We start from the raw sequence: 212,916 nt of genomic DNA, 5'->3' as shown, positions 1-212,916 counted from the left end.
TTCCTAATCTGAGGGTCACAGGTTCGAGTCCTGTCGGGGTCACCATTTTCCTGCCGCGTCGCTGTGACATGCATGGTGGCATGACTCAATCCGTTGCCCTTGTCATCGCCTGCTTATGCTCATGAGCCTGAGGCGCGCGCGGGTGTTCAGCCGCCCATATGCCATGCGGCCCCGCGGGCGGCGGCGTGAAGCCGCGCGCGCCGGGGGCCGTTTTTCGGCGGAAAACCGCGCCGGGGCCTGGCGCCGCCCTGGCGGCTCGCCCTCAGGCGGCGTGGTCGGCGTGCATCACCTTGCTCCAGGCGGCGATGAAGTCATCGACAAACTTTTGCTTGTTGTCGTCCTGGGCGTACAGCTCCGCATAGGCACGCAGGATCGCGTTCGAGCCGAAGACCAGATCGACGCGGCTGGCCGTCCACTTCACCGCGCCGGTCCCGCGATCCCGGATTTCGTATAGGCCGTCGCCCGCCGGATGCCAGCCATGGGCCATGTCGCACAGATTGATGAAGAAGTCGGTCGTCAACGCGCCTTCCCGATCCGTGAAAACACCGTGACGGGTGCCACTGTGGTTGGTGCCCAGCACCCGCATCCCGCCGACCAGTACGGTCATTTCAGGGGCGGTCAAGCCCATGAGTTGGGTGCGGTCCAGCATCAGCTCCTCGGCGCTGACGGCATAATCTTTCTTCAGCCAGTTGCGATAGCCGTCATGGATCGGTTCCAGCGGCGCGAAAGAGTCCGCATCCGTCATGTCATCGGTGGCATCGCCCCGGCCCGGCGTGAACGGCACGGTGACATCGAAACCCGCTGCTTTGGCGGCTTTTTCGATCCCCACATTGCCCGCCAGCACGATGGTATCGGCGATGCTCGCGCCGCCATTGGTGGCGATGGGGGCAAGCACCCCAAGCACCCGTGCCAGCCGATCCGGCTCGTTGCCTTCCCAGTCCTTTTGCGGGGCCAAGCGAATACGGGCGCCATTGGCGCCGCCGCGTCCGTCCGACTGGCGCCAGGTGCGCGCACTGTCCCAGGCGGTGGCGACCATATCCGCCACCGACAGGCCGCTGTCGGCGATTTTCGCCTTCATGGCATTCACGTCATAATCGGTTCTGCCTTCCGGCACCGGGTCCTGCCAGATCAGGGTTTCTTGTGGCACTTCCGGGCCCACATAGCGGTCTTTCGGGCCCATGTCCCGGTGGGTAAGCTTGAACCATGCACGGGCGAAGGCATCGTCGAACGCGGCGGGGTTGTTGTGGAACCGCTCGGCGATTTCCCGGTACACCGGGTCCATCTTCATCGCCATGTCCGCATCAGTCATGATGGGCTTCAGCCTGATGGACGGGTCTTCCACATCCACCGGCATATCCTCTTCGCGGATGTCCACCGGCTCCCACTGCCAGGCGCCGGCGGGGCTTTTCTTCAACTCCCACTCATAGCCGAGCAACAGGCGGAAATAGCCATTGTCCCATTTGGTCGGATGGGTGGTCCAGGCGCCTTCGATGCCGGATGTCACCGTGTTGCGGCCCACCCCGCGGGATGCGTGATTGTTCCAGCCAAGGCCCTGTTCGCTGATATCCGCCGCCTCCGGCGCGGGGCCCAGATCGGCGGCGTCGCCATTGCCGTGGCACTTGCCGACCGTGTGCCCGCCTGCCGTCAGGGCGACGGTTTCCTCGTCATTCATGGCCATGCGGGCAAAGGTCTCCCGCACCTGCAAGGCGGTTTTCAGCGGGTCCGGCTGGCCATTCACCCCTTCCGGGTTGACGTAAATCAGCCCCATCTGCACCGCCGCCAGCGGGTTTTCCATGGTCGCCGGGTCGTCAAGATCGCCGTAACGCTCATCGCTGGGGGCCAGCCATTCCTTTTCCGCGCCCCAATAGGTGTCTTTCTCCGGGTGCCAGATGTCTTCCCGGCCAAAGGCGAAACCGAAGGTCTTGAAGCCCATGGATTCATAGGCCACGTTCCCGGCCAGAATGATCAGGTCCGCCCAGCTTATCTTGTTGCCGTATTTCTTCTTGATCGGCCACAGCAGGCGGCGCGCCTTGTCCAGATTGGCATTGTCCGGCCAGGAATTGATCGGCGCGAACCGCTGATTGCCGGTGCCGCCGCCACCGCGACCATCCGCAATGCGGTAAGAGCCCGCCGCGTGCCACGCCATGCGGATCATCAGCCCGCCATAATGGCCCCAATCGGCGGGCCACCAGTCCTGACTGTCCGTCATCAGGGCGCGCAGGTCCGTTTTCAGGGCCGCCACATCGAGCTTTTCCAGTTCCGCATGGTAATCGAAATCCGGCCCCATCGGGTTGGTCTTGGCGTCATGCTGGTGCAGTATGTCCAGATTGAGCGCATTGGGCCACCAATCCATGTTGGATGTGCCCGCGCGTGTCTGGCCACCATGCATAACCGGGCATTTCCCGCTTTGGCTGTTTTTGGCTTCAGGCATTGTCCTGATCTCCCTCTTTCCATTCAGTCGTTTGCGCCGGGTTGGCGCCGAGGTCGCAGGATACCCAAACTGTGAACACCACCCTGTTCCCTTGATCATGGTATAACAACCGACCGTTGCCGACGGAAACAGATAGTTTCAATCAGCGTGATCGCAATATGCCCATTGATCCGGGGTGGGGGTGCGTGGCAGGGCGCTAGCCCCGGATGGCGGGGCACCGCAGTAGCCGGTTCATGTTCCGACCATGCGGGTCAGATCATCGTGAAGATGTGCCAGCGCGCGGGAAAACAGGGCGGGATCATCCTGTGCCCGGGCCATGACCAGCCCGCCCTGAATACGAAACATGGCGTCTTCCGCGGCCCTGTCGGCACTGGCACGGTCAAGCCCGCCACGTTGGAGGGCCTGTGACAGGGCCTTGATCCAGCGTGTGAAATAGGCGCGAATGGCTTTGGCGAACCTGTCCCGTGTTTCATTGAGGGCAAAAGCCCCCACAAGACATATCCTGCGGCCAGAGCGGAAATAGCCGCTTACCGATGCGATCATGTGATCCAGCGCGGCGCGGGCATCGTTTTCCTGTTCCAGGGGGATAAAGATATGCGTTTCAAACCACTGGTCGATATGTGCCAGAACGGCTTCCGCCATTTCCGCTTTGCCGCCGGGAAAGAAGTGATACAGGCTCCCCTTGCTCAGGCCGGTATGCCGGGTCAACAGGGACAGGCTGGCCCCCTCGAAACCGTGTTCGCGGAAAGCCTCCGCCAGGGCCGGTAGCGCGTCGGCTCTTTCGGCGACCAGGCGGGCCATCAGGCTTCGTCCAGGGGGTAGCGTGTGCCTGTCAGGCGATGAAACACGGTCGCCGTTGCCACCAGCATCACGGAACCGATGAGAACCGGAAACAGCAGATAGGTCAGGTCCGGCGAACTGGCGAAAACCACCAGGGGGTCCGCCCCGGCGGGTGGATGGGTCAGGCGCAGCGCGGCCATGACACCAACGGCGATGCCCACCGCAAGCGCCGCCGCCCACCAGACATCCGGCATCAGGGCGTGCAGGGCAAAGCCGATCAGCGTTGCCACAACGTGCCCGCCCACCACATTGGCGGGCTGGGACAGCGGGCTGGCTGGCACGGAAAACAGCAGAACACAACTGGCGCCAAAGGGGGCCATGAGCAGAGGAGTGCCCGTAAAGACGGTGGCCGCGCCGGTCAATCCGATGGCGAGAACCCCGCCAATGCCAGCCAGAATCCAGTGTTTGGGGCGCATTCCGGGCTGATGGCGAAGAAGGAAGGATCTCATTTCTATACCTTTCTGTTTAGACTAAACCGTTCGGTACAAAAACGCATTTCTTCGATCAAGTGACGGGCGGTCACGATTTTGTGTCCGGGCAGGGGAGGCAGGCACCCGGCCCTTTATGGGCGCAGTACGATCTTGCCGATGAAGTTTTTGGCGAGAAAGGCTTCCTGCGCCTTTTGGATGTCTGTCAGGGCATATTCGGCGGCGATGCGGGGGCGGATGTCACCCGCATTGGCATAGGCGATAATGTTTTCGAACACGATGTCTTCCTGTGAAACACAACCGAACAGGCTGAGATCCTTCAGATACAGGCTGCGCAGATCAAGCGACACCAGCGGCCCGCCAATGGCCCCCGCGGTGACGTATCGCCCCCCGCGGGCCAGCAGATCGGGAAGCTCCGAAAAGGTGTTGCCGCCCACAAGGTCCACCACCACGGTGAAGGCACCCTTATCCGCCTGATCCAGCAGGGGCTTTTCACGCAGAAGGCAGGCATTGGCGCCCAGATCACGAACGGCCTGCGTTTTCCGCGCCGAGGTCACGGCGGTTACATGCGCGCCGCGCAGCCGCGCCAGTTCCACCGCCGCCGAGCCGACGCCGCCGGACGCGCCCGTCACAAGCACCCGGTCCCCGGCCCCCACACCGGCGCGGACCAACATGCCCTCCGCCGTGCTGTAGGCGCAGGGAATGGCCCCCAGTTCCGCGGCGCCAAGGGGGCTGTCCACTGTGAACGTGTCCCCGTGGGGGGCTGCGGTGTATTGTGCGAACCCGCCGTCGCACTCCGATCCGAAGGTCCAGCACTCGAACGGGCGAAACCGCACGGGCGCGCGCATCAAGGTGCGCACCAGAACGGTCTCACCAAGGCGGTTCCGGGGCACATCCGCGCCCTGGGCGACGATTTCACCATAGCAGTCGGCCCCCTGAATCCGGGGAAATTCAAGGGGTTTGCCCGACCAGGTGGCATCCGCCGCCCGGCCCTCAGTCTCCCGGTCGTCTTCATGGCCATCGGTGGCCCCGGTAACGCTTTTGGAATACCAGCCGGTGCGGGTGTTGATGTCCGTATTGTTGACGCCCGCGGCATATACCCGGATCAGCACATCGTCCGGGCCCGGTCTGGGAACGGGTGCATCATCGACAACGCGCAATTTGTCCAGCCCGCCATGGCCGGTCAGCAGACCGGCGCTCATGGTCTGCGGACTATGCGTCATGGAAACTCCTCCCGTGAAACGTCTTCTGAACCCCCTGTGAGAACCCCTGTGGCATCCCCCGTGGCAAGCTATGTGGGATATTGTCGTGTCGGCTTGTGGCGGCATGTATAACGATCGTTATACATCGGGTCAATATGTTCTGACAGCATTGCCGCACCGGGACAATGCCCGCCGGACCATCGATATGTCCAGCTCGCCATATCAGCCATTGATGAGAGATTTCGGGCCTTGCCCCCCATGCAAGCAGACCCGAAAGATACGCCCCACCCGTGATGATACAGATTTCAAGCGGCAGGCCGACCCCGGAACCCTGCATGTCATGCACATTCCAGCCGATCCAGCGGCATACCCGGCAGGCGTTCATCTTCGTGAAGGGAGTGGCGCGCCGGGGAGGATTCGAACCCCCGGCCCCCAGATTCGTAGTCTGGTGCTCTATCCAGCTGAGCTACCGGCGCGCAAACAACGATGTGTTGGCGCGGAACCTAGCCAGCTAAGTCGGGTGATGCAAGACCCCGTGTGAAAAAATTTGCGGATGGGGCCGTGCGGTGCCGGGCGGGCGGCAGAGTGGGGGTGTGGCGCATCCGCGCAAAGCGTATGCGGTTCGGGGTTTGCCTCAGCTTACGGGCTTGCCTGACCTTTGGGGCTCGGCTAGCGTGCGGGCCGCAACAGACGGGCATGGTGCCCGCACCGCCGGGACCGACCGGATCAAACAGAACGGGGCCGCCCATGCCACGCTGGCCAATGCGTTTGCCACATGCCGCCGCATCCTTTCCGGTTCTGCTGGCCCTGATCGTCGGCGCCCTTGGCCTGAGCGCCTGTGCCAGCGGCCCCTGGCCCAGCCTGAATGCCCCCCTGCCGGACCCGGCAAGCCGCGCCCTGCCCGCGGACGAGACGCGGGTGCACCAGCGCGTGCAGCCCAGCGCGCCGGACCCATCATCGCGGACACGACCCGCCACCGACCCCCGGCAAGCGCTTGAAGGCATCCGCGCCACCCTGGCAACAGAGCGCCGTGCCTATCTGGATGCCCGGAATGCCTGGCAAGACAGCCGGGACGCGGAAAGCCGGAACGACCGCTTCTTTGCCGCGCATCTGGCGCTGACCCGCCTGTCCCGCACCCTGAGCAGGCTGGACGGCCTGCGCGACCCCGCCACTGGCAAGGCAACCGATTCGGTCCCCACGCCCGTGGCGGAAAAGGCGCAACAGCTTCACCGCACCACCAAGCGCTTTATCATGGCGGAGCGTGCGCGTCTCGGCAGCGCCTTTCCGGGCTGACCGGCCCCGGCCCTGTGCCAGGCGCTTGCCCCTTATTCGGCCCCGGAATCGTCCGCCACGGCCCGGCGCACCGCCATGACCAGCGCGTCGGCGGCCAGTGTGCCCGCAACGGCCAGCGTGGTGGCCAGGGGCTCAGCCGGGGCCATGGACCCCAGCGACAGGGCGAACACACTGTCCCCGTCATAGGGCGTGTGCAGGGGCCGTATGGCGCGGGCCAGCCCGTCATGGGCCATGGTGGCCAGGCGCTGGCACTGTGCCTTGGTCAGGTCCAGATCGGTGGCCACCGCCGCCAGCGTGGTATTGCCGCCCAATATGCCCAGCTTGGGCAACGGCACCTGACCCAGCGTGACCGGGTCGCCCCCCGCCTGATCCGTTACATCCCCGAAACTGTTGACCGCCACCAGCGCCGCCATCTTGAAACCGCCCGGCCCTTTGAGGCAGGCGGTGCCCAGCCCGCCACGCCGACGCCCGGCGGTGGCCCCGAAACCGGCCCCCACACGGCCATGGGGACAGTCCCGCCCCAGCGCGTCATAGGCGGCTTCACCCAGCCGGGCATAGGGGCTGGTAACACCCCATTCCTTGTCGCCGCCATTCTTCAGATCGAACAGGATGGCGGCGGGGACAACGGGCACGATTTTCGGTCCCACATCCAGCCCATAGCCATCGGCGGACAGCCGGGCCGCCACCGCATCCGCCGCCGCCAGCCCGAAAACGGAACCGCCCGCCAGCACCAGGCCGTGAAAGCGGTCCACCAGACAATCGGGCCTGAGCGCGTCGGTTTCCCGCGTGCCGGGGCCGCCGCCGCGCACATCCACCGCCATGGCGGCGGGGCTGTCGGGCCGGATCACGGTGACGCCTGTGCGCACATGGCCATCCACGGCGTGGCCCAGCATCAGGCCCTCCAGGTCGGTGAAGCGATCCGTCATGATGCGATCCTTGTTTTACACGGAAGGGCCGGGCAGGCAGATCAGGAAAACCGTCCCCTCCGGCCCGGTCTCCTCCAGCACCAGCGTGCCACCGTGGGCCAGAACGATTTCCCGCGCGATGGCGAGCCCCAGCCCGGTGCCGTCCCGCCCCTTGGAGGAGACGAAGGGCTTGAACAGATTTTCCCTGGCATGGTCCGGCAGGCCGGGGCCGCTGTCCATCACGCGGATATGAGTGGTGTTCTCCTCGTCCGTTACCGCCGTGATCACCAGCGTGGCGTTGTCCTGCCCGGCCTGGGCATCCCGCGCATTGCGGCACAGGTTCAGCAGCACGCGGTGGAGCTGTTCGGGATCGGCATAGACCTGCAAGTCATCCTCGATCGGGCAATGGAATGTTACCGAATCCTGCTCCCGCAGTTCCAGTGAACCGCCCACATCCAGCGCCAGCGGCTTCAGGGCGATCATCTGCCGATCCGGCTCCGGCTCGCTGGCCTTGCCGTGACGGATGGTGCGTTCGCACAGGCTGATGGCGCGGCCCACCGCCCTGATCAGCCGATCGGCGGTTCTGGCCGTGCGCGGGTCCTTGCTGTTGGCCAGCGTGTCCGACGCCAACCGGGCGCTGGACAGAATGTTGCGCAGATCGTGATTGATCTTGGCCAGCGCTTCCCCCAGCTCGGCCAGCCGGGTTTTCTGGTGCAGGCTTTTGCGCAATTCGGCCTGCATGGCCTTCAGCTCCCGTTCCACGACGCCGATCTCGTCCCGCCTGCGACCCAGCCGGCTGGCCTTCATCGGGGTTTCGGGCCGCTCCCGGAAGCGGACGATATCGGATTTCAGAATGCGCATGGGCCGCACCACCAGCCAGTGCAGCGCCAGATAGACCAGAATCCCCGTAAACAGCGAGACCACCACGCTCAGGATCAGGGCATTGTTGGAAAAGCTGGTCATGGACTCGTAGAGGCCCTGTTCGTCCAGCGTGATTTCCAGATAGCGGGTGCCGGGCACGGTGGGCGAGCCGATCACCCGAATCACCCGGTTTCCTTCATGCTCCATGGTGATGAAGGCATCCCGGATCAGTGCGCCGAGCGATGGCGCGCGCAGATCGTAAATGGCATCGGCCTCTTCCGGCATCACGTCAATGCCCAGCAGAAAGGACTTGTCTTCCCGTCGCATGATAATGGCGATCACGCCCGCCGTGTTGAGCAGTTCCTGTTCCAGCGACAGGCTGACGGAATTGTTCGGCGCTTCTTCCAGCGACAGGGCGGCAATCTGTGCCGCGCTCAACCGCTCTTCCAGATAGCTCTGTCGGAAATTGGCCACGGACGGCAGATAGACCAGCACCTGCACCACCATGGCGAACAGGATGGTCAGCACAAGCAGGCGCGATCGCAGGCTGGATGTGAATGGGCGGTACTTGTCTGGCATGATCTGTGTGCTGTCCAGAGCCCTTTCAAAGCGCGGCGGATGAAGGAATGCGCCGTGCCCGCCATGGCTGCCCGGCGCTCCCCGTGAAAACCGATTTCTAAAGGATTCTGGCTTCGATGCAATGGCCCCCTGTGGCTTTGCTGATGGGTTCACTGACGGAATGCACCCCGGCGCGCTGCCGGGGCGGTATTCATGGGGCATATGGGCGGGGCTTTTGACCGCGTGCGGGCTTGACTTCATCGGGGCCGGGGCTTATACAGCCCGGCGAACAAACAAAGGCCGCGGCGCGCCGGTTTTGGCCGGGCGCCTTTCAGTGTTGGAGAAAACCAGTGAAACGACCCTATCAGCCGAGCCAACTCGTTCGGAAGCGTCGCCACGGTTTCCGTGCCCGCAAGGCCACGGCCGCCGGGCGCAAGATTCTCAATGCACGGCGCAACCGCGGGCGCAAGCGTCTCAGCGCCTAAGGCCCGTGCCCCGGCGTGTCGTGCGCCGGATATCAGGCGCGCCTGAAGCCGGCCCGGTCTGCCGTGGCCGGCTTTTGCGTGTGTGCCGTCCGTCCCAAGGGTGCCCCCGTGACCACGAGCCCCAGCCAGACCGTTGACCCGGCCCAGCAGCCGGTGGCCGGATCGGCGCCCGCCATTCTCAAGCGGCGCCCCGATTTTCTGCGGGTGGCCGCCACCGGGCGCAAATGGGTCACGCCGGGGTTTGTCCTTCAGATGGACCCGGCGGGCCGGGGGGGCGAAGCGCCGCCGCGCGTGGGGTTTACGGCTTCCCGCAAGGTGGGAAACGCGGTGCGCCGCAACCGTGCCAAGCGGCGCCTGCGCGAAGTGGCCCGCCGCGCCATTGCGGCAAAAGGCGCGCCCGGCACCGATTATGTGGTGATCGCCCGTGGCAGCGCGGGAACGATTCCGTTTGAAAAACTGTTGTCCGATATGCTGTGGGCGCTTAAAAAGCTCCGGGCCGGAACGGACCTTGCCAGCCAACGCCAGGGCAGGGCCGATGACCGCCCGCGCGGGCAGCGCCCCGGTGAGCGGCCATCGTCTGACGGGGCCGGGCACACAGCCCGGCGCAGGGCCGGAAAACCGGGCGGAGATCGCGCATGACAGACGCACGCCGCGCACATTCGGGCCGTATTGGCTGGCGGATGCGGGATTGGCCGGCACGGGGGCTGATGGGTCTGGTGCGGCTTTATCAACTGGTTCTTTCGCCCTGGATCGGCAATCAGTGTCGTTTCCAGCCCACATGCAGCGCCTATGGCCTTGAGGCGCTGGCCCGTTTCGGGGCGATAAAGGGCAGCCTGCTGACGCTCAGGCGGTTGGGGCGGTGCCACCCCTGGGGCGGGTCCGGCTATGACCCGGTGCCCGGCACCGGCCCGAAGGACGATGCCGGGGCACCCCCCGACCCCGCAGACAGAACAAAAACCGGAACTGAAGGACAGTCCGTTCATGGGTGAGCAAAAAAATCTCTTTATCGCGCTGGGCCTGTCGCTTGTGGTCCTGGTATTGTTCGACCAACTGGTCTATCGGCCTGACCTGGAGCGCCAGCGCGCCGCCGAACAGGCCGCGACCGGCGACAACCGGAATAATGCGGGCGCGGACGGTCGCGCGGCCACGGGCAACGGTGAAGCGGACGGCCTGTCACCGGGCGGCAGCGCCCCGGATGCGGATAATGCCCCTGTGGCCGGCAAGAAGGCCACCACCCGCGCCGCCGGGCGGGTGCGGCTGGAAAACCCGCGGCTTGAAGGCGGCATCGCGCTGGATGGCGCACTGTTCGACAAGCTGCAACTCAGCCGGCACAAGGTCTCCATGGAAAAGGGGGCAGACAAGGTGCAGCTTTTGCGCCCGCTGGAACAGCCCGGCAGCTATTATGCCCGCTTTGGCTGGACCGCCGACGGCAAGGGCAGCGGCTTCGTGCCGGGCCGCGACAGCGTGTGGACCGCCGACCGGGACCGGCTGATCCCCGGCGAACCGGTGACGCTGAGCTGGTCCAACGGGCAGGGGCTGACCTTCCAGCAGATCATCAGGCTTGACGACCGCTTCATGTTCACCGTGGAACAGCGCGTGGTGAATGACAGCGGCGCCCCCGTGAAGCTGGCACCCTTTGGTCTGGTGCGCCGGGAAGGCGTGCCGGAAACATCCGGCCTGTATATTCTGCACGAAGGGGCCGTGGGCGCGCTTGACGGCGAACTGGTAGAGCGCACCTATGGCGACCTTGAGGATGACGGCACCTTTGAAGTGACCGACACCAAGGGCGGCTGGCTGGGCATCACGGACAAATACTGGATGACGGTTCTGATCCCTGATCAGGAACAACGCCTGGCCCGCGCGCAGATGCGGCGCATCACCGAAGGCGGCGTGTCCCACCGGGTGAACTTCGTTCAGCCCTGGCAGGTTGTGGATACGGGCGGCACGCTGTCCACCACGAGCCGTTTCTATGCCGGCGCCAAGATCGTCAATGCCATTGATGATTATGAAAGCCGCTATGACATCCCGCTGTTCGACCGTGCGATCGACTGGGGCTGGTTCTATTTCCTGACCCGGCCCATCTTCAAGGGCCTGCATTTCTTCGCGGAACTGACCGGCAATTACGGCGTGGCGATCCTCACGCTCACCCTGCTGATCAAGCTGGCGCTGTTTCCGCTGGCCAACAAGTCCTATGTGTCCATGGCGCGCATGAAGAAGGTGCAGCCCAAGATGAAGGCGCTTCAGGAACGCCACAAGGAGGACAAGCAGCGCCTGCAACAGGAAATGATGGCCCTTTACAAGAAGGAAAAGGTCAACCCCATGGCCGGGTGCCTGCCCATTCTGCTTCAGATTCCGGTCTTTTTCGCGCTCTACAAGGTGCTGTATGTGACCATCGAGCTGCGGCATCAGCCCTTTTTCGGCTGGATTCAGGATCTGTCCGCGCCGGACCCGCTGACTCCGGTCAATCTGTTCGGGCTGCTGCCCTTTGATCCGCCGGGCTTTCTGCATATCGGCGTGTGGCCGATCCTGATGGGTCTGTCCATGTATCTGATGCAGCGCCTGCAACCGGCCAGCGCCAGCATGGACCCGGCCCAGCAGAAGATCATGCGCTTCCTGCCGGTGATCTTCACCTTCGTACTGGCCCGCTTCAGCGCCGGGCTGGTGATCTACTGGACCACCAACAACCTGCTGTCCGTGGCCCAGCAATGGATCATCATGCGGCGGGAAGAAGCCCGCATGGAGAATAAGTGACCATGCACAGCGATGCGGAGGCGGCCGATCTGGGCCGCCGCCTGATGCGGGGCCGTGTCACCTTCCTGAAAGGCGCGGTGAGCCAGGACACGCTGCCGCCGCCGGATCGCCCGGAGCTGGCTTTTGCCGGGCGCTCCAATGTGGGCAAAAGCTCGCTGGTGAACGCGCTGACCGGGCGCAAGACACTGGCGCGCACATCGGGCACGCCGGGCCGCACGCAGGAGCTGAACTATTTCTGCGCCGGAGAGGATCACGGCCTGCCCTTTTATCTGGTGGATCTGCCGGGCTATGGCTATGCCCAGGTCAGCCGTTCCCGCGTGCGGGGCTGGCAACGGGTGATGCGGGATTATCTGGTGGGCCGGGCCAGCCTGCGCCGGGTCTTCGTGCTGGTGGATGCCCGCCATGGTCTGAAGGACAAGGACCGGGAGGTGATGTCGGCGCTGGACAAGAGCGCTGTCAATTATCAGATCGTGCTGACCAAGGCGGACAAGCTGAAAAAGGCGGAGCGGGACCGCATATCCGATACGGTGCGCGAACAGGCCAAAGGCTTCATCGCCCTGCACCCGCTGATCCTTGTCACATCGGCGGAAAAGGGATGGGGGCTGGATGAACTGGCCGGCGAAATGGCCACCCTTGTGTCCCGCTGAGCACCGTCCCTGACCGGTTTTCCTTTATTTCGCCATAGTGGACGCGCTAGGGTCTCGGCCAATGAATCGGCCCGATGAAACCATCCGTGGCCGTCGATGATGGACACCCTTGAAGGAGCCCTTCCATGGCACAGACACTTTCCTCGCTCACGCGCGCGCTCGGCCTGACTCTGGGCCTTGGGGCCGCGCTGACCCTGGCCGCCTGCGGCGGTGACGACGCCGACAAGGCGGAAAAGGGTGAGGCCGGGAAAACCGCCGATCAGGCCGCGGGCGGCGGCGCACCGGCCCGGCAGGAACCCACGGCGGAAGAAAAGGCCTATGCCGAAAAGAACCGCACCTTCCTTGAGGAAAATGCGGAAAAGGATGGCTTCACCACCACCGAAAGCGGCCTGCAATACAAGGTCAAGACCGAAGGCACCGGCGACACACCGGACAAGACCGACTTCGTGGTGGTGCATTATGAAGGCCGCCTGATTGATGGCACGGTGTTCGACAGCTCCTACAAGCGGGGCGAACCGGCCACTTTTCCGGCGGGCCGCCTGATCGAAGGCTGGGTGGAGGCGCTTTCCATGATGAAGGAAGGCGCCGAATGGACCCTGGTGATTCCGCCGGAACTGGCCTATGGCGACATGGATCGCGGGCCCATCCCGGCCAATTCCACGCTGGTCTTCGATATGGAATTGCAGGACATCAAGACCCGCGCCCAGATTGAAGAGGAACTGAAGGCCCCCCAGCGGTCCTATCTTGAGGACAATGCCGAAAAGGACGGCGTGACCGTTACCGACAGCGGCTTGCAATACAGGGTGCTGGAGAAGGGCGACGGCGCCAGCCCGGATGCCAATGACGAGGTGACCGTGCATTATGAAGGTCGACTGGTGGACGGCACCGTGTTCGACAGCAGCTACAGCCGTGGCGAGCCTGCCACCTTCCCGGTGGACCGGGTGATTCCCGGCTGGACCGAAGCGCTTCAGAAAATGCAGGTGGGCGACAAGTGGGAACTGGCCATTCCCCATGACCTGGCCTATGGCGAACGGGGAATGGGGCGCCAGATTCCGCCCTATGCCACGCTGATTTTCGATGTGGAACTGAAGGACGTGGCCCCGGTTTCCGATGAAGCACAAAACACGGATGGCGGCGATGACGGTGCTGCTGACGGTGCTGCTGACGGTGCCGCTGATGGTGGAACCGGCGATGGCGGGGCGGGTGCCAGCCGCTGATTCGCAAGGGTGCCGATCGGCTCGCCACCCTGTGGGCTCATCAGCCCGTCAGCAGGCAACTGATCCCGTAGCAGCGGCCCAAACCATGGATGAAGACCAGCCCCAATATCAGATCCAGCGCCAGAAGCGCCAGCAGGACCGGCCCGGCCACCGGCCCCAGAATGAAGCCGATGGCCGCAAGGGTGGGGCGCGGCGGGCGAAACCGCCGCCCCATCACGGTTTCCGCCTTTTGAAACAGGCGGCGCCGGGCGGGGTGCCCACGGCCCCCGCCACCGGTTTTGGCGCCCGCGCTGATACTGGTGCCGGGCTCTTGCCTGTCTTTGGTCCTGTTCATGGGCCACAGCATAGCCGCGACCCCGGCGCCACCACAAGCCCGGCCACGGCGCCATGACCCGCTGGTCCAATGCGGACCTGCGGCTTTCCCGCAGCCCGGCAAGCGCCGCCACGGCGCCCCCCTGCCCGGAAAGCGTGCCCCTGCCCCTGCAACAGCACCCCGCCTATGGGCAAGCGGTGACCGGCCCCCGCACCGGGGCGGAAATGCGCTGGATCACCGGGCCGGATGGCCCCTTGGCGCGTATGCTGGTGCTGCACCGGGCGCTGCCCCGCCCGCTGCGGCTTGCCACGGTATTTCGCGGCCCGGTCTGGCTGACGCCCCCGGACTGGCTCACTCCCCTGACGGCGGCGGAGCGCGGCCAGGTGATCGACCGGCTGACCCCGGATCGCGCCCGCTGGCGCTGGCGCTTTTTTCTGCTGATGGCGGGGGAAGCGGACCCCGCCCCCTATGCGCGGGCGGGGTTCTGGCGGGTGATGACGGGCGCCAGCACCGCCTGGCTCGATCTGTCGCCGCCGCTGGATACATTGCGGGCCGGGCTGGCGGGTAACTGGCGGAATCAGTTGCGTCGGGCCGAGTCGGCGAACCTGTCCATCGATCCGGGCGGGCGGCGGCCCGCCTCATACGCCTGGCTGCTGGACAAGGAAGCGGCGCGCCAGCAATCCGGGCTTTATCGTGCCCTGCCGCCCGCCTTCGTGGCGCGCTATGCGGCGGCTTTCCCCGACCCCCGGCAGGCGGTGCTCAGCGTCACCGCGCGCCAGAGCCGCGATACGGTGGCGGGCGCGCTGTTCCTGCTGCACGGCACCAGCGCCACCTATCATATTGGCTGGAGCGGGCCCACGGGGCGCGCCTGCCACGCCCAGAACCGGGTTCTCTGGGCCGCCATCACCGCATTGAAGGCGCGTGGCGTGCGCTGGCTGGACATGGGGGGGCTGGATACGGTCAGCGGTGCGGGCATTGCCCGGTTCAAGCTGGGCACCGGCGCCCGGCCCGTCACCCTGGCGGGCACCTTCGCCTGACCCTGCCGCCATGGCCGCCCGCCCATGCACAGCCATGGACAGCGGGGCCGGTGCCTTCTAAAAGGCGTGAAAGACGCCGTGCGCCGTGATCCGGCCATGGCGGCAAGCGGAAAGGACCCCTTTGGTGATACTGGCCCTCGTGCTGTCCGTGCTGATCCTTCTGACGGCCCCGGCGCTGACGCGGGCGCTGGCCCGCACGCCTGTGATGCGGGCGGCGCTGGATGGCTTCGTGCTGATGGTGGTGGTGGCGCTGGTGGGGCTGACCCTGTTGCCCGAAGCCGTGCACCGCACCGGCAGCCTGGGGCTGGCGGTGGCGCTTATGGGCTTCATCCTGCCGGGTTTCGCCGAACGGGTGCTGGGCCGATCCGCCCGCCTGACCCACGCCGCCCTGCTGGCGGTGGCGGCGCTGGCGCTGGTGCTGCACGCCGCCAGTGACGGCGCGGTGCTGGCCCTGGCCGAAGGCGGGGGCGACGGGGCGACCGGGCCGGGCAGCCATGTGATGCTGGCCGTGGCGGTGGTGCTGCACCGGCTGGGCGTGGCCACCGCCGTGTGGTGGTTGCTGAAACCGCATCTGGGCCGGGGCGGGGCCTATGCCGCGCTGATCGGCATGGCGGCCATGACCGTGGCCGGCTTCTTTCTGACCCGTGTGGCGCTTCAGGTGCATGAAGTGGCGCTGATCGGCACCCTTCAGGCGTTCGCCGCCGGATCGCTGCTGCATGTGATCCTGCACCCGCTGGCCGTGGACCGGCACCCCGGCACCGATACAGACCCCACGGGCCGCAACGCCCGCCGCGGTGCGCGCCTGGGCACCGGGGCGGGGCTTGCCATTATCGCGCTGGTGCTGCTGGCGGATGGCCGCCACGGCCATGGCGGCGGGGAGCAACTGGCCCCGCTGCTGGCGGTGGGGCGCCTGCTGGGGCCGGTGCTTGGTCTGATGCTGTTGTTTGGCCTGTGGCGGGGGCGGCGATCACAGGCGGAAACGGAAACCGCGACAGAGGCGGGGGGCCTGATGCGCTGGAGCGCCATCAGCCTGGCGCTGCTGCTGCTGATCGTGATGCTGAGCGTGTGGTGGCCGGGTATGCTGCCCGCCGCGCCCTGGCCGGGGGCGATCTTCGGCATCTGGGCGGTGGTGGTGCTGGCCGTGCTGGTTCATCAGGGGGCGCGGCGCTTCTTTCAGGTCTTGACGCCGCTGGCCCACGCCCACGACCATACCAGCGCCGGACCCGATCAATATGGCCCGGATCACGGCCATGCCCATGACGACCATGGGGTGGATGCGGTGGCCGAACCCGGCGACCGGGGCGCCGTCGCCGATCAAGGAAAACAGCGATGAATCTGATCCGGCAATGGTTTCACCGCACCTTTTCGGACCCGCAGGTGGTGATCCTGCTGCTGGCCCTGCTGGGGTCGGTTCTGGCGGTGATCCTGTTCGCGGACATGCTCACCCCCGCCATTGCGGCGGTGGTGGTGGCCTTTCTGCTGGATGCCCCCGTCACATGGCTGTGCCGACAGGGTATGCCGCGCATGTTGGCGGTCAGCCTGGTGGTGCTGCTGTTCGTGCTGTTGGTGGGATTGCTTATGGTCACCGTGGCGCCGCCGCTGGTGCGCCAGATCGGCCAGTTCGTCAATGATGCGCCCAGCATGATCGGCGGCCTCAGGGACGCCCTGATGCAGCTTCAGCAGAAGGTGCCCGATCTGATCAGCCAGGAACAGGTGCGCGGCTGGCTTTCCGGTCTTGGCAATGATGTGGCCAATCTGGGGCCGCAATTGCTGCAATACAGCCTGTCCGGCATTCGCGGCGCGGTAACGCTGGTGGTCTATCTGGTGCTGGTCCCCGTGATGGTGTTCTTTTTCCTGAAGGACAAGAAACTGCTGCTCGGCTGGTTTGGCGGTATGTTGCCGCGGGAAAAGCCCATGCTGGAAACGGTCTGGGTGGAAAGCGTGCAGCGTGCCGGGGATTATGCGCGCGGTAAGGTCTATGAAATCATTATTGTGGGGGTGGCCGCTTTCGTCACCTTTGAAATCCTTGGCCTGCGCTATGCCACATTGCTGGCGGTGGCCACGGGGCTGTCGGTGATCATTCCCTATATCGGTGCCGCCACGGTGACCCTGCCGGTGGCATTGGTGGCCTATTTCCAGTGGGGCTTTTCCAGCGACATGATCGTGGTGGTGGTCGCCTATCTGATTCTTCAGGCGCTGGACGGCAATCTGCTGGCCCCGCTGCTGTTTTCCGAAGTGGTGCAGCTTCACCCCAATGCCATCATCATTGCCGTTCTGGTGTTTGGCGGCATCTGGGGTTTCTGGGGCGTGTTTTTCGCCATTCCGCTGGCCACCGTGGCCAATGCGGTGATCCGCGCCTGGCAGGCCCGCGAAACAGCCATGCCGCCGCCGTCTCAGGGTCGGGCGGAAACCGGCCAGGGCGATACGGCGTAATGAAGCATCGGGAACCCCGGCATCCTGTTTGCATTTTAGATAAATTATGTCTAACTGACCGGCACAAGACCGTTTGAAAAGGCCTCTCGCATGATTCTCGAAACCCGCAGCATCCTGTTTTCCGACGATGAACTGATCGTGGCCCTGAAGCCGATCCTTGAGGCCAAGGGGATGGATGCCGCCACAATCCCCCATGACGTGCGCGCCCATCTGAATGACGAAGGGGAAGTGGCGATCCGATATGACATGCCGAACGGCCAGAACCCGGTGGTGTTCAACAGCCGGGAAGTGGGGGCCGCCATTCTCAATCACTGTATCGAACAGGGCGTGCCCCTGCCACGGGGCAGCAAGAAGGAGCTGGACATTCGCGGCGAGCATCTGGCCCTGATCGTGCGGCTGGAAAGCGGCCTGCAAGGGTCCGACATCGACCCCGGCGAGGAATGATCCCCGCCGGGCGCGGTGCTCAGCTTTCCGGCAGATAGTCCGGCACGGAAAGATAGCGTTCACCGGTATCGTAATTGAAGCCCAGCACGGTGGCGCCTTTCGGCAGGCTGGCCACCTGATGGCGGATGGCCGCCAGCGTGGCGCCAGAAGACAGCCCCACCAGCATACCTTCCGAAAGCGCCGCCGCGCGGCCCATCTGGCGGGCCTCGTCGGCATCCACCGGAATCACGCCGTCCAGCAGGTCCATATTCAGCACATCCGGTTTGAACCCCGCACCAATGCCTTGAAGCGGATGGGGACCGGCGGTGCCTTCTGTCAGAAAGGGCGCGGCGGCGGGCTCCACGCCATATACCTTCAGGCCCGGCCAGCGGGGCTTGAGCACTTCGGCGCAGCCCTGAATATGGCCGCCCGTGCCGATGCCGGTGATGATCGCGTCCACCCCGTCCGGGAAGTCACGAAAGATTTCCTCAGCCGTATGGCGGCGGTGCACATCCGGGTTGGCGGGGTTGGAAAACTGTTGCGGCATCCAGGCGCCGGGGGTTTCGGCAACCAGTTCCTCGGCGCGGGCAATGGCGCCCTTCATGCCCTTTTTCTTCGGCGTCAGGTCGAAGCGGGCACCATAAGCCAGCATCAGGCGCCGCCGCTCCACGGACATGGATTCCGGCATCACCAGAACCAGTTCATAGCCCTTTACCGCGGCCACCATGGCCAGACCCACGCCGGTATTGCCGGACGTGGGTTCGATGATGGTGCCGCCCGGCTTCAACCGTCCGTCGGCTTCCGCCGCTTCCACCATGGACAGCGCGATGCGGTCCTTGATGGAGCCGCCAGGGTTGGCCCGCTCCTGCTTGATCCACACCTCATGGTCGGGAAACAGGCGGCTCAGGCGCACATGGGGCGTGTCGCCGATGGTCTCAAGAATGCTCTCGGCTTTCATATGGGTCTCCCTCGATACGGAAAAGCGATAAAACAGCAGCTTTGCCGGTGTGGCGCCGCGGCCTGGTCAGGCTTTTTTCTTGCGGGCGTGCAGCGGCACGATTTCTTCGGTGTCGCAGGCGCGGAACATCACCCGTGACCAGGGGGGCACCGAGCGGGTCAGCCACACATTGCCGCCAATGATGGAATTGGCGCCCACCGTGGTCTCGCCGCCCAGAATGCAGGCGCTGGCATAAATGACCACATTGTCTTCCACCGTGGGGTGGCGCTTTTCGTGCCGCTTGTCCTTGTCCACGCTGAGCGCGCCCAGTGTCACACCCTGATAGAGCTTCACATCGTCACCGATCACCGCCGTGCCGCCGATCACCACGCCCGTGCCGTGATCGATGAAGAAGCGGGCGCCGATACGGGCCTTGGGGTGAATGTCGATGCCGGTGGCCTGCTTGGCGCACTCGGTGATCAGCCGTGGCAGCAAGGGCACGTCCAGCAGCAGCAGCGCGTGGGCCAGCCGGTAGCTGGCCACGGCGAAAAAGCCCGGATAGGCCAGGATCACTTCTTCGATGCTTTCCGCCGCCGGATCGCCCGCCAGCAGGGCTTCGGCGTCCGCATGACACTGCTCGGCAATGTGGGGAAGCTGCGCCACCAAAGCGGCGACAATTTCGCGCGCGGGGCCGTGGTCCGATTCGTGGCGCACGCAGGCGACCATGGCGGTGAGGTCATCCTCCACCGCCGCCAGTTGCCTGCCCAGCGTTTCCCGGCAGCGCGGGCCGGGGTCGAAATGGGGAAACAGCAGGGACAGAAGGCCATGAAGCAGCCCGTCCACCCGGCGCATGGTCAGGCCGCACAGGCTGTTATACTGTGCGCGCCGATCCAGCAGCGCGCGCACGGTCTCGTCCCGTTTGGGTCCGGTTTCGTCATTGCTGCCGCGCCAATGGCCGGATTGCGCTGTGCTGGTCATGTTCGCCTCATTCCATGCTGTGAATCGCGCCGGACGGAACAGATGCCGCGCCGGGCCGAACCAATAGTCTAGCGGGCTGAACCGCCTTGTGCAAAAAAGACCGCCTCAGGGAGAGATTTGTCATGTACGCTGTTTTTCAAGCTCCCGCGTGAAACCGGCGGCCTCGGCCAGCGCTTCGCTGTCATGCACCACCGTATCCGTCAGCCGTTCCATGAAAGCCGCCTTGGACAGATTGTGGGGCAGCTTCTCCCCCACCCGGAAAACCGCGACGCCCGAACGGTGGAAAAATCCCTTGCGCCAGAACAGGCCGGTATTGGTGGCCACCGGATAGACCGGCAGCCCGGTATCCTGTTGCAGGTGATAGGCACCGGATTTCAGCTTGCGCCGGTCCCCCGGCTTTACGCGGGTGGCCTGGGGATAGACGATCAGCGCCTTGCCCTCGGCGCGCACGGCCTCCCCCACCTGGTCCATGCCCCGATGGGCACGGCCACTCTGCCGGTCCACCTTGACGATGCCGATCCTGGACAGAACGCGGCCAATCACCGGTACCCGGAACAACTCTTTCTTGGCCAGCGCCGTCACATCCGACCGCAGCAGATAGGTGATGATCGGGTCCATATTGCTCTGGTGGGCGGCGGCAATGATGATCGGCCCGGTGCGCGGCAGGGCTTCTTCCCCGTCATAGACCAGCCTGATCCCCATGACCCAGCGGGCCAGAAACACGGAAGACCGGCAATAGACCCAGATCAGGCGGCGGATCGCCCCTTCCCCCGCCACCAGCGTGGCCGGCAGCACCACCAGCGGCAGATAGATCAGATTGAAGCCGTAAAAAGCCAGATTGAACAGCACCGACCGGATCGCGTCCACCCCCTTGCGAACCGGCCCGCGACGCGGGACAATGGCGGCCTCTGCGGCACTGGCGGCGGATTTGGACATGGGCGTGGTCTCCCTGATGCGGTGGCGCGCGGCGCGGGGCGGCTCTCGAAACTTTGACCAAACTTGGCTTTGACGCGGCGATGCAACCTTTTAAGATGTCTGGGCAATAAAAAACAAGGCCTTGCGGGCCGAGGGGCGGGACAACACCATGACAGACACATCAGGCGAAGACAGCGAGCGCAGGCAGGACACGCGCCAGGAAGTGGATTGGATCGGCACGCTGGAAGACGAAGACGGGCGCCTCTATGATTGCCATGTGCGGGATGTGTCTCTGGCGGGTGTTCTGGTGGCGGCGGACCATGCCTTCGAGCCGGGCGCGGAATTGCTGCTGAGCATCGAGTCGCTGGGCCACTTCGCCGGGCGCGTGCGCTGGCAGAGCGCCACGGAAATGGGGTTGATGCTGCTGGCGGGGCCGGACCTGATGCTGAAGAAATTCACGGAGCGCGCGGGCGCCGCGCTGTCCCATGCGCCTGATCCCAACCCCGATATTTGAGCCCCGCCTGTCCCGATAGGGGCGGGCAGGACCGGGAAACCGGTTTCCGGTCGGGTTTTGGTAACCGCCCGGATTGAAAAGGGGGAAGGCGTGGTCAATTCACCCCTGATTGTATGGTGATGGCCCTCCGACCTTGAAATGTGGCGGGCTTAATGCTTCTATTCCGGCTGGAAGAGATACGGTTAAAAGGGGTAACCGTCTCTTCAAGCTCAGTTTCAAATCGGCATGGCCGGGCAGACGTATCAGTCCGGTGAGCGTGGAGGATCACAGTTTTATGTCCGTACTTGATGGTCTGCTTAACAAGCGCGTCCTTTCCGTTCGCAATTTGCTGATCACCGTTACCGGCCTTTTGTTGCTTGCCGTGATCGTACTGTCCGTGGTGCGCGTGTTCACGGCGCTGGACACCCAGTCCGTGGCCGACCGCTCCCAGACGGTGAACAAGGTGTCGGATGATCTGGCGCAACTGAAATTTGCCGCCGGGGGGGAACGGATCATTGTCAACACGGCCTACGGCCTGGAAGGCTCGGCGTCTTCCGACATCCGCAACGAGGCCGAAGCCCAGCGCCAGGCCGCCATGCGCGCCTTCAACACGCTGAAAGCCGATATGGAGGAACTGCCCGATTTCCCGGATCGGCAGGATAAGGTGAAAGCCCTGGATGATGCCTGGGCGGAATACAAGGGCATGGGTGACCAGATCGCCGATGATCTGGCCGCGGGGGCGGATCAGCGGGTACTGCGCTCCCGCTCGATCATGCGGACCATTGCCGACCTGGTGGAAGCCGCGGCGGACCTGCGCAGCACCATCGAGATCAATTTCACCGCCGGCAATGCCCGGCTGGCCGCCGTGCGGCAACTGAAATATCAGCTCTGGGTGATGATCGAATATGCGGGGCGCGACTCGGCCTCCATCGGCAACAATATCGCTTCCGGGGAAAAGCTGAACAGTTTCAAACTTCAGATCGTCAGCCAGTATAGCGGCCATGTGCGCAATGCCTGGAGCCAGGTACAGAACGTGGCGCAGAGCGATCTGGTGAATGACGAGATCCGGTCGCTGATCGAGCCCATCAAGACCAAGTTCTTCCAGGATTTCAGCCTGCTTCGGGACGATGTGTACATGGCCGCCGACCTGGGGGACGACTATCCCGTGGATGCCCAGACCTGGATGGACCGGTCTCGGGAAGCCACCGCCCCCATATCCAGCATGGCGGGGGAAGCCGACGCACTGGCCACGGAACTGAACGAGCAGTTGATGGGCGATGCCACCGGTGACCTGATCACCAGTGTGCTGCTGCTGGTGGTGGCCATTCTGATCGGCGCCGCGGCAGCATGGATCGTGTTGGGTCGCGTGGTCGCTCCGGTCAATGCGCTGACCCGCACCATGACCGTGCTGGCCGACGGCAATCTGGATGCCGAAGTGCCCCATTCCGACCGGGTGGACGAGATCGGCGAAATGGCCCGCGCGGTGCAGGTCTTCAAGGAAAACGCCGTGGAGCGCCAGCGCCTGGAGAAGGAGCAGCGCGAACAGGAAGAGCTGGAGCGCCAGCGCCGCGAGGAAGAGGAAAAAGCCAAGCGCGAGGACGAAGAGCGTCAGCGCAAGGAAAAGGAAGAGGCCGACCGTCAGGCCAGGGAAGAACGCCGCCGGGCCATGCTGGAAATGGCGGATCAGTTCGAGAAGTCGGTCATGGCCGTGGTGGAAAAGGTATCCCGCTCCGCCAGCGACATGGAAAGTTCCGCCCGCGAAATGTCCGAAACGGCGGAAGATACTTCGCAGCGTTCCGCCGTGGTGACCAAGGCGGCCGAGCAGGCATCCAGCAACGCCCAGATGGTGGCCAGCGCCGCGGAAGAGCTGTCCAGCTCCGTGCGGGAAATCACCGGCCAGACCACCCAGTCCTCCGAAGCGGCCCGCGATGCGGTGAAACGCACCGAAGAAGCCAGCAAGGACATTGCCGAACTGGTGAGCGCGGCGGACAAGATCGGCGAAGTGGTTCAGCTTATCAACGACATTGCCGAGCAGACCAACCTGCTGGCGCTCAACGCCACGATCGAGGCCGCCCGTGCCGGCGATGCGGGCAAGGGCTTTGCCGTGGTGGCCAGCGAGGTGAAGAATCTGGCCAGCCAGACCGGCAAGGCCACGGAAGAGATTTCCGGCCAGGTGAGCGGGATGCAGAACGCCACCAATACGGCGGTGAAGGCGATGGAAAAGATCAAGGAAATCATTTCCGACATCGATTCCACCGCTGTGTCCATCGCCTCCGCGGTGGAAGAGCAGGATGCCTCCACACAGGAAATCGCACGCAATGTTTCGGAAGTGTCCACCGGCACCAACGAGGTGACCAGCAACATGACCGATGTGAACGAGGGGGCCGCCTCCACCGGCAAGGCTTCCAATTCGGTGCTGTCCTCGGCGCAGGATCTGACCCGGCAATCGGACGATCTGCGCACCGAGGTGGAGAAATTCCTTACGGAAATCCGCCAGGGCTAAGGGCCCGGCGCGGGATCGAACGGAAAAAGGGCGGCGCCAGCATGGGCGCCGCCCTTTCCCGTTTCCACCACATCCGGGCGCGCCCGCCCTCGCCGGGTCGGCGCGAGACCGGGCAACGCCGCGATCAGATATCCAGATTCACCACATTCAGCGCATTGTCCTGAATGAAGGTACGGCGTTCTTCCACCACATCCCCCATCAGCTTGGTGAAGATTTCGTCCGCCGTGTCGGCCTGCGCCGCTTTCACCTGAAGAAGCGACCGGGCCGACGGGTCCAGCGTGGTTTCCCAAAGCTGTTCCGGGTTCATTTCGCCCAGGCCCTTGTAGCGCTGGGTGGACAGGCCCTTTTTGCCAAAGTCCAGCAACAGTGACAGCATGGCCATGGGCGTGGGTACCTTGGTTTCCTGCTCCTTGCGCTCCACGACCAGCGGCTTTTCGAACAGGTCGGCCAGCCCGTCCATGCGGGCGTGCAGGCTCTGGGCTTCCTGGCTGTCGATGAAGCGCCGGTCCAGGCGATAGATGTCGGTCACGCCGCGCACCTCATGCTGGAACAGATAGCCGCCGTCATCGTCCGCTTCGCCGCTCCAGCCTTCCTGGTCGGGCGTTTCGGCAAAGGCGTTGATCCGCGCGGCCACAGCCGCGGCCACCTTTTCGCGGGCGTTGGGTGCGTCCTCCATGGCCGGGTCCAGCCCACCCATCAGGGCCAGTGTTTCGATCAGGTGATTGGGCAGGCGGGCCGGCATGGCGGCCATCACCATGCGCACCGTGCGCGCCCGCGAGGCCAGGTCCTTGATCGCCGCCCCGGCGTGCTGGGCACCGGTGGCATCGGTGATCACCACGTCCTGAATGCCGGTGTCGATCAGATAGTCGTCCAGCGCGGCATCATCCTTCAGATAGACTTCCGATTTGCCACGGGCCACTTTGTAAAGCGGCGGTTGGGCGATATAGAGATGCCCCTTTTCCACCAGCTCCGGCATCTGCCGATAGAAAAAGGTCAGCAGCAGGGTGCGGATGTGGGCGCCGTCCACGTCGGCGTCGGTCATGATGATGATCTTGTGGTAGCGCAGCTTGTCCAGGTTGAAATCATCGCGACCAATGCCGGTGCCCAGCGCCGTGATCAGCGTGCCGATCTCGTTGGAGGACAGCATACGATCAAAGCGCGCCCGCTCCACATTCAGGATCTTGCCCCGAAGCGGCAGGATCGCCTGCGTGTTGCGTGCGCGGCCCTGCTTGGCCGAGCCGCCGGCGCTGTCCCCCTCCACGATGAAAAGCTCGCATTTGGCGGGGTCGCGCTCGCTGCAATCGGCCAGCTTGCCGGGCAGGGACGCCACGTCCAGCGCGCCCTTGCGGCGGGTCAGGTCCCGCGCCTTGCGGGCCGCATCCCGCGCGGTGGCCGCATCGATGATCTTCTGCACCACGGTACGGGCCTCGCCGGGATGCTCCCCGAACCATTCACCAAGCTGTTCGCCCACCAGCCCCTCCACCGCCGGGCGCACTTCGCTGGAGACCAGCTTGTCCTTGGTCTGGCTGGAAAATTTCGGGTCCGGAATTTTCACCGAAAGAACACAGGTAAGCCCTTCCCGCGCATCGTCCCCGCTCAGCGACACCTTGGATTTCTTGGCCAGCCCGGTTTCCTGCACATAGGCGTTCACCGATCGCGTCAGGGCCGCGCGCAGCGCCGCCAGGTGCGTGCCGCCGTCGCGCTGGGGAATATTGTTGGTGAAGCACAGCACGTTTTCATGGAAACTGTCATTCCACTGCATGGACAATTCCACCGTGATGTCGTCCCGTTCCCCGATGACGGTGATGGGCTCCCCGATAATGCTGGTTTTCGACCGGTCCAGATATTTCACGAACTCGGTGATGCCGCCCTCATAGAACAGCTCCAGCTCGTCCTTTTCCGTATGGCGATTGTCCACCAGGCGGATGCGGACCCCGCTGTTGAGAAAGGCCAGTTCCCGGAAGCGGTGCTTCAGCCGCTCGAAATCGAAATTGATGTCCTTGAAGGTTTCGGTGGACGGCTTGAAGGTCACCAGCGTGCCCTGCTGGCCCTGGGCATCGCCGATCTCTTCCAGATCGCCAATGGGCTCGCCCCGCTCGAAACGCATGAAATGCTCCCGGCCATTGCGCCATATGCGCAGTTCCAGCCAGTCGGACAGGGCGTTCACCACCGACACGCCCACGCCGTGCAGGCCGCCGGATACCTTGTAGCTGTTCTGGTCGAACTTGCCGCCCGCATGAAGCTGGGTCATGATCACCTGCGCGGCGGACACGCCCTCCCCCTCATGGATGTCGGTGGGAATGCCGCGGCCATTATCGCTGACCGAGCAACTGCCATCGGGGTTCAGCGTCATGGTCACCAGATCACAGTGGCCCGCCAGCGCCTCGTCAATGGCGTTGTCCGAGACCTCGAAGATCATGTGATGCAGGCCGGAGCCATCCTCCGTATCGCCAATATACATGCCGGGGCGTTTTCGAACCGCGTCCAGGCCCTTAAGAACCTTGATCGAACCGGCGCCATACTCATCATCGGCATTATGCGTTTCGTCACTCATGGAGGGACCTTCTTCCAGCGTTCGGATTGGTGCGGGCCACGGGCGCGGCGCCGCGGGAATGGGCATGTGTTCGTTTCCTTATAAAGGCTTGGGCCGCCCGCTTCCAGACCTGATTCGCACCTTTCCCAAACGGCGGTTTTTCAGGCGTTCCGCACGGTGGCATCCGCCACGGTCAGAAAGCGCGCCCGGCTTTCGAGCGACTCGAACAGCGCCCGATCCGTTCCGGTCAGCCAGCACTGGCTTCCCAGGGCTTCCAACTGGTCGAACAGACCGCGCCGCCGGTGGCTGTCCAGATGGGCGGCCACCTCGTCCAGCAGCAGAATCGGTGCCCGCCCGGTAAGCTGTGCCTGCATACGGCTGCCTGCCAGCACCAGCGCCACCAGCAGGGCTTTCTGCTCACCGGTGGAACAGAGCGGCGCGGGCATGGCCTTGTCGCCATGGGTGACCACCAGGTCGGTGCGGTGCACCCCCAGCCGCGCCCGCCCGGCGGCCTGATCCTCCCCCCGGCCCCGGCTCAGGCGTTCCCGGTAAGCGTCTTCCGCCTCCACCGGGGGGGTGCCGTCCTGAAGGCGCTCCTCCAGCCAGCCATCCAGCGCCAGATGGGCGCGGGGAAACGGGCCGTCGCCCGTCGTGTCCAGCACGCCCGCCAGTTGCCCCGCATAATCCAGCCGGGCATGGGCCACGGCCACCGCATGGGCGGCCATGCGGCCCTCCACCGCCCGCAACCAGGCCGGGTCGCCGCGCCCGTCGGCCAGCAGGCGGTTGCGTTCCCGCATGGCGCGCTCATAGGCGGCCACCTGGCGGCCATGATCTGGATAGAGGCCGAGCACCATACGGTCCAGAAAACGGCGCCGCCCGGCGGGGGCTTCCACGAACAGCCGGTCCATGGCGGGGGTGAGCCAGTTGACGGCCCAGCGATCGGCCAGCGCCCGGCCACCGCGGTCAGGCTCTCCGTCCAGCCGGACCACCCGGCGACCGGTGCCGTCTTCCGCCGGGCCGGTGCCCACGCGCACCTCTTCCGGCGCGCCGCCCGGATCGCGGGCGGTCACCATGGCGGCCACGGCCCAGGGGCGATCGGCCCCCAGCCGCGTCACATCGCTCATGGCGGCGCCGCGCAGGCCCCTGCCAGGGGACAGATAGCTCACAGCTTCAAGGATATTGGTCTTGCCCGCCCCGTTGGCACCCGTCAGCACCACCAGGCCCGGCCCGTCGGCCAGGTCCAGCCGGGCCTGCTCATAGCAGCGGAACCGGGTCAGGGTCAGCCGTGTCACGGCCACCCGGCCAATCATGGCCCCGCTGGCCGCCACGCCGCTATTGCGCTGCGGCATGTCCATGGGCACATGTCACTCCCGTTCCGGGCTTCATGAAACAGCGGGTGGATCAGACCCGCATGGGCATCAGTACATAAAGGGCCTGATCGTCCATCACGTCGCGCAATACGGTGGGCGCGCTCGCTTCGGCCAGGTCCACTTGCACTGTTTCCCCCTCCACCTGGGAGAGGATGTCCATCAGATAGCGGCTGTTGAAGCCGATCTCCATGGGGTCGGCATCATAGGAAGCGGCCATTTCCTCCCGCGCGGTGCCGCTGTCCGGGCTGGTGACGGAAAAGGTCACGCTGTCCCGGTCCAGCGACAGTTTCACCGACCGCGTCTTGTCCGAGGAAATGGTGGACACCCGGTCCACCGCATCGCGGCAGAGCTTGCAATCCAGTTCCATGCGCTTGTCATTGCCGTCCGGGATCACCCGGCTGTAATCGGGGAAGGTGCCGTCGATCAGCTTGGACGTGATCACCGCCCCGTCATAGGCGAAGCGGATCTTCGTGTCGCTCAGCGCCACATCCACGCCGCCCTCGAAATCGTCGATCAGCTTGCGCACTTCGCTCACGGTCTTGCGCGGTACGATCACGCCGGGCATACCGCTGGCGCCTTCGGGCACGTCCTGATCCACCTGGGCCAGCCGGTGGCCGTCCGTGGCCACGGCGCGCAGGCGGGCATCGTCCCCGTCGCCCGCCACATGCAGATAGATGCCGTTCAGGTAATAGCGCGTCTCCTCGGTGGAGATGGCAAAGCGGGCCTTGTCGATCAGGCGCTTCAATTCGGCGGATGGCAGGGTGAAGCGGTGGGGCATTTCGCCCTCGCTCATCACGGGGAAATCCTGCTTGTCCAGCGCGGCCAGGGAAAAGCGGGACCGACCCGCCATGACCACCAGCCGCTCCCCGTCTTCCAGGGACATGGTGACATCCGCGCCATCCGGCAGCTTGCGCACGATCTCGTGCAGGGTGTGCGCCGGAACTGTGGTGGCGCCCGCCTGCTCGATCATGGCGGGGGCGTGTTCCACCAGCGCGATATCCAGATCCGTGGCCGTCAGGGCCAGGCGATCGCCTTCCGCTTCCAGCATCACATTGGCGAGAATCGGGATGGTCGTTTTGCGCTCCACCACCGACTGGACGTGCGAAAGGGATTTCAGCAGGGCGCTGCGTTCAATACTGACCTTCATGGCATCCGTTTCTTTTGCATGAGCCCCCGCACAGGCGGGCCCGTGACCGTTTCCACCCGCGCGCCCGGCCAGATGCCGCCCTTTTCGGACGGGCCGGACGCCCCTTTTGTTCCCCAGACCATAGCGATTCTGCCCCAAAAGCCAACATCTTTCACATATGTGGGCATCGGGGCGCCCCGGTGTTCCGCCGTGTCGCGGCCTCAGCCTTCCAGTTGGCGGGTCAGCCGGGTGATATCCTCGTCAAGCTGGCTGTCGTCGCGTCTGAGATCATCCACCTTGCGCACGGCGTGCATCACCGTGGTGTGGTCCCGCCCGCCAAAACGCCGGCCTATATCCGGCAGGGATCGGGACGTGAGCTGCTTGGCCAGATACATGGCCACCTGACGGGGCCGGGCGATGTTGCGCGCGCGCCGGGTGGACAGCAGCTCCGACAGGCGCAGATTGTAGTATTCCGCCACGGTGCGCTGGATTTCGTCAATGGTGAGCTTGCGATCATTGGCGCGAATCAGGTCTTGCAGCACGTCGCGGGTCATGTCGATGGTGATGGGCCGACCCACCAGCGTGGCATAGGCCATCACCCGGTTCAGCGCGCCTTCCAGTTCCCGCACATTGGAGGTGATGCGCCGGGCGAGAAATTCCAGCACATCCCGTGGCACGGTCACGTCGGCGGCACGCTCCGCCTTGCTTTCCAGAATGCCGAATCGCAGCTCATAGTCGGTGGGGTGAATGTCCGCCACCAGGCCCCAGCCCAGGCGGGAAATGATCCGGTCCTCGATGCCTTCCAGATCGGTCGGGCTGCGGTCGGCGGAGATCACCACCTGTCGGCGGCTGTCCACCAGGGCATTGAAGGTGTGGAAAAACTCTTCCTGCGTGGAGCCCTTGTGCGAAATGAACTGCACGTCATCCACCATCAGCAGGTCCACATTGCGGTATTTCTGCTTGAAGGCGTGCGTATCCTTGTAGCGCAGGGCCGAGATGAACTCGTACATGAACTTTTCCGCCGAGCAGTACACCACCCGCTTGCCCGGATTGCGGCGGGTCACTTCCCAGGCCAGGGCGTGCATCAGGTGGGTTTTGCCCAGCCCCACGCCGCCATGCAGGAACAGCGGGTTGAAGGTCACCTCATCGCTTTCCGCGATTCGCTTGGCGGCGGCATAGGCCAGCTCGTTGGACTTGCCCACCACGAAACTGTCAAAGCTGTAGCGCGGGTCCAGCGCGTGGGCCCGGTCCCCCCGGTTCTGATCCGCATGATGCCGATCCGCGCTTTCGCCATCGTCCGACGGCGCCGCACCGGCCCCGCCAGGGGCCATGGCGACCATGGACGGTGCGTCCTGGCCATCGCCCTGACCGGCAGAGGCCAGACGAATGCTCAACGCCTTGACCCGCTGGTCCTCCCCCATGAAGAAATCGCGCAGGCGGCCCGCATAATGCCGGTCCACCCAGTCCCGAACGAAGCGCGATGGCGCGGTCAGTTCCGCGGTGCCACCGTCAATGCCCCGAAAGGCGAGCTGCCCCATCCAGGAACTATAGGCATCCTCACCGAATTCCCGGCGAAACCGGCTGCATACCTTTTCCCAGGCCGGATGCTGATGGTGCGCCGACCCGCCTGCCGCCGTGCCCGCCGTTTCCGGCCTGGCAGCGGCCCCGCTTTCGGCCAAACCCCGCATAGTCTCGTCCCCCTTGTTCGTCACGGCCACGCCCCCGCAACCGCTTTCCGGGCAGGTTTCATCTGGTCCTGCCTTACTCGAAACCGGGCTTTCATGCCCGCCTCACCCCTTACCGCCGTCATGCTCGTCATACAGCCTGTCTTCCACCGTCTTGCCCACCATGCCCCGTTCCGCCCCCGCAGCCATGGCCCGGACGGATGCCGCACAGACACGCTTGCCAAGGCATCGCCGTCCCGCACAGATCCCGGCGCACACATTCTGGCGCACACACTCCAACGCACTCAGGGAACCCGCGCCCTGTGACACTCGAACTCCCGGCACAGTCAGGCACATCGCGTCACGCGCCAAAACACCTCACGGCCCGGCACGGGGGCGCGGCCACACATAGCCGGCCCACCGGGCGCACTGCAAAGGCCAGATTGACGGGGCTGATGGTCCGCGCCCGTGCGACAAATCCCGCCGCGTCTGGCCGCATCCCGCCCCGTTGCATCTGGTCCTGTTGCGCTGGCCCCACCGAACCTGGCCCCCACCGACCCGGCCCTGTTGCAAGGGCCTGTCAGGAACCGGACACGATCCGTCCGGCAGGGGGAGAAAATACGGACAGGCCGGATGGCCGTCCAGCAACAAGCGGCGTCAAGTCTTTATTTTTGCCCTTTCTTGTGGCCCGCATCAGGCCAGCCCACCAGATATTGTGGCCCTTGAAAATTCGGCTGGCCCAACGTTTCAACTCTGTTCCAGTTTTGTGACGGTCGCCCCGAACCGGGGGGCCGTAGACTCGCACCTTCGGGCGGTTGTCATTCTTCTTGTGCGCGACTCGCCCGGAACCGGGGCATGTGGCAATCGGGCGCCGCGTCCCGCCCGGTCAGCTTGTGCCTCGATGTGCGGCAGGATGTGCGGCAGACGGCCCCACATACAAAAACCCCCGCGCCTTGCTGGGGGCGCGGGGGTCTTCGAGTCTCATGCCGGGCCGGTCATGGCCGGCCAGCGATCAGATCGGTCTCAGGACAGGGCCTTCACCCGCTGGGTCAGGCGGGAGACCTTGCGCGATGCGGTGCGCTTGTGCAGCACGCCCTTGGTGGCGCCGCGCATGATTTCCGGCTGGGCCTGCTTCAGGGCATCCTGTGCGGTGCCGCTGTCACCGGCCTTGATGGCATCTTCCACCTTGCGGATATAGGTGCGAATGCGGCTCATCCGGTTGCGGTTGATGGTGGCGCGCTTGCTGTTGCGCAGAATACGTTTCTTGGCCTGCTTGATATTCGCCATGGGTCTCTCAATCCTTCGCTGTAACCGTCGGCCCGGTTTCCGCTGGGCTGGAAGCCGGGACCCCGGCCGCGTGACGGCGGTACGATCTGTGAAACAAAAGGGCGCCGCACCGATACCCGGACTGAGGCGCCGCCTGATTGGCCGGGTCTATATCGCTTTCCGTCGTCCGCGTCAACACGGCAAACGCCTATTGCACCGCTGAAAAGCCGGGGCCGCCTCCGGCGGATACGCCCCCACCCCCACCAAAGGCCAGGGCCACAGCCGATCGGCACATCCGGCGATCACCGATTCTGGAAACGTGGGGAACGCTTTTCGATGAAGGCCTGCATACCTTCTTTCTGGTCATGGGTGGAAAACAGCGCGTGGAACATGCGCCGTTCCAGAAAAATACCCTCGGCCAGGGTGGTTTCCAGCGCCTTGTTGGTGGCCTCCTTGGCCAGCATGACCGACGGACGGCTGAGCCCGGCAATGGTGCCGGCGATTTCGGCCACCGCGTCGGCGAGATCCTCGGTGGGCACGATCCGGCTCACCATGCCGCTGCGCTCCGCCTCTTCCGCGTCCATCATGCGCCCGGTGAGCATCATGTCCATGGCCTTGGCCTTGCCCACCAGCCGGGTCAGGCGCTGCGTGCCGCCAATGCCGGGGATCACGCCCAGCTTGATTTCCGGTTGGCCGAACCGGGCATTTTCCGCCGCCACGATGAAATCGCAGGCCATGGCGATCTCGCAGCCACCGCCCAGCGCATAGCCGGACACCGCCGCGATCACCGGCTTTTTGAGCGTGGCGAAGGTCTGGTTGATATCCGCGAACATGTCTTCCGACAGGGCATCGGTGAACGACTTGTCAGCCATTTCCTTGATGTCCGCCCCGGCGGCAAAAGCCTTTTCGCTGCCGGTAATCACAATGCAGCCGATATCCGCGTCAGCATCCAGCGCGGTCAGCGCCTGGGCCAGTTCGCTCAACAGTTCCTGATTGAGCGCATTGAGCGCATCGGGCCGGTTCAGGGTGATCTGCCCCACACCGTCCTGTTTGTCGAGCAAGAGGGTTTCAAAATGCATGGGTTCGCTTCCCTTGCCAAGGGCCGCCAGACCGGCCCCAAAGGGGCGGCGCGGCCAATATGGACTCTGCTGCGGCAGCCGGATCGCAGGCCGCCGGGTGTCACCGGACTTCGAGTCCTAGAGCCTGTGACAGCGAATGCAAAGACTTTTCCCCGCCATGCCGATGGGGCCGCTTTCCGGTGTGCCTGTTTTGATGCCGCGATTCTTCCATGACGGGGCGGCATGGTTCAGCGGCGCGGCTCCAGCCGCAGGGCAAAGCGGTCTGCGCCCCCGGCGGCGGCGCTCAGCTTCAGCCGATTGTCCGCCCGCTGGCATATCAGGCTGCGCCCCTGCGTGCAGGACCAGCCAAGGCCGCGCAAAGTCGCCCCATAGCGCGCCAGCAGGCCATCGGGCTCGGAACTGGTGAGCTGCACTTCGGCCACCGTGCCGCCGGGCGTGTCGAAAATGACGGGCGATTCTCCGTCCGCCAGCCGCACGCTTTCCAGCAGGGGCACATCGGGAAAGCCATCGATGAAGCGCCCGTCCGCACCGCCAAAAGCGCAAAGCAGCCCAAGCGCCGGAACAAGCGCGACATGGCGCAGGCGGCGCCCAGAGGGGCGCGGCGGGCTGGCGGTGTGTGACATCACGGTTGATCTCCCCCTGAAAGACTGTATCCGGGCGGTCAGCGCTGGCAGCCCGGACAATAATAGCTGGACCGGCCCGCCTGCCGGATACGTCGGACCATAGCACCGCATTCGGGCCGCGAACAGGGGGCGCCCGCCCGGTTGTACACGTCAAAGCCATGCTGGAAATAGCCCAGTTCGCCATTGGCCTGGCGATAATCCCGCAACGACGAACCGCCGCTGGCGATCGCCTCGCTCAGAACGGCGCGAATGGCGGGCACCAGCCGCGCCGACCGCGCGCCCGGCACCGTGCGGGCCAGCCGCCGCGGGCTGATCCGGGCGCGCCACAGCGCCTCGCACACATAGATATTGCCCAGCCCCGCCACCACGGCCTGATCCAGCAGGGCCGCCTTGATGGGGGTGCGCCTGTCCGTCAGGGCCGCATCCAGCACCGGCGCGGAAAAGCCGTTGCCCAGCGGTTCCGGCCCCAACCCGGCCAGCAGCCTGTGGCCGGGCAGATCGCCCTGCCGGATCAAATGCACGCTGCCGAACCGCCGGGGATCATTGAACACCAGGCGGGCGCCGCCTTCCGTTTCGATCAGCAGGTGATCGTGCCGGGCCGGGGGTGGATGCGGCGGCGCGGGGGAGATCGTCACCCGGCCCGACATGCCCAGATGCAGCATCAGGGTCCAGCCGTCCGCCAGTGTCGCCAGGATATATTTCGACCGGCGATGAAGCCCCACGACCCGGTTGCCCGTCAGCCGCGCCCCGAAATCGGCGGGCACGGGAAAGCGCAGCCGGGGCACGAACGCCTCGGCCCGGCGGATGCGTGCGCCTTCCAGCGCTGGCTGAATGCCGCGCATCACGGTTTCCACTTCGGGCATTTCGGGCATGGATCATATCCTGTTGATTGCTCTTTGATCGATATGCGGCGGGACAAACCCTTTGGCAAGCGCTTGCTGCCTGATCTATGGTCCGCCCGCGGCCCTGTCCCGTATGGTCAGGGGTACCGTGCGGACAGCAACCCGATCATGGCAAAGCCGCCAGGCGCGCCGGGTTATGTGAGGAACAGGCATGACAGCTCAGGACCGGACCCCCCATGATGCCGACCGTGACCCCGCCCATGAGACTGGCGCGGAACAGACCCATTTCGGCTTCGAAACCGTGCCGAGGGGCGAAAAGAAAGCGCTGGTGCGTGGTGTGTTCGATTCCGTCGCCGACCGCTATGATGTGATGAACGACCTGATGTCCGCGGGGCTGCATCGCCTGTGGAAACGCGCGCTGGTCACGGCCCTGGCCCCCAGGTCGGGCATGGCCCTGCTGGATGTGGCGGGCGGCACCGGCGATATCAGCTTCCGCGCGCTGGAAAAGGCGCCGGGCCTGCAGGCGCTGGTCATGGACATCAATGCGGAAATGCTGCGCGTGGGGCGTCAGCGCGCTTTGGAGCGGGGGCTGGACGTGGCCTTTGCCTGCGGCGACGCGGAGAATTTGCCGGTGGCCAGCGCCAGCCAGGACGCGGTGACCGTCGCCTTCGGCATCCGCAATGTCACCGATATCCCCGCCGCCCTTGGCGAAATGACACGCACACTGCGGCCCGGCGGGCATTTTCTGTGCCTGGAATTTTCCCCCGCCGTGGAGCTCCTGATCAAGCGGTTCTACGACCGGTACAGCTTCGACATGATTCCGCGCCTTGGCCAATGGGTCACCGGTGACCGGGACAGCTATCAATATCTGGTGGAATCCATCCGGCGCTTTCCCGGCCCCGACCGTTTCGCCCGCATGATGACGGAAGCCGGGCTGAGCCGGGTGCACTGGCGGCCCATGACGGGTGGTGTGGTGGCGCTTCACAGCGGCTGGCGGATTTGACGGCCATGGGCATGTTGCGGGACATCATCCATATCGGCCAGCTTGTGGGGTTTGCGATCACCCTGCGGCGCCACGGCGCGATCCGCAGCCTGTCCCATGTGGAACTGGTGCCGCCCGGCGTGCCCGCCTTTCTGCGCGCCTTCACATTCTGGGTGCCGCGGCGCCGCGGCCTGCCAGAGGCGGACGGGGAAAGGCTGGCCGCCGCCCTGGCCGCCATGGGGCCGGCCTATATCAAGATGGGGCAGACGCTCGCCACCCGGCCCGATCTGGTGGGCCAGCCGCTGGCCCGTGGTCTGGCCACCCTTCAGGACCGCCTGCCGCCTTTTCCCTTTGCCGCCGCGAAGGCCACCATGGAACAGGAACTGGACGCGCCGCTGGACGCGCTGTTCCGCCATGTGTCTCAAACGCCGGTGGCCGCCGCATCCATCGCCCAGGTGCACAAGGCGGAAACCGTTGAGGGCAGGGCGGTGGCGGTCAAGGTGCTGCGCCCCGGCATCGAGGAGCGGTTTCAGCGCGATGTGGCCCTGTTCGAATGGCTGGCCGAGTTGGCCGACCGCCATGTGCCCGCCGCCGCGCGCCTGCGCCCGAAAGAGGTGGTGACCAAGATCCGCCAGACCGTGGAAGCGGAAATGGACCTGCGGCTGGAGGCCGCCGCCGCCGGTGAACTGGCCGATAATATGGCCGGTGAGGCGGGCTATCGCATCCCCGAAATCCAGTGGCACCATACCGCCCGGCGGGTGCTGGTGCTGGAATGGGTGGATGGCATCCGCCTGTCGGATCGGGATGCCCTGGAAGCCAGCGGCCACGACCTGACCCGGCTGGCCCGCACATTGGTGCAGGTGTTCCTGAAACAGAGCATGAGGGACGGCTATTTCCATGCGGATCTGCACCCCGGCAATCTGCTGGTGGAGCCGGACGGCACCATTGTGGCCATCGATTTCGGCATTATGGGCCGCCTGAATGACCGGGATCGGCGCTTCCTGGCGGAAATCCTGTATGGCTTCATTCGGCAGGATTACCGGCGGGTGGCGGAAATTCATTTCGATGCGGGCTATGTGCCGGACGATCAGGATGTGGAAGCATTCGCCCAGGCCATGCGCTCCATCGCCGATCCCATCATGGACCTGCCGGTGGAGCGGATTTCGGCGGGCAGGCTGCTGGCCCAGTTGTTCGCCACCACGGAACGCTTCGCCATGCAGACCCAGCCGCAATTGCTGTTGTTGCAACGCAGCATGGTGATGGCGGAAGGGCTGGCCCTGCATCTGGACCCGTCCACCAATATGTGGCAGACGTCCCGCCCCATTATTGAGGCATGGATGCTGGACAATCTGTCCCCCGAAGCGCGGCTGGCCGATTTCCTGAACCGCCTGCCCCGTTTGGTGGAGCGGCTGCCCGACCGGCTGGAACGCCTGCTGGAAGACCGGCCCAACCCGCCGCCACCTCAGCCGGTGGTGATCCGGCAGGGGCGGGGCCTGCCGCTTCTGGCGGGCATGGCGCTGGGGGCGTTGATCGCCCTGCTGGTCGGGCTGTGATTGCCACCGGCCCGGTGCTGGCGTATAGGGGGGCGAACGGAAGGGGCGCATATCGGCCCCGGTAAATCAGGTTGGCGGAAGGCCCATGTTGAACGGCAAGCGGATACTGTTGATCATTGGCGGCGGCGTGGCCGCCTACAAGGCGCTGGACTTGGCCCGCAGGCTGATGGAGCGGGGCGCCGGCGTGCGCGGCGTACTCACGGCGGGCGGGCAGCAGTTCATCACGCCCATGTCGGTGGCCGCCCTGACCGGGGACCAGTGCTTTACCGACCTTTTCTCCCTGAAGGACGAGGCCGAGATGGGCCATATCCGCCTGTCACGGGAAGCGGACATGGTGGTGGTGGCGCCCGCCACGGCTGACCTGATGGCCAAGATGGCCGGTGGCCATGCGGATGATCTTGCGTCCACCATATTGATGGCCACCGACAAGCCCGTGCTGATCGCACCGGCGATGAACGCGCAGATGTGGGACCATCCCGCCACCCGCCGTAACCGCGAAACCCTGGCGGCGGATGGCATCGGCCTTGTTCCACCGGAAGCGGGTATGCTGGCCTGCGGCGAGGTGGGGGCTGGCCGTCTGGCCGCCGTGGAAACGATCGTGGCGGCGGTGGAAGACCGGCTGTCGCCCGCCGCGCGCCGTCTGGCCGGGCGCCATGTGATCGTCACCGCCGGGCCGACCCATGAACCCATCGATCCGGTGCGCTATATTGCCAACCGGTCCAGCGGGCGGCAGGGCTTCGCCCTGGCCGGGGCGCTGGCGGCGCTGGGTGCGCGGGTCACACTGGTGGCCGGGCCGGTGACTCAGCCCACACCCGCCGGTGTCATGCGGGTGGATGTGGAAAGCGCCAATGACATGGCCGCCGCCGTGGATGAAGCCCTGCCCGCCGATGCCGCCGTCTGTGTGGCCGCGGTGGCGGACTGGCGGCCTGAAACAACGCCCGAACGCAAGATGAAGAAATCCCGCGACGGCCTGCCGCAACTGCAACTGACCGAAAACCCGGACATTCTGAAAGGTCTGGCCGGGCGCACCCATGATCGCCCCGCCCTGGTGGTGGGCTTTGCCGCGGAAACCGATCAGGTGATCGCCCATGCCGAGGCCAAGCGGGCGCGCAAGGGCTGCGACTGGATCGTGGCCAATGATGTGTCCGCCGCCACCGGCATTATGGGCGGCGCGGACAATCAGGTGCACCTGATCACGCAGGGCGGGGCGGAGGACTGGCCGCGCATGAGCAAGGATGCCACCGCCGCCCGGCTGGCCGCCCGTATCGCGGACGCGCTGGGCCATGGCGGCGAGACCGGCGGTAATGATGCCGACACACCCGGAACAACCGAAAGCCACCCCGTTATGGAGCCGCCCCGCCATGCCGATTGATCCCGTGCGCGTACCCGTGATCCGCCTGTCCCACGGCACGGGGCTGGACCTGCCCGCCTACAAGACCGCCGAAAGTGCGGGCATGGACCTGTTGGCCGCCGTGCCATCGGGGGAACCGCTGGTGCTGTCGCCGATGGGGCGGGTTCTGATTCCCACCGGGCTCGCCTTTGCCCTGCCCCCCGGCTATGAGGCGCAGGTGCGCCCGCGATCCGGCCTGGCGGTGGAGCGGGGGATCACCATATTGAACAGCCCCGGCACGGTGGACAGCGACTATCGCGGTGAAGTGAAAGTGGCCCTGATCAATCTGGGTCAGCGGGACGTGGCTGTGCATCGGGGAATGCGGATCGCCCAGCTTGTGGTGGCACCGGTCACGCGGGCCCGCTGGGAACCGGTGGAAAGCCTGGAGGAAACGGTGCGCGGCACGGGTGGCTTCGGCAGCACCGGCACGGACTGACGGCATGACCTTTTCCGATGCCCAACTGGATCGCTATGCCCGGCACATGGTGCTGCGGGAAATCGGCGGTGCGGGGCAGGCCCGGTTGCTGGACAGCCATGTGCTGGTGGTGGGTGCCGGTGGTCTCGGCGCCCCGCTTCTCATGTATCTGGCGGCGGCGGGCGTGGGTCATATCCGGCTGGTGGATGGTGACCGGGTGGCCCTGTCCAACCTGCAACGACAGGTGATTTATCACACATCGGATGTGGACCGACTGAAGGTGGACAGCGCCGCCGAGCGAATCGCCGCCATCAACCCGGATGTGCAGCTTGAAACCGTGCCCGAACGGCTGACCGGCGACAATGCCGCCGCGCTGATGGATGGCATGGACGTGGTGGCCGACGGCTCGGACAATTTCACCACCCGGCTGGCGGTGGCCGATGCCGCGCTGGCAGTGCGCCTGCCGCTGGTGACGGCGATGCTGTCGTCCCATCTGGCGCAACTGGCCACATTCAAGCCCCATGACGGGCCGGACCTGCCCTGTTATCGCTGCTTCATGCCCGACCATCCCGGCGAGGAAGGGGATGCAACCTGTGCCGAACAGGGCATAATGGGTGCACTGGCCGGTATGGCGGGATCGCTTCAGGCGCTTGAGGTGATCCGGGAGCTGGTGCCTTTCGGCAATGGGCTTGCCGGGCGGCTGATGCTGCTGGACGGGCTGGAACCCGCCCGTACCCGTACCCTGACTCTGAAACGGGACCCGGCCTGCCCAGCCTGCGCCGATCTGGTGCGGGATGACCGGAAAGGAACGGACTGATGGTGGCATCACGGGGACACAGGCGGCTGGCGATCATGGTGCTTGGCGACGACGCCGGGCGGCTGCACATGGCGCTCAGAACCGGCGCGGCGGCGGCGTCCATGGGGGCGAAGGTCACCTATTTCTTTTCCGGCTCCGCGCTGCATCTGCTGACCCTTGACCGTGCCGAAGCGACAGCGGGCGAGAAAGGCGGGGGCCAGGCCGCGCTGGCGGCCCGGCAGGCGGATGCGGGCGTGGCGGATACCAATGTGCTGCTGGATGCGCTCGCCGCCATGGATGTGGAAATGATCGCCTGCGAAACCAGCCTGAAAACCGAGGGTCTGACCCCTGATGACCTGATCACCCGCCCCCGTGTGGACATAGGCGGCCTGCCCGCGTTCATGGAACATGCCATGGGCGGTGACTGGCTGACCTTTTAGGTCTTCCCTCAATCCGTCAGGGTTCTGCGCCGTTCCTGGGCATAGGTACCCAGCACATTGATCCGCTTGGTGTGAAAGTTCAGCTCTTCCATGGCGCGGCGCACGGCGGAATCCCGTTCATCGCCTTCAATGTCGGCATAGAATTCGCTGGCCATGAAGCTGTCGCCTTCATAATAGCTTTCCAGCTTGGTCATGTTCACGCCATTGGTGGCGAAGCCGCCCAGCGCCTTGTAAAGCGCGGCGGGCACGTTGCGCACTTCGAAGGTGAAGCTGGTCATGGTGGGACCGGTGAGCGTTGCCGGGTCCAGCGGCGTGCGGGACAGCACCACGAAGCGCGTGGTGTTGTGCCCTTCATCCTGAATGTTTCGCCGCAGAATGGTCAGGCCGTATTCCTGCGCCGCCAGTTCACTGGCCACGGCGGCAAGCCCGGTATCGCCGCTTTCGGCCACCAGCCGGGCGGCACCGGCGGTATCGGCCACATTCTGCCGGTGCAGACCCAGCCCGCGCAGGGTCTTGCGGCACTGGTCCAGCGCCTGCACATGGCTGATGGCCGTGGTCAGCCCGGCTTCATCCGCACCGGGCAGCGCCATCAGATTGTGCCGGATGGGGGCGAAGTGCTCGCCCACGATGAACAGCCCGCTGCCGGGCAGCAGCAGGTGAATATCGGCCACCCGGCCCGCGGTGGAATTTTCGATGGGAATCATGGCAAGCCCGGCCTCGCCGTTCGCCACGGCTTCCAGCGCCGCCTCGAAACCGGGGCAGGGCAGCACGGGTCGATCCGGGTAGCAGCTTTCCGCCGCCATGTGGGAATAGGCGCCCCGTTCGCCCTGAAAGGCGATGATGCGGTCCTTGTCCGTGCCTGGCGCATTCATGCGGTCGATCCCCTTTTCCCGCTGCCTTTTCTGCCGCCGAGGATTTGCTAATGCCAAGGCGGGGGGTGGAAGTCAACGCGCGCGGCACCTCCTGTTCAGGCGAATTCGGCATAAAAGCGTGCCGCTGCGACAAATGCCCGCTTGAAGTAAGGGCGGAACTGCGGCTATTGTCGCGCGAATTTTCCAGAACCGATGGGCGGCCCGCGGCGGCCCGTCGGCACCCTGACAGGAGAACTCCCGTGGATTCTTTTGAGTGGAACAAGATTTTTGCCGCGATCATCTCCGGCGCCCTTCTGATCATGGTGATCTCCACCGTGTCGGAAACGCTGATGCATGATTCCGCCCCGGAAAAGCCCGCCTATACCATCGAGGTGGCCGAGGATGACGGCGACGGGGGCGAACAGGTGGAAGACAAGGGGCCGAGCCTGGCCGAATTGCTTCAGGACGCCAGCGCCGACGCCGGGGAGCGGCAGTTCGCCAAGTGCCAGAGCTGCCACACCATCGAAAAGGGCGGCCCCAACCGCACCGGCCCCAATCTGCACAACATTCTGGGCGCCGACGTGGCGGCGGCATCGGGCTTCGGGTATTCCGATGCGCTGTCGGGTATTGGCGGCCAGTGGACCTATCAGAAACTGAGCGACTGGCTCGCCAATCCGCGTGAATTCGCGCCGGGCAACAAGATGAGCTTCGCGGGTCTGCGCCGGGACGGCCAGCGCGCCGACCTGATCGCCTATCTGCGTGCCAACAGCGATAATCCGCCCCCGCTGCCCGAAGTGCAGCAGGCTGCCGAGGAAGCCCCCGCGGAAGCAGACGCGGAAGCCGGTGATGCCGCCGAAGACGGGGTGGAGGACGGCGCCAGCGGGCGCTAGGGCGATGTTCGATCAGTCCGCCTGATCGAAACCATCACCGGATAAGTGGATCTGAAAAAGGCGGCGTCATCGGGCGGCGCCTTTTTTCTTGGCAAGCCCGGCGGGGTCATCCAGCGGGCGGGCTTTATGGAAACGGGCGGCGAAAGCCGGAAAAGGCGGGCATGGCCAACCCCTTTTGGGCCACGTCCCGCTCGACGCGGGCGGTCACGTGCGCCAGCGGTTCGGTGCGCACGGTCATATAGGTGGCCGTGGCGTGCAGCATGGTGGTGTCGTCCAGCATGAAGCCCACATGGCCGGGGAAAAAGGCCAGATCACCCCGCCGGGGCGGCCCGTCCACCGGTTGACCGATGCTGTCCGCCTGAAGATCGCTGTCCCTGTGGACGGCCAGCCCCGCCGCCGCCAGCGTGATCTGCACCAGCCCGCTGCAATCGATCCCCGCCCCGCTGCGCCCGCCAAGCCGGTACGGGCAGCCCAGGAACATTTCCGCCAGGGCCACATGGTCCGGCGCGGTGTGGTGCGCGGGGCGCACGGCCTCGGCGAAAACCCATTGGCGGCCCGCGGTTTCCAGAAAGCCGTCCTGGCTGTTGCCGGTCAGGCTGAGCCGGGCGCCGAATGGCAGGGCCGACGCCACGGGCGCCCCATGATGGGGTCGGGCATAGAGATGCCCGGCGAGGGCGGTATGCTGATGCGTGACCGGGCCGGTGGGGGGCGCCACCGCCCTGTCGTTCAGATAGCCCGCATATCCATCGGCCAGATTGACCACGATCAGCCACAACCCGCCCGCATCGTCCGCCACGCGCCCGTCGATCTGCACCGCGTCGCCATAATGCAGGATGGTATCCACCGGGCTGGCCGCGTCCGGCGCGCGGTAAAGCGGGGCTTCGCCCCATATCACCCGGCCATCCAGCCTGATCGGCCTGGCGAGCCGGTCATCGCTATCCAGCCTGTTCAGCGGGTCGTGCAGGGGCGGCAGGCCGGTCAAAGGGTTGATGCCCGGCTGGCGCGCGGGATCAGGCGTCATTTTGGATGCCGGCATCCGGTTGGGACTGCTGGTTTTGGGCTTCCGCCTCACGGGCAAGGCGCTCTTCCTGGGCCGCCATGTCGCCATAGGCGCGCACTTCGTTCTTTTCCGCCCGGCTTACCCGATCCGACAGCTCCGACAGATAAACCGCGCCCTTCACCGTGCGCTGCACGATCACATTGCGGCGGTCAGACTCGTCCCGCTTGCGCTTGATCAGGCCGCGGCGGCTCAGCGTATCCAGCGCGCGGGTGATCACCGGCTTGGCCACGTTCAGTTCAAGGGCCAGCCCCCGCACGGTATGGGGCGGTTCCAGCAGGTAAACGGTGAGCAGCAGGGTCATTTGCCGCATGGTCAGGTCCGGGTCGTCCGAACGGACCCCTTCCAGCAGCGCGGCGCGCCACATATGCAATAATCGCTGGGAGAGCTTGTCGGACATGGATCTTCCCCATTTCGAGCCCCCCTTTCGGGGTGGCTCCCCTTCGGGCCGCCCGTGCATCCGGCTTCAGCGCACCTGACTTCAGCGCATCCGAATCGGGCACCACCGAATCGGGACAGGTGCGTAACAATGGCAGACTGACCCAAACATCCCTTCGGTTCAAGCCAAGGCTAGGGGGCAAAGGCTTAAAAAGGGTAAACAAAATTCACGAAATTGTGATCCGCCGCCCCCCGCCCACCCGCCAACGGGTACCCGGTGGGCGTTACTCGGCCCGCTCCCGCCAGGTGCGGATGGCCTCCCACACGGCCAGCAGGCCCTGCGCATGGCCGCCCACGGGCCGACCGGGCCGCTCCTTGGGGGACCAGGCGAAAATATCCAGATGCGCCCAGGGCACGGTTTCCGGCACGAAACGTTGCAGATACAGCGCCGCCGTGATGGACCCGGCGCCGCTGCCGCCTTCGCTGATATTGCACAGATCGGCGATCTGGCTATCCAGCCAACCGTCATAATCGGCCCAGAGCGGCATCCGCCAGAGCGGGTCGCCGTGGGCATCCGCCCCGTCGGCCAGCGCCTGCCACAGGGCATCCGACCGGCTGTAGGTGGCGGGAAGATCAGGCCCCAGCGCCGTCCGCGCCGCCCCGGTCAGGGTGGCGAAATCGATCAACAGGTCAGGTGTGCGATCATCCTCTCCGGCAAGGGTCAGGGCATCGCACAGAACAAGGCGCCCTTCCGCGTCCGTATTGCCCACTTCCACGCTCAGCCCCTTGCGGGTGGCGATCACGTCGCCGGGGCGATAGCTGTTGGCGGCCACGGCGTTTTCCACCGCCGGGATCAGCACGCGCAGATGCACCGGCGTTTCCAGCCCCATGATCAGCCGGGCCAGCCCCAGCACATGGGCCGCGCCGCCCATGTCCTTTTTCATGTTGCGCATACCGCTGGACGGTTTCAGGCTCAGCCCGCCCGTGTCATAGCACACACCCTTGCCCACCAGGGTCACGCGCGGCGCCCCGTCATCGGCCTTGGGGGCGGACCAGCGCATGTCGATCAGCCGGGGTTCCCGCCCCTCGGCGGCGGCGCGGCCCACCACATGGATGGCGGGCAGATTTTCTTCCAGCAGATCATCGCCGACCGTGGTGCCAAGCTCGGCGCCAAAGGTTTCCGCCAGTTCCTCGGCCACGTCCTGTAACTGGGCGGGGCCCATATGCTCGGTGGGGGTGTTCACCAGATCGCGCACCAGGGCAATGGCCGCCACCTGATGGGCGATCTGGTCCGGCTCGGCGCCGCGCGGCAGCATCAGCACGCGGGGGGCGTCGTCATCGGGCGCCGCCTTGTAGCGGGTGAAACGATACTGGCCCAGCGCCCAGCCAAGGGCGGCGGAAGCGGCGGCACGATGGCCGATGCTGTCATCAAGCCGGTACACCCCGCCCGGCAGGCTTTTCAGCGCCGCTGCCAGCCACCAGGGGTTGCCGGCTGCCGGGTCCGTATCCCCCACGCCCACAAGGATGCGGCCAACGCCGCCGTCTTCCCCCGGCAGGGTCAGCGCGCTGCCCGCCTTGCCGGTAAAGCCCGCCGCCCGTGCCCAGGCGGCCTTGCGCTCCGGCAGGTCCGCCAGCGCATCATCCAGCCGATCGGTGCGCACCGGGGTGATCGCGGTGGCCGCGCGGGTCTCGTCATGGGCGATCAGGGTTTCACTCAGGTCCGGCATGGGGGCCTCCTTGTGGTTGGCGGTGGCGGGCTGTGGCGGGTCGTTGGCGGATGGGGGTTTTCAGTCCTCCGGCGCGATGGTCACGGCCAGCCCGTCCAGATGGTCGTCCATTTCCACCTGGCAGGACAACCGGGAGCGGCCCTCCTCGAAGCAGGGGCTGTCTTCCAGCAGGAAGCGTTCATCGTCGGCCATGTCCTCAAGCTGATCGGCGGGGCCGCCGGTCACATAGACATGGCAGGTGCAGCAGGAACAGCAGCCGCCGCAAATGGCCTGAAGATCGTCGAAATCATTGTTGCGGATGTTTTCCATCAGGGACAGGCCGCTTTCCGCCTCGATGGTGCGGGTCTGCCCGGCCAGATTGGTCACGGAGATTTTCGCCATGCCGTCATACCTTTCCTTCAAACGCCTGGCCGCGAAACGGGGGCGCCGTTCGCGGCGGTGGATCGCCTTTTCACATAGACGCTTGCAGGGCCGAGGCCAACCCCGCCACGGCCCGGTGCCATAAAAAACGCCCGGCCCCGGTGTCGGGGTCGGGCGCGTGCAGGCCGGAAATGCCCGCTTTATTCGGCGGCGAACTGGGACGATTCGGTGGAGTCGCCCATGGCCGTGGTGCTGGAAGCGCCGCCGGAAATGGCCTGTGCCACCGCATCGAAATAGCCGGTGCCCACTTCGCGCTGGTGGCGGGTGGCGGTATAGCCGTTCACTTCCGCCGCGAATTCCGCCTGCTGCAATTCGCTATAGGCTTCCATGCCGCGATCGCGGTAGCCGCGGGCCAGTTCGAACATGCCATAGTTCAGGCTGTGGAAACCGGCCAGCGTGACGAACTGGAACTTATAGCCCATGGCCCCCAGCTCCCGCTGGAATTTGGCGATGGTGGTGGCATCCAGATTGCGCTGCCAGTTGAAGCTGGGCGAGCAGTTATAGGCCAGCATCTTGCCCGGATACTGTTCCTGGATCGCCTCGGCGAAGCGCTTTGCGTCGTCCAGGTCGGGGGTGGAGGTCTCCCACCACAGCAGGTCCGCATGGCGGGCGAAATTGAGCCCGCGGGCAATGCAATGGTCCACGCCCGCATCCAGATGGAAGAAGCCTTCCGCCGTGCGCTCAGACCGGTCCTTGATGAAGCGATGGTCGCGCTCGTCCACGTCCGAGGTGATGAGCTTGGCGGATTCGGCATCCGTGCGGGCCACCAGAAGCGTGGGCACGCCGCATACATCCGCCGCCAGCCGCGCCGCCGCCAGGTTTTTCTCATGCGCCTGGGTGGGGATCAGCACCTTGCCGCCCAGATGGCCGCACTTCTTTTCCGAAGCGAGCTGGTCTTCATAATGAACGCCCGCCGCGCCCGCCTCGATATAGGATTTCATCAGTTCATAGCTGTTCAGCGGGCCGCCGAAGCCCGCCTCCGCATCGGCCACGATGGGGGCGAACCAGTCCCGGCTGGCGCCACCCTCGGCGTGCTCGATCTGGTCGGCGCGGGCAAGGGTGCGGTTGATCTTGCGGCACAGTTCCGGCCCGGAATTGGCGGGATAGAGCGACTGATCCGGGTAGGTGGTGCCGGCGGTGTTGTTGTCCGCCGCCACCTGCCAGCCGGACAGATAGATCGCCTTCAGGCCCGCGCGCACCTGCTGCATGGCCTGATTGCCGGACAGCGCACCCAGCGCATTGATGTAATCCTCGGACTTCAGCAAGTCCCACAGGCGGTTGGCGCCGCGTTCCGCCAGCGTATGGCGAATCGGCAGTGATCCGCGCAGGCGCTTCACATCCGATACCGAATAGGTCCGCTCAATGCCGTCAAAGCGGCCTTCGGGGCAATCGGTGATCAGGTCTTCGAAACGCTCGGTCATGGTCTGTCTCCTTTATGGGGGCGCGATCAAATATCCGGCGATATGTTATAATCTGTCGCCTTGATGATCAGGAAACACAGAAAATGACCTATGTAAAAGTCAAAACCATACAAAAAGTGTTTGAATGAATGGTTTTGTAAATGTAAAAAAGATAAAATGTAAATTATGTAAAACACCGTGGCATCCGTGGCCCACTCCGCACGGGCGCCCTTTTTTCGGAGAGACCCATGGCCGACCCGGACACGCCGAAGAAACTGTTTGCCGGTCCCCGGCTGAAGCGTCTGCGCCGGGATCGGGGGCTGAGCCAGAGCCGCATGGCGGCGGAACTGGGCTTTTCCACCAGCTATCTCAATCTGGTGGAACGCAACCAGCGCCCGGTCAGCGCGCAATTCCTGCTGCGGCTGGCGGAAATCTATGATGTGGACCTGTCCGCCTTCGCTGGAACGGACGAGGCCCGCGCCTTTGCGGACCTGAGCGAAATTCTGGCGGACCCGCTGTTCGCCGGGCTGGGCCTTGGACGGGGCGATATGCAGGACCTGGCCGATGCCTCCCCCCGCGCGGTGGAGGCGATGGGGCTACTGTACGGCGCCTATCGCCAGGCGCGCCAGAATGCCAGCGATCTGACCAGCCGGGTGGCGCGCGACGCGGTTCACACCAGTGACGGCGGCCAGCCGGTGGATGCGGTGCGCGACTTCATCCATGACCAGCGCAATCATTTCCCCGATCTGGACGAGGCGGCGGAAGTGCGCCACAGCGAAATCGGCCTGGACCGGGAGGATGCCTTTCTGGCGCTGTCCGCCCGGCTGGATGAGGCGCATGGCGTGCGGGTGCGGATCATGCCCTATGAAGTGATGCCGGAAATGCTGCGCTATTTCGACCATCACCGCCGCCAGTTGCAGCTTTCCGAACTGCTGGACGGGCCCAGCCGCAATTTCCAGATCGCCGCCCTGCTGGCCCAGCTTGAACAGGGGGAGATGATCGATGGCCATGTGCGCCGCGCCCGATTGGCGGAGGACGAAGCCGGGCGGATGCTGCGTATTTCGCTGGCCAATTATTTCGCGGGCGCGCTGATCATGCCCTATGGCCGGTTTCTGGAAGATGCCCGTGCGCTTGGCTATGACGTGGCCCATCTGGGCCGCCGGTTCGGCGCCAGCTTCGAGCAGGTGTGCCACCGGCTCACCACATTGCAGCGCCCCGGCGCCAAGGGTATCCCGTTCTTCTTCATCCGGCTGGACAAGGCGGGCAATGTCTCCAAGCGGTTTTCCGCCGGGCGCTTTCATTTCTCCCGATTCGGCGGCACCTGCCCGCTGTGGCGGGTGCATGATGCCTTTGCCAATCCGGGCCGCATCATTCCGCAACTGGTGCAGATGCCGGACGAAACCACCTACTTCACCATCAGCCGCACGGTATCCCGCGCCTCCAACCGGTTCGACGCACCGGACCAGGAATTCGCCGTCTCGCTGGGCTGTGATCTGGCCCATGCGCGGGATCTCGTTTATGCCAGAGGCTTCAATCTGGAAGCGGCGGACGCCACCCCCATCGGTCCCACCTGCCGCCTGTGCGAGCGGCAGGCCTGCCCGCAACGGGCCGCGCCGCCCCTGTCCGCCCGGCTGATCGTGGACGAACGCTCTCGCGGGGTATCGCCCTATCGTTTCGTGCGCGAAAGCGGCTAGCGGTACACCGAAAAAGGCAGCGTGGGATAAAGGCTTGTCTGGCGGGTGCTTTCTGGCACTCTGAATCCGCTGTTGCATATGAAATCAACAAGGACTCCGTGCCACCATGACCACCAGCGTGCTCGATCTCTTTTCCGTCGGCATAGGGCCGAGCAGTTCCCACACCGTGGGGCCGATGCGGGCGGCGCTGGCTTTTGTGGAAGCGCTGGAGCGGCGCGCCGTTCTGGCGGAAACCCGCCGCGTGACCGTCACGCTATACGGTTCGCTGGGCGCCACCGCCTTCGGCCACGGGGCGGACAAGGCCATTCTGGCCGGGCTGATGGGGCAGCGGCCCGAAAGCGTCGATGCGGACGGCCTGCCCGCCCTGTCGGACAAGGTGCGGGCAGAGGGCACACTGGCCCTGCCGGGCGCGGAGCCGATTCCGTTCGACACCGCCAGCGACCTGATCCTGAAACCACGGGACCGCCTGCCCTTTCATCCCAATGGCATGGAATACCGCGCCTATGACGCGGCGGGCGAGACTCTGTATTATGATGTGAGCTATTCCGTGGGCGGCGGCTATGTGGTCCGCGACGGCGACAATGCCGCGCCGGAGCCGGAACCGGATGTGCCCTATCCGTTTCAGGATGCGGCGACCCTGCTGGATCACGCCCATACCGCCGATCTGCCCATCAGCGCCATCATGCACGCCAATGAAGCGGCGGTGCACGGGGCCGACCGGGTGGACCGGCACCTGACCCAGGTATGGCAGGCCATGCAGGACTGCGTGGCCAAGGGCGTCGCCAGTGATGGCACCATGCCGGGCCTGAACCTGAAGCGTCGGGCGGCCCGGCTGTATCAGGCGCTTTGTGCCCGCCCCGAAGCATCGCTGACCGATCCGCTGACCATCATGGATTGGGTCAATCTGTACGCGCTGGCGGTGAACGAGGAAAACGCCGCGGGCGGGCGTGTGGTGACCGCCCCCACCAATGGCGCGGCCGGTATCGTGCCCGCCGTGCTGCATTATTATACCCGTTTCTGTCCGGGCGCCGACGCGGCGGGGGTGAACCGCTTCCTGCTGACCGCCGGGGCGGTGGGCAAGCTGTTCAAGGACAATGCCTCCATCGCGGGGGCGGAAGTGGGGTGCCAGGGCGAGGTGGGCAGTGCCTGTTCCATGGCCGCCGCCGGATTGACCGAGGTGATGGGCGGCACCCCGCGACAGGTGGAAAACGCCGCCGAGATCGGCATGGAACATAATCTGGGGCTTACCTGCGATCCGGTGGGCGGGCTGGTGCAGGTGCCCTGTATCGAGCGCAACGCCATGGGCGCCATCAAGGCCATCAATGCGGCGCGGCTGGCCCTGAAAGGGGACGGGGACCATTTCGTGTCGCTGGACAAGGTGATCCGCACCATGCGGGACACCGGCAAGGACATGCGCGCCAAATACAAGGAAACCGCCCGTGGCGGGCTGGCCGCCACCATTCCCATTCCATCCACCGTGGTGGATTGCTGACAGGCCCCGCCTTGGCGAGGAAACACATGCCCTGCCCACCCCGTTGCTCCGCCATGCGGGCGGCGGGATGGTGTGGCGGCGCCCTGATCCAGCCGGATAACTTCTAGCCTGAGGCTTGGCGGATATCGCGGATCAGGCCGTCCACATGCTCGGATACGGTTTCCGCATTGCGGGTCAGGGTCCGGCTGTGGCTGTTCACCTGCTCCCCCGTGCTGGCAAGGGCGCCGGTGTCTTCCTTGACCCGCGCCACCGCATCGGAAATGGCCTGATTCGACTGGCTCGCTTCCGCCACGCTGCGGGCGATTTCCTGGCCCGCGGCGGCCTGCTGATCCATTGCGGCACTGGTGGAGACCGCCAGATCGTGCACCGTGCTGATCAGGCTGGTTACCCCTTCCATTTCCGAAACGGAGCCGCGAGTGGCTTCCTTCATGGCGTCCAGCTTGGCGGCGATTTCCTCCGCGGCCCTGGCGCTTTGCTGGGCGAGGCTTTTCACCTCCCGCGCTACCACGGCGAACCCCCGGCCCGCATCCCCGGCGCGGGCCGCTTCGATTGTGGCGTTCAGTGCCAGCAGATTGGTCTGGTCCGCGATCTGCTTCATCATTTCCAGCGTCTGGGCCACATCCTCTGCCGATCCGGCCATGCGGCTCACCCGTTCCCGCGCGGCCTTGGCGGCCCTGTCCGCTTCTTCCGTGCTGGTGCGGGTCTGATTGGCCTGATCCGCCACTTCCCGCACGGACGAGGACATTTCCTCCGTCGCAGAGGCGACGGTGCCCATATTGTCCAGGCTGCGGCGGGCCTGCTCGTCCGCCTCGTCGGCGCGCTGGCGCATGGAGTCCGCCATCCGGCGCAGATGCTCCGCCGACCCCGCCAGATCGCGGGCATCCGCAACGGTCTGATCGGTAACGCCTTTCAGGCTGGTCTGCACATGGTCCGCCGTTCTGGCCAGGCGGGCCTGTGCCTCCTTTTCGGCCTGAATGGAAATGATGGACCCGAACACCCGGTTGGGCACGCCATTGTCATCCCGCTCGGCCCGGCCTGTTTCCCGCAGCCAGATATAGTCCCCGGCCTTGTTCTTGATACGGTATTCCACGTCATAGGTGGAATGCCCGCTGGTATCTTCCAGATGTTCTTCGAAACTGTCGATCAGTTTCTGGATGTCATCCTCGTGCAGGCGATCCATCCAGCTTGACAGCTTATTGGGAAAATCCGCCTCCGACTCGAACCCCAGCAGGCGGCGATATTCGTTTGACCAGGTCCAGCGGCTGTCCGGGTGCTCGAAGTCCCCATCCACCAGCAGCCCCTCCCACAGGCCGATGCCGGCATAATTCTCATAGAGATGAAGCCGCTCCGCATCGGCGACGGCGCTGTCCCGCTGTGTGCGCAGGTCCGTTATCACATGGGCCAGCTCGTCCAGCGCCGAGGCCACGTCGGCGGGCAGGTCGCTGCTGTCCGGGCTTTCCCCGGCTGTCAGGCGGGCAAGGGCGGCCACCAAAGGGCCGGTGCCCATGGTTGGCCTGGTCGGGACATCGCCCGCCGGGGTTTGCATTGGGGCCGGTCTGGACCGGCTGAAAGACAGCACCGCCATAGGGTTTCTTCCTTGGGTTGCTCAGCTTGGCCACGGATGATCGGCGCCAGTTTAGACACAACTCCCCATCAATTTCCATAACTGATCTATATTTATGATTTACCATTTTAACGATGCCTCATGCGCGCGCCTTTCTGATGGACCGCCATGGCGCGATCCCGCCCGCTGCCTTTCCTGGTCTGGCCCGTAAAACCGCTATTGCGGGGTAGTCCGCCACATTTTCTGTAAGAATATGGTCAGATAAGGTGAGCCTGATCGCCATTATCCCGCATTCTGACAAAACCGACGATTTCTTTGAAAAAGCGTATCTTTTCTTTTTATAACTACTTTTTAGTGCATCACGGCGCTTTATACGGATAGGATACACTTGCTTGGGGGCGCCATGTCAGGCGTTGCATTGTATGTACGGGGTAAAGCATATGGGATTCCATCAGAAAGGTCGTGCAGGCAGCCGGGTCCGGTCTGGTCGTCAAGGGGGATATGGTCGCCAGACGGTCAGGATGGCCGTGGCCGTGGCCGGGGGCATCGGCGTGGCGACGGGCGCCAGCGCCCAGGTGCTGGATGAGATCATGGTCACCGCCCAGAAGGTGGAGCAGGGCGTGCAGGAAGTGGGGCTGTCCGTCACCGCCTTCAGCGGCGATGCCCTGCGCCAGTTCGGGTTTGACGACAGCACGGATATCGTGGCGCAGGTGCCGGGGTTGAACATCGGCACACCGGTGGGGGAGGGGAACAATCCATCCTTCACGCTGCGCGGGGTGGGGCTGAATGATTTCAACGACAATAACGAAGGCCCGATCGCGGTTTATCTGGATGACGTGTATCAGGCCGCCTTGCCGGGCCTGACCTTTCAGCTTTTCGACGTGGAGCGGGTGGAGGTTCTGCGCGGGCCGCAGGGGACCATTTTCGGGCGCAATGCCACCGGCGGGCTGGTGCATTTCATTTCCCGTAAGCCCAGTGAAGAGACCGAAGCCTATATGACCGTGGAAGCGGGCAAGTCAGGCACCCTCAATTTTGAAGGCGCCGTGGGCGGCGCCCTGGCGGACGGCGTGCGCAGCCGCCTTTCGGTGGCCTATGACCGGCGCGACGGCTATGTGGAAAACCGCATCGGCCCGGACGCCAATGAGGCGGACACGCTGGCCCTGCGCGGACAGGTGGAGTTCGACGTGGGCGCCACCGGGCTGCTGAATCTGAAGGGCTTTCTGTCCCGGTCGGATACCGTGGCACCGCAATATCAGCATCAGGCCACGCTGGGCGCCACCGGGGCGGACAATCTGCCCTTCTGCCCGAAGGACGTGCCGCGGGACATCTACTGCTTCGCCGATACGGACGGGGATAATTTCGCTGGCGAGTTCGACCGCACCGGCGTACTGGATATCGAGACCACAGGGGTCCACGCCACCTATGAAACGGGGCTGACCGACAGAATCGATCTGGTCAACATACTGGCCTGGCAGAAAACCGAAAAACTGCATGAGGAAGACACGGATGTGGGCCCGAATCCGGGCATCGAACCCACCTTCAATTCGGACATAGAGACCTTTTCGGAAGAACTGCGCCTGGTGGGCACCTATGACCGCGGCATGTGGCAGGCGGGGGTTTTCTTTCTGGATACGAAAGTGGTGGGCGCCAATGACCTGACCGTGCGCTGGCGCGGCGATTTTGCCGCCCTGCTGGATTCCGATCCGGCGGTGTTCGGCGGGGCGCTGGCCGCGTTCAACGATTTCGCCGCCACGCCGGATCTGCTGCCCGGCATCGTCTTTGATGTGGACTACCGGCAGGATACCCAGTCCATCGCCGGATTCGCCCAGGGTGAATATCTGCTGACCGACACCCTGAATTTGACGGCGGGCCTGCGCTATACAACGGAGGACCGGGACTTTGACTATGTGAATCGCGCCCCCGCGGGCGCCTTGTTGAACAATGTGGTCAATGGTGTGGGCGAGGCCAATTTCTTTTCGCTGCGCCCCGGCGCGGTGAACGGCTTTGCCGCCGCGCTGGGCGCCGGGCCGGTGGATGTGGTCAGCCCGGATGCCAGCCGGATCAATGACGAAAACCTGACCTGGAAACTGTCGCTGGACTGGCAGGCCACACCGGGCACGCTGCTGTATGCCACCTGGAGCCGGGGGTTCAAGGCGGGCGGTTTCAATGCCGGTTTCCTGGATCAGACCGATTTCATCACATCCGAACAGGTGGCGTTCGAATCGGAGCTGCTCACCTCGTATGAGGCAGGGGTCAAATGGTCTTCCGAAAGCGGCCTGGCCACTATCAATGCGTCCGCCTTTCTCTATGACTATGATGACTTTCAGGCGCTCACCTTTCAGGGCCTGTCCCAGTTCATCACCAATGCGGACGCCACCTTTTTTGGCGGTGAAGCGGAATTGGGCCTGCGCCCGATGGACGGGCTGGATGTTCAACTGGGGCTGAGCCTGCTGGATACGGATGTGGACGGGGTGACCGTGCAGGGAACCACGCTGGACAATCGGGAAGCGGTGCTGGCGCCCGAGGTGACGGCTAATGGCTTTGTCCGCTATACCCATGCCCCTGGTGATTCGGGCGAGTTGAGCCATATCCTGAGCTTCAATTATCAGGGCAGCCATTTCTTCGACATCACCAATTCCGATATTTCCCGACAGGGCGACTATGTGCTGTTCGACTTTCGCAGCACCTGGCGCAGCGACGATGGCCGCTATGAGCTATCCGCCTTTGTGGAGAACATCTTCGACAAGGAATATCTGGTCTACACGTTCGACTTCACCGGCATTGGTGGCTTCAACCAGCAATTCTTCGGGCCGCCCCGCTGGTGGGGTGTGACGCTGGGCGTGACCTATTGAGGGCTTCGCCCTTCTGACCCCATCCGGGCGCGGGTGGGGTCGTTTTTTAACCAGGGGCACAACCGGAAAGACATGTGCCTTTTTATCGCGCAACCAAAAAGGAGGATGATCATGCCCTTATCCGTTTTGCGCCGCCTGGGCGCCGCCGTCACCCTGAGCGCCGCCCTGATGCTTCCCGGCCCGAATGCCGGGGCCGCCCCCAGCCTGCCGGACGAAGATACGCTTCTGGCCAATCCGTGCGGGCCTTCGCTGGTTTATCTGATCGACCAGTATCAGACGGACCCGGCCACCCGTGCCGCGCTGGAAAAGGTGCTTTCCGGCCTGAAGGACATGCCCCAGGGTTATGCCTATCATGGCAGCCGGGCCAATCCGTGGCGGGTGCAGGATGCGGATGCGCTGCTGTCCATGATGGTGACCATGTTCAGCCAGTGGTGCGTGACATTGCCCGAAATCCACGGCACGAGCGACAATGCGCTGGACCCGATCCTCTATTTCGCCTGGTTCTTCTATCAGAATCAGTATGGGCAGGATTTCGTGCAGGGCCGGGACCCCAACGCACCGGACCAGCCACTGGAAACCGGCCAGCAGTTTCTGGCCAAATGGAACAGCGATTATCTTGCCTATATGAACAGCGCCGAATCCGATGCCAAGGTCCCCGAATGGGTGGCCGATCCACGCATCGAGATCGACGATTACAAAAAAACCAGCGCCGACCAGTATGATAGCTGGAACAGCTTTTTCACCCGCCAGCTCAAAACCAACCCCGACGGCACCATACCCAGCCGCCCGGTGACCATGCCGGATCGGGATTATGTGATCGTCTCGCCCACGGACTGCATCATGAACCCGCTGATTCAGATGCAGAAAATGGATGCCACCTATGACCGCACCTATGTGGAGGACCCCCTGCAATATGACACCATTCTGGATATCAAGGGCATTCCCCTGTCCATGTCCCAATTGCTGGCCAACACCCCGGAAGACCTTAAGGAGCAGTTCGTCGGCGGCACGGGGCTGTCCTGTGTGTTGATGCCCAACACCTATCACCATTTCCATTCGCCGGTGGATGGCAAGATCGTTCATGCGGAGATCGTCGAGACGGGCAGCCCCTTCGCCACCGGCACCTTCGGCTATATCGACTATCCCAACTGGGTGCCGCTGGATGGCAATGTGGGTCGGCTGGGCACCGATTACAGCCAGTTTCAGGTGTTTCAGCGCGGCGTTATCATCATCAAGGTGACCTATGAAAACCTGCCGGGCCGCACCCCCGAAACCCTGACCGGCTATGTGGCCAGCATCCCCGTGGGGCTGGACAGCGTGGGATCGGTGGAATTCGACCCGGATGTGGCACCGGGGCTCAGCGTGAAGAAAGGCGTGACCCGCTTTGGCAATTTCAATTTCGGCGGTTCGCTCAATATCCTGTTGTTTTCCAAGGGGCTGGTGGGTAACGAGGTGCAAACCCGCATGGGCAACCAGATCGCCATCATCAATGCGGGAACAGCGCCGAAATCTCCCTGGTCGCTGGACTGACCGACCCGATTTCCCCACACCACAAAGTCTGCCACCCTGCCGGGCCTTTCATGGCCCGGCTTTTTTTGCTCAAACTGTCGGGCCGGGCTGGCGGGCGAACCGGCGGTGCCATCGCGGCGTATCATGAAGGCGCGGGCAAGCGCTGCGCCAGAAGAGGAAGCAACATGACGGCAGAGGCGGTGATGATCACGGGCGCGGGGGCGCGCCTTGGCCGGGCGCTGGCGCTGGATCTGGCATCGGCGGGCCATGACATTGTGGCCCATTACAATCGCTCCCGCGGCCCGGCGGAAAGCCTGAAGGCGGACGTGACCGCCATGGGGCGGCGGTGCGATCTGGTTTCCGGCGATCTGGCGGACCCGGCAGCGGTGGATGCGCTCGTCGAGGCCGTTGAGCGGCTCGGCGAAGGCCGGTCGCTGCATCTGATCAACAATGCCGCCGCGTTTGGTTTTGACCTGTTCGGCGAAACCGACGGCGCCGCCCTCGCCCGCTTTCAGCAGGTGAACATGATTGCGCCCGTGCTGCTGGCCCAAAGGGTGCTGGCGGGCAGCACGCAGGGGGTGCCGCGCACGGTGATCAATATTCTGGATGCCAAGCTGAAAGCCCTGAACCCGGATTATTTCGCCTATAGCCTGGCCAAGGTATCACTGGCGGGCGCCACCACCATGATGGCCCGGCAGATGGGCGATCGGGGCCGGGTTTATGGCCTGTCGCCCAGCATGATTCTGGAAAGCGGGCCGGAAACGACGGGCCGGGTGGCGCGCCTGAAACGCATGAATGCCCTGAAGCGCCCGGTGGACCCGGACCATGTCTGCCAGGCGGCCCGGCTGTGCCTGTCCGGCGCGGTGGCGAGCGGCGAGATCATCACCCTGGACGCCGGCCAGTTCCTGCTCCGGCTTCCCCGCGAAGTGGGTTTTCTGGATGAACGGATTGAAGAGTCGGCCTCACCTATGCGGCAATAGGGTTGGTTCCTTCGTTCAAGGTCGCAAGATACGCTTCATATACAAAAACTTTATGCCGGTCTTTCCCGGTGATTTCTTTTACGATGCCCATTTCTTCCAGATTGTTCAGGGCTCGGAGAACGGTCGGCAGTGACAGATTGGATAATTCTGTCATCTTCGTCGTTTTGCTGATGGGGTGGCGCTGAAGCAGATTGAAGACCGTCAACGTACTCGCGGCGGTATTGCCGGACGTCTCAATTCGCATCTGATCAGATATAAATAAATTTCGTATGCTCTGGGCCGTTTGCGCCGCTTGTTCGGCGGTTTCGATAACACCCTTCAAGAAAAATATAACCCATGACTCCCAGTCACCGGTTTCCCGAATTTTTTGCAAGTGATCATAATATTCTTTTCTGTTGGATTTAAGATAAAGGCTAAGGTATAGTAAAGGTTCTCTCAAAACACCTTCACTGCATAATATGAAAGTAATTAAAAGCCTTCCGAGGCGACCATTTCCATCAAGAAACGGGTGGATCGTTTCGAACTGCGCGTGCGCCAATGCCGCCTTAATCAAAACAGGCATTTTTATTTTTTCGTCATGTAGAAATTTTTCGAAATTATCCAGGCAGTCCATCATCTTTTCAGGGGGCGGAGGCACGAAAAGGGCGTTTCCTGGTCGGGTGCCGCCAATCCAGTTCTGGGATGTTCTGAACTCTCCCGGCATCTTATTTCCGCCACGAGAATTGCTCATCAAGCGATCGTGAATTTCCCGGAGAAGGCGGAGCGAAAGCGGAAATTTCCGTAACCTTTCAAGGCCGTAATTCATGGCCGCCACATAACAGGATACTTCTGTCACATCATCGATCGGGGCGCCCGGCGCTTCATCCGATTCAAATAACAACAGGTCGGAAAGGGAGGATTGTGTTCCTTCGATCTGCGACGATAAAACGGCTTCTTTCCTGATATACATGTACAGAAATAATGACGGGTCGGGCAATATCATGCTTATGCCCTCAAGTTTACCAAGGGCGATATTGGCCTTGTCCAGAAAGGGGTAAAATGCCGCCATTTCCAATGGCGGGTCTGGTGGCAGGTTTTTTGGAATATAGGTCTTATAGGCTTCCCCGCCCACGCTGCTACCCTTCAAATATCGTCCGACACGGGTTTTGATTTCCCCCTCCTTAAGTAACATTTATGCTGATTTCTGTTAGCTAAAAAGCCTAACTAACATCCCTGTTAGCTGCAAGAAGATAACTAACATAAATGGGCATATATGTTAGTTGTTCAGGCCAAAGGGTGCCCAGGGCGGGGATGGCAAGGCATTGCGCTTATTGCGGAAACGCGCCCTTCTAATGCGCTTCCTGCCAGGTGCGGCCTGTGCCCACGTCCACATCCAGCGGGACGGCCATGGTCAGGGCGGGGCGGGCGGCGTTTTCCATCACCGACCGGATCACAGGCGTGGCATCATTCACCATGTGGTCGGGTGCCTCGAAGACCAGTTCGTCATGCACCTGCAACAGCATGGTCACGTCGCTGAGCCCGGCATTCGCCAGCGCGTCGGGCATATGGATCATGGCGCGGCGGATGATGTCCGCGGCGGTGCCCTGAATGGGGGCGTTGATGGCGGCGCGCTCCCCGAAATGGCGGCGATTGGGGTTCTTGTCCCTGATGGTGGCCACATGGGTCTTGCGCCCGAACAGGGTGGTCACATGGCCGTGTTCCCGCGCCTTGGCGATGGTTTTGTCCATATAGGCCCGAATGCCGGGGAAGCGCTCGAAATAGGCATCGATAATGGCCTGGGCTTCCTTGCGCCCCACGCCAAGCTGGCGCGCCAGCCCAAAGGCGGAAATGCCGTAGATAATGCCGAAATTCACCGCCTTGGCCTGGCGCCGGATGATCGGGTCCATGCCGTCAATGGGGGTGTTGAACACCTTCGATGCGGTCAGGGCGTGAATGTCCACCCCGTCATGGAAGGCCTGTTTCAGGGCATCGATATCCGCCATGTGGGCCAGCACGCGCAATTCGATCTGGCTATAGTCGGCGGCGATCAGGGTTTTGCCCTTTTCCGCCACGAAGGCTTCCCGAATTTTCCGCCCTTCCTCGGTGCGAATCGGGATATTCTGTAGATTCGGATCATTGCTGGACAGGCGCCCCGTGGTGGTGGCCGCCATGTGGAAACTGGTGTGCACCCGGCCCGTATCGGGGTTGATGTCCTCCACCAGCGCATCCGTATAGGTGCTCTTCAGCTTGGCGAACTGGCGATAGTCCAGCACGCGGGCGGGCAGGTCGTGTTCCGAAGCCAGGTCTTCCAGCACTTCGGCATTGGTGCTGTAGGCACCGGTCTTGCTGGACCGCCTGCCGCCCTTCAGCCCCAGATCGTCGAACAGGATTTCGCCAAGCTGCTTGGGGGAATTGATGTTGAACGCCCGCCCCGCCAACTCGAAAATCTGCTTCGACAGGCCGTCCATGGCTTCGGCGAACTCGCCCGACAGGGTGGTCAGCCGCGCCCGGTCCACTTTCACCCCGGCCCGCTCCATGGCCGACAGCACCGGCGCCAGGGGCCGGTCGAGGCGCTGATAGACCGTCATCACGCCCTCGTTCGCCAGCCGGGGCGCCAGCACATGATACAGCCTGAGCGTGATGTCCGCGTCTTCGGCGGCATAGGCGGTGGCCTTTTCAATCTCCACCCGATCGAAGGTCACCTGATTGCGCCCGCTGCCCGCCACGTCCTTGAAGGGGGTGGTTTTCACGCCCAGATGGGTTTCGGCCAGCTCGTCCATGCCGTGGCCGTGGCGGCCCGCATCCAGCGCATAGGACATCAGCATGGTATCGGCGATGGGCGACAGGGTGAGCCCTTCCGCCGCCAGAATGGACATGTCGTATTTCAGGTTCTGCCCCACCTTCAATATGGCGGGATCGGCCAGAACATCCCCTAGCGCCGCCAGCACCCGCGCCTTGTCGAGCTGCTTCGGGCGCTCGGCGAACAGGGCGCCGTCGCTGTCATCGGCCACATGGCCCACCGGCACATAACAGGCTTCCCCCGGCTCCACCGCCAGCGACAGGCCCACCAGCTCCGCGCGGGCGGCATTCAGGCTGGTGGTCTCGGTGTCGAACGCCACCAGCCCGGCTTCGCGGATGCGGGCGATCCACCGGTCCAGCTCCGCCATGTCCGTGATCGTGCTGTAGCGGGCCTCGCCCACTTCCAGCGCGCGATTGGCGGGGTCTTCCGCATTGGCGCCGTCATGGCCGTAATGCTGCACCACCCGCGCCCTGAGAGAGCGGAACTGCATGGCATCGATGAAGTCCAGCAGGCTGCCCCCGTCCGGTTCCCGCACCGGGAAGCCATCCAGGCCGTGGGTTACGTCCACGTCCTGGCGCAGGCGCACCAGATCGCGGGAAATGCGCGCCTGATTGGCATTTTCCAGCAGCTTCTTGCGCCGGGCGGGCTGCTTGATCTCGTCCGCCCGGTCCAGCAATGTGTCCAGATCGCCATAGGTTTCGATAAGCTGGGCGGCGGTCTTGATGCCGATGCCGGGCACGCCGGGCACATTGTCGCTGCTGTCCCCGGCCAGGGCCTGTATATCCACCACCTTGTCGGGGCCGAGCCCGAATTTCTCCCGCACCGCGTCTTCATCCATCCGCCGGTTCTTCATACTGTCGAACAGGGTGACGGTTCCGTCGTCCACCAGTTGCATCAGATCCTTGTCGGAGGACACGATGGTCACCTGCCAGCCCTTTTCCCGCGCCTGCCGGGTATAGGTGGCGATCAGGTCGTCCGCCTCAAAGCTCTCCTGCTCGATGGACGGTACGCCGAACGCCTTCACCGCGTCTCGAATCAGCGGAAACTGGGGCACCAGATCCTCCGGCGGCGGCGGGCGGTTGGCCTTGTAGTCCGGGTAGATATCGTTGCGGAAGCTTTGCCGGGCGGTGTCGAAGATCACGGCCAGATGGGTGGGCCGTTCGCCGTCCGCCAGATCCTGCAACAGCTTGAACAGCATGTTGGAAAAGCCATAGACCGCATTGACGGGCGTGCCGTCTTCGCGGGTCATGGGTGGCAGGGCGTGATAAGCGCGAAAGATATAGCCGGAGCCATCCACCAGATAGAGATGCTCGCGCCCATTGGCGCCGCCGTCCGGGCGGTCCTCTTGCGTCTCGCTCATGGTGTGCTCCGGGAAAAAGGGGCTTGTGGGAAAAGGGGGATCAGGCAGCGCCCTGGCTGGCGCCGTCGCCCCCGTTCGTGTTTTCAGCCGTATCCGCCGGGCCGCCTTTCAGGATGAACAGGCGGTCACAATATCCGCATTCCACCTTGCCTTCTTTCGACAGGTCATAATACACGCGCGGGTGGCCCAGCGCGCCCCCACCGTCGCAATGAACGCGGGTTTTGTCGGTGCGGATGATTTCGGGCGGTTGGGTGGTCATGGGGTGCGATCCTTCCTGTTTTCCCGCCGCGCCGCCCGCCAAGAGGCCGCCTGCGCGCCGGGCAACCCCCGCAGCCCTTGGATCGGGCCAAGTCAGGGGTCGCTTTCAGCCTGTTCCCGTCCTATATAGCGGGTGAGGTTTCGTGCGACAAGAACCGCCCGGTTTTCCTTTCAGGGCGGCGCCACCAGAGAGGATCAAGCGTGAGCAGCGACAGCAATATGGCAATCGACATTCGCGGCCTGACCAAGGTGTACAAGGGGGAACACGGCGCCCCGGACAAGACCGCCCTCAACGCCATCGACCTTCAGATTCCACAGGGGTCCATTTTCGGCCTGCTGGGGCCGAACGGGGCGGGCAAATCCACCTGCATCAATATTCTGGCGGGCCTGGTGAACAAGACCGGCGGCACGGCCAGCATCTGGGGTTTTGACATCACCAGCAACCCCCGCAATGCGCGCGCCCATATCGGCATCGTGCCGCAGGAACTGTGCTTTGATGCCTTTTTCACCCCCCGCGAGATGCTGGAGGTGCAGGCGGGCATGTACGGCGTGCCCGCGTCGGAACGGCGCACCGATGAACTGCTGCGCGCCGTGCGGCTGGAGGACAAGGCGGATGCCTATTCCCGCACGCTTTCCGGCGGCATGAAGCGGCGCCTGCTGGTGGCCAAGGCGATGGTGCACAACCCGCCCATTCTGGTGCTGGATGAACCCACCGCCGGGGTGGATCTGGAACTGAGGCAACAGCTTTGGGACTATGTGCGCGAACTGCACGCGCGCGGCACCACCATCGTGCTGACCACCCACTATCTTGAGGAGGCGGAGGAACTGTGCGACAGCATCGCCATCATCAATCATGGCGAAGTGGTGTGCAGCGAGCCCACCCGGCAACTGCTCAGCCGCATTGATGAAAAGGAAGTGCTGATCCAGGTGGTGGAACCGCTGAGCGAAGTGCCCGCGCCGCTTCGGGGATTCACCGCGGAAGTGCGGGATGGGATGCTGGCGGTGCGGATTTCCCAGGCTACCGCCAATGTGGGCGAAATTCTGAACGCGGTTCAGGCGTCCGGTCTGACCATTCAGGACATTTCGACCAGCGAGACCGACCTTGAAGACATCTTCCTGCAACTGACCCGCTCCCCCCTGGCGGCCTGAAAGCTGGATCGATCATGCGGCGCACCTATGACATCGTGATCGTGGGCTCCGGCGCGGCGGGGCTGACGGCTGCGCTGCATCTGGCCCGGCACATGCGGGTGGCGGTGATTTCCAAGGGGCCGCTGTCCGCCGGGTCCACCAATTGGGCGCAGGGCGGTATCGCGGCGGTGCTCGAATCATCCGATTCGGTGGACAGCCACATTGCCGACACGCTCACCGCCGGGGCGGGCCTGTGCCACAAGGACTCCGTGCGCTTCGTGGTGGAGCGCAGCCGCGCCGCCATTGATGATCTGATCGCGCTGGGCGTGGCCTTTGACCGGGACGAAACAGCGCGGGAGGACGGCTTCGGCTATCATCTGACCCGCGAGGGCGGCCACAGCCACAGGCGGATCATCCACGCGGCGGACGCCACCGGCAAGGCGGTGCAAAGCACGCTCAATGACCGCGTGAAGGCCGAACCCAATGTGGATCTTTACACCCATCATGTGGCGGTGGACATCATCACCAACCGCCACCTGTCCAAGGCGGCCCCCTATCAGGATCAGGCCCACGGCGTTTATGTATTGGACACGCGGTCGGATCGGGTGGAAACCTTTTCGGCCCGCGCCACGGTGCTGGCCACCGGCGGGGCCAGCCGGGTCTATCTCTATTCCAGCAACCCGGACAGCAGCACCGGGGACGGCATCGCCATGGCGTGGCGGGCCGGGTGCTGCGTGGCCAATATGGAATTCAACCAGTTCCACCCCACCTGCCTTTTTCACAGGGAGGCCAAGACCTTTCTGATCACGGAAGCCATGCGCGGCGAGGGCGCCCGCCTGATCGATGCGGATGGCCGCCGCTTCATGCCGGATTACGACCCCCGCGCCGAACTGGCCCCGCGGGACGTGGTGGCCCGCGCCATAGACAGCGAAATGAAACGGCGCGGCGCGGACAGCATGTGGCTGGACATTTCCCACCGGGAGGCGGACTTCATCCTGTCCCACTTCCCCACCATTTATCGGCGGCTGGCGAGGGTGGGCATCGACATCACCCAGCAGCCCATTCCGGTGGTGCCCGCCGCGCATTATACCTGTGGCGGGATTCAGGTGGATCAGGCCGGACGCACGGACCTTGAGCGGCTCTATGCCATCGGGGAATGCGCCCATACCGGGCTGCACGGGGCCAATCGCATGGCATCCAACAGCCTGCTGGAATGCCTGGTTTATGGTCGCGCCGCCGCGCAGGACATTCTGGAGCGGATCGACGATCTGCCACCGCCACACATGGCCCGCGACTGGGACGAGAGCAAGGTGCGCGATTCGGACGAGGAAGTGGTGGTGGTCCATAACTGGAATGAACTGCGCCGCTTCATGTGGGATTATGTGGGCATCGTCCGCACCGACAAGCGGCTTGCGCGCGCCAAACGGCGGGTGGACCTGCTGATGGGGGAAATCCTGGAATATTATGGCAATTTCCGGGTCACACCCGATCTGCTGGAGCTGCGGAATCTGGTGACTGTGGCGGACCTGATCGTGCGATCGGCGCAAAGTCGGCGCGAATCCCGCGGTCTGCATTACACGGCAGATTATCCCGAACAGGCGGCACAGGCCCACGACACCATTCTAACGCCCTTCGCCCGCGCCGTGGCAAAACATATCTCCTGATGGCCTGACCCGGCCTTTCCGGCTCCTTGCCTTATCCAAACAAAAACCCCGGCCACTTGCGTGGCCGGGGCTGATGCCGAAGTGCCGGTTGAGGGAGGGGAGGGAGGGGAGGACCGGCACCCCGATGGTCAAGCTTTTTATTGTCTACCAAACGATCGGTTTGGCATCAAGAACTTTTTTGTGCGTTGCACCAAATCAGCGGCTCACAATGCTGTTATTGCCTTTGATGGTGAAGGTAACCGGCACCAGGATGGAAACCTGATCACGGGCACCCGGCAGCGCCGGCAGCGGGTTCAGGCTGCTGATGGTCTTGAGAACGGCGGTGTCCAGTGCGCGGCTGCCGGACCCCTGAACCAGCTTGTGGCCTACAATGCTGCCGTCGGCTGCCACATCCAGGCGCAGCTTGGCGCGGCCTTCGTCCGCCGTTGCCAGCGCGCTGCTGGGATAGCTTGCTTTCAGGTTGAACTGCTTGGTAACGGCCTGGCGCCAGCCCACCATGTCGTCAGCGGCTTTGGCGGGGGTTCCAGCGCCCAGGATCACATTGGCAGCGAGGATAGCGGTCAGGAATGCATATTTGAACATGTCTCGGTCTCCGTTTTTGAGGGCCTGACGGGCACAGCATCATGACGACCGCCCGTCTCGTCTGGCACTGACGATGTGGCAGAAAGGACGACCGAACAATTGTTCTTTTCAGGATGGAGATATGCGTCAAACGCATGGCAGCAACCGGCCACGCCCTATTAATCGCGCATGAAAAAGCCCCGCCACCGGATGACCCGGCGCGGGGCTTTCTCAATACCGACCGATTGTTCTGCTATTGCAGGGACCAGGCCAGCGGCATGGTGAAGGTCAGGCTGTCCCGGCCATCGGGCAACGGCTTCAGCGGGGAAATCCGCTCGACCAGCCGGGGAATTTCCCGGTCCAGCACGGCCTCGCCCGTGGGTGTCGTCACTTCATGGCTGACAATGGTACCATCCGCCGACACCGTGACCTTGACCTCGGCGCGGCCTTCAATCTCCCGCATCAGGGCGGAGCGCGGATAGCGCTGCTCGCTTGCAACTTTCTGCATTACGCCCTTGGCCCAATCCTGCACGGCATTGGCGTGTACCGCCCCGCTCGTGGCCATCATGATCAGGCCGGTGGCCACCAGGCCCCGCTTAACTGCCAGTATGAATTGTTTCATGTCCCTCTCCCAAGGTGTGCCCCGTTCTGAGGCGATCGCTGCCTAATCGGACCATGTCCGACACCTTTGCTACCAATTTCCGCAGGCGGGTTTTTGCCCGCAGACCACTTACCGGAACCAGACCGCAACCACCCCATACGCGGAGCAGCCATGTTCCCTGACAACAAGGTCTCATCGGACGCAAGGATGAAGCAAGTTTTAGAAAAAATTTTAGTTAATTAATTTTAACTGCCAGCGCGTATTTTTGCGATACGGGTTGTGCCGGTTCTGCCCCCGGTCCACCTTTCCCTCTGCCGTCAGCCGCGGCGCTTCGTGGCAGCGCCAAGGCCCCAGGCCCAAAACAGTGCGATTACAGAACGCCTGTGTTCAGACGACGATGATCAGGTGGCCCGGCATGTGGTGGGGCAGACCGCGGCGCGGGCGGTTGGCCCGCTTATCGACCCCGACGCTCTTTTTTTTCTCACCCTATTGCATCACGCCCCGGCGATCAGTATTGTCCGCTCGCTCACAGAGACGCACCCGTAGCTCAGCTGGATAGAGCGCTGCCCTCCGAAGGCAGAGGCCATAGGTTCGAATCCTATCGGGTGCACCATCTTCATTTCAGGCATGTTGTTTTTTCGTTTTTTGGTCTGCTCCGGGTTTATGGGGCGGGCTGTTTTGTGATTCCTCTTTTGTGGATGGTGAGCGCGGCCAATGCAGGCGCTTTGCTTGGCTTTGCGATATGGTGGGTTGGTTCCGGGGGGTTGGGGCGGGTTGAGGGTAAAATAGCGGGTTTATGCCCTTGCCAACTGTAAGATTTTAGGCAAAATCTATCTCAGGTTAGGCGACTCTCTCTAAAAGGGTATGCAATGAGACCCGATGAGGCGACCATTCTGCTTGTGGAGGACGATCCCGTGACCCGCCGTGTCCTGGTGGACATGCTGCGGCCGCTTGGTCGGGTTCTTCTGGCCAAAAGTGGTCGTCAGGCATTGGACCGGGTGGGCAGTACGGCGGTGGATGTGGTGCTGACCGATTTCAGTATGGCTGATCTGGATGGCCCCGGCCTTGCCCGCGCCATTCGGGCGGAAAAGGCGCTTGCCCGCCTTCCCATTATCGGCATGAGCGGGCGGGATACCGCCGCCGAGCGTGCCACCTGCCGAAGCGCTGGAATGGATGCCTTTCTCCCCAAGCCGGTGACGGCGGACAGCCTGGTGGAAACCTTGACCCGGCTGTTCCCCGGCGGTTTTGCGGAAAGGCGCAAGAATGCCATCAAGATGGCCGAAGGGGGCACCGGTCAGGCCGCCCTTGTGCGGGAGGGTGAGGCGATCGGTGTTCGGATCGGCCCGCTGATCGATCTGTTCGATGGCCTTGAAGGCCCCTTGCAGGAGGTATTGGCCGAGTTTCTGGAAACCCATGGTGCCGGGGCCGCCCGAATCGCCGCTTTTGCGCCCGATACGGCACCGATGGACGGGGAGGGCGGATGGGCCGCGCTGGTTCATGACGCGCATCAGGTGCGCGGCGCTTGCCGGTCCCTGAATGCGGATCGTGTGCGGGACCTTGCCGCGGAGCTGGAAAAAGCGGGCGATGCCGCCATGCAGGGGCGCCCTGTGGACCACGCCGCCTTTGCCCGGCTGCAATCCGCCTATGCGCGGGAATTCGCGCGGATGGCCGATTTCTTTCAAAGGCTGATTGATTACTGAGCCAGGGGGCCGGGCTGTCAGTCTCCGTCCTTCAGGGTGCGCTCCGTTTCCTGATAAAAGGGCACAACCGGGTCGCTATTGGTGACGAAGCCGAGCCCGGCCCAGGCTGTGACCATGGCGAGATCGTCGGACACGCCGCGCGACCAGGGCTTGATCGCCGTGCCCCCTTCAGCGGTGGTTACATTCACTCGGTAAGGCCGCTGTGCCGGCCACCACAGGACCTGCGCCTTTCTAAGATCGCCCGCATTGTCCAGCGCGATTTCCTGCACCGAGCATTCGTTGAAATCCGCCTGCCAGGGCAGCGCCATGCGCTTGGTCAGGTCGCCGGGCTGGCTGCCGTCCTGCGGTTCGCCGCCAAGAGAGAGCGGGGCGGTCACCGGGGCGCGCCTGATGTGGTAGGGGGCGTCATACATGCCGGCATTGAAGCTGATCCAGGTCATTTCGATGCCGGGGCAGAACGGCCCGCCCACACAGTTGCGCAATACGCCTTCCGTCACGGCGGCGGCGCCGCCGGCCTTTGGGCCGGTGGCGGTGAATTTGCCCGCCGCCCATTGTCCGAGCATGGAATACTGCGTTGGCGTCAGCACGGCAAAAGGCTCGGTGGCGTCCTTGCCGTCATTCTGGAACGGATCATTTCCGGCCAGCATGGGCATGGCATAATGCCGCTCGGCCAGGAACTGCTGCGGCTGGTCCGCCGCGCGAAGAATATTGAAGATACGCTGGCGATCCGCATTATAGGCCGGGTCCGGGTCGCCCAGCCGGTCCATCACCATGAGATGGGCGCTGTCGGGGATGCCGCTCAGGTCCACATAGCCATCCTTGATCGGGGGCACGGTGCCGGTGGGTGCCTTGGCGACCCAATCCTGCATCCCGGCGGCGGCGAGAATAGGTTGAATGTCCCGGTCAAAGGCGGGCATGAAGGCCGGGTTGAACCCGCCATCGTCAAACAGACCGGGCCAGGCGCCGAGGGCCCGCGCGGCCACATCCGTCATCACATCGTAAAGTGTGATTACATTGGGTATTTCCGGGGCATATTTGGGCGGTGCCGCAATGACCCATGCCCCGCGTGCCTGAAGGGTCTCCCCGCTTTCAAGGATGATTTCGGCATCCACCGTGCCGTCGGATGTGTCGTCGAACCAATAGTCATTATTGGCGTAACTGCTGATCTTCGGCGTCTTTTCGGAACCGGAACAACCATGGCCCCCCAGCACCAGAAGCTCGTCCGCGCCTTTTGTCAGGGCGTTGCCAAGGGTGGTGACGGATTTCGGATGAAGCGCCGGCGGGAAGGTCGCTGCGTAGCCGCCGGGCGCGCTCGCGGCATCGAACGAGACCTTCTGGCCCGCCCCGGTCAGCGTGCGTGGCCCCGGATCAATGATCGCCCTGATGCGCCGGGCGTCGGTTTTCCATTGCGGATTGCGTTTTTTGGCATCCGCGGGATAGTGTCCGCCGCGACCCACAATATTGTCGAACTGGTACCAGATGGCCTTTTTATTGGCCACATGGACGGACCAGCGGATTTCCTTGATGGCGTCTGCGCCAAGGTCCACGGGGCGCCCGTCCGGGTTTGCGTCGTCGAACACGAAAACGCGGAAGCGTGCGGCCTGGCGGCGCATTCGGCCATTGTCGTCCCGGAAGGTGCGCACGGGTGTGGTGCCATCCGGCTCCAGGGGAAGGGCGTTCGCCTTTTCCGGGCCGATCATATAGCTGTCCGGGCTGTCACCCAGTCGGGAAATGCCGATGGAAGGAACGATCTCGAAACGGCGGGTCATGGTGCATCTCCTGGACTTTGGAAAAGAAGATCCGGGCCGGGCGGATCACGGGGAAGGATCATGGGGACATGCCGTGGGTGGCGGCGAGTTAACGGGGAACGGTCTTGCCCAGCAGCCAGTCCCGGAAAAGGCCGCTTTGCGCCACCGGGTTCAGATATTCGTCCATCAGGCATTGGGCCACGGCCTGCCGTTCATTGGCGGTCAGGTCTGCCGAGGGCGGCATCAGGCCCTTGGTGACATAAGAGGCGACGAAATTGGTGCCGCTTTGAAAGGCGGTGCTGTCCCGGTTGCTGGGCACCGCCGCCAGATAGTTCAGATTGCCCAGGCCGCCATCGGCATTGTTGTGGCACATGGCGCAATCCATGGCATCGCGTATTGCGGGGTATGAAGCGCTGCTGATGCCGCTTTCCGCGCTGCACCGGTCAAGAAAGGCATCGCTGCGGCTGGCCCCCACCGGGCCGAGTGGCGGGCCATAGGCGTGGGTGTCCATCTTCGTGCCGTGGCCGGAGGGAAAATGCGGCGGCCCATAGCTGGGAATCCGCCCGTTGATGCGCTGCAAAATGGCGGATGCCTTGTCTTCCGGCAGGGGTTGCAGGCTTCCCGCCGAATCGAAATCGAACACCGTTTCGGGGTGGATGGCCAGCACCGGCGCCTTGTGGCAATCATAGCAATTGGCGCTGGCATCGCTGTAATTCATCATGTTGGGGATGATCTGGATGCTGCCGTCATCGGCTTCCATGCGCATGAAATCCACGATATGGGTCTTTGTTTCCGTGGCATCCGCCGATGCCCGCCACACACTGACCATGGACAGGCTGTAGGATACCAGGCGGCTGTCGTCCTCCGGCAGCAACATGCCGAACAGCACCCACTGGTCCATGATTCCCGATCCGTTTGGCCCCGGCACATTGGGCACCACGATCAGGAAACGGCCATAGGTGACCCCGTCGGGCGATTTGACGAACTGGCCGCGATAGGGCAGCGCAATCCATTTCCGCGATTCCGGCAGGGTCTTGTTATGGTCCGCGACCATTTCCATGGCCTTGTAATAGGTTTCGGGGTCGCTCATCGCTTCCAGCATGGGCTGGCTGGTCACCAGATCGGGGAATTGCACATAAGGCTGGGCGGCATAGAAATAGTCCCGATCGTTCACGGGATAGCCCAGTGCGTGGGTGTCCTTGTCCAGCGGGCCGGTCAGGGCCATCCAGTGCAGGGCCCTGGTAAAGTCGAACAGCGGGGCCAGCGGCGCCGCCCCGGTTTGCCCCGGGCAGGCGCGCAAGGCTTCATAAAGCCCGTAGCCCCGCGCGATCACCGTTTCCCGATCAAGCACGGGCGGCGTCACCTTGGTATAGGTGGGCTCCAACAGGTAATCGACCGCCCTGGTTTGCCAGTCGGACCAGGTGGCAGCCCCGGCATTGCAGGCCGGAATGGGCGGCTGGCTGGTCACATCCGTCTGTTGGGACAGGGGTTCGGCAGGCCCGGTCGGGCCGTCCGTGGCGCCGTTATCGCCGCACGCGGCGAGCAACAGGGCCGTTATGATAAAAAAGGGCTTGATGGCGGGCATGGCGCGTGTCCTTAATAATGCAGGTCGCACAAGCGGCACAACTTTACAATCAAAAGAAGAAAACGGCAACTTGCAAATGCAAGGGCAGGAAAATGGCACGCTTGGCTGATGCGGTGGTCACAGGTCTTGGCCCGGCGGGGGCGACAGCAGCCCTTCTGCTGGCGCGGGCGGGATGGCATGTTCTTGGTGTGGATAATGCAACCGCGGATGACCAGCGCTGTGAAATCCTCACCCCGTGGGCGGTGGAGCAACTGGACCAACTGCTCGGCCCCGGCGCGCTGACGGATGCCCCCGCCTGCCTTGGCACGCGCACCCAGTGGGGCAGCGGGCAGATGGCGGCGCAGGATTACTGGGCCGCCGCTTTCGGTCATGGCCGCATGATCTGGCGACAGGCGCTGGACCGGGCGTTGAAGGCGGCCCTGTCAGCCGCCGGGGTCACGCTGCTGCGCGATCGTGTCCGGGCGCTGGTGACGGATGACAGCGGGGTCGGCCTGCGTGTTCTTCTGACGGCTGACGCACCCCCGCTCAGAGCCCGCCATGCCCTGCTTGCCACTGGCCGCGCTCCGCTGCCGGTGGCGCCGGGGCCACGCCGCCCTGTTCGTCAATACGGTGACCGTCTGATCGCCGACCGTGCCCTGCTGTCGGCGGCGGCGCCGGGAAGCGCGCCCATGGCCTATTTGCATATGGCGGCCACGCCCGATGGCTGGATCTATGCCCATGCCACACCCGATGGCGGGCGCATGATCGGCCGCCTTGGGGACAGCCGCCACGCGCTGCCCCCGCCGCCGGGGGATGCCGCCTGGGCGGCTCGTACGCCGCTGGGCCTCGCCCCGGCGCAAACCTATTGGACGGACGGCGCCCGCGGGCCCGGCTGGTGTGCCATTGGCGACGCTTTATGGGCTGGCGATCCCCTGGCGGGTGACGGTATTGGCCGCGCCCTTGCCATGGGCGCGGATGCCGCCACCGCCATGCTGACCCCGGTGGACAAGGGCGCGCGGGATGCCGCCTGTGCCTGTTTTATCCGGCGACAGCAGAGCGCTCACCGGGCGTTCGAGCAGGCCCGTTTTGGTGCCTATGCGGTGGAGGGGCGCTGGCCACAGCGGCCTTTCTGGCGGGCCCGGATCAGGCCGCGACGCTTTGCATGATCTCGTCCAGCGTGGCGAGGGCCTCTTCGATTTCCAGATCCATGGTGGCCGTCACCAGATGCCTGATCCGCGCTTCGGGCACCTGCCCGTCAAGCCGGCGGGCCAGTGCGCGCACCACCGTCTCGGCGTCGGCATCGCCGTGACGCAGCAGGCCGCGCGCGCGCTCCGCCATGCTGTGCAGGTCCGCGTCGTCGTTTTCGTTTTCCAGGCCCTCTGGCGATGATGCGGCCGCTTCGGCTTCTTCATGGCACCAGTCCCCGACGCTGGTAACAAGATCTTCCATGGCCGCTGAAAAATGGTCAATGTCCGCTTCAAGGTCCGCAAGGGATACGCCCGTCCGCAGCCCGTTTTCGATCCGCCCGGCGAGACTGGCCAGTTGATTGGCGCCCAGATATGGCAGAACCGAGCGCAGGGAGTGTGTCTCGGCGCGGATTGTCTCCCGGTCGCCTGACGCGGCCCAGGCCCGCAAACGGCTGGCGAAACCTTCATACTGGCCGAGAAAGGATTGACTCAGACCGGCGAGTCGACGCCGACTGTCGCCGGTGGCCGAAAGTGCCCCGGCAAGATCGAAGGCGCCGCCCGGTGTGGCCGGGGCGGCATCGTCCGCCGTGTTTCGCTCTGGCCGTCGGACTTCATGGTCAGAGAGCCAGCGCGACAGCAGCGCGGCCAGATCCGCCGGTTCGAACGGCTTGGAGAGGTGATCGTCCATCCCCGCATCGCGCTGATCCTGCCGGTGGGACAGAACGCTGTGCGCGGTGAGCGCCACAATGGGGACCGGCGCCAGTTCGGTATCGGCGCGGATGGCGCGTGTGGCGCTCAGGCCGTCCATGCCGGGCATTTCCACATCCATCAGCACCAGGTCGAACCGGTCTGCCTTCAGGGCCGCGATCGCCTCCCGGCCATCGCAGGCCGTGGTCACGCGCACCTCAAGTGCTTCCAGGAAGGATTGGGCGATTTCCCGGTTGACCGCATTGTCCTCCACCAGAAGAACGTGCGCACCGGGGAAGGCGGACATGACGCCCGCTTCCGTCTCCGTGCCCGTGCCGGGGTCGGGGCCACGGCGTATCGTGCCCGTGTCGGTGTCGGCCCGGTCCATCACCAGGGTGAAACGGAAGGTGCTGCCTTCGCCCGGCGTGCTTTCGGCGCTGACATCCCCATCCATCAGGCGGGCAAGCTGACGGCTGATGGCCAGGCCGAGACCGGTGCCGCCGAAGCGGCGACCGATGGAGCCGTCCGCCTGCTGGAAAGACTGGAACAGACGATCCATCTGGTCTTTGGTCATGCCGATGCCGGTATCATGAATGGCGCCGATAATCTCCACCCGGCCATCGGGCAGGGGGCGGCTGTCCAGCGCCACGATCACCGTGCCCTGCTCGGTGAATTTCACGGCATTATTGGCCAGATTGATCAGCAATTGCCCCATGCGCGCGGCATCCCCCACCAGCCGCGGGGGGAAATCGGGGGCCACGTCCAGCACGAATTCCAGCCCCTTTTCACTGGCCGCATAGCTGACCACATTGGCCAGATGGTCGATCACAGTATCGGTGTGGAAGGGGGCGTGATCCACGGTCATCTTGCCCGCCTCGATCTTGGAAAAATCGAGTATGTCATTGATGATGCCGAGTAATGCCCTGGCCGAGACCTGAATCTTGTTCACATAATCCCGCTGCTGGCTGTCCAGCCGGGTTTTCAGGGTCAGATGGCTCATGCCGATGATGGCGTTCATCGGCGTGCGGATTTCATGGCTCATGGAGGCCAGGAAAAGGGATTTGGCGCGATCCGCCTCCTCCGCCTTGTCGCGGGCTTCGACCAGGGCTTCTTCCCGGTCATGAATGGCATGGAGAAAATAGCGGAAATCCTGTGCCATTTCCGCGAGTTCGTCATGGCCGTCGGTGTCAACCGGCACATCGTGCCCCTGGGCCTGGGCCTTCACCGACCGGTGCAGCCGTGCCAGCCGCGCCAAAATCCGGCGGCGCACCAGTGTGAAGACAAGCAGGATCAGCAACCCGGCCACACCCCCCATGGCGACAACGAAAATGGTCATGCGCTGGGCATCGCTGGCGGTGCTGTTGGCATCGCTGCGAATGCGATCACTGGTGCGGGCGGCCATGTCGGCGGTGGCGGCGGCAATGGCACGGCTGTCCCGCAAGCGTCGGTCAATGGCGCGCTTCAGGGTCAGTTCGGTGCGCAACCGGTCGAGCTTTTCCGGGTAGAACCCGCCCGGCGCCACAAGCAGCGACCGGAATTCGTCGATTGGCCCGGCAAGTGCCGCCACGGTGTCGCCGTCCAGCGAGTCGAGCAGGGCGCGGGCCGCCCGGAAATGCGTGCCGATAACGCCCGCGCGGGCCACATTCGCATCCGCCAGCGCCGTGTCATAAGCTGCCACGATCCGACCAATGGCGGCTGTGTGCGGGCCGGGCGTGCCGTTTTCGCGGTCGCGCAGATCGGCACGGGCGGCGGCCATCCGGCGAAGGGTCTTGCTCAATTGCAGCTTCCGCGCCGTCAGTGCCCGCATTTGCAGCAGGTTTTCTTCGAATGCGGCGGCGCTATTCTCAAGCTGGGTGCGCAGGGAGTCGATGGTTTCCGCTTCGGGCGCCACGGCGCTGTCCATCGTTTTTTCCAGTTCGCCGATGGACTTTTTCAGGGTGGCATAAAGGCGCGTGGCTTCCATCTGAAGCGCCTGCATTTCATAAATGGTTTCCGTCGCGGACAGGCGCAATGCAAGCGTTTCCAGCCGAACACTGTCGCTGGCGATGCTGGCGGCCACTTCAAGCGTTGGCAGGGCGCGGTGCTCCACGCGGTCCAGAACGGTTGCGGTGCGCAATGTGCTCATCACCGCCGCGTACACCGCGATCACCGTCAACAGACCCAGCGCGCTGAGCGCAAGCAAAAGGGATCGCCGAACCGACCAGTGGCCCGGAAGATTGAAGGCCGGGAGGCGCTTTTTTGTCATCCGGTGCGTAGACACGGTATGCGTGTATCCCTTTGTATCAATTACCGCACTTTGACAAACGGTGGCAGAGTTCGCAACATGATCGAAATTGTGGAGAGGCTGGTAACCGGCTCATGGCGGGGACTCATATTGCAGCAGGGGTGCATGAAAAGGCCAAACGGCAAGGCGGGGCGCCCCGGCGGTGTCGGGCGCGGGTGGTGAGCCTGCGCGGCGGGGCGTGGACCATGCTGGCGGGTCTGATCGGTGCCCTCCTGTTGCTGTGGGCGCCCCCCGGCTCTGGCCGGGAGCCGCAGACATCGCAGGAATCCCGGAGCGCCAATGGCCGCATTGTCATGCTGACCAATTCACAGCGCAGGGACGATGGTGGTTTCGAAAGTATTTTCCGCAACATGGCAGCGGAATATGAGGCGCTTTACGGTCTCAAGATCGTCAACCGGTCCCCGAAGGCGAGCACGCCGGCAGCGCTGAAGGCCCTGTTGCAGGATGTGTTGAAGGCGGGATATGGGCATATCATCTTTCTCGGATCGGGTTACCCGCTGGACCCGGCCCTGTATGCCGCCCACCCTGATCGGCGTTTTTATTTCATCTCCATGCAGGCGCCCGACCTGCCCAATGCGGCGGGATATCACATCTCCCTCGCGGAACCTGCTTTTCTGGCGGGGGCGCTGGCGGCCCGCAAGAGCGAGACAGGGCATGTGGCCTTTCTCGGCGGGCGACGGTTGCCCGTGATCCACACGCTGTTTTGCGCCTTTGCGTCTGGCGCCCGGTATGTGGCGCCGGATATCCAGGTGGATGTTTCGGTTCTGGGAACCTTCAATGACCGCGCCCTGGCCTATCGCGGGGCGCAGGCGCTATTGGCGCGGGGTGCGGACGTGATCCTGCACGGCACCGGCGCGGGCGGCCCGGCTGTTTTCCGGGCGGCGCGGGAACAGGGGGGGTATGCGATCGGCGTGGACGAAAACCAGAACGGCGAAGCGCCGGGCACCGTCCTTGCATCCGTGGTGAAGAAAACCGAAGTGCTGCTGTTTTCCCTGCTCGATGACATTCGCAATGATCGTTTTTCTGGCGGTATGCATGTTTTCACCATACGCGATGGCAGCGCCGCGCTGGTGTTCGACCAGCATTCCAGCATAAGCGTTCCCGAAGACATGGAAGCCGCCATTGTGGATCTGGAGTTCGAGGTGCGCGCCGGTTTGATTCCCCGCCACGCCCTGCGCCCGCCGAACTGCGCCCTGCCAGCCGAAGACGGCCCGGTCGCGCTTGGGTCAGGGGTGCTTGATGCAAGATGAGCCAATGACCTGCCCCTCGTGGGGCCTGTCCTTGGGAAGGGAAAACGCATGACACTTCAGCCCGAACAGCCGGAACCGTCCGGCCTGAACGACCGTGAGGGCAACGGCCCGGTTGTGGACCTGGCGGTGATTGGCGGCGGCATCAATGGCGTGGGCATTGCGCGGGATGCGGCGGGGCGCGGGCTGTCGGTCATGCTGCTGGAAAAGGGCGATCTGGGCGGCGCCACGTCCAGCGCCAGCACCAAGCTGATCCATGGTGGTTTGCGCTATCTCGAACATTATGAATTTTCGCTCGTGCGCCATGCCTTGCGGGAACGGGACGTGCTGCTGGCGGCGGCGCCGCATATTGTCTGGCCGCTCAGATTCGTGCTGCCCCGGCTGAAGGGCGGCCGCCCCGGCTGGATGATCCGGCTGGGCCTGTTCCTTTATGATCATCTGGGCGGGCGCACGGGCATTCCCGGCTCCGGTCGCCTGTCCATGAAAATCGACCCGGCGGCCGCGCCGCTCGATCCCGCCATCCGCCAGGCTTTCGCTTATTGGGACTGCTGGGTGCAGGACAATCGCCTGGTGGTGGCCAATGCCCGCGCGGCACAGCGCCTTGGCGCTGATATTCGGGTCAATACTGCGGTTACCGCCGCCCGCCGCCATGAAGGCGGCTGGCTTCTGGAAACATCCGGGCCATCCGGCCCCGGCACGGTTCGGGCGCGCGCGGTGGTCAATGCCGCCGGGCCGTGGGCGGGCCGGGTGCTGGGGCAGGTGGTGCACACCAACAGAACCGCCAGCCTGAAGCTGGTGAAGGGAACCCATATCGTCACCCGGCGCCTGTTCGATCATGACAGCGCCTATCTGTTCCAGAACCCGGATGGCCGGGTGATTTTCGCCATTCCCTATGAGCGGGATTATACGCTGATCGGCACCACCGAATCCGAATATGACGGCGCGCTGGAAACCCCTGAGGCGACGGAGGGCGAGATTGCTTATCTGCTGGCCGCCGCCAACCGCTATTTCCGCGCGCCCATCCAGCGCGCGGATGTGGTCTGGACCTATGCCGGGGTGCGCCCGCTGTTCGACGAAGGCGATGGCGACGAGGATGTTTCCGCCGTCACCCGCGACTATGTGCTGGATCTGGATGCGCCCGATGGGGCGGCCCCCCTGCTGAATGTGTTTGGTGGCAAGCTCACTACGTTTCGCAGGCTGTCGGAGCAGGCGGTGGACAAGCTGGCCGATGCCTTTGACGGCATGGGGCCAGCCTGGACGCAAAAGGCCCCGCCCCTGCCGGGCGGCGAGGCCGCGCCCGACACTCTGCTGGACGAGATCGGCACCCGCTGGCCCTTCGTGCCCCCGGCGATGGCGCGGCGGCTTGTCTATCACTATGGCACGGATGTGCGCGCCCTGCTGAGCGACGCCACCACGCTTGAAGATCTGGGCCAGCACTTCGGCGCCGATGTGTATGCGGCGGAACTGGCCCATGGCGTGGCCCATGAATGGGTCACCAGTGGCGATGCCTTTCTCTGGCATCGCACCAAAACGGGGCTGCGGCTCGACGAGGCGCAGCGTCAGGCCGTGTCGCACTGGGTCGCGGCCCGGACGGCAGAGGCAGCGAACGGTAGCGCGCCTTTGCGGGGAAAGGGCTGATGCAGGCGGCCTGTGCCCTTTTATCCGGGTTCGAGTCATGGCGTGATCACAAACAGTCCGAAATCGCAGGGAGGCCCGATTCATGACCGACACCGGCTATCTTTTGTCCATCGACCAGGGCACCACCAGCACGCGGGCTTTGGCGTTTGATCATGAACACCGCATCCTTGCCAGTGCCCAGCGCCCGCTTGGCCAGCATTATCCGGCCAATGGCTGGGTGGAGCACGAGCCGGAAGAGATATGGCAGGCCACACAGGCCGTCATGGCGGAGGTGGTGGCCCGCATGGCCGAAGCCGGGCGCCAGCCGATGGCCCTTGGCATCACCAATCAGCGGGAGACCACCCTGGTCTGGGACCGGGAGACGGGCACCCCCTGCCACCGGGCCATTGTCTGGCAGGACCGGCGCACCGCCGCCGCGTGCGAGGATCTGGCCGCGTCGGACGGTGTGGCCGCCACGGTGAACCGCCGCACCGGTCTGCTGCTGGACCCTTATTTTTCCGCCACCAAGCTGAAATGGCTGCTGGACGACCCGGATGGTCCCCGCCTGCGCGCCGGGGCGGAGGCGGGCAGGCTTCTGTTCGGCACGGTGGAAAGCTTTCTGGTGTACCGGCTTACCGGCGGGCACGCCCATGTGACTGATGCCACCAATGCCTCCCGCACCATGCTGGCGGATATCAAGACTGTTCAGTGGTCCGATGAAATGCTGGACCTGTTCGCCATACCCCGGCCCCTGCTGCCGCGCATCGTGGATTGCACCGAAACGGTTGGCCATGTGGCCGAGGGGCTGCCCGCCGCGGGCGTGCCCATTGCCGGGTTGGTGGGCGATCAGCAGGCGGCCAGCATCGGCCAGGCCTGTATTCGGCCCGGCATGGTCAAATCCACCTATGGCACCGGTTGTTTCGTGGTGCAGAACACCGGCGCCGAGCTGGTCTATTCCCGCAACCGGCTGCTGTCCACCGTGGCCTACAAGACCGCGGCGGGCGTGTCCTATGCGATGGAAGGCAGCATTTTCAATGCGGGCACGGTGGTTCAATGGTGCCGGGATGAAATGGGCTTTGTGGCCGATGCCGCCGAAACGGAAGCGGTGGCCGCCTCCATCCCCGATACGGGCGGTGTTTATCTGGTACCCGCCTTTACCGGGCTGGGCGCGCCGCACTGGGCGCCGGAGGCGCGCGGCCTGATCACCGGCATCACCCGCGATACGGGCCGGGCCCAGATGGTGCGCGCCGGGCTGGAATCGGTGGCCTATCAGACGGCGGACCTTTTGGGCACTTTGCGCCGGGACGGCGCCCGCCCGCCCGCCGTGGTGCGGATCGATGGCGGCATGGCGGCCAATGGCTGGTTCGCCCGCTTTCTGGCCGATGTGTGCAATGTGCCGGTGGAGCGCCCGGCCAGTTTGGAGACCACTGCGCTTGGGGCCGCGCTTGCGGCGGGCGTGGGGGTCGGGCTCTGGGCCGATCTGGATGCGGCGGCGGAAGGCTGGGTGCGGGACAGTGCCTTCACCCCGGACATGGACCCGGATCGCCGCGCCGCATTGCTGGCAGGCTGGCAACAGGCGATGGACCAGACCCTGGCGCCCATCAGGAACGGGTGAGCGCACGCCATGTGACCGGGGCCGTTGAACGGGCCCAAATGACCGGGCCGCGTTAAGGGGTCTTTAAAGGTTTGGTGCCATCCTCACGAAATATCACGCTTTTGTGATCATTTCGGGAGGGTGCTGTGATCTCACGTTTTCTTGCCGGTTTTCTGCTGTTTATGGGCCTGCTGATGCCATCGGCCCTGGCCGAGACCACCTCGGTCGAAATCAAGATCGCCGTGCGCACGGTGAGCTTTCTGCAATCCCCGCCCGCCGGGGAACAGCCTGTCCATATTGTCTTTGACCCGGCCACGCCCGCATCGCAGGCGGATGCGGATGCCATTGCCGCCGCCATGGCGGGCGGGATGGACGCCGGCAATACAACGCTGGTCCCGAAACTGACCCCCCTTGAACAGGCCGGTGATGTGCCGGATGGCGGCATCGTTCTGATCCCGCAGGGCACACAGGCCCACCACGGCGCCATTGCCGCCGCGACGGAAGGCCGGATGATCCTGTCCATGTCCACCGATCTGGCCTGCGTGCGGGCCGGGCACTGTGCCGTGGGGATCGAATCCACGCCCAAGGTGAAAATTCTGGTCAATCGGGCGGTGGTGCTGACGGAAGGCATCAAGTTCTCGTCCGGCTTCCTGCTGCTGGTCGAACAAATCTGACGCGTGATGACAAAGGAGACCCGCCATGACTCGTGAAACCGGAAGGATTGTTTCGGGATGTGTTGCCGCGCTCATGGTCAGCGCACCTTCTTTCGGCCAGGCGGTGGATTACGAGGCCATGCGGTCGCTGTTCGGGGAGCCGGTTACCGTATCCGCCAATGGCAAGCCCCAGCGCCAGAGCGACGTGCCCCTGAGCATGGAGATCATCACGCGGGAGGATATCGCCCGAAGCGGCGCACAGGACATTCCCCAGATTCTGCGCCGATATGCCGGCATGTCGGTGCGCGAATATGCCAAGCAGGGCAGCGAGGTGGCGATCCGTGGCTTCAACCAGCCCTTGTCGGAGCGTCTGCTGGTGCTGCTGAACGGGCGGCAGGTCTATCTGGACCTGTTCGGCCAGGTGATCTGGGAACTGATCCCGGTGGAAATCGGCGAAATCCAGCAGATCGAGGTGGTGCGCGGCCCCAACACGGCGCTGTTTGGCTTCAACGCGGTTTCCGGGGTGATCAATATCGTCACCAACAATCCGCTGTATAACGAACGCACCGATGTGAACGTGACGGCGGGCACACAGGATCAGCTTTCCGCGTCCCTTTCTAGCAGCTTCAAGCTGGGGGACCGGCTCGGCGTGCGCCTTTCCGCCGGGGCGTTCGGCGCGGATGAGTTCGATCAGGGGCGCCTGTTGCCCTTCAATCAGGATGTGTTGCAGACCAAGCCGCGCCGGTCACAGGTCAGTGGCGAGCTGTTCTATCAACTGAGCGACAATGTGCAGTTGGGCTTTGACGGCTCCTATTCCAGCATCAACCGCAACGGCTTTTCGCCGATCCGGGTGGATGCCCGGATCGAAGCGGACTTCTACACCCTTCGCGGGCGCCTGATTGCCGACACGGATTGGGGCCTGATCAATCTGAATGCCTATCATAACGGCCTTGATCCGGTGTTCGGCCAGCCCAACCCGGCCACCGGGGGGCTGAACCGGTTCAGCCCGCAGTCCAACACCAATGTGCTGCAACTGAGCAATATCTTTCAGCCCGCCATGGGCCACACCATCCGCCTGTTCGGCGAATACCGGGACAATGACCTGCAAATCCTCAGCGGCGACAAGACCTTTGCGCTGGATGGCGGCGGCGACGTGAAATACGAGATCGCCTCCGTTTCCGCGCTTTGGGACTGGAAGATATCGCAGGCGCTCAGCCTGTCCACCACGGTGCGGTATGACGATCTGTCCCTGTCCCGCAGTGGTGGCCTGCCCGCCGGTTTTCCGCTGACCAATGCGGACTTCGATACCGGCTTTGACGCGCTGGCCTTCAATGCCGGCCTGGTCTGGAAGCCGAGCGAGGCGGACACCATCCGCCTGACCGCGGCACGGGGCATCGACATTCCCAGCCTGACCGAGTTCGGCTTTGTCCTGCCAGCGGGGCAAAGCCCGTTCGGCGGGGCGGTTTTCATCGGCGGTGACCCGAACACGGACTTTTCCCGTGTGATGAATTACGAGGTCAATTATGATCGGCGGATTGCCCCGTTGTCCTCCACGCTGAAGCTGGCGGCGTTCTTTCAGGACATCAATAATATGCAGTCCTTCAATGCCCGCACCGTGGTGGCGCCGCCCCATATCGTGCTGTTTCAGGGCAATGTGGGCGACAGCGAAGCCTATGGCCTGGAAGCCACGCTGGAAGGCAGCAGCGGGGCGTTCCGCTGGAACATCAATTACACCCTGATGGATATCAGCAGCGATATTCCGCTGAATGACGGCGGCGTTTTCCGAACGCCCGTCCTGCCGGCGGAAGAGGTGTCCAACCACACGGTCAATGTGGATCTGGGCGCCGATTTTGGCCGCTTCAGCGCCGATACGCTGGTGCAGTACACATCCGGCTATACCACCACCCGCAATTTCTTCACCACGCCGCCCGGCACCTTCACCACCTTTGACGTGCCCGATAATCTGCGTGTGGACCTGCGCCTTGCCTATCGAGCGAACGACGCCGTGACCGTGGAACTTGTGGGACAGGCGCTGGACGAGCAAGCCTTTCTGGAAACGCCGCTGGCCCCGGTGGGGCGGCAGGTGTTCCTGCGCGTGGGCGCGGCCTTTTAAGGGCGGGGGCTTTATTTACCGCTCACGCCCTAGCGCTACGCGCCCGGCTCCGCGAGGGCGCCGCATGGGCGGCGGGCCACGGTCGTGGCCTCCGGCGCTGCCGTGGGCAGCGCCGGTAGAGGCAAGGCCGGTGCGGGTGGAGCGATTTGTTTACCGCTCACACCTGGCGCTGCGCGCTCGTCGGATAGGTTTGTGTTTGCGCGGGTGCGTGTAGGGTCGCTTTGGATGCGCGCTTAGGGGTTGTTCCCGTTCAGTGCCGGAACCTGGCGGTGCTGGCCGTCCGCGACGCCCAGGAAAACCGTGCTCCATAGCTGGACCGGGTTGGATTCGGTCAGATGGTCGGCGCCCTGGCCGAAGGGGCTTGGGACATAACGGCCATCCTGTACCGACCCATCCTGTACCGACCCACCCTGTACCGACCATGTCCACAGTTCGGAATTGAGCAGCGCCCGGCTGCGGCGAACGGTGGCCATGATCTGGTCGCGCGCGTCAGCCATGCGGGATTTCAGGCCCTCCGGCACGTCCGAGCGGGCAAGCTGGCGGTCAAGACCTGCAATGATCATCGCCTGTTGCCAGGACCAGATGGTGGTGCCGTGATAATGGTTTCTGGTGACCAGCGCCCGCACCTTTTCGTTCGCAAAGGCCGGATTGGCGGACAGAACCCCCACATCCGTGGCAAGCCCCAGCGGGAAGGGCTGCACGATCACGTTCAGCAGGTGCCCAAGGCGCCGGGTATCGGGCTCGGAAAACAGCAGGTCATAGCCCACGTCGGAATGCATGACGGGGATCGGGGTGCCATCCCCCGCCAGCGCCACGGCGGGAAAGCGAACGGGGTCATCGATCCGCTTGCTGATCGCGGGCAGGTCGCGCGCCGTGGTCAGGCTTTCCACCGCCTGCCGGGTTTGCGCGGGCGTCCGCTCTATGGTGAAGAAGGATGGCGCCCGCCGTTGCCAGATAGTGGCCATGGCCGCCACCCGCTCGGCGGCAGGCAGGTGTACCGACGGGGATACCAGCCCCGCCCGCATCAGCGTGGCCGTGGCCCTGAGGGCGGCGGGCATCAGCACCGCGTTCACATCATAGGGGATGCGGCCACCGGCCAGCCCCTCTTCGCTGTCCCGCCAGTTGCCGTCTTGCAGTCCGTCCCTTATGGATACCAGATTGGCGGCGCCGGGGTGATCGGCAAAGGCGGCGGCCTGCCCTGTCACCAGGGCCAGATTGTCCATCAGCGCCGCGCCGGCACTGCGGCCATCCGGCAGGGTTTTTGCCAACATGCCCTCGATCCGCGCCGGGCCGAAGCGGTCCAGATAGGCCGCCACCAGCGGCGCCAGCATCAGATTGTCGTCCACCATGTCATAGTCATAGACCGGCGCCGCGCTGGCTTCGCCCGTTTCGGCCATGTTGCGATAGACGGCCAGCTCACCGATTTCCTCCTCATGGGCAACGCCGCCCGCGGGGCTCAGCCGGGCCAGCACCGAATGCAGCGCCACGCTGGCGGCGCGGGGCGTGAGAACCGGCGTCAGAAGCCGGGCGGACAGCAGGGTATCGCGCCCGAAATAGGTCAGAAAACGCCAGGACCCGGCCAGCATCTTTTCCTGATAGGTGAGAAAGGCGAGCGCGTTGCGCTGGTCCGTGTCCGGCCCGGCGCCGTCGCTCAAAAGAGCCGCCCGGTCCAGCCCGGACAAGGGCGTGTCGCCGGTCAGGGCGGTGATGTCCATGTCCAGCGTGCCGCTTGCATCGGCTTCGAACGTGATGGCGTTTTCTCCGGCCTTGATGGTGCCCTGCTTCAAGGTGACCTTCAGGCTGTAGCGGCTTTCCCCGTCGGGCCGGGTGCGGGTGAAGGTCAGGCTCTGGCCGTCCATGACCGGCTCAAGGTCCGGGCGAGCGGGCAGGCGGTCGGGGTCCACCGCGCCGCGCAGGAAGCGGATGCTGCCCGCGTCGCCGCGTGTGAGCGCCAGCCGGGGCGTGTCGGCGCGCAGGTGAAAGCGTACGCCGCTCATTTCGGTGCCGTTTCGGGTGGTCCGCACGGGGGTGACATCCCGTGGGGCCTCAAAATCGGGGGCGGATGGCTGCGCCTGAAAGAACAGGGCCGCGCCGCTGTTGCCCGCGGGAAATGCCACCACAAGGCGCGGGCTTGGTACCGGGCGCACGGATATGTGCGCCGCCACGCCATCGGCGCGAATGAACCGGTTCAGCGTGCGGCCCTCGGCCTGGGAAAAATCAAGCACGTTCGTGGGGGAGCCCGCCTGGCCTGGCGGCGTTTCATCGGCGGTCACGCCGGTGGCGGCGCCAAGGGCCGCGAGCGCGATCAGGCCGGTTCGCCACAGGGTGGAAGCCGGTCGCGTGGTCGAATGGGCGATGCTTTGCATGATGGCGTCCCTACCTTGCTGGAGCCTTGCCGGTCGGCTGGCCGCGCTTAAAGCAGAGAGGTGACCGGGGTGTTCCGATGACCGAGTACGGATGTCATTGGGCAACCCCGGTCTCTCTCCTTGGGGGAGAAGCTGTGCGGCCATCTGTCGGGGCCGGCGGAACCGGCCCCGATGGTGTTGATGTCCGGTACGGCTATTAGAAGTCGTAGCCTACGGAGAACCGGAAGTTCTGGCCGAAGATCGGACGACCATTGGGTGCCAGCGGATTGCGGGGGTCACCCTCGGTCAGGCCCTGCGAGTCGTTCAGGTTGTCCGCGTGAATGCGGAAGAACAGGCCGGAGCCGGTGTTCAGCGAAACGCCCGCATCGATCTTGGTGTAGCTTTCCAGTTTCACCTGGTTGGCGTTGCTGGAGAAGCGGTCGCCCACAAAATGCGCTGCGGCATAGATGGTGGCGATGGAATCACCGATCTCGAACTCATAGCTGGGCGACAGGCGGAACTGCCAGTCGGGCTGGCGCAGAACCGTGTTGCCCACCTCTGCCGGATTGTCGGATTCGTCGATCTCGGCATCCTGGATGGTGCCGATACCGCGCAGATTGAAGCCTTCATAATTGATGGAGGCATCGATCTCCACACCCAGCGATTCGGTCTTGAAAGCGGTGTTCGGACGTTCGCCACCCACCGTGCTCTCAAAGGAATCCTGCTGCGTGTAATAGGCCGTGGCAAAGATGCTGTAATAGGTTGCGGAGTGCTTCACCCCGGCTTCCCACTGCTCAATGCCATTGGTGTTCAGATTGCCTTCGCGGATATCGTCGAAGTGCGGGAACAGGAAGCCGTCGGAGAAGCGGGCGAACACACCCGTGTCCTCGTTGAAGTCATAATTGACGGCTGCGGTGAAGGCCCATTCGCTGTCATTGAGGGACACATCCATGTCGCGGGTGCCGTCCGGGAAGCCTGGGCCGCTGTCCAGCACATATTCCAGATCGATCCACTCACGGCGCACACCCACGTCGAAGCGCAGATCGGGTGTGACCTGCCAGCTATCGGCGGCATAGAAGGCATCCACGGTGGCATCACCGGCGGATTCGATGCCGAACGCCCAGCACCCGGAATTGGACCCGGCAGCCTGCGTGGCGGCACAGTCCAGATTGGCGATCTGGTCGCCGTTCTGCACATTGTGAACCGGGATGAAGTTGCCGATGGTCCAGAAGTCGTCGGAAGACCAGGTGGCCTGATAATAACCGAAGGTGACATCGTGATCGCCGATCACCTTGTTCAGGCTCAGGTCATTGGTGAAGGATTCGAGATCCTTTTGAACCACCCAGTGGCCATAGTTCTGGATATAGTCATCACCGCTCAGGCTGGTGCCGCCCACGGTCTGAACATCGCTTTGGCCGAGCGCGCTGACACGAATGGGGTTGCCATCCGGTACGAAGCCGAAGGTGTCCGCATCGCCCTTGGTGAAGGACATGTTGTCCCGCACGGTCCAGCCGTCACCCAGGTCAAATTCAGCCTTCAGGCCGCTGACGCTGCCATCCCAGCCACGACCATCGGCGAAGTCGAAGGTTTCGGTGTCGCCATTGGCGTTGACCTGAAGCTCGCGGAAGCGCGTGGCATTGCCAAGCTGGGCAAAGGTGCCCAGATCATTGCCGGTGTTCAGCGCCATCGGCAGAACCCATTGGCCGTGATCGTCGGTGATCCGCGTGAAGGCGCTGATTTCACCATTGTCGAACACCTTGGTCAGTTGCGCCGTGAACTGGTTGCCTTCCTCGGCATTGAATTCCGTGTCCCGAACACCGGGCGAGGACTTCACATAGCCGCCGACCATGTAATACAGGCCTTCATCGAGCTTGCCGCTCAGCACGGCATCCACCCTTTGCAGGTCATAGTCCGACGTGGTGTATTTCACCCGGCCTTCGGTTTCCTCGCCACCCTTTTTCAGGTTGAAGTTCATGGTCACGCCCGGCTCCCCGTTGGAGAACACGGCGTTCGGGCCGCCCCGCAGACCTTCGGAGGATGCGATCGTCTCATCGATACGGAAGATCGAGCTCTGCTCGAAGAAGGACAGCATTTCCGTGCCGTAGATCGGCGCCCCATTGATGGACATGGTTACAAAGGGCGCGTCCCCGCCACCGGGCAGGCCGCGCACGTCGATGTTGGCACCCGCCACACCGCCGGAGCTTTCCGCCCATACGCCGGGAATGCCCTTCATCAGATCGGCCGTGGATTTGGGCGCGAACTGCTGAATGTCAGCGGCGTTCATGGTGGTGATGGCGAAGCTGGCTTCCTGCTTGCGCATACCGGCACCGCCGGGCGTGCCCAGTACCACCACTTCTTCAAGCGCGATGGAATCACTGCTGTCGTCGGCAGTGTTCTGCCCATCCTGTGCCATGGCGGGCACAGTCAGAAGCGCCGTTACCGCGGTTGCCGAAAGCAACCGGGATTTCAGGTCAAGATGCGTTTTCATGGCTTTTCTTCCTCCCCAAAAAACAAAATGAGGGAGGGCGGGCCGATCACGTGCAGCTCTGATACCGTGCCGTTTCAAGGGCATCAGTGGCTGGTTGACCATTAAATATGATCGGCTGGAACCCCTCCCTGACTGGCGACCCCAGAAAATCGCCAGCAGGTCTTGCATATGCATATCTGCAATCGATTGCAAGTAAATTGGTGCAATCGATTGCATATTTCCGTAAAATAATCATTTATGCGTGCAAAATAACACGCATTGGGTGGTTTTCAGCCCAATGTCATCACTTCGAGGTGGAATCCGGGCCGGCGCGCTCTCGCAACCGGCCCGAATCCGGTTTCCCTGTTCCGGGCTGTCCTTGGGTGCGCCATGGGGGAGGGGTATTGGCGGCACCCCCTGGATCAGAAGCTGAAGCGCAGCCCGGTCTGGGTTTGCCAGGTGCTGAATTCGCTGTTGAAGCGGCCACCGCCCGCCAGGTCGAAATCGACCCCCGGTGCGTCATAGAAGCGGCCTTCCACGAACCATTCGAAACGGTCGCTGACCGGCACGCTGACCCCGCCAATAGCCTGCCAGAGGAACTCGGTTTTCGTGGTACCGCCAAAGGGGGTGGTGGCGGTGCCGTCTTGCAGGATGGCATCGGATTCCACGCCGCCGAGCCCCGCGCCGAGCCCCACATAAGGCGTGAAGGAATCCGAAACATGCTCGAAGTCATAAATGGCGTTCACGAGGACGCCGAGCGAGCTGTTGTCACCGGAAACGCCGGTCACGGGCAGCTCCACGGCGCGCACATCGTCCAGGCTGTTTTCCCGGTAGCTCACTTCCAGTTCCAGCCGCAACCCGTCAAACCGTTCCGGCATCCGATAGCCCACGGCGCCGCCAACTACGAAGCCGGTCTTGAAATCCGCATCCAGCCGCTGCCCGATGGTAACATCCCCGGCCAGGGTGCTGGTCTGGTCCGACTGGAAGGACAGGCCGCCAAAGCCGGACAGATACAGCCCTTCATCCCGATCTTCCGCCATGGCGGCGGTTCCGGCACCGAAGAGCGCGACGAGTCCGGCCAAAGTGCGAGTCACCAGCGTTGGTGTCAGGCGTTGCATGAATATGCCTCCCTTTATAATCGTTAAAAATTCCATAACAAATCTTGGGGCGAATAGCCGGTCATACAACCCCGCAACATGCCGGTATTGGCGGAATCTCGCGCTTCTCACCGCTTTGTGATGGCGGCGGCGGGGGGAGGTCCGGCGTCTCCGCCCCTGATCCCGCGCCCGTCTGTTTCGCTCAGAACGGCAACAGGCGGCGGTCCTGCAACAGGGCATGGGCGGCATTGTGACCCGGCAGACCGCTGACCCCGCCGCCCGGATGCGCCCCGGAAGCGCCCAGATACAACCCGGCGACCGGCATACGATAGCGCGCCGCCCCCAGCGCCGGGCGGGCGGCGAACAACTGGTTCAGGGTCAGGGCGCCGTGGAAGATGTCCCCACCGGCCAGGCCCAGCGTGCGTTCCAGATCCAGCGGCGACAGCACCTGCCGGGCCAATATGCTGTCCCGCAGTTCCGGCGCATGGGCCGCCACCGTATCAATGGCGTGATCCGCCGCCTGATCGCGGAAGTCGTCCCAGTGGCCTTCCGGCAGGTCATAGCGGAAATGCTGGCAGAACAGGCTGGCCACATGCTTGCCTTCAGGGGCCAGCGACGGGTCCAGCGTGGAGGGAATCAGCATTTCCACCACCGGCGCCTTTGACCAGCCATGCCGCCGCGCGCTTTCATGGGCATTGTGCAGATAGTCCATGCCGCCACCCACAATGATGCCGCCGGTCAGATGCGGTCCAGGCCCCTTTGCGGCGGTGAAATCGGGCAGACGGTCAAGGGCCAGATTGATCCGAAGCGAGGCGGACTCGGTCTTGAAACGCCGCATGGCCGCCAGAAAGTCGCCCGGTACGTCTTTTTCATCCATCAACCGGGTGAACAGGGGCTTGGGGCCAAGGGCGGCGAGCACATGGCGGGCCTGAATGGTGCGCCCGTCCGTCAGTTCCAGCCCGTCCGCGCGGCCTTTCTGCACCCGTATCCGGGCCACGGGCGCCCCGGTTTCCAGCACGGCGCCCGCTTCCCCGGCGGCGCGGGCCATGGCCTGTGTGATGGCGCCCATGCCCCCCATGGCGTGGCCCCATGCGCCGCGCTTGCCGTTCACTTCGCCGAAGCAGTGATGCAGCAGCACATAGGCGGACCCCGGCGCTTCCGGTGTGGTGAAGCTGCCCACCACGCTGTCAAAGGCAAACAGCGCCTTGACCCGGTCATGGCGGAACCACTGGTCCAGCACCTCCGCCGCGCTGGCGGTGAAAAGCTGCAACAGGGCGGATTGTGTTCGGGGCGGCAGGGTCCACAACTGCCGGGCCAGGCGCCCGGCGCGCAGCATGGCGAGCAGGTCGCCGCCGGTATCGGGCGGCGGTGCCAGGGCCAGCGCGCGCAGCACGTCCGCCGCCTCGGTCAGCCATGCGTCATAAGCGGGAAGGGTTGCCGCGTCGTCCGGGCAGATTTTTGCCACTTCCCGCTGGAATGCCGCCCTGTCGGAAGGCACATGAAGCACACCGCCATCGGGTGACAGCAGCATATTATCCTGCGGGCGCTCCCTGATGGTCAGGCCATGACGGGGCAGGTCCATGTCCCGGATGACGCGCGGATGCAGCAGGCTGACCGTATAGCTGGCCAGCGAGTTGCGGAAACCGGGGTGAAATTCCTGTGTGACCGCCGCGCCGCCCAGCACCGGGCGCGCTTCCACCAGATGGACGGACAGCCCGGCGCGGGCCAGATAAAAGGCGGCGACCAGGCCGTTATGGCCGCCGCCCGCAATGGCCACATCCACACGCTTGTCGGGCCGCGTCGAGGTCATTCGGCTGTCTGGCTCTGCATCATCAGCGGCGTGTTGACCCGGATCATGGCGCGGATTTCGGATACATAGGCCGCGCCCCGCTCGCTATAGCGGGTCAGCCCGGCGGCCAGGGCTTCGGCCTTCGGTTTCCGCGCCTGCTGGCGCGCGGTGTAGCGGATGTCTCGCAGCCCGCCATAGGCGCCGGAGGTGTTGATATTGTGCAGATAGGCGCGCACCGCCGCGTTCACGGTGTCAAAGCTCGCCACTTCATGATTCTTGCCGGCACTGCGGCGCTTGGGAACGATCCCGCAGCCCTTGGAAAAGCACCACTGGCCGAAGAAATTGTTGCCCTTTCGGGCGAAACGGGACCGGCCCCAGCTCGATTCGTTGGCCGCCTGGGCCAGCACGAGGGGCAGCGGTACCGTGTCCACCCGGCGCAGCAGGGCGCGCCATTCGCTCTCCCGGCCCTCGCCGGACCAGTCCACACCGTAGTTTTCGGCCACATCGGCCACCCAGGCGGGGGGAGTCTTGTCCTGCCGGGCTGCCTGCAACCGGTCCCGCAGTGCGCTGATGCGCCGGTTTTCAGCCTTCACGATGGGGCGCATGAAGTCGAAGAACGCCTGCTTGCGCTCCTCCACGGTCATGTCCTCCGTGATGGTCAGATCCTCGGCATGGCGGTATCCGACGCCCAGCGTGTCCACGCTTTCCTGCCATTTGTACAGGCCGTAGATCAGCGTCAGAACCGCCGCCACAATGATGACGGCGCCCCCGCCCAGCAGCAGGCGGCTGTATCGCCCTTTCAGTATTTGCACGGATATCTCTCCTGATTGGGTTTGGCATCATGATAGGCTGTTTGGCCCCGCTTGGCAAAAGCCGTTCGGGGGCTGGCGTGTGCCCTCAATCGTGGCTTGCCCCCCTGCGGTCAAGTCGCTAAGTTGCGCGCCGATGCGGGCTGTGCCCTTTTTTCATGGAAGGGGCAATGGCCGTCTTTTCATACCGGCGCGGCGGGTCGGCGCCGGACTTTCGAAGCGATTTGCCAAGGGTAGCACTATGTCGGATATCGACAGGGATACGGTCAGGAAGATCGCCCAATTGGCGCGGATTCGCGTGCCGGAAGACCGGCTGGACGGGCTGGCCGGGGAATTGAACAACATTCTCGACTGGGTGGAGCAACTGGGCGAAGTGAACACCGATGAGGTGGAGCCCATGACCAGCCCGGTCAATGCCGAGCTTGTCTGGCGGGACGATATCGTGACCGATGGTGGCAAGGCGGCAGACGTTCTGAAGAACGCGCCCGCCAGCGATTACGGCTTCTTCGCCGTTCCTAAAGTAATCGAATAGGACCGCACCCATGGACAGTGATCTGACACGGCTGACCATTGCCGAAGCCCGTGATGGTCTGAAAAAGGGCCGCTTTACCGCCGTGGAACTGGCGGATGCCCATATCGCGGCGGTGGAAAAGGCCGCGCCCCTGAATGCCTATATCGTCGCCACGCCGGACAAGGCCCGCGCCCAGGCCGAGGCGGCGGACAAGGCGATCAAGGCGGGTGATGCGGGCGCCATGGCGGGCATTCCCATCGGGGTGAAGGACTTGTTCGCCACCGAGGGCGTGCACACCACCGCGTGCAGCCATATTCTGGACGGGTTCGAGCCGCCCTATGAATCCACCGTGACACAGAAGTTGTGGGATGCGGGCGCGGTGATGCTGGGCAAGCTGAACATGGATGAATTCGCCATGGGCTCATCCAACGAGACCAGCTATTACGGCCCGGTGAAAAACCCCTGGCGCCGGGGCACGGTGGATACGGTGCCCGGCGGGTCCAGCGGCGGGTCCGTGGCCAGCGTGTCCGGCTTTGCCGCCATGGGGGCCACGGCGTCCGACACCGGCGGGTCAATCCGTCAGCCCGCCAGCTTCACCGGCACCTTCGGCATCAAGCCCACCTATGGCCGGTGCAGCCGCTATGGCATGGTGGCGTTTGCCAGCTCGCTGGATCAGGCGGGCACCATCACCCGCTCGGTGCGGGACGGGGCGATCATGCTGGGCGCCATGGCGGGCTATGACCCGAAGGACAGCACCTCCGTACAAAAGGACGTGCCCGATTTCGAAGCGGCGCTGACCGGTGACATTCGCGGCAAGACCATCGGCATTCCCCAGGAATATCACCTGGCGGACATGCCCGCCGAGATCGAAACGCTGTGGCATCAGGGGATCGACTGGCTGAAGCAGGCGGGCGCCAAAGTGGTGGATATCAATCTGCCCCACACCAAATATGCCCTGCCCGCCTATTATATCATCGCGCCCGCGGAGGCATCGTCCAATCTGGCGCGCTATGACGGCGTGCGCTATGGCCTGCGCGAAGTGCCGGAAGGCGGCAGCCTGGTGGACATGTATGAAGCCACCCGCGCCGCCGGTTTCGGCGAAGAGGTGCAGCGCCGCCTGATGATCGGCACCTATGTGCTTTCGGCGGGCTATTATGATGCCTATTATCTGAAAGCTCAGAAGGTGCGCCAGCTCATCGCCGGGGATTTCCACCGGGCGTTCGAGGAGGTGGATGCGATCCTGACCCCCACCGCGCCCAGCGCCGCCTTTGCCCCCGGCGAGAAGAGCGACGACCCGGTGGCCATGTATCTCAATGACGTGTTCACCGTGCCCGCCTCGCTTGCGGGGATTCCGGGCGCCAGCGTGGCCGCGGGGCTGGACAAGAACGGCCTGCCGCTGGGCCTTCAGGTGCTTGGCCCCACATGGGGGGAAGACGCCGTGTTCACGGTTTCCGGTGTGCTGGAGGAGGCCGCCGCCTTCAAGGCAGAGCCGACCATCTGGTGGGAGGATGCCCAATGACCTATCTGATTCAGGGCGCCACCGGCGATTTCGAAGTGGTGATCGGCATGGAGGTGCACGCTCAGGTGATCTCCAACGCCAAGCTGTTTTCCGGCGCGTCCACCCAGTTCGGCGCCGAGCCCAATGACAATGTGAGCCTGGTGGATGCCGCCATGCCCGGCATGTTGCCCACCGTGAACCGGGAATGCATCCGGCAGGCGGTGCGCACGGGGCTGGCCCTGAAGGCGCGGATCAACCGCTATTCCAAGTTCGACCGCAAGAATTATTTTTATGCGGACCTGCCGCAGGGCTACCAGATCAGCCAGTTTTCCCACCCCGTTGTGGGGGAGGGCGTGGTCGCGCTGGACATGGGTGAAGGCTTGGTCCGACAGGTGGGGATCGAACGCATCCATCTGGAGCAGGACGCGGGCAAATCCATGCATGATCAGCACCCGCAATACACTTATGTGGACCTGAACCGCTCCGGCGTGGCGCTGATGGAGATCGTGTCCAAGCCGGACATGACCTCGCCGGAGGAAGCGGGCGCCTATCTCACCAAGCTGCGCACCATTCTGCGCTATATCGGCACCTGCGACGGCAATATGGAGCAGGGCTCCATGCGGGCGGACGTGAACGTGTCCGTGCGCCGCCCCGGCGAAGGGCTGGGCACCCGCTGCGAGATCAAGAACGTGAATTCCGTGCGATTCGTGCGTCAGGCGATCGAGGTGGAGGCCCAGCGCCAGGTGGACATTATCGAGGCGGGCGGCAGCGTGGATCAGGAAACCCGGCTGTTCGATCCGGTCAAGGGGGAAACCCGATCCATGCGGTCCAAGGAAGAAGCGCACGACTATCGCTATTTCCCCGACCCGGACCTGCTGCCCGTCACCTTTGACGACGCCTTCATCCGGGACGCGGAAGACAGCCTGCCGGAACTGCCGGATGCCAAGAAAGCCCGCTTCGTCAAGGATCTGGGGCTGAGCGACTATAATGCCGGCGTGCTGGTGGCGGAAAAGGAACACAGCCATTTCTTTGAAGACCTGCTGGCGGCACTGGTGCAGGCCACGGGCAGCAGCCCCGCCAAGCTGGCGGGCAAGGCGGCCAACTGGGTCACGTCGGACTTTTTCGGCGCCCTGAACAAATCGGGCAAGGGGATCGGCGAATCGCCCGTGACCCCCACCCAGGGCGCGGCCCTTCTGGCACTGGTGGAAGACGGCACCATTTCAGGCCGCATCGCCAAGGACGTGTTCGAGATCATGTTCGAGACCGGCCAGGACCCCAATGCCATTGTGGAGGAAAAGGGCCTGAAACAGATGTCCGACACGGGCGAGCTTGAAGGCATCATTGATCAGGTGCTGGCGGATAACCCGGATCAATTGGCCCAGTACCGGGACGGCAAGACCAAGCTGATGGGCTTTTTCGTCGGTCAGGTGATGAAGGCCACCGGCGGCAAGGCCAACCCCAAACTGGTGAATCAGTTGCTGGCGCCCAAGCTGAACGGCTGAACCGCCCAGCGTGATATCGCCAATCAAAAGGCCCCGCCCCGGTGATCCGGTGGCGGGGTTTTTCATGGCGGGTACCCCGTGACAGGGCTGCCAATACGGGCTGCCGGGCTGTACCCATTCCCCGTCTTTGGGCCGGAAACGTCTTTGCTATGCATTATTTGCATGGCTCCTTTGACGAAAAAACCCCTTCATGGATCGGGTCGGGAAGCGTATCTCCGGTGTCAACAGAGCGGAACAGGCCGTCAGCCGCTCATGCCAAAACAAGCGATCGGCGGCAGTAAACACGCACAAGGAGATGTGCCATGACCAACGTAACCAACTTCTTCAAGGACCGCGCCACCGTATTGAAAGAAGGCGCCCTGAACGGCGTTAGCGTTATTGCCGCCGTTGCGCTGGCCAGCGGCATCAATGCGCTGGTGCAGTAAGCGGATCATCAGATCATATGAAAAGGGGCCGTCGGGTGATCCGGCGGCCTTTTTTGTGCCCGGTGGCTTTCACGCCTGCTTTATTGCAGGTTCCAGCTCAGCGGCAGAACGAAGGTGAGATTGTTGTCCGACAGGCTGTCCGGCGGTGCGGGCAGCGGCGAGAAGCTGTCCATCAGGCGGGGAATCAGCTTGTCGAACACCGGTTCGCCCGTGGGCTTGACGATCTCATAGCCCGTGATGGTGCCGCTGCGATCAATGGTGACCCGCACCCGTGCCGAGCCTTCCAGTTCCCGGCGCAGGGCGCTGCGCGGATAAACATGCTTCTCGGTGATCGTCTTGACCAGCGCTTTCTGCCAGTCCTGAATGGGTGACGCGCCGGCCCCCGTCAATGGCAGCACCAGCAGAACCAAAGCGGCCATCAGCGCCACCACGGCAAGCACGGCCCGACGGCGGGTGCGGTTTTCAACTGGTTGATCAGGCATGGCTAATTCCTTTCATCCAGGGGGTTCGAACCGTGCCGAACGGGCATCCACCCCGGCTGAAACCCCTTTGCCGCGGACCCATGGGATCAGGCGCATCTTTGCGCCGACTTGCCCCTTGCGTCCGCGAATACAATCACTATAGTGCGCCCCAGTTCACACGGGCAGCGCCCGTGCGTGACTTGCGGAGCGGTGGCCGAGCGGTTTAAGGCGCACGCCTGGAAAGCGTGTTGGGGCGCAAGCCCCTCGAGGGTTCGAATCCCTCCCGCTCCGCCAGAGTCACCGCGAAATGGGTCACCGCGAAACGGGCCACCGGAAAACGGCCCATCGGGCGAAATCGTCCGCCTGTTTCCGCGAAGGCGCTCATATCCCCCTCCCCCAGGGCGATTACGCCAGTTTATCGTTGCACCGGGCCGCAGATGGTCCCAATCAGGAACTAATAGCGCCTGATCACTTTCGCGTGAAAATATCAGAATTTTGTCCGATGCTGTCCTGACACGCCAGGGAGAAGGCGGTCGATCAATCCGCCTGAAAAAGCGCCAGCAGGAAGGGTGTGTCAGCGTCCGTCCAGCGCCGGGCCAGATGCCAGCCAGCGGCATCAGCGCGGCGGGACAGGTCGGTTTCGGTGAATTTCCGGGAATTTTCCGTGTGGATGCTTTCGCCCTGTTCAAAGCGGATCGGGTGGTCCGCCACATGGGCGGTGTGCGCCTTGCGACTGACCAAATGCATTTCCACGCAGGATGTTTCGGGGTTCCAGCGGGCTTCGTGGCTGAAGGCGCCCGGGTCCAGGTCGCTGCCAAGGCGCCGGTTGATATGGTGCAGTATGTTGCGGTTGAACCGGGCGGTCAGGCCGTCCGGGTCGTCATAGGCGGCGCGCATACGCGCCACATCCTTCACCAGATCGGCGCCCAGCAGGAAAAAGGCACCTCTGCCCAGTTTGCCGCGAATGGCGGTGAGAAAGGCATGGATCGCCGCATCGTCCAGATTGCCGATGGTGGAGCCGGGGAAAAAGCCCAGCCGCGGCGCCGGGGCGTGGCCGGTGCCGTCCGGTCCACCATCCATGAAATCTCCCACATGGGGGCGAATGGCCAGATGGGGATAATCCGCCCGCAGCGAATCGGCGGCCACAGTCAGGAAATCGGCGGCGATGTCGGTGGGGCAATACAGGGCGGGCTGGTGCAGCGCATCCAGAAGCAGCCGTGTCTTGCGGCTGGCCCCGGCGCCATATTCCACCACCATGGCGCCCGGCCCCACCCTGTCCGCCACCGCATCCACCGCGCCGGACAGCAAGCGCCGCTCGGTGCGGGTGAGATAATAGGCGTCCAGCCGGGTGATCTTTTCGAACAACTCGGACCCGCGGGTGTCATACAGCCATTTGGCGGGAAGGCTCTTGCTGTCGCCGGTCAGTCCGGCCAGCACATCGCGCCGGAATGCCGTCTTGTCCGAGTGGGTCTCGGCGCCGCTGTCCTGATCGTTCATGGGTGCGTCCTTGTGGGGCGCCCCCGGTCGGTGCCCTTTTGCTGGTGGCAAGGATTCGGGCCGCCTTTGATATCAAATGGGCTGGCCGGTGCGGTTCGACAAGGGGGCGCCGTGGCGGGGCCGTGCCCCTTACGCTGTTGATGCCGGGGCCGCGCCCCGCACCGCCAGCAGTTCGCCAGCCACGCCGACCGCGATGGCTTCCGGGGCCTTGCCGGGCACGGCTTGCAGCCCGATGGGGCAGGTAAGGCGGTCCAGCGCCGTGGCATCCAGCCCGTCTTCATCCACCAATCGCTTCACAAAGCGCGCCCGCTTGGTGGCGGAGCCGATCAGCCCGCAATAGCCGCTGTCCCCACGGGCCAGTATGGCGCGGGTCAGCGTGTAATCCAGGGTGTGGCTGTGGGTGAACACCAGGTAGAAAGCGCCTTCCGGTGCGGTTTCCACCAGTGTTTCCGGGGCGTCCGTCACCACCGGGCGCAGGCCGGGCGGCGGCGGGTTCGGGAATTCGTCGGCACGGCTGTCCGCCCAGCGGGTGGCAAAGGGCAGGTCCGCCACCAGTTTCGCCACGGCCCGGCCCACATGGCCCGCGCCGAAAATGAACAGCGGCGTGCGACCCGCCGACAGCGGCATCAGGAAGCGGCTGGCCGTGCGGGCGCGGGCAGGGGGTGTCAGGGGGGCGCCGGTGTCGTCCAGCAGCAGGGGGGCGACGGGGGTATCCGTGGTCAGGCTGCGCTTGCCGGTGGCGAGATCCAGCGCCACGCCGCCCGCGCGGCCATCCCCGTGCGCTGCCAGCCAGTCCCGGTCGGCTGGTCCCAGCCGTTCCAGCGCCAGCGTCACATGGCCGCCGCAACACTGCGCCAGCAACGGGCCAAGGGCGTAATCCTGCACCGCGAACCGGCTGTCGCCGGTCAGCAGCTTGCGTGCCTGGGCGATGGCCTGATGTTCCAGATTGCCGCCGCCAATGGTGCCACTGACCCCGCCCTGCGTGACCAGCATGGCCGTGCCCGCTTCCCGCGGGGCGGAGCCGCGCGCGTCCAGCACGGTCACCAACACGGCATCGGTGCCTGATTCAAGGGCGCCCAGCGCGGCGGGCAGGGGCGGTGTCATGGCCGAATCATCCCTTTGATCCAAGCGCCTCGATGGCGGTCAGGATCGCTTCCGGCGTGGCCGGGGCGTCCAGATCGGGCAGGTGGGTATTGTCCGCGGTGGCGGCCACGGCGTCCGTCAGGGCGTTGAACACGGAAATCGCCAGCATGAAGGGCGGCTCTCCCACGGCTTTGGATCGGTAAATGGTTTCCTCGCGATTTTCGCCATCGTGCAGACGCATGTTGAACACCGGGGGCCGGTCGCTGCAAGCGGGGATCTTGTAGGTGCTGGGGGCGTGGGTTTTCAGGGTGCCCTTTGCGTCCCACACCAGTTCTTCGGTGGTCAGCCAGCCCATGCCCTGAATGAAGCCGCCCTCGATCTGGCCAAGATCAATGGCCGGATTCAGCGATTTGCCCACATCATGGATCAGGTCCACCCGTAGCACGCGGTTTTCACCGGTCAGCGTGTCGATCACCACTTCCGAAAGCGCCGCGCCGTAACAGAAATAATAGAAGGGGTGGCCCTTGTGGGTCTCCCGGTCATAATGAATTTTGGGCGTGGCGTAAAAGCCGGTGGACGATAGCGACATGCGGTTCAGATAAGCCTGCTTCACAAGGTCCGGGAAGGGGATTTCCCGGTTGTCCACCACCACCAGATTATCCCGGAACGTGATGCGGTCCTGTGGTGTGTCATACATTTCGGATGCGAAATCGGTCAGCCGGTCCCTAATGGTCAGCGCGGCCGCTTCCGCCGCCTTGCCGTTCAGATCCGACCCGCTGGATGCCGCCGTGGCGCTGGTATTGGGTACTTTTTCCGTGGTGGTGGCGGTGATCTTCACCCGGTCAATGTCGATCTGGAAGGTTTCGGCCACCACCTGCGCCACTTTCACGAACAGGCCCTGGCCCATTTCCGTGCCGCCATGGTTCAGGTGCACGCTGCCGTCCTGATACACATGCACCAGCGCGCCCGCCTGATTCAGATGCTTGGTGGTGAAGCTGATGCCGAACTTCACCGGCGTCAGCGCCAGCCCCTTTTTCAGCCAGCGATTTTCCCGGTTGAAGGCGTCCACCGCCTTGCGCCGCGCGTCATAGGCGGCGCTTTTCGCCAGATCGGGCATGATCTCGTGGCTGATGCTGTCTGCCACCGTCATGCCATAGGGCGTGGTCTGGCTGCCGTCCGGGCTGTAGAGATTGGCCAGTCGCACGTTCAGCGGGTCCATGCCCAGATCGTGGGCGATGGCATCCATCACCCGCTCGATCCCCACCATGCCCTGCGGGCCACCAAAGCCGCGAAAGGCGGTGTTGGACACGGTGTGGGTTTTCAGCCGACGGCTGGTGATGGTGGCATGGGGCAGGTGATAGGCATTGTCCGAATGGAACATGGCCCGGTCATTGATGGCGTTGGACAGGTCCATGGATCGGCCACAGCGGCTGGCCAGTTTCAGGTCGATGGCCTGAATCCGGCCCGTATCATCGAACCCCACATCATAATCGATGCGGAAATCATGGCGCTTGCCGGTGATGATCATGTCGTCGTCCCGGTCCACGCGCAGTTTGGCGGGGCGCCCGGTCTTGCGGGCCGCCAGTGCCGCGATGGCGGCGAACAGGGCCGGGTGGGTTTCCTTGCCGCCGAAGCCGCCGCCCATCCGGCGCACCTGAACATTGACACTGTGTGCCGGTATGGCCAGCGCATGGGCCACGATATGCTGTACTTCGGTGGGGTTCTGGGTGGATGAGACAATGTCCATGTCGCCATCTTCCCCCGGCGTGGCCAGCGCGATCTGGCCTTCCAGATAGAAATGGTCCTGCCCGCCCATGCGCACCGTGCCCGAAAGCCGCCGGTCGGCGGTTTCCAGCGCTTTGGCGCTGTCGCCCTTTGCCATGATCTGTGGCGGTTCCAGATCGGTGTTCGCCGCCAGGGCGTCGTCAATGGTGAGCACCGCATCCATCGGCGTGATGGCCAGATCGGCGCGTGCCGCCGCCTTCACCGCCGCCGCCCGGCTGGTGGCCGCCACGGCGAACAGGGGCTGGCCCGCATATTCCACCACGCCGTCGGCGAAAATGGGATCGTCCATGGCAAAGGGGCTGGCGTCATTGGTGCCGGGGATATCGTCCAGCGTGATCACATCCACCACGCTGGGGGCGGCGCGTACCGCCGATACGTCCAGCCGGTCGATCCGGCCATGGGCGTGCGGGCTCATGGCCACATAAAGATGGATCATGCGCCGGGGTTCGGCGATATCGTCCGTGTAAAGCGCTTCGCCGCTCACATGCTTGTGGCCGCTGTCATGCTGGCGGGGTGTGTGCACACCGCCGCTGATGCCCCGGCTGACCGTTTTGCTTGTGTCAGGCATGTGCCACCTCCGCGCCGTGGCCCACCAGCCGCGTGGCTTTCGGCCCGTCTTCCCGTTCCGCCCATGCGCGCCGGATCAGATTGCCCGCCACCCGCATCCGATAGGTGCTGGAGGCGCGCATGTCGCTAAGCGGGGTGAAATCCGCTGCCAGCGCCGCCACGGCATCGGCCACCGCCGCTTCATCAAAGGCGCGGCCCGTCAACGCCGTTTCGGCGGTTCGGGCGCGCTTCGGCGTGGCCGCCATGCCGCCATAGCAGAGCCGGGCATCGCGCACCGTGTCGCCGTCCAGATCAAGCCACAACCCCAGCATCACGGCGGAAATGTCCTGATCGAAGCGCTTGGAAATCTTGTGGCAATAGAACCAGGCCCCGTCCGCCAGCCGGGGCACGCTGACCGCCTCGACGAATTCGCCTTCTCTCAGGTCCTGTTTGCCATAATCGATGAAATAGTCTTCAAGCGGCAGGCTGCGACAGTCCGCGCCCTTGCGCAGATGAAGGGTGGCGCCCAGCGCGATCAGCGCGGGCATACTGTCCCCGATGGGGGAGCCATTGGCGATATTGCCGCCAATGGTGCCGGAATTGCGGATCTGGGTGGACCCCAGGCGCCGGAACAGCTCGCCCAGGTCCGGGAATGCCGCGCCCAGCCGGTCCATGGCCGCCGTATAGGTGACCGCCGCGCCGATGGTGAAGCCGTCCGCGTTCTCGTGCATGTGATTGAGGGCGGTTACATTGCCGGTATGGATCACCGTGTCCAGCGTGCGGTGCTGCTTGGTGACCCACAGCCCCACATCGGTACCGCCCGCCAGCAGCGTGGCATCGGGGTGCGCGTCCACCAGTTCGGCCAGGGATTCTATTGTTACGGGGGCGAAATACTGGCGCTCCCGCCCGGCGACGGGATCATGCCAGGTCAGGTGCAGCGTATCATCGCGCCTTATCTGTTTCAGCCTGGCGATGCGCGCCTGTTCCGCCCGGTCCAGATGGTCCGGCCCGCCACCGAGCCGCCCTGCCGCTTCGATGATGGGGCCATAGCCGGTGCAGCGGCACAGATTGCCGGCAAGGCAGTCATTCACCGTGTTCAGGCTGGTATCTCCGGTGCCGGCCTTCACCTGCCGGTCCAGCGCATAAAGCGACATGACAAAGCCCGGCGTGCAGAAGCCGCACTGGGAGCCGTGGGTTTCCACCATGGCCTGCTGTGCCGGGTGCAGGGCGCCGCTTTCCCGGTCTTTCAGGCTTTCCACGGTGATCAGTTCCTTGCCGTCCAGCACCGGCAGGAACAGGATGCAGGCATTGACGGCGCGGGTTTCGATCGTCTCGCCGTTCGCGCTCAGGGTGCCCAGCACCACGGTGCAGGCGCCGCAGTCCCCTTCGGCACAGCCTTCCTTGGTGCCAGTGCGGGCCGCCTCATAGCGCAGCCAGTCCAGCACGGTCATGGTGGGGTCCACATCCCGCAGGGTATGGATTTCGCCGTCCATCAGGAAGCGGATTGCCTCGCTCATGCCTGTTCTCCCTAACTGCCGCGATAGGTGCTGTAGCCATAGGGCGACACCAGAAGCGGCACATGATAATGGCTGTCTTCCGCCATGCCGAACAGCACCGGCACCACATCCAGAAAGGCGGGTTCCGGCAGGGGTTCCTTTTTCCGGCGGTAATAGTCCCCCACATGAAAATCCAGGCGGTAGGTGCCGGGGGCGAAGCCGGACTCCGGCAGGATGGGGCCGTCGGCCCGGCCATCCTGATTGGTCTCGATGCGTTTGATTTCCCGCGTGGCGCTGTCGGCCTCAAGCCGGTACAGCACGACCGTCATGCCCGCGGCGGGGCAGCCATGGGCGGTGTCCAGAACATGCGTGGTCAGAAATCCCATGATGTCTCCTCAACTCTTGACGGGGCGGGGCGCAGGCTGGAACCCGGCGTTTTCGCCGCTTGTGTCCCGCCTGATTTCGGCTACCCTAACCAAACGGTCAGGATTTGACAATTGCCCGCGATCCGGTGTCATTGTGGCCGACCGCATCATGGACCATTACCACAGGACAGAACCATATCATGACCAGAGATGTTCCGCCCCTTGCCTCTTATCCCCGCGATCTCAAGGGATATGCGGGCCGCCCGCCACAGGTGCCCTGGCCCGGCGGCGCGCGGATCGCCGTGCAGTTCGTGATGAATTACGAGGAAGGCGGCGAAAACTGCATCCTGCACGGCGATGCGGGGGCGGAAACCTTCCTGTCCGAGATCGTGCAGGCCCCGGTGGTCGAGGGCGCGCGCCACATGTCCATGGAATCGCTGTATGAATATGGCGCGCGGGTGGGTGTGTGGCGGCTGCTGGACCTGTTCCGCCGTGAAGAGGTGCCCATCACCTGCTTCGCCGTGGCACAGGCGCTGGCCCGCAACCCGGCGGTGGCCGCCGCGCTCAGGGCCGACGGGCATGAAATCTGCTCGCACGGGCTGAAATGGATCAACTATCAGAACGTGCCGGAAGCGGTGGAGCGCGCCCATATCGCCAGGGCCATGGAAATCCTGACCGAGCTGGCGGGGGAACGCCCCCTTGGCTGGTACACCGGGCGCACAAGCCCCAACACCCATCGTCTGGTGGCGGACTATGGCGGGTTTTTGTACAATGCCGATGATTACAGCGACGACCTGCCTTTCTGGAGCACGCTTTACGGCGAGACGCCGCAACTGATGGTGCCCTATACGCTGGATGCCAATGACATGCGCTTCTGCGCCGTGCAGGGCTTCAACAGCGGGGAGCAGTTCTATCAGTATCTCAAGGATGCCTTTGACACGCTGTATGAAGAGGGTGAGACCGCGCCCAAAATGCTGTCCATCGGCCTGCATTGTCGGATCATCGCCCGGCCTGGCCGCTTTCAGGCGCTGAAGCGGTTTATTCGCCATGTGAAGGCCCATGAGGCCGTCTGGCTGACGCGGCGGGTGGATATTGCCCGCTTCTGGCGCGAGACCCACCCCTTCGCCCACACGGGAGAGAGTGCATGACCCTGACCCTGCCCGATCTGAGCCGCCCGCTGGCGGCCAAGCCGTCCACCATGACCAGTGAGACCTTCCTCGCCACCTATGGCGGCATATATGAGCACAGCCCATGGGTGGCGGAAGCGGCCTGGGCGGCGCGCAAGGGTACCGAGCTGGATAGGGCGGAAGGGTTGTTCGCCGCCATGCGCTCGGCGGTGGACCTGGCGGATCGCGCCGCGCAGATGACCCTGATCTGCGCCCACCCGGACCTGGCCGGGAAAGTGGGCCTGGCCGCGGACCTGACCGACCATTCCCGCCGCGAGCAGCAGGGCGCCGGTCTGGACCGGTGCACCGCCGAGGAATATGAGGCTTTTCAGAGCCTGAACACCGCCTATAAGGAACGCTTCGGCTTTCCCTTCATCATCGCCGTCAAGGGCCATGACCGGGCCAGCATTCTGGATGCCTTCCGCAGCCGCGTGACCCATGACGCCGAGACCGAATTCAAGACGGCGATCGAGCAGATTCACCGCATCGCCGCCTTCCGGCTGGAAGCCCTTACGGAATAGATCCGCTCTTTGCACAAAAGGACCGCCCATGTTGCCCGACTGTCTTCGTCACTGTGTCAATCTGGCCGAACCGCGCCTCGGCGCCAAAGCCACGCACGCCACGGATGACTTCTTCGCCCCCAGGGAACGGATGCTCAAAACGTCCGCGCCCGTGTTCCTGCCGGATGAATATGACGATCACGGCAAATGGATGGATGGCTGGGAAAGCCGCCGCAAGCGCGAACCGGGCCACGATCACGCCACCGTGCGGCTCGGCGGGCGGGCTGTCATTCGCGGCGTGAATCTGGATACCACTCATTTCACCGGCAATTATGCCCCCGCCGCCAGCATAGAGGCCTGCATCAGCGACCGGGACGTGCCCGGCGACGAGGCGGATTGGACGGAAATCCTGCCCGCTGTGGACCTGTCGGGGGACAGCCACAACATTCATCTGATCCACAGCGATCAGGCATGGACCCATGTGCGCCTGCACATCTATCCCGATGGCGGCGTGGCGCGGTTGCGCATTTATGGCCATTTCGCGGTGGATTGGGACCGCCTCGGCGCGGACGGGCCGGTGGATCTGGCGGCGCTGGAAAACGGGGGCCGGGCCGTGGCCGCCATTGACGAGCACTTCGGTGTGCTCAGCAATATTCTGTTACCGGGCCGGGGGATGAATATGGGCGATGGCTGGGAAACCCGCCGCCGCCGGGAGCCGGGCAATGACTGGGGCCTGATCGCGCTGGGCCATGCCGGGCGGATCGGGCAGGTGATCGTGGATACCGCCCATTTCAAGGGCAATTTCCCCCACCGCATTTCCTTGCAGGCGGGCTTTTTGGAAGGGGGAACGGATGCCAGCGCCCCGGTGCAGAGCCAGTTCTGGCCCTATCTGCTGCCGGAACAGCCGCTCAGTGCCGATGCCGTGCATGATTTTATCGATCAGGTGGCGGATGTGGGGCCGGTGAGCCATGTGCGCATCAATCTGGTGCCGGATGGCGGCATTTCTCGGCTGCGTCTGATCGGCACGCCTGATCGGTAAGGCCGAACGCTGACGGCGGGCGGCGCTCAGCGCCCGGCCCCCTATGACCCGGCCCCTATGATCCGGTCACGTCCGACAAAGGCTGGCCCAAAAAGGGCGTGTATTCGCAGAATCCGGTCTTGTCCTCGATCAGGGCGCAGAGCGCGTCCTGATCGTCCTCTGCTTGCAGGGGGCCGATGATCAGGCGATAAAAGGTTTTCCCGGTGCCCAGGGTCAGTTCCTCCACCCGCGCGGTATAGGGCCCGTTCTGGATGCGCGGAATTTCCTGCACCATGGCCCATCCGGTGGCGAGATTGGACTTGCTTTGATAACTGGCCACGTGCAGCCCCCGGTCCAGCCCGCCGGCCGACGATCCGCCCGCTGCCGACCCGCTGTCTTTCGTCTTGTCGGCGGAACGTTTTTTCGGCGGCAGGCCCGCATCCTCCATGGCGGCGAGGGCGGCCAGTTGCTCCACCAGTATGTTGATGTCCCCCTCGATCCGGGTGAGCCGGTCAAGCGCGGGCTTGCGGTTCTGCCATTCCTGCTGATGGGCGATGACAGTCTGTTCCAGTGCGTCCAGCCGGGCTTCCAGCCGGTCCAGCCGGTCGGGCACGGCATTGCCGCCCCCCATGCCCATGCCGGAACAGGCGGTGGTCATCAGGGCAAGCAACACTGCCATGACAGGCTTCATGACGGGCCTGGCCGGATTGAAGCGGCGATTGGCCATGATGATCAGCCCCCCTCTTGCGCAGCCTGGCCGAACGTGTCGCCATGGCATGGAAACGCCGGTGCAAGCGCGCGGTCACACAGTATGGAAAGCCGATCCGGCTGGTCCAAGTCAACCAAAAACAATGCCAATTCCCCGTTCCGGCTTACCGGCACGCCCGGCGGCCAGCGCCACGGATTGCCATGGCGGTCGCCCATGACAAGGGGGCGCACGCCCTGGCGACCCCTGATCACCGGGGTGGCTGCGGCCACGCCGCCGCCCAGCCGGTGCCGGACGGCCAGCCAGATCAGGTGCGCGCTGGTTTCGTGCCCATAGCGCCCCAGCAGCAGGCCCGGCACACCCTTTTCAGGTGGCATGGGCCGTGCGGACGGGACAGCCGGGGCGGGCGGTGTATTGGGTGTGGGCGCCTTGTGGGCGCTGGCGCTGGCCCTGGCCTTGGCGGGGATGGCCTGATCCGCTGACTTGTGCGGCGTCAGATATGCCGGGCCCAGCCGGTCCAGCGCGGCGCGGGCCAGCGCCTGCAAATAGGGCTTTGCCATATGCCCGCCGCCCGGCTCCGCCTGTTGGCGCTGGGCCGCAAACACGCCGGTCCAGCCGCCGGAAAGGGTTACGGCGAGCGCCAGCATCATGGCCGGAAGAGCAGAAAAAAAATGCTTCATGGCCATGACCTTAGCAGGCCCGGTTCCCGGCGGCAATCAGCTGTGTCAGAGCCGTGCGGTCATGCACGCTTCAGCGATTGGCACCGGGCACCCAGAGCACATCGGCCTCGCCGCCTTCATTGAGCAGTCGGCCAAGCTGAAACAGGTGATCCGACAGCCGGTTGAGATAGGTGATGGCCAGCGGATTGATGGCACTGTCCCGCCCCGTGGCCACGGCCAGCCGCTCCGCCCGGCGCACCACCGTGCGGGCCGTGTGCAGGGCGGCGCTGGCCGGGCTGCCGCCGGGCAGAATGAAGCTGGTAAGCGGTTTGAGTCGCTCGTTCATGGCGTCGATTTCGCGCTCCAGCCGGTCGATCTGGGGCTGGGTGATGCGCAGGGTCATTTCGTCCGGCTCGAAACTTTCCCCCGGCGTGGCCAGATCCGCGCCCAGATCGAACAGATCGTTCTGGATGCGGGCCAGAAGGGCGTCTTCTTTGCCGCTGGTGTGCAGCCGCGCCTGGCCGATGACCGCATTGGCTTCATCCACCGTGCCATACGCCTCGATCCGCAGGCTGTCCTTGGGCAGGCGTGTGCCGTCCGCCAGCGAGGTTTCGCCGCCATCGCCGCCACGGGTGTAGATTTTGGTCAGTTTCACCATGGAAGGTCTCTCCACCTGAAGGGCTGGTCACATTGCGGGAAAGCGGGCGGACAAGGTGAAAGCGCGGATCAGGCCGCCGCGGCCAGGGCCAGCAGAAACAGCAGTACCAGCGTGATCGCCTGGGATGCCACCCGCATCTGCATCAGCTTGTTGCCCCATTTGCGGTTGAATTCGCCGCCACGGGCCATGCCCACCACCCCGGTGATCAGGATGCCCAGCGTGGTCAGTGCGGCGATGGCCGCCAGTATCAGTAATGCTTTCATTGTCGCTCTCCCGTGGCCGCGCCCTGTGAAACGGCCCGTGCCAGCATGTAATGCGCGGCGGTCTCAGGAAAAGCTTTCTTTACAGGACCCGCGCTCGCTGGCCAAATGAATGACGCTCAAAACAATGCGAGTCCATGCCCATGCGTCGATTTATCCCGTTTTTTCTGGCTTTTCTGGTGCTGGTGCCGGGCGGGAAGGCGCCGAAGGCCGCGCCGGGTCTGGCGCCGGGCCAGATATGGGTTCATGGCCGGGTCGTGGATACTTTGGCTCAGGCGTTCGATATTGTCACCCATGGCGGCATCATCCGCATGGGGCCCGGTGTCTATCCCATGGCGGGCACCATCACCCGCAACCGCGTGCGGCTGGAAGGCAGCGGCCCCGAAACCATCCTTCAGGGCCGCGCGGTGGGCGGCAAGGCGGCGCTGGTGGTGAAGGGCAATGGCGTGACCATTGCCCGGCTGGCCTGCCGGGGCATATCCGTGCCGGATGGCAATGGCGCCTGCGTGCGGCTGGAAGGCCGGGATCTGACCCTGGATCATGTGGTTTTCGCCGATAGCGAAAGCGGCCTGCTGACGGCGGGCAACCCCGGCCATGTGCGTGTTCTGGACAGTCTGTTCATCCGGCTGGGCAAGGCGGGCCGCGCCCACGCCATCTATCAGGGGGGCGGCGAACTGACCGTGCGCGGCACCCGCGTGATCGCCAGCCGGGATCAGGGCCATGGCATCAAGTCCCGCGCCAGCCGCACCACCATCGAAAACAGCGTGATCGCCTCGGCGGGCGGCGATGACAGCCGCCTGGTGGACCTGCCGAATGGCGGGCTGGTGACCATCAGCGGCTCCGTTCTGGCGGAAGGGGCGGCCAGCGTGAACCATCAGCTTCTGTCGTTCGGTGTGGAAAAGGGCCGGGCCGGGGTCAGCGCGCTCAGACTGGACGGCAATCTGATCCTGACCGATCGGGCGCGCGGCTCCACCCTGCTGCTGAGCGGGCGGGACATGCCGTCGCCGGTGGTGGTGAACAACCATGTGGTGGGGCCGGTGCGCTTCAACTGGGCCGCCGACGAGGCTGGCAACAACCGCTTCTTCCCCGACCGCGAAGCCGCCCATCTGCCGCCCGCGCCGGTGGTGCCGGGCCTGGACTGGCTGGACCCGGACGGGCTAGGCGCGCCCGACGCCCCCTGACGGGGCACCTTCTGATGGGACATCCCCCGACGGAACATCCCCCGACGGGACACCTTCTGGCGGAACATTTCCCGATTGGCGCGCGACAGGGCTGGCGGCCAGGTCCGCCAGCAGGGCGGCGGGGTCGGTGCCCGCCTCTCTCAGGGCTTTCAGCGTCGCTGATCTGTCTCTTTTGGCAAAGCGGCGGCCCGCCGCGTCCGTCATCAGGCCATGATGGTGATAAACCGGCTGTGGCAGGCCAAGCAGGGCCTGCAACAGCACATGCACATGGGTGGCGTGCCACAGATCCTCACCCCGCACCACATGGGTCACATTCTGGGCGGCATCATCCACCACCACCGCCAGATGATAGCTGGTGGCGATATCCTTTCGTGCCACCACCACGTCGCCCAACAGGTCAGGCCGGGCGGGCTGGGAGCCGTGCAGTTCGTCATGCCAGGGGGGCAGCGGCGCATTCAGGCTGTTCAGCGCCCGGCGCACATCCAGCCGCCACGCGTGGGGGTGCCCCTCGGCCAGGCAGGCGGCGCGGCTGGCAGGGTCCAGAGCCCGGCAGGTGCCGGGATAGAGCGGCCCTTCCGGCCCGTGGGGCGCGCGCACGCTGCGTTCCACTTCCTGCTGAATGGTCTTGCGGGTGCAGAAACAGGGATAGACCACATCGCGTTCCCGCAGGCGGGCCAAAGCGTGTGCGAAACGATCCGGGTGGTCGCTTTGCCGTTCCACCGGGCCGTCCCAGATCAGGCCCAGCCATGTCAGATCCTCGATGATCGCATCCCCGTAGGCGGGGCGGCAGCGGGTGCTGTCTATGTCTTCGATACGCAACCGAAACAGGCCGTTCGCCTGCCGTGCCCGCCGGTGGGCAAGCATGGCGGACAGGGCGTGGCCCTTGTGCAGAAAGCCGGTGGGGCTGGGCGCAAAGCGGGTAACGAGGGACTGGGACATGCGGTTTTTGTTCCATGCCTTGGCGGCGCGTGCAAGCATGGTTGCCGCGCGCTCAACATTAAGGGTTTGTCACGACCCTGTAACACTGTATGTTGATCCTACATCCGTCGGACAGGCTTGTCTTGCCAAGCGGCCGATGATGGGCGTCGGCCCCCCTGTCCGCGAGGAGGTAAGACGGATCATGGGTGTTGATTTCGCACCCTCCGCGGCCCTTGTGTCGCCAGAGGCCTGCCCCGCGTTGGTCCTCAATGCGGACTATCGACCTCTGAGCTATTATCCTTTGAGCATCTGGAACTGGCAAACCGCGCTGAAGGCGGTGTTTCTGGACCGGGTGGCCATAGTTTCGGAATATGACCGGGCCGTGCACTCGCCCACCACCACCGTGCGCCTGCCCAGCGTGATCGCGTTGAAAACCTATGTGCGGCAGCCCGATTTTCCCGCCTTCACCCGGTTCAACCTGTTTCTGCGCGACATGTTCACCTGTCAGTATTGCGGCGACACACGGGATCTGACCTTCGACCATGTGATTCCCCGGCGGCTTGGCGGGCGCACCAGTTGGCGCAATATCACCACCGCCTGCGCACCGTGCAATCTGGCCAAGGGGGGTCGAACGCCGGACGAGGCCGGGATGCACCCACGGGTCTGGCCGCACAGGCCCACGGCCCATGTGCTGAATGAGAACGGGCGCGCCTTCCCGCCAAACTATCTGCACGAAAGCTGGCGGGATTTTCTGTACTGGGATGTGGAACTGGAAAAGGATTAGGGCGCCCGCGCGGTTCTTTTGCCTTCTTCCGGCACGCTCTTGTGGCGCATTCTTGTGGCGGGTTGGCGGCCCCTATAGCCGCCTGGCCACGGCGATGGCGGCCCTGCATCCCGCCTTGATCAGGCCGCTGAGCACCGGATGGCCGGGGGCCTCATTGGCGCCGTGGGCTTCGGCGATCTTCTTGTGTTCCACTTCCTCGGCCTGAAAATCCTCGATGATCTCTTCAAGCTCGGCGTCCGACCCGGCAAGCTGGTCCCGCTGTTCCTGATAATGATCGTCGATCACGGTTTCCACCGCCTGCGTGCAGGCCATGGCGGCCTTTTCCCCCATCAGGGCCGTGCCCGCCCCCAGCGCGAAGCCCGCCACATGCCAAAAGGGCTGCAACAGGGTGGGCCGCACGCCGCGCTCACCGATCAGACGGTTGAACCGGGCAAGATGCGCGTCTTCCTGCGCTTTCATGTGCCTTATCAGGCCGGATTTCCGGTGCTTGTCGCCGAAGATGGCCATTTGGCCCGCATAGATTCGCACGGCGCCATATTCCCCGGCGTGATCCACCCGGATCATGGCATCCCTGTCCGGCTGGCGATCACCGGGCAGGGGGCGCGGCGGCGCGGTGGTTTCGGTGATGGCGGTGCGGCGGGTTTCGTGGGTCATGGGTCATCTCGCAGTTTGCAAACGGGCGGCCAGCACAGTCAGCGCCGTGAGGATCAGGGCCGCGATCATGTTCCAGTTTGCCATACTCAGCCCCAGAAGGGAGGTGTTGATGGCGTCGCACCGGATCACGGCGGCATTTTGAAGGGCATTCAACGCCGCGTCCAGATCTCCGGTCAGGTCCGGTGCACCGGTGCAGGTATCCGGGCCTTTCCAGAAGCCGCGCTCAACCCCGCCATGATAGGCGGCGATGCCGGCATCCAGCGCGAACAGTCCGGCCATCAGAAACAGCGCCATCCTGTTCCGGTTGCCGCCTTGCAGCAGGGCCAGCAGCGCCACGACCACCACTGCCATATAGGGGTAGCGCTGCCAGAAGCACAGCTTGCAGGGGGCATAACCCATGGCTTCAAACCCCCATGCGGCCATCAGCAGGGCGAGCGCGGCGGCGCCGAGCAGCGCGACGGGCTGTCGGATCAGGGCGGATCGAATCAGGGCGTGGACCATTGCTTTCACATCCCTAGAGATAGGCGAGCAGGGCGAAGCCGGCAAGCCCGGCCAGCGTGAACAGGGTGAGCGCCAGGGCGAAGCGCCGCTCCAGAAAATCCCGAATGGGGGGGCCGAACCACCACAGCAGCGCCGCTTCGGCGAAAAAGCGGGGCGCGCGGGCGGGCACGCAGGCGGCCAGGAAGAACAGCGGGTTCAGCCCCGCCATGCCGCTGGCAATGGTGATCACCTTGAAGGGCAGGGGTGTGAGCCCCCCCGCCACCACGATCAGCAGGCCATAATCGCTGTAGAGCGCTTCGAATCGGGCATAGGCATCTTCCTGTCCGTAAAAGCGAATCAGGGGCTCGGCCACCGCCTCGCGGGCAAGGGCCCCGATGGCATAGCCCAGCACGGCGCCGGCAATGCTGGAAAGCGTGGTGATGGTGGCCAGGTGCCAGGCCCGTGCGCGATCCGCCAGCACCATGGGCAGCAGTAGCACATCCGGCGGGATGGGGAAGAAACTGGCCTCGGCAAAGGACAGGCCCGCCAGCCAGCGGCGGCCATTGGGGCCTGCAATGCGGGCCATGGACCAGTGATACAGGCGTTTCAGCACGGGCGCTCTCCTGTTGCCCAGGGAAATCGGGGCCGCCATGGTCCATGCTTGACCATGATTTGTCACCCGCTATGATGCGCCGATCCAAAGGCCCCCGTGGCGGAATTGGTAGACGCGCTTGACTCAAAATCAAGTGTCCTTTGGACGTGCCAGTTCGACTCTGGCCGGGGGCACCATTTCCATACAGCTTCAAGTGGCTCTGCGATCAGTGCTGGTCGCGGCCTTTCCTTTATGCTCGGCCCTGTGACGGCGGGTTCCCTGAAGGCGGTGCCGTGATCCGGTTCCGTGCCGAAATGGCGGTTTCCGGGTCGTTTCCGGTGCGTATCACGGCGCGCATGGATGCGAATGGCGGCACGAAAAAAGGCGGCGCCGGATGGGCACCGCCTTGATGGTCTGGCAGAAAGCCGGTTGCGGGGATTAACCCGTCAGCATTTCTTCCCGCTTCACTTCTTTTTCCAGATAGCCCATCCACTGGCGGGCACGGCGGCGTTCGCTGCTCGTGTCTGCCAGATTGCGGGCTTTCTGGAAGGCGCGGCGGGCATCATCGAACCGCTTCAGTTCCAGCAGGGCGGATCCCCGCTGCATGTGGGCGGTCAGGATGTCGTTCTCGCTCGCGTCATTGTCATCATAAGCCTGAACGGCTTCGTCGAAGGCGGCCGCGGCCTCGCTGTAATTGCCCAACTGCATCTGCACCTGGCCAACCTGAAGCCACATCTGGCCGTCGTTTTCCATTTCGGCATTCTTGGACAGCGGGTCCACGGCTTTTTCCAGTTCCTGCGCCATCAGATAGCTCTGGCCCAGAACCTTGTAGTTTTTCGCCGTGGGTTCGATCAGCTTTTCCTTGAACGCTTTTTCCATCACCCACGCGGCCTTGATCGGGGCTTCACGGGAAATCAGGATTTGCGCCAGATTGACAAGCTGAGTGGGCTTCTCGTCCAGGAAGCCCTGTTTGTAGGCGGCTTCGGTGATGGAGAAGGACTTCTCGTTCTTGCCGAGTTCGCCGTAAACACCCGCCAGTTGGGTCCAGTAAACCGGCTTGGGCCAGTTGACGATCATGATTTCCAGAACGTCCCGAACCTTTTCGAACTGGTTCTGCTCCCAGTGGGAGGACAGGGCCAGTTGATACCAGCTTTCCTTCACTTCCAGCGTGTCGTCGGTTTCGGCCTCATTGATGGCGGAATAGATATATTCCAAGGCCTTGTCGTAATTTTCCACCGAGTAATAAAGCTGGGAAATAAAGGTTTTCTGGCTGGCGGAAATGGTTTCCTTGCGCGGTATCCACTGCTTCACCATTTCGAGGGACTTGTCATAGTCTTCCTCGGAGAAGTAAAGCTGCGCCAGGCCGAACATGATCTGGAGCTCAAGGGCAACAGGGATGCTCTTGCGGTATTTCAGGATATTCTCATAGGCATCGATGGTGCCCTTGGGGTTATCCTGCTCGTAAGAGATCATGGCCTCAAGCTGCCATGTGACCGCCATCTCATATTCGTTGATGTCATCCTCGCGCAGCTCGGCCAGGATCTGTCGTGCCTCCGCAAGGTTGGGGGGCTCGTCCTCGGTTCCGTCCATGGCTTCCTGGGCTTTTTGCACCTTCTTGTGCACGCCAAGGCTCATGGCCGGCACCTTGCGGGTTTCCCGCTCGGGTTTCTTCTCCCCGTCTTCCTGAAGGGCCACTGCCGCCGAAGACAATCCGGTCCCCGCAGGGGCCGGAACAAAGGCCAGAAGGGCCGCGGCCGCGGCCGCCATCGGCAGTGCTCGGATCGTATGCTTCATTGTCATCCTCCTACTGACCCCCGATTACCGGCGCCCGCCATCGGCAAGCTGGAAGGTGAAGCGATATTGCACGCCTGTCACTTCCTGCGGCTGGCCGTTGACCACTTTGGGCTTGTATTTGAACTTGGCGGCTGCCCGGCGGGACGCCCGCTCGAAATAGCCCTTGGGATCGGCTTCCACAATGCGGATGCTGTCTTCGGGCACCGTGCCGTCCTTGGCGACGGTCAGCTCCACGATGGTGTAGCCTTCGATGCCGCGTTCCCGCGCACGGCGGGGATATTGCGGCTGCACCCGCACCAGCGGCAGATAGTCACCGTCCTGGCTCTGGCCAAGGTCAAGCCCGCTGCTGGAAAAGTCCGAGTCCACCTGAGCCCGGCCAATGCCGGCGGTCATGCTGCTCGGCCCGTCCATCTCCACTTGCGGGGTTTCCATTTCCGGCGGAGGCGTTTCCACTTCCGGCGGCTTTTCGATTTGGCGTTCCTTGCGTTTCGGCGGCTGCTCGTCGATATCCTCGACGACATCCAGGAAGCGCACGGATGCTTCCTCATCCAGGACCACTTCGTCCTTATAGGCGACGAGGGCCTGCATGAGGAAGAACAGGGCGAACGTCACGCCAACAGCGCCCGCACCAGCGATTAAAAAGCGCACTAACATCAGTTCTGCTCCGAGGCTATGGCGATCTTGGGAACCCCGGCGTCGCGGATGGCATCATACACTTTCATCATGACCCCTGCCGGGCTTTCCAGATCCGCCTGAATGACGACAGAGCCCCTCGGGTTCTCAGAGTGCAGTTTCTCGACCGTGGTTCTGACGGAATCGATTTCCGTTTCCTCACGGTTCAGCCAGATGCTGCCGTCCGACTCGATGGCAATCAGAATGCTGGCGTTTCGCTGCATTTCCGCCATGGTCAGGGTCGGCTTTTCTACCGTTATACCGGACTCTTTCACAAAGACCGCCGTGACGATGAAGAAGATCAGCATGATGAACACGATGTCGAGCATCGGTGTCATGTTGATTTCAGCATCTTCTTCTTCTTTTTGCGCGTGGTCTCGCATCAAACATCTCCACTTGCCCGTGCTGGGCCTTTTGTGGGTGGGCGGGGCCAGACACCCCGCCCGTGGTCAGTTTACCATCTTATTTGCGCGGCATCACCACGATCTTGCTCGGATCCACGCCCACCGCCAGGGCGGCATCATAGATCTGGAGCGCGATCCCGGTGTGAGCCGCTTCCGACGCCTGAATGACAATCGGCGCCTTGGGCCGCTCAACGCTTTCCCGTTTGATGATCGACTCCACGGCGCTCACATTCACACGACGGAAATTGTGCTGAATGACGTTCGCGTCGTCGATCAGGAAGGCGATGGCCCGCTCATCTTCAGGAGGCGGCGGCTGGTTTTCGTCCTGAGGCGTGTCTTCGGGCTTGTTGATCCCAATCCCTGCCTCTTTGACGAAGGAAGCCGTGACGATGAAGAAGATCAGCATGATGAACACGATGTCGAGCATCGGCGTCATGTTGACTTCTGCTTCTTCCTCCTGCTTGGAGAATTTACGCATGGACTTTCCTCCGGCCTAGTGATCCGTGGTCAGGCTGTCTTCCAGCCCTTCCTTTTCACGCTTGGCCTTGCGTTCAATATAGGTGCTCAGGAACACACCGGAAAGGGCGGCCACCATGCCCGACATGGTCGGGATCGTGGCCTTGGATACCCCGGCGGCCATTGCACGCGCATTGGACGAGCCTTGCGAAGCCATCACGTCAAACACCTCGATCATACCGGTTACAGTGCCCAGCAGGCCGATGAGCGGGCAGAGCGCGACGAGCGTTTTGATCATGGACACACCCCGCATCAGGCTGTCCGACGCTTCGGACAGCATGGCTTTGCGGATTTTGTGTGCGTACCAGGATTTACGCTCCTCCCGTGCTTCCCACGCCCCCACGATCTGGTTGCGCTGCTTGCGGTATTCCACCCAGTAGAACCACAGGCGTTCGACGATCAGCGCCCACATGATCAACAGGACCAGGAGGATCAGGAACAGGACGTCGCCGCCCCGCTCCATGAATGTCCGGATCGCGTCGATCGCGTTGCTAAGCGCCAGCATTCTTCTGCTCCTTCTCTGCATGAGCCGCGATGATGCCCGCGGACTGCTCTTCCAGAACGTGGATCACGGACTTGGAGGAGCCGGCCACGAAGGCGTGCAGCAGCAGAGTCGGAATGGCGACGGTCAGACCTTCCACGGTGGTGATCAGGGCCATGGAGATACCGGAAGCCATCATGGTCGGATCGCCGGTACCGAACAGGGTGATCGCCTGGAAGGTTTCGATCATGCCGGTAACCGTACCCAGCAGACCGAAGAGCGGCGCCACTGCGGAGATCAGCTTGATCAGCGTCAGGAAGCGTTCCAGCGCCGGCGTTTCCTTCAGGATGGCCTCGTCAAGCTTCAGTTCCAGCGTTTCCACGTCCACCGACTTGTTGTCGCTGTACACGGACAGAACACGACCCAGCGGGTTGTTCATGTTCGGCTCGCTGGACTTGATCTGCTTGCGGACCTTGCCGCTGACCACCAGCAGGTACAGCCACTGTGTCACGGCCATCAGTACGCCGATCGCACCCAGTGTCAGGATCAGATAGCCAACGGTGCCACCGGCCTCGATGCGTTCTTCGAGAGTCGGCTTCTCCACCTCCAGGCTCAGGATCTGACCGCGGGACGGGTCAATGCCGACCGGAGCAATGTCGCTGGAAGCGCTGCGGAAGTCGTTGATGGTGCCGGTAAAGCGGCTGGAGGGCTGACGAACCAGCTCTTCCACCTTACCGTCCTGCTTGAGGACATAGAAGATACCGTCACCCACAACGCCCATGTCGCCGATCCGCGTCAGGTCGGTGGTGATGGCGTTGCCTTCCTTGGTGCGCACTTCCTGCGGGAAGGTGACAACCTTGCCGGATTCGATCATTTCCATCATCATCTGGGTGGGCCAGGCGCGGATTTCGTCCAGCGTCGGCAGTTCCGAGCTGTCCGATGCCTTGGCAACCAGATTGTCGATGGCGCTCAGGCGGTCATCGTGGTCGATGGTGACATGGGATGTCTTGATGATGGATCGGGCGTCACCGGCGGACTGCTGGAGAACCCCGAACAGTTCCTGCAACTGGCCCATCCGCTCGCGGCGGCGATCCAGCGCATCGGTGATCTTCTGGTCATTGTCCCGGCGCACACCTTCGAGCCGGGCGGATTCCTTTTCCAGCCGGGCCTGGGTTTCCTCGGCCTGGCGCAGCATTTCTTCCTGCTCGCCCTTGCGACGCTGGAATTCGGCTTCCCGTTCCTTGTGTTCCTGCGTCTCGGTTACGCGGCCTTCGCGCACCTTGTTCAGCAGGCTGTCAAGATCGGCGTCCTGCGCAGTGACTGCGGAGGAGGCGCCAAAGACGAAAAGCGCAGCAGATGTCAGCAGTTTTTTCATGATTATTTCTCCTCCGGGGTCGGGAGGGGCAGGGTCACCACATCAAGCGGCAGCCGGTTCTGAGCCATTTTCATCAGATCCTTGACATTGTCGGCCATGGCGGCCTCCACGGTCTCCCAGGAGCCGGTGTTCTTGTTCCACACCTTGGTCTCCTTGCCGTCCTTGGTCTGATAGTAGTAGCCCACGCGACCTAGCCGGATCATGTTGACCACGCGACCATCGTCCAGCTCGCCTTCATAGGCATTGATGGTCCGCCCGTACTGCACTTCCGCCTTGTAGGCTTCCAGCACCACGCGGAACCGCTCGGGGTCGCTGACATTGGGGTCGTCCATGGCGTCACGCAGATTGTCGATCCGCTCCATGCGCTCTCTGGTCTGGAAGGGAATGTCGGCTTCGACGAACTCTTCCAGATTGTCGATCATCTCCAGCATCAAGGGGGTGATCTGACGTTTCACCTCGTCGATCTGGCTGATGGATTTCTCGATCTTGGCGAGCTCCTTTTCCTGTTCGCTGATCACGCGCCGCTGCTGAGCGTTATAGGCCCGCAGCCCGGCGTTCGTTTTCAGAACCGCCTTGTAGCGCTGGAACAGGGAAGAAGTCTCATCAGCAATATCATCGATTTTCTGCTGAGACGCCTGAGCGATTTCGTTGCTGCGATCAACCTCGTCAATGATCTGGTCGAGCTTGGATTCCTGCGCGTGTGCGAAGGATGCCCCCAGAAGAATCGAGGCTACCGCAGCCGTCGAGACAGCTTTCCGTTTCACTTTAGCCTTATCCATTTTCTGCCCACATGGGTTTCCACTTTCGTTACCGCCAAGCGTGGCGATAACGGTTCCAAACCATGCAAGAACCCGACGCGACACGCCTGCGCCAGAAGCGCCAGCGGCCTGTGGGTCCTTACCCTCTGATCAGATTGGGAAAGCGGAAGGCACACTAAAAACCGCGCCGGGCCGCGCATCGCGTGACCCCAACGCCTGGAACAGTGAGACCGGTCCGATCGTTATCGTCTCTCCCAACCTTGCCGATCACCCGCCATTATACCTTGGCCAGGCTGCCCCCGTGTCACCGCTTGGCGCCGGGAGCGTTGTGATGGTCCCACCCGAACGGTGAGGATCGCGCAGGCCGAAAAGCCTGCAAGACCCGGTCAACCGATCATGTGATCCTTTCGGTGATCCGGCTCGCGCCCTATAATCCAACAATATTTCACGATTCCAAGGAAAAATTTTACTTTACGGCCATTGGCGCACCGGGGCGGGAACATTTGCCAAAAGCGGCGGGAGAGTCGCGGACTTTGGCCTAACCATCTGGCATGGCGCCCGAACTGGCGTTCTTTCACGGGCCGGACAAGCGCCGCGAATCGTGTAAAATCGGCCCTGTTGAGCCGCTTGAAGGGTGATTTCGAAAGCGGGGAAAGACCCGCTGGTGCGGCGTATTCGCTGGGACTTTTGGTGCGTGGCGCCGTGAAACGCCGTCGGCACCTGTTCGCCTTGTTCTGTCAGGCGTGCCGGTCGATGGCGGTCAGTACACCATCCCAGCCGTTTTCGCGGCAGATCTGGCGCGCTTCCTCCCGCCCCATATGGGCGATCAGGCGGCGGGCCAGATCACGGGTGGCATCCGTCAGGCCGGTGCCGGTTACGTGGCTGGCGTCATCAAGGCGGCTTTGGGCTGTGGGTCGGGTCATCACCGTTTGCTTTCGTCGTGCCGGCATCGGGTCGCGCGGGCGACGGGCCGGGTGGTGTGCGCCAGTATTCTGGCGAATGGCCGCATTGGCGGCGGGTTATCCGGTTCAGCGGCAGGTTGTCTGGGGATGCCCCGCTGGACTGACCTGTACGCCGGGTGGGTGTGTCAGTGCCTCACACCCTGCCCGAACCGCCAAACACGGTCCTTGAACGGCAAGATCCAGCTTAGGGGCTGCCCTTGAAGATAGGGTTAATAAATCTGTCAAATCCGGCTTAAAAAAGGCGCAAACCCGGCTAAAACGGGGCCGGGCAAGGTTTTTTCAGCCGATTCCGCCCGGTGTGTCGGATGCCACGGGCGCGGGGTTTGCCGTGGGGGCGGGGCGGGATTACAGGATCGGGGTTTTCACCGCTGAAACCAGGCAGGACAGGCGCGGCAGACCTTCGATTTCCACATCCAGCCGGTCCCCGTCGCCCAGAAAGTGCGGCGGCGTGCGCCCGGCGCCCACGCCCTTGGGTGTGCCGGTCAGAATGATGTCGCCGGGCAGCAGCGCGGTGACGGCACTCAGGACCGCGATCAGGCGCTCCACCGGGAAGCTCATCTGGCTGGTGCGCCCGTCTTGCATGATGCGCCCGTTCACCCGGCTGCGCACGCCCAGGTCCGACGGGTCCAGCCCGGCATCCAGCAGATATTGACGGGGCGCGATCACCGGCCCCAGCGCCCCGGAACGGTCGAAATTCTTGCCCAGCGTGAACTGGCTGGTGCGCTTTTGCAGCCGCCGCAAAGAGCCGTCATTGGCGGGCGCATAGCCGAAAATGTGTCGCGGCGCCTGGTCCGCCGTGATGCGGCTGCCGCCCCGGCCAATCACCACGGCCAGTTCGGCTTCGAAATCGAAGCTGGATTCGCCGCTGGGAAAGCGCAGGGCCGTGCCATGGCCGGTGAAGGACTGGGGCAGGCGCAGAAAGATATCCGGCGCCTCGGTGGAGTGGGGCGAGCCCACATCGGCCAGTTCCTCGGCGTGTTCCTTGTAGTTCTTGCCCACGCAGAACACCCGGCTGGAAAGCCCCAGGGGCGGCAGGAAGCGGGTCTGGCGCATCGGTGCCCAGCCGCCCGTGCGCCGGGCCCTGGCCACCAGCCTGTCCCAGTCGGCCCGTGCCAGAAAGCCGGGCAGATCGTCCCCCAGCATCAGATCCAGCGTGGCGGCGGGCAGATAGCGGCCCGCGCCCGGCTCATCGGTCGGGTCCACCAGGCACAGGCGATCTCCACTGGCGGTTTTCAGTCGGGCGAGAAACATGGGCAACAGGTCCTTCCAGAATTTTGCGATCCACCATGGCCGGTATCCCGCACGGGCGCGTTTGCGGCGGGCGGGGCTGCCGGGTTGCCGGAACGGCGGGGGCGGTCGGGGCGGCGCTGTGGCGCTCAGATTCGCACGTCGTGCAGCCGCGCCCGCCTCAGGCCGCGCAGCGCATTGCCCACGGCCAGACACTCGGCACGGGCTATCATGTCCGGGGTCAGGGGTGCGGTGTCAAGCGCGGCGGTGTTTTCCAGCAGCGTGCGGCGCAGGATACCGTTCAGCAGGCCGTCCGTCAGCGGCGGCGTGCACCAGCGCCCGTCCAGTCTCACGAACAGGTTTGAAATGGCCCCTTCGGTCACCCGGCCTGCATGGTTGGTGAACAGCACCTCGCCATAACCGGCCTGCCCGGCGTGCTGGAAGGGGATGTCGTAAAAGGCCCGGTCGGTGGTCTTGTGATGCACGGGCAGCGTGGTCGTATCCAGCGGTTTTGATGCCCAGGCCACAGCCACATCCGCCGCCTGGTCGATCCGGTCCAGCGACCAGACCGGGGGCGCCGCATCATGAAAGGCGGCGGATGTGGCGGCGGGGCGGCCCGCGGCGTCCAGAGTCAGGCGGACACGCCACGGGCCGTCATGGTCCGGGGCGTGGCGGCGTGCATCCGCCAGCGCGGCGCGCACCGCCTTTTCCGCCGCCGCCGGGTCCAGCGGGCGATCGAAATGCCGGGCGCTGTCCGCCAGCCGGGCCAGATGGCGCGACCAGAGCGGCCAGGAGCCGTCCGCCGCCACCCGCAGGGTCTCGATCAGGTCGGGCGCTGATGCATCCGTGCGCGTCAGGAACGCGGCCTTCAGGGCACATTCGTCAAATTCGGCCTTGGCATCGCTGTCCGCCACAATGCCGCTGCCCAGTCCGATGCGGCCCCGGTGGGTGCGCGCGTCCATTGCCCGGTCCAGAATCAGGGTGCGGATCGGCACGGACAGGGTCCAGTCCGCCGCCGCGCCGTCGCCGCCGGAAAAATGGCCGATGGCGCCGCAATAGATGCCACGAGGGGCCGCTTCCATTTGGTGAATCAGGCGCTCGGCCCGGATTTTGGGGGCACCGGTCACGGACCCGCAGGGAAACAGCGCCCTGAGCAGGGCCGAGGGGGCCAGGCGCGCGTTATCCCGCCGATCCGCATTCAGCCGACCGTGTACGGTGGATGTCATCTGATGCAGGGTGGGATAGGTCTCCACATGGAACAGCGGGTCCACGCGCACGCTGCCGGGGGCCGCAAGCCGGGCCAGATCATTGCGGATCAGGTCCACGATCATCAGGTTTTCCGCGCGGGATTTGGCGTCGGCCTTCAACGCCGCCGCCGTCGCCAGGTCGCCCGGCGCGTCGGGCTGGCGCGGGGCGGTGCCCTTCATGGGGCGGCTGGTCAGGGCATCTCCCCGGCGACGCACGAACAGCTCCGGCGAAAAGGACAGCACATGCACAGGCTTTGCCCCGCCCGTGTGGATCAGCGCGCCGAACGCCACCGGCTGATGGGCGCGCACCCGGCCATACAGCGCGGCGGGCGGCCCGGACAGTGTGGCCGGGCGCTGATAGGTATGGTTCACCTGATACACCTCGCCCGCGGCGATGTGGTCCTGAATGGTGGCAAAGGCCCGGTCATAGGTCGCGCGATCCGGCCCGTCCCCCAGCGCAAGGCGGGTCGGCGCATCCCCAAGGGCCGCCACCAGCGCGGCTGTTGCCGCGGGCGTCAGGGTTTCGCTTGCGGGCGCCACCATCAGCCAGATCAGCGGCTCGCCGGGCATGTGGCGGGGGCGGGGCAGGCTCGGTTCCGCCCAGACGCCCGCTTCATAGCCGATCCAGCCCGCCACGGCGTGCCCGGCGGCCACCGCCCTGTCCAGCGCCGCCATGGCCGCCGGTACCGCGTTCAGGTCATGGGCGACGATCAGGCTTTCGGGGCTGTGGAACAGCCGTGACGGCCCGGCCCGGTGCGCCGGTCGGCTGTCGTCCAGCAGCACGGCGGGGCCGGTTTTCATGTGGTCCACCAGCCGGGCAAGGGGCGGCGACGGGGAAGACGGTTCGACCGGATCGGCAGACCACATTATCAGGCTTCCTTTGGGGTCCGGCCCGCCTTTGCCCCGGTCATGCCGTCAGTCGGCGGGCCATTTGCCGTGGATCAGCCGGTGATGGGGGCCAGGCCATAGCCCGCCAGCAGGCCCACAAGGGCACCGATCAGCAGGACCAGCCAGGTAAACAGCGTGCCGAGAAAGCGGAACGGGTTGCTGTCCGTGTTCATGCTGAGGCCGATGGCGTGCAGCACCCGGCCAACCACCAGCAGGGCGGCCAGGCCGACCACCAGATAGACGGATACCCGGCTGTATTCCAGCAGCCCGATCAGGATCAGCGCCAGCGGCACATATTCGGTGAAATTGCCCTGTACCCGGTTTGCCCGTTGCAGGTCCGCATGGCCGCCGTCGCCAATGGATGTCCTGGTGGCCAGCCGCACCTTGCTGACGCGATAGGACAGCGCCAGAAGCAGCAGCGCCATGAAACTGGTGGTGACAAGTGTGATGGTCATGCGTCCGTTTCCCCAATGAACCGCCCCAAAGATGCCACCCCGGTGCATGAAGGCTTGATCCGGGGTGCATGGCAACCGTAGTCCTATGGGGATAACAGGGTCAAGCGGGCCGCGCCCGGCGGCCTGCCCAAGCCGCATCAGGAGACCACGGTGTTCTACAAGCCGAAAGACCGCTTCCGCGACTGGAATCTGTATCACAAGGGCGTGGTGGCCCTGCTGGCGGCCCTGTTTTCCATGGTGGTGCTGCGGGCCGTGCTGGTTCACGACGGCGGTGGCTTCAAGGTGTCCGCCGCGCGCAGCTTTGATGTGGCGCCGTCCGCGGTCTGGCCCTGGGTGCTGGAAAACCGCAATCGCACCCGCTGGCAGACCCACCTGTCGGACATGACCCGCCTGCGCGGCGCCCCGCAGGAGCAGGGGGCCAGCCGTATGCTGTTCTGGCGGCGCATGAACAAAAGCTGGACCGGCGTGGAAAAGACGGCGGCGGTGGTGCCGGAACGCCTTTTCCATGTGGTGCAGCAGTCGGATTTCCGGGACCGGGAACTGATCGTGACGCTGGACCCGCTGACCCCCTGCGGCACCCGGCTGGAAATGGTGGAAGTGATCGTCCCCACCAGCTTTTCCGACCGTTTCTGGGCCTTTATGCATAGCGAGGAATATGCGGCCCGGCTGGAAAGCTCCTTAAAGGCGCTTGACGGCTGGCTGAAAGACCGCGCCCCCAGGTGCGCCTCCAGCCAACCCCCGCAACATCAATAATTCCAGACACCGACCTGTCTGAACACGGACCTATCCGACGGGCGCGACCGCGCCCCGCCGCAAGTGCGGCGCCCACGCGGAGCGCGCGCGATAGCGCGCTTGCGTGAGCGGAAAAAATAGCCTCCACCCGCACCAGCGTTGCCTCTACCGGTGCTGCTCACGGCAGCACCGGAGGCCACAAGCGCGCCCCGCCGCCAATGCGCCGCCCAAGCGGAGCGCGCGCGATAGCGCGCTTGCGTGAGCGGAAAAATAGCCTCCACCCGCACCAGCGTTGCCTCTACCGGTGCTGCTCACGGCAGCACCGGAGGCCACAAGCGTGGCCCGCCGCCAATGCGGCGCCCAAGCGGAGCGCGCGCGATAGCGCGCTTGCGTGAGCGGAAACAAAGCCTGCACGCGAAGCGTGCAGGCTTAATCTTCCGCCAGATTGTAGGAGCCGTCTTCGTCGTGGGTTTCGCGGCCTGTCACGGGCGGGTTGAAGGCGCAGACCAGCCGCATGTCTTCCGTGCCGCCGCGCAGGATGTGGCGGTCATGCTCGTTCAGGGCATAGATGGTGCCGTCCTTGATCTGGTGCACCTCGCCGGTGGCCAGGTCTTCGATCGTGCCATTGCCGGCCACGCAATAGACCGCTTCCAGGTGGTTCTTGTACCACAGGTGCAGTTCCGCCCCGGCGGGGATGATGGTTTCATGGAACGAGAATCCCATGCCGTCCTTTTTCAGCAGCAGGCGGCGGCTTTTCCAGCCTTCCGCTTCCACGTCCCTGTCGGTGCCGATGATGTCTTCCAGTGTGCGGACGATCATGGAGATCTCTCCCTTGTTTTTGTGTGTACCGGTCTTCAGGGCTACCCGTTCCCGGCCCTGTCGTCAAAGATCATTCGCCTTCCCAGTCCGCGGCCAGGCGCTTGCTGGACAGGTAGAACAGCAGGGCCGCCAGCAGGTAGAACACCGTGCCGGACATGATCGCATAGCGCAGCGCGTGGTCCGCGAAGGTGGCTTTCAGGGTGTCGGATATCAGCCCGATCAATGCCGTGCCCAGGCCGATTCCCACCAGATTGTTGACGAACAGAAAGACGGCGGAAGCGGTGGCCCGCATGTTGGGCGGCACCACATGCTGAATGGCGCTGAGCACCGGGCCGAGCCAGGCCAGGCCAAGCGCGGTGGGAATCAGGAACACGATGCCGGAAATCAGCAATGAGGGCGACATCACCCCGATCAGGAAGAACGGAATGGTGGCCAGAAAGGCCACGGCGGGAATCAGGGCATAGGCGCCGCGATTGCGCTCGCCCGCCTTGTCGCCCAGCCAGCCGCCCAGCCATATCCCGGCAATGCCCGCCACCAGCAGAATGGCGCCGTAAAACAGGGAAGCTTCCACCAGAGTGAGGCCATAGGAGCGCACAAAGAAGCTGGGCAGCCAGAAGAACAGGCCGTACCCCATCATGCTGGAACAGGCCGCTCCGAAGGACATGGTCCAGAAGCTGGGCTTTTTCGCCAGCGTCTTCACCACCACGCCAAACGGCGCGGGGGCGCGATCCGACGTTGGCGGATCGAAGCGGCCCCGCTGCGGCTCCTTGACGATCAGCTTGAAGACCGGCGCGATCACCAGCCCGGCCAGGCCCACGGTATAAAAGGCGGTGCGCCAGTCCACCTCGCTGGCGATGGTGCCGCCCAGCACGATGCCGAGCGCGCTGCCGATGGGAATGCCGAAGCTGTAGATGGACAGGGCGCGCGCCCGTTCATTGGGCGGGAAATAATCCGAGATCAGCGAATAGGCGGGGGCCACGCCGCCCGCCTCGCCCACGCCCACGCCCAGCCGGGCGGCGAAAAGCTGCCAGAAGGATTGTGCCGTGCCGCAGATGGCGGTCATGGCGCTCCACACGGTCAGGGCGGCGGTCATGATCCAGGTGCGGTTCATGCGATCCGCCATCATGGCAATGGGGATGCCGAGCGAGGTATAGAACAGCGCAAAGGCCAGGCCGCCCATAAGGCCGAGCTGCGTGTCGCTCAGCCCCAGATCCGCCTTGATCGGCACCGCCAGAATGCCGACGATCTGGCGATCGATGAAGTTGAAGGTATAGACCAGAATCAGCAGCGCCAGTATCAACGACCGGCGCGCCGCGGGGGGAATCACCGCCCCGGTATCGGGGCGCGGGGCCGTGCCTGTGCCCGTGGCATCTTCCGGCGGCGGGCCATCGGCAATGGGCCGGGGGTCGGTGGATGGGGGGTGCGGGTTGGTCATGGGGCGCTGCCTCCTTGATCGGCACGGGGTGGACACGCGCGACCGGTCATCGGTCATGCGCCAGCCCGGCGCGCGGCACAAACGGGCACCCCCGCATCAGGGGTGCCCGCATGGTTTGGCGACGTCCGCCCTGTCAGAAACGGCGTTCCACGGTCAGGAAGACCTGGCGCGGATCGCCGAAGAAGGCGGTCAGCGTGCCTTCCAGTCCCAGCGTCGGCGTGAAACTGCCATCATTGCCGATATTCACGAAGTCATAGCCGGAAACGATGTATTTCTTGTTGGTCAGGTTCTTGCCATGCAGGGCGACCTGCCAGTCCTCGTCGTCGCTTTCCCATACCAGGCTGGTATCCCAGAGCGCAAAGGCGGGCTGATCCAGGAACGGGTTGGGCTGTTCGAACTGGCTGGCTTCGGAACGGAAGGCCACCGAGGTGATGATGGACAGCAGGCCATCCCGGTTCATCAGGTTCATCGGCGTGGCATAGGTGAGCGCGCCGGACAGGGTCCATTCCGGGGTGTTCTGGAACACCCGCTCGTCGGCCACGTCCTCGCCGAAGGCATCGATGAAGGTGTTGAACTCGGCATCCAGATAGCCGACGGTCCAGGCGAAGTTCAGGCTGTCGCCCGCCGTGCCCATGTCGCGGGCCACCAGGGCCTGGCCTTCGAATTCCACGCCATTGATATCGGCGTCCGCCGCATTGGAGGTGATGCCGGTAAAGGTGTCGCTGACCCCGTCGCCGTCGGTGTCAACGCCCACCGAGCCGGGGATCTGCACATCCGTATAGTTGGACATGAAGGCCGCCAGGCTGAAATTGATCCGGCCATCGGCCAGTGCGCCTTTCCAGCCCAGTTCGAAGCTGTCCACCGTTTCAGGGTCGAACTTCATGAATTCGAAGATGTCATCCTCGCCCACGACGCCGTCGCCGTTCAGGTCCGGGGCCGCCGTGGTCTGGCCGCGCGGGTCGAAGCCGCCGCCCTTGAAGCCTTCCGAGAAGGTGAAATAGACATTGTGGTTCTCGGCGGGTTTCCAGGTCAGGGTCACTTTCGGCGTGAAGGATTCGAACTTGGCGCTGCCGGAAAAGTCCGACGTGGTGGCGATGGGCGTGGCGTCGCCGCCGAAGCGCTCGCTGAACCCGCCGATCAGGGTCTGGCGTTCCACCCGGCTGGTGCGCTCGTCACTGGTGAAGCGGGCGCCCAGGTTCAGGCTGAGTGTTTCCGTGATGTCATAGGTGAAATCCCCGAATACGGCCCAGGTTTCCGTTTTCACATCGCCGAGCGTGGTCGCATTCAGCCCCGGCAGACCGATGGCATCGCCGGTGGTGGCCAGAAGCACGTCGAAATCGGTCAGCGCGTTGGCATCCAGATAATAGAAGCCGAGAATGCCGTTCAGATCCTCGCCGCTGAAATTGAGCTGTAATTCCTCGGAGAACTGATCGTTCTTATAGAGGGCCGGCACGTCCAGATCGGCCTGGGGCAGGCTGTCGAAGTCGATCGGCGTGGCGCTGCTGTCCTCGCGGTAGGCCAGGATGTTCTTGAGCTGCACATTGGGCGTGATGTCCCATTCCGCCGTCAGGTGCACGCCGCCGGCTTCCACTTCCTGCTCGACCACGTTCAGCCCGGCGCGGGTGTCGAACACGTCATCCAGCACCGGCGCGCCGGTCAACTGGCCGGGGATCAGGCGGTGGCCGCCGCGCGGGGCGGAGGTGTCGCGGATATAGTCCCCGGTCAGGCGGACAAACAGCGAATCCGACGGCAGCCATTCGGCGGAAACCCGGCCTGCGAGGATTTTCTTGTTGTAATTGTCCACGCCTTCCAGATTGCGGTTCTCGCCGAAGCCGTCCCGGTTCAGTGTGGCGAACGCGCCGCCCACCCGGAAGGTGTCGCTGACGGGAAGCGAGCCGGAGACCACCAGGTCGGCCTTCTGGTCGGTGCCGAAGGTGCCGCGCACTTCCATCTCGGCTTCCGGCTCCAGCCGTGCGGTAACATATTTGATGGCGCCGCCGATGGTGTTCCGGCCATAGAGCGTGCCCTGCGGCCCGCGCAGCACCTCCACCCGCTCCACGTCGAAAATGTCCAGCACCGCCGCCTGGGGCCGGTTGATGTACACGTCATCCACATACAGGCCCACGCCGGCCTCGAAGCCGGCCACCGGGTCCTGCTGACCCACGCCGCGGATGAAGGCGGACAGGGTCGTGTTCGTGCCCCGGCTGACTTCCAGGGTCACGTTGGGCGAAAACTTGGCCAGTTCCACAATGCTCTGGATGCCCTGTTTGGACATCTGCGGGCCACCGAAATTGGTCATGGCCACGGGCACGTCCAGCAGCCGTTCATCCCGGCGGCGGGCGGTTACGCGGATTTCTTCCAGCGCGAAGACGCCGCTATCCTCGTCGGCCTCTCCGGTGGCCTGCTGGGCCACGGTCGGGGCGGACAGCATTGCGACGGCGGCCGCGCCTGCCAGCAGGCGGGTGCGCCGACGATGGGTCATGGTTTGATTCGATACGGTCATGGGGTCCCTCCCTCAGGGTCTGAAAATGGTCGTCAGGCCGGGTCCGGGCTGGGCCCGGCGCCGGGTGTTGTTGTTCTTGAGGTGTCGCACAGGCTGCGCGCGAAACCCTGCAATGCGGCCTCAAAGGCCGCGGGTACTTCCAGATGCGGGGCGTGCCCGGCCCCCTCCATGGGCGTGAGCACGCTGTTTTTCAGTCGCGCGTGCAGCCAGCGGGCGGCGGCATCGGTGTAAAGCTGACTCAGGGTGCCCGGCAGCAGCAGATGCGGCAGGTCCAGGCCGTCGGCCACGTCGCGCGCATCCGCCACCACCAGCGACCGCCACAGTGCCGCCATGCTGACGGGGTCGGCGTTCAGGGCCGCCCGCTGACAGGCCGCCATGATGGTGCCTTCAGGGCCGGTTCGCCCGGTGGCCGGGACACGGGCGACGAAATGGGGGCAGAAATTCGCCCAGTGATCGGCCATATAGCGGGCCAGACCCTGTGCCTTTTCAGGGCTGTGGCCATCCCGCAGGCCGTGCGGCCAGTCCGGCGTGTCGGTGGCGCGGGGGCTCATGTCTTCCACGATCATGCCGGCCAGTCGCGCCGTGCCGTGACGGCGGATCAGCAGCCAGCCCAGCATGGCCCCCATGGACCAGCCCCACAGGATTACCCGGTTCAGGTTCAGCGCGGAGATCAGTTCGGCCACGTCGTCGGCCAGTTGGTCCACGCTCAGCTTCGGGTCCGTCACGCGGCTTCGGCCATGGCCGCGCAGGTCCGGCGCGATCAGGCGAAAGCCCTGCAAGGGCGGCGCCCCGTCCAGCCGGGCCAGCGTGCCATCCATCGCCCAGCCATGCAGGAACAGCAGGGCCGGGCCACTGCCACAATCCCGGTAGTGCAGGACGAAGCCGTCGGACAGGGTGACTGTTCCGTCGCGCCGATCGGTTTCCGATGCGGTATGCGGTTGCATTTTGTTTTATCCTCCCCGCATGGCGGCTTGCGGCCGATGGGGTCACGCCTCCCTCCCAAGAGGGCGACCGGCCAGTTGAGCGCCTTGCCAATGCGTCCTCAGTATGGGAGAATATGAAACATGAATCAATATTCAATTTCAGACGGCGACAAGTCGCCCAAAACCAAGCGCGGTGCCCGCACGCAGGCCAAATTGCTACAGGCGGCGGAAGAAGAGTTCGGCGCGCTGGGCTTCCACGATGCCTCGATCAGCGGGATCACCGCGCGGGCGGCGGTGGCGCTGGGCACCTTCTATACCTATTTCGACAGCAAGGAATCGGTGTTCCGGGCGCTGGTGGGTCATATGGGGCGGCTGACCCGAAGCTGGATCGCCGCGCGGGTCGCGGACGCGCCCAACCGGCTGAGCGCGGAGGAAGGCGGCCTGGCGGCCTTTATCGATTTTGTCCGCCAGCACCGGGACCTTTACCGCATTGTGATGGAAAGCCAGTTCGTGGCGCCGGATGCCTATCATGCCTATTATGAGGGTTTCGCCGCCGCCTATCGGGACAATCTGGAAGATGCCGCGCGCCGGGGCGAAATCCGCGCCGGTGATTCGGAGGTGCGGGCCTGGGCGCTGATCGGCATGAGCGTTTTTCTGGGGATGCGCTATGCGGTCTGGCACGATGACCGCCCCGCCGCCGATGTGGCCGCCGTATTCCGCGACCTGGTGGCGGACGGGCTGGCCCCCAAAGAGGGGGGTGCCGGGGAAGGGGCAGCCGCGGGCAATGCCGCATCTGGCGGGGATGCCCGGATCGGGAAGGAGACTGGCTGATGCCTGCCGCCCCGGTCATGGACGCTATAGACGGGGATGTGTGCCGGATCACGCTGGCCGTGCCGGAGCGCCATAACAGCCTGGATCTGCCGCTTCTGAGCGCGCTTGAGCAGGCGATCGGTCGCGCCCGTGAAGCCGCTGGGGCCGGAACCGTGCGCGCCGTGGTGCTGGGGGCCGAGGGGCGCAGCTTTTCAACCGGCGGCGACCTGACCGCCTTCCTCGCCCACAGTGATACGCCCGCCGATCTGCGTGCCTATGCCCAAGAGCTGGTGGGCACGCTCAATCGGGTCATTCTGGCGCTTCTGGACCTGCCGGTGCCGTTGATCGCGGTGGTGCCCGGCGCGGTGACGGGCGGCGCCGCCGGGCTGATGCTGGCGGCGGATCGGGTGGCGGCGTCCGGGACGGCGTTCCTGCAACCTTATTACGGCGAAGTGGGCTTTGCCCCCGATGGCGGGTGGACGGCGCTTCTGCCCTTGCGGATCGGCCCACAGAAAACGCTGGCGGCCTTGCAGTGCAATGATCGTTTCGACAGTGAAACATTGCAGGCACTGGGGCTGGCCGACTGGGTGGGCCCGCGCGACGGACTGCAAGAGCCGGTGCGCGCCTGGCTGGCGGGGATTCGCGCGCAATCCCCGGCCACGCTGGCCACGGCCCGCGCCCTTGTGTGGGATCGCGCCCGTATTGATCATGTGGCGACGCGGCTTGAGGCGGAAAGGCAGGCGTTTCTGGCGCATATTGCGGACCCCGCCGTGATCGCTGCCATGCGGCGCTTCGTGTCGTCGCTGAAAGCGGGGCGCCCATGAAAAGCGGGGCGCCAGCGAAAAACGAGGCGTCAGCGAGGGGAGGGGGACAATGATCGACTGCGCGTTTGATTTCACGGCCCGGCAGGCGGCGCTTCAGGGCGCGCGCATTGCCTTTGAGGATCTGGAGACCGGCGAGACGGTCAGCTATCGCGGGCTGGAGGACCGGGCGGCGCGGGCCGCCGGTCTGCTGGTGGCCATGGGGATCGGCGAAGGCGACCGGGTGGCGGTGCTGTCCCGCAACCGGGTGGGTTTTTTCGAACTGCTGTTCGCCTGCGGCAAGATCGGTGCCGTGCTGGTGCCGCTGAACTGGCGTATGCCGCCTGCCGAACTGGCGCCGCTGATCGACCGGGCGACGCCAAAGCTGCTGTGCGCGGGGGCCGAAGACCGGGCGACGGCCACGGAGAGTCTGACGCGCGCATCCCATGCCGCCCCCTTTCTCGATCTGGACAGCGCCGACCCAAAAGGCTACGCGGCGCGCCGGGATGCCACCGATCCGCTTGTGACCGACCGCGCCTGGCCCGGCGACCGGCTGTGGTATCTGCTGTTTACCTCCGGCACCACGGGGGCGCCGAAGGCGGTGATGCAGACCGTGCGGATGGCGGTGGTGAATGCGGTGAATATCGGCAATGGCACCGATCTCAGGGCCAGCGACACCACGATCAATTTCCTGCCCCTGTTCCACACGGCGGGGATCAATCTGCACACCCTGCCCACCCTGCTGCGCGGCGGGCGCGTGCTGCTGCTGCCGGGGTTTGACGCGGACCCGGTGATGGCGGCGCTGAAAGCCGGTCGTATCAGTGTTTTCTTTGCCGTGCCCGCGGTGTATCAGGCGCTTTCCCTGCACCCCGAATTCGCCGGGTTCGATCCGTCCCCGGTGCGTAACTGGGGGTGCGGCGGCGCGCCGCTGCCCGATGCGCTGGCCGCCACCTATCTGGCGCGGGGCATCCGCATCATGGGCGGCATGGGCATGACGGAAACCGGCCCCACGGTCTTTTTCGGTGACGCCCATGGCGCCGAGCACAAGGTGGGCTCTGTGGGCCGCCCGCAACTGCTGGCGGACGTGGCGATCGTGGACGGTGACGGGCGCCCGGTTCCCGCCGGGGAAAGCGGGGAACTGCTGATCCGCGGCCCCGGCGTCACCCCCGGCTACTGGCATGACCCCGAGGCCACCCGCGCCGCTTTCACGCCCGATGGCTGGCTGAAGACCGGTGACATCGCCATGCAGGACGCGGACGGCTATTATTATATTGTCGGGCGCAAGAAGGACATGTTCATTTCCGGCGGGGAGAATGTGTTTCCGGCGGAAGTGGAAAATGTGCTGACCCGCCATGAAGCGGTGCTGGAAGCCGCCGTCATCGGCATTGATGATGACAAATGGGGCGAAGTGGGCGCGGCGTTCCTGTTGCCGTGCCCTGGCCACACCCTGCCGGACAGCGCGGAACTGAGCCAGTTCTGTCGCGCCCGTCTGGCACCGTTCAAGGTGCCCAAACGCTTTGTGTGCGTGGATGATTTCCCCCGCACCGCCGCGGGCAAGATTCAGAAACATCTGATTGACCGGTCCCTTTTGGACCGCTGAGGAGAGGGGACCCATGCAATCCGAACCGATCCGGCCCCATGCGGGCGGCTGCATTCGTCAACTGGTGTTCGATCAGGCGGATTTCGACGCCTTCGCCGCGCTCAGCGGGGATGACAACGCCATTCATGTGGACCCCGAATTCTGCGCCCGCACCCGCTTCGGGCGCCCCGTGGCGCATGGAATGCTGCTTTATACCGTCTTGCAGGGGATGCTTGGCCATTTGTTGCCAAACCATGTGAGCGCGGCCCAGAAACTGATGTTTCCGGCCCCCACTTTCGCCGGAGAGGCGATGACCTTCACCCTGGGCGCGGCAGTGGCGGATGGCGACGGCCTGCGCGTGCCCGTGGCGGTGCATCGGGTGGCCGATGGTGTGTGCACCTGCGAGGGCACCGCCTGGATGCAACCCGCCGGGCAGGCGGTCCCGGCGGGGGATGCGGCCCCGGTGCACCAAACGGAAAGGGCGCATGGGGCGGGCAGACCTTCCGGGGCATCCGGGCGGGGGCTGTGGGTCGGCCAGACGGCAGAGATCACGCGCCGGTTTGCCGCCGGGGACATGGCGGCCTATGCCGCGCTGGGCGGCGAAGCGGCGGGGGATCGTGTGCCCGCCCCCCTGATCGGCGCGCTGTTCAGCTATCTGCTGGGCGTGAAACTGCCCGGCATGGGCACCAATTATCTGAAGCAGGAAACCCGCTATCCCGCGCCTGCGCTGCTGGACGCCGCGCCGGCCCATTCGGGTGAGCCCCTTACCGCCAGCGTCACCATCACGGCCCTTCGACCGGAAAAGCATCTGGTTGATTTGAAAACCGTATGTGTGGATGGCCGGAATCAATGCGTGGCAACGGGCCGGGCGCTGGTTTATGCCCGCGATACCGGGCGTTTCGATTCGTGAAGTGCGTTCAGATAGCACGTATTTTTATTTGATGGTCGAACCGATCGGCCCGCTGAAATGCGTCAAATTTGTGGCATAAAAACCACAGTTGGTTTGAAATCCGAATATATCCGGGCTTGTGCGGCGATTTTGAGCGTTGTGCGGCGCAATATTTATATGGAAAAATACTTACTGTTTTTTAAAACAATTCACATACTTACTTTTCCAAAATCATTGTTTACACGTTTAAAATTCTCCTAATTTATGCGTTATGAGTAAAAAATCATTAAACAATGAATTAACACGCTGCTTAAAGTTTTCGGGCTTATTTGATAAAGGGTCACGTTTTCTATTTTTATTCGTGATTTGCAAGTTTTCAGTGGTTAACAACAGACTTTATCTATTTTAAAAAAGCCCGTGCATTTTTGGCAAAAATCCATATATTCCGCGCTATTCCAAGCGAACAAATCAATCCCTTGAAACAGGCTGAGGATCGCTAAGCATGTTAGCAAAACATTCCCTGAAGCTTGCCCTTATGTCGTCCGCGGCGATCACCGCCGGGTCCGTAGGCGCAGCAGCACAAGTTGAGGAAATCCAAGTAACGGCAACCAAGCGTGTATCCACCACGCAGGACGTTGCCGTGGCCGTGCAGGCTCTGACCGGCACCGCCCTTGAAGACATGGGCATTTCCGATTTCGATGACTATATGATGCAGTTGCCCAATGTGACCGCCGGTGGCCGGGGTCCGGGGCAGAGCACGATCTATATTCGTGGCATGGCCACGGATACATTCGCCGTACAGCTTTCCGGTTCCAACGGGCAGAGCCCGAACGTGGCGCTGTATCTTGACGAGCAGCCCGTTTCCCAGCCGGGCCGGAACCTTGATGTGTATGTGACCGACATCGAGCGGATCGAGGTGCTGCCCGGGCCGCAGGGCACGTTGTTCGGTGCCAGCTCCCAGGCCGGTACCATGCGGATCATCACCAACAAGCCGAAGATCAACACCTTTGAGGCCGGCTTCGATACGGAAGTGTCCTCCACCAAGAATGGCGAAGCCAGCCACAAGGTGGAAGCCCATGTGAACATTCCGGTGATCGAAGACAAGCTGGCCTTCCGCGGTGCCTTCTTCAGCGACAATCAGGGCGGCTATATCGATAATGTGCGCGGCACCAAGACGCTGGAAACCAGCCCCCGCTTTGCGGAAGGCGGCTTCCAGGGCGATGCCGACCTGTCCGATGTGGAATTCCTGGAGGCCAACAACACGGAACTGGTTGAAGACGATTTCAACGATACCTCTTATGAAGGCTTCCGTGTTGGCGCCAAATGGCTGATCAATGACGAATGGGACCTGCTGGTCACCCATATGCGCCAGAAGCTGAATTCCAGCGGCGTGTTCGACTATGACCCCGAAGTGGGCGATCTGGAAGTGACTCGCTTCGCGCCGGACAAGCTGGAAGAAAGCTGGAACAACACCGCCTGGACGCTGAACGGCAAGGTGGGTATGCTGGACGTGGTCTATACCGGCGCCTTCCTGGACCGGGATACGGACCAGACCATCGATTACACCGGCTATGCCGATGTAGGTCAGTATATCCCGTATTATATCTGTGATGCGTCCGTCTCCTATCCGGGCGATGCCGCCCCGGCGGGCACCTGTCAGGCGCCGAATCTGTCGGCCCGCAACCAGGTGAACGTGACGAAGCAGACCCACGAACTGCGCTTCACCACCCCGGCGGAAAACCGCTTCCGTCTGACCGCGGGTGTGTTCTATGACGATCTGGAACTGAAGGATCGCGGGGACTTCATCTATAACGGCTCCGTATTCGTGCGGAACTTCGCTGGTGAACGCACGGGCTTCCCGCAGAATGCCCCGTTCCCGGACCAGACCGCGATCGACCCCACCGAGCGGGCGCCCGGCGTGATCTTCTTCAATGACATCACCCGGACGGAAGAACAGATCGCCGGCTTTGGTGAAGCCACTTATGAGGTGGTTCCCGACACGCTGGAAGTGACCTTCGGCGCGCGCTGGTACGATATCGACGTGGATCTCGTGGGCGGTGCCAACTCCTCCTTCGGCAACCTGTTCGCCGGTGAGGACGTGAACCAGTTCGGTTCCAACCTGGACAATGTGCTGGAAGACTTCCGCCCCGCCAATGAGAGCGGCGTGATCTTCAAGGGGAACGCTTCCTGGACGCCGACGGACAACACCCTGTTCTACTTCACCTGGTCCGAGGGCTTCCGCCCCGGCGGCATGAACCGCGGTTGCGGCAACGGGAACGAAACCTTCGGCTTCGTGCCCTGCACCTTCGAAACCGACGAAGTGACCAACTGGGAACTGGGTTGGAAAACCAGCCTGTTCGAAAACACGCTGCAATTCAACGGTAACGCCTTCTTCGTTGAATGGTCGGACATGCAGACTTCGGTGTTCAACCAGAACATCTTTTTCCTGACCTTCAACGACAATGCGGCCGATTCCGAGATCATGGGGATCGAAGGTGACTTCATCTGGACGGCGACGGACAACCTGACGCTGTTCGGTGCCTTCTCCATCCTGGATACGGAAATCACCGACGTGGCCGGCAGTGCCGTGAACGTGGCCGATGAAGGCAGCGAACTGGCGCTGGCGCCCAACTTCCAGGGCACCCTGCGGGCGCGCTATAGCTGGTTCGAGGGCGACTACAACTATTTCGCCCAGTCCAGCCTGCAATACAGCGGCTCCAGCTTCTCCTCCATCGTGGTGGAGCCGAACAACCGGTTCCCGCAGGATGACTATGCCATCTGGAACGCATCCTTTGGCGTTTCCAAGGCGAACTGGAAGTTCACCGCCTTCGCGGACAATATCACCGATACCCGCGCGGACCTGTTCATCAACACCCAGGATGCCGACCGTCGGATCTTCACGAACCGCCCGGCAACCTACGGTTTCCGCGTGTCCTACGACTACTAGGACCGTGCGAGACCAAACAGGCCCGTCAGGGGTTCCAAACGGCAGGGGCGACCAGTATGGTCGCCCCTGTTTGCATTGAAAGGCACCAGATGCGTGAACGGGCAGGAGAGCTGTGGTGAGCGAGACCGACGACAAGGCCCCCAGCGGCACCCATGAAACCACCATGACCGCGGCCCCGCCCCGTGCGGATGCTTCGGACCCGGTGGCCGAGGCCCAGAAACTGATTCAGGCGGGCCGGGTGGATCAGGCGCTGGCCGCCCTTGATGCCGTGCTGGCCGAGGACGGCGACAATGGCGATGCGCTTTATACCAAGGCGGTGTGCCATCGTATGCAGTCCGACACCCGCCGCGCGCGGGATGCCCTGCGCCGCCTGAAGACCGTTCGCCCGGATTCGGGCCGCGCCTGGCAGGAAGAAGGGCACCTGAACCGGGACATCGGCCAGTGGGATGCGGCGCTGACCGCCTATCAGCGGGCCACGGCGCACAATCCGGCGCTGCTGTCGAGCTGGAACGAGCAGATCAGGCTGCTGGAAGCGCGCGGCGAGGCGGAAAACGCCCGCATCGCCGCCATGCAGCGGGATCGCATGGCCGCGCTGCCAAAGCCCCTGCAAACGGTGACCAGCTTTCTGCATGAAGGGAAGCTGTACAAGGCCGAGCAGCTCTGCCGGTCGTTTCTTAAGCGGAACAAAACGCATGTGGAAGGGATGCGGCTTCTGGCGGAATTGGGCTCAAGGCTCAATGTGATGGAGGACGCGGAGTTTCTGCTGTCCACCGCGCTGGAGCTGGAGCCGGACAATGTGGCCGTGCGGATTGATTATATGCGCCTGCTGCGCAAGCGTCAGCGTTACGCCGATGCGCTGGCTCAGGCGAAGATCCTGTATGATCGGGACCCGGAAAATCCGGTGTTCCTGTCCAATTATGCGGTGGAAAGCCAGATGGCCGGGGAGACGGACAAGGCGCTTGGCCTGTTCGACCGGGTGCTGGAAAAGCTGCCCGACGATCCGGTCACACTGCTGTCGCGCGGTCATGCGCTCAAGACCATCGGAGAGACGGACAAGGCGGTGGAAAGTTACCGCGCCAGCTACCAGGCCCGGCCCGATTATGGCGATGCCTATTGGAGCCTGGCCAACCTCAAGACCTATCGGTTCAGCGATGACGAGATCGACACCATGCGGGCGCAGGAAGCGCGGGACGACCTGACCGTCACCGATCGCGTGCATCTGTGCTTCGCGCTCGGCAAGGGGTTGGAGGATCGCGGCGATCATGCCGATGCCTTTGCCTATTATGAACGCGGCAACCGCCTGAAACGGGATCAAAGCCGCTACAGGGCCGATCAGATGGACGAGGAACTGGCCGCCCAGAAGGCCATCTGCACCCCCGACCTGTTCGAAGCCAAGGCGGGCATGGGCGCGGAAGACCCGGACCCCATCTTCATTGTCGGCCTGCCACGCGCGGGGTCCACCCTGCTGGAGCAGATTCTCGCCTCCCACTCCCAGGTGGATGGCACCATGGAACTGCCCAATATTCTGGCACTCAGCCACAAGCTGCGGGGGCGGGAGCGGATCACGCAGACATCGCCCTATCCCCGCGTGCTGCATGATCTGAGCGCCGATCAGATACGCGACCTTGGCGAGCGCTATATCGAGGACACCCGCATTCACCGGGGCGAGGCGCCCTTTTTCACCGACAAGATGCCCAATAATTTCCGCCATCTGGGCTTTCTGCACCTGATCCTGCCGAATGCGAAGATCATCGATGCCCGCCGCCACCCGATGGATTGCTGCTTTTCCGGCTTCAAGCAACTGTTCGCCGAGGGCCAGGAATTCACCTATGGGCTGGAGGAAATCGGGCGCTATTATCGCGGCTATGTGGACCTGATGCAGCATTGGGATCAGGTAATGCCGGGCCGGATTCTCAAGGTGATCCATGAGGACGTGGTGGACGACCTGGAAGGTCAGGTGCGGCGGATTCTCGACTTTTGCGGCCTGCCTTTCGAGCAGGCGTGCGTGGATTTCCACAAGACCAGACGCGCGGTGCGCACCGCCTCCAGCGAGCAGGTGCGCCAGCCCATCAACCGGGGCGGCATGGAGCAGTGGCGGCCTTTCGAGCCCTGGCTCGATCCCCTGAAACAGGCGCTCGGCCCGGCGCTGGACGGGTGGCGGGCATGATCGCCGGGGGCGCCTAGACCATGGGGGCCGGTGCCTTTGCCCTGATCGCGCTGGTCTTTGCGCTTTATGGCGCCGGTTCAAAGCTGCTGCACCGGGGCCTTGTAACCGCGCCGCTGTTCTTCACGCTGGCGGGCATCGGGCTGGGGCCGATCGGGCTTGGCCTGATCAATGTGGACCTGACGGCGGAAACCTTTCTGCTGCTGGCCGAAATCACCCTGGCGCTGGTGCTGTTCACCGATGCCAGCCATGTGCGCCCGCGCCATCTGGCCATAGCCCATCAGGTGGCCGGGCGGCTGCTTCTGGTGGCGCTGCCGCTCATGGTGGGGCTGGGCATGATGGCCGCCTTGTGGCTGTTTCCGGGCCTGCCCCTTTTTCAGGCGCTGGCGCTGGCGGCCATAGTCAGCCCCACCGATGCCGCCCTTGGTCGGCCTGTGATCTCTTCCGGCCATCTCAACCCCCTTTGGCGCGACAACCTGCTGGCGGAATCCGGCCTGAACGACGGGCTGGTTCTGCCGGTGGTGCTGGTGGCTTTGCTGTTGTCTTCAAGGGAGGTCGCGGGCGCCGCTGCGGACGCGGGCGTCGCGCCCCTGTTGTGGCTGGTAGGCGGACAGGTGGTGCTGGGGCCGCTGGTGGGCGCCATTGTGGCCCTGTCGGGTGGGCGGCTGTTCAGTTGGGCGCTGGCCCGTGGCTATGCCCGCCATATGACGGTGCGGCCCGGCCTGCTGATGCTTGGCCTGCTGGCCTGGGCCGGGGCCAGCGCGGTGGGCGGCAACGGCTTTCTGGCCGCTTTCACCGCCGGTTTGTTGCTGGGATCACGGCAACGGGCCCTGCTGCCGGACCTGCATCCCTTTGCCGAGATGGAGGCCGATTTTCTGAGCCATATTACCTTTATGCTGTTCGGGGCGGTGATGGTGCCCGCCGGCCTTGCCGGTTTCATGGCGCTGGACGGCGCCGCGCTGGGGCCGGTGCTGTCCTATGTGGCGCTCAGCCTGCTGGTGGTGCGCCTGCTGGCGGTGGGTGTCGCCCTGATCGGCAGCGGGCAGGGCTGGCGCGGCTGGCTGTTTTTCGGCTGGATGGGGCCGCGGGGTATGGCCAGTCTGGTGTTCGTCCTGATGGCCACCGCCCCGCAGAGCAGCGGCTTCCCGCCGTCAGACGGTATGCTGGAACCCGTCGCGCTTCCCGCGACAGGCGTTCTGTTTCCCACCGTGGTCATGACGGTATTGGCCAGCATCGCCTTGCACGGGCTGAGCGCTTATCCCCTGGCTCGCTTCCTGTCGCGCTGACGCCTTTTGGGCGATGGCTGGCACTCTGTTTTCCAAAGAAAACCGATAACATGAAAGGGCGCAGCCTATCCGATTATCATAACGGTTTCTTTAGGTCTTTCATGGTCAGATGGGTAAAGCTTGGAAGACTCGGTGTTTACTGTTTTCGAACGAGATGCGGAAACAGTTAAACCGATGGCCCCGATGGGGTAATGATTCCAGGAGCCCGTCTTGCCATTCGCGTTACACCGGAAAATGCTGGTGGCTCATGGGCGGGAAAGCCCGATACCGGAGCGGCCCGGTGTCGTTTCTTATCCAGGGGAACAGGGCATGAAATATTCCAGTTCGCGGCTTCGGGCCATATTGATGGCGAGCGCGGCCCTGGCCTTGGCGCTGCCGGTTCCGACGTTCGCGGCGGCTTCGGCGCAGGACGGTGGGGAGCCCCCCCGGACTTCCGGGAAATCCACGGCGGTTCTGGATTTTTCCAGCCTGATCGATACGGAAAACATTTCGGCCACCGGTTCGCGGATCGAGGCACGGAGCCTGATCTCGCCAGCGCCCATTTCCGTCATGGAACGGAACGATCTGGATTTTTCCGGTGAAAAGGATCTGGTGGATTTCCTGAAGCGGTCCCCCGCCCTTGTCAATTCCATCGATGCGGCCACGCCGCTGGATTTCTTCACCGCCTTTCGCAATTTCGAAGGGGGCGATACGCCGCTGGGGCCGAACGGGCGCACATCTTTCGGGATCGGCGCGCTCAATCTGCGCAGTCTGGGCACCGGGCGCACGCTGGTTCTGGTGGACGGTCGCCGCCATGTGGGTGCGCGGGCCGGTGATACGGCGGTGGATGTGAATTCCATCGCCCCGTCCATGATCGACCGGGTGGAAATCCTGACCGGCGGGGCATCCGCCATTTACGGCGCGGATGCCGTGTCCGGGGTGGTGAACATCATCACCCGCCGGGACCGGGAAGGGTTCTTTGCCCGGTCGGATTTTCAGATCAATGACCGGGGCAATGGCGAGCGCTTTTCGGCGGCGCTTGGCTATGGCCGCGCGTTTGACGGTGATCGCGGCCATTTTCAGGTCAATATCGATTATCGCGATCAGGCGCAGTTGGTGTGCGGGGAAGCGGCCTTTTGCCGCGATGGCGCCATTGAGGAACAGACCAACAATCCAGACCCCGCCGGGCCGCCACGTTTCTTCGCCACCAGTGTGGGCTTTCCGCCGGGTCGTACAGGGCGGATCGCGTTGGATTTCAACGGTGACTTCGGGGCCGATACCACCGTCCCCGCGGGCGTGAATTTCTTCATCGATGTCAATAATGACGGCATTCTGGATCTGGGGCAGGGGCAACGGCCCTTCTTTCCCGGTGCGCTGCAAACCGGGGCGGACGGCAACACGCTTCGCATCTTCGATGACGGCACGGTCGTGGGGGGCTTTTCCAACCTGAATTCCCCGGATTCGGAAATTTCCGGGCAGGACAATGTGGAAGGCATCCTGCCGGAAAGCGAAACCCTGATCGTGGATTTCAACACGCGCTATCGCTTTGACAAGCGGCTGGAATGGTTCGCCGATTTCAAGGGGGCCTTCACCTCCGCCGAGCGCCGCAAGAGTTTTGCCAGCTTCAATGTGTTCCTGCCGGTCAGCCCGGAAAATCCCTTTGTGCCCGCGCCGCTGGCGGATGCGCTGTCCATGGCGGGCGATACGCTGCCGGACAGCACGCAGTTGCTGGTGTCCAAAAGCTTTTTCGATCTGGGTATTCAGGATCAGTTCGCCGAGCGGGACACCCTGCGGCTGGTCACCGGCTTTCAGGGCGATTTTCAAAGCGGGTTGAGCTATGAATTCAGCTATAATTATGGCCGCTTCACCGAGGACTTCACCGAAAGCGACGAGCGGGTGAACGACCGCTTCTTCGCGGCGCTGGACGCGGTGATCGACCCGGCCACCGGCCAGCCCGCCTGCCGTTCGGAAGTGGATCTGAACGGGGACGGCGCCCCGGACCTGACCCCGCCCGCGGGCGGGGTGGGTTTTCTGACCTTCACACCGGGCCAGGGTATCTGCCAGCCGCTGAACATATTCGGCGAGGGCAATGCCAGCCAGGCCGCCATCGATTTTGTCACCGTCGATGCGGTCAATACCACCCGCACGGAGCAGGAGGTGATCTCTCTGGTGCTGAGCGGTGACAGCGGCATTGTGGATGTGGAATTGCCTGCCGGGCCGATCGGGTTCGCCTTTGGCGGCGAATACCGGGATGAATTTTCCAGCTTCTCGCCGGACCTGTTTTCGCGCACGGGGCTGCGGTTCGATGATGCGGCCACGGGCAACCCGCAGAATTCGCCGCTGGAGGGCAGTTTCGATGTCTGGGAGGTGTTCGGCGAGGTGCAACTGCCGCTGTTCGTGGATGCCCCCTTTGCCAAGGAAATGACCCTGAGCGGCGCTTTCCGCCTGTCCGATTATTCCACCGTGGGGTCCACTTTCACCTGGCAGAGCAACCTGACCTGGGCACCGATCGACGATATTGCCTTTCGCGGCGCCTATTCCCGATCCATCCGCGCGCCCAATATCCGGGAACTGTTCCTGCCTTCCACCGCATCCAGTTTCGTGGTGTCCGACCCGTGTGATGCGGGCAATATCGACGATGGGTCGCAATATCGCCGCGACAACTGCCTTTCCGATGGCGCGCTCGGCGTGTTTGGCGGCTTCGTGGATAGCCGCGCCGGCATTTCGATCCCCGGCATCAGCGCGGGCAACCCGGACCTGGAGGAAGAAACCGCCGACGCCATCACCATCGGCGCCGTTTTCATGCCGCGTGCGCTGCCGGGCTTCACCGCCACGGTGGATTACTGGTCGATCGATCTGGAAGACGCCATTTCCGTCGTATCCCCGCAGGGTGTGGTGAACGGCTGCTTCGATGCCAATGATTTCCCCGATAATGTGTTGTGCGACAACATTGCGCGCAACCGTGGCGGGGGCCAGTTTCCGTTCAGTCTGGATTCCATCCGCGTCGGTACGGCGAACATTGGCGGCATCAAGACCGAAGGGGTCGATTTCGATATTCAGTATGAATTCGACCTGGGCGGCGAAACCGCCGATTATGGCGTTGTGATGCTGCGCTCCTTCGGGACCTGGCTGGACCGTTTCACCGTCACCCCGAACCAGCAGACGCCGGATGTGAAAGACCAGGAAGTGATGGAATTCCGGCGCCCGGAATGGGTCATCAACAATCGCCTGACGTGGGGCTATGACGCGCTGACCGTATCCTACAATCTGCGTTACATGTCGCGCATGACCAAAGGCGTGGAGATCGAGAATGTGGGCAACTTCCTGAACCCCTTCACCGGGGACAGCTTCATCCACGATATCGCGGCCAGCTATGATCTGGACAACGGCCTGTCCCTGTATGCGGGCATTAATAATATAGGCAATCGGACCCCCGCGCCGCAGGTCACCACTTTCCCGGCCAACCCGCTGGGCCGACGCATATTCCTGGGCGCGCGCTACCAGTTCTGATCAAAACGCCCCGGCGTTGCCTCTACCGCCATCCCGCCAATGCGCGGGATGAGCGGAGGGTGCGACCGCGCCCCGCCGCCTATGCGGCGCCCTCGCGGAGCGCGTGAGCAGCACGCTTGCGTGAGCGATAAAAAAGCCCCCGCTTTCCCCGGCGTTGCCTTTACCGCCATCCCGCCAATGCGCGGGATGAGCGGAGGGTGCGACCGCGCCCCGCCGCCTATGCGGCGCCCTCGCGGAGCGCGCGCGAAGCGCGCTTGCGTGAGCGGTAAACAAAGCCGGGCCGCGCAAGCGGCCAAGGCGTGAGCGGTAAACAAAGCCCCTTAAGTCACCGGTTCCCGCAGGCCGGTGGTCTGGCGGGGAATGTTCTTGAAGATCAGGGGCAGGGTGAAATCGTAAAAGGTGAGAACCTGGTTCGGCCCGTCTTCGTTGGTCAACGGAAAATCAAGGGCGCGGGCCGCAATGGCCGCCCCATTGCTCAACCGGATCTTGCCGCTGGTCAGCGCCAGGCAGCCTTGTTCGATCAGATGGCCCACATGCAGGCGTTGATTGTTGGGCGATATGCCCATTACCTGGCTGAGCCGGGCGCCGGGGGCGAGATGCCCTTCAAAAAGGTCGGCCACGTCTTCCCCCACCAGCCGCACCAGCAGATCGCTGCGATCGGGCAGCGCTTCGCTGATGGTCAGGCGACTGTGCCACCCTTGCAGGTCCCGAAACTGGATGTGGTGTCGCGTGGGGCGCCCATGCGTGCGCACAAGGCCCTGCCACCAGGAAATCAGATCATCAAAGGGCGGCAGGTCAGGCAGGCCAAACGGGTCCGGGAAGTATTTTTCCGCTTCGGTTCTCTGAGCCATGGGCGGTCCATATGCCAGCGGGCATCAAGTCACACGGATCAATGCCCTTTTACCACGCGCCAAAGCGCGAACACACGTTTTGTTAACCATGTCATTATCCCATGCGTGCATGGTTTGTCCAGCGCTCAGGGCGCTTTTTTACAGTTTTGCGTCAGTTTTTGGATGATATGGGGTCATCAGCCCGGCCCTGCCGCCGCGCCCTTATCTGAAGGGCGGTCCCTGAACCCATGTGACAAGGGCGTGGCGCACCCCGCGCGTGACGGGCGTGACGGCGTGCGGGCTATAGGCCGGGAACAGTGTGGCGGCACCCTGGCCGGTCGGCGCGGCGGATGGATACCCGGCCATGTTCAGCAGCAGTTGCCCCCCGTCATAGGCCGAAGGGTGGGGCAGTTGCAGGGACAGGCTGAGTTTGCGCCCCCGCGCCAGCCCCGCCCGGCCCACATCCACATGCCAGTCATAATGGTCGCCCTCAGTCGTGGCTTGTTCCGGCGCGGGTTCCGCCCCCGCGCGGTAGCGGATCAACTGTATGCCTTCATCCATGCCGTCCAGGTCGAACATGAACCAGTCCCGGTTGGCGGCGGCCACCAGCCGCGCCAGACGGGCCGACAGGCCGGGTATCGGGCCATCCCCATCCAGCCACAGGCTGTCGGCCTGCCGTATGCGGCTGTCCGCCCGCCCGCCGCTGAGCCCGCCCGCGCGGGTTTCAGCGGTATCCATCAGGCGGATCAGTGCCATGCATTCGCTCGCGTCCAGGACATGCGCCGCGCCATATGGGGACAGCGGGGCGCCCGGCCCGGTGCCCTGGGTGCCTTGCAGGCCGGGTGGCATGAAGGGGCGCGCAGCGATCAGGGGGCGGGTTTCGGTCATGGAACGGGTATCCGATCAGGCCAGAGGGACCTTCTGTTTACCCTTTGTATGCGGCGCGTCCAGTCTAATCGCCAGACTGTGACTTTTATGTCAGATGGCGCGGCGGACGGTTGGGTTCGTGGCGCGCTTTCCGGCTGCCATCAAAATGTTTCGATAGCGGAATAATACAGCTTGACCAATGCCTTTAAAGCTGCTCTACCCATAAGGGGTACAGGTTTGGCCGCCTGCCTTGATGGCGGGCCGACACTGGCTGCCGCCTGGTTGCGCACGTTGAACATAGGGCGAACCTGTCCGAATGGTCAGGCCGCCGCCGAATCGTTCCTTGCCCGACGTGGGTGATTCCCTTATACATACGCCGTTTAAAAAAGGGCGTGTCATGCGGCGGTTATGGATTGCCGTATGCGGTTTCACGCCCGGCGGACCTGCCCTGACCTTGGGGCGGTTCGGTGCGGGCGGCCCGGTTTTTCCCAGGGGGTCGGGCGGCACGAAATTGGGGAACTGGCTTGACGGCATTATACGCATTACCGGACCATCAGGTGGTCGAAGATCTGGTGGGGGCAGGGCACAAGCGCACATTGTCCGTGGACGATGCCGTGGCGGCGCTCAAGGCCCGTCCCGGACTGATCCCGGTAGCGATCCGCCCTACCGGGGGCGTGTGCGCGGGGGAGCTGTACCTGGCCGATCTGGGCCGCCACCCGTTCCGCGAATGGCAGTTTATGTACAGCGTTCAGCACCTGGCACAGTCCGGCGCGCTGGGCGAGATTCTGGTCACCGACCTGTCCCTGCTGGAGCGCGGCGATCTGCCGCAGGACACGCTGGACCCGGCGGGGTTCATCTTCCATGTGTCCCGCTGCGGTTCCACCCTGATGGCCAAGGCGCTGGCCCGGCTGGAAAGCAATCTGGTGATCAATCAGGGCGGGCCGTTGCAGCGCGGTTTCTGGGCCGCCATAACGGATGACTTCCGCGTCGGTCCCGGTCATGATCCGCGCAGTCATGGCCTGTTTCGCAACCTTGTTCGCCTGATGGCGCGCCGCCGCCGGGGGGTGGAGCAGCGCGCCTTTGTCAAGTTCATAAGCTGGAACATCCGGGTTCAGGATTTCGTGCGCGCGGCTTATGGCGATGTGCCCGCGCTGTTCCTGTACCGCGACCCGGTGGAGGTGATCGCCTCGGTCAAGAAAGAGACCACGGCGGTGCTCCATGCAAGGGGGACACGCCAGGCCGCCATGCTGACAGGGCTTGACGTTTGCGAAACGCACGATATGAGTGACACCGCTTATCTGGCGGCGTGTTACGCGGCTTATTTCAGGACGGCGCTTGGCGCCGGGGCGGAGGACGGGCTTTCCGTCCTCAATTATATCTGGTTGAAAAAGCCGGATCATTTCCGCGATATTCTGGTCCGCGGGCTGGGCTATGAGCCTGACGTGGCCGATCTTGCGGTGATGCAGGAGCAGTTCCGCTATCATTCCAAGGATGATACGGACAAGGCGACCTTTTCAGGCGATAGTGCTGAAAAGCAGGCGGCGCTGGATAACCAGGACGTCGAGGAGGTCGCCCGTTGGTGTGGCGCGTTGACCGAGCATCTGGATCGGTCCCCGATCAATCTGTTCCCGTCGGGGGCGGAGGGGGCCGGTCATGTGCGTATGGCTGTCAATAACGGATAAAGAAGCATGAAGAACGGAAATGGCAAGAGCGATAATCTGCTGTCCATCCTGATTCCGAACCATAATTACGGGGCCTATGTGGGGGAGACCATCCGGTCGGTCCTGACGCAGGACTACAGCCCCATCGAGTTGATCGTGGTGGATGATGGCAGCACTGACGACTCCGTGGCCGAAATTGAAAAGGCCCTGGCGGAGTCCGGGCACCTGTATCGCGTCAAGTTCGTTCCGTTGAAAAAGAATGCAGGTAAACTGGCGGCCATAAATGCTGTTCTGGACGAGGTGCACGGCGCCTTCATGATCACGCTGGATGCCGATGACATTCTGGTGAAGGATTATTGCAGCCGCTGTATGCGTGAATTCCGCATCGCCCAGGCGCGAGATCCGAAACTCGGCTTTGTCTATTCCGACTGCAATCTGATGGACAAATACGGCGAGGTGATCGACCGGGGCCGCTCCACCGGTTTCGACGCCGGCCTGTTGGAGCGCTTCAGCTATGTGCCGGAACCGGCGCTCGTGGTGACCGATGCCTTCATGGAAGTCACCCCCTTCGATGAGACCATCCGTGTTGCCACCAAGCACCATAAATGGATTCGCATGGTGGCCAATGGCTGGACCGGCCATCACATCCCCGAACCTCTTTTCTATTACCGGATGCACGATCAGAATCTTTCTGGTATTGGCAAACGGGTTACCAACGAAGTAGAAAACGGCGAACGTGGGGAGCGCATCCTCTCCGGCTACTGGACCACGGCCCACGCCTGACCGGCGCAGCAGTGCCGTCTTGTCGGCTGGTCGGCCCATTGGCTGCGATGGCCAGCCGGACTGCGATGCTTCTCACGCCATGCTTCGCCTGCCCGGCGGCCCTGTCTGGCCCGACCGGGCCAATTTTGGGATGAAACCGTGTCGGAAACACCGGACCTCGCCAGTCGCAAGATCTGCATCCTTGGTCTTGGCTATGTGGGACTGCCGCTCGCCATTGCATTGGGCCGCCATTACACCACAGTGGGATTCGACATTTCAGAGCCGCGCATCGCGGAACTGAAGGCGGGCCGCGACAGCACCCGCGAGGTGGAGGAAGCCGCGCTCAAGGCGGCGCCCCACATAAGCTACACCACCGACCCCGCCGATATTGCTGATTGCGATACCTATATCGTTACCGTGCCCACGCCGATCGATGTGTCCAAGCAGCCGGACCTTGGGCCGCTCAAGAAGGCCAGCGAAACGGTGGGTCGGGCGCTCAGTGCGGGTGATCTGGTGATCTTTGAATCCACCGTCTATCCCGGTGTGACCGAAGACACCTGCGTTCCGATCCTTGAGGCGCATTCCGGCCTGACCTTCAACCACGATTTCACCGTCGGCTACAGCCCGGAACGCATGAATCCGGGGGACAAGGCCCGCCCGCTGCACAAGATCGTGAAAATCACCAGTGGGTCCACGCCGGAAACCGCCGATCTGGTGGACCGGCTGTATAACTCGATCATCGAGGCGGGCACGCACCGCGCCTCCTCCATTCGGGTGGCGGAAGCGGCCAAGGTGGTGGAAAACACCCAGCGGGATCTGAACATCGCGCTGGTCAATGAACTGGCCATCATTTTCAACCATCTGGGCGTGGACACGGGCGAAGTGCTGGATGCCGCCGCCAGCAAATGGAATTTCCTGCCGTTCAAGCCGGGGCTTGTGGGCGGCCACTGCATCGGCGTGGACCCCTATTTCCTGATCCACAAGTCCCAGCTTGTGGGCTATCACCCGGATATCATCATGGCCGGCCGCCGTATCAATGACGGCATGGGGGTGTATGTGTCCGGGGAGATCACCAAGCTGATGATCCGCAAGGGTATCGATATTCCCCGCGCGCGGATTCTGGTGCTGGGCCTGACCTTCAAGGAAAACTGCCCGGATATCCGCAATACCAAGGTGGCCGACCTGGTGCGTGAACTGGGCGACCTGACCGCCGGTGTGGACATTCACGATCCCTGGGTGGGGGAGGGGCAGGCGGAAGCCGAGCTTGGCCTGTCCCTGACCACCGAACCGGAGCCGGGCGCCTATGACGCCGTGGTGCTGGCGGTGCCGCACCGCTGCTTTCTGGACATGGGCGCGGATTGGGTGCGCGCATTTGGCCGCGACGGCGCGGTTGTCTATGATATCAAGTCCGCTCTGCCCAAGGATGCGGTGGACGGACAGCTATAAGCCCCTTTTCTGGGACAGTGCGAGGGAGGCGCGGGCTGATGAGCGAGACACCCACACCGGTTGAGGCCTATGGCCGCTGGGTTGCGGAAACCGATGGCGACTGGGGCGAGGACGCGCTGCATTCCGCCCATCGCCAGTTCATTGACACGCTGGCCGTGATGGTTCCCGGCGCCGCCGAGCCGGTAACGCACAAGGCCATGGCGCTGGCCCGGCAATGGGGCAGCGGCCCGGTGCGCGCAGTGGGCTTCGCGGATACGCTCAGCGCGCCCATGGCGGCCATGGTCAATGGCACCGCCGGGCACGCGCTGGATTTCGACGACAATTTCGATCCGCCCAAGGGCCATTCCTCCACCGTTCTGGTGCCGGCCATTCTGGCCGTGGCGGACCTGGAAGGGCTGTCCGGTGCCGCCTGTCTGGATGCTTATATTGCGGGGCTCCAGATTCAGGGCCGGGTGGGCCAGGCGCTCAACCCCTATCACCGGGACCGGGGCTGGCACGCCACCGCCACCACCGGCGCTGTGGGCGCGGCCGCTGCCGTAGCCCGCCTTTTGAAGCTGGACGGGGAGGCCGCGGGCCGGGCCATTTCCATTTCCACCAGCATGGCCGCCGGGTTCATGTCGCAGTTCGGCACCATGACCAAGCCGCTTCATGCCGGGCTGGCGGCCAAGGCGGGGGTGATGGCCGGTTATTTTGCGCGGGAAGGCATCACCGCCGGGCGCCACACGCTGGACGGGCGCACGGGCATGAACACCCTGATGGTGGGGCCGGATCTGAAGACCCTGCGCGCGCGGCTGGAAAACCCGGATCACGGCCACAGCCTGCGCTTCGAGATGGACCATATCGGCGACCCGCTGCTGATCACCGAACATGCTTTCCGGGTCAAGCGCTTCCCCAATTGCGGCGCCGCCCACCGGGCGATGGACGGGGTGCTGGACCTGATCACCCAGCAGCGCCTGGGCGCCGACGATATTGCGGAGGTGCATGTGCACGCGCCCCGCGTCCATTTCAACAATCTGATGTACACGGCGCCGGAAACGGGGCTTGGGGCCAAGTTTTCCATGGAATATGCGCTGGCCTGCCTGATCGCCACCGGCAAGTGCACCCTGGCCGATTTCACGGACGAGGCCGTGCGGCGCCCGGATGTGCGTGCCCTGTTCGATCGCATCCATCGCCACCCGGTGGATGCACTGGAAGGGCATTGCCCCACCGAGGTGGTGGTTTTGCTGAAAGACGGGGTGGAGCTGACCAGCACCGTCACCATGCCCCGTGGCAGCAAGCCCGCGCCCTTTTCGGATGCGGAATACTGGCAGAAGTTCGAGAGTTGCACCGCCCCCCACATGACGGAAACGGATCGCGCCGCACTGGCCGCCGCGCTGAAGGGGCTGCGCCGGGCGGACAGCATTGATGATCTGGCCGCCTCCTATGGCCGCGCCCTTGATACCGGAGACCGTGCATGACACAGGCTGATGAGGCCGCCACACCCATGAATGCCCTTGTGCTGGCCGCCAGCCGTCAGGGGGAGCGCAACAGCGTCGCCGCCCTGAAGGGGGTCAGCCATAAATGCGTGGCGCCGATCAATGGCACGCCGATGATCGAGCGGGTGGTGCGCGCCCTTCTGGACTCGGATCGGATCGCCACGGTTTATGTGTCGATCGAAAGCGCCGATGTGCTGACCCCCATACCGGCCCTCGCCCGCTGGATGGCGGAAGGCCGGGTCCGGGTGGTGACCAGCCGTGCGACCCTGGCGGATAGCGTGATCGCAGCGGTGGAGGCCAGCGACAGCGCCCTGCCGCTTGTCATCACCACGGGTGACAATGCGCTCCACACGCCCGCCCTGATCCGGGATTTCGCCGATGCCACCGCCGCCAGCCAGGCGGACATCACGCTAGGCTTCACGCGGGAAGAAGACGTGCTCAAGGACTTCCCGGAGCCGGGCCTTGCCTTTCACCGGCTGAAGGATGGCGGCGTGTCCAGTTGCAATCTGTACGGCCTGCGCACCGAAAACGCGCTGGAAACCGCCCGCGTGTTCGAGGGCGGCGGCCAGTTCGGCAAGAAGCCGTGGCGCATCCTCAAGGCGTTCGGCATCCTGCCTTTCATCCTGTACAAGCTGAAGGCCACCACCAGTGACCGGCTGCTGGCCCGGCTGGGGCGCAATCTGGGCGTGTCCGCCGACATGGTGTTTCTGCCCTATTCCTTTGGCCCCATCGATGTGGATAATCCCGCCAGTTTCCGGCTCAGCGAAGAGGCGCTGATCGCCCGCGAAGGCCCGGCTGAGGGGGGCTGACCGCGGGCGGCTGCGGGTGGGCCCGGCATGTCCGGGTGGTCCGGTGCACGGGCCGCCACGTATCAGGGGCGTTCGTCGTCCCTCTGTCCCCGTGGGGTTTTCATGGTTTCAAGAACCGGCTCGACCGCGCCGCTCCCCGTCGCCATTGTGGGGGCGGGCATGACCGGCCTGACCGCCGCGCGCCGCCTGGCCGGGCGGGGCCACACCGTTCATGTGTTCGACAAGGGGCGCGGCCTTGGCGGGCGGCTGGCCACACGCCGCCGCACGCTGGCGGACGGGCGCGCGCTTGCCATTGACCACGGTGCCCAGTTCGCCACGGCCCGCACGCCGCATTTTCATGGCCAGTTGGCCGGGGCCGCCATGAAGCGGGGCGTGACGGTCTGGCGCCCCACGGCGGGCCGCCGCAGCGATCCCGGCACGACCCTGCGTTTTGTGGGCCTTCCCGGCATGGGCGGGCTGGTGCATCCGCTCGCCGATGGCCTGCCGGTCAACACGGGTCATGCCATTACCGGGGTGCGACGGGACAGCGATGGCTGGTGGCTTGATGGCGCGGATCGGCCACAGGGGCCGTTCGCCGCCGTGATCCTGACCGTGCCCGCACCGCAGCTTCCCGCCCTGCTGCCGCCGGGCATGGACCATTGGGTGGCGGCCCTGCGCACGGTCAGCATGGCCCCCTGCTGGGCCGGGCTGTTCGCGTTTGACCGGCCCCTTGCCATGGATGGCGCCATGATGCGGCCATCCGGCGGCCCGCTGAATCTGGTGGTCTCCATGGCCGACAAGCCGGGCCGCCCTTCTTTGCCCGCCTATGTGGTTCATGCCCACCCGAACTGGTCCACCGCCCATCTGGAACAGGCGGCGGAAACCGTTCTGTCCCATCTGCACGCGGCTCTGGCGGAATGCGTGGGCGCACCCCTGCCCACCTCCTTGTATGCCGACGCGCACCGGTGGCGCTATGCCCGCACCATGGTGCCGCTGGGGCGCCCCTTTCTGGCCAGCGATACGGGCCTGTTCGCGGGTGGAGACTGGACCCTGGGCGCCCGCGTGGAAGCCGCTTTTGAAAGCGGTCGGGCGCTCGCCAATGCGGTGGAAGCGCATCTGCCCTGATCCGCCCGCCGTGCTGTGGTGCGCCCCCTGTTTCATGAAGATGACGGGGCAGTGCGGTCATAATTGTGTCCATCTTTGCCCCCTGAATGTCTTTTGTTCGCCGCTGGCCACGGTTAGGCTGACAAGCGAACGTGCTGGCGTCCCCATATTGAACCGGAGAGTCCCTGTCCGTGCATTTTCGCCTGCCATTGCTGTTGGCGCTGGTCCCGCTCGTCTTCTGGATGCCTGCCCCGATGCCCGGTGCCCCCGGTGCCGCGGCGCAGGGGCCACTGGAACGGGACTGGCAGGCCAGAACCCTGTTCGAAACCGGGGACCTGCCCGCCGCGCTGGTCAAGCGGCTGAAAACGCTGAGTCGGGTGCGCGGCGACGGCAAGGCTCCGCTGACCGTGCTGGAACGGCGGGCGATCGGCGATGTGGCGCGGATGGAGCGTGTGCTCCGTGCCGAGGGCTATTACGGCGCCACGGTCGGCCATCGTTTCGACCGGCGGCAATCCGGCCTTGCCGTGATCTACCAAATTTCCCCCGGCCCGCGCTTCACCGTGAGGGATGTGCGTTTCAGCTTTGTCGGCCCTTCACTGGAGGATGCCCTGATCGCGCGGCTGAAGCAGGCGCTTTCCCTTCAGGTGGATGGGCCGCTCAGGGCGGATCATGTGGTGGCGGCGGAAAATACGCTGGTCTCCCGGCTGGGCGAGCAGGGCTATCCGCTGGCGCGCGTCACCGGGCGGGATGTGCTGGTGGATCACGCCCATGAACACGGCATCGTCAGCTATCGGCTGAACAGCGGGCCGCGGCTTGCCTTCGGGCCGGTGCGCTTTACGGGCCTGGAAAGCGTGGAGGCGGACTATCTGACGCGCGTTATCCCGTTCGAGCAGGGCGCGCTGTATGACCGCCGGAAGGTCGCCGCGCTCAAAAGGCGACTGACCGCGCTCAATCTGTTCCGTTCCGTGCTCGTGCCGCCGCCCGACCCGGCGGCAGGCGAAGACGCGGACCTTGAGGCCGCGGAGCCCGCCTCAGGGGATGATGCCATGCCGGCGCCGGTGGTGGTGGCGCTGGAGGAGGCGGACCACCGCACCATCAGCGTGGGCGCGGGCTTTGCCACCGGGGAAGGTTTCGGGCTGACAACAAGCTGGCAACACCGCAATCTGCTGGGCCGTGGGGAGCGGTTCCGCGCCGGTCTTACCCTGTCGGAGGTGGAGCAGGGCCTGGACCTGGCGCTTACCAAGCCGCATTTCCTGCGGTTCGACCAGGATCTGTTGCTGGAACTGGCACTGGCGCGGGAAGATACCAATGCCTTTGAACAGCGGGCCTTTACCGCCGCCGTGGGGCTGGAACGGCGCTTCACGCCGCGTCTGAAGGCCACCCTTTCGCTGGTGGGGGACCTGGAGCAGGTGGACCGGGCGGAAGGCCGCCGGGAATTCACCACCTTCGGGGTGCCGCTGTCCGCCATGTATGACGGCACATCCAATCTGTTCGACCCGATTTCCGGTGTGCGCGCCCGGCTGGAGGTGCGTCCCGGCCTGGTGGCTCTGGATGAGAGCTTTCTGTTTCTCAAGACCGAGGCCACCGCCTCCGCCTATCAGAACCTCACCGGCGATGGCCGCCTGGTGGCCGCCGTGCGCGGGCGGCTGGGCAATATTTTCGCGCCCCGGCTGGATCGGCTGCCCGAAGCCCGGCGCTTCTTTGCCGGGGGCGGCGGTTCCGTGCGGGGCTTTCGCTATCAGGGCATTGGGCCGCTGGCGGATGATGGCACGCCGCTGGGTGGCCGATCGGTGGCGGAATTGGGGGCGGAGCTGCGCTGGCGCATTGGCGAGTCCTATGGCCTGGTGCCATTTGTGGAGGGCGGCAGCGTGCAGCGGGACCGGATTCCCAGCTTGAAGGATTTCCAGTGGGGCGCCGGTCTGGGCCTGCGATATTATACCAGTTTCGCGCCGATCCGGCTGGATGTGGCCGTACCCCTGTCGCGCAATGAGGCCAGCAGCGACGTGTTTTTCTATGTGTCTCTGGGGCAGAGTTTCTAGGGCCAGAGCTTGTGATGCACCATCCGCGCCCGGCAGGGATCGCGGGTGCCATAAAGGACCATGATGACCGACCGCGACCCCGATCCGAATGCGCCCCACGCCCCCGCCCTGCGCCGCGCCCGGCGTGTGGCAAGGGCGCTGGTGCTTACCCTGCTGGGGCTGGTCGCCACCCTGACCGTTGCGGGCGGGGCGGGCCTGATATGGCTGGACAGCGGGTCCGGGCATCGCTGGCTGGCGGCACAAATCCGCCGGGAGGCCACCCCCGCCACCCCCGGTATCCGGCTGGACGGCCTGTCCGGCAGCCTGTTCGGAACAGTGCGGATCGAAGGGTTGGCGCTCACCGACCGGGGCGGCGCGTTCGCGCGGGTCGGGCGGGTCCATCTTGGCTGGCGCCCGTGGGCGCTGACCGCGCGCACGCTCAGGGTGACCCGGCTTGAGACCGAGGGCGCGACGCTGACCCGCTTGCCGGCGTTTCCCGCCACCGGAGCGGAGAATGACGGTGGCGGCCTGTCGCCGCTGCTGGCCTGGCTGCTGCCCCGCAGTGCCCGGATCGACGGGGTCGATGTGCCGCTGGATGTGAGCGGCCTTTTGGCCGGGGCGGGTCGCGGCGCCGCGACCATTCGCCTGAGCGCCGCCCTTCAGGCCCGCGCCCGTCCGCTGGCGGTGTCGCGGTTGAGCCTGTCGGTGGCGCCGGGCCCCACCGGCGACGGGCGGGACCGGGTGTCGATCGTCTTTGACCGGGTGGATCGGGCCGCCCCGCTGACGCTCAAAGCCGAGGGTGCCGTGCATCCGGCTGGCCTGGTGGACCGGCTGGCCGGGCTGAGCCTGACCGCGCCCGTGGAACTGGACCTGTCCGGCGCCGGACCACCCCATGACTGGCGGGGAAATGTGCGCCTTGCGGGCGCGCTTGCCCGGCTTGACGGGGATGTGGCCGTGGCGGGCCGGGATGTGCGCCTTGCGGGAACGCTGGTGCCGCGCCCGGCGGCGGCGGAACGCATGGCGGATGTGGCCCGCCTTTATCCCGCGTTGTTGCGGGAAACCGCTGAATTTGAGCTTGCCGCCCGGCTGGATGACACCCCGGACCTGACGGCCACGCTGACCGGCGCCGCCCACCGGCTGGAAGCCGGGGCCACCTTTGGCGACTGGTCTTCGGCACCGGAAAGCGCCCGGTTTGCCCTTGATCTGGACGGGCCGGACCTGGGCGGCGCGCTGGCTGGCTGGCAGGTGCGGGATGTGCGCCTGCGGGCGGCCCTGACCGGCGGGTCGCTGAGCGGCGATCTGGACGGGGCCCCTTTCACCGGCAGCCTGTCCGCCGCCCGGCTTGGCCCCGACAGCGGCCATCTGCGCGATGTGGCGATGGATTTTGCGCTGGCGCGGCAGGGCGGCGATCTGGCCCTTCGCCTGAATGGATCGCCGGGGCGCCCGGTGGGGCCGGATGTGCCGCCGCCCCTGTCGGTTTCCTATCGGATGACCACAACCGCCTATCTTGACGGCTGGGCCGCGCCGGATCGGGCGCCAGTGCTGCATGTGGCGGACCTGACCGTTACCGGCGGCCCGGTGGCGTTCAGCGCCGAGGGGCGGGGCGACAGCGATCATGGCCTGCATCAGTTGGATGGGCGGCTGGATCTGGCCCTGGCGCCCTTTGCCGGGGGGCTGCTTCCCGTGGACAGCCGGGGGCGGATGCAACTTCTTGCCACCACGCGGGAAAATCGTGACGGTGTCGTTCGATTAACCCTGTCCGGTGACGGGCTGGCGCTTGGCCCGCTGGCGGATCAGGTGCTGGGGGCGGCACCTCGGATGACGGCCCGCCTGATGACGGACCAACCCGGTTTTGGCCTGTCCGAAATCGCCGTGCAGACACGGGCCGTATCCCTCACCGGCGATGTGCGCATGGCGGCGGATCGGGCGCTGAGCGGGTATCTGGCGCTCAGGCTGTTGCCGGAAGAGTTGACCTTGCCCGGCCTGCCCCTGGCACTGGAAGGGTCGGTTCGGATGACGGCGGACCTGTCCGGGCAACTGGACCGGCCCGGCCTGTCACTGGAAAGCCGGCTGGACGGGCTGACCCTGCCATTGGGCACCCTGACCGGGGTACGCCTGACCGCGACCCTGCCGGACCTGACCCGCCCCGAAGGCCCGATACGCCTGACCGGGGAACTGGAAACCATCCCGCTGCGCGCCTCCGCCCGGCTGACCCGCCTGGACGGGGCGGTGCGGATCACCGAGATTGCCGCCGCGGTGGACCGCCTGCGCCTGAGCGGGGCAATGACCGTGGCGCCGACCCTGTCGGGGGCGCTGACCCTGTCGCTGGACGGCCAGCCCACCGGGCGCTATCCGGTGCTGAGCGGGTCCGGCGCGCTGACGGCCACATTGGAACAGCCCCATGGGCACACCGTGATCGGCCTTGAAGGGAACCTTGTGGGGCTGGATACCAATCTGGGCGTGGGCGCCGGGCTCGACCGGTTCGAAGCGGATGCCCGCCTGAGCCTGGAGGCACCCTATCCCCGGCTTGAAGGGTCGCTGGTGGCCACCGGCCTGCGCCGGGGGCTGCTCAGGTTCGAGCGTCTGGCCGTGGGCCTTGCAGGCGCGGATCAGCCGGACAGCGCCGTATCGTCGCCGCCGGGCACCGCGCTGACGGCGATCAGCCTGAGCGGCGCCTATCTTGCCCCCTTTGACGGCCAGGCCCGGCTTTCGGTGGACGGGCCGGACCTGGCGCTGGCGCTGGCCGGGCGCTACGGCGACACCCGTATCGCCACCGAAACCCCGATCCGGCTGGCGCCGGGCGGCGATGGTCCCCGGCTCAACGTGCCGGGCCTTCGGGTGGGGACCGGGCGCGTAGAGGGTGCGGGCGCAAGGGATGCGGTGCGCCTGAAGGTGGAGCGGCTGCCCATGGCCTTTCTGTCCGCGCTCACCGGCGCTGTTTCGGCCACCGGCAACCTGTCCGCGACGCTGGATATGACCCTGCCGGATGCGTCCCCGCCCACGGGCCGGGCCAGCCTGCGGGCGGAGGCGCTGGAATTTCCCGCGCTGGGCGCGGTGGCGGCCACGTCGCCGCCTTTTGATGTGGCGGTGCGGCTGACCGCCGAAGATGGCCGCGCCACGCTCGTTGCGGACGTGGGCGCCGGGGATGCGCCGGCCCTTGAGACGGGGCCGGGCTTTGGCCGGGTGAAGCTGGACTGGCCCATGGGGCCGACGGGCCTTCCGTCCGCCGGGCCGGTATCGGGCAATGTCCGCTGGGATGGCCCGGTGGCGCCGCTCTGGGCACCGGTGCGCCGCCCCGACCATGATCTGGCGGGCACGTTGAAAGCGGAAATGACGCTTGCTGGAACGGTGGCCGCTCCGGCGTTGGAGGGCAGCGCTGTCTTTCAGGGCGGGCGCTATGGCTATCGCCCGCTGGGCCTGGCGCTAGAGGGCCTGACAGCGCGGCTGGAAGGGCGCGGGGCTCTGCCGTCCGGCGCGGAAACGGCGGACCAGACCCCCGCCCTGCGGCTGCGGCTCACCGATCTGAGCGCCGAAGATGGCCGTGGCGGCACATTGGGCGGCGAGGGCACTTTGATGCTGGACAGCAAGCTGGTGCCGTCCATGTCCATGCGGTTCGTGGCGGACAGCCTGCGCGTTCTGGACACCGGCGCCACCCGCGCCGTGGCCAGCGCCGACCTGTCCTATGAGCGTGACGCCGGGCGATCCCGGCTGTCCGGCAGTCTGACGGCGGAACAGGTGGATGCCACCCTGGCCAATCGGTTCGAGGGGGACGTGGCGGCGCTGGAGGTGCGCGAGATCAACCGCCCCGGCGAGTCCGCCGATCCGCGCCAGCCCCGCTTTGTGGACCGGCACCGCACAGACCTGTCGCTTGATGTTTCGGTACCGAACCGGTTTTTCGTGCACGGGCGCGGCCTGGAAAGCGAATGGCAGGGGGCGCTGGAGGTGCGCGGCACCACCGATCAGCCGCGCATCACCGGCAGCCTGTCGGCGCTGCGCGGCACCTTTGATTTTGCCGGTACCCGCTTTGAATTGGAACGGGGCGTGCTCGGCTTCGATGGCGGCCAGCGCATCGATCCCACGCTGGACATGATGACCCGCGCCAGCCTGACCGGGTTGGATGTGACCCTGAGCCTGAATGGCCATGTATCCGCGCCCCGTCTCGATGTGGCATCCAGCCCCGCCCTGCCGCAGGATGAAGTGCTGGCCCGGTTGTTGTTCGGGCGTGATGCCGCCAGCCTGTCGGCGGTGCAGCTTGCCCAGCTTGCCGCCACCCTGCAACAGCTTCAAAGTGGTGGTGGCGGCCTGATGGGAAATGTGCGCAGCACCCTTGGGCTGGACCGGCTGAATGCGCGCGGCGGCGAGGGCGAGGACGGTGGCGTGGTGCTCACAGGCGGCAAATATATCCGCAACAATGTCTATCTGGAGGTGGAGAGCAACACCGCCACGCAGGAAACCGCCACACGGGTGCAGGTGGACCTGACCCGCCGTCTGCGGGCGGAGACGGAAATCGGCCCCGACAATCGCAACAGCCTGAAGCTGCGGTGGGTCTGGGATTACTGATCCGGCGGCCCGGCCAGCGGCTGGCCCGGCAGGGCCAGGCTTTCCAGATTCCCGGCCAGGCGTTCGATCTCGCCCGACAGGGGGCGATCCGCGATCAGGGCGGCGCTGTGCGCGCGGATGGCCGCCACCAGATCCGCCAGACCCGCCGGCACGCGGTCGGTGGCGCCGGACATCTCCGCCGCCTGGGCGATCACCATGGCCTCTATGGCCAGAATCTGCCGGGCCATTGACAGCATCCGGTTCACCTTGCGGGCGGCAATGGTGCCCATGGTGACCACATCCTGATTGTCGCCATTGGTGGGAATGGACTGGATGGAGGCGGGCACTGCTTCGGCGCGCATTTCCGCCACCAGCGCGCTGGCCGTGACCTGTGCGCCCATGAAGCCGCTGGTGATGCCCGGTTGCCCGCCGGTCAGAAAGGGCGGCAGGCCGGGATTGCGCCGCGCATCGGTAAGCCGGGCGATGACCCGTTCCGCGAACACCGCCAGCTTGACCACGGCCATCATCAGGCTGTCGCTGGCATAGGCCACGTGCTGGCCATAGAAATTGCCGCCATGCACCACCCGGTCGGCCACAGGGTCCAGCACCGGATTGTCCGTCACGCTGGCAATTTCGGTGCTGACTGTCTCAAGGTGAAAGCGCAGCACGTCCAGCGCCGCGCCCAGTTCCTGACCCACGCAGCGCAGGCTGTACACCGCCTGGTGCGCGCCCGTGCCGTCGCCCACGGTGCCCGTGGCCCCCGGATCAATCGGCCCGATCAGGTCGTTCAGTCGTCGGAAGGCCCGCTTCTGGCCGTCATGGGGGCGCAGGTCCGCCAGCAGCGGGTCAAAGGCTTCGCGCGGGGCGCGGCTGATATGCACATCCAGCGCCGACAGGCCCGCCTGAAGGTCCAGCAATGCGGCCATTTCCGTATGGTTCAGTGCCGCCAGTCCGGTCATGGCGGCGGTGCCGTTGACCAGCGCGAGGCCGTCCTTCCGCGCCGGATCGAGCGGCGTCAGCCCGGCGTCGGCCAGCGCGGCGGCGCTGTTTCGGGGCGTGCCGCCGGGGCCGAGAACGGCCCCTTCACCCATCATGGCCAGCGCCATATGGGCCAGCGGGGTCAGGTCGCCGGATGCCCCCACCGTGCCCTTTTCCGGCACCACGGGCAGGATATCCCGGTTCAGCATGGTCGCCAGAAGGTCCACCACGCCGGGCGACACGCCGGAATGACCCCGGCACAATGTGGCCAGCCGCACCGCCATCACGGCACGGACGCGGTGGGGGCTGAGCGGCGGCCCCACACCCGATGCCAGATGATAGATCAGATTGCGCTGAAGCACCGGCGCCTGATCCGCCGGGCTCCGGTGGGCGGCCAGTGGCCCGAAGCCGGTGGTGACGCCATAGATCAGGTCGCCGCGGGCGATCATGCGGTCCAGCGCCGCGCTGGACCGGTCAAGCCGGGCGCGGGTTTCCGTGCCGAGGTTTACCCTGGCGGCGCGGCGGGCAAGGGCGGCGATGTCCCATGGGGTTAGGTTGGCGCCGGGGTCGATGACGGGGCAGTTCATGGCGTGTGCGTGTCCTTTTCCGGCGGGGCGGGGTGCGGCTCCAGAGTCTCACCTGATTCCAGGCTCTCCGCTGGCTCCAGACTGAGGCGGGGTTGGGCGGCGGCGGGCAGGTGGGTGGCCAGATGGTCGCGCACCGCGGCAAGCAGGGTGTCGGGCGTTTCAGGGGCCGTGGCCGGGTCGGTGGCGGCGGTGACGCGGGCATGAAGCCGGGCGCCGTAAGGGCCGTCTTCCAGTGTCACGCGGGCGGCGGCCACGCCCGTCACCGCGCATATCTCGGCCCGTACATGGTCGGGGCACACATTATGGCCTGCCACCTGCACCATGCCGTCGCGGCGCCCCGCCACGCGGAAACGGCGCGGGCCGGTCCAGTCCAGATGGTCGGGGATCTCGGTCATGTGGCCCTGACGGTCTTTCAGATGCGTGTCGCCGTGGCGCTGCCAGTTGGGCAGCAGGGTGTAATCGGCGGCGCCCGCGGGCCGCCAGCCAAGCCCGCCGGTTTCGCTGGCGCCCACAATGTCGGTCAAGGCCAGCCCCGCCGCCTGAAGCGGCGCCGTGAGCGCGTCGTCGAACGGCGCGGTGGAGGTGACCCCCGCCACATTCCCCGCCGCGCCCTGATGCCCGTTTCGGGGCAGGGCGATCGCGCCATCGGCCAATGCGCGGGCCATGCGGCGCCAGAAATCCGGGTGGCCGATGACCAGATCGCCGGGTGCCAGCGCCCGGATCAGGGTTCCGGGCATTTGATGGTCGGCTTCAAGAACCGGCACATGCAGCGCCTGCGGCAGAAAAACGGTGAACAGCAGGCCGTAAATGTGATGGGCGGGCACCGCCGCGACGATGCGCCTGCGGGACTGGAAATGCGCCGCCCAGAAGGCCGTTTCATCCAGCAGGCGGCGGGTGGGATGGGTGACGGCCTTTGCGGGCCCGGTCGTGCCGGATGTTTCCACCGTCACGCAGGCGCCCCCCTGTTTGTGCAGGGCGGCCTGTGCGCGGGCGGCGATGGCGGCCCACTGGTCGAACCGGCGGCGGGCCAACAACAGGTCGTCCAGCCCCGCCGCGTCGATCCGCCACTGAGTGGCCACCGCCGTGGCGGCATCCATCAGGGCCACGGATTGCAGGCCCAACGCCCCGTCACCGTCATCCCGGTCGTCCAGGCGGGTGGTGTCCGTCCAGCGCTGGTCCAGCGCGGGATTGTGCGGGTCGTGGGCTTTCAGCACGGCCCGCACGCGGGCGCGAATGGCGCGCCCCAAAAAAGCCGGATCAAGCAATGCCGGGTCCGGCTTTTCCGGTGCGGGCATATCGGCCTTTCCGGCGCCTGTATGGGAGCGCCCTGCCGTCATGCCCGCTTGACGAAGACCCAGATGCTGTCACCGGTCAGCGCTTTTTTCATGTGCACCTTCACCTTGGTGGGCACCATCTTGTAATCGAAGACATAGTTGAAGATCACGCTGTCTTCCTTGCCGTCCCGGATGGCCTGGAAGCGGCCATGAAATTCATTCGTCTTGGTGCAGGGGGCCACATCGTCGAAAAAGTTCTTGCCGATCACGGTGTCCTTGTCGCGGCCCGTAATGTCGCCCTCGGTGGCGTTATAGCGCTTTACCGTGCCGCTCTTGTCCAGTTCGATCGCGCCGAAGGCCAGATTGTCGATATCGCTGTCGGACATCTTGTCCAAGGTGTTCTCAAGGTCTCCCTGATCGAAGCTCACAATATCCATCGTCAATTCCTTTCTGTTCATCCTGTTCTGTAGTTACATTAGGAATTTCGCGGCCAGGGAGGGTCTGGATCAGTTGTATTTCGCTCGCCAGTGTAAAAGTTTCTGTTGGAAGGTTTATGGCGCGCACCTCAGGCTCAGGACAGAAGCACCATGGCGGTGAGGGCCAGAAGGGCGCCCCATCCCGCCCAGCTTTCCACCGCCACCAGATGACCAGGGCGCCAACCGCCATCCAGCACGGCGAGGGCGATCAGGCCCAGAACCACGCCGAGGCTGGCGGCCATGGCCGATAGCTGGCCTGCGCCGGGCTGGTGCAGCGGGGCGATACCCACACCGAGCGGCGCGATCAGGCTGGCCAGCCCCAGCACCGCCACCATCAGCATCATGCCCGCCAGTGGCCGGATCAGGGCGGCTTCCCCGTCGCCGCCACGGCCCAGCCGCCGGGTGGCCATGATCTGTGGCAGGCTTAGCACAAGGGCCAGGAATACTGGCATGGCGCGGGGGCCGGGCACGCCCGTCCCGTCCGCCCAGCCAAGAGCCATCAGGATCAGCAAGGGTACCCACACCGCCAGCGCCAGCGCGGAAAACACGCCCCGCAGGATCAGGGCGCGGCTGCTCTGTTCAAGGGCCAGATCCCGCGTGACCGCCCCGGCATACCAGGGGGACCGGGGCAGGCCCAGGGCATCGTCACCGTCCAGCGCGGCGGCCCGATCCATGCGGATCAGCACCAGCAGCGCCGCGATCAGTAGTATCAGGCCCGGCCCCATGGCCGCCAGTTGGCCCACAGCCCCGGCCCCGATGGCGGGTTGCGCGGCGACCATGGCGGCCAGAAGCGCGGTGATCAGCATGGCCATCAGGGCCGCCGTCAACCCCCTCAGGCGGCCCGGATCATCCAGCGCGGCCACGGCGCTTCGGCCATCCCGGCGCAGCATGTTGCCCAGCAGCAGAAGCGCGCATTCCACCGTCATGCCGCTGATCAGCAGGGGCGCCACATGGTGCCCGCCATCCGTCGCCAGCAGCATGGCGGTGGCCACCAGCCAGGGCCACAGGGGCACCAGCGCCAGCCCCGCCCGCGCGGCGGGCACGGCGGTCCACTGGCGACGTTCGGTCATCAGGGCGGTAACCAGCGCCAGTCGCATACCGAGAAAGGCGATGAACCCCGTGGCGAGCACGATCGCAAAGGCGGTCAAGGGTAGCGGTGTCATCTGGATTCAGTCCCCCGGCAGGGCCACCGCCCCGGATGGTGTTGACGGGTGTGGGCCTGGTCAGCTTCGGCCACGCCGTGCGGCAAAGCTTAAACATGCGGGGCCGTTCCGGTCCATGGTGAAGTGCCGGGCGCCGGCGGGATTGACAGGCCCCGTTCCGCCCCGCTTTGATGGGGCGGCAAACGGACGGGCGCAAGGTGCAGGGGGTGATAAATCATGAACGATTGGTGGCGCGGCGCGGTTTTCTACCAGATTTACCCCCGAAGTTTCATGGACAGTTCCGGTTCTGGAACGGGTGATCTGGCGGGTGTGACGGAACGTCTGGATCATGTGGCGGATCTGGGCGTGGATGCCATCTGGCTGTCGCCATTTTTCACCTCGCCCATGGCGGATTTCGGCTATGATGTGGCGGATTACCGGGATGTGGACCCGCTTTTCGGCACGCTTGAGGATTTCGATGCCTTGCTGGCCCGCGCCCACGGGCTTGGCCTGAAAGTGATCATCGATCAGGTCTATTCCCACACCAGCGACCGCCACGCCTGGTTTCAGGAAAGCCGGGAAAGCCGCCATAATGCCCGTGCCGACTGGTATGTGTGGGCGGACCCGGCGCCCGATGGCCGCCCGCCCAACAACTGGCAGTCCGTGTTCGGCGGCCCGGCCTGGACATGGGACGCCCGGCGCCAGCAATATTATCTGCATAACTTCCTGGCCGAGCAGCCGGACCTGAACTTTCACAATCCGCGGGTGCAGGAAGCGATGCTGGATGTAGCCCGCTTCTGGCTGGAGCGGGGGGTGGACGGCTTCCGGCTGGATGTGGCCAATTATTATTTCCACGATAAATCGCTGCGGGACAATCCGCCCGCCAAAACGCCGCCCCGCCTGCGCCCCTATGACATGCAGGCCCATATCCATGACCGCAGCCGCCCGGAAACCCTTGGCTTTCTGGAGCGCCTGCGCGCCCTGATGGACAGTTACGGGGATCGCATGGCGGTGGCGGAAATCGGCTGCGACCACCCCATGGAACGGTCCATGGAATATACCAGCGGCCCCCGGCGCCTGCACACCGCCTATAATTTCACGTTGTTGGACGCGCATAAGCTGACGCCGCGCCTGATCGCCTCGGCGATGGCGGGTTGGACCGACCCCGCGGCCTGGCCGTCCTGGTCGTTCAGCAATCATGATGTGGTGCGCGCGCCCAGCCGGTTTGGCGACGCCCGGCCCCCGGCGGGGCTGCCGCTGCTGTTGAATGCCCTGTTGCTGAGCCTGCGGGGGACGATCTTCCTGTATCAGGGGGAGGAACTGGGGCTGCCGCAGGCCCATGTGCCCTATGAGCGGCTGGTGGACCCGGAAGGCATCCGCTTCTGGCCGCACACGCTGGGTCGGGACGGCTGCCGCACCCCCATGCCCTGGCGGTCGGCCCTGCCCCATGCCGGTTTCAGCACCCATGAGGACACCTGGCTGCCCATGGACCCGCACCATCCGGCGCTGGCCGTGGATGCCCAGACCGATCAGCCGGACAGCGTGCTGGAACAGGCCCGCGCGCTGCTGCGCCTGCGCCGGGAAGCGCCCGCTCTGCGCCAGGGCTCCATAAAGGCGGAGGCGCTGGATGACGCCCTGTTGCTGGTGACCCGCCGCGCCGGGAACGCGGGCACCATGACCGCCCTTTTCAATCTGTCCGATACCGCCACGGAGCTGTTCCGCGATCTCGGCGCCGCCACGGCGTGCTTTACCGTGAACGGGGCCAGCCTGGACCGGGGCGGTCGCGCCAAGCTGCCGCCCTGGTCGGGCCTGTTTGTGGCAGGCTGAACCCGGCATTTCCGTGCGCCCCCCGGTGCGGGGGGCAACATGAAGGGGTGGACCTTGGGGGCAGGCTGGCGCAGGGTCGGCCATCATGTGCCGGGGGGCTGATCCCGGAACGTCCATATTCGGCAAAAGGGGTCTTTCATGCGCGCTTTCGTGCTGTGTTTCATGATTGTGATGGCGCTGGGCGCTGGCGGGCGGGCCTTTGGTCAGGGTGATGAGCCATGGGCCGACCGGGCCAGCCTTGCGCGGGATGCGGCCCTTCTGCTCGATGCGCTGGAAAGCCTGCACCCGGCCCTGCTGCGCCATCAGACCGCCGAGGACTGGGCCGCCAGAAAGGCGGTTTTCAGCAAAACATACGGGGCGGCACAGGGCCGCCGGGACGCCTATGGCGCCTTGCTGCGCTTGCTGGGCGCCGTGTCGGATGGGGGGTTGAGCCTGCCGCCCGAACGGCAGACCGGGCCAATCAAGGCATGGATGGCCGAGCAGCCGGGCCTGCCCTTTCGCCTGGCGGTGGGGGCGGACGCGCTGCACGTTCAGGCGGACGCCAGCACCAGCCAGCGCATTCAGCCGGGGGAGCGCATCACGGCCATAAACGGCGTGCCGGTGGCGCGGTTGTTGGCCCGGCTGGCCGATCTGGTGCCACGGGATGCGCCGCCGGATGCCCTGGACGGGATCGATGGCCCGCCGCCCTGGCATCAGGCCCTGCATCTGACGGGCCGTGTGGATTTTCCGTTGCTGGATCGCCTTCTGCCGCTGGTGGCGCCGCCCGAAGGGGGCCGGTATCGGCTGACCATGACCGGGGCGGACGGCGTATCCTACAGCCTGTCGGTGGCTGCCATTTCCGCCGAAGCGCGCCATGCCCGGTTGCGGGCGCGGGACAGCCTGCCGGAACGGCTGGTGCAGGATGGCTGGGCCTTTCATTTTCTGGACGAGGGCTTCGCCTATCTGGATGTGGGGCTGCTGACGAGCTGGACCATGGATCTGGATTGGCGCCGCTTCATTCAGGAAGCGATCGACCGTGCCGGAGCGGGCCCGGCGCCCGCCATGCTGATTGATCTGCGCGGCGTTTCAGGGGGCGACGAGCAGGTGCTGGACCTGTTGGCCCGGCAACTGGCCCACCGCCCTTTGTCCGGGGAGCGGGTGGTGAAACGGCTGGCACGCGCCGAGGTGCCGACGGCGCTGCGCCCGCATCTGACCACCTGGAACCCCGCCTTTTACGACTGGCGGGACCAAAGCACACCGCTGGCCGGGGGCGGTGTGTCCCTGAACGGGCCGGACGGGGCGGTGGTCAGGGTGCCCCGGCTGGAAAAGGCGTTTGCCGGGCCGGTGGTGCTGCTGGTGGACGGCGCCAATCGGGAAGAGGCGTTCGCCTTTGCCCGTTTGATGAAGAACAGCGGTCGCGCCCGGCTGGTGGGGGCGGTCACGGGCGGCAGTCTGCGCGGTGTGACCGGCAGGCCGAGCCTGATCCTGACCCTGCCTGCCAGCGGTTTTCGCGTGCGGCTGCCCCTGATCGATCGGCATGTGCCCGGCGACCGGCCCGCGCATGGTGTGTTGCCGCATGAATCTGTTTCCCCGAACCCGGCGGAAGACAGCGACGATCCGGTGTTTCAGCGCGCCCTTGCCACGGCGCGGCGGCTGGCGGGGGAAGGATCGGATCAGGGCGGCGCGCAATGATCGAAGCCGTTTCCCGTCTGTCCGGTTATTGAAGTTTCACGGCCAACCGGATATGAGGGTACCCCGTGTCCTGATCATGCCGTGAAAACGGCCATTACAATCGATTGCAGGGAGCGCCTCCCCCATGTCCAAGCATCATACCGGTCCGATCAAGAAAATCCTGGTTGCCAATCGCAGCGAGATCGCCATTCGCGTATTTCGCGCCGCCAATGAACTGGGCATTCGCACGGTGGCCATCTACAGCCACGAGGACCGGTTCGCCCTGCATCGCTTCAAGGCGGATGAAAGCTATCTGGTGGGGGAAGGGCAGCAGCCCGTGCGCGCCTATCTGGATATTGACGAAATCATCCGCATTGCCCGGCTGGCGGGGGTGGATGCCATTCATCCCGGCTATGGCTTTCTGTCGGAAAACCCGGAATTCGCCCGCGCCTGCGCCAAGAACGGCATCACCTTCATCGGCCCCAAGCCGGAAGTGATGGAAGCCTTCGGGTCCAAGATGGAAGCCCGCAATCTGGCGGAAAAGGCCGGTATTCCGGTGATGCCCGCGACCGGGGCGTTGCCTGATGATGACGCCGAATGCAAGCGCGTCGCGGCGGAGATCGGCTATCCCGTAATGCTGAAGGCAAGCTGGGGTGGCGGTGGCCGTGGTATGCGCGTGATCGAGAGCGAGGACAGGCTGATCGACGAGATCGCCGCCGCCCGCAACGAGGCCGAGGCCGCCTTTGGCAACCCGGAAGTGTTCCTGGAAAAGCTGGTGCGCCGGGCGCAACACCTGGAGGTGCAGGTGCTGGGCGATCACCATGGCACCGTGGTGCATCTGTTCGAGCGGGACTGTTCCGTGCAGCGCCGCCACCAAAAGGTGGTGGAGCGGGCGCCCGCCCCCTTCCTTGAGGCGGAGCGCCGCACGGCCCTGTGCGAAAGCGCGGTCAAGCTGGCGCGCGCGGCGGGGTATGAGGGCGCGGGGACCGTGGAGTTCCTGTTCGACCGGGATGATAGGCGCTTTTATTTCATCGAGGTGAACCCCCGCATTCAGGTGGAACACACCGTGACCGAGGAAGTCACCGGCGTGGACCTTGTGAAGGCGCAGATCCGCGTGGCGGAGGGCGCCCGCATCGGGGACCCGGACAGTGGCGTTCCGGCGCAGGAAAACATTGTGCTCAATGGCCACGCCATGCAGTGCCGTGTGACCACTGAAGACCCGCAGAACAAGTTCACCCCCGATTATGGCCGTATTGCCGCCTATCGCGGGGCTACCGGGTTCGGTATCCGGCTGGATGGCGGCACCGCTTTTTCCGGCGCACTGATCACGCCCTTTTATGATTCGCTGCTGGAAAAGGTGACCGCCTGGGGTGCCACGCCCGAAGAGGCCACCCGGCGCATGGACCGTGCCCTCAGGGAGTTTCGCATTCGGGGTGTGTCCACCAATCTGCGGTTCCTGGAATCGGTCATTGCGCATCCGAAATTTGTCAGCGGCGATGTGACCACCCGCTTTATCGACCAGACCCCGGAACTGTTCGACTTCACACCCCGCAAGAACCGGGCGACCCGGCTTCTGGGGTTCATGGGCGACGTGATGGTCAATGGCAATTCGGAGGTGGAGGGCCGCGCCCGGCCACCGGCGGATGTGCCCCGTGCCCGCACGCCGCGCCTGACCGACACCGACCCCATGCCCGGCACCCGCCACAAGCTGGAAGAGCTGGGGGCGGAGGGGTTCGCCCGCTGGATGAAGGAACAGGACCGGCTTCTGGTCACCGACACCACCATGCGGGATGCCCACCAGTCGCTGCTGGCCACCCGTATGCGCACTTATGATCTGGAGCGCATCGCCCCCCATTATGCCCGCATGATGCCGGAATTGCTGTCGCTGGAATGCTGGGGCGGCGCCACCTTCGATGTGGCCATGCGCTTTTTGAAGGAAGACCCGTGGGAGCGGCTGGCCCGCCTGCGGAATGCGGTGCCCAACATATTGCTGCAAATGCTGTTCCGGGCATCCAACGGCGTCGGGTACAAGAATTATCCCGACAATGTGGTGCGCTATTTCATCCGGCAGGCGGCGGATGCGGGCATGGATGTGTTCCGCATTTTCGACAGCCTCAACTGGGTGGACAATATGAAGGTGTCCATCGAGGAAGTGGCGAAAACCGGCAAGCTGGCGGAAGCGGCGATCTGTTATTCCGGCGATCTGACCAATCCGAAAGAGACCAAGTACACGCTGGATTATTATGTGACCATGGCGCGGGAGCTGGAAGCGGCGGGCGCGCATATTCTCGGCATCAAGGACATGGCGGGCCTGTGCAAGCCGCAGGCGGCCACGAAGCTGGTATCGGCGCTGAAGCAGGAAGTGTCGCTGCCCATTCACTTCCACACCCATGACACCAGCGGCATTGCCGGAGCCAGTGTGCTGGCGGCGGCGAATGCGGGCGCGGACGCGGTGGACGCGGCCATGGATGCCATGTCCGGCTTCACCAGCCAGCCCAATCTGGGCTCCATCGCGGCGGCGTTGCAGTCGGGGCCGCGCGCCACCGGGCTGGATCATGAGGCGATCAAGCAGATTTCCACCTATTGGGGCGGCGTGCGGCGCTATTATCAGCCGTTCGAGGCGGATATTCGTGCCGGCGCTTCCGAGGTTTATGACCATGAGATGCCCGGCGGTCAGTTCACCAATCTGAAGGAACAGGCCCGCTCCATGGGGTTGGAAAGCCATTGGCCGGAAGTGGCCAGGGCTTATGAGCAGGTGAATCACCTGTTCGGCAATATCATCAAGGTGACCCCCAGTTCCAAGGTGGTGGGGGATATGGCGCTGTTCATGGTGACACAGGAACTGACGCCGGAAGACGTGCTGTCCGACAAGCGGGAGATCGATTTCCCCGAAAGCGTGAAGGACTTTTTCCGCGGTGATCTGGGTCAGCCCATGGGCGGCTTCCCGGAAGCGTTGCAGAAAAAGGTTCTGGGGGACGAAAAGCCGCTGACCGAGCGCCCCGGCGCGCTTTTGAAGGATGTGGACCTGGAGGCCGCCCGCGCGGAGCTGGCCGACAAGGTGGAGCGGGAAGTGACCGATCGGCTGCTGGCCAGTTATCTGATGTATCCGGCGGTGACGGTGGATTATCTCAAGCACCGGGAAACCTATGGCGACGTGTCGCTGATTCCCACCATGCCCTTCTTTTACGGCCCCGACGCGGTGGACGAATTCAATATCGAACTGGAACCCGGCAAGACGCTGATCGTCAACGCCCCCACCATGTCCGAGCCCAATGACGAGGGCGAGCGCACCATCTTTTTCGAACTGAACGGCCAGCCGCGCACCGTGTCCGTGGTGGATCGGGGCCGGGCGCCGAAAAAGGCCCGCAACCGGGTGGCCGACGACAGCGACCCGCATCAGGTAGGGTCCCCCATGCCGGGCATGATCGTGGGCGTGGCGGTGCAGAAGGGCGAAAAGGTGGCCGAGGGCGACCGGCTGTTCACCATCGAGGCGATGAAGATGGAAACCGCCGTCTATGCCCACAAGGGCGGCACGGTGGACGAGGTGGTGCTGACTCCCGGCACATCCGTGGAGCAGCATGATCTGGTGATTCTGCTCAAGGATTGATGGCGCGAAGCGGGCCGGTGGATGCCGGCCACGCTTCATGCCATGCTTCATTCCGTCATGTGACGGCGGCGGCCCTTGGCCGCCAGGGCACGCAGGTCCGCGACGCGGTCGGACTCGTCCATGATTTCCAATCCGATCAGGGTCTCGAACAGGTCTTCCTGGCTGACCACACCCTGAAAGCCGCCGAATTCGTCAAAGACCAGCGCGATATGGTGGTGGCCATCCACCATATGCTTGAGCAGGCGGATCAGGGTCAGCCCCGGCGGCACGGCCAGAAAATCCCGTTTCAGGGCCTTCAGCGGCGTTTCCCCCCGCCCTTCCGCCTGGGCCAGCATCACGTCCTGTTTCAGGATGAAGCCGGTCATGGCGTCCGCGTCGTCGCCATGGATGGGGATGCGGGAAAAGGGGCGGGCCTTTTCATCGGCCATCAGGGCGCTGACGGTGGTGTCTTCATGCAGGGCGAACACCACCGGGCGCGGTGTCATCACGTCGCGCACGCGCACCCGGTCCAGCCGCATCAGATTGCGCACGATCGCCACTTCGCTGCCGCCGATATGGCCGCCTTCGGCCCCCGCTTCCATCAGGGCGACGATCTCTTCGCGGCTTACCTCGTCGTCTCCGCCGCCCGGTGCGATCAGGCGGGTGAGCCGCCGGGACATCCAGACAAAAGGCGCCAGCATCACCGCCAGCCCTTCGATGAAAATGGTCACCGGATGCAGCAGCGCGCGCCAATAGGTGGCGCCGAGGGTTTTGGGAATGATTTCCGACAACACCAGAATGAGAAAGGTGAGCACGGCGGAAAAGGCGCCCACCCAAGCATCCCCGAACACCAGCGCCGCCTGCGCCCCGGCCCCCGCCGCGCCCACCGTGTGGGCGATGGTGTTCAGGGTGAGGATGGCGGCCAGCGGCTTGTCCGGCGCGGCTTGCAGGGACAGCAGTTTCCGGGCCCATGGAACGCCGCTCTGCACCAGATGCAGCACATGGCTGGACCGGGCGGACAGGAACACCGCTTCCGCGACCGAGCACAGAAACGAGACCACCAGCGCCAGCATCAGATAAAGCAGCAGCAGCGTCATATGATGGCGCCCTTCCTGCGCCGCGGAGCCGGGGGTGCGGCCATTATGACGGGATCAGGCATTGCCGGGTTGCGGGCGCGTGTCCCTGCGGTGCCGCCTTGAGGACTCGGGCAGGCCATCCCGGCTGGCATCGCCCGGCCTGGCCGCCGGAACGGCGCCATCCAGTGCGCCGGTGGCAAGGACCGGTGCTGCATCCAGTTCTCCCACTTCCAGAAGGCTTTCCAGCCGTTGCAGGGCGGCCAGAATCATGGTCCGCTCCCAATCCGGCAGGTTGGCAAGCCGGGTGATCAGGCGACCTTGCAGGATGGGTGGCGCCTTGTCCAGCAGGGCGCTGCCGTCGTCGGTCAGATAGACTTCCAGCCGCCGCAGATCCGTTTTGCCCCGTTCGCGGCGGATCAGGCCGCGGGCGGACAGCTTTTCCAGCAGGCTGGTCACCGTCGCCTGGGAAAGCGACACATCTTCCGACAGGCGCCGATTGGTCACGCCCGGTTCCCGTTGCAGCAGTTGCAGCACCAGATATTGCGAGGCCGTCAGCCCCGTTTCCTTCGCCAGGCGACGGGCATCCAGTTCGGTGGCCCGGATCAGGCGCCTGAGCGAGACCACGATGTCTTCGCCCATTTCGGTTTCGGTGCGGGTGGTCATATCCCCGGCCATAAGCGTCTCTATCGATTCCTGCCAGTTTTTCCCGGTCTTTGAGCATCACTTGCCGCGTGCGGTCACAGATCGCTTCAAAGCAGCCAGAACGGGGGATGGCTCGCCCCCGATGGCCCATACGAAACCACGCGAAACCCTTAGATAATAAATTTTGATTGTCTGAGGGTTGAATCAAGTGATGGCGTGAAAATAGGCGCCAGAATTGCGGGTTTGCAAGAAAATTTTTCGTGAAACGCCCCCAACTCCGGTTGACGATGCAGGGCGTTTCGCCTATTTACCGATCGCAAACATATCGATTGTCAAAGCTTTCCTGGCCTTTGAAGAGCGGGAAGGCGCAGCCCTTAAGGGCATTCTCCCTATGCCGCGCGGCCTTGCGGCGCACGACGGGGGAAGGAAAAGGAAGCCTGATGGCTGATAAAGGGGACGCCGACCTGACCATAAGGGCGCCCAAACCCGAAGAAGGCATGGCGGTTCACCGCCTGATCGAAAGCTGCCCGCCGCTGGATCGCAACTCGGCTTATTGCAACCTGTTGCAAACCACGCATTTCGCCGGCACCTCGGCCATTGCCCTGTTGAACGGGGATGTGGTCGGCTTCGTGTCGGGCTATCTGGTGCCGGGCAAAGATGATACGCTGTTCATCTGGCAGGTTGCGGTTTCCGAAGCGGCGCGCGGGCTGGGCCTTGGCAAGCGCCTGATGATGGACATTCTGCGCCGCCCCGCCGCGGCGGACGTGCGCTATCAGGAAACCACGATCACGGAAGACAACGCGGCGAGCTGGGGCATGTTCAAGTCGCTCGCGCGGGATTTGAAGGCGGATTGGACCCATGAGCCCTTCTTCGAGCGGGACCGGCACTTTTACGGTGAGCATGATTCGGAGATTCTCATGCGTATCGGGCCATTCGATCCACCGGCCTGAACCCCCCATGGCCGGTGAGGGGCCGTGTTTGCCCGGCCGGGCAGGCGCCCGCCCCGCCCAAGTGACATTTTGGAACACCCCGCGCCGGGAGAAGGCGCGCTACACCCATTCGAGCGATCAAGGAGATCTGCAATGACCGATAACAAGGCGGATATTTTCGAGCAGTATGAAAGCGCCGTGCGCAGCTATTGCCGCAGCGTGCCCGTTGTCTTCAACAAGGCCGAAGGCGCCTATATGTACAGCGAGGACGGCGAAAAATATCTGGACTTTCTCGCCGGCGCGGGGGCGCTCAACTATGGCCATAACGACCCGGACATGGTGGAGGCGCTGGTCGCCTATATCCGTGAAGGGGGCATCGTGCACGGGCTGGACTTCCACTCCAGGGCCAAGGCCGAGTTCATCGAGACGCTTCAGGACAAGATCCTGCGCCCGCGGGACATGGACTATCTGATCCAGTTCACCGGCCCCACCGGCACCAACTGCGTGGAAGCATCCATGAAGCTGGCGCGCAAGGTGACCGGGCGCACCAATATCATTGCCTTCACCAATGGTTTCCACGGCGTGACCATGGGGGCGCTGGCGGCCAGTGCCAACCAGCACCACCGCTGCGGCGCGGGCGCCCAGCTTTGCGGTGTGCAGCGTATGCCCTATGACGGCTATATGGGGGAGGGCGTGGACACGCTCACCTATTTCGAGCAATGCCTGAACGATCCCTCCAGCGGCATCGACAAGCCCGCCGCCGTTCTGTTCGAGGGCATTCAGGGCGAAGGCGGCCTGAATGTGGCCAGCTTCCAGTGGATGAAGCGGCTGGAGGAAATCTGCCGCGCCCACGACATCCTGCTGATCGCTGATGATATTCAGGCGGGCTGTGGCCGTTCCGGCACCTTTTTCAGCTTCGAGCCGTCGGGCATCAAGCCGGACATGATCAACATGTCCAAGTCCCTGTCGGGGCTGGGCCTGCCGGCGGCCATCGTGCTGGTGCGCAAGGATCTGGATATCTGGAAACCGGGCGAGCATAACGGCACCTTCCGGGGCAATGCCCATGCCTTTGTCACCGCCAAGGCGGCCATGGACAAGTTCTGGTCCGACGACCGGTTCGAGAAATCCGTGCGCGAAAAGGCCGATGTGGTGGCCGAGGCGCTGGACGCCATCGCTGCCCGGCACAAGGCGCTGGGTGTGCGCCGCAAGGGCCGTGGCATGATGCAGGGCCTGGCCTTTGATGATCCCGCCGTGGCCGATGCTATCACCGGCGTGGCGTTCGAGCACAATATGATCATCGAAACCGCAGGGCCGCGGGATGAAGTGGTCAAGTGTCTGATCCCGCTGACCATTGAAATGGAAGACCTGAAACGGGGCCTGGATATCCTGGCCCGGTCGGTGGATCGGGTTGCCGCGGATCATCCGGCGGCCGCCGCGGAATAAGCTCGTTATCGGGCCGGGCGGGATGTTTCCGCCCGGCACGCTGCCGCTGTGCGTTGGCGGCATGGACACTTCAAGCAGAAAAAGCGTCTGGCGCGCTAGAGGGATGGAATTCATGTTCGGGGAAAACCATACGGTCGAAAAGGTGGGCGGCACGTCCATGTCCGATTTCCGGGCGACCGAGGCCAATGTGTTTGTCGGCAGCCGAACCGGGGAGCGGCTGTATAACCGTATCTTCGTTGTGTCCGCCTATGGCGGCATCACGGACAAGCTACTGGAAGACAAGCGCGGCGGCGACCCCGGTGTGTTCGAGGTGTTCCGCACATCCGACAAGGCGGACGACTGGGAAAACGAGATGTCCGAGGTGCAGACCGCCATGCTGGCCATCAATGACGAGATGTTTTCCGAGACGCCCAAGCTGCGGGAAAAGGCGGATTCCTTCATCATCGAGCGGCTGGAAGGCGCGCGCAATGCGTTGAACGACCTGAACTCCCTGTGTTCCTTCGGGCAGTTTCATCTGGGCGAGCTGCTGAACAATGTGCGGGAAATGCTCGCCGGGCTGGGGGAGGCGCACAGCGCCTTCAACACCACGCTGATGCTTCAGGATCTTGGCGTCAATGCCCGCTTCGCGGACCTGACCGGCTGGAAGGAAGATGATCAGCCGACCCTGGACGAACGCATCACCAATACCTTCAAGGACATGGACCTGACCCGCGAACTGCCGGTGGCCACGGGGTATGCCCACTGCGCTGAAGGGCTGATGCGCACCTATGACCGGGGCTATTCGGAAGTGACCTTTTCCAAGATCGCCTGCATCACCCATGCCCGCGAGGCGATCATCCACAAGGAATATCACCTGTCCAGTGCCGACCCGCGCGTGGTGGGCGCGGATAATGCCATCCCCATGGGCCGCACCAATTATGACGTGGCCGACCAGTTGTCCAATATGGGCATGGAAGCCATCCACCCCCGCGCCGCGCGGGGGCTGCGCCAGCTCGATATTCCGCTGCGCATCAAGAACACCTTCGAGCCGGAGCATGAAGGCACGGTGATCTCCAATGACTGGGAGCGGGACGATCCCCGCGCCGAGATCATCACGGGGCGCGACGACATCTATGCCATCGAGGTGTTCGAGCAGGACATGGCCGGCTTCCCCGGTTATGACAGCATGATCATGAAGGAGTTGGACAAGTACAAGGTCCGCGCCATCAGCAAGGACATGAACGCCAATTCCATCACCCATTATCTGGCGCGCCCGCTCAAGACCGTGAAGCGCATCGTCAGCAGCCTGGAAGAGGCTCTGCCGGGGGCGGAAGTGTCCGTGCGCAAGGTGGCGATCGTATCCGTGATCGCGTCCGACCTGGCGGACAGTGCCCTGCTCTCCCTGGCCACCAAGGCGCTGTGTGACGAGGGGCTGCCCATTCTGGCCATGCAGCATTCCTCCCGCCGCAAGGATGTGCGCTTCGTGGTGAAAGTGGAAGACGAGCACAAGGCCATCAGGGCGCTGCACCGGGAACTGGTGGAAAAGAAAACCGAGAAGGACGCGGTCTCCCTCGCCGCCGTGTAGGGGGCTGCCGACGGTACCGGCGAAACAGGCGGCGCAGGTGAAACAGGGGGGCGGGCGCGTGTCCGGCCCCTTTCCTGTGTCTTTTACAGTATGCGCCCACATGGCTCATGACCTGCGCGATTTGCAAGCGGGGCCGCTTTGTGAAAGGCTCCTGATGCGCGCACCGGGCGGTCCTGGCCGGGCGATCCGGGAATGTGCGCACAATCTGCTATCCGGGGGGCACAATGGTTCTGGTCAGTTTTCTGTTTTTCCTGTTGGCTTTTTTCCTGGTGGGCATGTCGTCCCATCTGAAAAGCCACAAGTCCAAGGAAGATTATTATCTGGCCAGCAAGGGCATATCGCCCCTGTTTACCGGCCTGTCCGCCGTGGCCACCAATAATAGCGGCTATATGTTCATCGGCGTGATCGGCTACACCTATGCGGTGGGGCTTTCCACCGTCTGGATGGCCTTTGGCTGGATTTTCGGGGATTTTCTGGCCTCCCTTTATATTCACAAGGAATTGCGTGCCTATACGGAAACCACGCGGGAATTGTCCTTCGCCGGGGTGATTTCCCGCTGGACCGGCGAGCATTACCGGGAGGTGCGCTTTCTGGCGGCGTTGATCTCGGTGATCTTTCTTGGCTCCTACGCGGCGGCGCAACTGTCCGCCGGGGGCAAGGCGCTGTTCGCCATTCTGGACTGGCCGCAGGTGACCGGTTCGATCATCGTGGCCGTGGCGGTGGCGGGCTATTGCTGGGCAGGGGGTTTGCGCGCCTCGATCTGGACCGATGTGGCGCAAAGCGCGGTCATGATCGTCGCCATGTTCACCCTGATGTATTTCGGCGTGCAGGGCCTTGGCGGCTTTGGCGGCACGCTGGACCGCCTGTCGGAGGTGCCGGGCTTTCTCGACCTGTCCCCCGGCGCGGATGAAGTGCTGTTCCCCGGCGCCATGGGGATCATATTGTTCATTCTTGGCTGGATGTTCGCCGGGCTCAGCGTGATCGGCCAACCGCACATCATGGTGCGCTTCATGTCGCTGGACAACCCGGACCATCTGGTCCGCACGCGGGTCTGGTATTACGGCTTTTTCAGCCTGTTCTATCTGATGGCCGTGGTCGTGGGCATGTTGTCCAAGATTTATCTGCCGGGCCTGGATACCAGCGACCCGGAACTGGCCCTGCCCATGATGGCGCAGGACTTGTTGCATCCGGTGTTCGTCGGGCTGGTGCTGGCGGGGATTTTCGCCGCCACCATGTCCACCGCCGACAGCCTGGTGCTGTCCTGTTCCAGCGCCCTGACCCACGATCTGCTGCCCCAGCGCTTCGAGCGCACCTGGCAGGTGAAATCCATGAGTGTTCTGGTCACCCTGTTTGCGCTGGGCATCGCCATTGCCGGGCCGCAGAGCGTGTTCACCCTGGTGGTGCTGAGCTGGGGCGTGCTGGGGTCCGCCTTCGCGCCGGTGCTGGTCATTTATACGCTCGGCATGAAGCCGAGCGAGGCACAGACCGTCATGATGATGGTGATTGGCGTGACCGTGGCGCTGGTCTGGCGCCAGCTTGGCCTGCACACCGGTGTGTTCGAGGCCATGCCCGGCATTCTCGCCGCGCTCGCCTATGTCTGGCTGCGCAAGGGCATGATCCGTGCCCGCCAGGCCCATACCGAAGCGGCCCATACCGAAGCGGCGGAGGCGGATCAGGGCGCCTCCTGATGATCTTCCTGTCCGTTCCTTGCGAACAAGGGGGACCGAATGGAATGCCCGTTTGAACGCTCGCTGGAACGCAAGGAGGGACCATGCCGCTTTTCAATGAAACCGATCCGATCCGCGCGGTGGTGGTCGGCGCATCGGGGGGCATCGGTCAGGCTGTAACAGGCCGCCTTCTGAGCCATGCGGGCGTCGCCCATGTGGATGCGGTGGCCCGCAACCCCAGGCCGGTCAGGCACAGTCGCATGTCCGTGCATCAGGCGGATATGCTGGACGGCGATGCCCTGGCGCGGGTGGCCGATGCGATCGCCCGCGCGGGGCCGGTGCATCTGGTGATGATCACCACCGGTATATTGCACGGCGATCGTTTTGGACCCGAAAAGTCCATGCGTCAGATCGAGGCGGAGACCATGGCGCACCTGTTCCGGGTCAACAGCATCGGCCCGGCCATGGTGGCGCGCCATTTCCTGCCCCTGATGGCGCGGGACCGGCCCGGCGTGTTCGCCGCCCTCAGCGCCCGCGTGGGCAGCATTTCGGATAATCGCATTGGCGGCTGGGTCAGCTACCGGGCGTCCAAGGCGGCGCTGAACCAGATTCTCAAGACTCTGTCCATCGAACAGGCCCGCCGTAACAGCCAGACGGTGGTGATGGGGCTGCATCCCGGCACGGTGGACACGGCGCTGTCGGACCCGTTTCAGGCCCATGTGCCCCAAAGCCAGCTTTTCAGCCCGGACCATGCGGCCCGCTGCCTGCTGGATGTGGTGAACGCCGCCACGCCGGAACAGACCGGGCGGGTATATGACTGGGCGGGCGCGGAAGTGCCCCCCTGAATGGTCGCCCGGTCACCTTGCGGGACACCGGGCGCCGGGATCAGCCCTTGAAGCCCTCGATGAACGCGATCAGCAGGCTGGCCATGACGATGATGGTAAGGTTGCGCCTGAGGGCCGTGAACCAGCGCGGAAACCCGCCAAGTCGCCCCACGCCCATATCGTGGATGGCCGCCATCACGAAACCGCCCATCAGCACCACCAGACCCGGCTGGGTCGGCATGATCAGGGCGGACCAGGCCATCAGGGACGGGATCACGCTGTATATCAGGCGAAACACCACGGCGCCGTCGTCATTCAGGGTATGGCCCCATACAATGCCCCCCAGAAAAGACAGGATCACCGCCCCGTAACCCATCAGCGCCATCAGCGCGAAATCGGCCATGGGCCCTTTGGTGAAAACGATCGCCAGTGCCATCAGGACAAAAGGCACGGCACCAAGAATGCCCAATATGCTGGCGGTGCGTGCGCGCGTCACCTCGCTGCGGGCAGCGGGCCGCGCCGGTGGCATTGGCCGATGCGTGCCTGATTGGTCTTGCGTGTCTGGTGTATCCCCCATAAGCCTTCTCCTCTGCCATGGGAACCATATCAGCTTGCCGGCATTTGGCCATGCCTGAACGGTGCGCGCCACCTGCTCGATGCCTCCATCTTTCAGGGTTCGTTTTCAGCACCCGTTTTTGAAACAGTATGGCGCCCCGGCGCCCGATCACGATTTTTTTGATCCCGCGCATCGGCGTGGACGGGGGCTTGACCTTGACCTTGTGGCCCCCTTTTGCCAGTGTCTGGCAACTTCGCAGACGGCAAGCTCCCCCCGGACACATGCTCCGCCCGTGCGGCCGCCGGGACCGGCAGGCCATTTGACCATTGTTCGCGCTTTATTAAGGATGGACGGCCATGACCCAATCCTTCGACCTTATCATCTTCGGCGGTGCCGGCGATCTGTCCCGCAAAAAGCTGTTGCCCGCGCTGTTCAACGGGTTCTGCGCAGGCTATGTGCCCGCGGACAGCCGCATTTATGTGACCAGCCGATCCGATTTCGAGCAGAGCGTGGCGGACTGGCTGAAAGAGGTGTTCGCCGAAACGCCGCCGCGGGACGATATCGACGCGGCCAGCCTGAAATCGTTTGCAAAGATCGTTCACCCGGTCACGCTGAACCTGACGGCAGGGGATGACCAATGGGCGCGCCTGTCGAAGGAGATCGAAAGCAGTGCGGATCGGCCCCTGGTCCACTTTCTGGCCATTCCGCCCAAGATTTTCACCAGCACCTGCGCCCTGCTCGGCGAATACGGCCTGAACGGCCCCCATGCCCGGCTGGTGCTGGAAAAGCCCATCGGGCACGATCTGGAAAGCGCGCGTGCCATCAATGCGGACGTGGCGCAGCATTTCCGGGAAGATCAGGTCTTCCGTATCGACCATTATCTGGGCAAGGAAGCGGTGCAGAATCTGCTGGCGCTGCGTTTTTCCAATATCCTGTTCGAGGAGGTGTGGAACAACCGCACGGTGGACCATATCCAGATCACGCTGGCCGAGGATCAGGGTGTGGCCGGGCGCGGTGCCTTCTATGAGGGGACCGGCGCGCTGCGGGACATGGTGCAGAGCCACCAATTGCAACTTCTCTGCCTGACCGCGATGGAGCCCCCCGCCCGGCTGGACGCGGACAGCATCCGGGAGGAGAAGCTGAAGGTTCTCAAATCGCTGGAGCCGCTCAGCGGTGCCGATATTGATGCCAATGTGGTGCGCGCCCAGTATGGATCGGGCGCGGTGAACGGGCAGGCCGTGCCCGGCTATATGGAAGACCTGGAGCTTGAAGGCGAAAGCGATACGGAAAGTTTCGTCGCCATCAAGACCCATATCGAGAACTGGCGCTGGGCGGGTGTGCCCTTTTATCTGCGCACGGGCAAGCGCCTGCCCGACCGGTTCGCCGAAATCGTCATCCAGTTCAAGGATGTGCCGCACAGCCCCAACGCCGCCTGGGGGACGGACATGGCGCCCAACCGTTTCATCATCCGTATGCAGCCGCAGGATCACCTGGCCTTTCGCATGATGGTGAAGCACCGGGGGACGGACCATGACCGGCTCAAGGAAGTGGAATTGAATCTGGATGTGGCCGCCAATCAGGGCGCCCCGCGCATGGGCCCCTATCTGCGCCTGATTCTGGATGCGGCGCGCGGGGATCAGAGCCTGTTCGTGCACCGGGACGAGGTGGAACATGCCTGGGCCTGGGCGGATCGCATCATTTCCCATTGGGAACACAGCGGTCGCGGCATGAAAGCCTATCAGGCAGGCACCTGGGGCCCGTATGAAGCCCATGACCTGATGGCGCGGGACGGGCGCGCCTGGTTCAATGAAAATCACGGCGTAAGCTGATATTCCACGCGCCGGCAATGGCGGCACAGGACAGGAGTTGAGCAGGCAATGGTGGCCATCAAACGCTTCGACGACCGAACGGCGATGACCCAGGCTCTGGCGGCGGATACCGCCGCCGCGCTGGAAGCCGGGCTCAGGGCCAGGGGCGCAGCGGCCTGGGCGGTGTCCGGCGGGTCCACGCCCAGGCCGCTGTTCGCCCGGATGGCGGGCCGCGCGCTGGACTGGTCCCATATTCATGTGGCGCTGGTGGATGAACGCTGGGTGGATGAAGGCCATGACCGCTCCAATGCCGCCATGGTGCGCCGGGAGCTGTTGCGGGATCATGCGGCGTCGGCCCCCTTCACCACCATGAAGCGGGATCATGCCACGCCCGCCAAGGCGGCGGCGGAAGTGAACGCCGACTATGAAGCCCTGCCATTGCCGTTTGACAGCGTGCTGCTCGGCATGGGGCCCGATGGCCACACCGCGTCCCTGTTCCCCGATGCCCACGGGCTGGAGGAAGCCATGGACCCGGAAGGCAGCCGCGTCGTGGCCGCCATTCGCGCGCATCAAAGCGATGTGACCGGCGACGAGGTGGACCGCATGACCCTGACCCTGCCGCCCATATTGGCGGCGGGCCATGTGGCGGTCATGCTGACCGGGGAGGCCAAGTTCACCGCCCTTGAGCGCACGCTTGAGACCGATCTGCCCTTTGCCCGCGTGATGCGGGCGCTGGGTGACCGCGCCACCGTATATTGGGCGCCCTGATACAACCCGGCGGGGCATGTGTCCGGCCCCGATCCTGCGCTATATCGCATGGTGCGTGTCCAGTGAGCCGGACGCGCGAGGCGGCAGACCCGGCGATTTCAGGCCCGGAAACCTTTATGCCCCACAATCTTGGGCCCATAGACCTTCAAGAGGTACCGTCATGAGCAAGCAGACATTACAGGAAATCACCGAGCGCATCGAAGAGCGGTCCCGCGCCACACGGGCGGGCTATATGGAGAAAATCCGCATCATGCGGGAAGCGGGGCCCAGCCGGGATGCCATGTCCTGCGGGAATCTGGCCCATGCCATCGCCGCCTGCCCGGATTCGGAAAAGCAGAAGCTGACGGCGGATGAGAATGTGGCCAATATCGGCATTGTCAGCGCCTATAACGACATGCTGTCCGCCCACGCCCCTTATCACGAAATGCTGGATGTGGTGAAAAAGGCGGTGATCACACATGGCGGCGTGGCCCAGATGGCGGGCGGCACACCGGCCATGTGCGACGGGGTTACGCAGGGGCAGCCGGGCATGGAACTGTCGCTGTTCAGCCGGGAAGTGATCGCCCTGTCCACGGCGGTGGCGCTTTCCCACAATGTGTTCGACGGCGGTATGCTGTTCGGCATTTGCGACAAGATCGTGCCGGGCCTGCTGACCGGGGCGCTGTCCTTTGGCCACATGCCGTTCATCTTCGTGCCCGCCGGGCCGATGGAAACCGGCATTTCCAACAGCGAAAAGGCGGAGGTGCGCCAGCGTTACGCTTCCGGCGATGCCAGCCGCCAGGAACTGCTGCAAAGCGAAAGCCGGGCCTATCACAGCCCCGGCACCTGCACCTTTTACGGCACCGCCAATTCAAACCAGATGATGCTGGAAATGATGGGCCTGCAACTGCCGGGGGCGTCTTTTGTCAATCCGTCCGATCCGCTGCGCGCCGCGCTGAATGACGCGGCGGCCCGCCGCATCGTGGAAATGGCCACGGAAAAGGAACCGGTGGGGCTGGCGGACATCGTGGACGCGCGCAGCATCGTCAACGGCATTGTGGGGCTGCTGGCCACCGGCGGGTCCACCAACCATACCCTGCACATCGTCGCCATTGCGGCGGCGGCGGGCTACAAGGTGACCTGGGCCGATTTCGCCGATCTGTCCGCGATCACGCCGCTGCTGGCGCGGGTCTATCCCAATGGTCTGGCGGATGTGAACGCCTTTGAGGCGGCGGGCGGGATGCCGTTCATGCTGCGGGAACTGCTGGGCGCGGAGCTGCTTCATGATCTGGACCGGCACGTGGCGGGCAAGGGCCCGCTCAGCGGCCATGTGGGCGCCCCGACGCTGAAGGACGATGCCGCCGTCTGGGCGCCGGTGCGTGAAGCGCCGGGCGACGATACGGTGGTCCGTCCCGCTGACAATCCGTTCCAGCCCACCGGCGGGCTTGCCATGCTGGATGGCAAGATCGGCGAGGGCGTGATGAAGATTTCCGCCGTCAAGCCCGCCAATCGCCGGGTGGAGGCGCCCGCCATGGTGTTCGAGGATCAGGAAGCCCTGATCGCCGCCTACAAGGCCGGCAAGATGAACAAGGATTTCGTTGCCGTGGTGCGCTGGCAGGGGCCGACGGCCAATGGTATGCCGGAACTGCACAAGCTCACGCCGTCGCTTGGCGTGTTGCAGGACAAGGGCTACAAGGTGGCGCTGGTGACCGATGGCCGCATGTCCGGCGCATCCGGCAAGGTGCCCGCCGCCATTCATGTGATGCCGGAAGCGGCCCTTGGCGGCAATATCGCCAGGATTCGGGACGGCGACCCCATGCTGGTGGACCCGGAAAACGGCGTGCTGGATGTGCTGGTGGACAAGGCCGAGTTCGAGGCCCGTACCCCGGCAGAGCGCCCTGCTTCGCCGCTTACCTATGGCCGTGACCTGTTCCAGCCCATGCGGGACCGGGTGGGCGTGGCCGGGGAAGGCGCCAGCATTTTCGGCTTTCACGCCCTGCACGAATCGTCTCAGTAAATCAGGATAAAGACGCATGACACTGGAATCCATTCCGCTCGATACCGTTTTCGCCAAAGGGCCGGTGATCCCGGTTCTCAACTTCACCGGCCCGGAAGAGGCGGTGGCCACCTGCACCACGCTGTTTGAAAACGGTGTCTCCGTGCTGGAAATCACTCTGCGCCACGACAGCGCGCTGGACAGCATCGAAGCCGTGTCAAAGGCGCTGCCGGATGCCATTGTGGGCGCCGGTACGGTGCTCAGCCACGGGCAGGCGGAAAAGGCCCGCGCCGCGGGGGCGGGCTTCGGTGTCAGCCCCGGCCTGACCGACGAACTGGCGCTGGCGGTGGAAAGCATGGGCTGGGCCTTCCTGCCCGGTGTGGCCACCGTGTCGGAAGCCATGAAGGCACGGGAAAAGGGCTTTTCCCATCTCAAATTCTTCCCCGCGGCGGACAGCGGCGGCCCCGGCTTTCTGAAGGCCGCGGGCTCGGTGCTGCCCGATGTGCGCTTCTGCCCCACGGGCGGCATCAAGCCGGGCAATGCCGCCGATTATCTGGCGCTGGGCAATGTGGCCGTTGTGGGCGGCTCCTGGCTCGTCAAGCGGGATGGTGCCGGCAAGGTTGACCAGAAGGCCACCGCGCAGGCGGCGAAAGAGGCTGCCGCGCTCAGTGCCTAACCCTTGTGATGCGGCCTTTCGGGGCCGCCTTCCCGGCCCTTGTGCCGGGGCGGGTGATCCTGGGGGCGGCGTGTGTGCGTAGCAGGGTGTGGTTCACCCTGTTCAAGGAAAGGCGCGCCATGACCGCCCCCATTATCGTTGTTTTCCAGCCTCACAGCCTGCGCCTGCACGACAATCCGGCGCTGTATCACGCCGCCCGCGCGGGCGCGCCGGTGGTGCCCCTGTTCGTTCTGGATGATGCGGCGGCGGGCGATTCGGCCCTTGGCGCCGCCGCCCGCTGGTGGCTGAGCCAGAGCCTGCCGCGCCTCAGCGCCTCGTTGCGGCACATGGGCAGCGATCTGGTGATCCGCAGCGGCGACCTGACGGATCAGGTGATGGCGGTGGCGGACACCGTGGGCGCGGGCGCGCTGCATGTGCCCCGTGCCTATGATCCCGCCGGCCGACGGGGGGAGGACGCGCTTCACGACGCTGCGCAGGCGCGCGGGCTTGCCGTGCGCCGGTTCGGCGGCCATGTGCTGGTGGAGCCGGAGGCGGTGCGGACCCAGAAGGGCGACCCCTATACCGTGTTCAGCCCGTTCTGGCGCGCCTGCCGCACGCTGGACGCGCCGGGCGCCCCGCTGCCCGTGCCGGAAACCCTGCCCGCGCCGGATCGCTGGCCGGACAGTCATCCCATGGCGCGGCTGGACCTGGACCCGAAACCGGTGGACTGGGCAGGCGGCCTGCGGGAAAGCTGGAATCCGGGGGAGGCGGGGGCCGCCGACCGGCTGCGGGCGTTTCTGGACGGGCCGATCCTGACCTACAAGGCGGATCGAAACCGCCCCGATCTGGACGGCACGTCCGGCTTGTCGCCGCATCTGCGCTTCGGGGAAATCAGCCCCCGACAGCTCTGGCACGCGGCCTGTGGATCGGCGGACTGGGCCGTGGTGGAACCCTTCCTGCGGGAGCTGGGCTGGCGGGATTTCAGCTATCACCTGCTCTATCATTTTCCCGGCCTGAAACATGAACCGCTGAAGCCGGTCTGGCGGCAGTTTCCGTGGCATGAGGGCGTCGGGGACCGGCTGAAAGCCTGGCAGGCGGGGCGAACCGGCTATCCGCTGGTGGATGCGGGTATGCGCCAGCTATGGCATCAGGGCTGGATGCACAACCGGGTGCGCATGGTGGTGGCGTCCTTTCTGGTGAAGGAACTGCTCTGGCACTGGCGGGATGGTGAGCGCTGGTTCTGGGATACGCTGGTGGACGCGGACCCCGGCAGCAACAGCGCAAGCTGGCAGTGGGTGGCGGGCTGCGGCGCCGATGCCGCTCCCTATTTTCGCATCTTCAACCCCGTCCTTCAGGGTGAGAAATTCGACCCTCACGGCGCCTATGTGCGCCGCTGGTGCCCGGAACTGGCGGACCTGCCCAATGCTTATGTGCACAAGCCGTTCGAAGCGCCGAAAAAGGTGCTGGAGACGGCGGGCGTGCGGCTTGGCCGGGATTATCCCGCCCCCATGGTGGACCGCAAGACCGCCCGCGCCCGTGCCCTTGAAGCCTTTGAGGCGGTGAAGGCACCCTGAGCCCCGCCGCTCCCCCCGTCAGGCCACCGCTCAGGCGATCACGCCGCTGGCGCGGAGCGTGTCGCATGTGGCCGCATCATAGCCAAGGTCTTTCAATATACTGTCCGTATTCGTGCCCCTGGCCACGGGCGGCGCGGGCGTGTCGGCGGGCGTTTCCCCGAAGCGCGGCGCGGGCGCGGGCTGGGGCAGGCCGTCCACCGTGACAAAGCTGTTCCGGGCCTGTGCCTGCGGATGGTCGTGCGCTTCCCAGAAGGGCAGGACGGGGGATACGCAGGCATCCGAGCCTTCGAACACCGCCTGCCAGTGGGCGCGTGGATGGGCCTTGAAGCGGGCGGCCAGCGCGGCTTTTTTCTCCGGCCAGGCCGAAGGGCTCATCTGGGCGGAAAGCCAGCCCTGCGGCAGGTCCATAAGTTGAAGAAACTCGGCCATGAACTGTGGCTCGATGGCGCCCACGGCCATGAAGCCGCCGTCGCTGGTTTCATAGGTGCCATAGAAATGGGCGCCGCCGTCCAGCAGGTTCACGCCGCGCGCCTCTGACCACAGGCCGCTGGCCCTGAGGGAATGAAACACGCTCATCAGCAGGCTGGCCCCTTCGGTCATGGACACGTCCACCACCTGGCCCTGGCCGCTGGTTTTCGCCTGCAACAGACCGCCCAGAAGCCCGGCCACCAGCATCATGCCGCCGCCGCCATAATCCGCCACCAGATTGAGCGGCACGGTGGGCGGCCCGTCCGCCGGGCCGATGCTGTACAGCGCCCCGGCCAGCGCGGCATAATTGATGTCGTGCCCCGCCCGCCCGGCCAGGGGGCCGGTCTGGCCATAGCCGGTCATGCGGCCATAGACCAGTGCCGGATTGTCCCCCAGCAGCACATCCGGGCCGAGACCGGTTCTTTCCATCACGCCGGGGCGGAAGCCTTCGAAAAGGCCGTCCGCTGACCGGGCGAGGGCGCGCACCACGGCCACGCCGTCCACCTGTTTCATGTCCACCCGGATGGATTTCTTGCCCCGGCGGTTGATGTCCACCGGCAGGTCGCCAATGCCACCGCCGCCCACCCGGTCCACGGCGATCACCTCCGCGCCCATGTCGGCCAGCATCATGCCCGCGAAGGGGCCGGGCCCGATGCCCACCATCTCGATGATCCGAAGTCCGCTGAGTGGTCCCGCCATGTGTTCCCCCGCTGGCTGCTGTCCCCCGATCTGTTGTGCATAGCCCCAACCGACAGCCCCCCGCAAGGTTCGCCGGGCTGGACCGCCGGGATCAAGTCCGGTACATGTCAGCCCGGTTTTCACGCACATGCGGGAGAGTTTGATGCGGTTCGACTATGATCTTTTCGTTATCGGTGCGGGGTCGGGCGGGGTGCGCGCGGCCCGTATCGCCGCCCAGAACGGCGCAAAGGTCGCCATTGCGGAGGAATACCGCGTGGGCGGCACCTGCGTTATCCGGGGCTGTGTGCCGAAAAAGCTGCTGTCCTATGCCGCGCACTTCCGCGAGGATTTCGAGGAAGCCGCCGGTTATGGCTGGACCGTGGGCGAAAGCCGCTTTGACTGGCCCACGCTGATCGCCAACAAGGACCGGGAGATCGACCGCCTGAACGGCCTGTATATCGCCAATCTGGAACGGGCCGGTGTCACCATACTGGAAGGCCGCGCGGAAGTGCTGCGCCGTCACACCGTGCGCATGAACGGTAAGACCATCACGGCGAAACACATTCTGGTGGCCACGGGCGGCACGCCTTCGCTGCCCGAAGTGCCGGGGATCGAGCACGCCATCACCTCCAACGAAGCCTTTCATCTGGAAAGCCTGCCGAAGCGCATGGTGATCGTGGGCGGCGGCTATATCGCCGTGGAATTCGCCGGCATTTTCAACGGACTGGGCAGCCGTGTGGTGCAGCTTTATCGCGGCGACAAGATTCTGCGCGGGTTCGAGCGGGAACTCCGGGACCGCCTGAGCACGGAAATGAACAAGAAGGGCATTTCCGTTCAGACCGGTGTGAATGTGCTGCGGATCGAAAAGGACGCGCGCGGCCTGGTGCTGCATCTGACCGATGGCAGCAAGCTCAGGACCGACGCGGTGATGTATGCCACCGGGCGCCACCCCAACACCCGCAAGCTGGGGCTTGAGGGCGCGGGCGTTGATCTGGACGACAAGGGCGCGGTGAAGGTGGATGCATATGGGCGCACCAGTTGCGACGGCATCTGGGCCGTGGGCGACGTGACCGACCGTATCCAGCTTACGCCTGTGGCGATCAAGGAAGGCCATGCCTTCGCGTTGAACACCTTTGCCGGGGCCGATATCAGGCCGGAACATGATGCGGTGCCGAGCGCGGTCTTTTCCAACCCGCCCATTGCCACGGTGGGCCTGACCGAGGAAGAGGCCCATGAAAGCCCGGACGTGAGCGCGGTCAGAACCCATGAGAGCGACTTCAAGCCGATGAAACATACACTTGGCGGGCTGGATGAACGGGCCTACATCAAGCTGGTGGTGGATGACCCCACGGATCGGGTTGTGGGCGTTCACATGATCGGGCTGGATGCGCCGGAAATCATGCAGGGCGTGGCGATTGCGGTGAAGGCGGGCCTGACCAAGGCGGATTTCGACCGCACCGTGGCCATTCACCCCACCAGCGCGGAGGAAATGGTGCTGATGCGGTGACGGCCCGCCCCTGAAGCGGGCGGCCATGCCCCGGAACGGGGCTTTGCGGCGCGGCTTTCCTGGGCGGACAAGCCCTTATAGGGCGGCCCCTTAGAAATTCTGCGTCGCCAAGGCGGCTCTTGGGGCGTATGTCAGGGCCGGGTAAGGTGTCGCGGCACAAGGCCCGTCGGCACGAACGGATATGGATCGGGCGCGCGAAAGCGCCCGGAATGGATGATGCTCATGACGGACGACATCAAGGTACTGGAATCGGCGGTGGTCCGCTTCGCTGGCGACAGTGGCGACGGGATGCAGTTGACCGGCAGCCAGTTCACCACGTCCACGGCGCTGTCGGGCAGCGACCTGGCCACGTTCCCCGACTTTCCCGCGGAAATCCGCGCGCCCGCCGGGACCACCTTTGGCGTGTCCGCCTTTCAGATCAATTTCGGCGCGCGGGAAATCAGCACGGTGGGCGACCGGCCCGATGTGCTGGTGGCGATGAACCCGGCGGCGCTGAAGACCAATGTGGGCAATCTGCGCTCCGGCGGTATGCTGGTGGTGGACACCGGCGCCTTTACCGCGCGCAATCTGCAAAAGGCGGGTTATGAGCAAAACCCGCTGGAAGACGGCAGCCTGGACGATTTCACCCTGATCGCCTTCGATATTTCCAAACAGACCTTGGAAGCCGTGTCCCATACCGGGCTTGGCAAGAAAGAGGCGCTCAGGTGCAAGAACATGTTCACGCTGGGCCTGATGCTGTGGATGTTTTCCCGCAGGCGGCAAAGCGTGATCACCTGGCTGGAGGACAAGTTCCGCTCCAAGCCTGAGGTGGCGGAAGCCAATGTGGCCGCGCTTAATGCGGGCCACGCTTTTGGTGAAACGGCGGAACTGAACGCGCCGATCAAGCGCTATCAGATCGGGCGCCGGCATGTGGCGCCGGGCACCTATCGCACCGTTACCGGCAGCCAGGCGCTGAGCTGGGGCATCGCCGCCGGTGGCCAGCTTGCGGGGCTGGATGTGCTGCTGGGCAGCTATCCCATCACGCCCGCTTCGCCCATTCTGCACGCCTTGTCCACCATGGTGGATCAGGGCATCACCACCTTTCAGGCGGAAGACGAGATCGCCGCCGTTTGCGCCGCCATCGGCGCGTCCTATGCGGGCTGGCTGGGGGTGACCAGTTCCAGCGGGCCGGGCATCGCGCTGAAGACCGAGGCGCTGGGGCTGGCCATTTCCACCGAATTGCCGCTGGTGGTGATCAACAGCCAGCGGGGCGGGCCGTCCACCGGGCTGCCCACCAAGACCGAGCAGTCGGACCTGTATCAGGCGCTTTATGGCCGCAATGGTGATGCGCCCATGCCGGTGCTTGCCACCCGCAGCCCCGGTGACTGTTTCGAAACGGCGATCGAGGCGTGCCGCCTGGCGGTCACATACATGACGCCGGTGATGCTGCTGACGGATGGCTTTATCGCCAATGCGGCGGAGCCGTGGCGCCTGCCGGACCTGGATGCGCTGGAGCCGTTTCCCGTTTCCTTCGCCGAGCACGACGCGGAGACGGACGGTGACTTCAACCCCCTGAAGCGGGATGAGACGACGCTCGCCCGACATTGGCCGAAGCCGGGCGTTTCGGGTACGGAACATCGCATTGGCGGGCTGGAAAAGGACTATGACAGTGGCCATATCAGCTATGACCCCGCCAACCATCAGCGCATGACCGATCTGCGCGCGAACAAGGTGGCGGGCATGGTGCGTTCGATCCCGGACCAGACCATCGCCCATGGCACGGACAGCGGGCGCCTGCTGGTATTGGGCTGGGGCTCCACCTATGGGCCGATCGCGCGTGCCGTTCGGGTGGCGCGCGAGGAGGGGCTGGATGTGTCTCATACGCATCTGCGCCATCTCAACCCGTTCCCGGCCAATCTGGGGGATATGCTGAGCCGCTATGACCGGGTGCTGATCCCGGAAATGAATACCGGCCAGCTCAAGACCGCGATCCGGGACCGGTTCCTGGTGGATGCGGTGCCCCTGAACAAGGTGTCGGGCCAGCCGTTCAAGATCGAGGAAATCCTGAACGCCATCCGCGATCATACCGCCCCCGCCAAGGCGGGCTGACAGAAAAGCAGACCGGTCGGCCACAATAGACCGGCAAGCTGGAAAGAGCAGAGTCATGAACGATATGTCCACCAAAGCGCCGAACAAGGCGGACGGGCTGACCCTGAAGGACTTCACCTCCGATCAGGAAGTGCGCTGGTGCCCCGGCTGCGGTGACTATGCGATTCTGAAATGTATGCAGCGCACCCTGCCGGAAATGGGGGCCACGCGGGAAGGCACGGTGTTCGTTTCCGGCATCGGTTGCTCCAGCCGTTTTCCCTATTACATGGACACCTATGGCTTCCATACCATCCATGGCCGCGCGCCTGCCATTGCAACGGGCGTCAAGCTGGCCAACCCGGATCTGGATGTGTGGGTGATCACCGGTGACGGGGACGGTCTGTCCATCGGCGGGAACCATCTGATGCACGCGCTCAGGCGCAATGTGGATCTGAATATCCTGCTGTTCAACAACAAGATTTACGGCCTGACCAAGGGCCAGTATTCACCCACGTCGGATGAAGGCACGCGCACGCCGTCCACGCCCACGGGTTCGCTTGATCCCACGCTGAACCCGATCAGCTTCGCACTGGGCAGCGGCGCCCCCTTTGTGGCCCGCACCATCGATACGGACCAGAAGCACATGCCCCATGTGTTCAAGGGCGCGCAGGCGTTCAAGGGCGCGGCTCTGGTGGAGATATTGCAGAACTGCATCGTCTATGCGGATCAGGTCTGGGGCGATGTGACGGACAAGAAAACCGCCGCGGATACCCAGTTGAAGCTGGTTCACGGTGAAAAGATGCTGTTCGGCAAGGATCGGCAGAAAGGCATCCGCTTCAATCCGGCCACCTTCAGCCTGGAAGCCGTGACCATCGGCGAGGACGGCGTGGACGAGGCTGACATTCTCACTCACGACCAGACCAATCTGCAATTGGCCCGGATGCTTGCGGAACTGGGCGCTCGCCCCGGCGAGCCCATGGCCTTTGGCATTCTCTATGCCAATGATTCCCATGAAAGCTATGACCGCGCCGTCACCGCACAGGCCGCCGCGGCCCGCCAGAAGAAACGGGCCCTGAAAGACATCCTCTATGGCGGCCAGACCTGGCAGGTCACCGAAGACGGTGGCGAGGGCTGAATATTGGGGTGGCGCCGGGCCTGTCGGATGGTTGGGACTATTTATCCCTTGGTAGGTGATAAGGGACGATGCTATCCTCGCTTCGAAAGGAGTGTGTGAGATGCATGTGGGTTATTTTGATCCTGATCGGCGTGCGCATGAGAAAGCTCTCTCGCGGCAGGTGGATGAGGATGCCTTGAATTCCGGCAGTATATCGCGGGAGGCGTTGCACCATGTCAATGGTGGGCAAGGCCTGTTTCAAAAGTCTCGCCTGGTGCGGCAGCCGGAGTCATCTGGTGCTGTGGCGAAACGGGCGGCGGTCGAGAGCTAAGAGATCGGCCTGCCATAATCTTATCGGGGTAAGCCGCTTTCAGGCGGTATTTTTGTTTTTCGTCCTCATGTCAGGAATTTCAGGACATGTCTCTGGCTTCACCCCATGGCCATATGGATGCCATGCTGCGGGACTTGTTGGTTCAAATCCTGATCGGGGCTGAAGCCCTTGATTCCATTGTGGTGGGCGGGCAGGCGCTCAATATCTGGGGCGAGCATTATTTTGAAAAAGCATCTTCTGAGCTGAGGCCGTTTACGCCCTTTCAATCCAAGGATATAGATTTTTTGGGTGATGTGGAGGCCGCGAAGAAACTGGCCTTGATGTTGGAAGGTGACCTTAATATCCCGTCGTCGGCGGACCCGGTCACGCCAAGCTCCGCACTCATCAATGTTGAGGTTCAGGGGCGTCACTATTGCATCGATTTCTTATATTCTCTTGCCGGCCTTGATACAGAGACGATAAAGAAGCGGGCTCAAATCCTTGAGGTGCAACTTCCGACGCTCCCCGATGGTGACCGCGCGACGATGATTCGACTTTTGCACCCGGTGGATGTTTTGTTGAGCCGCATCGCCGCTGTGCGAACTCTGCGACGCACGGATGCTGGTGCATTGCGTCAGCTTGCGGCGGCGCCGATTATTCTGCGCGAATTTATCCGGGAACTGCTCGATAAGGGCGATCAGGGGGCGGTGAAAGAAGCGCAGGCGACGATCCGGGAGTTCATTCATATTGCGGGTTTGCCCCGGAACGATGTGATTTTTTCCGACTTTGACATTGATCTTCTGAGCGAGCCGCAAAAGCTTTCCGCACATCCGACATGGCAAGCCGAGTTTGTGCGTCATCAGATAGACAAGCCTTGTGAGAAGATCCATATGCGGCGGGCACGCCGCGTTCGGGAGGCGCGCCGCAAGGCCGGGCGCGGCGCTTATTGAGGGGCATACCCCGATTGGCGTTGCCTTGCGGGAATTTTCCGACAGGGGAGACGTGGCGTGTCAGGTCGTCATGAAAAAAGCCGGGTGCCCCTGTATGGCCCCGGCTTTTTGTGTGGTGGCCTGTGGCGGGGTTTATTCGCCGCCCACTTCCTGTTTCAGATAGGCGATCACGTCTTCGCGGTCCTGTTCCTTGCGCAGACCGGCGAAGGACATGCGGTTGCCGGGAATGTATTTGCGCGGATTTTCCAGATAGGCGGATATGGTTTCCGCGTTCCAGGTGATATCGGCGTTTTTCATCGCCTTGGAATAGCGAAAGCCTTCCACCGACCCGGCCTTGCGACCGAACAGGTCATGCAGGCTGGGGCCGATCTTGTTCACGCCCTGCTCCAGCGCATGGCAGGCCTTGCACCGCATATACAGGCGTTTGCCCTTGGCCGGGTCGCCGTCCGCCGCGGCGGGCAGGCTGCCGGCAAGCCCCAGGGCAAGGCCGGTCAGGGCGAAGAGTGCTGTCTTTTTCATCTGGTCCTCCAATGGCAATGCATGGATCGGGGGTTCTGGTGTCCGCTTTTCCGCGTCCCCTTTCAGGGATCAATACGCCTTATTGTCCGCACCGGATCAAGCGATGCGCCCATGGGGGGCTAATCTGTCGCAGTCTCGCGCGGGTCGGTATCGGCCCCGGAACTGGTTTTGGGGGCAGCATCGTCAAACACCGCCTGCCGGTCCCCCAGCAGTTCGATCAGGGTGCCATAAGCCTTGTCCAGCGCGGCGCGTGCCCTGAGCGCCTTGATCCGGGCATTGGCGAAATTGGCCTCCGCCAGATTGATGCGGAAAAAGTCACTGGCGCCATTTCTGAGTCGGGTCTGTTCCACATCCACCAGTTCCTGCGTCACTTTCACCTCCTCCTGCCTGAGGGCGAGCCGGGTGGCGGCGGCATGAATGGTGGCGCGGGCCTCGCGGATGGCGGCGGACACCTGGTCCCCCAGCCAGCGGCGCTGGTGGCGCAACTGGCGCAATTTGGCATCGGCTTCCCGCACGGCGCCGCGCGCCGCGCGCCGTTCCAGCGGCACGCTGAAGGTTAATGAGACCACCGTGTCGGTCTGGGCGCGGGTGGGGCTGCCATTGCCGAAATCGCGGGCGGCATAGGTTTTCAGGTCCAGCCGGGGCAGCATATGGTTGTCCGCCGCGTCCAGTTCCGCGCGGGCGGCGGCCATGCGGGCGCTGATCGCCTGAAGGTCGGGCCGGATATTCAGGGCCAACTGCACCAACTCGTCCGGGTTCGCGGCGATCGGGTCCAGCGCCGCGTCCGGCAGGTAAAGATCGCCCTGAAAGCGGGGCAGGGTGGGCCGACCGGCCTTGTCGCGGAAATACAGGGCGAGTCTTTCTTCCGCCGCGATGCGGTCCCGGTGGGCACGGGTAACCAGCGCCGACCGGGACAGGAGCAGTTGCCGGTTTTCCCGCAGGCTGATGCGTGCCTGTTGACCCTGTTTGATGCTGTTGGCCAGCGCTTTCTGGCGTTTTTCCGCCAGGGTCAGCAGATCCCGGTACACGGCTTCGGCCCGTACGGTGAACAGCCAGTCCGCATAAGCGCGCACCGCCGCCGCATCGAGCGCGGCCAGCGTCATGGCCAGTTCGCCCCGCACTTCGGCCATATTGGTGCGGGCCTGCACCAGCGCCAGCCGGGCGGGGTCGATGGCCCGGTTCCTGAGCAGGGACATGCTGACACCGAGCCGCGCCTCGCCGCCGGACAGGGTGGCCCATTCGTCCTCATAGACCGGGAAGGTGCCGTCCGAGATATTGTACTGGGCAAACACGGTGGCGTTCATCGGCGCCACGCGGCGGCTGATTTCGCTTTCGATCACCTTGCCGTCGTAAAAGCCGCTCATCCGGCCATGGGCGCGCCCCGACACCCGTGTGTCAAAGGCACCCTGTGCCGCCAGTTGCCGGCCCGCCGCGCTGTCCGCCCGCAACAGGGCGGCGGCCACCACCGGCGCATGGCGGTGCAGGCTGGCAAGCACGTCCTCAAGCGCGGTGGGGCTGTCCGCGCGGCGCCCGGAGGAACGGATCAGCGGGTCCGGGCGCGCCACATCGTTCACATCCACGGGCAGGGGCACCAGGTCCACATCCGCGCGGGCGGGCATCTGCCACGGGGTGGCGTGCAGCAAGATCATCAGCGCCGCACAGCCGCCCGATATCCATCGAAGCCCCCTCATTGGCCGCCCCCCTGGCCGCTGGCCCCGTTCTGGCCGTCATTGCCGGGCGCGCTGGTCAGTTGCGGCGGAAAGTTGTTGAGCTGGCGCCATACTTCATAGCCCACGCTGACCGTATCCAGTTGCACCCAGCCGCGAGCCTTGGCGCCGAGCCGCAGAAAGCGCTCATCGGGCCAGGGGGCGGCATCCGGGTCTTCCACCACCATGACGCGGAACCGGCCACCGGGCCGGGCGGTGGGGTCCACAAAGGCCACTTCACCGGCGAAGGTGCCGATCGCCTTGGATGGCCAGCCGCTGAACTGCACCACCGGCCAGCCTTCAAAATGAAGCCGCACCTTGCGCCCCGGATGCACCAGCGGCGCATCGCGGCCATCGATGTGCAGCTCCACGGCCCGCTCCACATTGAAGGGCATGAAACTGGCCAGTTGCTGGCCCGCTTTCACCCAGGTGGCCTGATCCCCGGCGGTCACTTCGATGATCACGCCGTCCCGCGGGGCGCGCACGGTCTGGCTGCTGCCGCGCGACAGGGCCACTTCCGCCGTGTCCAGCTCGGTGGCGGCGGTCTCCTCCCGCACGCGGTGTTCCTCCAGCTTGATCCGGGCGCTTTCCAGCTCCAGCCGGGAGACAAGCCCCTCTTCGAACAGGTCCTGCTTGCGGGTCAGGTCCAGTTCCGCGGTTTCGGCGGCCAGCCGGGCGGATTGCAGCTTCTGCATGGCGGCCCGGCGCTGGTTTTCCAGCCGTTCCACCAGGCGCGGGTCATTGTCTTCCAGTTGCACGATGGGATCGCCGGCTTTCACCTTGGCGCCGTCCCGCACATGCCATTTCTTGATCCGCCCCGGCACCAGCGCACTCAGGGACTGCAATCTGTCCGATGGCTCCAGCGCTGTTACGGTTCCGAAACCACTGGTCGTCTGTACCCAGGGGGTGAAGATCATGAACAGGGTGACGGCCAGCGCGAAAATCGTCACCAACCAGGCGATCACGCGGGTGGGGCGCGGCACCGCGCTGGTGTTCAGGCTGGGCAGGCGGGCCAGTTGCGCTTCATCATAGTGATCGTGAAAGGAAAAGCGTCTCATGCCTTTGTCTCCGCGGTGGGAACGGATTGCCGGTCCAGATCGAGATGGTCGGGCATACAGGCCATTTGGGGCCGCTTGGAGAAATAGAGCACCGTGGTGGGGCGCTTTTCATCCAGCATGGCAAGCACCCGTTCCAGATGGTCTTCATCCACCGTGTCAAAGCCCTGAACCAGCACCAGCAGGGACGGATGCGACAGAAGCGCGGCAGCCAGCTTGAAGCGCATGGCTTCTTCATTGGTGAAGGGCCAGCCGTCCCGTTCGATGCGGGTTTCCATGCCCTTGTTCAGGCCGTCCACCCGCTCGGTCAGGCCCACACAGTCCAGTGCGCGGCGCAGGGTGGCCCGGCTGGCGGTGGGGTCGGCCAACCGGAGAATGTCGGCGATGCGGCCCGGCACCAGGGTTGGCCGGTCGATCACGGTCACATGCTCCCGCAGGGTCAGTGTGTCCACGTCCCGCAGGTCCTGCCCACCCAGCAGGATGGACCCGGACGCGGGCGTCACATAGCCGCGCAGCATCATCAGGAACAGCCGCTGTCGGTTCGGGTTGCTGGCCGTGACCACCGCCTTGGTGCCCGCCTTCAGGTGCAGGTCGAAGGTCTCCCGGTCGCCATGCTGCTTGGTGGTCACGCCGCGCATGGTCAGGTCCAGACCGTCTTTCTGAAGCGGCAGGCCGCCGCCCCGGTCTTCGATCGGGATGCTGCGGAAGCGGTACAGTTCCTCGCACGCGGCGGCCACGTCATAATATTGCATCATATAGCCGCCCAGCGGCGCGAAGCCGGCGAAGATGGCGGACATGATCAATTCCGCGGCCACCAGTTGGCCGAGGGTCAGTTCTTCCGCGATCACCAGCCAGCCCCCCACGCCCAGCAGCGCGGCGCTGGCCAGCGCATAGAGGAACAGCAGCGCGATCAACTGGCTGAAGCCATAGCGGAAATTGGTGCGCTGCTTGGCCAGATAATCTTCGATATGGTGATTGGTGCGTTCCAGGGCGAAGTTCACATGGGCGGCGGATTTGAAGAAACCGTTATTGATGGTCAGCCCTTCAAGCCAATAGGCGGCGCGGTATTTCGCTTCAGACAGATGGATGGCGGTGCGCATTCCGCCATTGCGCCAGCCCCGCCAGATCACCCAAAGCGCCAGAAGCAGCAGCAGATTGAAACCCAGGAAAATCGGGTGATACAGCGACACCAGCGCAAAGCCGATCAGGCCCTGAAACAGCAGGGTGAACAGCCCCACCAGCATTTCCGGTACGGTGCGTTGCAGGGTCATGATGTCAAAATAACGGTTGAACAGATCGCCCCGCCCCCGTTCCTCGAAAAAGCGCACATCGCCATTGATGGCGGTCAGGGCGATTTCGCCGCTGAGCCGGGCGAACATGCGGCGGCTATAGAGTTCCAGAAGATGGGCGCGCAGCGCATACAGTACCCCGGCGGCAGCCAGCAGGCCGAACAGAACGACGGACAGGATCACCACGGGCTGGATCAGCGCCGTATTGGCCACCTGATCAATCAGCATCTGCACGGAAATGGGAATGCCGAGCAATAACAGGCTCACCGCGACGCTATACACCATGGCCAGAATGAAATAGCGGGTTTCCACCTGAAGGATCAGATTGATCACTTGCCGGATGTGGTTGGGGGTCAGACTCTCACCCATGATGGCGTCCTTGTGATTGGGCTTGCACACGAGCCCTTCAAATAAAGGCTGCCCGCCAAAGGACAATCGCTTTCTGTCGTTTATTTTGATCGTAAAAAGCTATCACGCAGTGCGAAAAAATAATAATTGCACTATCGTTGCCCCTTATCGCGGTCTGTCAGGGCGTCAATCCGTCTCGTTTGTCGATGGCGGGCCGCGTCGTTTCCGGTTCTTTCAATGCAGGGTGATGTGCGGCTTATGCGGTGATGCATTGCCGTTTCGGACCCGGTTTTCGCGCCGGGTCAGCACATCGCGCAGGACATCGAACGGCATTGGTTTGGCATAATAATAACCTTGCGCCAGATCGCAGTGGGACTCTTCCAGAAAGCGCACATGGTCTTCCGTTTCCACACCTTCCGCCACCACGGTCAGATTGAGCGCATGGGCCATGGACAGCACCGCCTGCACCAGCCCGCTGGCGGTTGCGTCGCTGGAACTGTCGCGGACGAAGCTCTTGTCGATTTTCAGGCTGGAAAAGGGGTATTGCCGCAAATACCCCAGCGAGGAATAGCCGGTCCCGAAATCATCCATGCTGAGTCGGATATTCCGGGCCCGAAAAGCCTGAAAGCGGGCCTCCAGCAAGGTGGGATCACCCAGAAAGAGCGATTCCGTCACCTCCACCTCCAGGGCGTCGCCCGGCAGATCGGCTTCCTGAAGCAGGGCGGATATTTCGTCCACGAAATCGGCGCGCCATAATTGCTGGGCCGACACATTCACGGCCACATACAGATCCGGGTTGCCACCCGCGCGCAGGCTGGCCACGTCATGCAGCGCCTGACGCATGACGAAATGCCCAAGCTGGTTGATCGCGCCCGAACTTTCCGCCACCGGGATGAATTCATCGGGCCGCACGGTGCCCAGATCGTCGCTGGTCCAGCACATCAGGGCTTCCATGCCCACGGCCTCGCCGCTGGCCAGATGAATGAAGGGCTGGTAGTGAACCTGTATCTCGTTCCGGTCCAGGGCGCCGTTCAGGTGCTGTTCCAGCATCACCCGGCGATCGATACGGGCCGCCATTTCCTCGGCGAAAAAGCAGTACTGGTTGCGCCCGTTTTCCTTGGCGCGGTACATGGCCGTGTCGGCGGCGCGCACCAGTTGATCCGCTTCCCGGCCATCATCGGGATAGACACTCACCCCCAAACTGGCGCTGACCTTGAAGGTCTGATCCGCCGCGTGAACCGGCAGCTTGAACTGGCGAACCAGCCGGTCGGCGAGGGCCTCGATTTCCTCCAGCCCCGGCATGGCGTTTGCCATGATCAGAAACTCGTCGCCGCCAATGCGCGCCACTCTGGCCTTGCCCGTCAATGCCTGCCGCAGGCGTTGGGCGATGGCTGTCAGTACCTTGTCCCCGGTGGGGTGGCCGGACGAGTCATTGACCAGCTTGAAATTGTCCAGATCAATCAGAAACAGGGCCAGAATGTCATGATTCTGGCGCGCCTTGGTCAACTCGATCTGCAATTGCTCCATCGCCAGGGTCCGATTGGGCAATTGCGTCAACTGGTCGTAATTGGCCAGATTCTCGATCCTGGCCGCCTGTTCCCGCCGCAGGGTCACGTCTTCCTCGATACCGGCATATTTTATGATCTGCCCGCTTTCATCCCGGATTGGCACCACCTGATTCTGCACATAATAAAGCCGCCCGTCCGCATGGCGATTGATCAGTTCCCCATGCCATATTTCGCCACGGGTGATGGTGTTCCACAGGTCCTCATAGGTGGCATTGGATGTCAGGCCGGAAGACAGAATGGATGTATTCTGCCCCTTGATCTCCGCCGCACTGTAGCCGGTGATCTGTTCGAAAGACGGATTGACATATTCAATCCGCCCCTGCCGGTCGGTCAGCAATATGGCGGTTGAGGTCTGTTCCACGACGGCGGACAGTACATGGTCCCGCTCTTTCATCAGGTGTTCTTTGGTGGCGTCGATCAGGGTGCCCACAAGCCGATCCGGTTTATCACCCTTTTTTGTGCCGGCGGATCGGATGTGCAGTTTCAGCCATAGCGGCCCGGCGCTTTCAGGCCGGGACTGCGCCCGCAATTCCATGGACGCTTCATCCAGTTGGCCGGCGCAGATGCGGTTGATGGTTGTGGTCAGATGCTCCAGGTGCGCGCCGTCGAACTTTTCTCTCAGATCATCCAGCCCCAGCGCCCCGGACCCCTTGTTCAGCATGATGCGGGTTTGCCGGTTCACCATCAGACGATCCGACTGGATGCGGTAATCAATCAGCCCCACACCGGTATGGGACACCACCATGTCGGTGCGTTCCTTTTCCGCGCGCAGGGTGGCCAGCGTGGTTTCCAGCCGCTTGGCGCGGTGGGCGGCTCTCTTTTCGGCGGCCACGCGGTCGCTGGCATTGGTGATGATCGCCACCACATAATCGGGCTTGCCGTCAGGGCGGTGCACCACGCTCCATGACACGTCGCACCACACGGGGGAACCGTCCTTGCGGATGTACTTCTTCTGATATTGCGCGTTTTCCGCCTTTCCCGCGCGCCCCTTTTTCAGGCTCTTGTGGGTCAGGGGGCGGTCCTCCGGCGCGGTGATCTCGGTGATCTGGCGCCCGGCCAGTTCATGCTGATCATAGCCCAGCAGGCGCTCCCCCGCGGGGTTCAGGGACATCCACCGGCCTTTCATGTCTGCAATGGCCACCCCCACGGACAGGCTTTCGAACATGGCCTGGAAGCGGGCTTCCGCATTGTAAAAGCCGATCAGACTTTCCAGCGACCGGCTGATGCGCTGGATCAGTTTGTATTCCTCATCCAGAAAAGCGGCATCCTCCTCGTCGTCGAGCGAGGGGTAGCCCACGCAGACCATGCCCGCGGACTTGCCATTGATGACAAGTGGCTCATCAATGCGGTGCGTGGTGGCATCAAAGCCGCTTGAGGCGGAAGAAATATGATAAACGCTGAGACTGGCTTCCGCATGGGCGGGATCATACATCGCTTTCTGCAAAACGGGCACGATGTCATTCAGCAGGTTCTGATCCGGGCGCCTGTGGTGCTGGATCAGGCTCAGGACCTGTTCAAGCGCCCATAATTCCTTTTCCCGCTCCCGCAGGGCGATCCATGGATCGTTTGCGATCGCTGCTTGGCGGCTGTAGGGCATGATAAATCCTCAATCGCGGACCCGGTGGCAGGCCGGAGACTCGCTGATATGTTCTATAGCACGCATCGATTATAGTATATAGATAGTAAAAATTCATCCTAAGAGTTTATATGTGCGGCATGAGCGTGCTACCGGGTTGCTTGCGGCCCGTCCGGCCCTTTCCGTGGTTCATTGGAAACTTCAAACAAACGTTTGATTGCTGGATCATGCCGATATAAAGTCGCCGGATGGAAACGCTTGGTCATGCAGAAAGTGCGGCCCCATGGCCGCCGAACGGGACGGGACATCACGATGACGGGAATGGATCAGGCAAAACCCGGCCAGGGTGCGCCGGGCCGCGCGGGTCGGCCCGCCATGGGCGTGTTGCGCGGCGCTGTGGCGACCATGGCGGCATGTCTGCTGGCGGCCTGTGGCGGCGACACCGCGCAGGAAGCGGACGAGCCGCCCAAGGCTGTCACGTTCGAGGTGGCGAAGCTGCATGAAGGCCCGCATGTGCGCCGTCTTCCCGGTCTGGTGCGTGCCTTTGACCGCAGCGCCCAGACCTTTGAAGTCAATGGCCGGATCGAATCGATCGCCGTTGACCTGGGGGAGCGGTTCAAAAAGGGCGATGTTCTGGCCCGGCTGGATGCCCGCACCTTCGAGATCACCGTCCATGAACGGCAGGCCCAGTTGAAGGAGGCCCGCGCCCGGCTGACCGAGGCGCGGCGCGATTTCGAGCGCAAGAAGGATCTGGTGGATACGGTGGCCGTATCCGAGGCGCAGTTCGACATCGCCGCCGCCCAGTTCGAATCCGCCCGCCAGATGGTGGCGCTGGCCGATGCGCGGCTGGCGCTGGCCCGTGAAAACCTGGCCGATACCCGCCTGACCGCCCCGTTCGATGGTGTGGTGGCCGCCCGCCTGATGGAACCGGGGGAACAGGCGGGGCCGGGCGTGATCGTGCTCCGTGTGGAAAGCGAAACCGCGGCGGAAGTGCGCACGCTGGTGCCGGAAACCCTGATTGTCCGCACCTTTGAAGGCGGGCGCCACCGGATCAGTTTCCCGTCCCGTCCCGGCGTGGATGCGTTCGCGGCGGTAACCGAAATGGGCAGCCGGGCGGAAACCGGCAATGCCTTTCCCGTGACCCTGCGGCTGGAATCCCCGGACCCGGCCATCCGTCCCGGCATGTCGGCGGAGGTGCATCTGAATCTCGATCGTGGAATCCATCGCCAGTTGATCCGCGTGCCGGTCAGCGCCATCACGCCGAACGGGGATGGCCATGTGGCCTTTGTGCTGACGGGGCAGGGCAACCGGCTTGAGCGGCGCCAGGTCAGCGTGAGTGCGCTGGAAGGGGCCCATGCCTATCTGGCCGATGGCATCGAGCCCGGCGAGCGGGTGGTGGACACCGGCACCGCCTTTTTGCGGGACGGCCAGACCGTTCGTGTGCTGGGCGACCGTGCCCGTCGTTTCAATCCCTGATCATCCGCCTTGTCCGGCCCGGCCCCCGGCTCGGAAAAAACGGAGCACCTGGCCCCATGTCTCTTTCCCGTGTCGCTTTCAGGTTTCGCCGCGTGCTGTTCGCCCTGGTCGGCGTGGCGATGGTATATGGCGCCGTCAGTTATGGCACCCTGCCTGCCCGTGAAGACCCGAAGATCACCGTGCGCGATGCGGTGATCACCACGCGCTTCCCCGGCCTGCCCGTGGAAAAGGTGGACCTGCTGATCACCAAGACGCTTGAGGAAAAGCTGCGCGAGATATCCGAGTTGGAGGAAATCCGCTCCGTTTCCCTGCCGGGCCGCTCGGTGATCCATACGGAAGTGCGGGACCGCTTCTTCGATCTGGACCAGATATGGGACGAGGTGCGCGACAAGGTGGATGAAGCCCGCGCCGACCTTCCCGAAGGCACCCTGAAGCCGGAAATCAACGACGATTTCGGGGATGTGGCCGTGATCACCGCGGCACTCACGGCGGACGACGTCAGCATGGGCCGGATGCGCGACATGGCGCAGCATATCCGGGACAGGCTGTACGGCGTGCCGGGCACCAGGCGGATCGACCTGCTGGGCATTCAGGAAGAACGCATCTTTATCGAATTCTCCAATGCCCGGCTGGCCCGGCTTGGCGTTTCCCCCGCGCAGTTGGCCAGCGCCTTGCAGGACCAGAACATCATCAGCCCCGGCGGGCAGGTGGACGCGGCGGGGCAGGAATTCATCCTGGAACCCACCGGCAATTTCGATAGCGCGGAGGCCATCGGCGACACGCTGGTGGCCCTGCCGGATCAGGACCAGACCATCGCCATACGGGATCTGGCCACCGTGCGCCGGGGCACGGTGGACCCGCCCCGGCGCACCGCCTATTTCAATGGCAAGCCCGCCATCCTGTTCGCCATTTCCATGAACGATACGGATGACGTGCTGAGCTTCTCCCCACGGATGAGCGCGGCGATGGATGCGGTGCGGCGGGATCTGCCGGCGGGTTACAGCCTGGACATCGCCACCTATCAGGCGACCCAGGTGAAACAGGCGGTGCAGGGGGTTTCTCTCAATGTGGCGCAGACCCTGCTGATCGTGCTGGCCGTGGTGGTGTTCTTTCTCGGCCTCAGGACCGGGCTGATCGTCGGCACCATCGTGCCCGCCGTGATGCTGGTGACGCTGGCGGTGATGAACATGGCGGGCATGACGCTGGAACGCATGTCGCTGGCCACGCTGGTGATCGCGCTGGGCCTGCTGGTGGACAATGGCATCGTCATGGCGGAAGACTTCAAGCGCCGCCTGGATGACGGGGAAAGCCGGATGCGGGCGCTGATCGAAAGCGGGCGCACGCTGGCCCTGCCGCTGCTGTCATCCTCGCTCACCACCATGCTGGTGTTTCTGCCGCTCATGCTGGCGGATCATGTGTCCGGCGAATATACCCGGTCCATCAGCGTGGTTATCGTCATCACCCTGATGGCGAGCTGGTTTCTGGCGCTCACCGTCACGCCGGTGCTGTGTTATTATTTCATCCGCTCGGCGGAAGTGCGCCAGGCGGCCAGCCGTTCCGGCAAGCGGGGTTTCACGCTCTTTGCCGCCTTTGAGCGGGTCAATCGCGGCTATGAAAGGCTATTGTGCGCCATTCTGCGCCACCGGGCGCTGTTCCTGTCGGTGGTGGTGGCTGCCTTTGTGGTCGCCGTTTACGGCATGTCCCATGTGCCCAGGAAATTCTTTCCCGACAGCGACCGGGCGCAGATTCTGGTCTATCTGGATCTGCCCGCGGGCACGTCCATGCGCAAGACCGACCAGACAGTGCGCGCCATGACCGAATTCCTGGCCGATGACGCGCTGTTCCCCCATGTGGATGACATTGCCGGTTATGGCGGTTTTGGCGGGCCGCGTTTCGTGCTGTCGCTCACCCCGATCGACCCGGCGGACAACAAGGGCTTTCTGGTGCTCAATGTGGACCGGTACGCCAATGTGGTGCCCACCATCGATACCCTGCGTGCCGGGCTGAACGACCACTTCCCCGAAGCCCGGCCCAGAGTGACGAAAATGTTCCTCGGCCCCAGCGACAGTTCCAAGATTCAGGTGCAGATCAAGGGGCCGGATGCGGACTATCTGTTCCAGACCGCGAAAAGGCTGGAAGATGTGCTGCGCAGCGTTCCCGGTAGCCTGGATGTGCGCACGGACTGGGAAAACCGCATCACCCGGCTGAAGGTAACGGTGGACCAGCACCGGGCGCGCCGCTCCGGGGTCACGTCGGCGGATATCGCCCGTTCCCTCAGGCGGTATTTTTCCGGCGTGCAGATCAGCGAGTTCCGCACAGGGGATGACATCTTCCCCATCATGGTGCGGGCCAAGGCGGATGAACGCTTCGATCTGGACCGGGTGGAAAGTGTCAGCGTGGCGGCGGACGGATCGTCGGAAGGGGTGCCGCTGGTGCAGGTGGCGGATGTGTCGCTGGTCACCGGTTTTGGCCGGATAGAGCGGGAAAACCTGTTTCGCACCATCACCGTGGAAGCCAAGAATACTCGTATGACCGCCGAAGATGTGGCCCCGCTGATCGAAGACGCGCTGGCCGCGTTGCGGGCCGACCTGCCGCCCGGTCATGCCATCGAATATGACGGCGTGATCGAACAGTCGGCGGAGGCGCAGGCCGCGCTCAGCGCCAATGTGCCGCTGGTGGCCGGGGTCATACTGTTGCTGCTGATCGCCCAGTTCAATTCCTATCGCCGGGCGCTGATCATCGTGCTGACCATTCCGCTCATTCTGATCGGGGCGGTGCTGGGTATGCTGGTGATGAATGTGAATTTCGGCTTCATGGTGTCGCTGGGGCTGTATGCGCTGGCGGGCATCATCATCAATAATGCCATTGTCCTGATCGACCGCATCGACATGGAACGCCGCGCCGATGATGGCCGCAGCGCGGTGGATGCGATCATTTCCGCCTCCGTGCGGCGGCTCAGACCCATCGTGATGACCACGGTAACCACCATTCTGGGTCTTTTGCCGCTGATCATTGGCCGGGATGCGCTGTTTTACGGCATGGCGTCGGCCATCGCCTTCGGCCTTGCCGTGGGGACCATTCTCACGCTCGGCGTGGTGCCGGCGCTCTACAGCCTGTTGATGCGCGTGCCCGGCCCTGTCCGGCCCGTCCTGTCTTCGCCCCGGAAGCCGTCATGAGTCGCGCCGCGCCGGATACCCGCTCGGCCCTGATCGAGGCCGGCACGGCGCTGTTCGCCGAGCAGGGTTACCGCGCCACGTCCGTGCGTGCGATCGCCGCGGCGGCGGGGGCCAATGTGGCGGCGGTGGGCTATCATTTCGGCAGCAAGACCGGGCTGTATGAAGCGGTGGTGGATACCATCGCCGCCGGTGTGGAAGACAAGCTGGGCGCCCTGACCCGGCAGGTGCAGGCCCGGCTGGACGCGGGCGATGTCAGCGCACACGAGGCCCCCGCCCTGCTGCGGCGCCTGTTGACGGAAAAGCTGGACGCGCTGATCAGCGATCCGCGCGCCGACCAGTGGTCGCTGATCATCATGCGGGAGCAGTTTCACCCCACCGGGGCGTTTGACCGCGTGTTCGATGCGGTGATGGCGCCGCTGCATCGGGCGGTCACGGGTCTGATCCATGTGGCCCGGCACGGACGGGACGACAGCGAAACCGACATCATCCGTGCCCATGCGCTGATCGGGCAGGGGCTGGGCTTTCTCTTCAGCCGGGAAACCGTTTTGCGCCGTCTCGGCGTGCGCCGGCTCACCGACGCCCACAAGGATATCATGCGCGGGGTGATCGGCGATCATGTGTCCCGCATCGTGGGCGAGACCGGGGCGCATACCCGCTGAACCACACGCGCTTGTGACTGCGCCGCGCTTGACGGTGGGGCGGGTTTGCGCTTTCATGATCCACATGGGTTCGGACACTGCCATAAACTGTCGCCGCCTGCTTGCGGCTGTTCTCGTGGGTGCCTATATGGTGGCCGCCACGGGGTCGGCCTATGCGGCGGCGGGCGCCTGCTGCCCGGCCATGAACGGCGGCGGTCACGCCTCCCCCTCTCAGGAACATGCCGCCTCTGCTGAAGAACAGGGCACGGATGCCCGCCATACGGGCCTGCTTGGCCGCGTGCTGGACAGCCTTATGGGCACGGACCAAAGCCCCGTGGACAACCCGGCCAGCCCACCTGCCGCGTCTCAATCCCCCAAGGGTGACATGGCCTGCGACAGGGGCTGCTGCGACGGGGACAGCCGCAATTGCGACGGCGACTGCAAGCGCTCCCCCGCCAGCATGACCTTGCGGGTGGATGCCCGCCTGCCTGAGCAGGTGCCCGCCGCGTCTCTGGTTGCGCTCCATCGCGGTGCCATTCCGGCCCCCGGCGCGGATATCCCCCTGCCGCCCCCCAACGCCTGACATTCTGGCCGTGAACGGCGCTGGCACGCCCGGCGCCCGTCTTTTCCCCGTTTCGGAATGTCATCATGCCTGTCATATCCCGCCTTGCCCCCTTGGGCCCCTGCCGGGCCGTGGGCTTGCTCTCTTTCATCCTTGTCCTTCTGGTCTGGAATACGCTCTTAAACCATGCCGTGTCTGGACAGGCCCCTGAAAAGTCCGGGCCGCCACCGCTCGCGCTTTCCGACCTGCCGGGTCTGATCGATCCGTCGGACCCGGCGCTGGAAGCGCACAGGCGCCGCGCCGCCGCCGCGCGGGCCGAGGCGCGGGCGGCAAAGGGCCTGCCCGATCCCACCGTGCAGCTTGGCGTGCTCAATGCGCCGGTGAATGATTTCGACCTTTCGCGGGAAGCCATGACCCAGACACGGGTGAGCGTGCACCAGTCTTTCCCGCGTGGAGACAGCCGCCGCTTCCGCGCGGATGGCGCCCGCGCCCAGGCCCGCGGCCACGGCGCGGAAGCGCGCCTGGCCTATCGCATGATGCTGCGCCGGGCGCGCCGCACCTATGCGGACTGGTGGTATGCCGACGCGCGGGCGCGGCTTCTGAGCGAGGAACAGGCCCTTTTGGCGGAGATGGAGCAGCAGGCGCAAACGGACATGGCCAATCGGGCCTCGGACCTGGCCCGGCTGGATGAAATCCGCCTGGACCGGGCGCTGCTGGCGGACCAACTGGCCGAAGCCCGGCAGGACCGCGCGGTGGCCCGTGCCAGTCTGGCCCGGCAGGTGGCGCAGGCCAGCGAACGATCACCCGCCCGGCAGCCGCCGCGTATCGGGGCGCCGCCGCCGCTGGCCAGCCTGCGCCCAGTGCTGGACCAGCATCCGCTGGTGCGTGTTCATCGGGCCGATATGGCCGCCGCTCAGGCCCGCAAACATCTGAAACAGCAGGATTTCAAGCCCGGCTTCGGGGTAACGGTGGGCTATGGCCGCCGCACCGGCAACCGGCCCGATTTCGCCACCGGGCTTCTAACCGTTACGGTGCCGTTCTGGACCGGTGACAAGCAGGAACCGGCGCTGGACAGCGCCCGCCGCGCCGCCGCCGCCGCCCGGCTGGACATGGACGGCACCCGGCGTGACCTTGCCGCCGATCTGGCGGCGGCCCATGCCCGGCTGGGTTCGCTGAACGATCGGGCGCGGCAGTTTGAAAGCGGCCCACTGGCGCGCGCCCAGGCTTTGGTGGACAGCCGCCGCAGCGCGTATGGCGACAGAACACAAGCCTATCAGGCGGTGCTTGCCGCCCGGCGACGCCTGGTGGCGGCGCGTCTGGCCTGGCGTGGTCTTCAGGCGGACATGATCCGATCCGCCGCCGATCTGGCCTATCTGGTGCCGGAAGCGGTGCCCCTTCTGACCCATCGGGAAAGCAATCCGGGAGAGTCCCAATGACCCTGCGCACCGTTGTGATCACCGCGACACTTCTGGCCGCCGTTTTTGCCCTTGGCTGGTGGCTGGGCGGCGCCAACCATGCCCCCGCCCCGTCTCGGTCCACCCCTTCGCAGGCTTCGGGTGAAGCGCAGGGCAGCGCGGGCGACGGCCCTTCCGACAAAGCCGGGAAAGAGCGGGAAATCCTGTACTGGGTCGCCCCCATGGACAGCAGTTTCCGCCGCGACAAACCCGGCAAATCGCCCATGGGCATGGACCTGGTGCCCGTCTATGCGGATGAAGCCGACGATTCAGGCGGGGTGCGCGTGGATAGCGGCCTTACCCAGTCCATCGGCATCCGCACCGCCGAAGCGCGGCTGGCCCGCCTGCGGCCCGAAGCCCGTATGCCGGGCCGGGTGGTGGCCGATGAACGCCGCCGCGAACAGATCACCGTGCGCGCCGCCGCCTGGGTGGAGGCGCTGCATGTGCGGGCTTTGGGCACGCCGGTGAAACGGGGGGAGGCGCTGTTCGATATCTATGCCCCTGACATGGTGGCGGCGCAGAGCGAATATCTTCAGGCAAGAACCCGCGGAGACGCTGCCCGCCGCGCCGCCCGCGCCCGGCTTGAGGGGCTGGGCCTTGGCGAGCGGGAGATCGCGGCACTGGACAGGCGCGGCACCGCATCCGCCCGCATCACCGTGCACGCGCCCCGCGCCGGCACGCTCACCACGCTCAATGCGCGGGAAGGGGCTCCGCTGAAGGCCGATCGTGTGGCGGCGGAGATCACCGGCTTCGACCGGCTGTGGCTGATGGCGGACAGCCCGCCCCACATTGCCGCCCGCGCCCGGCCCGGTGCGGTGGCCTTGTTCGACAGTCGCCAGATGCCCGCATTGGCGCGCCGGGTGGTGCTGGATCATATCTACCCCACGCTCGATCCGGTCAGCCGCACCCGGCCCCTGCGGTTCGAGCTGGATAACGAAGATGGCAGGCTGGGCCCCGGCATGGTGGGCCGGGTGCGCCTGACCCTGCCGCCGCTTGAGGAAAGCGTGGTGGTGCCGAACGCGGCTGTCATATCCCTTGGCGACAGCGATCATGTGATCCTGGCGCTGGATGACAACCGCTTCCGCCCGGCCCAGGTGCGCCCCGGCGCGCTGGTGAACGGCGAGCGGCAGATACTGGCCGGGCTCAATGCCGGGGAACGGGTGGTGGTCTCCGGCCAGTTCCTGCTGGACAGCGAAACCGGCTTTCGCAATGCGGAAAGGCGCATGATCGGCGGAGAGGCGCCATGATCCGGCGCCTGATCGATCTGTCGTTGGCCCATCGCGGCCTTGTAGTGCTGGCGGGTGTTGCGGCGCTGCTGGCCGGGCTGTGGGCGGTGCGCACCACGCCGCTGGATGCCCTGCCGGACCTGAGCGATGTGCAGGTGATCGTGCGCACCCCGGCGCCCGGCATGGCGCCGGGCCTGGTGGATGACCAGATCACCCGGCCCCTTGCCACTACGCTGATGGCGGTGCCGGGGGCCACCACGGTGCGCGGCTTTTCCTATTTCGGGGACAGCTTCCTGTATGTGTTGTTCGAGGAGGGAACGGACCTGTACTGGGCGCGTTCCCGCGTGCTGGAATATCTGTCATCCGCCGATGTGCCGGACGGCATCACCCCCCAGCTCGGCCCGGATGCCAGCGGCGTGGGGTGGGTTTATCAATATGCCCTGGTGGATCGCACCGGCAGGCGCGCCATTGATGACCTTACCGCCTTGCAGGACTGGCAGATCCGCTATGACCTTCAGGCGGTGAAGGGGGTCAGCGAAGTGGCCACAATTGGCGGCATGACCCGCGCCTTTCAGGTGAATGCGGACCCGGATGCGCTGCTGGCCCATGGCCTGACGCTGGCGGACCTGGCCCGCGCCATGCGGGCGGCCAATGGCGAGGCGGCGGGTTCGGTGATGGAATTGGCGGAGGCGGAATACATGGTCCGCGCCACCGGCTATGTGTCCACGCCCGAAGACCTGCGCCAGGCACCGCTGAAGCTGTCCGAAGATCAGGTGCCGGTGACCATTGGCGACGTGGCGGATGTGGGCATGGCGCCCACCCCCCGGCGCGGCGTGGCGGACCTGAACGGTGAAGGCGAGGCGGTGGGCGGCATTGTGGTGATGCGCAAGGGCGCCAATGCCGCCGCCACCATCGCCAGGGTGAAGGACGCGCTTGAGCGAATCCGCGACGGTCTGCCCGAAGGGGTGGAGCTTGTCACCACCTATGACCGATCCGGCCTGATCGACCGTTCGGTGGCGACGCTGGCCGACAAGATCGCGCTGGAACTGGCGATCGTGGCGCTGGTGTGTGCCGCCTTTCTGTTTCACGGGCGCAGCAGCCTGATCGTGGTGCTCACCCTGCCGCTGGGCGTGTTGATCGCCTTTCTGGTCATGCGGGCACAGGGGCTGACCGCCAATATCATGTCGCTGGGCGGCATCGCCATTGCCATCGGCGCCATGGTGGATGGCCCGCTGGTGATGATCGAAGCCCTGCACCGGCGCCTCGCCGCGCAGGAAAAGCCACCCGAAGGCCGGGAGCGCTGGGCGCTGGTGGCGCAGGTGTGCCGGGCGGTGGGGCCGGCGATCTTTGCGTCGCTGGTCATCATCACGCTCAGCTTCTTGCCGGTGTTCGCGCTGGAAGCGCAGGAAGGCCGCCTGTTCAGGCCGCTGGCCTATACCAAGACCTGGGCCATGGCCGCGGCGGCGCTGCTGTCGGTTACGCTGGTGCCGGTGCTGATGGGCTATATGGTGCGTGGCCGGGTGCGCGATGAACGCGCCAACCCCCTGATGCGGGGATTGATCGCGCTGTATCGCCCGGCGCTTCGCTGGGCGGTGCGCCACCCGTGGCCGGTGCTTGCGCTTGCCCTGGTGCTGGGCTTTAGCGGCGCTTATCCGGCCATGAAGCTGGGCGGTGAGTTCATGCCGGACCTGCGCGAGGGGGATTTCCTGTATATGCCCTCGGCGGATGCGGGCCTGTCCATTGGCGAGGCCCGGCGACTGGTGCAACAGACCAACAAGATGATCATGACCGTGCCCGAAGTGGCCAGCGCCCACGGCAAGGCGGGCCGGGCCGAAACGGCCACGGACCCGGCGCCGCTGACCATGATCGAGACCGTGGTGCGGCTGAAGCCCCGCGACCAGTGGCGGGACGGCATGACCCTGATGGATATTCGTGCCGAACTGAACGAGACGGTGAAGGTGCCGGGCCTGTCCAATGCCTGGGTCTGGCCCATCAAGGGGCGGATCGACATGCTGACCACCGGTATCAAGACCGCCATCGGTGTCAAACTGGCCGGGGACAGCCTGGACCGCACCAGCGCCGCCGCCGCGCAGGTGGTCAGCGCGCTTGACGGCCTGCCCGGTGTGGCATCGGCTTATGCGGAGAAGTCCGTGTCCGGGCGCTATGTTACGCTGATGCCCGACCGGCGCGCGCTTGCCCGCCATGGCCTGTCGGTGGCGGACCTGCATGAGCTGGTGGCCACCGGCGTGGGGGGGCGCATAGTGGCCACCAGCGTTTCCGGGCTGGAGCGCACGCCGATCCGCCTGCGGCTGGCCCCCGACGCGCGCGACACGCCGCAGGCGCTGGAGGCGCTGGTGTTCCGCGCCCCCGGCGGTGCCCATGTGCGGCTTGGCAGTGTGGCCGAGGTGGCGGTGGAAACCGGGCCGGGCCTGATCAAGTCCGAGCAGGCGCGCTCTTTGACCACCGTGTTCGTGGATGCCGCCGGTGACGATCTGACCGGCACGGTGGCCGCGGTGCGCCGGGCCCTGTCGCAGACGGACCTGCCGCCGGGTGTCACCTGGTCCCTGGCGGGCCGGTTCGAATATCTGGACCGGGCCACCCGGCAACTGGGCGTGATCGTGCCGTTCACCCTGATGGTGATTGCCCTGATCCTGTATCTGCTGTTCAAGACATGGCGGGATGTGGGCCTGGTGCTGCTGACCGTGCCGCTGTCCCTGTCGGGCGGGGTCTGGCTGCTCTATCTGCTGGATTACCGGCTGTCAGTGGCGGTGGCCGTGGGCTTCATCGCGCTGTTCGGCGTGGTGGTGGAAACCGCCGTGGTGATGGTTTTCTATCTGCGGGACAGCCTGCGGGAAAGCCGCGCGGAATCGGGTGGGGCAAACACGCCCCAAACGGCGCGGGATGCCATCGTTGCCGGGGCACTGTTGCGGCTGCGGCCATTGGTGATGACCAGCCTGACCATTCTGGCGGGTCTGCTGCCGGTGATGTGGGGCGGCGGCACCGGTGCCGTGGTGATGCAGCGCCTGGCCGCGCCTTTGGTGGGGGGTATCGCGCTGGGGGTGCTGCTGGTGCTGTTCCTGCTGCCCGCCCTTATGGGCATGACGCGCCGGGCTGGCGGCCCGGACACGGAAAAATGAAGGGGCGTTGCCGGGTTTGGTCTGGCATCACTTTCGGCGCACGCTAGACTGACCCCATGAGAGAGGGAGAGGATCATGGCAAGGCCCCCACCGTGGGGCTCGTGCTGCCCGGCGGCGGCGCGCGCGGCGCCTATCAGGCGGGCGTGCTGGCCGCCATTGCCGAGATGGTGCCGGCGGGCCACCGCCCCTTTCCGGTGATCACCGGCACGTCGGTGGGGGCCATCAACGCGGTGTCGCTGGCCACCGGGGCGGCGGATTTTCACCGGGCCGCCGCCCGGCTTGAAGAGCTGTGGCGGAACCTGCGCGCCGATAATGTGTATCGCACCGATGCCCTGCATGTGCTGGCCCAGGGGGCGCGCTGGATCATGGCCATGCTGTTCGGCGGCATGGGCGCGGGCAATCCCCAATCCTTTCTGGACAATCGCCCGCTGGCGGAATTTCTCGATACCAATGTGGATTTCGACGCGCTTGGGCGGATGGTGAAATCGGGCGATCTTCAGGCGCTCGGCATCAGCGCGTCGTCTTATGCCACCGGGCGGGCGATCACCTTTTTCGAGGCCGCGGAAAGCGTGGACGAATGGCAGCGCGCCCGGCGCCGGGGCCTGCGCCGCCAGATCACGTGCGGCCATGTGATGGCGTCCGCCGCCCTGCCCTTTCTGTTTCCGGCTGAAAAGGTGGACGGCTTCTATTATGGCGACGGATCGCTGCGCCTGACCGCGCCGCTCAGCCCGGCCATTCATCTGGGGGCGGATCGGCTGCTGGTGATCGGCGTGCGCGACGCCCGGCTGGACGATGTGGACCAGACGGGGCCGACACTGCCCTATCCGGGGCTCGGTGACATTGGCGGCTATCTGCTGGACGTGATCTTTTCCGACAATCTGGAGGCCGACATGGAGCGGCTGGAACGGATCAACCGCACTCTGGGCGCCATGCGCCCCGATGCCCGCGCCGAGACCGACCTGCGCCCCATCGACATGATGATGATTCAGCCAAGCAGCGATGTGCGCCCCATCGCCAAGGCCCATGTGGATGCCATTCCGCGCACCATCCGGCTTTTGCTCAAGGGGCTGGGCGCCCATGGCACGGGCGGGCAACTGGCCAGTTTCCTGTTGTTCGAGCCCGCCTTCACCCATGAGCTGATGGCCATGGGGCGGGCCGACGTGGCCGCGCGAAAGCACGAGATCAAAGCCTTTCTGGGGCTGGATTGAAGCGGACCTGACCTGAAGCGGACCCGCCGCCCGTGGCCCAGGGGACATAGAGGGGGAGCACAGAGAGGAGGCACAGAGGGGCGACCCTTGTTTTGCGATGTGCTAGACTCCACTTATCAGGGAACGGGGTGGCACCACCTGCCGCCGCCGCACCAGCATTTTTTTGGGGGAGAGATTCATGCCGCTCAAAGCCTTGCGCCGCGATCTGCTGACCAGGTCGATTTTCAAATGGGCCAGGGGCGTTTTGCCCGGTCTGTCCGACACGGAACGGGAAGCCCTTGAAGCGGGCGATGTGTGGTGGGATCGGGAGCTGTTCACCGGCCACCCGGACTGGCGCCGCCTGGCGGATACCCCGGCGCCCGCCTTGAGCGAGGAGGAGCGCGCCTTCGTGGAAGGGCCGGTGCGCGAGCTGTGCGCCATGCTGGACGAGTGGGAGATCAACCAGACGGGCGATCTGCCGAAAAAGGTCTGGTCCTTCATGAAGGCCAAGCGGTTCTTTGGCATGATCATCCCGAAGGATTATGGCGGGCTCGGTTTTTCCGCCTATGCCCATTCCGAGGTGGTGCGGATGCTGTCCACCCGGTCGGTGGCGGGGGCCGTGACCGTGATGGTGCCCAATTCCCTGGGTCCTGGCGAATTGCTGATGCAGTTCGGCACGGATGCACAGCGCAAATACTGGCTGCCCCGGCTGGCCAGGG

Annotated in this window: 169 protein-coding genes and 4 tRNA genes; 90 read left to right on the top strand and 83 right to left on the bottom strand. The window is 64.5% G+C overall.

Annotated elements, in window-relative coordinates; translation table 11 throughout:
* Nucleotides 1–262: 262 nt before the first annotated feature.
* The 5 genes from katG to WGH93_RS10525 form a co-directional block, all read right to left on the bottom strand.
* Complete coding sequence (gene katG / locus WGH93_RS10545; RefSeq protein WP_374764846.1) at nucleotides 263–2,431, bottom strand: catalase/peroxidase HPI; 2,169 nt, start codon at nucleotides 2,429–2,431, stop codon at nucleotides 263–265.
* A gap of 231 nt (nucleotides 2,432–2,662) precedes the next feature.
* Nucleotides 2,663–3,232 carry a TetR/AcrR family transcriptional regulator gene (locus WGH93_RS10540; protein WP_374764845.1) on the bottom strand — a complete coding sequence of 190 codons (570 nt, stop codon included), beginning with the start codon at nucleotides 3,230–3,232 and terminating at the stop codon, nucleotides 2,663–2,665.
* Nucleotides 3,232–3,720, bottom strand: coding sequence for an HPP family protein (locus tag WGH93_RS10535; protein WP_374764844.1), 489 nt, complete (start codon nucleotides 3,718–3,720; stop codon nucleotides 3,232–3,234). The genes WGH93_RS10540 and WGH93_RS10535 overlap by 1 nt, the downstream gene beginning before the upstream one ends.
* A gap of 113 nt (nucleotides 3,721–3,833) precedes the next feature.
* Complete coding sequence (locus WGH93_RS10530; protein WP_374764843.1) at nucleotides 3,834–4,922, bottom strand: alcohol dehydrogenase family protein; 1,089 nt, start codon at nucleotides 4,920–4,922, stop codon at nucleotides 3,834–3,836.
* Nucleotides 4,923–5,300: 378 nt separating this feature from the next.
* Nucleotides 5,301–5,377: transfer RNA gene (locus tag WGH93_RS10525), tRNA-Arg, on the bottom strand.
* Nucleotides 5,378–5,648: 271 nt separating this feature from the next.
* On the opposite strand from WGH93_RS10525, the gene WGH93_RS10520 reads away from it, so the two are divergent.
* Nucleotides 5,649–6,194: a hypothetical protein gene (locus WGH93_RS10520; RefSeq protein WP_374764842.1), complete on the top strand. Its 546-nt coding sequence runs from the start codon at nucleotides 5,649–5,651 to the stop codon at nucleotides 6,192–6,194.
* Between the two features lie 32 nt (nucleotides 6,195–6,226).
* On the opposite strand, the gene WGH93_RS10515 is transcribed toward WGH93_RS10520, so the two are convergent.
* Together WGH93_RS10515 and WGH93_RS10510 are read right to left on the bottom strand one after the other, a co-directional pair.
* Nucleotides 6,227–7,120, bottom strand: a complete 894-nt coding sequence (locus WGH93_RS10515) for a P1 family peptidase (RefSeq protein WP_374764841.1) — start codon at nucleotides 7,118–7,120, stop codon at nucleotides 6,227–6,229.
* 15 nt (nucleotides 7,121–7,135) lie between these two features.
* Nucleotides 7,136–8,539, bottom strand: a complete 1,404-nt coding sequence (locus tag WGH93_RS10510; protein ID WP_374764840.1) for a sensor histidine kinase — start codon at nucleotides 8,537–8,539, stop codon at nucleotides 7,136–7,138.
* Nucleotides 8,540–8,868: 329 nt separating this feature from the next.
* On the opposite strand from WGH93_RS10510, the gene rpmH reads away from it, so the two are divergent.
* The 6 genes from rpmH (at nucleotide 8,869) to bamJ (ending at nucleotide 13,618) form a co-directional block, all read left to right on the top strand.
* Nucleotides 8,869–9,003 (top strand): 50S ribosomal protein L34, encoded by a 135-nt coding sequence (gene rpmH, locus WGH93_RS10505; RefSeq protein WP_374764839.1) that lies wholly within the window; start codon nucleotides 8,869–8,871, stop codon nucleotides 9,001–9,003.
* 108 nt (nucleotides 9,004–9,111) lie between these two features.
* Complete coding sequence (rnpA, locus tag WGH93_RS10500; protein WP_374764838.1) at nucleotides 9,112–9,642, top strand: ribonuclease P protein component; 531 nt, start codon at nucleotides 9,112–9,114, stop codon at nucleotides 9,640–9,642.
* Nucleotides 9,643–9,710: 68 nt separating this feature from the next.
* Nucleotides 9,711–9,992 (top strand): membrane protein insertion efficiency factor YidD, encoded by a 282-nt coding sequence (gene yidD / locus WGH93_RS10495; RefSeq protein WP_374764850.1) that lies wholly within the window; start codon nucleotides 9,711–9,713, stop codon nucleotides 9,990–9,992.
* The gene (yidC, locus tag WGH93_RS10490) at nucleotides 9,985–11,754 is read left to right on the top strand and encodes a membrane protein insertase YidC (RefSeq protein ID WP_374764837.1); all 1,770 of its coding nucleotides are present in this window, start codon (nucleotides 9,985–9,987) and stop codon (nucleotides 11,752–11,754) included. The genes yidD and yidC overlap by 8 nt, the downstream gene beginning before the upstream one ends.
* A gap of 2 nt (nucleotides 11,755–11,756) precedes the next feature.
* Entirely contained in the window at nucleotides 11,757–12,401 is a 645-nt protein-coding gene (gene yihA / locus WGH93_RS10485) for a ribosome biogenesis GTP-binding protein YihA/YsxC (RefSeq protein ID WP_374764849.1), read from the top strand.
* Between the two features lie 125 nt (nucleotides 12,402–12,526).
* Nucleotides 12,527–13,618 carry a BamJ family beta-barrel-assembly machinery protein gene (gene bamJ, locus WGH93_RS10480; RefSeq protein ID WP_374764836.1) on the top strand — a complete coding sequence of 364 codons (1,092 nt, stop codon included), beginning with the start codon at nucleotides 12,527–12,529 and terminating at the stop codon, nucleotides 13,616–13,618.
* 40 nt (nucleotides 13,619–13,658) lie between these two features.
* Here the strand turns inward: bamJ and WGH93_RS10475 are convergent, their stop codons facing one another.
* Nucleotides 13,659–13,952: a hypothetical protein gene (locus WGH93_RS10475; RefSeq protein ID WP_374764835.1), complete on the bottom strand. Its 294-nt coding sequence runs from the start codon at nucleotides 13,950–13,952 to the stop codon at nucleotides 13,659–13,661.
* A 53-nt stretch (nucleotides 13,953–14,005) separates the two neighbouring features.
* On the opposite strand from WGH93_RS10475, the gene WGH93_RS10470 reads away from it, so the two are divergent.
* The 4 genes from WGH93_RS10470 (at nucleotide 14,006) to WGH93_RS10455 (ending at nucleotide 17,845) form a co-directional block, all read left to right on the top strand.
* The gene (locus WGH93_RS10470) at nucleotides 14,006–14,968 is read left to right on the top strand and encodes a GNAT family N-acetyltransferase (protein ID WP_374764834.1); all 963 of its coding nucleotides are present in this window, start codon (nucleotides 14,006–14,008) and stop codon (nucleotides 14,966–14,968) included.
* 124 nt (nucleotides 14,969–15,092) lie between these two features.
* Nucleotides 15,093–16,301, top strand: a complete 1,209-nt coding sequence (locus WGH93_RS10465) for a ZIP family metal transporter (protein ID WP_374764833.1) — start codon at nucleotides 15,093–15,095, stop codon at nucleotides 16,299–16,301.
* The gene (locus WGH93_RS10460) at nucleotides 16,298–17,401 is read left to right on the top strand and encodes an AI-2E family transporter (protein WP_374764832.1); all 1,104 of its coding nucleotides are present in this window, start codon (nucleotides 16,298–16,300) and stop codon (nucleotides 17,399–17,401) included. Before WGH93_RS10465 ends, WGH93_RS10460 begins: the two co-directional genes overlap by 4 nt.
* A 90-nt stretch (nucleotides 17,402–17,491) precedes the next feature.
* Nucleotides 17,492–17,845 (top strand): hypothetical protein, encoded by a 354-nt coding sequence (locus WGH93_RS10455; protein WP_374764831.1) that lies wholly within the window; start codon nucleotides 17,492–17,494, stop codon nucleotides 17,843–17,845.
* Between the two features lie 19 nt (nucleotides 17,846–17,864).
* On the opposite strand, the gene cysK is transcribed toward WGH93_RS10455, so the two are convergent.
* The 3 genes from cysK to WGH93_RS10440 form a co-directional block, all read right to left on the bottom strand.
* Nucleotides 17,865–18,782, bottom strand: coding sequence for a cysteine synthase A (cysK, locus tag WGH93_RS10450; protein ID WP_374764830.1), 918 nt, complete (start codon nucleotides 18,780–18,782; stop codon nucleotides 17,865–17,867).
* A gap of 66 nt (nucleotides 18,783–18,848) precedes the next feature.
* Nucleotides 18,849–19,739 carry a serine O-acetyltransferase EpsC gene (epsC, locus tag WGH93_RS10445; RefSeq protein ID WP_374764829.1) on the bottom strand — a complete coding sequence of 297 codons (891 nt, stop codon included), beginning with the start codon at nucleotides 19,737–19,739 and terminating at the stop codon, nucleotides 18,849–18,851.
* 120 nt (nucleotides 19,740–19,859) lie between these two features.
* Nucleotides 19,860–20,675: a lysophospholipid acyltransferase family protein gene (locus WGH93_RS10440; protein WP_374764828.1), complete on the bottom strand. Its 816-nt coding sequence runs from the start codon at nucleotides 20,673–20,675 to the stop codon at nucleotides 19,860–19,862.
* Nucleotides 20,676–20,823: 148 nt separating this feature from the next.
* Between WGH93_RS10440 and WGH93_RS10435 the strand changes: the two genes are divergently transcribed.
* Both WGH93_RS10435 and WGH93_RS10430 read left to right on the top strand, forming a co-directional pair.
* Nucleotides 20,824–21,168, top strand: coding sequence for a PilZ domain-containing protein (locus WGH93_RS10435; protein ID WP_374764827.1), 345 nt, complete (start codon nucleotides 20,824–20,826; stop codon nucleotides 21,166–21,168).
* 274 nt (nucleotides 21,169–21,442) lie between these two features.
* Nucleotides 21,443–23,650, top strand: a complete 2,208-nt coding sequence (locus tag WGH93_RS10430) for a methyl-accepting chemotaxis protein (protein WP_374764826.1) — start codon at nucleotides 21,443–21,445, stop codon at nucleotides 23,648–23,650.
* A 124-nt stretch (nucleotides 23,651–23,774) separates the two neighbouring features.
* Here WGH93_RS10430 and gyrB read toward each other — a convergent pair whose 3' ends face one another.
* From gyrB to mutM, 8 genes are all read right to left on the bottom strand, one after another.
* The gene (gene gyrB, locus WGH93_RS10425; RefSeq protein WP_374764825.1) at nucleotides 23,775–26,204 is read right to left on the bottom strand and encodes a DNA topoisomerase (ATP-hydrolyzing) subunit B; all 2,430 of its coding nucleotides are present in this window, start codon (nucleotides 26,202–26,204) and stop codon (nucleotides 23,775–23,777) included.
* Between the two features lie 140 nt (nucleotides 26,205–26,344).
* Nucleotides 26,345–27,538 carry a DNA replication/repair protein RecF gene (gene recF / locus WGH93_RS10420; protein ID WP_374764824.1) on the bottom strand — a complete coding sequence of 398 codons (1,194 nt, stop codon included), beginning with the start codon at nucleotides 27,536–27,538 and terminating at the stop codon, nucleotides 26,345–26,347.
* A 46-nt stretch (nucleotides 27,539–27,584) separates the two neighbouring features.
* Nucleotides 27,585–28,700, bottom strand: coding sequence for a DNA polymerase III subunit beta (dnaN, locus tag WGH93_RS10415; RefSeq protein ID WP_374764823.1), 1,116 nt, complete (start codon nucleotides 28,698–28,700; stop codon nucleotides 27,585–27,587).
* Between the two features lie 200 nt (nucleotides 28,701–28,900).
* Nucleotides 28,901–30,367, bottom strand: coding sequence for a chromosomal replication initiator protein DnaA (gene dnaA, locus WGH93_RS10410; protein ID WP_374764822.1), 1,467 nt, complete (start codon nucleotides 30,365–30,367; stop codon nucleotides 28,901–28,903).
* 999 nt (nucleotides 30,368–31,366) lie between these two features.
* Nucleotides 31,367–31,630, bottom strand: a complete 264-nt coding sequence (rpsT, locus tag WGH93_RS10405) for a 30S ribosomal protein S20 (RefSeq protein WP_374764821.1) — start codon at nucleotides 31,628–31,630, stop codon at nucleotides 31,367–31,369.
* Nucleotides 31,631–31,911: 281 nt separating this feature from the next.
* Complete coding sequence (locus tag WGH93_RS10400) at nucleotides 31,912–32,688, bottom strand: enoyl-CoA hydratase (RefSeq protein ID WP_374764820.1); 777 nt, start codon at nucleotides 32,686–32,688, stop codon at nucleotides 31,912–31,914.
* A 227-nt stretch (nucleotides 32,689–32,915) separates the two neighbouring features.
* A complete protein-coding gene (locus tag WGH93_RS10395; RefSeq protein WP_374764819.1) occupies nucleotides 32,916–33,314 on the bottom strand; it encodes a hypothetical protein in 399 nt (132 codons plus the stop codon).
* Between the two features lie 35 nt (nucleotides 33,315–33,349).
* On the bottom strand, nucleotides 33,350–34,183 hold the full coding sequence (mutM, locus tag WGH93_RS10390) for a bifunctional DNA-formamidopyrimidine glycosylase/DNA-(apurinic or apyrimidinic site) lyase (protein ID WP_374764818.1): 834 nt from the start codon (nucleotides 34,181–34,183) through the stop codon (nucleotides 33,350–33,352).
* 181 nt (nucleotides 34,184–34,364) lie between these two features.
* On the opposite strand from mutM, the gene WGH93_RS10385 reads away from it, so the two are divergent.
* From WGH93_RS10385 to WGH93_RS10360, 6 genes are all read left to right on the top strand, one after another.
* A complete protein-coding gene (locus WGH93_RS10385) occupies nucleotides 34,365–35,156 on the top strand; it encodes a class I SAM-dependent methyltransferase (RefSeq protein WP_374764817.1) in 792 nt (263 codons plus the stop codon).
* Nucleotides 35,157–35,161: 5 nt separating this feature from the next.
* Entirely contained in the window at nucleotides 35,162–36,688 is a 1,527-nt protein-coding gene (gene ubiB / locus WGH93_RS10380; RefSeq protein ID WP_374764816.1) for a 2-polyprenylphenol 6-hydroxylase, read from the top strand.
* An 85-nt stretch (nucleotides 36,689–36,773) separates the two neighbouring features.
* Complete coding sequence (coaBC, locus tag WGH93_RS10375) at nucleotides 36,774–38,060, top strand: bifunctional phosphopantothenoylcysteine decarboxylase/phosphopantothenate--cysteine ligase CoaBC (protein ID WP_374764815.1); 1,287 nt, start codon at nucleotides 36,774–36,776, stop codon at nucleotides 38,058–38,060.
* Nucleotides 38,050–38,514, top strand: a complete 465-nt coding sequence (gene dut / locus WGH93_RS10370) for a dUTP diphosphatase (protein ID WP_374764814.1) — start codon at nucleotides 38,050–38,052, stop codon at nucleotides 38,512–38,514. The genes coaBC and dut overlap by 11 nt, the downstream gene beginning before the upstream one ends.
* Nucleotides 38,515–38,518: 4 nt before the next feature.
* Nucleotides 38,519–39,310, top strand: a complete 792-nt coding sequence (locus WGH93_RS10365) for a HesA/MoeB/ThiF family protein (protein WP_374764813.1) — start codon at nucleotides 38,519–38,521, stop codon at nucleotides 39,308–39,310.
* Complete coding sequence (locus WGH93_RS10360) at nucleotides 39,310–39,729, top strand: DsrE family protein (RefSeq protein ID WP_374764812.1); 420 nt, start codon at nucleotides 39,310–39,312, stop codon at nucleotides 39,727–39,729. Before WGH93_RS10365 ends, WGH93_RS10360 begins: the two co-directional genes overlap by 1 nt.
* Before the next feature lie 8 nt (nucleotides 39,730–39,737).
* On the opposite strand, the gene WGH93_RS10355 is transcribed toward WGH93_RS10360, so the two are convergent.
* Nucleotides 39,738–40,601: a prephenate dehydratase gene (locus WGH93_RS10355; protein WP_374764811.1), complete on the bottom strand. Its 864-nt coding sequence runs from the start codon at nucleotides 40,599–40,601 to the stop codon at nucleotides 39,738–39,740.
* Nucleotides 40,602–40,840: 239 nt separating this feature from the next.
* On the opposite strand from WGH93_RS10355, the gene WGH93_RS10350 reads away from it, so the two are divergent.
* Complete coding sequence (locus WGH93_RS10350) at nucleotides 40,841–41,470, top strand: c-type cytochrome (RefSeq protein ID WP_374764810.1); 630 nt, start codon at nucleotides 40,841–40,843, stop codon at nucleotides 41,468–41,470.
* Between the two features lie 124 nt (nucleotides 41,471–41,594).
* On the opposite strand, the gene WGH93_RS10345 is transcribed toward WGH93_RS10350, so the two are convergent.
* The 5 genes from WGH93_RS10345 to aceA all read right to left on the bottom strand — a co-directional run bounded on the left by WGH93_RS10345 (nucleotide 41,595) and on the right by aceA (nucleotide 46,473).
* Complete coding sequence (locus tag WGH93_RS10345; RefSeq protein WP_374764809.1) at nucleotides 41,595–42,491, bottom strand: C40 family peptidase; 897 nt, start codon at nucleotides 42,489–42,491, stop codon at nucleotides 41,595–41,597.
* Entirely contained in the window at nucleotides 42,481–42,927 is a 447-nt protein-coding gene (locus WGH93_RS10340; RefSeq protein WP_374764808.1) for a MarR family transcriptional regulator, read from the bottom strand. Before WGH93_RS10340 ends, WGH93_RS10345 begins: the two co-directional genes overlap by 11 nt.
* 262 nt (nucleotides 42,928–43,189) lie before the next feature.
* The gene (locus WGH93_RS10335; RefSeq protein WP_374764807.1) at nucleotides 43,190–44,632 is read right to left on the bottom strand and encodes a leucyl aminopeptidase family protein; all 1,443 of its coding nucleotides are present in this window, start codon (nucleotides 44,630–44,632) and stop codon (nucleotides 43,190–43,192) included.
* 60 nt (nucleotides 44,633–44,692) lie between these two features.
* Nucleotides 44,693–45,013: a 2Fe-2S iron-sulfur cluster-binding protein gene (locus tag WGH93_RS10330; protein ID WP_374764806.1), complete on the bottom strand. Its 321-nt coding sequence runs from the start codon at nucleotides 45,011–45,013 to the stop codon at nucleotides 44,693–44,695.
* Nucleotides 45,014–45,192: 179 nt separating this feature from the next.
* Nucleotides 45,193–46,473, bottom strand: coding sequence for an isocitrate lyase (gene aceA / locus WGH93_RS10325; protein ID WP_374764805.1), 1,281 nt, complete (start codon nucleotides 46,471–46,473; stop codon nucleotides 45,193–45,195).
* Nucleotides 46,474–46,700: 227 nt separating this feature from the next.
* Here aceA and WGH93_RS10320 point away from each other — a divergent pair, with 227 nt between their 5' ends.
* On the top strand, nucleotides 46,701–48,146 hold the full coding sequence (locus tag WGH93_RS10320; protein ID WP_374764804.1) for a helix-turn-helix domain-containing protein: 1,446 nt from the start codon (nucleotides 46,701–46,703) through the stop codon (nucleotides 48,144–48,146).
* Between the two features lie 106 nt (nucleotides 48,147–48,252).
* Nucleotides 48,253–49,638: an L-serine ammonia-lyase gene (locus tag WGH93_RS10315; RefSeq protein WP_374764803.1), complete on the top strand. Its 1,386-nt coding sequence runs from the start codon at nucleotides 48,253–48,255 to the stop codon at nucleotides 49,636–49,638.
* A 103-nt stretch (nucleotides 49,639–49,741) separates the two neighbouring features.
* Here the strand turns inward: WGH93_RS10315 and WGH93_RS10310 are convergent, their stop codons facing one another.
* Entirely contained in the window at nucleotides 49,742–51,145 is a 1,404-nt protein-coding gene (locus tag WGH93_RS10310) for a methyl-accepting chemotaxis protein (protein WP_374764802.1), read from the bottom strand.
* 584 nt (nucleotides 51,146–51,729) lie between these two features.
* On the opposite strand from WGH93_RS10310, the gene WGH93_RS10305 reads away from it, so the two are divergent.
* The 3 genes from WGH93_RS10305 (at nucleotide 51,730) to WGH93_RS10295 (ending at nucleotide 56,543) form a co-directional block, all read left to right on the top strand.
* On the top strand, nucleotides 51,730–54,054 hold the full coding sequence (locus WGH93_RS10305) for a TonB-dependent receptor (RefSeq protein ID WP_374764801.1): 2,325 nt from the start codon (nucleotides 51,730–51,732) through the stop codon (nucleotides 54,052–54,054).
* A 111-nt stretch (nucleotides 54,055–54,165) separates the two neighbouring features.
* Nucleotides 54,166–55,584 (top strand): phosphatidylserine decarboxylase, encoded by a 1,419-nt coding sequence (locus tag WGH93_RS10300; RefSeq protein ID WP_374764800.1) that lies wholly within the window; start codon nucleotides 54,166–54,168, stop codon nucleotides 55,582–55,584.
* Between the two features lie 164 nt (nucleotides 55,585–55,748).
* Nucleotides 55,749–56,543, top strand: coding sequence for an SDR family oxidoreductase (locus WGH93_RS10295; protein WP_374764799.1), 795 nt, complete (start codon nucleotides 55,749–55,751; stop codon nucleotides 56,541–56,543).
* Here the strand turns inward: WGH93_RS10295 and WGH93_RS10290 are convergent.
* The 3 genes from WGH93_RS10290 to WGH93_RS10280 all read right to left on the bottom strand — a co-directional run bounded on the left by WGH93_RS10290 (nucleotide 56,530) and on the right by WGH93_RS10280 (nucleotide 60,941).
* Nucleotides 56,530–57,714, bottom strand: coding sequence for a Fic family protein (locus WGH93_RS10290; RefSeq protein WP_374764798.1), 1,185 nt, complete (start codon nucleotides 57,712–57,714; stop codon nucleotides 56,530–56,532). The two genes, WGH93_RS10295 and WGH93_RS10290, sit on opposite strands and share 14 nt — an antisense overlap.
* Nucleotides 57,715–57,871: 157 nt before the next feature.
* A complete protein-coding gene (polA, locus tag WGH93_RS10285) occupies nucleotides 57,872–60,682 on the bottom strand; it encodes a DNA polymerase I (RefSeq protein WP_374764797.1) in 2,811 nt (936 codons plus the stop codon).
* Nucleotides 60,683–60,722: 40 nt separating this feature from the next.
* Complete coding sequence (locus tag WGH93_RS10280; RefSeq protein WP_374764796.1) at nucleotides 60,723–60,941, bottom strand: zinc-finger domain-containing protein; 219 nt, start codon at nucleotides 60,939–60,941, stop codon at nucleotides 60,723–60,725.
* 218 nt (nucleotides 60,942–61,159) lie between these two features.
* On the opposite strand from WGH93_RS10280, the gene WGH93_RS10275 reads away from it, so the two are divergent.
* Nucleotides 61,160–62,089 carry an ABC transporter ATP-binding protein gene (locus WGH93_RS10275; protein ID WP_374764848.1) on the top strand — a complete coding sequence of 310 codons (930 nt, stop codon included), beginning with the start codon at nucleotides 61,160–61,162 and terminating at the stop codon, nucleotides 62,087–62,089.
* Nucleotides 62,090–62,103: 14 nt separating this feature from the next.
* Entirely contained in the window at nucleotides 62,104–63,732 is a 1,629-nt protein-coding gene (gene nadB, locus WGH93_RS10270; RefSeq protein ID WP_374764795.1) for an L-aspartate oxidase, read from the top strand.
* 195 nt (nucleotides 63,733–63,927) lie between these two features.
* On the opposite strand, the gene WGH93_RS10265 is transcribed toward nadB, so the two are convergent.
* Both WGH93_RS10265 and WGH93_RS10260 read right to left on the bottom strand, forming a co-directional pair.
* Complete coding sequence (locus tag WGH93_RS10265) at nucleotides 63,928–64,314, bottom strand: energy transducer TonB (RefSeq protein ID WP_374764794.1); 387 nt, start codon at nucleotides 64,312–64,314, stop codon at nucleotides 63,928–63,930.
* A gap of 232 nt (nucleotides 64,315–64,546) precedes the next feature.
* On the bottom strand, nucleotides 64,547–64,915 hold the full coding sequence (locus tag WGH93_RS10260) for an energy transducer TonB (RefSeq protein WP_374764793.1): 369 nt from the start codon (nucleotides 64,913–64,915) through the stop codon (nucleotides 64,547–64,549).
* 515 nt (nucleotides 64,916–65,430) lie between these two features.
* Between WGH93_RS10260 and WGH93_RS10255 the strand changes: the two genes are divergently transcribed.
* Nucleotides 65,431–65,507, top strand: a tRNA-Arg gene (locus tag WGH93_RS10255).
* Between the two features lie 256 nt (nucleotides 65,508–65,763).
* The gene (locus WGH93_RS10250) at nucleotides 65,764–66,594 is read left to right on the top strand and encodes an Hpt domain-containing response regulator (RefSeq protein WP_374764792.1); all 831 of its coding nucleotides are present in this window, start codon (nucleotides 65,764–65,766) and stop codon (nucleotides 66,592–66,594) included.
* A gap of 17 nt (nucleotides 66,595–66,611) precedes the next feature.
* Here the strand turns inward: WGH93_RS10250 and WGH93_RS10245 are convergent, their stop codons facing one another.
* Both WGH93_RS10245 and WGH93_RS10240 read right to left on the bottom strand, forming a co-directional pair.
* Nucleotides 66,612–68,363: a LodA/GoxA family CTQ-dependent oxidase gene (locus WGH93_RS10245; RefSeq protein WP_374764791.1), complete on the bottom strand. Its 1,752-nt coding sequence runs from the start codon at nucleotides 68,361–68,363 to the stop codon at nucleotides 66,612–66,614.
* 88 nt (nucleotides 68,364–68,451) lie between these two features.
* The gene (locus tag WGH93_RS10240; protein ID WP_374764790.1) at nucleotides 68,452–69,927 is read right to left on the bottom strand and encodes a hypothetical protein; all 1,476 of its coding nucleotides are present in this window, start codon (nucleotides 69,925–69,927) and stop codon (nucleotides 68,452–68,454) included.
* A 92-nt stretch (nucleotides 69,928–70,019) separates the two neighbouring features.
* Between WGH93_RS10240 and WGH93_RS10235 the strand changes: the two genes are divergently transcribed.
* On the top strand, nucleotides 70,020–71,072 hold the full coding sequence (locus tag WGH93_RS10235) for a hypothetical protein (protein WP_374764789.1): 1,053 nt from the start codon (nucleotides 70,020–70,022) through the stop codon (nucleotides 71,070–71,072).
* On the opposite strand, the gene WGH93_RS10230 is transcribed toward WGH93_RS10235, so the two are convergent.
* Nucleotides 71,050–74,040, bottom strand: a complete 2,991-nt coding sequence (locus tag WGH93_RS10230) for a hybrid sensor histidine kinase/response regulator (RefSeq protein ID WP_374764788.1) — start codon at nucleotides 74,038–74,040, stop codon at nucleotides 71,050–71,052. The genes WGH93_RS10235 and WGH93_RS10230 overlap by 23 nt on opposite strands.
* A gap of 182 nt (nucleotides 74,041–74,222) precedes the next feature.
* Between WGH93_RS10230 and WGH93_RS10225 the strand changes: the two genes are divergently transcribed.
* The 5 genes from WGH93_RS10225 to WGH93_RS10205 all read left to right on the top strand — a co-directional run bounded on the left by WGH93_RS10225 (nucleotide 74,223) and on the right by WGH93_RS10205 (nucleotide 81,288).
* Nucleotides 74,223–75,314 carry a BMP family lipoprotein gene (locus WGH93_RS10225; RefSeq protein WP_374764787.1) on the top strand — a complete coding sequence of 364 codons (1,092 nt, stop codon included), beginning with the start codon at nucleotides 74,223–74,225 and terminating at the stop codon, nucleotides 75,312–75,314.
* A 48-nt stretch (nucleotides 75,315–75,362) separates the two neighbouring features.
* Complete coding sequence (gene glpD, locus WGH93_RS10220; protein ID WP_374764786.1) at nucleotides 75,363–76,949, top strand: glycerol-3-phosphate dehydrogenase; 1,587 nt, start codon at nucleotides 75,363–75,365, stop codon at nucleotides 76,947–76,949.
* 82 nt (nucleotides 76,950–77,031) lie between these two features.
* Nucleotides 77,032–78,543 carry a glycerol kinase GlpK gene (gene glpK, locus WGH93_RS10215; protein ID WP_374764785.1) on the top strand — a complete coding sequence of 504 codons (1,512 nt, stop codon included), beginning with the start codon at nucleotides 77,032–77,034 and terminating at the stop codon, nucleotides 78,541–78,543.
* A gap of 125 nt (nucleotides 78,544–78,668) precedes the next feature.
* Nucleotides 78,669–79,196: a hypothetical protein gene (locus tag WGH93_RS10210; protein WP_374764784.1), complete on the top strand. Its 528-nt coding sequence runs from the start codon at nucleotides 78,669–78,671 to the stop codon at nucleotides 79,194–79,196.
* Between the two features lie 25 nt (nucleotides 79,197–79,221).
* The gene (locus WGH93_RS10205) at nucleotides 79,222–81,288 is read left to right on the top strand and encodes a TonB-dependent receptor plug domain-containing protein (protein WP_374764783.1); all 2,067 of its coding nucleotides are present in this window, start codon (nucleotides 79,222–79,224) and stop codon (nucleotides 81,286–81,288) included.
* A gap of 233 nt (nucleotides 81,289–81,521) precedes the next feature.
* Here the strand turns inward: WGH93_RS10205 and WGH93_RS10200 are convergent, their stop codons facing one another.
* From WGH93_RS10200 to WGH93_RS10180, 5 genes are all read right to left on the bottom strand, one after another.
* Nucleotides 81,522–83,654, bottom strand: a complete 2,133-nt coding sequence (locus WGH93_RS10200) for a hypothetical protein (RefSeq protein ID WP_374764782.1) — start codon at nucleotides 83,652–83,654, stop codon at nucleotides 81,522–81,524.
* Nucleotides 83,655–83,850: 196 nt separating this feature from the next.
* Nucleotides 83,851–86,121: a TonB-dependent receptor gene (locus tag WGH93_RS10195; protein ID WP_374764781.1), complete on the bottom strand. Its 2,271-nt coding sequence runs from the start codon at nucleotides 86,119–86,121 to the stop codon at nucleotides 83,851–83,853.
* Between the two features lie 401 nt (nucleotides 86,122–86,522).
* Nucleotides 86,523–87,218 carry an outer membrane protein gene (locus WGH93_RS10190; protein ID WP_374764780.1) on the bottom strand — a complete coding sequence of 232 codons (696 nt, stop codon included), beginning with the start codon at nucleotides 87,216–87,218 and terminating at the stop codon, nucleotides 86,523–86,525.
* A gap of 181 nt (nucleotides 87,219–87,399) precedes the next feature.
* Nucleotides 87,400–89,007 carry a phytoene desaturase family protein gene (locus WGH93_RS10185; protein ID WP_374764779.1) on the bottom strand — a complete coding sequence of 536 codons (1,608 nt, stop codon included), beginning with the start codon at nucleotides 89,005–89,007 and terminating at the stop codon, nucleotides 87,400–87,402.
* The gene (locus WGH93_RS10180) at nucleotides 89,004–89,798 is read right to left on the bottom strand and encodes a glucosaminidase domain-containing protein (protein WP_374764778.1); all 795 of its coding nucleotides are present in this window, start codon (nucleotides 89,796–89,798) and stop codon (nucleotides 89,004–89,006) included. Before WGH93_RS10180 ends, WGH93_RS10185 begins: the two co-directional genes overlap by 4 nt.
* A gap of 238 nt (nucleotides 89,799–90,036) precedes the next feature.
* Between WGH93_RS10180 and gatC the strand changes: the two genes are divergently transcribed.
* The 4 genes from gatC to WGH93_RS10160 all read left to right on the top strand — a co-directional run bounded on the left by gatC (nucleotide 90,037) and on the right by WGH93_RS10160 (nucleotide 93,731).
* Nucleotides 90,037–90,327: an Asp-tRNA(Asn)/Glu-tRNA(Gln) amidotransferase subunit GatC gene (gene gatC, locus WGH93_RS10175; protein ID WP_374764777.1), complete on the top strand. Its 291-nt coding sequence runs from the start codon at nucleotides 90,037–90,039 to the stop codon at nucleotides 90,325–90,327.
* 10 nt (nucleotides 90,328–90,337) lie between these two features.
* Entirely contained in the window at nucleotides 90,338–91,825 is a 1,488-nt protein-coding gene (gene gatA / locus WGH93_RS10170; protein WP_374764776.1) for an Asp-tRNA(Asn)/Glu-tRNA(Gln) amidotransferase subunit GatA, read from the top strand.
* The gene (gene gatB / locus WGH93_RS10165) at nucleotides 91,822–93,306 is read left to right on the top strand and encodes an Asp-tRNA(Asn)/Glu-tRNA(Gln) amidotransferase subunit GatB (RefSeq protein ID WP_374764775.1); all 1,485 of its coding nucleotides are present in this window, start codon (nucleotides 91,822–91,824) and stop codon (nucleotides 93,304–93,306) included. Before gatA ends, gatB begins: the two co-directional genes overlap by 4 nt.
* A 302-nt stretch (nucleotides 93,307–93,608) precedes the next feature.
* Nucleotides 93,609–93,731, top strand: a complete 123-nt coding sequence (locus WGH93_RS10160; protein WP_374764774.1) for a hypothetical protein — start codon at nucleotides 93,609–93,611, stop codon at nucleotides 93,729–93,731.
* Nucleotides 93,732–93,811: 80 nt separating this feature from the next.
* On the opposite strand, the gene WGH93_RS10155 is transcribed toward WGH93_RS10160, so the two are convergent.
* The gene (locus WGH93_RS10155; RefSeq protein WP_374764773.1) at nucleotides 93,812–94,213 is read right to left on the bottom strand and encodes an energy transducer TonB; all 402 of its coding nucleotides are present in this window, start codon (nucleotides 94,211–94,213) and stop codon (nucleotides 93,812–93,814) included.
* A 183-nt stretch (nucleotides 94,214–94,396) separates the two neighbouring features.
* Here WGH93_RS10155 and WGH93_RS10150 point away from each other — a divergent pair.
* Nucleotides 94,397–94,486, top strand: a tRNA-Ser gene (locus WGH93_RS10150).
* A 243-nt stretch (nucleotides 94,487–94,729) separates the two neighbouring features.
* On the opposite strand, the gene egtD is transcribed toward WGH93_RS10150, so the two are convergent.
* The 5 genes from egtD to uraH form a co-directional block, all read right to left on the bottom strand.
* Nucleotides 94,730–95,689: an L-histidine N(alpha)-methyltransferase gene (egtD, locus tag WGH93_RS10145; RefSeq protein WP_374764772.1), complete on the bottom strand. Its 960-nt coding sequence runs from the start codon at nucleotides 95,687–95,689 to the stop codon at nucleotides 94,730–94,732.
* A 129-nt stretch (nucleotides 95,690–95,818) separates the two neighbouring features.
* Nucleotides 95,819–96,793 carry a xanthine dehydrogenase accessory protein XdhC gene (gene xdhC, locus WGH93_RS10140; RefSeq protein ID WP_374764771.1) on the bottom strand — a complete coding sequence of 325 codons (975 nt, stop codon included), beginning with the start codon at nucleotides 96,791–96,793 and terminating at the stop codon, nucleotides 95,819–95,821.
* Between the two features lie 7 nt (nucleotides 96,794–96,800).
* Nucleotides 96,801–99,125, bottom strand: coding sequence for a xanthine dehydrogenase molybdopterin binding subunit (gene xdhB / locus WGH93_RS10135; RefSeq protein WP_374764770.1), 2,325 nt, complete (start codon nucleotides 99,123–99,125; stop codon nucleotides 96,801–96,803).
* Entirely contained in the window at nucleotides 99,118–100,620 is a 1,503-nt protein-coding gene (gene xdhA / locus WGH93_RS10130) for a xanthine dehydrogenase small subunit (RefSeq protein ID WP_374764769.1), read from the bottom strand. The genes xdhB and xdhA overlap by 8 nt, the downstream gene beginning before the upstream one ends.
* An 11-nt stretch (nucleotides 100,621–100,631) precedes the next feature.
* Nucleotides 100,632–100,985 (bottom strand): hydroxyisourate hydrolase, encoded by a 354-nt coding sequence (gene uraH / locus WGH93_RS10125; protein WP_374764768.1) that lies wholly within the window; start codon nucleotides 100,983–100,985, stop codon nucleotides 100,632–100,634.
* Nucleotides 100,986–101,164: 179 nt separating this feature from the next.
* Between uraH and puuE the strand changes: the two genes are divergently transcribed.
* Genes puuE through alc form a run of 3 tightly spaced genes read left to right on the top strand, consistent with a single transcriptional unit; the run spans nucleotide 101,165 to nucleotide 103,669 of the window.
* On the top strand, nucleotides 101,165–102,112 hold the full coding sequence (gene puuE, locus WGH93_RS10120; protein WP_374764767.1) for an allantoinase PuuE: 948 nt from the start codon (nucleotides 101,165–101,167) through the stop codon (nucleotides 102,110–102,112).
* Nucleotides 102,109–102,651, top strand: coding sequence for a 2-oxo-4-hydroxy-4-carboxy-5-ureidoimidazoline decarboxylase (uraD, locus tag WGH93_RS10115; RefSeq protein WP_374764766.1), 543 nt, complete (start codon nucleotides 102,109–102,111; stop codon nucleotides 102,649–102,651). The genes puuE and uraD overlap by 4 nt, the downstream gene beginning before the upstream one ends.
* 28 nt (nucleotides 102,652–102,679) lie before the next feature.
* Complete coding sequence (alc, locus tag WGH93_RS10110) at nucleotides 102,680–103,669, top strand: allantoicase (protein WP_374764765.1); 990 nt, start codon at nucleotides 102,680–102,682, stop codon at nucleotides 103,667–103,669.
* A gap of 55 nt (nucleotides 103,670–103,724) precedes the next feature.
* Here alc and WGH93_RS10105 read toward each other — a convergent pair whose 3' ends face one another.
* The 4 genes from WGH93_RS10105 to WGH93_RS10090 all read right to left on the bottom strand — a co-directional run bounded on the left by WGH93_RS10105 (nucleotide 103,725) and on the right by WGH93_RS10090 (nucleotide 105,934).
* Nucleotides 103,725–104,327: a hypothetical protein gene (locus WGH93_RS10105; protein ID WP_374764764.1), complete on the bottom strand. Its 603-nt coding sequence runs from the start codon at nucleotides 104,325–104,327 to the stop codon at nucleotides 103,725–103,727.
* Between the two features lie 53 nt (nucleotides 104,328–104,380).
* Complete coding sequence (locus WGH93_RS10100; protein ID WP_374764763.1) at nucleotides 104,381–105,034, bottom strand: hypothetical protein; 654 nt, start codon at nucleotides 105,032–105,034, stop codon at nucleotides 104,381–104,383.
* A gap of 70 nt (nucleotides 105,035–105,104) precedes the next feature.
* Nucleotides 105,105–105,671, bottom strand: coding sequence for a cob(I)yrinic acid a,c-diamide adenosyltransferase (locus WGH93_RS10095; protein ID WP_374764762.1), 567 nt, complete (start codon nucleotides 105,669–105,671; stop codon nucleotides 105,105–105,107).
* A gap of 68 nt (nucleotides 105,672–105,739) precedes the next feature.
* Nucleotides 105,740–105,934 (bottom strand): HIG1 domain-containing protein, encoded by a 195-nt coding sequence (locus WGH93_RS10090; RefSeq protein ID WP_374764761.1) that lies wholly within the window; start codon nucleotides 105,932–105,934, stop codon nucleotides 105,740–105,742.
* A gap of 134 nt (nucleotides 105,935–106,068) precedes the next feature.
* On the opposite strand from WGH93_RS10090, the gene WGH93_RS10085 reads away from it, so the two are divergent.
* Nucleotides 106,069–107,112, top strand: a complete 1,044-nt coding sequence (locus WGH93_RS10085; RefSeq protein ID WP_374764760.1) for a right-handed parallel beta-helix repeat-containing protein — start codon at nucleotides 106,069–106,071, stop codon at nucleotides 107,110–107,112.
* Here the strand turns inward: WGH93_RS10085 and gluQRS are convergent.
* Nucleotides 107,089–108,051 carry a tRNA glutamyl-Q(34) synthetase GluQRS gene (gene gluQRS, locus WGH93_RS10080; protein WP_374764759.1) on the bottom strand — a complete coding sequence of 321 codons (963 nt, stop codon included), beginning with the start codon at nucleotides 108,049–108,051 and terminating at the stop codon, nucleotides 107,089–107,091. The two genes, WGH93_RS10085 and gluQRS, sit on opposite strands and share 24 nt — an antisense overlap.
* 181 nt (nucleotides 108,052–108,232) lie before the next feature.
* Between gluQRS and WGH93_RS10075 the strand changes: the two genes are divergently transcribed.
* The gene (locus tag WGH93_RS10075) at nucleotides 108,233–108,814 is read left to right on the top strand and encodes an HNH endonuclease (protein ID WP_374764758.1); all 582 of its coding nucleotides are present in this window, start codon (nucleotides 108,233–108,235) and stop codon (nucleotides 108,812–108,814) included.
* 72 nt (nucleotides 108,815–108,886) lie between these two features.
* On the opposite strand, the gene WGH93_RS10070 is transcribed toward WGH93_RS10075, so the two are convergent.
* From WGH93_RS10070 to WGH93_RS10060, 3 genes are read right to left on the bottom strand one after another with little or no spacing between them, the layout of a single operon-like run.
* Complete coding sequence (locus WGH93_RS10070) at nucleotides 108,887–109,468, bottom strand: demethoxyubiquinone hydroxylase family protein (protein ID WP_374764757.1); 582 nt, start codon at nucleotides 109,466–109,468, stop codon at nucleotides 108,887–108,889.
* A 3-nt stretch (nucleotides 109,469–109,471) separates the two neighbouring features.
* The gene (locus WGH93_RS10065) at nucleotides 109,472–109,969 is read right to left on the bottom strand and encodes a disulfide bond formation protein B (RefSeq protein WP_374764756.1); all 498 of its coding nucleotides are present in this window, start codon (nucleotides 109,967–109,969) and stop codon (nucleotides 109,472–109,474) included.
* A 13-nt stretch (nucleotides 109,970–109,982) separates the two neighbouring features.
* Nucleotides 109,983–110,561: a YqaA family protein gene (locus WGH93_RS10060; RefSeq protein ID WP_374764755.1), complete on the bottom strand. Its 579-nt coding sequence runs from the start codon at nucleotides 110,559–110,561 to the stop codon at nucleotides 109,983–109,985.
* A gap of 90 nt (nucleotides 110,562–110,651) precedes the next feature.
* Here WGH93_RS10060 and WGH93_RS10055 point away from each other — a divergent pair.
* Nucleotides 110,652–110,737, top strand: a tRNA-Leu gene (locus WGH93_RS10055).
* Nucleotides 110,738–110,978: 241 nt separating this feature from the next.
* On the opposite strand, the gene WGH93_RS10050 is transcribed toward WGH93_RS10055, so the two are convergent.
* The 11 genes from WGH93_RS10050 to WGH93_RS10000 all read right to left on the bottom strand — a co-directional run bounded on the left by WGH93_RS10050 (nucleotide 110,979) and on the right by WGH93_RS10000 (nucleotide 121,319).
* Nucleotides 110,979–112,250 (bottom strand): tetratricopeptide repeat protein, encoded by a 1,272-nt coding sequence (locus WGH93_RS10050; RefSeq protein WP_374764754.1) that lies wholly within the window; start codon nucleotides 112,248–112,250, stop codon nucleotides 110,979–110,981.
* A 108-nt stretch (nucleotides 112,251–112,358) separates the two neighbouring features.
* On the bottom strand, nucleotides 112,359–112,946 hold the full coding sequence (locus WGH93_RS10045) for an energy transducer TonB (RefSeq protein WP_374764753.1): 588 nt from the start codon (nucleotides 112,944–112,946) through the stop codon (nucleotides 112,359–112,361).
* A 41-nt stretch (nucleotides 112,947–112,987) separates the two neighbouring features.
* Nucleotides 112,988–113,389, bottom strand: coding sequence for an ExbD/TolR family protein (locus WGH93_RS10040; protein ID WP_374764752.1), 402 nt, complete (start codon nucleotides 113,387–113,389; stop codon nucleotides 112,988–112,990).
* A 79-nt stretch (nucleotides 113,390–113,468) separates the two neighbouring features.
* On the bottom strand, nucleotides 113,469–113,888 hold the full coding sequence (locus tag WGH93_RS10035; RefSeq protein ID WP_374764751.1) for an ExbD/TolR family protein: 420 nt from the start codon (nucleotides 113,886–113,888) through the stop codon (nucleotides 113,469–113,471).
* Between the two features lie 15 nt (nucleotides 113,889–113,903).
* Nucleotides 113,904–114,431 (bottom strand): MotA/TolQ/ExbB proton channel family protein, encoded by a 528-nt coding sequence (locus WGH93_RS10030; protein WP_374764750.1) that lies wholly within the window; start codon nucleotides 114,429–114,431, stop codon nucleotides 113,904–113,906.
* Complete coding sequence (locus WGH93_RS10025) at nucleotides 114,418–115,782, bottom strand: MotA/TolQ/ExbB proton channel family protein (RefSeq protein ID WP_374764749.1); 1,365 nt, start codon at nucleotides 115,780–115,782, stop codon at nucleotides 114,418–114,420. The genes WGH93_RS10030 and WGH93_RS10025 overlap by 14 nt, the downstream gene beginning before the upstream one ends.
* 2 nt (nucleotides 115,783–115,784) lie before the next feature.
* On the bottom strand, nucleotides 115,785–116,561 hold the full coding sequence (locus WGH93_RS10020; protein ID WP_374764748.1) for a DUF3450 domain-containing protein: 777 nt from the start codon (nucleotides 116,559–116,561) through the stop codon (nucleotides 115,785–115,787).
* 716 nt (nucleotides 116,562–117,277) lie between these two features.
* A complete protein-coding gene (locus tag WGH93_RS10015) occupies nucleotides 117,278–117,463 on the bottom strand; it encodes a hypothetical protein (protein ID WP_374764747.1) in 186 nt (61 codons plus the stop codon).
* 384 nt (nucleotides 117,464–117,847) lie between these two features.
* Nucleotides 117,848–118,753: a fumarylacetoacetate hydrolase family protein gene (locus WGH93_RS10010; protein WP_374764746.1), complete on the bottom strand. Its 906-nt coding sequence runs from the start codon at nucleotides 118,751–118,753 to the stop codon at nucleotides 117,848–117,850.
* A 125-nt stretch (nucleotides 118,754–118,878) separates the two neighbouring features.
* Nucleotides 118,879–120,843, bottom strand: coding sequence for an aminodeoxychorismate synthase component I (pabB, locus tag WGH93_RS10005; protein WP_374764745.1), 1,965 nt, complete (start codon nucleotides 120,841–120,843; stop codon nucleotides 118,879–118,881).
* A gap of 74 nt (nucleotides 120,844–120,917) precedes the next feature.
* The gene (locus tag WGH93_RS10000) at nucleotides 120,918–121,319 is read right to left on the bottom strand and encodes an MAPEG family protein (protein WP_374764744.1); all 402 of its coding nucleotides are present in this window, start codon (nucleotides 121,317–121,319) and stop codon (nucleotides 120,918–120,920) included.
* 150 nt (nucleotides 121,320–121,469) lie between these two features.
* Between WGH93_RS10000 and WGH93_RS09995 the strand changes: the two genes are divergently transcribed.
* The gene (locus WGH93_RS09995) at nucleotides 121,470–122,072 is read left to right on the top strand and encodes an SRPBCC family protein (protein WP_374764743.1); all 603 of its coding nucleotides are present in this window, start codon (nucleotides 121,470–121,472) and stop codon (nucleotides 122,070–122,072) included.
* 408 nt (nucleotides 122,073–122,480) lie between these two features.
* On the opposite strand, the gene WGH93_RS09990 is transcribed toward WGH93_RS09995, so the two are convergent.
* From WGH93_RS09990 to WGH93_RS09975, 4 genes are all read right to left on the bottom strand, one after another.
* The gene (locus WGH93_RS09990) at nucleotides 122,481–122,870 is read right to left on the bottom strand and encodes an ectoine synthase (protein WP_374764742.1); all 390 of its coding nucleotides are present in this window, start codon (nucleotides 122,868–122,870) and stop codon (nucleotides 122,481–122,483) included.
* A 70-nt stretch (nucleotides 122,871–122,940) separates the two neighbouring features.
* Nucleotides 122,941–124,167: a spinster family MFS transporter gene (locus WGH93_RS09985; RefSeq protein WP_374764847.1), complete on the bottom strand. Its 1,227-nt coding sequence runs from the start codon at nucleotides 124,165–124,167 to the stop codon at nucleotides 122,941–122,943.
* Between the two features lie 271 nt (nucleotides 124,168–124,438).
* Entirely contained in the window at nucleotides 124,439–126,808 is a 2,370-nt protein-coding gene (locus tag WGH93_RS09980; RefSeq protein WP_374764741.1) for a TonB-dependent receptor, read from the bottom strand.
* Nucleotides 126,809–126,840: 32 nt separating this feature from the next.
* Nucleotides 126,841–127,752: an alpha/beta fold hydrolase gene (locus tag WGH93_RS09975; protein ID WP_374764740.1), complete on the bottom strand. Its 912-nt coding sequence runs from the start codon at nucleotides 127,750–127,752 to the stop codon at nucleotides 126,841–126,843.
* 120 nt (nucleotides 127,753–127,872) lie between these two features.
* Here WGH93_RS09975 and WGH93_RS09970 point away from each other — a divergent pair, with 120 nt between their 5' ends.
* The 8 genes from WGH93_RS09970 (at nucleotide 127,873) to WGH93_RS09935 (ending at nucleotide 141,695) form a co-directional block, all read left to right on the top strand.
* Entirely contained in the window at nucleotides 127,873–128,562 is a 690-nt protein-coding gene (locus tag WGH93_RS09970) for a TetR/AcrR family transcriptional regulator (RefSeq protein WP_374764739.1), read from the top strand.
* A complete protein-coding gene (locus tag WGH93_RS09965; RefSeq protein WP_374764738.1) occupies nucleotides 128,562–129,365 on the top strand; it encodes an enoyl-CoA hydratase/isomerase family protein in 804 nt (267 codons plus the stop codon). The genes WGH93_RS09970 and WGH93_RS09965 overlap by 1 nt, the downstream gene beginning before the upstream one ends.
* 49 nt (nucleotides 129,366–129,414) lie before the next feature.
* The gene (locus tag WGH93_RS09960) at nucleotides 129,415–130,941 is read left to right on the top strand and encodes a class I adenylate-forming enzyme family protein (RefSeq protein WP_374764737.1); all 1,527 of its coding nucleotides are present in this window, start codon (nucleotides 129,415–129,417) and stop codon (nucleotides 130,939–130,941) included.
* A gap of 13 nt (nucleotides 130,942–130,954) precedes the next feature.
* Complete coding sequence (locus WGH93_RS09955) at nucleotides 130,955–131,830, top strand: MaoC/PaaZ C-terminal domain-containing protein (protein WP_374764736.1); 876 nt, start codon at nucleotides 130,955–130,957, stop codon at nucleotides 131,828–131,830.
* Between the two features lie 481 nt (nucleotides 131,831–132,311).
* Entirely contained in the window at nucleotides 132,312–134,756 is a 2,445-nt protein-coding gene (locus WGH93_RS09950; RefSeq protein WP_374764735.1) for a TonB-dependent receptor, read from the top strand.
* A 163-nt stretch (nucleotides 134,757–134,919) separates the two neighbouring features.
* A complete protein-coding gene (locus WGH93_RS09945) occupies nucleotides 134,920–136,923 on the top strand; it encodes a tetratricopeptide repeat-containing sulfotransferase family protein (protein WP_445530152.1) in 2,004 nt (667 codons plus the stop codon).
* A gap of 20 nt (nucleotides 136,924–136,943) precedes the next feature.
* Nucleotides 136,944–138,206, top strand: coding sequence for a cation:proton antiporter domain-containing protein (locus tag WGH93_RS09940; RefSeq protein ID WP_374764733.1), 1,263 nt, complete (start codon nucleotides 136,944–136,946; stop codon nucleotides 138,204–138,206).
* A gap of 309 nt (nucleotides 138,207–138,515) precedes the next feature.
* Nucleotides 138,516–141,695, top strand: coding sequence for a TonB-dependent receptor domain-containing protein (locus tag WGH93_RS09935; protein ID WP_374764732.1), 3,180 nt, complete (start codon nucleotides 138,516–138,518; stop codon nucleotides 141,693–141,695).
* A gap of 320 nt (nucleotides 141,696–142,015) precedes the next feature.
* On the opposite strand, the gene WGH93_RS09930 is transcribed toward WGH93_RS09935, so the two are convergent.
* The gene (locus WGH93_RS09930) at nucleotides 142,016–142,546 is read right to left on the bottom strand and encodes a PAS domain-containing protein (RefSeq protein WP_374764731.1); all 531 of its coding nucleotides are present in this window, start codon (nucleotides 142,544–142,546) and stop codon (nucleotides 142,016–142,018) included.
* A gap of 201 nt (nucleotides 142,547–142,747) precedes the next feature.
* A complete protein-coding gene (locus WGH93_RS09925) occupies nucleotides 142,748–143,413 on the bottom strand; it encodes a 2OG-Fe(II) oxygenase (RefSeq protein ID WP_374764730.1) in 666 nt (221 codons plus the stop codon).
* A 536-nt stretch (nucleotides 143,414–143,949) separates the two neighbouring features.
* Here WGH93_RS09925 and WGH93_RS09920 point away from each other — a divergent pair.
* From WGH93_RS09920 to WGH93_RS09885, 8 genes are all read left to right on the top strand, one after another.
* The gene (locus WGH93_RS09920; RefSeq protein WP_374764729.1) at nucleotides 143,950–145,074 is read left to right on the top strand and encodes a hypothetical protein; all 1,125 of its coding nucleotides are present in this window, start codon (nucleotides 143,950–143,952) and stop codon (nucleotides 145,072–145,074) included.
* 6 nt (nucleotides 145,075–145,080) lie between these two features.
* Nucleotides 145,081–145,836, top strand: coding sequence for a glycosyltransferase family 2 protein (locus tag WGH93_RS09915; RefSeq protein ID WP_374764728.1), 756 nt, complete (start codon nucleotides 145,081–145,083; stop codon nucleotides 145,834–145,836).
* A 138-nt stretch (nucleotides 145,837–145,974) separates the two neighbouring features.
* Nucleotides 145,975–147,261 carry a nucleotide sugar dehydrogenase gene (locus tag WGH93_RS09910; protein ID WP_374764727.1) on the top strand — a complete coding sequence of 429 codons (1,287 nt, stop codon included), beginning with the start codon at nucleotides 145,975–145,977 and terminating at the stop codon, nucleotides 147,259–147,261.
* Between the two features lie 38 nt (nucleotides 147,262–147,299).
* Nucleotides 147,300–148,718 (top strand): MmgE/PrpD family protein, encoded by a 1,419-nt coding sequence (locus tag WGH93_RS09905; protein ID WP_374764726.1) that lies wholly within the window; start codon nucleotides 147,300–147,302, stop codon nucleotides 148,716–148,718.
* Complete coding sequence (locus WGH93_RS09900; protein ID WP_374764725.1) at nucleotides 148,715–149,545, top strand: nucleotidyltransferase family protein; 831 nt, start codon at nucleotides 148,715–148,717, stop codon at nucleotides 149,543–149,545. The genes WGH93_RS09905 and WGH93_RS09900 overlap by 4 nt, the downstream gene beginning before the upstream one ends.
* Nucleotides 149,546–149,647: 102 nt before the next feature.
* Complete coding sequence (locus WGH93_RS09895) at nucleotides 149,648–150,649, top strand: NAD(P)/FAD-dependent oxidoreductase (protein WP_374764724.1); 1,002 nt, start codon at nucleotides 149,648–149,650, stop codon at nucleotides 150,647–150,649.
* 170 nt (nucleotides 150,650–150,819) lie between these two features.
* The gene (locus tag WGH93_RS09890; RefSeq protein WP_374764723.1) at nucleotides 150,820–152,667 is read left to right on the top strand and encodes an autotransporter assembly complex protein TamA; all 1,848 of its coding nucleotides are present in this window, start codon (nucleotides 150,820–150,822) and stop codon (nucleotides 152,665–152,667) included.
* Between the two features lie 63 nt (nucleotides 152,668–152,730).
* Complete coding sequence (locus WGH93_RS09885; protein WP_374764722.1) at nucleotides 152,731–157,206, top strand: translocation/assembly module TamB domain-containing protein; 4,476 nt, start codon at nucleotides 152,731–152,733, stop codon at nucleotides 157,204–157,206.
* Here the strand turns inward: WGH93_RS09885 and WGH93_RS09880 are convergent.
* The 4 genes from WGH93_RS09880 to WGH93_RS09865 form a co-directional block, all read right to left on the bottom strand.
* Nucleotides 157,200–158,750, bottom strand: coding sequence for an HAL/PAL/TAL family ammonia-lyase (locus tag WGH93_RS09880; protein WP_374764721.1), 1,551 nt, complete (start codon nucleotides 158,748–158,750; stop codon nucleotides 157,200–157,202). The two genes, WGH93_RS09885 and WGH93_RS09880, sit on opposite strands and share 7 nt — an antisense overlap.
* Entirely contained in the window at nucleotides 158,747–160,045 is a 1,299-nt protein-coding gene (locus tag WGH93_RS09875) for an AMP-binding protein (protein ID WP_374764720.1), read from the bottom strand. The genes WGH93_RS09880 and WGH93_RS09875 overlap by 4 nt, the downstream gene beginning before the upstream one ends.
* Nucleotides 160,046–160,083: 38 nt before the next feature.
* On the bottom strand, nucleotides 160,084–160,461 hold the full coding sequence (gene pyp / locus WGH93_RS09870) for a photoactive yellow protein (protein ID WP_374764719.1): 378 nt from the start codon (nucleotides 160,459–160,461) through the stop codon (nucleotides 160,084–160,086).
* Between the two features lie 134 nt (nucleotides 160,462–160,595).
* On the bottom strand, nucleotides 160,596–161,663 hold the full coding sequence (locus WGH93_RS09865) for a hypothetical protein (protein ID WP_374764718.1): 1,068 nt from the start codon (nucleotides 161,661–161,663) through the stop codon (nucleotides 160,596–160,598).
* Between the two features lie 216 nt (nucleotides 161,664–161,879).
* Here WGH93_RS09865 and WGH93_RS09860 point away from each other — a divergent pair, with 216 nt between their 5' ends.
* The 3 genes from WGH93_RS09860 (at nucleotide 161,880) to WGH93_RS09850 (ending at nucleotide 168,726) form a co-directional block, all read left to right on the top strand.
* Nucleotides 161,880–163,469: an alpha-amylase family glycosyl hydrolase gene (locus tag WGH93_RS09860; protein WP_374764717.1), complete on the top strand. Its 1,590-nt coding sequence runs from the start codon at nucleotides 161,880–161,882 to the stop codon at nucleotides 163,467–163,469.
* A 138-nt stretch (nucleotides 163,470–163,607) separates the two neighbouring features.
* Nucleotides 163,608–165,140 carry a S41 family peptidase gene (locus WGH93_RS09855; RefSeq protein ID WP_374764716.1) on the top strand — a complete coding sequence of 511 codons (1,533 nt, stop codon included), beginning with the start codon at nucleotides 163,608–163,610 and terminating at the stop codon, nucleotides 165,138–165,140.
* 124 nt (nucleotides 165,141–165,264) lie between these two features.
* Nucleotides 165,265–168,726: a pyruvate carboxylase gene (locus WGH93_RS09850; RefSeq protein WP_374764715.1), complete on the top strand. Its 3,462-nt coding sequence runs from the start codon at nucleotides 165,265–165,267 to the stop codon at nucleotides 168,724–168,726.
* A gap of 47 nt (nucleotides 168,727–168,773) precedes the next feature.
* Here the strand turns inward: WGH93_RS09850 and WGH93_RS09845 are convergent, their stop codons facing one another.
* Together WGH93_RS09845 and WGH93_RS09840 are read right to left on the bottom strand one after the other, a co-directional pair.
* Nucleotides 168,774–169,802, bottom strand: a complete 1,029-nt coding sequence (locus tag WGH93_RS09845) for a CNNM domain-containing protein (RefSeq protein ID WP_374764714.1) — start codon at nucleotides 169,800–169,802, stop codon at nucleotides 168,774–168,776.
* A gap of 54 nt (nucleotides 169,803–169,856) precedes the next feature.
* Nucleotides 169,857–170,456, bottom strand: coding sequence for a MarR family winged helix-turn-helix transcriptional regulator (locus WGH93_RS09840; protein WP_374764713.1), 600 nt, complete (start codon nucleotides 170,454–170,456; stop codon nucleotides 169,857–169,859).
* 407 nt (nucleotides 170,457–170,863) lie between these two features.
* On the opposite strand from WGH93_RS09840, the gene ectA reads away from it, so the two are divergent.
* The 5 genes from ectA to WGH93_RS09815 all read left to right on the top strand — a co-directional run bounded on the left by ectA (nucleotide 170,864) and on the right by WGH93_RS09815 (nucleotide 176,871).
* Complete coding sequence (ectA, locus tag WGH93_RS09835; protein WP_374764712.1) at nucleotides 170,864–171,373, top strand: diaminobutyrate acetyltransferase; 510 nt, start codon at nucleotides 170,864–170,866, stop codon at nucleotides 171,371–171,373.
* A gap of 132 nt (nucleotides 171,374–171,505) precedes the next feature.
* Nucleotides 171,506–172,795 (top strand): diaminobutyrate--2-oxoglutarate transaminase, encoded by a 1,290-nt coding sequence (gene ectB / locus WGH93_RS09830; protein WP_374764711.1) that lies wholly within the window; start codon nucleotides 171,506–171,508, stop codon nucleotides 172,793–172,795.
* 112 nt (nucleotides 172,796–172,907) lie between these two features.
* Entirely contained in the window at nucleotides 172,908–174,359 is a 1,452-nt protein-coding gene (locus WGH93_RS09825; RefSeq protein ID WP_374764710.1) for an aspartate kinase, read from the top strand.
* 224 nt (nucleotides 174,360–174,583) lie between these two features.
* On the top strand, nucleotides 174,584–176,047 hold the full coding sequence (locus WGH93_RS09820) for a sodium/proline symporter (protein WP_374764709.1): 1,464 nt from the start codon (nucleotides 174,584–174,586) through the stop codon (nucleotides 176,045–176,047).
* Between the two features lie 83 nt (nucleotides 176,048–176,130).
* On the top strand, nucleotides 176,131–176,871 hold the full coding sequence (locus tag WGH93_RS09815) for an SDR family NAD(P)-dependent oxidoreductase (RefSeq protein ID WP_374764708.1): 741 nt from the start codon (nucleotides 176,131–176,133) through the stop codon (nucleotides 176,869–176,871).
* Nucleotides 176,872–176,911: 40 nt separating this feature from the next.
* On the opposite strand, the gene WGH93_RS09810 is transcribed toward WGH93_RS09815, so the two are convergent.
* Entirely contained in the window at nucleotides 176,912–177,427 is a 516-nt protein-coding gene (locus tag WGH93_RS09810; RefSeq protein WP_374764707.1) for a DUF3429 domain-containing protein, read from the bottom strand.
* 335 nt (nucleotides 177,428–177,762) lie between these two features.
* Between WGH93_RS09810 and zwf the strand changes: the two genes are divergently transcribed.
* The 5 genes from zwf to WGH93_RS09785 all read left to right on the top strand — a co-directional run bounded on the left by zwf (nucleotide 177,763) and on the right by WGH93_RS09785 (nucleotide 184,186).
* Nucleotides 177,763–179,235, top strand: a complete 1,473-nt coding sequence (zwf, locus tag WGH93_RS09805; RefSeq protein ID WP_374764706.1) for a glucose-6-phosphate dehydrogenase — start codon at nucleotides 177,763–177,765, stop codon at nucleotides 179,233–179,235.
* 48 nt (nucleotides 179,236–179,283) lie between these two features.
* Nucleotides 179,284–179,982 (top strand): 6-phosphogluconolactonase, encoded by a 699-nt coding sequence (gene pgl, locus WGH93_RS09800; protein WP_374764705.1) that lies wholly within the window; start codon nucleotides 179,284–179,286, stop codon nucleotides 179,980–179,982.
* A 160-nt stretch (nucleotides 179,983–180,142) separates the two neighbouring features.
* Entirely contained in the window at nucleotides 180,143–181,978 is a 1,836-nt protein-coding gene (gene edd / locus WGH93_RS09795; RefSeq protein ID WP_374764704.1) for a phosphogluconate dehydratase, read from the top strand.
* A gap of 16 nt (nucleotides 181,979–181,994) precedes the next feature.
* Nucleotides 181,995–182,633, top strand: a complete 639-nt coding sequence (locus tag WGH93_RS09790; RefSeq protein ID WP_374764703.1) for a bifunctional 4-hydroxy-2-oxoglutarate aldolase/2-dehydro-3-deoxy-phosphogluconate aldolase — start codon at nucleotides 181,995–181,997, stop codon at nucleotides 182,631–182,633.
* Between the two features lie 119 nt (nucleotides 182,634–182,752).
* On the top strand, nucleotides 182,753–184,186 hold the full coding sequence (locus WGH93_RS09785) for a cryptochrome/photolyase family protein (RefSeq protein ID WP_374764702.1): 1,434 nt from the start codon (nucleotides 182,753–182,755) through the stop codon (nucleotides 184,184–184,186).
* Nucleotides 184,187–184,216: 30 nt separating this feature from the next.
* Here the strand turns inward: WGH93_RS09785 and WGH93_RS09780 are convergent, their stop codons facing one another.
* A complete protein-coding gene (locus tag WGH93_RS09780; protein WP_374764701.1) occupies nucleotides 184,217–185,353 on the bottom strand; it encodes a CaiB/BaiF CoA transferase family protein in 1,137 nt (378 codons plus the stop codon).
* A 142-nt stretch (nucleotides 185,354–185,495) separates the two neighbouring features.
* On the opposite strand from WGH93_RS09780, the gene gor reads away from it, so the two are divergent.
* From gor to WGH93_RS09755, 5 genes are all read left to right on the top strand, one after another.
* The gene (gene gor / locus WGH93_RS09775; protein ID WP_374764700.1) at nucleotides 185,496–186,839 is read left to right on the top strand and encodes a glutathione-disulfide reductase; all 1,344 of its coding nucleotides are present in this window, start codon (nucleotides 185,496–185,498) and stop codon (nucleotides 186,837–186,839) included.
* A gap of 222 nt (nucleotides 186,840–187,061) precedes the next feature.
* A complete protein-coding gene (locus WGH93_RS09770; RefSeq protein WP_374764699.1) occupies nucleotides 187,062–188,927 on the top strand; it encodes a 2-oxoacid:acceptor oxidoreductase subunit alpha in 1,866 nt (621 codons plus the stop codon).
* A 55-nt stretch (nucleotides 188,928–188,982) separates the two neighbouring features.
* Entirely contained in the window at nucleotides 188,983–190,041 is a 1,059-nt protein-coding gene (locus WGH93_RS09765) for a 2-oxoacid:ferredoxin oxidoreductase subunit beta (protein WP_374764698.1), read from the top strand.
* A gap of 100 nt (nucleotides 190,042–190,141) precedes the next feature.
* Entirely contained in the window at nucleotides 190,142–190,351 is a 210-nt protein-coding gene (locus WGH93_RS09760) for a hypothetical protein (RefSeq protein ID WP_374764697.1), read from the top strand.
* 86 nt (nucleotides 190,352–190,437) lie between these two features.
* Nucleotides 190,438–191,280, top strand: a complete 843-nt coding sequence (locus WGH93_RS09755) for a hypothetical protein (RefSeq protein ID WP_374764696.1) — start codon at nucleotides 190,438–190,440, stop codon at nucleotides 191,278–191,280.
* A 132-nt stretch (nucleotides 191,281–191,412) separates the two neighbouring features.
* Here WGH93_RS09755 and WGH93_RS09750 read toward each other — a convergent pair whose 3' ends face one another.
* From WGH93_RS09750 to WGH93_RS09730, 5 genes are all read right to left on the bottom strand, one after another.
* On the bottom strand, nucleotides 191,413–191,799 hold the full coding sequence (locus tag WGH93_RS09750; RefSeq protein WP_374764695.1) for a c-type cytochrome: 387 nt from the start codon (nucleotides 191,797–191,799) through the stop codon (nucleotides 191,413–191,415).
* Between the two features lie 119 nt (nucleotides 191,800–191,918).
* Entirely contained in the window at nucleotides 191,919–193,490 is a 1,572-nt protein-coding gene (locus tag WGH93_RS09745; protein WP_374764694.1) for a TolC family protein, read from the bottom strand.
* Nucleotides 193,487–194,563 carry an efflux RND transporter periplasmic adaptor subunit gene (locus tag WGH93_RS09740; protein ID WP_374764693.1) on the bottom strand — a complete coding sequence of 359 codons (1,077 nt, stop codon included), beginning with the start codon at nucleotides 194,561–194,563 and terminating at the stop codon, nucleotides 193,487–193,489. Before WGH93_RS09740 ends, WGH93_RS09745 begins: the two co-directional genes overlap by 4 nt.
* Nucleotides 194,560–196,218 carry an ABC transporter transmembrane domain-containing protein gene (locus tag WGH93_RS09735; protein ID WP_374764692.1) on the bottom strand — a complete coding sequence of 553 codons (1,659 nt, stop codon included), beginning with the start codon at nucleotides 196,216–196,218 and terminating at the stop codon, nucleotides 194,560–194,562. The genes WGH93_RS09740 and WGH93_RS09735 overlap by 4 nt, the downstream gene beginning before the upstream one ends.
* 213 nt (nucleotides 196,219–196,431) lie before the next feature.
* On the bottom strand, nucleotides 196,432–199,362 hold the full coding sequence (locus WGH93_RS09730; RefSeq protein ID WP_374764691.1) for a sensor domain-containing protein: 2,931 nt from the start codon (nucleotides 199,360–199,362) through the stop codon (nucleotides 196,432–196,434).
* Nucleotides 199,363–199,653: 291 nt separating this feature from the next.
* Here WGH93_RS09730 and WGH93_RS09725 point away from each other — a divergent pair, with 291 nt between their 5' ends.
* From WGH93_RS09725 to WGH93_RS09685, 9 genes are all read left to right on the top strand, one after another.
* Entirely contained in the window at nucleotides 199,654–200,817 is a 1,164-nt protein-coding gene (locus WGH93_RS09725) for an efflux RND transporter periplasmic adaptor subunit (protein ID WP_374764690.1), read from the top strand.
* Between the two features lie 56 nt (nucleotides 200,818–200,873).
* Nucleotides 200,874–203,993, top strand: a complete 3,120-nt coding sequence (locus WGH93_RS09720) for an efflux RND transporter permease subunit (protein ID WP_374764689.1) — start codon at nucleotides 200,874–200,876, stop codon at nucleotides 203,991–203,993.
* Nucleotides 203,990–204,652 carry a CerR family C-terminal domain-containing protein gene (locus WGH93_RS09715; RefSeq protein ID WP_374764688.1) on the top strand — a complete coding sequence of 221 codons (663 nt, stop codon included), beginning with the start codon at nucleotides 203,990–203,992 and terminating at the stop codon, nucleotides 204,650–204,652. The genes WGH93_RS09720 and WGH93_RS09715 overlap by 4 nt, the downstream gene beginning before the upstream one ends.
* Nucleotides 204,653–204,716: 64 nt before the next feature.
* The gene (locus WGH93_RS09710) at nucleotides 204,717–205,214 is read left to right on the top strand and encodes a hypothetical protein (RefSeq protein WP_374764687.1); all 498 of its coding nucleotides are present in this window, start codon (nucleotides 204,717–204,719) and stop codon (nucleotides 205,212–205,214) included.
* Nucleotides 205,215–205,279: 65 nt separating this feature from the next.
* The gene (locus WGH93_RS09705; RefSeq protein WP_374764686.1) at nucleotides 205,280–206,629 is read left to right on the top strand and encodes a TolC family protein; all 1,350 of its coding nucleotides are present in this window, start codon (nucleotides 205,280–205,282) and stop codon (nucleotides 206,627–206,629) included.
* Nucleotides 206,626–207,894 (top strand): permuted SH3 domain-containing protein, encoded by a 1,269-nt coding sequence (locus tag WGH93_RS09700; protein ID WP_374764685.1) that lies wholly within the window; start codon nucleotides 206,626–206,628, stop codon nucleotides 207,892–207,894. Before WGH93_RS09705 ends, WGH93_RS09700 begins: the two co-directional genes overlap by 4 nt.
* The gene (locus WGH93_RS09695) at nucleotides 207,891–211,010 is read left to right on the top strand and encodes an efflux RND transporter permease subunit (RefSeq protein WP_374764684.1); all 3,120 of its coding nucleotides are present in this window, start codon (nucleotides 207,891–207,893) and stop codon (nucleotides 211,008–211,010) included. Before WGH93_RS09700 ends, WGH93_RS09695 begins: the two co-directional genes overlap by 4 nt.
* A gap of 56 nt (nucleotides 211,011–211,066) precedes the next feature.
* On the top strand, nucleotides 211,067–212,218 hold the full coding sequence (locus tag WGH93_RS09690) for a patatin-like phospholipase family protein (RefSeq protein WP_374764683.1): 1,152 nt from the start codon (nucleotides 211,067–211,069) through the stop codon (nucleotides 212,216–212,218).
* A gap of 178 nt (nucleotides 212,219–212,396) precedes the next feature.
* Nucleotides 212,397–212,916 (top strand): acyl-CoA dehydrogenase family protein (locus tag WGH93_RS09685; protein WP_374764682.1); only part of this gene is annotated, 520 nt, incomplete at its 3' end.

This window comes from Yunchengibacter salinarum (assembly GCF_037658235.1).
Classification (GTDB): domain Bacteria; phylum Pseudomonadota; class Alphaproteobacteria; order Sphingomonadales; family Kordiimonadaceae; genus Yunchengibacter; species Yunchengibacter salinarum.
The sequence above is the reverse complement of the archived record's forward strand: the minus strand, read 5'-3'. Positions and strand labels throughout refer to the sequence as shown.

Bases quoted from the DNA above. Each gene is read 5' to 3' on its own strand.
- katG (WP_374764846.1), bottom strand. From the start codon at position 2,431: ATGCCTGAAGCCAAAAACAGCCAAAGCGGGAAATGCCCGGTTATGCAT.
- WGH93_RS10540 (WP_374764845.1), bottom strand. From the start codon at position 3,232: ATGGCCCGCCTGGTCGCCGAAAGAGCCGACGCGCTACCGGCCCTGGCG.
- WGH93_RS10535 (WP_374764844.1), bottom strand. From the start codon at position 3,720: ATGAGATCCTTCCTTCTTCGCCATCAGCCCGGAATGCGCCCCAAACAC.
- WGH93_RS10530 (WP_374764843.1), bottom strand. From the start codon at position 4,922: ATGACGCATAGTCCGCAGACCATGAGCGCCGGTCTGCTGACCGGCCAT.
- WGH93_RS10520 (WP_374764842.1), top strand. From the start codon at position 5,649: ATGCCACGCTGGCCAATGCGTTTGCCACATGCCGCCGCATCCTTTCCG.
- WGH93_RS10515 (WP_374764841.1), bottom strand. From the start codon at position 7,120: ATGACGGATCGCTTCACCGACCTGGAGGGCCTGATGCTGGGCCACGCC.
- WGH93_RS10510 (WP_374764840.1), bottom strand. From the start codon at position 8,539: ATGCCAGACAAGTACCGCCCATTCACATCCAGCCTGCGATCGCGCCTG.
- yidD (WP_374764850.1), top strand. From the start codon at position 9,711: ATGGGTCTGGTGCGGCTTTATCAACTGGTTCTTTCGCCCTGGATCGGC.
- yidC (WP_374764837.1), top strand. From the start codon at position 9,985: ATGGGTGAGCAAAAAAATCTCTTTATCGCGCTGGGCCTGTCGCTTGTG.
- yihA (WP_374764849.1), top strand. From the start codon at position 11,757: ATGCACAGCGATGCGGAGGCGGCCGATCTGGGCCGCCGCCTGATGCGG.
- bamJ (WP_374764836.1), top strand. From the start codon at position 12,527: ATGGCACAGACACTTTCCTCGCTCACGCGCGCGCTCGGCCTGACTCTG.
- WGH93_RS10475 (WP_374764835.1), bottom strand. From the start codon at position 13,952: ATGAACAGGACCAAAGACAGGCAAGAGCCCGGCACCAGTATCAGCGCG.
- WGH93_RS10470 (WP_374764834.1), top strand. From the start codon at position 14,006: ATGACCCGCTGGTCCAATGCGGACCTGCGGCTTTCCCGCAGCCCGGCA.
- WGH93_RS10460 (WP_374764832.1), top strand. From the start codon at position 16,298: ATGAATCTGATCCGGCAATGGTTTCACCGCACCTTTTCGGACCCGCAG.
- WGH93_RS10455 (WP_374764831.1), top strand. From the start codon at position 17,492: ATGATTCTCGAAACCCGCAGCATCCTGTTTTCCGACGATGAACTGATC.
- cysK (WP_374764830.1), bottom strand. From the start codon at position 18,782: ATGAAAGCCGAGAGCATTCTTGAGACCATCGGCGACACGCCCCATGTG.
- epsC (WP_374764829.1), bottom strand. From the start codon at position 19,739: ATGACCAGCACAGCGCAATCCGGCCATTGGCGCGGCAGCAATGACGAA.
- WGH93_RS10440 (WP_374764828.1), bottom strand. From the start codon at position 20,675: ATGTCCAAATCCGCCGCCAGTGCCGCAGAGGCCGCCATTGTCCCGCGT.
- WGH93_RS10435 (WP_374764827.1), top strand. From the start codon at position 20,824: ATGACAGACACATCAGGCGAAGACAGCGAGCGCAGGCAGGACACGCGC.
- WGH93_RS10430 (WP_374764826.1), top strand. From the start codon at position 21,443: ATGTCCGTACTTGATGGTCTGCTTAACAAGCGCGTCCTTTCCGTTCGC.
- gyrB (WP_374764825.1), bottom strand. From the start codon at position 26,204: ATGAGTGACGAAACGCATAATGCCGATGATGAGTATGGCGCCGGTTCG.
- recF (WP_374764824.1), bottom strand. From the start codon at position 27,538: ATGGACATGCCGCAGCGCAATAGCGGCGTGGCGGCCAGCGGGGCCATG.
- dnaN (WP_374764823.1), bottom strand. From the start codon at position 28,700: ATGAAGGTCAGTATTGAACGCAGCGCCCTGCTGAAATCCCTTTCGCAC.
- dnaA (WP_374764822.1), bottom strand. From the start codon at position 30,367: ATGCGGGGTTTGGCCGAAAGCGGGGCCGCTGCCAGGCCGGAAACGGCG.
- rpsT (WP_374764821.1), bottom strand. From the start codon at position 31,630: ATGGCGAATATCAAGCAGGCCAAGAAACGTATTCTGCGCAACAGCAAG.
- WGH93_RS10400 (WP_374764820.1), bottom strand. From the start codon at position 32,688: ATGCATTTTGAAACCCTCTTGCTCGACAAACAGGACGGTGTGGGGCAG.
- mutM (WP_374764818.1), bottom strand. From the start codon at position 34,183: ATGCCCGAAATGCCCGAAGTGGAAACCGTGATGCGCGGCATTCAGCCA.
- WGH93_RS10385 (WP_374764817.1), top strand. From the start codon at position 34,365: ATGACAGCTCAGGACCGGACCCCCCATGATGCCGACCGTGACCCCGCC.
- ubiB (WP_374764816.1), top strand. From the start codon at position 35,162: ATGGGCATGTTGCGGGACATCATCCATATCGGCCAGCTTGTGGGGTTT.
- coaBC (WP_374764815.1), top strand. From the start codon at position 36,774: ATGTTGAACGGCAAGCGGATACTGTTGATCATTGGCGGCGGCGTGGCC.
- dut (WP_374764814.1), top strand. From the start codon at position 38,050: ATGCCGATTGATCCCGTGCGCGTACCCGTGATCCGCCTGTCCCACGGC.
- WGH93_RS10365 (WP_374764813.1), top strand. From the start codon at position 38,519: ATGACCTTTTCCGATGCCCAACTGGATCGCTATGCCCGGCACATGGTG.
- WGH93_RS10360 (WP_374764812.1), top strand. From the start codon at position 39,310: ATGGTGGCATCACGGGGACACAGGCGGCTGGCGATCATGGTGCTTGGC.
- WGH93_RS10355 (WP_374764811.1), bottom strand. From the start codon at position 40,601: ATGAATGCGCCAGGCACGGACAAGGACCGCATCATCGCCTTTCAGGGC.
- WGH93_RS10345 (WP_374764809.1), bottom strand. From the start codon at position 42,491: ATGACGCCTGATCCCGCGCGCCAGCCGGGCATCAACCCTTTGACCGGC.
- WGH93_RS10340 (WP_374764808.1), bottom strand. From the start codon at position 42,927: ATGTCCGACAAGCTCTCCCAGCGATTATTGCATATGTGGCGCGCCGCG.
- WGH93_RS10335 (WP_374764807.1), bottom strand. From the start codon at position 44,632: ATGCCGGACCTGAGTGAAACCCTGATCGCCCATGACGAGACCCGCGCG.
- WGH93_RS10330 (WP_374764806.1), bottom strand. From the start codon at position 45,013: ATGGCGAAAATCTCCGTGACCAATCTGGCCGGGCAGACCCGCACCATC.
- aceA (WP_374764805.1), bottom strand. From the start codon at position 46,473: ATGACCGAGCGTTTCGAAGACCTGATCACCGATTGCCCCGAAGGCCGC.
- WGH93_RS10320 (WP_374764804.1), top strand. From the start codon at position 46,701: ATGGCCGACCCGGACACGCCGAAGAAACTGTTTGCCGGTCCCCGGCTG.
- WGH93_RS10315 (WP_374764803.1), top strand. From the start codon at position 48,253: ATGACCACCAGCGTGCTCGATCTCTTTTCCGTCGGCATAGGGCCGAGC.
- WGH93_RS10310 (WP_374764802.1), bottom strand. From the start codon at position 51,145: ATGGGCACCGGCCCTTTGGTGGCCGCCCTTGCCCGCCTGACAGCCGGG.
- WGH93_RS10300 (WP_374764800.1), top strand. From the start codon at position 54,166: ATGCCCTTATCCGTTTTGCGCCGCCTGGGCGCCGCCGTCACCCTGAGC.
- WGH93_RS10295 (WP_374764799.1), top strand. From the start codon at position 55,749: ATGACGGCAGAGGCGGTGATGATCACGGGCGCGGGGGCGCGCCTTGGC.
- WGH93_RS10290 (WP_374764798.1), bottom strand. From the start codon at position 57,714: ATGTTACTTAAGGAGGGGGAAATCAAAACCCGTGTCGGACGATATTTG.
- polA (WP_374764797.1), bottom strand. From the start codon at position 60,682: ATGAGCGAGACGCAAGAGGACCGCCCGGACGGCGGCGCCAATGGGCGC.
- WGH93_RS10280 (WP_374764796.1), bottom strand. From the start codon at position 60,941: ATGACCACCCAACCGCCCGAAATCATCCGCACCGACAAAACCCGCGTT.
- WGH93_RS10275 (WP_374764848.1), top strand. From the start codon at position 61,160: ATGGCAATCGACATTCGCGGCCTGACCAAGGTGTACAAGGGGGAACAC.
- nadB (WP_374764795.1), top strand. From the start codon at position 62,104: ATGCGGCGCACCTATGACATCGTGATCGTGGGCTCCGGCGCGGCGGGG.
- WGH93_RS10265 (WP_374764794.1), bottom strand. From the start codon at position 64,314: ATGTTCAAATATGCATTCCTGACCGCTATCCTCGCTGCCAATGTGATC.
- WGH93_RS10260 (WP_374764793.1), bottom strand. From the start codon at position 64,915: ATGAAACAATTCATACTGGCAGTTAAGCGGGGCCTGGTGGCCACCGGC.
- WGH93_RS10250 (WP_374764792.1), top strand. From the start codon at position 65,764: ATGAGACCCGATGAGGCGACCATTCTGCTTGTGGAGGACGATCCCGTG.
- WGH93_RS10245 (WP_374764791.1), bottom strand. From the start codon at position 68,363: ATGACCCGCCGTTTCGAGATCGTTCCTTCCATCGGCATTTCCCGACTG.
- WGH93_RS10240 (WP_374764790.1), bottom strand. From the start codon at position 69,927: ATGCCCGCCATCAAGCCCTTTTTTATCATAACGGCCCTGTTGCTCGCC.
- WGH93_RS10235 (WP_374764789.1), top strand. From the start codon at position 70,020: ATGGCACGCTTGGCTGATGCGGTGGTCACAGGTCTTGGCCCGGCGGGG.
- glpD (WP_374764786.1), top strand. From the start codon at position 75,363: ATGACACTTCAGCCCGAACAGCCGGAACCGTCCGGCCTGAACGACCGT.
- glpK (WP_374764785.1), top strand. From the start codon at position 77,032: ATGACCGACACCGGCTATCTTTTGTCCATCGACCAGGGCACCACCAGC.
- WGH93_RS10205 (WP_374764783.1), top strand. From the start codon at position 79,222: ATGACTCGTGAAACCGGAAGGATTGTTTCGGGATGTGTTGCCGCGCTC.
- WGH93_RS10200 (WP_374764782.1), bottom strand. From the start codon at position 83,654: ATGCAAAGCATCGCCCATTCGACCACGCGACCGGCTTCCACCCTGTGG.
- WGH93_RS10195 (WP_374764781.1), bottom strand. From the start codon at position 86,121: ATGAAAACGCATCTTGACCTGAAATCCCGGTTGCTTTCGGCAACCGCG.
- WGH93_RS10190 (WP_374764780.1), bottom strand. From the start codon at position 87,218: ATGCAACGCCTGACACCAACGCTGGTGACTCGCACTTTGGCCGGACTC.
- WGH93_RS10185 (WP_374764779.1), bottom strand. From the start codon at position 89,007: ATGACCTCGACGCGGCCCGACAAGCGTGTGGATGTGGCCATTGCGGGC.
- gatC (WP_374764777.1), top strand. From the start codon at position 90,037: ATGTCGGATATCGACAGGGATACGGTCAGGAAGATCGCCCAATTGGCG.
- gatA (WP_374764776.1), top strand. From the start codon at position 90,338: ATGGACAGTGATCTGACACGGCTGACCATTGCCGAAGCCCGTGATGGT.
- gatB (WP_374764775.1), top strand. From the start codon at position 91,822: ATGACCTATCTGATTCAGGGCGCCACCGGCGATTTCGAAGTGGTGATC.
- WGH93_RS10160 (WP_374764774.1), top strand. From the start codon at position 93,609: ATGACCAACGTAACCAACTTCTTCAAGGACCGCGCCACCGTATTGAAA.
- WGH93_RS10155 (WP_374764773.1), bottom strand. From the start codon at position 94,213: ATGCCTGATCAACCAGTTGAAAACCGCACCCGCCGTCGGGCCGTGCTT.
- egtD (WP_374764772.1), bottom strand. From the start codon at position 95,689: ATGAACGATCAGGACAGCGGCGCCGAGACCCACTCGGACAAGACGGCA.
- xdhC (WP_374764771.1), bottom strand. From the start codon at position 96,793: ATGACACCGCCCCTGCCCGCCGCGCTGGGCGCCCTTGAATCAGGCACC.
- xdhB (WP_374764770.1), bottom strand. From the start codon at position 99,125: ATGCCTGACACAAGCAAAACGGTCAGCCGGGGCATCAGCGGCGGTGTG.
- xdhA (WP_374764769.1), bottom strand. From the start codon at position 100,620: ATGAGCGAGGCAATCCGCTTCCTGATGGACGGCGAAATCCATACCCTG.
- uraH (WP_374764768.1), bottom strand. From the start codon at position 100,985: ATGGGATTTCTGACCACGCATGTTCTGGACACCGCCCATGGCTGCCCC.
- puuE (WP_374764767.1), top strand. From the start codon at position 101,165: ATGACCAGAGATGTTCCGCCCCTTGCCTCTTATCCCCGCGATCTCAAG.
- uraD (WP_374764766.1), top strand. From the start codon at position 102,109: ATGACCCTGACCCTGCCCGATCTGAGCCGCCCGCTGGCGGCCAAGCCG.
- alc (WP_374764765.1), top strand. From the start codon at position 102,680: ATGTTGCCCGACTGTCTTCGTCACTGTGTCAATCTGGCCGAACCGCGC.
- WGH93_RS10105 (WP_374764764.1), bottom strand. From the start codon at position 104,327: ATGGCAGTGTTGCTTGCCCTGATGACCACCGCCTGTTCCGGCATGGGC.
- WGH93_RS10100 (WP_374764763.1), bottom strand. From the start codon at position 105,034: ATGAAGCATTTTTTTTCTGCTCTTCCGGCCATGATGCTGGCGCTCGCC.
- WGH93_RS10095 (WP_374764762.1), bottom strand. From the start codon at position 105,671: ATGGTGAAACTGACCAAAATCTACACCCGTGGCGGCGATGGCGGCGAA.
- WGH93_RS10090 (WP_374764761.1), bottom strand. From the start codon at position 105,934: ATGAAAGCATTACTGATACTGGCGGCCATCGCCGCACTGACCACGCTG.
- WGH93_RS10085 (WP_374764760.1), top strand. From the start codon at position 106,069: ATGCCCATGCGTCGATTTATCCCGTTTTTTCTGGCTTTTCTGGTGCTG.
- gluQRS (WP_374764759.1), bottom strand. From the start codon at position 108,051: ATGTCCCAGTCCCTCGTTACCCGCTTTGCGCCCAGCCCCACCGGCTTT.
- WGH93_RS10075 (WP_374764758.1), top strand. From the start codon at position 108,233: ATGGGTGTTGATTTCGCACCCTCCGCGGCCCTTGTGTCGCCAGAGGCC.
- WGH93_RS10070 (WP_374764757.1), bottom strand. From the start codon at position 109,468: ATGACCCACGAAACCCGCCGCACCGCCATCACCGAAACCACCGCGCCG.
- WGH93_RS10065 (WP_374764756.1), bottom strand. From the start codon at position 109,969: ATGGTCCACGCCCTGATTCGATCCGCCCTGATCCGACAGCCCGTCGCG.
- WGH93_RS10040 (WP_374764752.1), bottom strand. From the start codon at position 113,389: ATGCGAGACCACGCGCAAAAAGAAGAAGAAGATGCTGAAATCAACATG.
- WGH93_RS10035 (WP_374764751.1), bottom strand. From the start codon at position 113,888: ATGCGTAAATTCTCCAAGCAGGAGGAAGAAGCAGAAGTCAACATGACG.
- WGH93_RS10030 (WP_374764750.1), bottom strand. From the start codon at position 114,431: ATGCTGGCGCTTAGCAACGCGATCGACGCGATCCGGACATTCATGGAG.
- WGH93_RS10025 (WP_374764749.1), bottom strand. From the start codon at position 115,782: ATGAAAAAACTGCTGACATCTGCTGCGCTTTTCGTCTTTGGCGCCTCC.
- WGH93_RS10020 (WP_374764748.1), bottom strand. From the start codon at position 116,561: ATGGATAAGGCTAAAGTGAAACGGAAAGCTGTCTCGACGGCTGCGGTA.
- WGH93_RS10015 (WP_374764747.1), bottom strand. From the start codon at position 117,463: ATGACCCGACCCACAGCCCAAAGCCGCCTTGATGACGCCAGCCACGTA.
- WGH93_RS10010 (WP_374764746.1), bottom strand. From the start codon at position 118,753: ATGTTTCTCGCCCGACTGAAAACCGCCAGTGGAGATCGCCTGTGCCTG.
- pabB (WP_374764745.1), bottom strand. From the start codon at position 120,843: ATGTGGTCTGCCGATCCGGTCGAACCGTCTTCCCCGTCGCCGCCCCTT.
- WGH93_RS10000 (WP_374764744.1), bottom strand. From the start codon at position 121,319: ATGACCATCACACTTGTCACCACCAGTTTCATGGCGCTGCTGCTTCTG.
- WGH93_RS09990 (WP_374764742.1), bottom strand. From the start codon at position 122,870: ATGATCGTCCGCACACTGGAAGACATCATCGGCACCGACAGGGACGTG.
- WGH93_RS09980 (WP_374764741.1), bottom strand. From the start codon at position 126,808: ATGACCGTATCGAATCAAACCATGACCCATCGTCGGCGCACCCGCCTG.
- WGH93_RS09975 (WP_374764740.1), bottom strand. From the start codon at position 127,752: ATGCAACCGCATACCGCATCGGAAACCGATCGGCGCGACGGAACAGTC.
- WGH93_RS09970 (WP_374764739.1), top strand. From the start codon at position 127,873: ATGAATCAATATTCAATTTCAGACGGCGACAAGTCGCCCAAAACCAAG.
- WGH93_RS09965 (WP_374764738.1), top strand. From the start codon at position 128,562: ATGCCTGCCGCCCCGGTCATGGACGCTATAGACGGGGATGTGTGCCGG.
- WGH93_RS09960 (WP_374764737.1), top strand. From the start codon at position 129,415: ATGATCGACTGCGCGTTTGATTTCACGGCCCGGCAGGCGGCGCTTCAG.
- WGH93_RS09955 (WP_374764736.1), top strand. From the start codon at position 130,955: ATGCAATCCGAACCGATCCGGCCCCATGCGGGCGGCTGCATTCGTCAA.
- WGH93_RS09950 (WP_374764735.1), top strand. From the start codon at position 132,312: ATGTTAGCAAAACATTCCCTGAAGCTTGCCCTTATGTCGTCCGCGGCG.
- WGH93_RS09945 (WP_445530152.1), top strand. From the start codon at position 134,920: ATGACCGCGGCCCCGCCCCGTGCGGATGCTTCGGACCCGGTGGCCGAG.
- WGH93_RS09940 (WP_374764733.1), top strand. From the start codon at position 136,944: ATGGGGGCCGGTGCCTTTGCCCTGATCGCGCTGGTCTTTGCGCTTTAT.
- WGH93_RS09935 (WP_374764732.1), top strand. From the start codon at position 138,516: ATGAAATATTCCAGTTCGCGGCTTCGGGCCATATTGATGGCGAGCGCG.
- WGH93_RS09930 (WP_374764731.1), bottom strand. From the start codon at position 142,546: ATGGCTCAGAGAACCGAAGCGGAAAAATACTTCCCGGACCCGTTTGGC.
- WGH93_RS09925 (WP_374764730.1), bottom strand. From the start codon at position 143,413: ATGACCGAAACCCGCCCCCTGATCGCTGCGCGCCCCTTCATGCCACCC.
- WGH93_RS09915 (WP_374764728.1), top strand. From the start codon at position 145,081: ATGAAGAACGGAAATGGCAAGAGCGATAATCTGCTGTCCATCCTGATT.
- WGH93_RS09905 (WP_374764726.1), top strand. From the start codon at position 147,300: ATGAGCGAGACACCCACACCGGTTGAGGCCTATGGCCGCTGGGTTGCG.
- WGH93_RS09900 (WP_374764725.1), top strand. From the start codon at position 148,715: ATGACACAGGCTGATGAGGCCGCCACACCCATGAATGCCCTTGTGCTG.
- WGH93_RS09895 (WP_374764724.1), top strand. From the start codon at position 149,648: ATGGTTTCAAGAACCGGCTCGACCGCGCCGCTCCCCGTCGCCATTGTG.
- WGH93_RS09885 (WP_374764722.1), top strand. From the start codon at position 152,731: ATGACCGACCGCGACCCCGATCCGAATGCGCCCCACGCCCCCGCCCTG.
- WGH93_RS09880 (WP_374764721.1), bottom strand. From the start codon at position 158,750: ATGAACTGCCCCGTCATCGACCCCGGCGCCAACCTAACCCCATGGGAC.
- WGH93_RS09875 (WP_374764720.1), bottom strand. From the start codon at position 160,045: ATGCCCGCACCGGAAAAGCCGGACCCGGCATTGCTTGATCCGGCTTTT.
- pyp (WP_374764719.1), bottom strand. From the start codon at position 160,461: ATGGATATTGTGAGCTTCGATCAGGGAGACCTTGAGAACACCTTGGAC.
- WGH93_RS09865 (WP_374764718.1), bottom strand. From the start codon at position 161,663: ATGACACCGCTACCCTTGACCGCCTTTGCGATCGTGCTCGCCACGGGG.
- WGH93_RS09860 (WP_374764717.1), top strand. From the start codon at position 161,880: ATGAACGATTGGTGGCGCGGCGCGGTTTTCTACCAGATTTACCCCCGA.
- WGH93_RS09855 (WP_374764716.1), top strand. From the start codon at position 163,608: ATGCGCGCTTTCGTGCTGTGTTTCATGATTGTGATGGCGCTGGGCGCT.
- WGH93_RS09850 (WP_374764715.1), top strand. From the start codon at position 165,265: ATGTCCAAGCATCATACCGGTCCGATCAAGAAAATCCTGGTTGCCAAT.
- WGH93_RS09845 (WP_374764714.1), bottom strand. From the start codon at position 169,802: ATGACGCTGCTGCTGCTTTATCTGATGCTGGCGCTGGTGGTCTCGTTT.
- WGH93_RS09840 (WP_374764713.1), bottom strand. From the start codon at position 170,456: ATGGCCGGGGATATGACCACCCGCACCGAAACCGAAATGGGCGAAGAC.
- ectA (WP_374764712.1), top strand. From the start codon at position 170,864: ATGGCTGATAAAGGGGACGCCGACCTGACCATAAGGGCGCCCAAACCC.
- ectB (WP_374764711.1), top strand. From the start codon at position 171,506: ATGACCGATAACAAGGCGGATATTTTCGAGCAGTATGAAAGCGCCGTG.
- WGH93_RS09825 (WP_374764710.1), top strand. From the start codon at position 172,908: ATGTTCGGGGAAAACCATACGGTCGAAAAGGTGGGCGGCACGTCCATG.
- WGH93_RS09820 (WP_374764709.1), top strand. From the start codon at position 174,584: ATGGTTCTGGTCAGTTTTCTGTTTTTCCTGTTGGCTTTTTTCCTGGTG.
- WGH93_RS09815 (WP_374764708.1), top strand. From the start codon at position 176,131: ATGCCGCTTTTCAATGAAACCGATCCGATCCGCGCGGTGGTGGTCGGC.
- WGH93_RS09810 (WP_374764707.1), bottom strand. From the start codon at position 177,427: ATGGGGGATACACCAGACACGCAAGACCAATCAGGCACGCATCGGCCA.
- zwf (WP_374764706.1), top strand. From the start codon at position 177,763: ATGACCCAATCCTTCGACCTTATCATCTTCGGCGGTGCCGGCGATCTG.
- pgl (WP_374764705.1), top strand. From the start codon at position 179,284: ATGGTGGCCATCAAACGCTTCGACGACCGAACGGCGATGACCCAGGCT.
- edd (WP_374764704.1), top strand. From the start codon at position 180,143: ATGAGCAAGCAGACATTACAGGAAATCACCGAGCGCATCGAAGAGCGG.
- WGH93_RS09790 (WP_374764703.1), top strand. From the start codon at position 181,995: ATGACACTGGAATCCATTCCGCTCGATACCGTTTTCGCCAAAGGGCCG.
- WGH93_RS09785 (WP_374764702.1), top strand. From the start codon at position 182,753: ATGACCGCCCCCATTATCGTTGTTTTCCAGCCTCACAGCCTGCGCCTG.
- WGH93_RS09780 (WP_374764701.1), bottom strand. From the start codon at position 185,353: ATGGCGGGACCACTCAGCGGACTTCGGATCATCGAGATGGTGGGCATC.
- gor (WP_374764700.1), top strand. From the start codon at position 185,496: ATGCGGTTCGACTATGATCTTTTCGTTATCGGTGCGGGGTCGGGCGGG.
- WGH93_RS09770 (WP_374764699.1), top strand. From the start codon at position 187,062: ATGACGGACGACATCAAGGTACTGGAATCGGCGGTGGTCCGCTTCGCT.
- WGH93_RS09765 (WP_374764698.1), top strand. From the start codon at position 188,983: ATGAACGATATGTCCACCAAAGCGCCGAACAAGGCGGACGGGCTGACC.
- WGH93_RS09760 (WP_374764697.1), top strand. From the start codon at position 190,142: ATGCATGTGGGTTATTTTGATCCTGATCGGCGTGCGCATGAGAAAGCT.
- WGH93_RS09755 (WP_374764696.1), top strand. From the start codon at position 190,438: ATGTCTCTGGCTTCACCCCATGGCCATATGGATGCCATGCTGCGGGAC.
- WGH93_RS09750 (WP_374764695.1), bottom strand. From the start codon at position 191,799: ATGAAAAAGACAGCACTCTTCGCCCTGACCGGCCTTGCCCTGGGGCTT.
- WGH93_RS09745 (WP_374764694.1), bottom strand. From the start codon at position 193,490: ATGAGGGGGCTTCGATGGATATCGGGCGGCTGTGCGGCGCTGATGATC.
- WGH93_RS09740 (WP_374764693.1), bottom strand. From the start codon at position 194,563: ATGAGACGCTTTTCCTTTCACGATCACTATGATGAAGCGCAACTGGCC.
- WGH93_RS09735 (WP_374764692.1), bottom strand. From the start codon at position 196,218: ATGGGTGAGAGTCTGACCCCCAACCACATCCGGCAAGTGATCAATCTG.
- WGH93_RS09730 (WP_374764691.1), bottom strand. From the start codon at position 199,362: ATGCCCTACAGCCGCCAAGCAGCGATCGCAAACGATCCATGGATCGCC.
- WGH93_RS09725 (WP_374764690.1), top strand. From the start codon at position 199,654: ATGACGGGAATGGATCAGGCAAAACCCGGCCAGGGTGCGCCGGGCCGC.
- WGH93_RS09720 (WP_374764689.1), top strand. From the start codon at position 200,874: ATGTCTCTTTCCCGTGTCGCTTTCAGGTTTCGCCGCGTGCTGTTCGCC.
- WGH93_RS09715 (WP_374764688.1), top strand. From the start codon at position 203,990: ATGAGTCGCGCCGCGCCGGATACCCGCTCGGCCCTGATCGAGGCCGGC.
- WGH93_RS09710 (WP_374764687.1), top strand. From the start codon at position 204,717: ATGGGTTCGGACACTGCCATAAACTGTCGCCGCCTGCTTGCGGCTGTT.
- WGH93_RS09705 (WP_374764686.1), top strand. From the start codon at position 205,280: ATGCCTGTCATATCCCGCCTTGCCCCCTTGGGCCCCTGCCGGGCCGTG.
- WGH93_RS09700 (WP_374764685.1), top strand. From the start codon at position 206,626: ATGACCCTGCGCACCGTTGTGATCACCGCGACACTTCTGGCCGCCGTT.
- WGH93_RS09695 (WP_374764684.1), top strand. From the start codon at position 207,891: ATGATCCGGCGCCTGATCGATCTGTCGTTGGCCCATCGCGGCCTTGTA.
- WGH93_RS09690 (WP_374764683.1), top strand. From the start codon at position 211,067: ATGAGAGAGGGAGAGGATCATGGCAAGGCCCCCACCGTGGGGCTCGTG.